Source organism: Hyphomonas sediminis, from assembly GCF_019679475.1.
In the GTDB taxonomy this organism is placed as follows: Bacteria; Pseudomonadota; Alphaproteobacteria; order Caulobacterales; family Hyphomonadaceae; genus Hyphomonas; species Hyphomonas sediminis.
Window position 1 is genome coordinate 2005813 of record NZ_JAIEZP010000001.1, and the last position, 227381, is coordinate 2233193.

Annotated in this window: 215 protein-coding genes, 2 tRNA genes, 2 pseudogenes and 1 riboswitch (2 of these 220 only partly in view); of the genes and pseudogenes, 135 read left to right on the plus strand and 84 right to left on the minus strand. The window is 62.2% G+C overall.

Going from position 1 to position 227381, the window contains the following annotated elements:
• From K1X12_RS10035 to K1X12_RS10050, 4 genes are all read left to right on the plus strand, one after another.
• On the plus strand, positions 1-120 hold the 3' end of the coding sequence (locus K1X12_RS10035) for a flavin-containing monooxygenase (protein WP_220987460.1). Its footprint begins 1383 nt before the window's first position; the window shows 120 of its 1503 coding nt (coding positions 1384-1503); its start codon lies beyond the left edge, outside the window; it ends in the stop codon at positions 118-120.
• A gap of 58 nt (positions 121-178) precedes the next feature.
• On the plus strand, positions 179-1561 hold the full coding sequence (gene mgtE, locus K1X12_RS10040; protein WP_220987461.1) for a magnesium transporter: 1383 nt from the start codon (positions 179-181) through the stop codon (positions 1559-1561).
• Positions 1562-1665: 104 nt separating this feature from the next.
• Positions 1666-2949 carry a lysozyme gene (locus tag K1X12_RS10045; protein ID WP_220987462.1) on the plus strand — a complete coding sequence of 428 codons (1284 nt, stop codon included), beginning with the start codon at positions 1666-1668 and terminating at the stop codon, positions 2947-2949.
• Positions 2950-2999: 50 nt separating this feature from the next.
• Positions 3000-4172: an isovaleryl-CoA dehydrogenase gene (locus tag K1X12_RS10050; protein WP_220987463.1), complete on the plus strand. Its 1173-nt coding sequence runs from the start codon at positions 3000-3002 to the stop codon at positions 4170-4172.
• A gap of 41 nt (positions 4173-4213) precedes the next feature.
• Here the strand turns inward: K1X12_RS10050 and K1X12_RS10055 are convergent, their stop codons facing one another.
• The 3 genes from K1X12_RS10055 to K1X12_RS10065 all read right to left on the minus strand — a co-directional run bounded on the left by K1X12_RS10055 (position 4214) and on the right by K1X12_RS10065 (position 8682).
• On the minus strand, positions 4214-4702 hold the full coding sequence (locus K1X12_RS10055) for an SRPBCC family protein (protein WP_220987464.1): 489 nt from the start codon (positions 4700-4702) through the stop codon (positions 4214-4216).
• A 132-nt stretch (positions 4703-4834) separates the two neighbouring features.
• A complete protein-coding gene (locus K1X12_RS10060) occupies positions 4835-6802 on the minus strand; it encodes a PAS domain-containing hybrid sensor histidine kinase/response regulator (protein ID WP_220987465.1) in 1968 nt (655 codons plus the stop codon).
• A gap of 101 nt (positions 6803-6903) precedes the next feature.
• Positions 6904-8682: a patatin-like phospholipase family protein gene (locus tag K1X12_RS10065; RefSeq protein WP_220987466.1), complete on the minus strand. Its 1779-nt coding sequence runs from the start codon at positions 8680-8682 to the stop codon at positions 6904-6906.
• A gap of 123 nt (positions 8683-8805) precedes the next feature.
• On the opposite strand from K1X12_RS10065, the gene K1X12_RS10070 reads away from it, so the two are divergent.
• From K1X12_RS10070 to K1X12_RS10080, 3 genes are all read left to right on the plus strand, one after another.
• Complete coding sequence (locus tag K1X12_RS10070; protein WP_220987467.1) at positions 8806-10413, plus strand: carboxyl transferase domain-containing protein; 1608 nt, start codon at positions 8806-8808, stop codon at positions 10411-10413.
• A gap of 167 nt (positions 10414-10580) precedes the next feature.
• On the plus strand, positions 10581-10871 hold the full coding sequence (locus K1X12_RS10075; RefSeq protein WP_220987468.1) for an EF-hand domain-containing protein: 291 nt from the start codon (positions 10581-10583) through the stop codon (positions 10869-10871).
• Between the two features lie 239 nt (positions 10872-11110).
• Positions 11111-11911 carry an enoyl-CoA hydratase-related protein gene (locus tag K1X12_RS10080; protein WP_220987469.1) on the plus strand — a complete coding sequence of 267 codons (801 nt, stop codon included), beginning with the start codon at positions 11111-11113 and terminating at the stop codon, positions 11909-11911.
• 13 nt (positions 11912-11924) lie between these two features.
• Here the strand turns inward: K1X12_RS10080 and K1X12_RS10085 are convergent, their stop codons facing one another.
• Positions 11925-12257 carry a hypothetical protein gene (locus K1X12_RS10085; RefSeq protein WP_220987470.1) on the minus strand — a complete coding sequence of 111 codons (333 nt, stop codon included), beginning with the start codon at positions 12255-12257 and terminating at the stop codon, positions 11925-11927.
• Between the two features lie 130 nt (positions 12258-12387).
• On the opposite strand from K1X12_RS10085, the gene K1X12_RS10090 reads away from it, so the two are divergent.
• Positions 12388-13278, plus strand: a complete 891-nt coding sequence (locus K1X12_RS10090) for a DUF817 domain-containing protein (RefSeq protein ID WP_225907938.1) — start codon at positions 12388-12390, stop codon at positions 13276-13278.
• On the opposite strand, the gene K1X12_RS10095 is transcribed toward K1X12_RS10090, so the two are convergent.
• The gene (locus K1X12_RS10095) at positions 13248-13637 is read right to left on the minus strand and encodes a hypothetical protein (protein ID WP_220987472.1); all 390 of its coding nucleotides are present in this window, start codon (positions 13635-13637) and stop codon (positions 13248-13250) included. The two genes, K1X12_RS10090 and K1X12_RS10095, sit on opposite strands and share 31 nt — an antisense overlap.
• A 104-nt stretch (positions 13638-13741) precedes the next feature.
• Here K1X12_RS10095 and K1X12_RS10100 point away from each other — a divergent pair, with 104 nt between their 5' ends.
• Positions 13742-15640 carry an acetyl/propionyl/methylcrotonyl-CoA carboxylase subunit alpha gene (locus K1X12_RS10100; RefSeq protein WP_220987473.1) on the plus strand — a complete coding sequence of 633 codons (1899 nt, stop codon included), beginning with the start codon at positions 13742-13744 and terminating at the stop codon, positions 15638-15640.
• A 3-nt stretch (positions 15641-15643) separates the two neighbouring features.
• On the opposite strand, the gene K1X12_RS10105 is transcribed toward K1X12_RS10100, so the two are convergent.
• From K1X12_RS10105 to K1X12_RS10120, 4 genes are all read right to left on the minus strand, one after another.
• Entirely contained in the window at positions 15644-16480 is an 837-nt protein-coding gene (locus K1X12_RS10105) for an HTD2 family dehydratase (RefSeq protein WP_220987474.1), read from the minus strand.
• A 123-nt stretch (positions 16481-16603) separates the two neighbouring features.
• On the minus strand, positions 16604-18403 hold the full coding sequence (locus tag K1X12_RS10110; RefSeq protein ID WP_220987475.1) for a flavin-containing monooxygenase: 1800 nt from the start codon (positions 18401-18403) through the stop codon (positions 16604-16606).
• Between the two features lie 109 nt (positions 18404-18512).
• Entirely contained in the window at positions 18513-19472 is a 960-nt protein-coding gene (locus K1X12_RS10115) for a hypothetical protein (RefSeq protein WP_220987476.1), read from the minus strand.
• The gene (locus K1X12_RS10120; protein ID WP_220987477.1) at positions 19462-21171 is read right to left on the minus strand and encodes a molecular chaperone HscC; all 1710 of its coding nucleotides are present in this window, start codon (positions 21169-21171) and stop codon (positions 19462-19464) included. The genes K1X12_RS10115 and K1X12_RS10120 overlap by 11 nt, the downstream gene beginning before the upstream one ends.
• Positions 21172-21346: 175 nt before the next feature.
• Between K1X12_RS10120 and K1X12_RS10125 the strand changes: the two genes are divergently transcribed.
• Positions 21347-23293, plus strand: a complete 1947-nt coding sequence (locus tag K1X12_RS10125) for a PhoX family protein (protein ID WP_220987478.1) — start codon at positions 21347-21349, stop codon at positions 23291-23293.
• 18 nt (positions 23294-23311) lie between these two features.
• Here the strand turns inward: K1X12_RS10125 and K1X12_RS10130 are convergent, their stop codons facing one another.
• A complete protein-coding gene (locus K1X12_RS10130) occupies positions 23312-24820 on the minus strand; it encodes an META domain-containing protein (RefSeq protein ID WP_220987479.1) in 1509 nt (502 codons plus the stop codon).
• A 247-nt stretch (positions 24821-25067) separates the two neighbouring features.
• On the opposite strand from K1X12_RS10130, the gene K1X12_RS10135 reads away from it, so the two are divergent.
• Positions 25068-25817 carry a Crp/Fnr family transcriptional regulator gene (locus K1X12_RS10135; protein WP_220987480.1) on the plus strand — a complete coding sequence of 250 codons (750 nt, stop codon included), beginning with the start codon at positions 25068-25070 and terminating at the stop codon, positions 25815-25817.
• Between the two features lie 33 nt (positions 25818-25850).
• On the opposite strand, the gene K1X12_RS10140 is transcribed toward K1X12_RS10135, so the two are convergent.
• The 3 genes from K1X12_RS10140 to K1X12_RS10150 all read right to left on the minus strand — a co-directional run bounded on the left by K1X12_RS10140 (position 25851) and on the right by K1X12_RS10150 (position 28208).
• A complete protein-coding gene (locus tag K1X12_RS10140) occupies positions 25851-26360 on the minus strand; it encodes a hypothetical protein (protein WP_220987481.1) in 510 nt (169 codons plus the stop codon).
• A gap of 120 nt (positions 26361-26480) precedes the next feature.
• Complete coding sequence (locus K1X12_RS10145) at positions 26481-27563, minus strand: MBL fold metallo-hydrolase (RefSeq protein WP_220987482.1); 1083 nt, start codon at positions 27561-27563, stop codon at positions 26481-26483.
• 243 nt (positions 27564-27806) lie between these two features.
• Positions 27807-28208, minus strand: a complete 402-nt coding sequence (locus K1X12_RS10150) for a hypothetical protein (protein ID WP_220987483.1) — start codon at positions 28206-28208, stop codon at positions 27807-27809.
• On the opposite strand from K1X12_RS10150, the gene K1X12_RS10155 reads away from it, so the two are divergent.
• The 6 genes from K1X12_RS10155 (at position 28167) to K1X12_RS10180 (ending at position 34104) form a co-directional block, all read left to right on the plus strand.
• Entirely contained in the window at positions 28167-28778 is a 612-nt protein-coding gene (locus tag K1X12_RS10155; RefSeq protein ID WP_220987484.1) for a TetR/AcrR family transcriptional regulator, read from the plus strand. The genes K1X12_RS10150 and K1X12_RS10155 overlap by 42 nt on opposite strands.
• Positions 28779-29278: 500 nt before the next feature.
• Entirely contained in the window at positions 29279-29992 is a 714-nt protein-coding gene (locus tag K1X12_RS10160; protein ID WP_220987485.1) for a TetR/AcrR family transcriptional regulator, read from the plus strand.
• A 594-nt stretch (positions 29993-30586) separates the two neighbouring features.
• Positions 30587-31819 (plus strand): DNA-packaging protein, encoded by a 1233-nt coding sequence (locus K1X12_RS10165; RefSeq protein WP_225907939.1) that lies wholly within the window; start codon positions 30587-30589, stop codon positions 31817-31819.
• Between the two features lie 56 nt (positions 31820-31875).
• Entirely contained in the window at positions 31876-33327 is a 1452-nt protein-coding gene (locus K1X12_RS10170) for an AMP nucleosidase (RefSeq protein ID WP_439649725.1), read from the plus strand.
• A complete protein-coding gene (locus tag K1X12_RS10175) occupies positions 33324-33728 on the plus strand; it encodes a cytidine deaminase (RefSeq protein WP_220987488.1) in 405 nt (134 codons plus the stop codon). Before K1X12_RS10170 ends, K1X12_RS10175 begins: the two co-directional genes overlap by 4 nt.
• Positions 33729-33759: 31 nt before the next feature.
• Positions 33760-34104: a hypothetical protein gene (locus K1X12_RS10180; protein WP_220987489.1), complete on the plus strand. Its 345-nt coding sequence runs from the start codon at positions 33760-33762 to the stop codon at positions 34102-34104.
• A gap of 24 nt (positions 34105-34128) precedes the next feature.
• On the opposite strand, the gene K1X12_RS10185 is transcribed toward K1X12_RS10180, so the two are convergent.
• From K1X12_RS10185 to K1X12_RS10195, 3 genes are read right to left on the minus strand one after another with little or no spacing between them, the layout of a single operon-like run.
• Positions 34129-35763 carry a caspase family protein gene (locus K1X12_RS10185; protein WP_220987490.1) on the minus strand — a complete coding sequence of 545 codons (1635 nt, stop codon included), beginning with the start codon at positions 35761-35763 and terminating at the stop codon, positions 34129-34131.
• Positions 35760-37325, minus strand: coding sequence for a trypsin-like serine protease (locus K1X12_RS10190; protein WP_220987491.1), 1566 nt, complete (start codon positions 37323-37325; stop codon positions 35760-35762). The genes K1X12_RS10185 and K1X12_RS10190 overlap by 4 nt, the downstream gene beginning before the upstream one ends.
• A complete protein-coding gene (locus K1X12_RS10195; RefSeq protein WP_220987492.1) occupies positions 37322-38905 on the minus strand; it encodes a caspase family protein in 1584 nt (527 codons plus the stop codon). The genes K1X12_RS10190 and K1X12_RS10195 overlap by 4 nt, the downstream gene beginning before the upstream one ends.
• A gap of 136 nt (positions 38906-39041) precedes the next feature.
• On the opposite strand from K1X12_RS10195, the gene K1X12_RS10200 reads away from it, so the two are divergent.
• Entirely contained in the window at positions 39042-40391 is a 1350-nt protein-coding gene (locus K1X12_RS10200) for a hypothetical protein (RefSeq protein WP_220987493.1), read from the plus strand.
• A gap of 16 nt (positions 40392-40407) precedes the next feature.
• Positions 40408-41256, plus strand: a complete 849-nt coding sequence (locus tag K1X12_RS10205) for a tyrosine-protein phosphatase (RefSeq protein ID WP_369426090.1) — start codon at positions 40408-40410, stop codon at positions 41254-41256.
• A gap of 24 nt (positions 41257-41280) precedes the next feature.
• Here K1X12_RS10205 and K1X12_RS10210 read toward each other — a convergent pair whose 3' ends face one another.
• The 5 genes from K1X12_RS10210 to K1X12_RS10230 form a co-directional block, all read right to left on the minus strand.
• Positions 41281-41763, minus strand: a complete 483-nt coding sequence (locus K1X12_RS10210; protein WP_220987494.1) for a P-loop NTPase family protein — start codon at positions 41761-41763, stop codon at positions 41281-41283.
• Positions 41764-41845: 82 nt separating this feature from the next.
• Positions 41846-42982 carry an HPP family protein gene (locus tag K1X12_RS10215; protein WP_220987495.1) on the minus strand — a complete coding sequence of 379 codons (1137 nt, stop codon included), beginning with the start codon at positions 42980-42982 and terminating at the stop codon, positions 41846-41848.
• A 186-nt stretch (positions 42983-43168) separates the two neighbouring features.
• A complete protein-coding gene (locus K1X12_RS10220) occupies positions 43169-44464 on the minus strand; it encodes a tetratricopeptide repeat protein (protein ID WP_220987496.1) in 1296 nt (431 codons plus the stop codon).
• Between the two features lie 150 nt (positions 44465-44614).
• Entirely contained in the window at positions 44615-45211 is a 597-nt protein-coding gene (locus K1X12_RS10225) for a prolipoprotein diacylglyceryl transferase (protein WP_220987497.1), read from the minus strand.
• Positions 45208-46092: a ParA family protein gene (locus K1X12_RS10230; protein WP_220987498.1), complete on the minus strand. Its 885-nt coding sequence runs from the start codon at positions 46090-46092 to the stop codon at positions 45208-45210. Before K1X12_RS10230 ends, K1X12_RS10225 begins: the two co-directional genes overlap by 4 nt.
• Before the next feature lie 230 nt (positions 46093-46322).
• Here K1X12_RS10230 and K1X12_RS10235 point away from each other — a divergent pair, with 230 nt between their 5' ends.
• The 17 genes from K1X12_RS10235 (at position 46323) to K1X12_RS10315 (ending at position 59902) form a co-directional block, all read left to right on the plus strand.
• The gene (locus tag K1X12_RS10235; RefSeq protein ID WP_220987499.1) at positions 46323-47447 is read left to right on the plus strand and encodes a phage portal protein; all 1125 of its coding nucleotides are present in this window, start codon (positions 46323-46325) and stop codon (positions 47445-47447) included.
• Positions 47444-47677 carry a hypothetical protein gene (locus tag K1X12_RS10240; RefSeq protein ID WP_220987500.1) on the plus strand — a complete coding sequence of 78 codons (234 nt, stop codon included), beginning with the start codon at positions 47444-47446 and terminating at the stop codon, positions 47675-47677. Before K1X12_RS10235 ends, K1X12_RS10240 begins: the two co-directional genes overlap by 4 nt.
• Complete coding sequence (locus K1X12_RS10245) at positions 47667-48083, plus strand: HK97 family phage prohead protease (RefSeq protein ID WP_220987501.1); 417 nt, start codon at positions 47667-47669, stop codon at positions 48081-48083. The genes K1X12_RS10240 and K1X12_RS10245 overlap by 11 nt, the downstream gene beginning before the upstream one ends.
• A gap of 26 nt (positions 48084-48109) precedes the next feature.
• Positions 48110-49279 carry a phage major capsid protein gene (locus K1X12_RS10250; protein ID WP_220987502.1) on the plus strand — a complete coding sequence of 390 codons (1170 nt, stop codon included), beginning with the start codon at positions 48110-48112 and terminating at the stop codon, positions 49277-49279.
• 102 nt (positions 49280-49381) lie between these two features.
• Positions 49382-49585 (plus strand): hypothetical protein, encoded by a 204-nt coding sequence (locus K1X12_RS10255; protein WP_220987503.1) that lies wholly within the window; start codon positions 49382-49384, stop codon positions 49583-49585.
• A gap of 65 nt (positions 49586-49650) precedes the next feature.
• Entirely contained in the window at positions 49651-50208 is a 558-nt protein-coding gene (locus K1X12_RS10260; protein WP_220987504.1) for a head-tail connector protein, read from the plus strand.
• Entirely contained in the window at positions 50205-50618 is a 414-nt protein-coding gene (locus K1X12_RS10265) for a DUF3168 domain-containing protein (protein ID WP_220987505.1), read from the plus strand. Before K1X12_RS10260 ends, K1X12_RS10265 begins: the two co-directional genes overlap by 4 nt.
• Positions 50618-51031 (plus strand): phage major tail protein, TP901-1 family, encoded by a 414-nt coding sequence (locus K1X12_RS10270; protein WP_220987506.1) that lies wholly within the window; start codon positions 50618-50620, stop codon positions 51029-51031. The genes K1X12_RS10265 and K1X12_RS10270 overlap by 1 nt, the downstream gene beginning before the upstream one ends.
• A gap of 8 nt (positions 51032-51039) precedes the next feature.
• Complete coding sequence (locus K1X12_RS10275; RefSeq protein ID WP_220988856.1) at positions 51040-51333, plus strand: GTA-gp10 family protein; 294 nt, start codon at positions 51040-51042, stop codon at positions 51331-51333.
• Complete coding sequence (locus tag K1X12_RS10280; RefSeq protein WP_220987507.1) at positions 51333-51518, plus strand: phage tail assembly chaperone; 186 nt, start codon at positions 51333-51335, stop codon at positions 51516-51518. Before K1X12_RS10275 ends, K1X12_RS10280 begins: the two co-directional genes overlap by 1 nt.
• Positions 51505-51876 (plus strand): phage tail tape measure C-terminal domain-containing protein, encoded by a 372-nt coding sequence (locus tag K1X12_RS10285; RefSeq protein ID WP_220987508.1) that lies wholly within the window; start codon positions 51505-51507, stop codon positions 51874-51876. Before K1X12_RS10280 ends, K1X12_RS10285 begins: the two co-directional genes overlap by 14 nt.
• Before the next feature lie 2 nt (positions 51877-51878).
• Positions 51879-52490 carry a phage distal tail protein, Rcc01695 family gene (locus tag K1X12_RS10290; protein ID WP_220988857.1) on the plus strand — a complete coding sequence of 204 codons (612 nt, stop codon included), beginning with the start codon at positions 51879-51881 and terminating at the stop codon, positions 52488-52490.
• A 4-nt stretch (positions 52491-52494) separates the two neighbouring features.
• Entirely contained in the window at positions 52495-53142 is a 648-nt protein-coding gene (locus K1X12_RS10295; RefSeq protein WP_220987509.1) for a phage/gene transfer agent baseplate hub protein, read from the plus strand.
• The gene (locus tag K1X12_RS10300; RefSeq protein ID WP_220987510.1) at positions 53139-53570 is read left to right on the plus strand and encodes an NlpC/P60 family protein; all 432 of its coding nucleotides are present in this window, start codon (positions 53139-53141) and stop codon (positions 53568-53570) included. Before K1X12_RS10295 ends, K1X12_RS10300 begins: the two co-directional genes overlap by 4 nt.
• Positions 53571-53572: 2 nt before the next feature.
• Positions 53573-57196, plus strand: a complete 3624-nt coding sequence (locus K1X12_RS10305; RefSeq protein ID WP_220987511.1) for a baseplate multidomain protein megatron — start codon at positions 53573-53575, stop codon at positions 57194-57196.
• Between the two features lie 35 nt (positions 57197-57231).
• Positions 57232-58083: a DnaJ C-terminal domain-containing protein gene (locus K1X12_RS17210; protein WP_220987512.1), complete on the plus strand. Its 852-nt coding sequence runs from the start codon at positions 57232-57234 to the stop codon at positions 58081-58083.
• 100 nt (positions 58084-58183) lie between these two features.
• A complete protein-coding gene (locus K1X12_RS10315) occupies positions 58184-59902 on the plus strand; it encodes a hypothetical protein (RefSeq protein ID WP_220987513.1) in 1719 nt (572 codons plus the stop codon).
• A gap of 24 nt (positions 59903-59926) precedes the next feature.
• On the opposite strand, the gene K1X12_RS10320 is transcribed toward K1X12_RS10315, so the two are convergent.
• Positions 59927-60622, minus strand: a complete 696-nt coding sequence (locus K1X12_RS10320) for a hypothetical protein (protein WP_220987514.1) — start codon at positions 60620-60622, stop codon at positions 59927-59929.
• Between the two features lie 206 nt (positions 60623-60828).
• On the opposite strand from K1X12_RS10320, the gene K1X12_RS10325 reads away from it, so the two are divergent.
• The 7 genes from K1X12_RS10325 to K1X12_RS10355 all read left to right on the plus strand — a co-directional run bounded on the left by K1X12_RS10325 (position 60829) and on the right by K1X12_RS10355 (position 67030).
• Positions 60829-61434 carry a hypothetical protein gene (locus K1X12_RS10325; RefSeq protein WP_220987515.1) on the plus strand — a complete coding sequence of 202 codons (606 nt, stop codon included), beginning with the start codon at positions 60829-60831 and terminating at the stop codon, positions 61432-61434.
• 126 nt (positions 61435-61560) lie between these two features.
• Positions 61561-61887 carry a PepSY domain-containing protein gene (locus K1X12_RS10330; RefSeq protein ID WP_220987516.1) on the plus strand — a complete coding sequence of 109 codons (327 nt, stop codon included), beginning with the start codon at positions 61561-61563 and terminating at the stop codon, positions 61885-61887.
• A 32-nt stretch (positions 61888-61919) separates the two neighbouring features.
• A complete protein-coding gene (locus K1X12_RS10335; protein WP_220987517.1) occupies positions 61920-62603 on the plus strand; it encodes a response regulator transcription factor in 684 nt (227 codons plus the stop codon).
• Positions 62604-62628: 25 nt separating this feature from the next.
• A complete protein-coding gene (locus tag K1X12_RS10340) occupies positions 62629-64056 on the plus strand; it encodes an ATP-binding protein (RefSeq protein ID WP_220987518.1) in 1428 nt (475 codons plus the stop codon).
• The gene (locus K1X12_RS10345; protein ID WP_220987519.1) at positions 64053-64646 is read left to right on the plus strand and encodes a tetratricopeptide repeat protein; all 594 of its coding nucleotides are present in this window, start codon (positions 64053-64055) and stop codon (positions 64644-64646) included. Before K1X12_RS10340 ends, K1X12_RS10345 begins: the two co-directional genes overlap by 4 nt.
• Positions 64647-64700: 54 nt before the next feature.
• Positions 64701-65126: a cytochrome c maturation protein CcmE gene (locus K1X12_RS10350; protein WP_220987520.1), complete on the plus strand. Its 426-nt coding sequence runs from the start codon at positions 64701-64703 to the stop codon at positions 65124-65126.
• On the plus strand, positions 65123-67030 hold the full coding sequence (locus tag K1X12_RS10355; protein WP_220987521.1) for a heme lyase CcmF/NrfE family subunit: 1908 nt from the start codon (positions 65123-65125) through the stop codon (positions 67028-67030). Before K1X12_RS10350 ends, K1X12_RS10355 begins: the two co-directional genes overlap by 4 nt.
• Here the strand turns inward: K1X12_RS10355 and K1X12_RS10360 are convergent.
• The 6 genes from K1X12_RS10360 to K1X12_RS10385 form a co-directional block, all read right to left on the minus strand.
• The gene (locus K1X12_RS10360) at positions 67005-68558 is read right to left on the minus strand and encodes a sensor histidine kinase (protein ID WP_220987522.1); all 1554 of its coding nucleotides are present in this window, start codon (positions 68556-68558) and stop codon (positions 67005-67007) included. The genes K1X12_RS10355 and K1X12_RS10360 overlap by 26 nt on opposite strands.
• A 33-nt stretch (positions 68559-68591) precedes the next feature.
• On the minus strand, positions 68592-69320 hold the full coding sequence (locus tag K1X12_RS10365) for a response regulator transcription factor (RefSeq protein ID WP_304608254.1): 729 nt from the start codon (positions 69318-69320) through the stop codon (positions 68592-68594).
• A gap of 10 nt (positions 69321-69330) precedes the next feature.
• Positions 69331-70866 carry a Do family serine endopeptidase gene (locus tag K1X12_RS10370; protein ID WP_220987523.1) on the minus strand — a complete coding sequence of 512 codons (1536 nt, stop codon included), beginning with the start codon at positions 70864-70866 and terminating at the stop codon, positions 69331-69333.
• Positions 70867-71020: 154 nt separating this feature from the next.
• Positions 71021-71419 (minus strand): cytochrome c-type biogenesis protein, encoded by a 399-nt coding sequence (locus K1X12_RS10375; RefSeq protein ID WP_220987524.1) that lies wholly within the window; start codon positions 71417-71419, stop codon positions 71021-71023.
• Positions 71420-71470: 51 nt separating this feature from the next.
• Entirely contained in the window at positions 71471-73255 is a 1785-nt protein-coding gene (locus K1X12_RS10380) for a M48 family metalloprotease (RefSeq protein WP_220987525.1), read from the minus strand.
• A gap of 94 nt (positions 73256-73349) precedes the next feature.
• Positions 73350-73781: a hypothetical protein gene (locus tag K1X12_RS10385; RefSeq protein WP_220987526.1), complete on the minus strand. Its 432-nt coding sequence runs from the start codon at positions 73779-73781 to the stop codon at positions 73350-73352.
• 145 nt (positions 73782-73926) lie between these two features.
• On the opposite strand from K1X12_RS10385, the gene K1X12_RS10390 reads away from it, so the two are divergent.
• The 5 genes from K1X12_RS10390 to K1X12_RS10410 all read left to right on the plus strand — a co-directional run bounded on the left by K1X12_RS10390 (position 73927) and on the right by K1X12_RS10410 (position 78892).
• Positions 73927-76638, plus strand: a complete 2712-nt coding sequence (locus K1X12_RS10390; protein ID WP_225907940.1) for a bifunctional [glutamine synthetase] adenylyltransferase/[glutamine synthetase]-adenylyl-L-tyrosine phosphorylase — start codon at positions 73927-73929, stop codon at positions 76636-76638.
• 47 nt (positions 76639-76685) lie between these two features.
• On the plus strand, positions 76686-77288 hold the full coding sequence (locus K1X12_RS10395) for an EF-hand domain-containing protein (protein WP_220987528.1): 603 nt from the start codon (positions 76686-76688) through the stop codon (positions 77286-77288).
• Between the two features lie 100 nt (positions 77289-77388).
• Positions 77389-77934, plus strand: a complete 546-nt coding sequence (locus K1X12_RS10400) for an RNA polymerase sigma factor (protein WP_220987529.1) — start codon at positions 77389-77391, stop codon at positions 77932-77934.
• Complete coding sequence (locus K1X12_RS10405; RefSeq protein ID WP_220987530.1) at positions 77931-78380, plus strand: hypothetical protein; 450 nt, start codon at positions 77931-77933, stop codon at positions 78378-78380. Before K1X12_RS10400 ends, K1X12_RS10405 begins: the two co-directional genes overlap by 4 nt.
• Positions 78377-78892, plus strand: coding sequence for a periplasmic heavy metal sensor (locus K1X12_RS10410; protein ID WP_220987531.1), 516 nt, complete (start codon positions 78377-78379; stop codon positions 78890-78892). The genes K1X12_RS10405 and K1X12_RS10410 overlap by 4 nt, the downstream gene beginning before the upstream one ends.
• Here K1X12_RS10410 and K1X12_RS10415 read toward each other — a convergent pair.
• The 6 genes from K1X12_RS10415 to K1X12_RS10440 all read right to left on the minus strand — a co-directional run bounded on the left by K1X12_RS10415 (position 78889) and on the right by K1X12_RS10440 (position 85992).
• Positions 78889-79323 carry a GFA family protein gene (locus K1X12_RS10415; RefSeq protein WP_220987532.1) on the minus strand — a complete coding sequence of 145 codons (435 nt, stop codon included), beginning with the start codon at positions 79321-79323 and terminating at the stop codon, positions 78889-78891. The genes K1X12_RS10410 and K1X12_RS10415 overlap by 4 nt on opposite strands.
• Positions 79287-80735, minus strand: a complete 1449-nt coding sequence (locus K1X12_RS10420; protein WP_220987533.1) for an amidase — start codon at positions 80733-80735, stop codon at positions 79287-79289. The genes K1X12_RS10415 and K1X12_RS10420 overlap by 37 nt, the downstream gene beginning before the upstream one ends.
• Before the next feature lie 334 nt (positions 80736-81069).
• A complete protein-coding gene (locus K1X12_RS10425) occupies positions 81070-81483 on the minus strand; it encodes a metallopeptidase family protein (protein WP_220987534.1) in 414 nt (137 codons plus the stop codon).
• The gene (locus tag K1X12_RS10430; RefSeq protein WP_220987535.1) at positions 81480-81800 is read right to left on the minus strand and encodes a YbjQ family protein; all 321 of its coding nucleotides are present in this window, start codon (positions 81798-81800) and stop codon (positions 81480-81482) included. Before K1X12_RS10430 ends, K1X12_RS10425 begins: the two co-directional genes overlap by 4 nt.
• A 125-nt stretch (positions 81801-81925) precedes the next feature.
• Positions 81926-84088, minus strand: a complete 2163-nt coding sequence (gene scpA, locus K1X12_RS10435) for a methylmalonyl-CoA mutase (RefSeq protein WP_220987536.1) — start codon at positions 84086-84088, stop codon at positions 81926-81928.
• Positions 84085-85992 carry a methylmalonyl-CoA mutase family protein gene (locus K1X12_RS10440; RefSeq protein ID WP_220987537.1) on the minus strand — a complete coding sequence of 636 codons (1908 nt, stop codon included), beginning with the start codon at positions 85990-85992 and terminating at the stop codon, positions 84085-84087. The genes scpA and K1X12_RS10440 overlap by 4 nt, the downstream gene beginning before the upstream one ends.
• Before the next feature lie 296 nt (positions 85993-86288).
• Here K1X12_RS10440 and K1X12_RS10445 point away from each other — a divergent pair, with 296 nt between their 5' ends.
• The 4 genes from K1X12_RS10445 to K1X12_RS10460 all read left to right on the plus strand — a co-directional run bounded on the left by K1X12_RS10445 (position 86289) and on the right by K1X12_RS10460 (position 89280).
• Positions 86289-86510 carry a hypothetical protein gene (locus K1X12_RS10445; protein ID WP_220987538.1) on the plus strand — a complete coding sequence of 74 codons (222 nt, stop codon included), beginning with the start codon at positions 86289-86291 and terminating at the stop codon, positions 86508-86510.
• 420 nt (positions 86511-86930) lie between these two features.
• Positions 86931-87929, plus strand: coding sequence for an NAD(P)H-dependent flavin oxidoreductase (locus tag K1X12_RS10450; RefSeq protein ID WP_220987539.1), 999 nt, complete (start codon positions 86931-86933; stop codon positions 87927-87929).
• Between the two features lie 479 nt (positions 87930-88408).
• Positions 88409-88822, plus strand: coding sequence for a D-Ala-D-Ala carboxypeptidase family metallohydrolase (locus K1X12_RS10455; RefSeq protein WP_220987540.1), 414 nt, complete (start codon positions 88409-88411; stop codon positions 88820-88822).
• Positions 88819-89280 carry a hypothetical protein gene (locus tag K1X12_RS10460; protein ID WP_220987541.1) on the plus strand — a complete coding sequence of 154 codons (462 nt, stop codon included), beginning with the start codon at positions 88819-88821 and terminating at the stop codon, positions 89278-89280. The genes K1X12_RS10455 and K1X12_RS10460 overlap by 4 nt, the downstream gene beginning before the upstream one ends.
• Positions 89281-89555: 275 nt before the next feature.
• On the opposite strand, the gene map is transcribed toward K1X12_RS10460, so the two are convergent.
• Positions 89556-90347 carry a type I methionyl aminopeptidase gene (map, locus tag K1X12_RS10465; protein ID WP_220987542.1) on the minus strand — a complete coding sequence of 264 codons (792 nt, stop codon included), beginning with the start codon at positions 90345-90347 and terminating at the stop codon, positions 89556-89558.
• Positions 90344-90556, minus strand: coding sequence for a ParD-like family protein (locus tag K1X12_RS10470; RefSeq protein ID WP_220987543.1), 213 nt, complete (start codon positions 90554-90556; stop codon positions 90344-90346). The genes map and K1X12_RS10470 overlap by 4 nt, the downstream gene beginning before the upstream one ends.
• A gap of 147 nt (positions 90557-90703) precedes the next feature.
• On the opposite strand from K1X12_RS10470, the gene K1X12_RS10475 reads away from it, so the two are divergent.
• Both K1X12_RS10475 and glpK read left to right on the plus strand, forming a co-directional pair.
• A complete protein-coding gene (locus K1X12_RS10475; RefSeq protein ID WP_225907941.1) occupies positions 90704-92188 on the plus strand; it encodes an amidase family protein in 1485 nt (494 codons plus the stop codon).
• A 27-nt stretch (positions 92189-92215) separates the two neighbouring features.
• The gene (gene glpK / locus K1X12_RS10480) at positions 92216-93697 is read left to right on the plus strand and encodes a glycerol kinase GlpK (protein ID WP_220987544.1); all 1482 of its coding nucleotides are present in this window, start codon (positions 92216-92218) and stop codon (positions 93695-93697) included.
• A 54-nt stretch (positions 93698-93751) separates the two neighbouring features.
• Here glpK and K1X12_RS10485 read toward each other — a convergent pair whose 3' ends face one another.
• Complete coding sequence (locus K1X12_RS10485) at positions 93752-95773, minus strand: alpha/beta hydrolase family protein (RefSeq protein ID WP_220987545.1); 2022 nt, start codon at positions 95771-95773, stop codon at positions 93752-93754.
• A 308-nt stretch (positions 95774-96081) separates the two neighbouring features.
• On the opposite strand from K1X12_RS10485, the gene K1X12_RS10490 reads away from it, so the two are divergent.
• Positions 96082-99072, plus strand: coding sequence for a TonB-dependent receptor domain-containing protein (locus tag K1X12_RS10490; RefSeq protein ID WP_220987546.1), 2991 nt, complete (start codon positions 96082-96084; stop codon positions 99070-99072).
• A gap of 121 nt (positions 99073-99193) precedes the next feature.
• The gene (locus K1X12_RS10495; protein WP_220987547.1) at positions 99194-100513 is read left to right on the plus strand and encodes an APC family permease; all 1320 of its coding nucleotides are present in this window, start codon (positions 99194-99196) and stop codon (positions 100511-100513) included.
• A gap of 48 nt (positions 100514-100561) precedes the next feature.
• On the opposite strand, the gene K1X12_RS10500 is transcribed toward K1X12_RS10495, so the two are convergent.
• Positions 100562-100636: transfer RNA gene (locus K1X12_RS10500), tRNA-Thr, on the minus strand.
• Between the two features lie 68 nt (positions 100637-100704).
• On the opposite strand from K1X12_RS10500, the gene K1X12_RS10505 reads away from it, so the two are divergent.
• The 10 genes from K1X12_RS10505 (at position 100705) to K1X12_RS10550 (ending at position 107818) form a co-directional block, all read left to right on the plus strand.
• Positions 100705-100851 (plus strand): hypothetical protein, encoded by a 147-nt coding sequence (locus K1X12_RS10505; RefSeq protein ID WP_220988934.1) that lies wholly within the window; start codon positions 100705-100707, stop codon positions 100849-100851.
• Positions 100852-100973: 122 nt separating this feature from the next.
• The gene (gene murA, locus K1X12_RS10510) at positions 100974-102254 is read left to right on the plus strand and encodes a UDP-N-acetylglucosamine 1-carboxyvinyltransferase (protein ID WP_220987548.1); all 1281 of its coding nucleotides are present in this window, start codon (positions 100974-100976) and stop codon (positions 102252-102254) included.
• Between the two features lie 222 nt (positions 102255-102476).
• Entirely contained in the window at positions 102477-102932 is a 456-nt protein-coding gene (locus tag K1X12_RS10515) for a DUF2948 family protein (RefSeq protein ID WP_220987549.1), read from the plus strand.
• A 196-nt stretch (positions 102933-103128) separates the two neighbouring features.
• Positions 103129-103497 carry a CidA/LrgA family protein gene (locus tag K1X12_RS10520; protein WP_220987550.1) on the plus strand — a complete coding sequence of 123 codons (369 nt, stop codon included), beginning with the start codon at positions 103129-103131 and terminating at the stop codon, positions 103495-103497.
• A complete protein-coding gene (locus K1X12_RS10525) occupies positions 103494-104186 on the plus strand; it encodes an LrgB family protein (RefSeq protein ID WP_220987551.1) in 693 nt (230 codons plus the stop codon). Before K1X12_RS10520 ends, K1X12_RS10525 begins: the two co-directional genes overlap by 4 nt.
• A 141-nt stretch (positions 104187-104327) precedes the next feature.
• A complete protein-coding gene (gene hisD / locus K1X12_RS10530; RefSeq protein WP_220987552.1) occupies positions 104328-105626 on the plus strand; it encodes a histidinol dehydrogenase in 1299 nt (432 codons plus the stop codon).
• Between the two features lie 3 nt (positions 105627-105629).
• Positions 105630-106118: a UPF0262 family protein gene (locus tag K1X12_RS10535; RefSeq protein ID WP_220987553.1), complete on the plus strand. Its 489-nt coding sequence runs from the start codon at positions 105630-105632 to the stop codon at positions 106116-106118.
• 159 nt (positions 106119-106277) lie between these two features.
• On the plus strand, positions 106278-106496 hold the full coding sequence (infA, locus tag K1X12_RS10540) for a translation initiation factor IF-1 (RefSeq protein ID WP_220987554.1): 219 nt from the start codon (positions 106278-106280) through the stop codon (positions 106494-106496).
• 6 nt (positions 106497-106502) lie between these two features.
• A complete protein-coding gene (locus K1X12_RS10545; RefSeq protein ID WP_220987555.1) occupies positions 106503-107078 on the plus strand; it encodes a Maf family protein in 576 nt (191 codons plus the stop codon).
• A gap of 128 nt (positions 107079-107206) precedes the next feature.
• The gene (locus K1X12_RS10550; RefSeq protein WP_220987556.1) at positions 107207-107818 is read left to right on the plus strand and encodes a hypothetical protein; all 612 of its coding nucleotides are present in this window, start codon (positions 107207-107209) and stop codon (positions 107816-107818) included.
• Between the two features lie 102 nt (positions 107819-107920).
• Here K1X12_RS10550 and K1X12_RS10555 read toward each other — a convergent pair whose 3' ends face one another.
• From K1X12_RS10555 to K1X12_RS10565, 3 genes are read right to left on the minus strand one after another with little or no spacing between them, the layout of a single operon-like run.
• Positions 107921-108268 carry a hypothetical protein gene (locus K1X12_RS10555; protein WP_220987557.1) on the minus strand — a complete coding sequence of 116 codons (348 nt, stop codon included), beginning with the start codon at positions 108266-108268 and terminating at the stop codon, positions 107921-107923.
• A gap of 13 nt (positions 108269-108281) precedes the next feature.
• Positions 108282-108806 carry an RNA polymerase sigma factor gene (locus tag K1X12_RS10560; protein ID WP_220987558.1) on the minus strand — a complete coding sequence of 175 codons (525 nt, stop codon included), beginning with the start codon at positions 108804-108806 and terminating at the stop codon, positions 108282-108284.
• Between the two features lie 31 nt (positions 108807-108837).
• Positions 108838-109212, minus strand: a complete 375-nt coding sequence (locus K1X12_RS10565) for a DUF6249 domain-containing protein (protein WP_225908104.1) — start codon at positions 109210-109212, stop codon at positions 108838-108840.
• Positions 109213-109398: 186 nt separating this feature from the next.
• Between K1X12_RS10565 and K1X12_RS10570 the strand changes: the two genes are divergently transcribed.
• The 7 genes from K1X12_RS10570 to K1X12_RS10600 all read left to right on the plus strand — a co-directional run bounded on the left by K1X12_RS10570 (position 109399) and on the right by K1X12_RS10600 (position 115719).
• Complete coding sequence (locus tag K1X12_RS10570; protein WP_220987560.1) at positions 109399-110112, plus strand: fused DSP-PTPase phosphatase/NAD kinase-like protein; 714 nt, start codon at positions 109399-109401, stop codon at positions 110110-110112.
• A gap of 60 nt (positions 110113-110172) precedes the next feature.
• Positions 110173-110487: a hypothetical protein gene (locus tag K1X12_RS10575; protein WP_220987561.1), complete on the plus strand. Its 315-nt coding sequence runs from the start codon at positions 110173-110175 to the stop codon at positions 110485-110487.
• A gap of 120 nt (positions 110488-110607) precedes the next feature.
• Positions 110608-110883, plus strand: a complete 276-nt coding sequence (locus K1X12_RS10580; protein ID WP_220987562.1) for a hypothetical protein — start codon at positions 110608-110610, stop codon at positions 110881-110883.
• 100 nt (positions 110884-110983) lie between these two features.
• The gene (locus tag K1X12_RS10585; protein WP_220987563.1) at positions 110984-111370 is read left to right on the plus strand and encodes an MAPEG family protein; all 387 of its coding nucleotides are present in this window, start codon (positions 110984-110986) and stop codon (positions 111368-111370) included.
• A 114-nt stretch (positions 111371-111484) separates the two neighbouring features.
• Complete coding sequence (locus tag K1X12_RS10590) at positions 111485-112834, plus strand: TldD/PmbA family protein (protein WP_225907943.1); 1350 nt, start codon at positions 111485-111487, stop codon at positions 112832-112834.
• Entirely contained in the window at positions 112821-113942 is a 1122-nt protein-coding gene (locus K1X12_RS10595) for an inositol monophosphatase family protein (protein WP_225907944.1), read from the plus strand. The genes K1X12_RS10590 and K1X12_RS10595 overlap by 14 nt, the downstream gene beginning before the upstream one ends.
• A 46-nt stretch (positions 113943-113988) precedes the next feature.
• The gene (locus K1X12_RS10600; protein ID WP_225907945.1) at positions 113989-115719 is read left to right on the plus strand and encodes an ABC transporter ATP-binding protein; all 1731 of its coding nucleotides are present in this window, start codon (positions 113989-113991) and stop codon (positions 115717-115719) included.
• 4 nt (positions 115720-115723) lie between these two features.
• Here K1X12_RS10600 and K1X12_RS10605 read toward each other — a convergent pair whose 3' ends face one another.
• The 3 genes from K1X12_RS10605 to K1X12_RS17215 form a co-directional block, all read right to left on the minus strand.
• Positions 115724-116389, minus strand: a complete 666-nt coding sequence (locus K1X12_RS10605) for a DsbA family oxidoreductase (RefSeq protein WP_220987564.1) — start codon at positions 116387-116389, stop codon at positions 115724-115726.
• A gap of 44 nt (positions 116390-116433) precedes the next feature.
• Entirely contained in the window at positions 116434-117810 is a 1377-nt protein-coding gene (locus K1X12_RS10610) for a glutamate--cysteine ligase (RefSeq protein WP_220987565.1), read from the minus strand.
• 243 nt (positions 117811-118053) lie between these two features.
• Positions 118054-118506 carry a GNAT family N-acetyltransferase gene (locus tag K1X12_RS17215; RefSeq protein WP_220987566.1) on the minus strand — a complete coding sequence of 151 codons (453 nt, stop codon included), beginning with the start codon at positions 118504-118506 and terminating at the stop codon, positions 118054-118056.
• Positions 118507-118719: 213 nt separating this feature from the next.
• On the opposite strand from K1X12_RS17215, the gene K1X12_RS10620 reads away from it, so the two are divergent.
• Both K1X12_RS10620 and K1X12_RS10625 read left to right on the plus strand, forming a co-directional pair.
• Positions 118720-119358 carry a DUF6891 domain-containing protein gene (locus tag K1X12_RS10620; protein WP_220987567.1) on the plus strand — a complete coding sequence of 213 codons (639 nt, stop codon included), beginning with the start codon at positions 118720-118722 and terminating at the stop codon, positions 119356-119358.
• A gap of 22 nt (positions 119359-119380) precedes the next feature.
• Positions 119381-119911 (plus strand): dihydrofolate reductase family protein, encoded by a 531-nt coding sequence (locus K1X12_RS10625; protein WP_220987568.1) that lies wholly within the window; start codon positions 119381-119383, stop codon positions 119909-119911.
• Here K1X12_RS10625 and K1X12_RS10630 read toward each other — a convergent pair.
• A complete protein-coding gene (locus K1X12_RS10630; RefSeq protein WP_220987569.1) occupies positions 119896-120678 on the minus strand; it encodes a 16S rRNA (uracil(1498)-N(3))-methyltransferase in 783 nt (260 codons plus the stop codon). The genes K1X12_RS10625 and K1X12_RS10630 overlap by 16 nt on opposite strands.
• 117 nt (positions 120679-120795) lie before the next feature.
• Between K1X12_RS10630 and ubiA the strand changes: the two genes are divergently transcribed.
• Positions 120796-121743: a 4-hydroxybenzoate octaprenyltransferase gene (ubiA, locus tag K1X12_RS10635; RefSeq protein ID WP_220987570.1), complete on the plus strand. Its 948-nt coding sequence runs from the start codon at positions 120796-120798 to the stop codon at positions 121741-121743.
• Positions 121744-121936: 193 nt separating this feature from the next.
• The gene (locus tag K1X12_RS10640) at positions 121937-123970 is read left to right on the plus strand and encodes a peptide MFS transporter (RefSeq protein ID WP_369426098.1); all 2034 of its coding nucleotides are present in this window, start codon (positions 121937-121939) and stop codon (positions 123968-123970) included.
• 76 nt (positions 123971-124046) lie between these two features.
• Here the strand turns inward: K1X12_RS10640 and K1X12_RS10645 are convergent, their stop codons facing one another.
• The 3 genes from K1X12_RS10645 to K1X12_RS10655 form a co-directional block, all read right to left on the minus strand.
• Positions 124047-125342 (minus strand): mechanosensitive ion channel family protein, encoded by a 1296-nt coding sequence (locus K1X12_RS10645; RefSeq protein ID WP_220987572.1) that lies wholly within the window; start codon positions 125340-125342, stop codon positions 124047-124049.
• A gap of 102 nt (positions 125343-125444) precedes the next feature.
• Positions 125445-125981 carry a pseudouridine synthase gene (locus K1X12_RS10650; RefSeq protein ID WP_220987573.1) on the minus strand — a complete coding sequence of 179 codons (537 nt, stop codon included), beginning with the start codon at positions 125979-125981 and terminating at the stop codon, positions 125445-125447.
• A 34-nt stretch (positions 125982-126015) separates the two neighbouring features.
• On the minus strand, positions 126016-127422 hold the full coding sequence (locus K1X12_RS10655; protein ID WP_220987574.1) for a hypothetical protein: 1407 nt from the start codon (positions 127420-127422) through the stop codon (positions 126016-126018).
• Between the two features lie 241 nt (positions 127423-127663).
• On the opposite strand from K1X12_RS10655, the gene panD reads away from it, so the two are divergent.
• A complete protein-coding gene (panD, locus tag K1X12_RS10660) occupies positions 127664-128020 on the plus strand; it encodes an aspartate 1-decarboxylase (RefSeq protein WP_220987575.1) in 357 nt (118 codons plus the stop codon).
• Positions 128021-128088: 68 nt separating this feature from the next.
• On the opposite strand, the gene K1X12_RS10665 is transcribed toward panD, so the two are convergent.
• The 4 genes from K1X12_RS10665 to lgt all read right to left on the minus strand — a co-directional run bounded on the left by K1X12_RS10665 (position 128089) and on the right by lgt (position 131638).
• Positions 128089-129090 carry an LLM class flavin-dependent oxidoreductase gene (locus K1X12_RS10665; protein ID WP_220987576.1) on the minus strand — a complete coding sequence of 334 codons (1002 nt, stop codon included), beginning with the start codon at positions 129088-129090 and terminating at the stop codon, positions 128089-128091.
• A 101-nt stretch (positions 129091-129191) separates the two neighbouring features.
• Positions 129192-130238, minus strand: a complete 1047-nt coding sequence (locus tag K1X12_RS10670) for a class I SAM-dependent methyltransferase (RefSeq protein WP_220987577.1) — start codon at positions 130236-130238, stop codon at positions 129192-129194.
• Positions 130239-130266: 28 nt separating this feature from the next.
• Positions 130267-130617 carry a DUF6713 family protein gene (locus tag K1X12_RS10675; protein WP_220987578.1) on the minus strand — a complete coding sequence of 117 codons (351 nt, stop codon included), beginning with the start codon at positions 130615-130617 and terminating at the stop codon, positions 130267-130269.
• 73 nt (positions 130618-130690) lie between these two features.
• Entirely contained in the window at positions 130691-131638 is a 948-nt protein-coding gene (gene lgt / locus K1X12_RS10680; protein ID WP_225907946.1) for a prolipoprotein diacylglyceryl transferase, read from the minus strand.
• Between the two features lie 75 nt (positions 131639-131713).
• Here lgt and K1X12_RS10685 point away from each other — a divergent pair, with 75 nt between their 5' ends.
• The 11 genes from K1X12_RS10685 to phhA all read left to right on the plus strand — a co-directional run bounded on the left by K1X12_RS10685 (position 131714) and on the right by phhA (position 138979).
• The gene (locus tag K1X12_RS10685; protein ID WP_220987579.1) at positions 131714-131968 is read left to right on the plus strand and encodes an accessory factor UbiK family protein; all 255 of its coding nucleotides are present in this window, start codon (positions 131714-131716) and stop codon (positions 131966-131968) included.
• 111 nt (positions 131969-132079) lie between these two features.
• Positions 132080-132583, plus strand: a complete 504-nt coding sequence (locus K1X12_RS10690) for a type III secretion system chaperone family protein (RefSeq protein WP_220987580.1) — start codon at positions 132080-132082, stop codon at positions 132581-132583.
• A 9-nt stretch (positions 132584-132592) separates the two neighbouring features.
• A complete protein-coding gene (gene proC / locus K1X12_RS10695; RefSeq protein WP_220987581.1) occupies positions 132593-133399 on the plus strand; it encodes a pyrroline-5-carboxylate reductase in 807 nt (268 codons plus the stop codon).
• 18 nt (positions 133400-133417) lie between these two features.
• Complete coding sequence (locus K1X12_RS10700) at positions 133418-134023, plus strand: hypothetical protein (protein ID WP_220987582.1); 606 nt, start codon at positions 133418-133420, stop codon at positions 134021-134023.
• An 11-nt stretch (positions 134024-134034) separates the two neighbouring features.
• A complete protein-coding gene (locus tag K1X12_RS10705; RefSeq protein ID WP_220987583.1) occupies positions 134035-135129 on the plus strand; it encodes an oxidoreductase family protein in 1095 nt (364 codons plus the stop codon).
• Between the two features lie 266 nt (positions 135130-135395).
• Positions 135396-135668, plus strand: a complete 273-nt coding sequence (gene sciP, locus K1X12_RS10710) for a CtrA inhibitor SciP (protein WP_220987584.1) — start codon at positions 135396-135398, stop codon at positions 135666-135668.
• A gap of 94 nt (positions 135669-135762) precedes the next feature.
• The gene (locus K1X12_RS10715) at positions 135763-136422 is read left to right on the plus strand and encodes a hypothetical protein (protein ID WP_220987585.1); all 660 of its coding nucleotides are present in this window, start codon (positions 135763-135765) and stop codon (positions 136420-136422) included.
• Positions 136419-137375, plus strand: coding sequence for a FliG C-terminal domain-containing protein (locus K1X12_RS10720; RefSeq protein WP_220987586.1), 957 nt, complete (start codon positions 136419-136421; stop codon positions 137373-137375). The genes K1X12_RS10715 and K1X12_RS10720 overlap by 4 nt, the downstream gene beginning before the upstream one ends.
• Entirely contained in the window at positions 137375-137785 is a 411-nt protein-coding gene (locus K1X12_RS10725; protein WP_220987587.1) for a hypothetical protein, read from the plus strand. Before K1X12_RS10720 ends, K1X12_RS10725 begins: the two co-directional genes overlap by 1 nt.
• Positions 137782-138051: a flagellar motor switch protein FliN gene (fliN, locus tag K1X12_RS10730; protein ID WP_220987588.1), complete on the plus strand. Its 270-nt coding sequence runs from the start codon at positions 137782-137784 to the stop codon at positions 138049-138051. Before K1X12_RS10725 ends, fliN begins: the two co-directional genes overlap by 4 nt.
• 49 nt (positions 138052-138100) lie before the next feature.
• Complete coding sequence (phhA, locus tag K1X12_RS10735) at positions 138101-138979, plus strand: phenylalanine 4-monooxygenase (protein ID WP_220987589.1); 879 nt, start codon at positions 138101-138103, stop codon at positions 138977-138979.
• Between the two features lie 21 nt (positions 138980-139000).
• Here the strand turns inward: phhA and pth are convergent, their stop codons facing one another.
• The 4 genes from pth to K1X12_RS10755 form a co-directional block, all read right to left on the minus strand.
• The gene (gene pth / locus K1X12_RS10740) at positions 139001-139624 is read right to left on the minus strand and encodes an aminoacyl-tRNA hydrolase (RefSeq protein ID WP_220987590.1); all 624 of its coding nucleotides are present in this window, start codon (positions 139622-139624) and stop codon (positions 139001-139003) included.
• Positions 139625-139707: 83 nt separating this feature from the next.
• Positions 139708-140355: a 50S ribosomal protein L25/general stress protein Ctc gene (locus tag K1X12_RS10745; protein WP_220987591.1), complete on the minus strand. Its 648-nt coding sequence runs from the start codon at positions 140353-140355 to the stop codon at positions 139708-139710.
• A 162-nt stretch (positions 140356-140517) separates the two neighbouring features.
• Entirely contained in the window at positions 140518-141567 is a 1050-nt protein-coding gene (locus K1X12_RS10750) for a serine hydrolase domain-containing protein (RefSeq protein ID WP_369426100.1), read from the minus strand.
• Positions 141564-142556 carry an amidohydrolase family protein gene (locus K1X12_RS10755; protein WP_220987592.1) on the minus strand — a complete coding sequence of 331 codons (993 nt, stop codon included), beginning with the start codon at positions 142554-142556 and terminating at the stop codon, positions 141564-141566. The genes K1X12_RS10750 and K1X12_RS10755 overlap by 4 nt, the downstream gene beginning before the upstream one ends.
• Before the next feature lie 201 nt (positions 142557-142757).
• On the opposite strand from K1X12_RS10755, the gene K1X12_RS10760 reads away from it, so the two are divergent.
• The 3 genes from K1X12_RS10760 to K1X12_RS10770 all read left to right on the plus strand — a co-directional run bounded on the left by K1X12_RS10760 (position 142758) and on the right by K1X12_RS10770 (position 148430).
• A complete protein-coding gene (locus tag K1X12_RS10760; protein WP_220987593.1) occupies positions 142758-143036 on the plus strand; it encodes a DUF4212 domain-containing protein in 279 nt (92 codons plus the stop codon).
• A 10-nt stretch (positions 143037-143046) separates the two neighbouring features.
• A complete protein-coding gene (locus tag K1X12_RS10765; RefSeq protein ID WP_220987594.1) occupies positions 143047-144828 on the plus strand; it encodes a sodium:solute symporter family protein in 1782 nt (593 codons plus the stop codon).
• A 143-nt stretch (positions 144829-144971) separates the two neighbouring features.
• Entirely contained in the window at positions 144972-148430 is a 3459-nt protein-coding gene (locus K1X12_RS10770) for a PAS domain-containing hybrid sensor histidine kinase/response regulator (RefSeq protein WP_220987595.1), read from the plus strand.
• On the opposite strand, the gene K1X12_RS10775 is transcribed toward K1X12_RS10770, so the two are convergent.
• Positions 148415-149062 carry a response regulator transcription factor gene (locus K1X12_RS10775; protein WP_220987596.1) on the minus strand — a complete coding sequence of 216 codons (648 nt, stop codon included), beginning with the start codon at positions 149060-149062 and terminating at the stop codon, positions 148415-148417. The genes K1X12_RS10770 and K1X12_RS10775 overlap by 16 nt on opposite strands.
• 219 nt (positions 149063-149281) lie before the next feature.
• On the opposite strand from K1X12_RS10775, the gene K1X12_RS10780 reads away from it, so the two are divergent.
• The 3 genes from K1X12_RS10780 to K1X12_RS10790 all read left to right on the plus strand — a co-directional run bounded on the left by K1X12_RS10780 (position 149282) and on the right by K1X12_RS10790 (position 153624).
• A complete protein-coding gene (locus tag K1X12_RS10780; RefSeq protein WP_220987597.1) occupies positions 149282-150583 on the plus strand; it encodes a DcaP family trimeric outer membrane transporter in 1302 nt (433 codons plus the stop codon).
• Positions 150584-150622: 39 nt separating this feature from the next.
• On the plus strand, positions 150623-152569 hold the full coding sequence (gene acs / locus K1X12_RS10785; protein WP_220987598.1) for an acetate--CoA ligase: 1947 nt from the start codon (positions 150623-150625) through the stop codon (positions 152567-152569).
• 77 nt (positions 152570-152646) lie between these two features.
• Entirely contained in the window at positions 152647-153624 is a 978-nt protein-coding gene (locus K1X12_RS10790; RefSeq protein WP_220987599.1) for a glycosyltransferase family 2 protein, read from the plus strand.
• Here K1X12_RS10790 and K1X12_RS10795 read toward each other — a convergent pair.
• The gene (locus K1X12_RS10795; RefSeq protein WP_220987600.1) at positions 153621-155222 is read right to left on the minus strand and encodes a stimulus-sensing domain-containing protein; all 1602 of its coding nucleotides are present in this window, start codon (positions 155220-155222) and stop codon (positions 153621-153623) included. The two genes, K1X12_RS10790 and K1X12_RS10795, sit on opposite strands and share 4 nt — an antisense overlap.
• 25 nt (positions 155223-155247) lie before the next feature.
• The gene (locus K1X12_RS10800) at positions 155248-155712 is read right to left on the minus strand and encodes a peptidylprolyl isomerase (RefSeq protein WP_220987601.1); all 465 of its coding nucleotides are present in this window, start codon (positions 155710-155712) and stop codon (positions 155248-155250) included.
• 117 nt (positions 155713-155829) lie between these two features.
• Here K1X12_RS10800 and K1X12_RS10805 point away from each other — a divergent pair, with 117 nt between their 5' ends.
• Positions 155830-156303, plus strand: a complete 474-nt coding sequence (locus tag K1X12_RS10805; RefSeq protein WP_220987602.1) for a DUF3995 domain-containing protein — start codon at positions 155830-155832, stop codon at positions 156301-156303.
• Here K1X12_RS10805 and K1X12_RS10810 read toward each other — a convergent pair.
• The 5 genes from K1X12_RS10810 to polA form a co-directional block, all read right to left on the minus strand.
• Positions 156300-156881, minus strand: coding sequence for a hypothetical protein (locus K1X12_RS10810; RefSeq protein ID WP_220987603.1), 582 nt, complete (start codon positions 156879-156881; stop codon positions 156300-156302). The genes K1X12_RS10805 and K1X12_RS10810 overlap by 4 nt on opposite strands.
• Positions 156853-157545 (minus strand): response regulator transcription factor, encoded by a 693-nt coding sequence (locus K1X12_RS10815; RefSeq protein ID WP_220988865.1) that lies wholly within the window; start codon positions 157543-157545, stop codon positions 156853-156855. Before K1X12_RS10815 ends, K1X12_RS10810 begins: the two co-directional genes overlap by 29 nt.
• Positions 157546-157752: 207 nt before the next feature.
• On the minus strand, positions 157753-158766 hold the full coding sequence (locus K1X12_RS10820; protein WP_220987604.1) for a pyridoxal-phosphate dependent enzyme: 1014 nt from the start codon (positions 158764-158766) through the stop codon (positions 157753-157755).
• A gap of 474 nt (positions 158767-159240) precedes the next feature.
• Positions 159241-161082 carry a dihydroxy-acid dehydratase gene (ilvD, locus tag K1X12_RS10825; protein ID WP_220987605.1) on the minus strand — a complete coding sequence of 614 codons (1842 nt, stop codon included), beginning with the start codon at positions 161080-161082 and terminating at the stop codon, positions 159241-159243.
• Positions 161083-161442: 360 nt separating this feature from the next.
• Positions 161443-164235: a DNA polymerase I gene (gene polA, locus K1X12_RS10830; RefSeq protein WP_220987606.1), complete on the minus strand. Its 2793-nt coding sequence runs from the start codon at positions 164233-164235 to the stop codon at positions 161443-161445.
• Positions 164236-164404: 169 nt separating this feature from the next.
• Between polA and K1X12_RS10835 the strand changes: the two genes are divergently transcribed.
• From K1X12_RS10835 to K1X12_RS10855, 5 genes are all read left to right on the plus strand, one after another.
• A complete protein-coding gene (locus K1X12_RS10835) occupies positions 164405-164878 on the plus strand; it encodes a hypothetical protein (protein WP_220987607.1) in 474 nt (157 codons plus the stop codon).
• 73 nt (positions 164879-164951) lie between these two features.
• Positions 164952-165392, plus strand: coding sequence for a hypothetical protein (locus tag K1X12_RS10840; RefSeq protein ID WP_220987608.1), 441 nt, complete (start codon positions 164952-164954; stop codon positions 165390-165392).
• A 47-nt stretch (positions 165393-165439) separates the two neighbouring features.
• Entirely contained in the window at positions 165440-166465 is a 1026-nt protein-coding gene (locus tag K1X12_RS10845) for an NADP-dependent oxidoreductase (protein ID WP_220987609.1), read from the plus strand.
• Positions 166466-166537: 72 nt separating this feature from the next.
• Complete coding sequence (locus K1X12_RS10850) at positions 166538-166903, plus strand: hypothetical protein (protein ID WP_220987610.1); 366 nt, start codon at positions 166538-166540, stop codon at positions 166901-166903.
• 125 nt (positions 166904-167028) lie between these two features.
• Positions 167029-167805, plus strand: a complete 777-nt coding sequence (locus K1X12_RS10855; protein WP_220987611.1) for a C13 family peptidase — start codon at positions 167029-167031, stop codon at positions 167803-167805.
• A gap of 8 nt (positions 167806-167813) precedes the next feature.
• Here K1X12_RS10855 and metC read toward each other — a convergent pair whose 3' ends face one another.
• The 3 genes from metC to K1X12_RS10870 are packed head-to-tail and all read right to left on the minus strand — an operon-like array spanning position 167814 to position 170835.
• Positions 167814-168983 (minus strand): cystathionine beta-lyase, encoded by a 1170-nt coding sequence (gene metC / locus K1X12_RS10860; RefSeq protein WP_220987612.1) that lies wholly within the window; start codon positions 168981-168983, stop codon positions 167814-167816.
• On the minus strand, positions 168980-169828 hold the full coding sequence (locus tag K1X12_RS10865; protein WP_220987613.1) for a sulfurtransferase: 849 nt from the start codon (positions 169826-169828) through the stop codon (positions 168980-168982). Before K1X12_RS10865 ends, metC begins: the two co-directional genes overlap by 4 nt.
• Positions 169828-170835 carry a cysteine synthase A gene (locus K1X12_RS10870; RefSeq protein WP_220987614.1) on the minus strand — a complete coding sequence of 336 codons (1008 nt, stop codon included), beginning with the start codon at positions 170833-170835 and terminating at the stop codon, positions 169828-169830. The genes K1X12_RS10865 and K1X12_RS10870 overlap by 1 nt, the downstream gene beginning before the upstream one ends.
• Before the next feature lie 147 nt (positions 170836-170982).
• Between K1X12_RS10870 and K1X12_RS10875 the strand changes: the two genes are divergently transcribed.
• Entirely contained in the window at positions 170983-171681 is a 699-nt protein-coding gene (locus K1X12_RS10875; protein WP_220987615.1) for a DUF6134 family protein, read from the plus strand.
• A gap of 278 nt (positions 171682-171959) precedes the next feature.
• A complete protein-coding gene (locus tag K1X12_RS10880) occupies positions 171960-174335 on the plus strand; it encodes a putative bifunctional diguanylate cyclase/phosphodiesterase (protein WP_220987616.1) in 2376 nt (791 codons plus the stop codon).
• Between the two features lie 56 nt (positions 174336-174391).
• Here the strand turns inward: K1X12_RS10880 and K1X12_RS10885 are convergent, their stop codons facing one another.
• Entirely contained in the window at positions 174392-177265 is a 2874-nt protein-coding gene (locus tag K1X12_RS10885) for an AsmA family protein (protein ID WP_220987617.1), read from the minus strand.
• A 210-nt stretch (positions 177266-177475) separates the two neighbouring features.
• Here K1X12_RS10885 and K1X12_RS10890 point away from each other — a divergent pair.
• Positions 177476-177552: transfer RNA gene (locus K1X12_RS10890), tRNA-Asp, on the plus strand.
• Positions 177553-177782: 230 nt separating this feature from the next.
• Here K1X12_RS10890 and K1X12_RS10895 read toward each other — a convergent pair.
• On the minus strand, positions 177783-178574 hold the full coding sequence (locus K1X12_RS10895; RefSeq protein WP_220987618.1) for a Fic family protein: 792 nt from the start codon (positions 178572-178574) through the stop codon (positions 177783-177785).
• A gap of 338 nt (positions 178575-178912) precedes the next feature.
• Here K1X12_RS10895 and hlyD point away from each other — a divergent pair, with 338 nt between their 5' ends.
• From hlyD to K1X12_RS10920, 5 genes are read left to right on the plus strand one after another with little or no spacing between them, the layout of a single operon-like run.
• Complete coding sequence (hlyD, locus tag K1X12_RS10900) at positions 178913-179920, plus strand: secretion protein HlyD (protein WP_220987619.1); 1008 nt, start codon at positions 178913-178915, stop codon at positions 179918-179920.
• A gap of 26 nt (positions 179921-179946) precedes the next feature.
• Positions 179947-181674, plus strand: a complete 1728-nt coding sequence (locus K1X12_RS10905; RefSeq protein ID WP_220987620.1) for an ATP-binding cassette domain-containing protein — start codon at positions 179947-179949, stop codon at positions 181672-181674.
• 5 nt (positions 181675-181679) lie between these two features.
• Positions 181680-182810, plus strand: coding sequence for an ABC transporter permease (locus K1X12_RS10910; protein WP_439649735.1), 1131 nt, complete (start codon positions 181680-181682; stop codon positions 182808-182810).
• 1 nt (position 182811) lies between these two features.
• Positions 182812-183912, plus strand: coding sequence for an ABC transporter permease (locus K1X12_RS10915; RefSeq protein WP_220987622.1), 1101 nt, complete (start codon positions 182812-182814; stop codon positions 183910-183912).
• Positions 183913-184566, plus strand: coding sequence for a CerR family C-terminal domain-containing protein (locus K1X12_RS10920; RefSeq protein ID WP_220987623.1), 654 nt, complete (start codon positions 183913-183915; stop codon positions 184564-184566).
• Between the two features lie 84 nt (positions 184567-184650).
• On the opposite strand, the gene K1X12_RS10925 is transcribed toward K1X12_RS10920, so the two are convergent.
• Genes K1X12_RS10925 through K1X12_RS10935 form a run of 3 tightly spaced genes read right to left on the minus strand, consistent with a single transcriptional unit; the run spans position 184651 to position 186098 of the window.
• On the minus strand, positions 184651-185127 hold the full coding sequence (locus tag K1X12_RS10925; protein WP_220987624.1) for a cupin domain-containing protein: 477 nt from the start codon (positions 185125-185127) through the stop codon (positions 184651-184653).
• 12 nt (positions 185128-185139) lie between these two features.
• Positions 185140-185628 (minus strand): hemerythrin domain-containing protein, encoded by a 489-nt coding sequence (locus K1X12_RS10930; protein ID WP_220987625.1) that lies wholly within the window; start codon positions 185626-185628, stop codon positions 185140-185142.
• The gene (locus K1X12_RS10935) at positions 185625-186098 is read right to left on the minus strand and encodes a group III truncated hemoglobin (RefSeq protein ID WP_225907948.1); all 474 of its coding nucleotides are present in this window, start codon (positions 186096-186098) and stop codon (positions 185625-185627) included. Before K1X12_RS10935 ends, K1X12_RS10930 begins: the two co-directional genes overlap by 4 nt.
• Positions 186099-186184: 86 nt before the next feature.
• On the opposite strand from K1X12_RS10935, the gene K1X12_RS10940 reads away from it, so the two are divergent.
• Positions 186185-186595, plus strand: a complete 411-nt coding sequence (locus K1X12_RS10940; protein WP_220987626.1) for an Rrf2 family transcriptional regulator — start codon at positions 186185-186187, stop codon at positions 186593-186595.
• Between the two features lie 78 nt (positions 186596-186673).
• Complete coding sequence (locus K1X12_RS10945; RefSeq protein ID WP_220987627.1) at positions 186674-186907, plus strand: hexameric tyrosine-coordinated heme protein; 234 nt, start codon at positions 186674-186676, stop codon at positions 186905-186907.
• 406 nt (positions 186908-187313) lie between these two features.
• Here K1X12_RS10945 and K1X12_RS10950 read toward each other — a convergent pair whose 3' ends face one another.
• Positions 187314-188081, minus strand: coding sequence for a sulfite exporter TauE/SafE family protein (locus tag K1X12_RS10950; protein WP_369426103.1), 768 nt, complete (start codon positions 188079-188081; stop codon positions 187314-187316).
• A gap of 156 nt (positions 188082-188237) precedes the next feature.
• On the opposite strand from K1X12_RS10950, the gene K1X12_RS10955 reads away from it, so the two are divergent.
• The 11 genes from K1X12_RS10955 to moaA all read left to right on the plus strand — a co-directional run bounded on the left by K1X12_RS10955 (position 188238) and on the right by moaA (position 197571).
• Positions 188238-188951, plus strand: coding sequence for an NnrU family protein (locus K1X12_RS10955; RefSeq protein WP_220987629.1), 714 nt, complete (start codon positions 188238-188240; stop codon positions 188949-188951).
• A gap of 37 nt (positions 188952-188988) precedes the next feature.
• Positions 188989-189228, plus strand: coding sequence for a MoaD/ThiS family protein (locus K1X12_RS10960; RefSeq protein WP_220987630.1), 240 nt, complete (start codon positions 188989-188991; stop codon positions 189226-189228).
• Between the two features lie 9 nt (positions 189229-189237).
• Positions 189238-189711, plus strand: a complete 474-nt coding sequence (locus K1X12_RS10965; RefSeq protein ID WP_220987631.1) for a hypothetical protein — start codon at positions 189238-189240, stop codon at positions 189709-189711.
• A gap of 16 nt (positions 189712-189727) precedes the next feature.
• Positions 189728-190225, plus strand: a complete 498-nt coding sequence (locus K1X12_RS10970) for a molybdenum cofactor biosynthesis protein MoaE (protein WP_220987632.1) — start codon at positions 189728-189730, stop codon at positions 190223-190225.
• The gene (gene moaB / locus K1X12_RS10975; protein ID WP_220988867.1) at positions 190212-190748 is read left to right on the plus strand and encodes a molybdenum cofactor biosynthesis protein B; all 537 of its coding nucleotides are present in this window, start codon (positions 190212-190214) and stop codon (positions 190746-190748) included. Before K1X12_RS10970 ends, moaB begins: the two co-directional genes overlap by 14 nt.
• Positions 190739-191233, plus strand: coding sequence for a cyclic pyranopterin monophosphate synthase MoaC (moaC, locus tag K1X12_RS10980; protein ID WP_225908110.1), 495 nt, complete (start codon positions 190739-190741; stop codon positions 191231-191233). The genes moaB and moaC overlap by 10 nt, the downstream gene beginning before the upstream one ends.
• Positions 191230-192414 (plus strand): molybdopterin molybdotransferase MoeA, encoded by a 1185-nt coding sequence (locus K1X12_RS10985; protein ID WP_220987634.1) that lies wholly within the window; start codon positions 191230-191232, stop codon positions 192412-192414. Before moaC ends, K1X12_RS10985 begins: the two co-directional genes overlap by 4 nt.
• A gap of 30 nt (positions 192415-192444) precedes the next feature.
• Positions 192445-192822 (plus strand): limonene-1,2-epoxide hydrolase family protein, encoded by a 378-nt coding sequence (locus K1X12_RS10990; RefSeq protein WP_220987635.1) that lies wholly within the window; start codon positions 192445-192447, stop codon positions 192820-192822.
• Between the two features lie 141 nt (positions 192823-192963).
• Positions 192964-195159 (plus strand): adenosylcobalamin-dependent ribonucleoside-diphosphate reductase, encoded by a 2196-nt coding sequence (locus K1X12_RS10995; RefSeq protein WP_011646566.1) that lies wholly within the window; start codon positions 192964-192966, stop codon positions 195157-195159.
• A gap of 21 nt (positions 195160-195180) precedes the next feature.
• Positions 195181-196377 (plus strand): NnrS family protein, encoded by a 1197-nt coding sequence (locus tag K1X12_RS11000; RefSeq protein ID WP_220987636.1) that lies wholly within the window; start codon positions 195181-195183, stop codon positions 196375-196377.
• Positions 196378-196459: 82 nt separating this feature from the next.
• Positions 196460-196587, plus strand: a riboswitch (molybdenum cofactor riboswitch).
• On the plus strand, positions 196579-197571 hold the full coding sequence (gene moaA / locus K1X12_RS11005; protein ID WP_220987637.1) for a GTP 3',8-cyclase MoaA: 993 nt from the start codon (positions 196579-196581) through the stop codon (positions 197569-197571). Its footprint overlaps the riboswitch before it by 9 nt.
• Here the strand turns inward: moaA and ftrB are convergent.
• Positions 197568-198341 carry a transcriptional activator FtrB gene (gene ftrB / locus K1X12_RS11010; protein WP_011646569.1) on the minus strand — a complete coding sequence of 258 codons (774 nt, stop codon included), beginning with the start codon at positions 198339-198341 and terminating at the stop codon, positions 197568-197570. The two genes, moaA and ftrB, sit on opposite strands and share 4 nt — an antisense overlap.
• Positions 198342-198645: 304 nt before the next feature.
• Here ftrB and K1X12_RS11015 point away from each other — a divergent pair, with 304 nt between their 5' ends.
• From K1X12_RS11015 to mobA, 10 genes are read left to right on the plus strand one after another with little or no spacing between them, the layout of a single operon-like run.
• A complete protein-coding gene (locus K1X12_RS11015; RefSeq protein ID WP_225907949.1) occupies positions 198646-201381 on the plus strand; it encodes a nitrate/nitrite transporter in 2736 nt (911 codons plus the stop codon).
• Between the two features lie 15 nt (positions 201382-201396).
• On the plus strand, positions 201397-205131 hold the full coding sequence (locus K1X12_RS11020; protein ID WP_220987638.1) for a nitrate reductase subunit alpha: 3735 nt from the start codon (positions 201397-201399) through the stop codon (positions 205129-205131).
• A complete protein-coding gene (narH, locus tag K1X12_RS11025; protein WP_220987639.1) occupies positions 205128-206657 on the plus strand; it encodes a nitrate reductase subunit beta in 1530 nt (509 codons plus the stop codon). Before K1X12_RS11020 ends, narH begins: the two co-directional genes overlap by 4 nt.
• Before the next feature lie 3 nt (positions 206658-206660).
• Positions 206661-207344 (plus strand): nitrate reductase molybdenum cofactor assembly chaperone, encoded by a 684-nt coding sequence (narJ, locus tag K1X12_RS11030; protein ID WP_225907950.1) that lies wholly within the window; start codon positions 206661-206663, stop codon positions 207342-207344.
• Positions 207341-208543, plus strand: coding sequence for a hypothetical protein (locus K1X12_RS11035; RefSeq protein WP_220987640.1), 1203 nt, complete (start codon positions 207341-207343; stop codon positions 208541-208543). The genes narJ and K1X12_RS11035 overlap by 4 nt, the downstream gene beginning before the upstream one ends.
• Positions 208544-208567: 24 nt before the next feature.
• Positions 208568-209338: a respiratory nitrate reductase subunit gamma gene (narI, locus tag K1X12_RS11040; protein WP_220987641.1), complete on the plus strand. Its 771-nt coding sequence runs from the start codon at positions 208568-208570 to the stop codon at positions 209336-209338.
• Positions 209335-210453: a peptidylprolyl isomerase gene (locus K1X12_RS11045; RefSeq protein ID WP_011646576.1), complete on the plus strand. Its 1119-nt coding sequence runs from the start codon at positions 209335-209337 to the stop codon at positions 210451-210453. The genes narI and K1X12_RS11045 overlap by 4 nt, the downstream gene beginning before the upstream one ends.
• A gap of 31 nt (positions 210454-210484) precedes the next feature.
• Entirely contained in the window at positions 210485-211045 is a 561-nt protein-coding gene (locus K1X12_RS11050; RefSeq protein ID WP_220987642.1) for a hemerythrin domain-containing protein, read from the plus strand.
• On the plus strand, positions 211042-211680 hold the full coding sequence (gene can, locus K1X12_RS11055) for a carbonate dehydratase (RefSeq protein ID WP_220987643.1): 639 nt from the start codon (positions 211042-211044) through the stop codon (positions 211678-211680). Before K1X12_RS11050 ends, can begins: the two co-directional genes overlap by 4 nt.
• The gene (mobA, locus tag K1X12_RS11060; RefSeq protein ID WP_220987644.1) at positions 211673-212248 is read left to right on the plus strand and encodes a molybdenum cofactor guanylyltransferase; all 576 of its coding nucleotides are present in this window, start codon (positions 211673-211675) and stop codon (positions 212246-212248) included. The genes can and mobA overlap by 8 nt, the downstream gene beginning before the upstream one ends.
• 305 nt (positions 212249-212553) lie before the next feature.
• Here mobA and K1X12_RS11065 read toward each other — a convergent pair whose 3' ends face one another.
• Positions 212554-213666 carry a ferritin-like domain-containing protein gene (locus K1X12_RS11065; RefSeq protein ID WP_220987645.1) on the minus strand — a complete coding sequence of 371 codons (1113 nt, stop codon included), beginning with the start codon at positions 213664-213666 and terminating at the stop codon, positions 212554-212556.
• 278 nt (positions 213667-213944) lie between these two features.
• Here K1X12_RS11065 and K1X12_RS11070 point away from each other — a divergent pair, with 278 nt between their 5' ends.
• On the plus strand, positions 213945-214529 hold the full coding sequence (locus K1X12_RS11070) for a TetR/AcrR family transcriptional regulator (protein ID WP_220987646.1): 585 nt from the start codon (positions 213945-213947) through the stop codon (positions 214527-214529).
• 40 nt (positions 214530-214569) lie between these two features.
• Here the strand turns inward: K1X12_RS11070 and K1X12_RS11075 are convergent, their stop codons facing one another.
• The 7 genes and pseudogenes from K1X12_RS11075 to K1X12_RS11105 form a co-directional block, all read right to left on the minus strand.
• Positions 214570-215700: an acyl-CoA dehydrogenase family protein gene (locus K1X12_RS11075; protein WP_225907951.1), complete on the minus strand. Its 1131-nt coding sequence runs from the start codon at positions 215698-215700 to the stop codon at positions 214570-214572.
• A 429-nt stretch (positions 215701-216129) separates the two neighbouring features.
• Complete coding sequence (locus K1X12_RS11080) at positions 216130-216897, minus strand: ABC transporter ATP-binding protein (RefSeq protein ID WP_220987647.1); 768 nt, start codon at positions 216895-216897, stop codon at positions 216130-216132.
• On the minus strand, positions 216897-217958 hold the full coding sequence (locus tag K1X12_RS11085; RefSeq protein WP_220987648.1) for a FecCD family ABC transporter permease: 1062 nt from the start codon (positions 217956-217958) through the stop codon (positions 216897-216899). Before K1X12_RS11085 ends, K1X12_RS11080 begins: the two co-directional genes overlap by 1 nt.
• Positions 217955-219145: an ABC transporter substrate-binding protein gene (locus tag K1X12_RS11090; RefSeq protein ID WP_220987649.1), complete on the minus strand. Its 1191-nt coding sequence runs from the start codon at positions 219143-219145 to the stop codon at positions 217955-217957. The genes K1X12_RS11085 and K1X12_RS11090 overlap by 4 nt, the downstream gene beginning before the upstream one ends.
• Positions 219145-220056: pseudogene (locus K1X12_RS11095) on the minus strand (TonB-dependent receptor domain-containing protein); the annotation flags it as partial. The pseudogene K1X12_RS11095 and the gene K1X12_RS11090, both read right to left, overlap by 1 nt.
• 21 nt (positions 220057-220077) lie before the next feature.
• Positions 220078-221337 (minus strand): TonB-dependent receptor, encoded by a 1260-nt coding sequence (locus tag K1X12_RS11100; RefSeq protein ID WP_220987650.1) that lies wholly within the window; start codon positions 221335-221337, stop codon positions 220078-220080.
• Between the two features lie 113 nt (positions 221338-221450).
• A pseudogene (locus tag K1X12_RS11105) lies at positions 221451-222655 on the minus strand (GTP-binding protein).
• A gap of 73 nt (positions 222656-222728) precedes the next feature.
• Between K1X12_RS11105 and K1X12_RS11110 the strand changes: the two are divergent.
• Positions 222729-223352: a DUF1826 domain-containing protein gene (locus K1X12_RS11110; RefSeq protein WP_220987652.1), complete on the plus strand. Its 624-nt coding sequence runs from the start codon at positions 222729-222731 to the stop codon at positions 223350-223352.
• 63 nt (positions 223353-223415) lie between these two features.
• Positions 223416-223826: a hypothetical protein gene (locus tag K1X12_RS11115; protein ID WP_220987653.1), complete on the plus strand. Its 411-nt coding sequence runs from the start codon at positions 223416-223418 to the stop codon at positions 223824-223826.
• A gap of 379 nt (positions 223827-224205) precedes the next feature.
• On the opposite strand, the gene K1X12_RS11120 is transcribed toward K1X12_RS11115, so the two are convergent.
• A complete protein-coding gene (locus K1X12_RS11120) occupies positions 224206-225927 on the minus strand; it encodes an alkaline phosphatase D family protein (protein WP_220987654.1) in 1722 nt (573 codons plus the stop codon).
• Positions 225928-226001: 74 nt separating this feature from the next.
• On the minus strand, positions 226002-227381 hold the 3' portion of the coding sequence (locus K1X12_RS11125; protein ID WP_220987655.1) for a TonB-dependent siderophore receptor. 1341 nt of this gene lie beyond the right edge of the window; 1380 of the gene's 2721 nt are visible here — the last part of the coding sequence; its start codon lies off the right edge, out of view — the gene reads right to left on this strand; it ends in the stop codon at positions 226002-226004.

Consider the following 227381-nt stretch of genomic DNA (forward strand, 5'->3'; position numbering starts at 1 on the left):
ATGCACCTGATGCCCAAGCGCGGCACCGCGCGCGAATGGCAGCACACGCAGGACTATTGGCGGGAAAAGGACGAGTTTCCGAAGATCGACCTCAACGGGGCAGAATTCCGTTACAGCTAGAACGTCTGTCAGCGGCGGCTCTTGCCGGGATGCAACAACCCCGGCATGAGTGGCGCCAATGACCGATACCAGCGCCCTCAACCAGCCTGAGTCCGGCGGGGTAGATCCCGTGCTGCTCAAGGACCTTGCCGATGCTATCGGCGAGCGTGATACCCGCTGGCTGTCGCGGACGCTCAATCGCATGCACCCGGCAGACGCGGCCGACGCGCTCGAAGCGCTGCCGTATGACACGTTCGAGGAAGCCGTTGAGCTGCTCGGTGAGGACCTGCCTTCGGAAGTCCTGATCGAACTGCGGGACGCTTACCGGGAGGGCGCGGTCGAGGTGCTGCCGGACGAGGCGGTGGCCCAGGCGCTCGACGAGCTGGACTCCGATGACGCGACCACCATTCTGGAGGACCTCGAGGAAGATCGCCGCGAGCGGATCCTTGAAGACCTCGCGCCGGTAGACCGCGCCGAGCTGGAGCGCAGCCTTGCCTATGAAGAGGAAACGGCTGGCCGTCTCATGCAGACGGAATTCGTGGCCGTGCCCGAGTTCTGGACCGTGGGCGAGACGATCGACCATGCGCGGGGACGCGGGGAAGAACTGCCCGAGACGTTTTACGAGATCTATGTGGTGGACCCGGCGCACCGCCTTCTGGGCACCGTGCAGCTTTCCGCCCTGATGCGCCAGCCGCGCGAAATTGCGCTGGAAGACATCATGCATGACCCGCAGACCACACTGACGCCTGATCTCGATCAGGAAGAGGTGGCCTGGCGGTTCCAGAAATACTCGATGGCGTCTGCGCCGGTGACCGACCATGCCGGCCGGCTGGTGGGCATGATCACGGTCGACGACATGGTCGACGTTATCCAGGAAGAGCATTCCGAAGACCTGCTGGCGCTGTCGAACGTGTCTTCGGCCGACGTGTCGGACACGGTGATGGAAACCGTGAAGGCGCGCGTGCCGTGGCTGGGCGTGAACCTGCTGACGGCGTTCATCGCCTCGGGCATAATCTCGCTGTTCGAAGGCGCGATCGAGCAGATCGTGGCGCTGGCGATCCTGATGCCGGTGGTCGCGGCGCTGGGCGGCAATGCTGGCAGCCAGGGGCTGGCGGTGGCCGTGCGCGCGATTGCAACGCGGGAACTGGATGGTGACGCCGCGCGCCGCGCCGTGCTGCGCGAGACGCTGGCGGGGCTGATCAATGGCCTCATTATCGGCGTGGGCGTAGGCCTTGCGGCGCTGTTGTGGTTCCAGGATGTGCGGCTGGCGGTCGTCATTGCGGTGGCAATGCTGGGCACGTTCATCTGGGCCGGGCTTTCCGGCATCCTCGTGCCGCTGACGCTCAAACGCCTCGGCGCAGACCCCGCCGTTGCCTCCTCGGTCTTCGTGCTGACCTTGACGGATGTGATGGCTTTTTTCTCATTCCTGGGGCTGGCCAGTCTGGTTCTACTGAAAAACTGACACTTTTTACGCCGAATCTCACCTTTCAGGCGAAAGGGCGCGCCTTTTGCAAGGCACACCTGTAGGCATATCGCCAGTTGTACCAGAATGGGAGCAACGGAACGTTGGGTGGTCCCCTTCGCACATCTGCCAAGGGACTCGAGCTCATAAAGGGCTTCGAGGGCTTCCGGTCGCGCGCCAGCCGCCTGCCGGATGGGCGCTGGATTGTGGGCTATGGTCACACAAAAACAGCGCGGGCAGGCCTCGAAGTGACGCCCGAAGACGCCGAACTTGTGCTGGCCCATGCCGATTTGCCGCCGGTTGAGCAGCTGATCCATGACGAAGTGCTCGCCCCGCTGACCCAGAATGAATTCGATGCGCTGGTTTCCTTTGCCTGGAATATCGGCGTGGGAGCGTTCCAGTCTTCCAGCGTGCTGGCCAATCTCAATGAGGGCGACCGGCTTTCGGCGGCGGCTGATATGTGGCTGTGGCGCAAGGGGCGCGTAGGCGGCGAGGTGAAGATCATCGACGCGCTGGTGCGCCGGCGCGCGGCGGAGATTTCGCTGTTCCTGGAGCATCCTTCGGGGCCGGCGCCTGTGCCCGGAGCCCTGATCCGTCCCATTCCGGAAGATGGCGGGCAGCCTTTCCCGCCACCGCCTGAGCGCGCCGTCATCATTGAAGCGCGGGGTGAGGCTGATCTGCCGCCAGCGCGTGGACGCGGCCCGGAAACCGCGCCGCAAGCCGCCGCGCGGGCCGTGAGCGAACGCATTGCGCGCATCCTGGGCGAGAGCCCGCCGCCGCCGCCTTCCACGCCTGGCAAAACCCTGGCGCCCGGCGAAGAAGGCCCGAGCGTTGAAGAGATTACCCGCGCTATCGCCGACCTTGCCGGTCCGGGCGAAGAGGGCGCGCTGCCGCAGCCGCCGGGAGTGGCGCCGGTGGCCGTGAAAGGCCCGCCAGACGGCATCGAACGCCGCCGCACGCCGCGCCCACCCAATGGCAGCGGGCGGGTTTTGGCCCAGCCATCGTTTCCGCCGGCCCAGCCGCCGCAGGATACGGTTGCGGCATCACTGCCGCCTGCCGATGCAGCACTGCCACCGGCGGAAGGCGTGATCGTGGATGATCTGGCGCCGGTCGAGATCGACGAATCCGGCATTCGCCGTGCAATCGAAGAGAATGGCCCTGATCAGGGCCGCACCGAAGCACTGGGTCGCTGGGTGCCTTATGCGCTGCTTTCGGGACTGGGGCTGGTGAGTCTGATCCTCGGTGTTCGCGAACTGGTCGATATGGCGGCCCACGCGCCGCTGCCGGACAATGAGGCCTGGCTCGGGCCGCTCTTGTCGCTCGGCGGGGGCTTCCTGTTCGTGGTGGCCACCTACTATCTCTACCGCGCGCTGACGCAGGAAGACTGATCCCTCACTCGGGCGGTGACAGGCGGGCAGGCTCTTGCTAGGGAAAGGCCATGCTGACGAACACTTATCCCACGCTGAACTTCGATCTCGGTGAAACTGCGGACATGATCCGCGAGACCGTGAAAAACTTTGCCCAGGCGGAAATCGCCCCGCGCGCTGCGGAGATCGACCGGACGGACAAGTTTCCGCGCGACCTGCTGCCGAAGATGGGGGAGCTGGGGCTGCTCGGCATCACGGTGGAAGAAGAATGGGGCGGCACGGGCCTTGGCTATCTCGAACATGTGGTGGCGATGGAGGAAATCTCCCGCGCTTCGGCCTCGGTCGGGCTTTCGTATGGCGCCCATTCGAACCTTTGCGTGAACCAGCTGCGCCGCTGGGGCAATGACGCCCAGAAGGCGCGCTACCTGCCCAAGCTCGTCTCCGGCGAGCATCTTGGCGCGCTGGCGATGAGCGAGAGCGGAGCAGGCTCCGATGTCGTCTCGATGAAGCTGCGCGCGGAGAAGAAGGGTGACCGCTACGTGCTGAACGGCACGAAGATGTGGATCACGAACTCTCCGGATGCGGATGTTCTGGTGGTCTATGCCAAGACCGAGCCCGAGAAAGGCAGCCGCGGCATTACCGCCTTCCTGATCGAGCGCGGGATGAAGGGCTATTCGGTTGCCCAGAAGCTGGACAAGCTCGGCATGCGCGGATCGGAAACGGGCGAGCTGCTGTTTGAAGATTGTGAAGTGCCGGAAGAGAACGTGATGGGCCCGCTGAATGGCGGCGTCGGCGTTCTGATGAGCGGGCTCGACTATGAGCGCGCGGTGCTCTCCGCCGGGCCGACGGGCATCATGCAGGCGGCGATGGATGTGGTGATCCCTTACATCCACGATCGCAAACAGTTCGGCCAGTCGATCGGCGAGTTCCAGCTGATCCAGGGCAAGGTTGCCGACATGTACGTTCAGATGAATGCAGCGAAGGCTTACGTCTACACTGTTGCCAAGGCCTGCGACCGGGGCGAGACTACCCGGAAGGACGCTGCTGGCGCCATTCTGTATGCGGCAGAAACGGCCACCAAGCTGGCGCTGGACGCGATCCAGATCCTCGGCGGAAACGGCTATATCAACGACTATCCGACCGGCCGCCTGCTGCGCGATGCCAAACTCTACGAGATCGGCGCGGGCACGAGCGAGATCCGCCGCTGGCTGATCGGGCGCGAGCTGTTCGGGGAGACAGCTTGAGGTTTCTCCGGCTCCGTTCTTTACTAGGCGGCGTTTAAATCCTAGCGGAACTTGTCCGGATTGGCGGCGATGATCTGTTCCAGTTTCGGCTGGCCCTGAACGATGCCCTTGGTGAGCTGGGCTGTAACCAGCGCGCCGAGGATGAGCGGGGCGCTGGCCTTGCCGCTCCAGCGCATTTCGCAGCCGCCCTCAACGGGCACCACCCGGTAGTCCTCGACAGCGGCAGAGACCGGCAGGGTGGACCGCTCGAAGCGGAAGGCCATGCGGCGGCCTTCTTCCCAGGCGAAGAAGGTTTCGTCGACTTTCTGGTCTCCGATTTCGACGGTGCGTGTCGTGCCGGGGCCCCAGGGCTTGGGGCTGGTCCAGGTGACCTTGGTGATGGGCAGCCACTGGGTCCAGGTTTCGGCGTCGAGCAGGGCGTTCCAGACCATCTCCGCCGGGAAGGGGTAACGATGTACGGCGCTGGCCTGTTTGGCCCTTGCCAGGTATTCCTCGCCGACGGCCTTATGAACTTTCAGCGGCTTTGCCATTGCTATCTCTCCCCGACTACCGGTTTTGGGCGGCCTGCGTTGCCTCGTCTGGCGGAACTATAGGCGGGCTTGTCCAGCCGTCTACGGACGGACGGGGCAATCTCCGGGGTCACCTCGCGTCAGGTCGCGGCGTCAACCTGCGGCCAGCAGGGCTTCGGTATCTTCTGCCGGAACGGAGAGGATCTGGCTGATCACCGTGATCATGGTGCGCTCCTCGATGGGCTTGGAGACGTAGCCGTCAAAGCCTTTGGAGAGGTATTTCTCCCGGTCGCCATGCATCGAGTCCGCCGTCAGCGCGACCACCGGGACAAGCCGGTTGAGGCTGCCGGAATTGCGCAGGCGTTTGAATGCCTCCGCGCCATCAAGGCCGGGCATGTGTATATCCATGAGCACGATGTCGAAGGTTTCGCGGCCCATGATTTCAAGCGCTTCGTTGCCGTCGCAGGCTTCGCGGATGATGATGCCGTAATACTCGAGGAAAGAACGCGCCACGCGGCGGTTGATGCCGTTATCGTCAACGACCAGCGCGCGGCAACCGGTAAGCCCTGTGCGCGGCGTACGGACGGGCAGGTGCACCATGTTGGTTGTATCGCCCGAGCCGCTTGCAGAGGTCTGCGCGATAAACCTCAGTGTAAAGATGGAGCCGCGGCCGGCCTCGGATACAGCGGTGACATCGCCGCCCATGATGCGGGCAAGCTTGCGCGTAATCGACAGGCCAAGGCCCGTGCCGCCGAACTTGCGTGTGGTGGAGCCGTCTTCCTGGGCGAAGGATTCGAATACGCGTTCGACCTTGTCTGCACTGATGCCGACGCCCGTGTCAGAAACGTGGATCGTGACGCCGTATTCGCCATTCTCGCGCGGTTCGGATGTGACGACGATCATCACCTCGCCTTCGCTGGTGAACTTGATGGCGTTGGACACGAGGTTGCCGACGCATTGGCGCACGCGCACAGGATCGAAGATCAGGCGGGAAGGAACGCTGGGATCGACGAACAGGCGGATGCCGATGCCTTTTTCCCGTGCGGTGGCTTCGTGCAGCTTGAACAGGCCACTGAGCTTATGGCGCAGGTCTCCCGGAACGGGGGAGAGATCCATGCGGCCGGCTTCGATCTTGGAGAGATCCAGAATGTCGTTCAACAGGATCATCAGCGTATTGCCGCTGTCGAGGATGACGCCAACCTGTTCTGCCTGCACATCCGAAAGCTGCCCATGCGCGAGCACCTGGGCCATTCCGAGAACGCCGTTCAGCGGTGTGCGGATTTCGTGGCTCATATTTGCCAGGAATTCGGATTTCAGGCGTGTGGCTTGCTCGGCGCGGTGCAGCGCATCGCGCAATTCATGAGCTTTGCGGCGCTCTTCGCGCACATCCCGAATGTAAGTGATGAACACCATTTCATCGGAATTGCCCCAGGTGGCGCTGGAAATGGATGCTTCGATACGGATCTTTTCGCCCGTTTTGGTAAACGCCTCGGCATCCATCACATGACGGATCAGTTCTTCCCGCGCAATTTTCTTGAGCACGTCCCGGCTAAGGGATTTTTCCGCCTGGAAAGTTTCCATTCCATACAGGATGCCGAGGTTCTGATCTATCAGTTCGCTTTCCGAATAGCCCAGCATTTCACAGATGGAGCGGTTCACATACAGGATTCGGCCATCCTTGTTGGACAGGACAATGCCGTTGACGGAGTAATCGCAGGCAGTGCGGGCCAGCTCGAACCGGCGCAGCGCTTCATCACGCTCTTCCGCCAGATCAGTCACCTCATGGGAGCAGGCAAGGACGCCGCCTCCAGAGGGAGTGATCGTTGTTTTCATCACCTTGCCGAGCATCTTGGCGGCGCGGCCTTGCCCGGTCATGTAAGTGATAGGTTCCCCGCTTTCGATCACCTTGATGACATTCTGGGTCATCAGGGAGGAGCGGTAATTGGGATCGAACTCGAAAACCCGCATACCGACAATGCTGCCGCCATCTGGCAGGATCGATTCATTCATAAGTCGGTTTGCGGCGGTCCATTCCAGGTCAAGAATTTCACCATTCTCGCCGCGGACCGGCGCTATTTCACAAACAACTACCGGCAGCAGGTCGAAAAGACGTGCATCCATGGACCGAATCCTCGTGAGTCGCGAATTTCTTCGCCGGATTCATCAATGAACATGCTTAATGTAGTGTTTATGTTACAGGTTAGGCATCCGGGATCTGTCAATCAGACGGGGCAGCACAGGGTGCGGATCTCGTGATCTTTGAGAACGTCCATGGCGGCCTTGTAGCCCGCTTCTACCGAGGCATCATAGGCTTTCCAGTCCCTCAGTTCGACGTCCGGAAGCTCCGGCAGGATCAGGATATCGGCCTTGTCGCGGGCGGAAACCCGGTCGTCGCGGATCGTGGCGGCGCGCATCAGCAGGCCTGCGATGGGCGGCGGGGAGGAAAAGCCATGAGTGAGAACCCATTTCCAGAAGCTCATGGGCTTGGCAAATTCGTCCCTGTTCAGACCGTCCCGGACGGCTGAGACATCTGATCCGACCACAAATCCCTGATGCAGCGCCCGCATGGGCTCCACGGGGAAGTTATCCAGAACCGCGCCGTCTACCAGGATATCATTGCCATCCACGAAGGGCGGCAGGATGCCGGGCAGGGAGATCGTCGCGCGCAGCGCATCGCGCAGCAGGCCGCTGCGATGAAGCTTGGCTTCTCCGCTGGCAAGGTTGGTGGAGAGTGCAAAGAAAGGCAGGCGGAGGTCGCCAATGTCGATTTCGCCGAAATGTTCCTGCAGGCGCTGGTTTACGCGCTTGCCTTTGACCATGCCGACGACTGGGAGGTTGTAATCGCCCAGCGGGTTGGTCTCGACGAAGGCCTTGCGGATGCGGCGGTCGATTTCATCGTCGCTCCAGCCGATGGCGACACAGGCAGCCACGACTGCGCCCATAGACGCGCCGCCGGCAAAGTCGATCGGGATGTTAAGCTCACGCATTGCGCGAATGACGCCGATATGGCTGTAGGCACGGGCGCCGCCGCCCGACAGCACAATGCCGACAGACCGGCCAGTCATTACGCGGGCGAGGCGAATTGCGTCTTCGCCATTGTCCCCCTGCCAATGGAACAGGCGGCGGGCGCCGGCAGCCTGCATCCATTCCTGTGGGCGGGACGCGCGGCGTTCCGAGCCGGGATGGATAAGGATAACGTCGATCAGCTTCAGGCGCTGGGCCGGGGAGGTCTCCTCCGGCATCAAAGGCGTAGAGGGGCGGGCGTCCGAACGGGCAAGCACCCAGATACGATCCGCCTGCCGGGTCGCCAGCCTAAACCAGGGGGTCGCGCCGATAGCCGCCGTCAGGATCACTGCATCATATTCGGCTTCCAGATGGTCAAAGAAGGCGGCGGGTTTCTCGCCGCCTTCATGTTCTTCGACCACGATTGCGCGCTTGCCGAAGCGGGAAAGCGCGTTTTTCAGCGCGCGGGCGCGCAGGGTCACGTCGATAGTGGGGGAGGTGGAAAGTAGCGTGTAGACCTTTGGCGGAGCTTCCGACGCATGCTGCGCGCCGCGGCCAAGGCGCCGCAGGATGATGCGGATCATTCCTTCCAGCAATTCCGGCTCTGACTTTACCAGCATCTTCCAGCCGGCCCGGGAGAGCCCGATGACTTCGGAGTCCCGCATGGCGTAAACTGAGCCGGTATGGGGCGCGTCCTGAATGGCGCCGTTGCCATTGGCATCGATTCCGCCGAGGAACAGGGCCATCTCGCCCACCGGCTCGCCGGGGCGTATCTGGCCGACATACTCGCCTTTGGCACCAAACGCGCCCAGGGCGCCTGTCAGCACGAAATAGATCGAATCGGCCGGCTCGCCCGCCAGGAACAACGGCTGGCCTGCGGGCAGGGCAAACCAGCGTGCTTCCTTCCCCGCCGACCGCATAGCCCGCTGGGAGACGTCCTTCAGGAGAGGGATCGTCTTGAGATCGGGGGTGAAATCCTTGCGCAGCAGACCGAACATGCGCGTTTACCTGAATCCTCGAACTGTGAGCTTCAAGACCTGTAGCACAAAAGAGTTTACCAACGGGTGACAGCCGCAGATCAGGGGGTTAATCCTGCCGTAACGAAAAGTAAGGGAGGGGCCATGCCGGTCCTGAAGTCTGCGCTGGATGTTTCCGGCGCCAAATTCGCTGCAAATCGCGCCGCCATGCAGGCGCTGGTCGAGGATCTGCGTGCCCGGTCCGCCGAGGCTGCGCTGGGCGGGTCCGAGGAATCGCGCCGCCGCCATACCGAACGCGGCAAGCTGTTGCCCCGCGAGCGGGTGGAGCGCCTGATTGACCCCGGCAGCGCCTTCCTCGAGATCGGCGCGCTGGCCGCCAACGGGATGTATGGCGGCGAGGCGCCCGGCGCCGGACTGATCACCGGCGTTGGCCGGGTCGAGGGGCGGGAATGCCTGATCGTCTGCAATGATGCGACGGTGAAGGGCGGGGCCTATTTTCCCATCACCGTGAAGAAGCACCTGCGGGCGCAGGAAGTGGCGATGGAAAACCATCTGCCCTGTATCTACCTCGTCGACAGCGGCGGGGCGAACCTGCCGCACCAGTCCGAAGTGTTTCCGGACCGGGAGCATTTTGGCCGGATCTTCTTCAATCAGGCGCAGATGAGCGCGAAAGGCATTCCGCAGATTGCTGCCGTGATGGGCAGCTGCACCGCCGGCGGCGCCTATGTGCCGGCGATGAGCGACGAGACGGTAATCGTGCGCAAGCAGGGTACGATCTTCCTCGGCGGCCCGCCGCTGGTGAAGGCGGCCACCGGCGAGGAAATCAGCGCGGAAGACCTGGGCGGCGCCGATGTGCATGCCCGGCGCTCCGGCGTGGCAGACCATTACGCCGCGCATGATGCCCATGCCCTCGCCATCGTGCGCTCAATCGTCCGCACACTGGCGAAACCGAAGCCTCAGCCATTTGAATACCGGGAACCGGCCGAACCACTTTACGATCCGCGTGAAATGCATGGCCTGGTGCCGCAGGATGTGCGCGAACCCTATGATGCGCGTGAAGTGATCGCGCGCACGGTGGACGGGTCCGAGTTCCACGAGTTCAAGAAGCTCTATGGTGAAACGCTCGTCTGTGGCTTCGCGCATATCTATGGCATGCCGGTGGCGATCCTTGCCAATAACGGGATTCTCTTCTCGGAAAGCGCGCAGAAGGCGGCGCACTTCATCGAGCTGGCCGATCAGCGCCGTATCCCGCTCGTGTTCCTTCAGAACATCACGGGCTTCATGGTTGGCTCCAAATACGAAGCGGGCGGTATCGCCAAGGACGGCGCCAAGATGGTAACCGCTGTGGCGACAGCCAGCGTGCCGAAATTCACCGTGGTGACTGGCGGCAGCTTCGGCGCAGGCAATTACGGCATGTGTGGCCGGGCCTATTCGCCGCGCTTCCTGTTCATGTGGCCGAATGCGCGCATTTCGGTGATGGGCGGCGAGCAGGCGGCCAGCGTGCTGGCGACCGTGAAGCGCGACGGCATCGAGCGGCGCGGCGGGCAATGGAGCGTGGAGGAAGAAAACACCTTCAAGCAGCCAATCCGGGATCTCTATGAGGCTGAAGGAAACCCGTATTTCTCAACAGCGCGCCTCTGGGATGATGGAATCATCGACCCCGCCGACACGCGCCGGGTGCTCGGGCTCGCCCTTTCGGCGAGTTTGAATGCACCGTTCGGCGAACGTGGGTTCGGCGTGTTCCGGATGTAGGATTTCTGCGCGGGCTGCGTTCTGTAGCCCGCGCTGCAGTGGCGCTTCGCCTGCCACAAAATCGCCCGCAGGCTGACGGAATCGTAACGGATCGATATCTCAGTTCGCGCGTCCTTTAGACGAGGCGCCGGCCAACCCGGCGTTCTTGTGTCAAAGGAGTGAAACACATGATCCGCGTTACCCTGATTTCCGCCGCTGCGCTTGTTGGTGCCATGGGCGCCTATGCTGGTGAAAAATCCACCTTTGCAGATCTCGACACCAACGCGGACGGCTACATCAGCGCATCGGAGTTCATCGCGCACAAGACGGCTGACGGCAAATATACGCAGGAAGAAGCCACCGACAAATTCACCGCGATCGCGGGCGATGACGGCCAGATCAGTGAAGCAGACTGGAATGCGGCAATGGAAGCGGCTGCCGACAAGGCTGATGTCGCGACTGGTGAAACCACCTGGTAAGGCGCCAGGATCTTCCGGGGAGGCGCCCTCCTTCCTCGTGAAGTCCTCTTCGTGACCTCCGCCACGTCACGATAGGCCCGCTTCGAACAGGAGCGGGCCTTTTGTGTATTTCTGCGGCCGCGACAGTTCAGCCGCTCGCGGGATTCAGGATGACGTGAGAAACTGCGGTCACCCCGCCTTGCGCAGTGCTGGGCACTGGCGCAGGATGGGCCTACAGACTTGAAAACAGGGAAACTCCCATGCGTGACGCAGTTTATGATCTGATCCGGTTAGAAGCGACGGAGGAGGGGCTGGCGGTTGTCTCGCTGAACCGTCCGGATGTTCACAACGCTTTCAATGCGGAGCTGATTGCCGAGCTGACGGACGTGTTCACGATGATTTCGGAGCAGCCGAGTATTCGGATGATGATCCTGCGCGGCGAGGGGGCTTCCTTTTCAGCGGGCGCCGATCTCAACTGGATGAAGATTGCCGCGACGCATACGCGCGAAGATAATGAAAAAGATGCGATGCGCCTCGCCGAGATGCTGCGCCGCCTTTATGAGATGCCGCAGATGACGCTGGCGCTGGTTCATGGCGCAGCAATGGGGGGCGGCGCTGGCCTTGTGGCGGCGTGCGACGTGGCCATTGCCAAGGCGGGCACGCAGTTCCGGTTCTCAGAAGTGCGTCTCGGACTGACGCCGGCAACCATCAGTCCGTTCGTGGTTCAGGCAATCGGTCCGCGCTGGGCAAAAGCCCTGTTCGTGACCGCGGAGGGCTTTGATGCTGCGTATGCGGAGAAAATCGGCCTGGTGCATTACGTGGCCGATGATGATGTGAAGATGGGCGAGTTGCAGGAACATATCGCCCGCCTGGTGTTCTCCGCCGCGCCGGGCGCCGTGGCCGATGCCAAGCAGCTCGTTGATGATGTTACGGGGATGGAGATCGACAATTCCCTGATGCACACCACCGCCAAGCGCATTGCTGCGCGGCGCGTGTCGGAGGAAGGCAAGGAGGGCATTGCGGCTTTTCTTGAAAAGCGCACGCCCTCCTGGAAGGCTTAAACAGCGGATCTCGTCAGTCTTTGGCGAGATCGATGTTGATGCCGAAATTATTGAGTGTGGTTTCCAATGCCTCGACGGGGTTTATCCCCGTCAGGGCCTCGATCTGTCCCCGGAATATGTAGGCGAGCAGCGCGAACATCACGATGTAGATGATGAACTGCGCCAGCGATTTCAGGACGAATGCACCGGCGCTGCCAACAACGAGGCCGACTGCGCCCATGATCAGTGCGCCCTGGATCGGCTGCATGCCGATTTCCATTGCTTCATTGTAGCCGAGATAGGCGCCAACGCCGCCGCCAACGACGCCAGCAAGGCTGGCAAGCCCGGTTCCGGAATTATAGGCCATGGGATCCCCATTGGTTACTTGACGCTTAACCCTTACGCGATTGCTCCGGCGCGACAAAGCCTGAAATTTTCCGCCGAAAGGCCGGGAATCGCCGCCATTGTGCCGTGGTTGCCCTGCAGGAGAACTGGCTATGACCCCCGATGGAACATCTTCTGCTGCAAGCAGGTTCAGAGCGCGGCTTCATGCGGCCCGTGCCGCGTTGCGGCAGCGTTGGGTGAGGGGGGCTTGGAGCCTCGGCGTGTTCGAATTTATCAGCTTTGGCATCAAGCAGGCCTGGGCATGCCTCTTCGGCGGCGTGATGCTGGCCCTGCTGTTGGCAACGCACTTTCTCTATCCTGAAGGGGCCGCTCTCTCACGCTATGATTTTCTGGTAATTGCGGCCGTCTTGCTGCAGGCGGTGCTGCTGCTGACGGGCCTGGAAACCTGGGAGGAGGCGCGCGTCATCTTCGTGTTCCATGTGGTTGGCACGATCATGGAACTTTTCAAAACATCTGCCGGCAGCTGGATTTATCCGGAAGAGAGCCTTTTGCGGATTGGTGCTGTGCCACTCTTTTCCGGCTTCATGTATGCTGCCGTGGGGTCTTATCTCGCTCGCGTCTGGCGCATTTTCGAATTCCGTTTCACGCGGTTCCCGCCGCTCTGGATTCAGGGGCTGCTTGCTGTCGCGGTGTATGTGAATTTCTTTGCCCATCATTGGGTGGTCGACATCCGGTATGGCCTGTTTGCGGCTACGGCGCTGCTCTATCTGCGTACGGTCGTGTGGTTCCGGCCCGACGAAGTGCACCGGCCGATGCCCCTGCTTGTCGGCTTTTTGCTGGTTGCACTGTTCATCTGGTTTGCCGAAAATCTCGGCACATTTGCGCGCGCCTGGACCTATCCGGGGCAGGAACATGCATGGCAGATAGTGTCACTTTCCAAGCTCGGGTCCTGGTACCTCCTGATGATTATCAGTTTCGTGCTGGTGGCCACCGTTCACGGCAAGCGTGACCGTCAGGAGAGCTCAGGCGCGCAGCTCGTATAGAAAGCGTCGATTTCGTAGAAATTCAGGAACAGAGCCGCGGTCATTTCTTCCCGGTCGATGCCAGCTTCAGAAGTGCGCCGGTAGAGCTCCTCATCGGGCGTCTCTTCGGGAAGCATGTCATTCTTCAGCGACCAGAGCCGGATCTGCAGTTCCTTGTCGTTTTCCGCGCCATCAACCCATTTTACTGCGGCCTTGCTGACGCAGGCGCAATAGGACCGGGCTTTGGGTATGCCCAGCGCCTTGGTTTCCCGCGTACACATCTGCCGCATTTCCTTGATGACCGGCGACTTTGTCAGAACTTCCCCAGTGGCGGGAAGCGCGATCAGGCAGGCAGCAATCGCCAGAAACAAGCGTTTCAATATCTCAGGTCTCCTTGATAGAAATTCGCAGTGTTAAGACGCTAAACAGCATCGTTTCGCACTGCAACTTGTCTTTACGAGCGAAATCGGCTCTTGCTGCCATCATGATTACGAAGCTCCTCATCGCAAACCGGGGCGAAATTGCCTGCCGGATCATGGATACTTGCCGCGCGCTCGGAATCGAGACGGTTGCGGTCTTTTCGGAAGCCGACCGTGCCGCAATGCATGTGCGTGAGGCGGATGAGGCCGTTTGCATTGGCCCGGCGCCGGCGCCGGAAAGCTATCTGCGCGGCGATGCGATCATCGCAGCGGCACGGGCAACCGGCGCCGATGCGGTCCACCCCGGCTATGGCTTCCTGTCGGAGAATGCCGGGTTTGCCGAAGCAGTCGTCGCCGCCGGGCTGATCTGGGTTGGCCCGCCGCCAGCGGCGATCCGGTCGATGGGTCCAAAGGACGAAGCAAAGCGCATCGCAGAAGACGCCGGTGTCCCCGTGCTGCCGGGCTATCGCGGCGAAGCGCAGGACATTGCGACGCTGACCAAGGCCGCCGAAGGCATCGGCTATCCGCTGCTCATCAAGGCCGTTGCCGGGGGCGGTGGACGCGGCATCCGGCAGGTGAGCAAGGCAGGCGAACTTGAAGGCGAACTTGTCAGCGCCGTACGCGAAGCGGAAAGCGCCTTTGGCGATGGCCGCGTGATGCTCGAAAAGCTCGTCGAGCGGCCGCGCCATATCGAGGTCCAGGTGTTTGGCGATAGCCACGGCAATGTGGTGCATCTTTATGAGCGCGATTGCTCGCTGCAGCGCCGCCGCCAGAAAGTGCTTGAGGAAGCGCCTGCGCCCGGGATGCCGGAGGATGTCCGCAAGGCGATGACGGACGCTGCCGTGAAGCTCGCCGAGGCTGTGGGCTATCAGGGCGCGGGAACGGTTGAATTCATCGTGGACGGATCAAAGCCGCTCGCGAAAGACACGTTCTGGTTCCTTGAAATGAACACCCGCCTCCAGGTGGAGCATCCGGTCACAGAGCTTGTGACGGGGCAGGACCTTGTCGAATGGCAGCTGATCGTCGCCTCGGGCGGCAAGCTGCCCCTGAAGCAGAAAGAAATCGAGCTGAACGGCCACGCGATCGAGGCCCGCATCTGCGCGGAAGATCCCGCCGAAGGGTTCCGGCCCGGCGCGGGCGTGATCCTTGAGTTCGGCTTGCTGGAAGAGCCCGATGGCGAACTTGTCCGCTGGGACGCAGGCTTTGAAACCGGCGACCGCGTGCCCTCCAATTACGACTCCATGATCGCCAAGCTGATTGTCTATGGCGACCACCGGGACGAAGCGCTGGAGCGCCTGACCGATACGCTGGCGCATACCCAGCTCGCCGGTGTGCCCTCCAATGCCGGCTTCCTGCGTCGCTGCGCGCTTTCGGAAGAATTCCAGTCGGGCACGCATCACGTAAACTGGATCGGCGAGAATGTGGATGTGCTGACGGCCGTGCCGCCGGAGCATCATGACGCCGCGGTGAACGCTGTCGCCAGCCTCCTTCTGGACGAAGAACCCGGCCTCTCGCCCTGGGCCATCAATGATGGTTTCCGACTGAATGCGCCGGCCCGCCGCACGGTGGTGCTTGCAGCAGATGGCGAAGCAGAGATGGTCGAAGCTGGCATTGCGATGCCCGAAGATGTGCCGTTTCCTCTGGTGACGGATATTTCGCCGCGCCGCTTTGCCGTGACTTGCGGCGGCGACACCTTCCTCGTTACCGTGCCGGAATATAGTGCCGACGCAGAGGCTGCGCTGGGTGGGGACGCCGTGAAAGCGCCCATGCCAGGCAAGCTGCTGACGCTCGTGGCGCAGCCCGGCCAGAGCGTCGCGCGGGGCGATACGCTCGCCGTGCTTGAGGCGATGAAGATGGAGCACTCGCTTGCCGCGCCGCGCGACGGCGTGGTGGAGGCGGTGCACGCCAGCCCCGGCCAACAGGTCGCTGAGGGTGACCTGCTCGTCTCGCTCGTCGAAGAGTAAGGCTTACGCCCAGCTCAGGCTTGCCTGCATGCACTGCGCCCCGGCGCTGTTGACGGTGCACAGGTCAAGGCCGCCTTCATTCGTTCGGCCACAGACTGTAACGCGGTCGTGGCTGAAAAGCGGATGGACGCCGCGAAAGCTGAACCGGCGGACTTCCCGATCCGGATTTCGCTTGCGGGCCTCGTCCATCAGCCAGATTGCCTGCAGTGGCCCATGCACCACAAGGCCCGGATATTTTTCCACGTCGCTGGCATAGGCCGCGTCGTAGTGAATGCGATGGGCATTGTAGGTCAGCGCTGAAAAGCGGAACAGCAATACCGGGTCCACCGGCACGGGCGTTTGCCAATCGGCTTCCGGCGCAGGGATGGGGGCGGGCGGCGCATAGTGATCCGGCATGGGCAGAAACACGATGTCCTGTTCCTCTTCCATCAGGCTTGCCCCGCCGCGCGACCATGCGTGGCGAACCGTCACGAATGCCATGTCGCCGGTTCGGCCTGTCTTGCCGCTGATTTTCGCGATCGTCGAAACCTTCGTCAGCTCCCCGCCGATTTTTGCCGGCGCAAAAAACTCGATACGGCTGCCCGCCCACATACGCCGAGGCAGGGGGATGTCCGGCAGGAATTTACCGCGCCTGGCGTGGCCATCCGGCCCCGTATCCGATGCCCGCGGGCTGGGCAGGAAATACAGCCACAGCCAGAGCGGCGGCAGCTCAGCGCCGTCAAACATCAGGTCCGGATCAAGATCCAGCGCGCCAGCAAGGCCGCGCGCGGGCACAGGGCTGATCGTGTCGATCGACACTTCCGTGCGCCCGATGGCGTGCTGGTATGGCGTAATATCCATGCGGCCGATCCCTCAGATTGCGGGGGGAATCGTTAGAACAATTGCTGCGCCCGTCAAATGCTGCAGGCGGCGCGCGCTGATCCAGCCCGGAAGGCTGGTCAGGTTTCGCGCAACCCGCCTGTGTCAGCTCAGCTCCAGCCCGTCCAGCGCGCCGTCTTCGCGCCATGCCTTGAGGATGCGAAAATAGGCGTTCGGTCCTTCGCCGTAGGAGTTGTTCTGCGCGGCGCGGTCGCTCGGCTTTCCTTCATTGTTGTAGTAGCCGGGCGTGCACTCCTCGAGGAAATTCTGGCGCATGACCGCCTTCTCGATGATCTTGTTCACCCAGCCCTGTTCGCCGTCTTCGCTGGCTTCAAAGACATTCGCCTGCCTGCCCGAAACTTCCGACAGGATATACGCGATCTGCTCTGCCTGCTCGTCCAGCAAGTGGGGATAGTTGGCAGTGAAGCCGGCTTGCCCCGGCCCCATGAGGAACATGTTGGGGAAGCCTTTGACAGCGAGCCCGTGCAGGCTGCGCATTCCCTCCGCCCAATGATCTTTCAGGTGGACGCCGCCTTTGCCGATCGGATCGTAACCCGCCCGGCGGGTGTAGTCGGTGCCGACCTCGAAGCCGGTGGCGTAAACGAGGCAATCGATCTTGTATTCGATGCCGCTGGCTATGATCGAATCCTCCGTGATGCGTTCAACGCCCTGGCCGCCTGTATCCACCAGTGTCACATTCGGGCGATTGAAGGATTGCAGATAGGCGTCGTGGAAACAGGGGCGTTTACAGAACTGACGGTACCAGGGCTTCAGCTTCGCCGCCGTTTCACTGTCCTGAACCACATCATCCACGCGCCCGCGCACCTGTTCCATCTTCTTGAAGTCGGCGAGCTCTGCCAGTTCTTCCAGTTTTTTGGGCGAAAGCTGTGTGTTGTCGCCCTTGCTCGCAATGAAGAGGATGTTGCGGATGATGTCGGTCCAGCCATCTTGGACAAGATCTTCAGCCTCATAGCCGCCGGAGACAAGCGTGTTGAAGTTCTCCATCCGCCGGCGTTGCCAGCCGGGCTCCAGGCTGCTGGCCCAATTCGGGTCCGTGGGCTTGTCATTGCGTACATCGATGGAGGAGGGCGTGCGCTGGAACACATAAAGATGCTTCGCCCCGGCGGCGAGGTGGGGCACGCACTGCACCGCCGTCGCGCCGGTGCCGATGATGCCGACGACTTTATCCTTCAGGCCCGTGAGCCCGCCGGTGCTGTCCCCGCCTGTATACTGATAATCCCAGCGGCTGGTGTGGAAGCTGTGTCCCTTGAAGCTCTCAACGCCGGGAATGCCCGGCAGCTTCGGCCGGTTCAGCGGGCCGTTCGACATGATGACGAACTGCGCCGTGAAACGGTCGTCCCGGTCGGTCTCAATGATCCAGACGCGGCGGCTCTCGTCCCACTCCATGCCGGTGATGCCGGTTCCGAGCAGGGCTTTTTCGTAAAGGCCGAAATGCCTTGCAATGCGGGCGGAGTGTTCGAGGATCTCCGGCGCCTTGGTGTATTTCTCCTTCGGCATGTAGCCGGTCTCTTCCAGCAGCGGCAGGTAGATATAGCTCTCGATATCGCAGGCTGCGCCGGGATAGCGGTTCCAGTACCAGGTGCCGCCAAAGTCGCCGCCTTTTTCGATCATGCGGATCTCCTTGAAGCCCGCCTTGCGCAGGCGCGCAGCAGACAGCAGTCCGCCAAAGCCGCCGCCAATAACGGCGATCTCCACATGATCGGTGACGGGCGCGCGGGCGACCCGCTCCGTATACGGGTCTTCCAGGTAATGCGCGAACTGTCCGGCGACGTTCACATACTGTTCGTTCCCGTCCTTGCGAACGCGCTTGTCGCGTTCGGCGCGGTAACGGTCTCTCAGTGCATTCGGATCAAAGCCCAGGTCAAGGGCGCCATCGTCGGCCATAGCTGTTCCTCCTCAGTGCGGGGTACGGGAATGCTTGCCCGATGCCTCTCTGACACGTCATTGGGAAATCTAGCTATGATTGGGCCTTGCTAACAGCCGTGCCCCTGCGTCAGCCCAATGCCCGCAAAATGTTGAAGGCGAGGATGCCGAAGCCGACCCAGAACCAGAACATGCCGCTTCTTTTCTTCTCCCTCTTCGGCTCCTTATCCCACCTGCTGTGTCCCTTGCTGATGTGCACGGGCGTTCGGTCTGGCGGCGGCCCTTTTCCCAGCAGTTTGTCCAGTTCACGTTGCTTGCGGACTTCAAACGGCAGGCTTTCCCAGCGCAGGCGTTCTTTCAGTTCTCCGATCCAGTCATTGCGCTCCCGGATCCACACCTGCCGCGAAGGTTGCGCAGTCCAGCCGAAATAGGCGTCCAGTGCTTCCAGCTCAGCCAGAGACAGCCAGGCCGGCGTGGTCAGCTTTCTCGGGTCGGCGAAGTAGCCCGTTTCCTCGCAAAGCCAATCACGCACGCGCCATTGCAGCGCCTGGTATTCATCAATTCCGGAAACTTCTGGCGCCTCGACAATGGCGAGCACCCGCTCGCCGGACTTGGCGCCCCAAGGGTCCTGGAGAGCTGCCTGCAGCGCGGCCATGGCGGCGTTCAGGTTCCGGTCAGTTTCGGTGAGATAGTCGTCGTCATGGCTATCCTGATCGTCGAAGGCTTCCGAGTCCGCGCTGCCTGCGCTGGTATCTACCTGAGGCGGAGCGAAAGCCGTCGCTTCAAAAGCGTTGCCGGGATCGTCCCGACCGGCGGGAACATCGGCGGCGAAGCCTTCGGTGAGAGCCGCTTCGGTCTGAACGGCGCCGTCTTCGTCTTCTTCATCATCTTCGTCGAAGTGATTTCCGTAGCGCTCCCGCGCCCGCACTTCGCTACGCGCGTCTTCGAAGGCCGCTCGTAGGGCGATAAACCCCTCCCGATCATCTTCGGGTCGGGTGACTTTCAAACGCGCCGCATAGGCTTTGCGGACATCGGCGTCTGTTGCCGTATTCGGATCCAGCCCCAGAACGGCGAAGGGGTCAGAATACATCCGTGCCCTCGATACGGATCAGGATTTCATCGATCTGTTTACGGACTTCCTGAATGGCGCGCTTGTCCTGCGAATGCATGACGGATTCAAACTCGGCAAGGATGCGGCCAACATAGAGGCGCGTTTCCCCCAGGCTGTTCTCATACGCGGCCCTCAAGCGGGCGATGATCGCTGCGTTTTCCTGCTCATCGCGTGGATGGATCTTGAGGCTGGACAGCGCCTTGAGGCGCTTCTCGATTTCCTCGCGCGGCATGGCGCCCGGATTGCCTTCGATCACCAGCCTGTGCAGTTTCTTGGTGGCGAGGATTGTTGCTTCAACTTCCAGAATGCCCGAGGTGTCGTAAGTGTAGCGCACATCGACAGCTTTATCCGTCTTCGGATCAGACGGCAGCGGCACATTCAGGGAGCCGATGCGCACATTGTCCTTCACGAACGGGCTTTCGCCCTGATAAATGTTGAGGCGGATCTCGTTCTGACGGGCATTTACAGGCCCGATCACATCGGACCGGCTGGTAGGCACGACCGTATTGCGTTCGATCATGGGCGAGAAGTGGCCCGCTTCCCAGCGGTCTTCGCCGACCGGGATGGATGTCTCAAACCCCAGCGTGAAGGGGCACACATCCGTCATCACCACATCGTCCAGCGCCGCATGGCGGGCGGCGAGCCCGGCCTGCACAGCCGCGCCCAGCGCGACGACATGATCGGGATCGATCGAATGTTCGGGAAACCGCTTGAACAGGCGTGTGATAAGGGTGCGCACGGATTGCATGCGCGTGGCGCCGCCAACGGTGATGATGCGGTGCAGGTCGTCTGCCCTGAGGCCAGCGTCTGAAATGGCGCGCTGGATTGGCAGGCGCATCCGCTTCATCAGTTCAGCCGTGATCTCGTCAAACTTTTCACGCGTGATCGATACCGGCCTGGCTTCTCCTTTCAGGATATAATCCGCCGTTGTTTCGGCGCGGTCCGAAAGCTGGTGTTTGAGCTTGTCGGCAAGGCCGCGAAGGCGCGCGCCTTCTTCCTTGGAGACATCCTTGGGCTGAATGCCCAGCTGCCGGCCCAGTTCTGTCGCGAGCGCGTCGGTAAAATCCTCGCCGCCGAGGAAAGCATCGCCCGCCGAAGCGCGCACTTCCATCACGCCGGAAAACATCTCCAGGATCGACACATCGAATGTACCGCCACCAAGGTCCACCACGAGGAAGGTCGATTCCGCCTCGCGGTCCTGCAGGCCATAGGCGAGGGCCGCTGCGGTCGGTTCGTTGACGAGGCGGTTCACTTTCAGGCCGGCGAACTCGGCCGCCGTCACGGTTGCCTTCCGCTGGATGTCGTTGAAATAGGCCGGCACGGAAATCACCGCTTCTTCCACCATCTTGCCCAGATAGGCTTCGGCGTCGGCGCGCAGGCTGCGCAGCACGAAGGAAGAGAGCTCCTCGGCGCGGAACGCTTTCTTGCCCAGCATCACTTCATGGTCGGTGCCCATGTAACGCTTGAAGCGGGCGGTGGTCATGTCCCGGTGCGTCAACAGGCGGTCGCGCGCCGCCCGTCCGACCAGCAGTGTGCCATCCTCTGCATAGCCTACGGCAGAGGGCGTCATGACCGATCCGAGCGCATTGGGAATCAGCTTCGGACCATCGGCTTCGAATACGGCGACGAGAGAGTTGGTCGTGCCAAGGTCGATGCCGATGATGGCCTTGTCTATCATGTCCCGCGGTCCCCCAGGCTGCATTCCAGCCTGCACCCTTATCCGGTCCGCGGGCGCAGTCTAGCTGTTCAGATTAATCGCGCGGCTCTGCTGCTGCAACTGACCGCGCCATTGCCACGTAGCTGTTACAAAACTGCCCTATGGCCAAGGGGCATGCAAAGAGGAGCCCGCCCCAATGACCGCCATGGATGACAGCGAGAATTTCACCACCAATCCGCGCATCGCTGCGGATGTGGCCACGATGGGGGATCTGGTGGCGGAGCGCCTGTCGCGCCGGGGCTTCCTGGGTGGTTTGGGCGCCGTTTCAGGCCTTGCGCTGGCTGGCTGCGCTGCGCCGCTGGAGAAGACGGTTGCCGCCGCGGAGGCCCTGCCTGGGGCCGGTGAGGCGCCGGCCTTCCGATTTACCGAGCTGGCGCGCGGCCTGGACGAGACCCACCATGTGGCGCCCGACCATCAGGCAGACGTACTGATCCGCTGGGGCGATGCGCTGTTTACTGACAGCCCGCCCTTCGAGCCCATGAACCAGACCGCCGAGGCCCAGCGCCGCCAGTTCGGGTTCAACAATGATTTCATCGGCTACATTCCGCTGGAGCGGGACGGCGAGGGGCGCGAACGCGCGATCCTCTGCATCAACCACGAATACACGACGACCCACATGATGCTGCCCGGCGTTGCGGAAGGCTATCCGGCCACGATGACGAAGGCGCTGTGCGAGGTGGAGATGGCGGCCCATGGCGGTACGATCCTCGAAATCCGGAAAGAAGGTGGCAAGTGGCATCCCGTGGTCGGTTCGCCCTTCAATCGCCGGATCACAGCGGATACGACGCCGATGCAGGTGACGGGGCCGGCTGCCGGCCATCCGCGCCTTCAGACGACGGAAGACCCGACCGGCACGCGGGTCGCAGGAACGATGAACAATTGCGCTGGCGGCATTACGCCCTGGGGCACTTATCTGATGGCGGAAGAAAACTTCAACGGCAATTTCCTTGGCGCGTTACCCAAGGAGCACCGCGAAGCGAAGAACCATGCGCGCTATGGTGTGCCCTCGGGTTGGTATCAGTGGGGGCGTTTCGTCGATCGCTTCGATGTGAGCAAGGAGCCGCATGAGCCCAACCGGTTTGGCTGGATTGTCGAAGTCGATCCGATGGACCCGCAATCGACACCGAAGAAGCGCACGGCGCTGGGCCGGGTGAAGCATGAAGGCGCCGAAAGCGTCGTGGCGCCCGACGGCCGTGTGGTGGTCTATACCGGTGACGACCAGCGGTTCGACTATGTCTACAAGTTTGTCACCAAAGGAAAATTCGACGCGGAAAACCGCGCGGCAAATATGGACCTGCTCGACGAGGGAACGCTTTACGTTGCCCGCTTTGATGCGGATGGAACGCTTGCCTGGCTGCCGGTGGTTTATGGAACCGGTCCGCTTACGGAAGAAAATGGGTTCGCTTCCCAGGCCGACGTGCTGATCGATACGCGCCTTGCGGCAGACCTTCTGGGCGCAACGCCGATGGACCGCCCGGAGGATATTGAGCCGAACCCGAAGACGGGCCGCGTCTATGTGATGCTCACCAACAATGACAAGCGCAAGGCCGATCAGGTGGACGCGGCCAATCCGCGCCCGGCAAACCGCTTTGGCCACATCATCGAGATCATCGAGCCGGAAGGGGATTTTGCCTCGGAGACCTCGCGCTGGGAAATCCTTGTCCGGTGCGGCGACCCTTCCATTGCGGCCGTTGGGGCGACCTGGAATCCGCTGACCTCGCCCAATGGATGGCTGGCGAGCCCGGACAATTGCGCCATCGATCCGCAAGGCCGCCTGTGGGTGGCCACTGACGGCAATGATGATACCGGCGCCGCCGATGGTATCTGGGCGCTGGAAACCGATGGCGCACGGCGTGGCACTGGCCACCACCTTTATCGCTGCCCGGCTGGCGCGGAAATGTGTGGCCCGCGATTCAACACGGAAGGCGACGTCCTGTTCGTCGCTGTGCAGCATCCGGGCGAAACCGACGGTTCAAGTTTCGAGAAGCCAGGATCGCGCTGGCCGGATTTCGATGCCGCCATGCCGCCGCGCCCGAGCGTGGTCGTCATTACACGGAAAGGCGGCGGCCCTATCGGCGGATAGGGCCGCGCGCCAAGAGGATCAGCGGCGCAGAAGGAGCTGGTGGCCGCCTTCGCGCGTCAGTTCCAATGCGCCATCGGCGGTCAGGCGCCATGCCATCTCGCCCTGCAGGGCGGCGGTATAGCGGGTTTCCTGATCGGCGAGGGCAGGCGCGACGCAGGCGCGTTCCGTTATCGCCATCGACGTGAAGGTGATGGTGGTGCCGGTTGCCGAATAGCCGCCGCTGAAGCTGTTGCAGTTGGTTGAGCCGGACACGTTACCGTCAGCGGTGAAGGTGAGCGTCAGGCGGGAGTTGTCGATTACGCCACCCCGGTTGATGTCCTTGACAATCCATTCCGCGCCGGTCAGGCTGGCCGGATCGCCTTCCGGCGCGGCGCCTTCGGGCGGCAGTGGGCGGGCGGTGAAGGAAATGCCTTTCTCGCCCTTGATGGTGAGGTTGCCGAGGCCATCGACGCGCGCTTCCGTGGTGCCGGAGAGAATGGTCGTGAAAGCAATTTCCTGCTGCATCACGCCGTCGTGCATGCAGGCCATCTTGGTCATGCCGATGCCGGAGAATGTCAGCCTGCTGTCATTCTGAGTATAGCCGCCGAAGAAGCGGTTGCAGCCCGTTGTGCCGTTGACCTTGCCATCGGCGGTGAAGTTGATCTTCGGCTCGTGGCCGGCCACGACGGCGGTGCCGCCCATCGCCTCAACGGTCCAGCCGCTGCCAGCGAGCGTGGGGAAGGTGACGGGCGTAAGTTCCAGCTGCGTGCCGTTCTTGCCGGTGAGCACGACACGGCCTTCGGCGCCTGCGCTGAGGCTCACCTTGCCCCGCAGCGTGGAATGGATGACGCTTTCCTGATTGCTGACCGTCTGGTCGATGCAGCCCATCATGGTGGAGACGAGGTCTCCGAAGGTCAGCGTGCCGTTTCCTTCCTTGAAGCTGCCGCCATAGGAGTTGCAACCGCCAAAGCCGCCGACGCGGCCATCTTCGCCGAAGCTGATCTTGAGGGGGCGTTCGCCGACGGCTGGCTTGTCGCCAATTTTCGTGATGGTGAAATTGCCGCCCGTAACGGTCGGTGCCTTCGGAGCCGGCGCGGGCGTTACCTTGACCATGATGAGGTCATCCATTTTTACCTCGCCCGTGACCGCCGGGATCGCGTGAACAGTGTCCGTGGTCCAGAGGAGGGCGCCGTCAGCGCCCTTGATGGTGGCGCGCACGGTGTAGGTGCCGCGCGGGTCGAGCGTGTCGTTGACGCGCAGCGTGAAAGATTTCGGCACGCCGCCATCATCAAGGCTGTCGGACCAGTCTGCGAGGCTGATTGACGGGGCATCGGCGCGCGAGGTGTCGGAAAGTTCGACTTTGAGGACGGAGCCCTTGGGCGCCATGATGCGCTCGCGATAGGTGGCCTTGCCTGTGACGGTCAGCATGGCGGTTTGTGCCTCCCCGGAAAGATTTGCGGGTTGGGTCTGGCAGGCCGTGAGCGCCGGAACCGACACGGCCAGGAATAGGGGGATAAGCACCGCCCTGCGCAACTGGAATCCAGCCATCAAATTTTCCCTTCAACTTCTTCTTCGAACGATATGCAGGCTCAGCTGGCCCGGCGGCTGCGTACATCCCCGGACGCGATGGCATCAGCAAGGCGGAAATGTGGCGGCCAGTTCCTTAGAGTAACCTGCCATAGCACCCCGCAGGATACAGCTTAGTCATTTCCAAGACAGAGGAAGCTGATAAGTTCGATCGGAAAAGAAGAGCAGCCAATGAGCAGCCGATACTGGGGAGGTATCGACTATGCCCATGATTACGACCTTGGACATGCAACGCGGGCGCTGGTTTGCCTCGTTGCCGGAGACGATACAGGAAGACGTGCTGAGCAGTGCCGTGAGGCAGAAACTGCGGCGCGGAAAGCATGTCTTGCGTCAGGGTGACGAGACCAGCGGGATTTACGGGATCGTCAGCGGCGAAGCCCAGGTCATTGGCACGACGCTTGCCGGGCTGGACATGCTGGTGGCGGTCTACCGGCCGGGCGACTGGACCGGCTTCCTGGCCTGCGTTGACGATGGACCCTACACATTCTCTGTGGTGGCCAGCCAGCCTTGCGAAGTGCTGCACCTGCCAATCGCTGCGGTGCGGCGGATCTTCCTGTCTGACATCGAAAATTTCCGCCGGTTCGTGTTGCCGGAACTGGCGTCGATCCGTGCGGTCTATTCGCAGGTTGTGGAGGGGCTTGCCTTCACACCGCTGCAGCGGCTGGCGCGGCGGCTGGTGGACCTGACGAGCGCGCCGCACAGCACCTGGGAGGAAGCGTCCAGCTTCATCAGCGCCGTGACGCAGGACCAGATTGCGATGTCGATCATGGCGTCGCGCCAGTGGACCAATCGCCTCCTGCAGCATCTGGAGCAGGCCGATGTGATCCGTATCTCACGCAGCAGGATCGACATTCTCGACCGGGCGCGGCTGGTACAGCTGGCGATGCATGGAGAGAGCGGATTCACGCTCGGCGAACCGCCTCAGATGACTGAGGCGGCCCGCGAGCGTCGAGCCTGAATCGGGGCCTGAAATAGCTCCTGAAACAGGGCGTTAGTGAACGTCCGGAATCTCGGTGATTTCAGCGAGGGTCTGGCCACCGCAGGTGACGGTGACGCTGCTGTAGGCGCTGCCGGCGAGGGGGCCGGTATACTGCACTTCTTCGGTGGAGATCGCCATGAGGGCGGCGTCCGTTGGGGCGACCGGGATGAGCTTCAGGCGCAGGGCCGGGGTCATCGAACGGTCCATTGGGCCGACTTCCCAGTTGAAGGTGTAACCCCCTGTATTCACGTCAACTTTGCCAATGACATGGATGGCGGGCGAGGCGTCCGGGCCGGGCATACGGTTGACCCAGGCTTCCCAGTCGCGGGAGTCGAGCACGGCGCAGGCTTCTTCCACAGGGGCGGCTTCCGGGGTGAGGGTTTCGGTTTCTTCTGCTGCAGGTTCAGCAGGAGTCTCGGTTTCGCCGGGGGTGGCGGGAAGGGTGTCTTCCGGGGCCGGGGTGCAGGCGGCGAGGAGGAGACCGCCGGCGGCGGCGAAGGCGATATGGCGGAGGCTGGTCATGGTTTTCCCCTTTGGGTGAGGCGTTTCAGACTAGGCACATTCTCCGCCACACCGTGTCATTTTGAGGACAGACAGGGACGAATAGGGTCATTTCCGTGTCGAACCGGTCCTTTCTGGGGCTCAGCGGCCCTCCTTCGAGATTTTGAGGCCGCCGGACACCGGAAGCGAGTAGAGGGTGCCATCCTCACCGACATCAATCTTGCCGTCATAGACCTCGCCCGCCCCTTTCAGGAAGTAGGGGTAGAGGAGCCTGGACGGGAGTGGGGGAACGATATGGTAGATGACGAGGCGACCGGCGCCGGCCTCCTGCGCGGAGCGGGCCGCGTCGACCGGTGAGGCGTGATAGTTGAGAATGTCGGAGAAGACCTTCGAGACAGAGGCGGCGCCCGCCTCGCCCGCAGCTTTCGACATGGCGGCGACCATTTCCGGATTGAGGGCCTCGTGAAAGAGGAGATCGGCATCTTTCGAGACGCTGACGAGATTGTCCGAGTACACCGTATCGCCACTGATGACGGCGGAGCGGCCTTTATAGTCGATCCGGAAACCGTAGGCCGGCTCGATCGGGGAGTGGTTCACGAGGAAAGCGGTGATCTGCAGGTCGCCTTCGTCCAGCAGGACGCCGCGCGAACCGGGGCCGGCGGGCAGGTCGATCACCTCTGGCGCGAGGCCGTATCCTGCTGGGTTTGCAACAACGGGGCCATGATGGGCCATGCGATAGGTGCTGTCGATCCGGTAGGCGGCGTTGAAGCCGTCTGTCAGCTCGCCCACGCCCGGCGGGCCGGCGACGGGAAGCGGCGTGGCGCGGCTGCCGCCGACCCAGGTGCCGATCATCAGGTCGCCCATCCCATCGAAATGATCTGAGTGGAGATGGCTGAGATAGAGGCGCTCGATGCGGCCGGTGGGGAAGCCCATGCGCGTGAGGCGGCGGACGGAGCCGGCGCCGACATCGAACAGGAAGGCGCGATCGCCGGCGAGCACGCCGATGCACGGCCCGGCGCGGGACGGATCGGGCAGGGGCGAGCCGGTGCCGCAGAGATAGACGTGCAGGCCATCGGGCAGCTCTGCCGAGGCATCGCGCCCGATAGACTGGACGGCGCGCTGGAACAGCGCCTCTCCGATCTGCACGGCAAACAGCTGGCGGGCAGCCACCAGAAGCAGCAAGACCCCGGCGACCAGGACCAGGCCCCATTTCACGACACGCATGTGCTCCTCCCCGAGCTTGTATCTGGCGCTCACTGAGCATGTGGCACGTTTAGTGTCAATTGTTTTCGGGAAGACCGAAAATGCGGCTGGTGCGCTGGGGCGTGAGTCGGCGTGAGGGCCGATCAGGGACGCGGCGCGCGCCCGCGCTGCGAAAATCCTCCGATAAAGTTACAGGACAACTGTTCGGCAAATTTCTCGCCAGAGTTATCCGTCGGCGGACCGGTACATGAATGTGACGCCAGCTCACATTGGGTGATTTTTGTGCGCCTGACGGTAGCGGAGTTCTGTCACTTGCGTGACGAAGACTGGGAAAACCGGGATTTGCGCGCCCAGTGTCAAAACACGGATGATCTGCAATTGGACGAAATTTTCCCGCGATTTCGAAAAGTTGAGTTTTCTCATGAACAACTCAAGCGTGCGTTGCAATTGAAGATGAACATTGTTCGCAAGCGGAGCGTTGCTGGCACTCTTGCGTTGCGCAACCGGAGCGCTCAGAGGGGCCGCAAAAGAAGAAATCAGAGTCTTTTTATGGTCAACTCCTCCACCCAAACCCCTGTGCGCCGCACGCAGCGGGAACGCAGTGAAACCATGCAGAAAAAGGTGATGGAAGCGACGCTGCGCGCCATCGCAGAGAAGGGGTACCATCTGGTCTCCCTGCTGGACATTGCCCGCACGGCCGGCGTTTCGCGCGGCGCGATTACCCATCACTACGTGAACAAGCAGGAACTGACGGCCGCTGCGATCCGCTACTTCGTGGACTGGCGGAATAGCGAGCTGGTGGACGCGGTAAATGACTGCGCCTGTTCTTCCTTTGCCTGCCGCCTGAACGTGATGTGGGATTGGTTTCAGCGCATTTTTCCGATCACGCTGGAAGTGGTGACCGCCCTGCGGTCAGACGTGGAACTTCGCCGGCTGGTCGACCGGGGCGGGGCGGGCACCTATGAGAAGATCACCAGCGGCTATGCTGAATTTTTCAGTGAGGAAACGGGGCTGGAGCTACCACACAACGTTATCGTGATGGTCACGGCGTTCTATCGCGGCCTGTATTTCGAGTCGCTCACCGGATCGCGCGAGGAAATCCTGGCGGTGAAGGCAGAGTTCGATGCTGTGCTGGAGCAGGTGATGAAGCAGCAGAAGGTGAGCGCCGACGCAATCGATGCCCTTCAGGCCGTGCCCTACAATCAGGGGCCTCCGAATGGGGGCGATTGGCAGTAAGGCGCCCCACCTGCCAGTCAGATAATGAGGCATGCCAGACGCGGGCCAGATGCGGGCCGGGCGAATCGGGGGCGCCCGATCCTGCACTTCGGACTACAGATTCCGGATGCGACGCTCAGAAAAAAGAGAACGCCAGTTTTGTATGTTGCCTCTGAAAATCATGCCTTCTGGAGGCTACAGCAAAACGTAGGTTTTTTGGTGGAGCGGGCACCCGTACGCTGACGAGGGGTCTACCTGATCGAGTATGGGCCTGATTATGCAGGATCTTTTTTCGCAATTGAGGATCACTCGCAAAGTCTTGAATTTATTGACATATCAATCGAAGGTGTTTTCGCGCGCCGGAAGCCGCCGCCGGATCGCAATCCCGGATGGATTTCGGGCGCGGTTGTTTGAGCATCGCTCACATACCACTTGATCTGTTCGGTTTATGGACGCTGAATTTCCGGACAGTCCCACTAAGGGATTTCCCTTAGTGGGGCCTCACAAATTCTGGGGGCAACATGACGGACAATAGATCAGGCGACAGACCACGGCGCACGCAGCGCGAACGCAGCGAGGCCATGCAGCGCAGGATACTGGAAGCGACGCTGCGTGTCGTTGGTAATCAGGGTTACCATTCCTTTTCCTTGCAGGACGTTGCGGACGAAGCGCGCATCTCGCGCGGGGCCATTACGCATCACTACACAAGCAAGGTGGACCTGGCGGCGGAGGCCATCCGCTATTACAACACCTGGCGTTTCAGCCGCGTGACGGATGTGAGCGAGGAGACCCTCATGCTTACCCTGACGCAGAAGATGGACCGGCTGTGGACTTCCTTCGTCGAGATATTCCCGATCACGCTGGAGATCATCTTTGCCCTGAGGGCCGACAAGGAACTGCGCGAGCTGGTGGGCCAGAAGAAAGGCAAGATCGTTGAGGAACTGATCAGCGGCTATGTAAAAATCTTCTCCGAATATTCCGGGCTGCACCTGCCGATGAATATCATCGCCGTGATCAATGCCTTCTATCGCGGGCTATACCTGGAGGCGATGGCGGCGCCGCCTGAGCGGGTGAACCAGATCAAGGATGATTTCCAGAAAATCATCATCAGCTTCCTGAAGCAGAACAACATGTTGCCACATGAGCTGGCGCTATACCGCAACCCGCCGATGGCGCCGCTATTGTCGCAGGCACCCCAGCCGGAAGTGGCCGGGCAGGACAAGAAAGTAGGCTGATCCGCGCCAGCACCGGGGGATTTCCGGTGCTTTATCCATGCCGCTTTCGCGGCGTGGCGGGGCAAAGGCGCGCGCCTATCCGGCAGGCCGCGGCGGGCGGCATTCTGCGGCCCATGAACGATCTTCTCTCTCACATGAAACCGAGGGCGCGGCTGAGACCCGGCAGCGCACGCGAGCTGCGCCTGTTGCGGCTGGCCTGGATACTTGGCTGGCGGGCGCCGGCGATTGGCGCGCTGACCGGCCAGAGCAGGGAGGTCGTGCACCGGCGGTTGACAAAGCACGGCCTGCGCGGGGCGCCAGAGCCCGGCGAGGTGGCGCGGCTGAGCCTTGATGTAATGCAGGACGCGGTGGCCGACGGGCTGGTTTCAGGCGGCGCGGCGGACGTGAAAGAAGCCGTGGTGACCCTGCAAAGAATGGCGGGAACGGCCAAGGCAATGGGCGTGGAGCCGCCCGGAAAACAGGACAAGGATAGTGGGCAGACGGATGATAACTGGAGACGGGAAGCCCTTGAAGAGCTGGAGCGACTGGTCAGCGTGGAAAGCGGAACCGAGACAAAAGCTGCTGGGCGCGGCGAAGGCGAAGGAAACGCACCTGTTGAGCGAGCCACTGCAGACACTGCTGGCGCGCCACCAGTTTCTCGCGCTGAGCCGCGATACACAGGTTCCGCCGCCGGACCTTCAGCGGACGTGGTTGCTTTCGGGCGGACGCGGCGCGGGCAAGACCCGGGCGGGGGCCGAATGGGTGCGCTGGGCGGTGTTGCAGGGCGGGTATCGCCGGGTGGCGCTGGTGGGGCCGACCTTCTCGGACGTGCGCGAGGTGATGATCGAGGGGCCGAGCGGGATCATGACACTGGCGCGGGAGGAGGACGACCGGCCCGTGTGGCAACCCTCCCGCCACCGGCTTGAATGGAAGAATGGCGCGGTCGCCTATGCCTTCTCCGCTGAAGACCCCGACAGCCTGCGCGGGCCGCAATTCGACCTCGCCTGGTGTGACGAGGCGGGCGCATGGACGAAGGGGGGGGCGGTGTGGGACAATTTGCAACTTGCCCTGCGCCTCGGACCGAAACCGCTGGCGATGGTGACCACGACGCCGCGTGCCACCGCATTAATCCGCAGGCTGAAGGCGGACCCCGGAACTGTGGAGACGCGCACGGCGACCGCCGACAATGCAGGCAACCTTTCGCCGGGCTTTGTCGGCTGGATGCAGGCGGCCTATGGCGGCACGGCGCTGGGCCGGCAGGAGCTGGAGGGGCACTACATTGACGATCCCGAAGGGGCAATGTTCGTCCGGACACAGATCGACCGGATGCGCGTGGAGGCGGCGCCCGTGCAGCTCGACGATTGTATCGTGGCGGTGGACCCGTGCATCTCGGCCAAGCCGGGGGCGGATGCGTGTGGCATCATCCTGGCGGGGGTGAAGGCGGGGCATGGCTATGTGATGGGGGACGCCTCGGCGCCGGGGCTGGCGCCGCATGTGTGGGCGGAGCGGGCCGCGGCGCTGGCGGAAGCGGCGGGGGCGAGCTGTATCCTCGCCGAGGCCAATCAGGGCGGGGACATGGTGGCCGAGATGCTGCGGATGACCGGGACGGGCGTGCCGGTGCGGCTGGTGACGGCGCGGCTGGGCAAGCGGGGCCGGGCGGGGCCTGTGGCGGCGCTCTATGCGCGGGGGCGGGTGAGCCATGCCGGGCATTTCGATACGCTGGAGGACCAGATGTGCCGGTTCGGAACGGCAGAACAGGGCGGCTCGCCAGACCGGGTGGACGCGCTGGTCTGGGCGCTGTGGGCGCTGATGAGCGAGCCGCAGGGGCCGCGGGTGAGTTTGCTGTAGGGGGAGCGGGACGTTGTGGAGATTGACTTTTCTGCGGCGCTGCGCCAATGGATGCCATGTCAAAACATACGAAACCAGAAACTGTCATTGAAGCGCTCGAAGCGCTCTATTCCGAGGCCACCGAGGCCCTTTCCAAAGCCCTGAACACGTTCCTGCATGACGGGACCCCGCCGGACCAGAGCCTGCGGGACGACGGCATATTCTGCTATCCGCAGCTGCGCGTCGTGTATGATCCCGAGGGGCCGCCGCCGCCGATTTCCCGATCCTTCGGCAAGTTTTCCGAGCCGGGCATCTACATCACCACCATCACGCGGCCGGACTTCTTCCGCGCTTACCTGCTGGAAGTGCTGACCCCGCTGATGCGGGATTATGATGTGGAGGTTTATGTCGAGCGGTCTTCCTCCGAAATTCCGTATGCCTATGTCTGGGACCCCTCGCAGGCCGCTGGCCTGGAGGAGATTGCACCCGCAGAGCTGGTGCGCTGGTTTCCCTCGCCGAAGCTGACGCTGATTGGCGATGAAGTGGCCGATGGCGAGCCGTTCGAAGCGGGCGAAGAGCGGCCGCTGGCGCTGTTCGATGCGCAGCGGGTGGATTTCTCGCTGAAGCGCCTGCAGCACTATACCGGCACGCCGGTGGAGCATTTCCAGCAATATGTGCTGTTCACGAACTATCACCGCTATGTGGACGCGTTCTGCGACTGGGCGCTGGAGCAGCTGGACGGGACGACGCGGTATACCTCTCTGTCGGTGCCCGGCGGGCTGGAGATCTCGACGCCGGAAGAAGGCAGCCGGGCGGCGATTGACGCCTCGCCCTGGCGGCGCTTCCAGATGCCGGCCTATCACCTGCGGGCGGCAAATGGCGCAGGGATCACGCTGGTGAATATCGGTGTGGGGCCTTCCAACGCCAAGACGATTACGGACCATTTGGCCGTGCTGCGCCCGCAGGTGTGGCTGATGGTGGGCCATTGCGGCGGCCTGCGGCATTCCCAGTCCATCGGGGACTATGTGCTGGCCCACGCCTATATGCGTGAGGATCATGTTCTGGATGCTGTGCTGCCGCCGGAAATCCCGATCCCTCCGCTGGCGGAGGTTCAGGTGGCGCTGCAGGAATCCGCAGCGGCGATCACCGGGGAAAAGGGCGAAGCGCTGAAAAAGCGCCTGCGCACGGGCACGGTGGTGACCACTGACGACCGGAACTGGGAGTTGCGCTTTACCGCAACTGCCCGCCGCTTCAACAAGAGCCGGGCCGTGGCGATCGACATGGAAAGCGCGACGATTGCGGCCAATGGCTTCCGCCTGCGTGTGCCTTACGGGACGCTGCTGTGCGTGTCTGACAAGCCGCTGCATGGCGAGATCAAGCTGCCGGGCGCAGCCAACCGCTTCTATGAACGCGCCATCGGCGAGCATATCCGCATCGGCATCGCCACGCTGGAACGCCTGAGCGAAGACGGCGGGGCGAGCCTGCACAGCCGCAAGCTGCGCGCCTTCGATGAGCCCCCGTTCAAATGAGCGCGGGCGCGGGCATCGACTGGGACGCGCTTAAGGCTGCGGCGCTGGAGGTTCGGAAGCGGGCCTATGCGCCGCATTCGAAATACCATGTGGGCGCGGCGTTGCTGACGGCGAGTGGCGAGATCGTTGGCGGGTGCAATGTCGAGAACGCGACCTATGGGGCGACCTGCTGCGCCGAGCGCACGGCGGTCGTCTCTGCCGTGGCGGCGGGGCTGACAGACTTTCGCGCGATTGCCGTGGTGACGCAGGGGCCAGAGCCCGGCACGCCGTGCGGCATCTGCCGGCAGGTGCTGGCGGAGTTTTCAGCCGATGGATCGCTGGAAGTGTTGTGCTTTACGCCCAATGGGGCGGAGGCGCGCTATACGGTGGCCGAGCTGTTGCCGCATGCCTTCCGGCTTTAAGGGTAGGCGCGTGCGGCGAAAGGGCATCTGCGTGATTACATTCGTCAGCCTGCTGACGGCCTGTCGGTCTGCGCCGGAGCCGATCGCAATGCCGGAACGGGCGCGGGCTGAGGTGGCGGCAGAAACGCTGGCCTATTATGCGGGCAGCTATGAGCTGGAAAGCCCTGAACCGGGCACGCTGAAGCTGGAAGCCGGGGACGGACTGCTGATTGCCACGCTGGACGGGCAGTTTGCGGGGCTGGCATTCTATCCGGAAAGCGCGACACGCTTCTTTGCGATTGAGCAACCCTTCGAGATCGAGATTGCCGAAGATGCCTGCGGCCTGACGCTGTTCGCCGACGGCACGCAAACCCATGCTGAGCGCGTGGTGGACTGACGCCGCGCCGCCTGGAGAATGGCTTCAGTCCTTGCCGCAGCCGGGGGGAGCGATATCTGATCGGTCGCCGCTGGGAAGGCGGGTGATCCATTCCTTGAGGGCGCCAGTGGACCAGCGGCCATAGATTTCCGTGCCGTCGCGCAGGGTGCAGAGGGCGTAGCCATCGGTTGAGCCATTGCGGACCTGGCCGGAATAGATGCTGCCATCCTGATAGGTCAGCGTGCCCAGGCCATTCAGGTTACCCGCTGCGTTTATGGAATCCGAGCGGAACTCGCCTTCATAGGTGGCGATCGCAATGGGGGTGTCCGGACGATAGGGGTATTGGAAGAGGCCGATGTCCCGATTGCCGAACTTGAAGCGGCCGGCGAAGGATTCCCCCTGCGAGGCGCCGCCATAGGTGTGGACGCCGTAGCGGACGCCCTGCGTGTCGTCGCAGGAGCCTTCATAGCCCCTGCCGGTACAGCCTTCGGCGGCAGCCTTGTAACGGTAGGCGGCTTCGCGGGCCTGGGCTTCAGCGCTGCGGGATTCTTCCAGTATGAGGGTGGCCGAAAGATGCGCATCATAGGCGCGCATGAAGAGCGCGCTTTCTGCCGGCGTCATCAGGTCCAGATCCATGTCCGGCATGTTCGCCTCAGGATCGGCGGCGAGGAAATCCTTGGCCGGGCCGGCGGGACCGGCGGATTGGAATGTGGCATCGGCAAGGGCGGGGCCATCCTGGCCAGCCAGATAGATCGGCTCGTACAGGCGCGGCTCCACAAAGGGGCGCTGGACACCGCAGACATCCGGATTGGCGCAATCCATGCCGAGATCGAGCGAGCGGGAGACGACCCTGTGCGTGACGGCGGCAAACAGCGTTTCGACGGTCTGGCCAGGGCGGGCGATTTCGGCGGCCAGTTCGGGTGCGTAGAGCCCCTCGCGGGCAAGCTGGCCAAGATCGGCAGAGTAGGCGACCAGCATTCCACGCGGCGCTGGCAGATAGCCGATGCCTTTGACATTGCCCTTGTCGCCGCCGGTGGTGATGTTGCGGCAGGCATCGAAGACCAGGATGACCGCGCGTGCCCCGGCGCCATGCAGGTCTGCGCTTATTTCCGCAAGGTCCACGCCGAAAGCGGCGACATCGGACGGCGCGCGGAGCATTGTCTCCGTGCCAAGCAGGTAGCTGTGACCATTGTTCGTGTTCTGAGCGCCGTGGCCGGTATAGTAAACAAAGCCGACGGCATCGGGACCGGCATTGTCGAGCTGGACGCGGTAATCGGCAATGGCTGCTTCCATTTGCGGTTTGGTCAGATCCCGGTGGCGAACGATCTTGAAGCCGGTGCGGCACAGCGCGTTGGCGATGAGGCTGGCTTCAGCCTCGGCAGAGACGACATTCGACGGGCCGCGCGTATAGGTCGTCTGCGCGATGATGAGGGCGAGGCGGGGATTGTTCGCATCCAGCGTTTCGACCGGCGTACAGGCAGGCTGTGCGCCGATGGCGGCGTCAAGGCTGGCGAGGGTAACCGCGCCGTCGGCGGCGCTGGCGCTGCCCTTGATGCCGGACGCGCCTTCTTCAGCGGTGGGAGGCGCGGCGAAAAAGCCGCCTGAGTAGGCCATGTAGCCGCCGGCGCCGATGCCGCCTGCGAGCACAAGGACGATGAGGCCGAGCAAGGGGGCTTTCATGGGGAGGGTGGCTCCGTGTCTGTGCTGCATTCATGAGGGCCGCTGCAATAGCTGACGGCGCCGAGGGTGAGGGGGGCGTCTTTCGGGATGGCGGCGCGGATGAGGCCGAGGAGATGGCCTGTCGGGCTTTCGATCGGCTGGAAATCGCCAGCGGGGCTGAGCGGGAGGTCAGCAGTTTCCGGCAGCAGAAGGGCGATGACCGATTGGGGGCCGTAGGGCTCCTGCGCGCCGATGCGCGGCAAATTGAAATCATCCGGGAAGCGGACGGGCGTGCCCGCAGACAGCGTCGGCCAGCGCGTCGACGGATCGGCGGCCTGCCGGGCGGTGGGGTAAATCTGCGCCAGCTCTCCCCGGCTGTTATAGTCGAAGAGGACGAGCTTGCCGCTAACAGGGGGCGTGATTTCGATCTTCACCGGGGCTGCGGGCTTCAGCCAGGAGATAGGGGCGCCATCTGCGCGCAGCATGCGGAGGGGAATGGGGGCGACCTGGCCGCCGGACTGGGCCGTGAGGCTGGCGATGAGGGCGGGGCCTGCCGCCTCAGCCGGGGGCATCCGCGCAGGCGGCTCGCCAAGGGTGAGGCCGGTGACAGCCGCGATCCAGCCGGCATAGGCGGAGACCTTGGTGTAGACGCCCGGACTGTTGGCGCGGGCGCAGCCGATGCCCCAGCTGACGATGCCGATCTGATAGGGGCAGGCATTCATGTTGAGCTTGACCAGCGGGCCGCCACTGTCGCCGGAGCAGGCGTCCGCAACGCCGCGTGGCTGGCCGGCGCAGATCTGGGCGTCGCCGATGCTGAAATTGAGCGGCTTACCCTCGGCGGCGATGGCGGCCTTCAGCTTCTCCGTACACAGGGAAATCGGCATGGTGGCGATGGCGACATCCATGAGGCGCAGGGAGGGCGCGTCGATCCGTGTGCCGGCGGAGAGATAGCTGATGCCGTAATCGGCGCGGGGCTGGTCTTCCTCCAGCAGGCCATAGCCGGCGACTTCTGTAATCTCGCCTTGCGGCGTGAGGCGGTCAGTTGACGGATCAAGGGAGAGGCTGGCGAGCGGGCCGGAATAGGGGCGATCGAGGCGGACGAGGGCGATATCGTTGCCCAGCGCGGCCTTGCCGGGGATGTAATCGCCATGCACGACGACCTCGGCCACGGAAAAGATTTCGTCCGGGGTGGCTTCGTCCAGCCGGCTGTTGCCGAGGATGGCCTTGACGAAACCGCGCGCGCGCAGGTCTGTCCCCTCCCGGTTCCAGGCATAATAGCGCGGGCGGGCGCCGTTTTCAGAGAGGACGGTTTCAACGCAATGGGCCGCCGTGAGCAGCCATTCCGGCGTGATGGCCGTGGCGCCGCAGAAATGCTCCCCCTTGCCATTGAGGTAGACGATCTGGAGCGAGGCGATGCCCGGCCAGTTTTGCGCAAAGGCGGGGCGGCCATCGGTGATCTTGGTTCCATCCGTAGGCGGCAGGCGGGAGCAGGCGGCCTGTTCCTGCGCAAGGCCCGCGGCGGGCGCGAGCGCCAGGAGGACGGCGAGCAGGGCGGCGCGAATGCGGGCCGGGCGGGCGATCATCTGGTGGCATCCGTATCAAAGAGGATGGTGACTTCGACGCGCCGGTTGAAGGCGGCGGCGCCGCCGGGAGAGGCCGGACGCGTGGCGCCATAGGCGTGGGTAAGGATCCTTTCGGCGGGCACGCCTTCGGCCATCAGGAACGCGGCGACGGCGTCCGCCCGGCGGCCCGATACGCGCAGCGACATGGGCGCCGAAATGGTGGAGCCGTCATCATTGACCAGCGTGCCATCATCATGGCCGGAGATGATGACGCTGGACACGGCGCAGCCCGATGCGCCGCCTGCGATTTCCTGCAATGTGGCGACGGAGGCGGCATTGAGGTCTGAGCGGTCGTAATCGAAATAGACGACCGCATCCGTCTGGGCGCAGACTTTCTGGTATTGGCCTGCGGGCAAGGGATCGGGGTCCAGGATTTCCTCGGGGAGGGAAATCATGCCGCCGCCGGAGATCACCCTGTCCTCTTCGGTGACAATGCTGGTGTCTTTGTCCCAGATGTCTCCGATGGCGGCGTTAAAGGCGACGTATCGGCCTGTTTGCGGGCGTTGCCAGCCGGTCGGGTTTGGCCGGGTCTCCGGGACGTAGAGCGCGGCGACTTCCGTGCGGACGGAGTTTGACGGCTCGGCAGCGCAGGGCGGCAGGGACGCCAGGCGGCTGGCGGCGGCGTAATAGGCGCCCTGCGGGTAGCGGGTCATATAGTCCGCATAGATACTGCAGGCTTCGGGGGTGCCTGCGCCGGCGGCTGCGGTGAGCCAGAGGGCGCCTTCCTCGCTGAGGGCGCCCTGGCAATCGCCATCCAGGCACCAGTCGAGCGGAAGCTCGGAATAGACTGCCGGGCGCTGCCAGTGGGGCACGAGGTCTGCATCTTGCTGCACGAGCTTGCGCACATCCTCGAAGATGCGGGAGAGCGGGCGATGGGCATCGGCCAGGCGCGGCAGGAGGTGACGTGTGAAGAGGGAGTAGCTGTTGGCCCGGTCGCCCGGCAGGCTGGCGAGGGCGGTTTGCCCCTGGCCGGCGGCGAAGGCGACGAGGACACCCTCGCGTTCCTGCAGGGGGCCGAGCCCCTTGGGCAGGCTTTTCGTCTGATCACGGAAAGGGTTGTTGCGACAGGCATCGACAATGGCGATGACCGCGCCGGGCGAGCGGCTCTGGATCAGGTCCAGCACCGTCTGGCCGAGGGCGACAGTGTGCAGCTTGCGTGAGGATTCAGTGCCCGTGAGCGGCGCATCGACGAAGGCAAGGTAGTTTTCCGAGCCATCCGACCAGCCATGGCCGGAGAAGACGAAGGCGACCGTATCGCCGGGCTCGATACTGTCGATGAAGTCCCCTAGGGTGGCGAGGAAATCGGCCTGGGTGATGTCAGCCCTGACGATGACCTCATCGAAGCCGATCGCGTCGCCGAAGACTTCGGCATAGCCGACGGCATCGCGCTGGGGCACGCCTTCGAGGGGCGAGAGCTGTTCGTAATTGCCGTTGCCGATGATGAGGGCGCGTTTGGACTGGGCAAAAGCTGGGGCGAGCCCCGCCGTGAGCAGCAGGAGCAGGACCGCGAAATAGCCCCGTATGCGGGACAGACGCAACATGACGTGTTCCACCCACTCTTCGTGAGCGGAGATTAGACTGGCTGGTCGCCTTGTCCATGGGAAATTAACCATGCATTGCGCCGGAAAACAGGACGGGTGTATCTTCCCGCCCAGATTGACCCGTGGGGAGACGGACATGCAACGGCGGACATTCATGCAGATGGCCAGCGCCAGCGCGTTGGCGGCGATGCTGGCGCGGCGCGGCTGGGCGGAAGGCGCGCCGATGCCGGTACTTTCCGAAGAAGAACAGTACGAACTCGATACCGTGCTGGCCGAGATCGAGGCGCTGGGGCCGGGCATGATCGACATGGCCGTGATGGAAGACCCCGGCGAGCCGATGGCGCCGGAGTTCGCCGAAGACGGCACGCCGATCGTGCGGTCCATTATCTCGGCGGGGTCGATGAGTGCGGTGTTTCCCATTCCGCCGATCACCGATGAGCTGAAAGAGGAGCTGACCGGGAAGAAATACTGGAACCTGCCGCCCGACCAGCGCGAAGTCCCGGCCTGGCCCGCGATCACCTCTGCGCCTGACTATCTGCATCTGGCGATGTATGCTGCGCCGCCGCAGGAATTTGTGCTGTCGGCGGAGCTTCTGGCGCTGCTGGCGGCGCGCAACGACTTTGTGCTGGATATGGAGGCGCCCGTGGTCGTGTTCGGCCTGCGCGGCTGCCATCTGCCCGATGGCGTGAACACGACAGGATGGGTACGTGAGCAGGCGCTGACCGAGGGCGCGCCGACGCACCTGAAGCTCGATTGCACGATGGGCCTGTGGCGCCCAGCGGACGGCATGATTGCCCTGTTCCGGGCCGGAACCGTGCCGGCGGTGGGATATATGTTCAAAAGCCTCGTGACGGGCGGGAGCGGGACATCGCTGCTGCCCACGGGCCTCTATGAGTACCGGCGCGGGGACCATCTGGCCGGCAAGCCGGGCGTGCAGCGCGGCGCCTTGCGGATGCAGGGGACTTATCCGGTGCTGCGCACGGCGGCGACGCTGACCTACAACCCCTTCCTGCAGACGACCGCCTGGACGCTGGGATCGGTCCACAACATCCACGCGGCGGGGATGACCTTCGTGTACGGCTCGGCCGGATGCCAGGTGATCCAGGGCGACTATGTGAGGCCGGAGCGGCTGAAGACCAAGGGCGCATGGGACGAGTTCCGCCAGCTGGCCGGGACGGTGGATGCCGACGGCGGAGCCCTCGAAGACGGGCAGACGCGGTTCCAATACGTGCTGCTGACAGGGCTGGAAGCGGCGCTGGCCTATCAGGGCGAGGCGGGCTTTGCCGAGACCTATCGGCCATTGCGGTTCGGCTCGTCCGGCCCACGCGTGGCGGCGCTCCAGGGGCGGCTGATCCGGGATCATGACGGCGCGGTGAAACAGCTGAGCGAAAACGGCGTCTTCGACACGGCAACTTCCTTTGCCGCGCTGATCGACAGCAAGCTGAGCCAGGGGGATTTTGCCTCCACAGTGGTGGCGGAGGCGTGAGGGGCGTTGCCCCGGCGTGAGCGCGGGGGACACAGGATTGTCACTGGACGGGCGGGCGGGTGCGGGCTACCCCGGCTGGATGACGACACGACCCAGACTGCTGAACCTTGAAACTGTCCGCAACTTCCGCGATTTTGGCGGCTATGAAAGCCGGCATGGCGGCGTGGTGAAGATGGGGCGGCTCTACCGCTCCGGCCACCATGCGGAGGCCTCCGAGACCGATCTGGCGCGGATGGCAGAAATGGGCATTCATGTGCAGGCCGATTTGCGCCGCCCGGACGAACGGGAAAAGTTCAAGACGCGCTTCAAGGCGCCGATCACCATCACCCATGATGGTGGGCGGGAAACCGATGCGCCACATATCCGCTTCCTCTCGCAGATGAGCGTGGACGCCGAAACCGCCGATCAATGGATGGTGGAATATTACGAAGCGGCCCCCTTCAAGGCGCACCATACCGAAATGTTTACCGACTGGTTTGGACACTTGGCGGCCATGCCGGGCGACGGCGCGGGCCTTGTGAACTGCGCCGCCGGCAAGGACCGCACGGGCATTCTCTGCGCCCTGACGCATCACATTCTTGGCGTGAGCGAGGAAGACGTGCGCGCCGACTATGATCTGACCAATGAAGCGGTGAATATTGCCGCGCGCCTGCCTGAGGCGGCGGCGTATTTCAACGACATGCTGGGCAAGGAATACCCGGCCGAAGTGTTCCGCCCGTTCATGGGCGTGCACCTGCGCTATCTCGAAAAAGCCTTTGCCACGATCAATGAGCGCGCAGGCTCGGTGGATGCCTATCTCGTCGACACGCTGAAGGTGGACGAGAAGATGCAGAACGCCATCCGTGAACGGCTGATCGAGAAGTAGTCAATTCAGTTCGCAGGCGCGCCCTCACAGACCCGCGACAAGGCGGTCTGCTTCTTGCCTTGAGCGCAGGGTGAGGAGCGGGACCCCCTGGCCGTGGGCGACGAGTTCTTTCAGGATCTTCGGGCTGGCGAGACGCTCGAAGGTCCAGATGTAGTGCAGGAATTCGAAGTCGATCTTCTCGGGGCAGTTGTCGGCCATGTCGGGCCGGGTGCGGCCGCGATACTGGCGCCAGCGGCCGAAGGCGCCGCGCAAGGAGACCCAGCGCGGCGGACGCATCCAGATGACAAGATCCGTACGCGGCAGGCGCATATGGAGCGTGCCGGGGCTGGTGCCGTCGATGATCCAATTCTCTTCTGCGAGGACGCCTGCAAGGCGCGCGAGGGCTTCATCGCGGGGGCGTTCCTGCCAGCCGGGCAGCCAGAAGATCTCACGGTCCATCGAGACATGGCGCAGGCCGAGGCGGGCGGCGAGGGCGCGGGGAGCGTGCTTTTTCCACTGCCGGAGCATCCGATGACGAGGATGCGGCGGGCAGCGGCGAGCGTTGTGGCAGCTTCAGCAAGGGATAGCGCGGTGGGCATGAACGGGCGGTTCAGTTCGGGGGACGCCAGAGAGGCATGTGCGCAAGCGCGGCGAGCAGGTCTGACCGGGTGACGATACCGGCGAGGCTGCCATCCGGCGCAACGACTGGCACGGCCTGGACGCCGCCATCGGCGAGCAGGCGGACGAGGATGCCGATACTCTCGCCTGGCGCAACGGTATCACCCGGTGGACTCATGATCTCTTCGGCATGATGGGGCGCGCCGCGCCTGGCGAGCAGCAGCCCCGACAGGCTGCGCGCAAAACCCGACTGATTGAGAATGGCGGCATCACGGGCGCGCTGGATAAGGTCGTTCTGGGTGATGACGCCGAGAAGCTGGCCCTGCGGGCCGGTGACCGGAAGGGTCTTGAAGCGGTGGCGGCGGAACAGCTCTGCCACATCGCGCAGGCGGGTCTGGGGCGTTACGGTGGTCAGGTCTTTCGACATGATTTCGCCGCAGGTGAGGCCGCCGACATGAAGGCGGGCGGCCTCGGTTTCGGCTTCGGCGAGCAGGCGGCCAAAATCCTCCGTGCCGATATTGGCGGAAAGGCGGTAGCGTTCGAGGATGCCGGCAAGGGCCTCCGGCGAGAGGCCGAGGCGGGATTGCGGCGGGCGATCGCGCGTACCGTGGGTGTTGGCTTCTCCCGGCTGGCGGAAGGGGTAGACGCGGCCTGTGAGGCGGTTCCAGACGATGGCGAGGACAACAAGGAGGGACGTATCCAGCAGCACCGGGGCAAGGGCGAAGCTGTAGCCAAGATCGTGAACCATCTGTTCACTGAGGACCGTGGCGAGGGCAACGGCGGCGCCTGGCGGGTGCATGGCGCGCAACATTGCCATGGCGAGGATGGAGCCGGTGATCGCAACGCCGACAGCGGCGAGCTGGGGCAGGCCGCTGAGGATGGCGGTGATGGCAATGAGGGCAGAGGCGGTGTTGCCGACGATCGCGGACCAGGGCTGGGCCAGGGGTGAATTGGGCACGGCAAACAGAAGGAACGCGCTTGCGCCCAGCGGGGCGATCAGCAACAGGCCGTGAGGCAGGTCTGTGGCCAGTTGGTGATGGACACTGAGCAGGAGGAAGCCGCTGAGGGCGAGCGCAAGGCCCGCGCCGGCGCCGGCACGGACAGCCTCGACAAAGCGGGGCCGGGCCATGGCCGGGCCAAACCATCGGCTGAGATGGTGGAGCCATCCAAGGGGGTGTTTCTGATGCTGCACGTGTCTCTGGCCCTGCTGCTGGCATTCTGCGCGTGCGTAGGCCGATAACGTAAACAAGTCACCCCCGCGCACGGCGTGGCGGGGGTGACGATCTGGTGGGAGATGAGCCTTGCTGGCCGGACTTTACTGGCAGACCTGCGCGCTGGTGTTGCTGCCGCGCATGGTGCAGTGGGCCCAGCGGTATTTCTGCTTGGTTTCAGCGGAGATCTGGGCGGCGCTTTTCATCGGCGGGAGCGAGGAAGACGGGCTGCTGGAGGCGTAGCGCGGGGCGGAGGAACCGTAGAGGGCGTTCCAGCGGGCGTCTGCCATGCCAGGCTCGTTTGTACCGGTACCAAATGTTCCCTCAAGACCTGTTCCGCGGGCGGAGAGTTCGGCGTCGGCGGCGGCGCGCACCGGGCCCGAGTTGAACCAGAGGGCGGCGGCATAGAGATCGTTGGTGGAGACTTCGCCCATGCGGCCGGCGGCCTTGGTGGCGAGGATGGCTTTCTGGGCAAGATCGCGCGAGCCGGTGGAGTTGATGGCGGCGCTGACCGCATCGCCATAGCGGCCCTGGGCGAGCGGAGTGTCGACCATCGCGTTGAGGGAGGCCATCTTGGCGGTGTATTCGGCCATTTCGCGATTGTAGGTTTCCCATTCGGTGGCGCGGCCGCAGGACTCCGTGTGGCCCTTCTCGCAGGCGCGGCGCAGGTAGGTGGCGCCGATGTCGTATTCCTCGATGGCGAGATAGACGCCGGCGACATTGCGGCAGTCGCCGCCGCTGTTCTGCTCGTCGCAGCGGATCATGGAATAGAGGAGCCCTTTCTGGGCGTCGAAGGTGGGCGCGTCGGGATTGGCGTAGGTGCGGGCGGCGACGTCGCAGCCCATGACATCGTGATACTTGTCGCACGCGCGCTCGGCGAACCAGCCGGCATTGGCGGCGTCGATCATCGAAGGGTATTTGCCCTCGCTGCCGTCATACGCCCAGTAGAGGCCCCAGAAGCAGGGACTGCGCACGCCGGCTTCGCAGCCAGCCTTGGCGGTGGCGACGGCCTTGTCGAAATCATGGGCGGGCGAGGTGGCGCTGAGGCGCTGGCCGATGCTCTTGTCGCAGCCATCGACATGGCCCATCGCGCAGGCGCGCTCCATGTATTCGACGCCCTGGACGACATTCTTGGGCACATTGCCATCGCCATTGATGGCGAAATATCCGCTGGTGGTGCAGCCATCGGGGATGCCCATGTCGCAGGACTTCAGGAAGAAGGTGGTGGCTTTCTGCTTGTCTTCCGGGGCGCCGATGCCCTGGGCGTATTCGGCGCCGGTGTAGAAGCAGGCTTCCGCGTCGCCGGCATTGCAGGCGGGCTCGGACTCGGTCTGAGCGCTGGCAGGGGCGGCGAAGAAGGCGGTGGCGGCCGAGATGGCAGCAAGGGCGAGGATGCGCATGAGGCAGGCTCCCAGGGTAGCTAGGGGACGGGCGTGCCTTGATGTTTGAGGGAATTTGGCGCGGAGGGCGCACCCCTGTTCAGGGGGGAATGCCTTGCAGGCGGCCCTCACCCCCAACCCCCTATCCCACGGGAGAGGGAGCTTTTGGGATCAGGTGCGGAAGGAGCGGCGGCCGAAATAGGGGCTGGCGGCGGGCGGCGTGGTTTCGCTGTCGCTGCTGGCGGGCTTTTCTTCGGTGGTGGCAGGCTCAGCGGCGGGCGTATCGTCCGTCAGGCTGAGGGAGCCGGCGCCCCACGCGTCTTTTTTCGGCTCGGCAGGCTGTTCAGCGGGCGTTTCTGCAGCGGTTTCTGCAGGCTCGGCGGTTTCTACCTCGAGCGTTTCGACGGCTTCGGGCTCGGGTTCAGCTTCCGGCAGGGCGACCGCCGCGATGAGATCGCGGACATGGGCGACGGCGGCAGAGGCGGTGGAGACTTCGAAGTCCGGCACGCGCTTGTCGAGGCGGCGAGCGAGCTGGCGGGCCTGATGGTGGGTGAGGGATTTCAGCTGCGGGAGGAAGATATCCTCGCCGACAGCGGCCTTGATGACCGCGAGGCTTTCCGGCGTCTGGCCAGCCGAGAGCAGCAGCTTCTTGACGATCATGCCGGCGGCGGCAGCCCAGTCCTTGTCGGAGACCGCTTCAAGCTGGCCCTGAAGGCCAAGAAGGGCGCGCAGGGCATCTGCGCCGTGGATGCCGCCAGGCTCGGTCATGCAACTTTCTCCCGCACTTCCGTGAGGAGCTGTTCGATGATCTGGAGCGCTTCGCCCGACCATTTGGCCTGCAGCGTCGGCTCCGGCCCGAGCTCGATCGGGTTGGTGGCGAAGCCCGGCTTCATCGGGATCACGGTCTTGAACATCGCAAACTCGGTCTCGGCAGCATTGGCAGCGTCCCGCATCGCGCCGAGAACGACCTGCTGATGGGATGAGCCATCATAGCGGGTGGCGAGCACGCACGGGAGCGTTTCAATATCCCGGTCTCGCAGATTCTTCATGATGTCGCCAGTGAAGAGGTCGAGGCCTAGCGTGGACATGAAATCCGGAATGGTGGGCACGATGATCAGGTGGCTGGCGGCGAGCACCGTTTCGGTCATCACCGAGATGCCGGGCGGGCAATCGAACAGGATCACGTCATACTGCGCCTTGAGCAGGTTCAGGTCATCCCGCAGGCGCTTGCCGACCTGGTTCTGTAGGGCCTGCATGGCATAGCCCTTGGCGGTGAGTTCGAAGATCAGCTCGCGCTCTGTCTTGCGAAGGCGCGGCGAGGAGGGGATCAGGTCCAGCGGCAGGGGCTTGCCCTTGAACGACACATCGCTCGCATCGGTGACAATGAATTCACCCAGACGGCGTTGTTCGCCGGCGAAGAAATTCTCCAGCAGCCAATCTGAAATGGTCATGTAGTCGTTGATCGCCTGGAACAGGTGTTCATCGCCATTGTTGCCGAAGATCAGCAGCGAGGCGTTGGCCTGTGTATCAAGATCGATCACCAGCGTGCGCATGCCGGAAGCGGCAAACGCCTCAGCCAGGCTGACACATGTGGTGGTTTTGCCGACACCGCCTTTGGAATTGGCGATGGAAATGACGCGGGCAGACATGTTTCGATTCTGTTCCTGTCTTTGTCAGAGCGGGGCTCATGCCAGATATAGGGGGACAAGGCCACCTCTATCCACGCTTTTCTGCCCTGCTGCCGGATAAAACTTTCTCAATGATTCAATGACGCGCGCGTGATGCGCGCCGTGAAAATGGCGGAGATATCCGCCGGGGGGTGCCACCGGTTCACACTGCGAACTGTCGAGAACAACCGGCAGCAAGCAGGGAGCGGAAATTGAACTGGAACTGGCCATTCGGAAAATCAAGGCAGGAGCTGAAATCTGCCTGGCCGCTGGTGGCGCTCTCCGAGCCGCGCGCGGCGAACTGGGGATCGCGGGAAGCGGGCGCGCTGACGCGGGACGGATACCTGAAAAACGCGGTGGCATATCGCTGTGTGCGGATGGTTTCCGAGGCGGCGGCGTCCATTCCGATGCGGTCCTCCCATGACGCTGTTGGGCGCCTGATGCGCCACCCGATGCCGGAGGCCGCCTCGGCGGGATTCCTGGAGGCGGTGTATACGGATCTTCTGCTGACAGGGAACGCCTTTGTGGAGGCTGTGCGCCTGCCGGGGGAGACGGCGGTGGCCGCGCTTTACCCCATCCGCACGCAGCGGGTGCGCCCGGTGAAGGATGCGAGCGGCTGGGTTTCGGCCTGGGCCATCAAGGGGCAGGGAACCGAGCGGCGCGTGGGGCGGGACGCGGGCGGTTGGTGCCCCATCCTGCAAGTGAAGCTCTACAATCCGGGCGATGAGGCGATGGGCCTGCCGCCGCTGGCCGCCGCGCGCCGCGCGCTGGACCTGCACAATGCCGCCGCCGACTGGGCCAAGGCCCTGATCGACAATTCGGCGAAGCCTTCGGGCGCGCTGGTCTATGGCGGCGGCGGGCGCATTCCGCCCGAACAGTATGACCGGCTGAAGGAAGAACTGGCACAGAACTTTTCTGGCGCGGGCAATGCCGGGCGGCCAATGCTGCTGGAAGGCGGACTGCAATGGCAGGCCCTTTCCCTTTCGCCCGCGGAGATGGACTTCCAGGAGACGCGGGCCGCCGCCGCACGGGAGATTGCGCTGGCGCTGGGCGTGCCGCCGATGCTGCTGGGGATTCCGGGAGACAATACGTATTCGAACTATCGGGAGGCGAATGCCGCTTTCTGGCGGATGACCGCGTTACCGCTGGCGCAGCGCTTTGCGGGGGCGCTTTCCTGCTGGCTGGATGAGCCGTTTGGCGAGGATGTGGCGGTTACGCTGGATCTGGACGCTGTGCCGGCGCTGGCGGGCGAGCGGGAGGCGCTGTGGGCGCGGATCGGCGCGGCGGATTTCCTGACGCCGGAAGAGAAGCGCGCGCTGGCGGACGTTTCGCCATGAGGATCCAGGGGAAAGTGACAGTCGCGCTGGTGCTGGCGGTGCTGGTGCAGGCGGGCGGGGCGGCCTTCTGGGCGGGCGCGGCGGCGGAGCGGATTTCCGCGCTGGAAGCAGCGGCGGCGACATCGCGGCCTGTGGCCGAGCGGCTGGCCCGGCTGGAGGCGGAGATGGCGGCTGTGCGCGCGCAGCTGGACCGGATGGAGCGGCGGTTGGAGGCGGAAAATGCGCGCTGAGCCGGTGTTGATCGAGGGATATGCGAGCCTGTTTGGCGTGGGCGACGACAGCGGAGACCTGGTGAGGGCGGGCGCGTTTGCGCGCAGCCTGAAGCGGGCGGGCAGCCTGCCCATGCTGATGCAGCACCGGGACGGGGCGCGGGCCGGGCAATGGACGCGCATCAGCGAGGACGGGCGCGGCCTGTTCGTGCGCGGACTGGTCGAGGCGCCCGGCGCGCTGGCGATGGTGGGGCGCGGGCTGAACGGGCTGTCCATCGGCTTTCGCCCCACGCTGTGGCGGCCGCGAACGGGCGGCGGGCGCGAGCTGATCGAGGTGGACCTCGTGGAGATATCGCTGGTGCAGGCGCCGATGCTGAGGGGCGCGAGATTTACAGTTCAGGGACGAAGCCTGATCCGGGCGGCGTGATGGAAATGGTCAACAAAGGAGACGACATGACCAGGGAAACAAAAATGGCAAAGGCGCAGGACGCGGAATTGATGGCCGTGTTCGAAGCCTACCGGCAGGCGAATGATGCGCGCCTTGCCGACATCGAGAAGAAGGGTTCTACCGATCCGCTCTCGGAAGAAAAACTGGCGCGCATCGACCGGCGTCTTGAGGCGCTGATCCTCAAGATGGCCCGGCCGGACGCGGGCGGCGGCGACTCCGCCCCGGCGGATGACGAGCGCCGCGAAGGCTGGGCGCGCTACCTGCGCACGGGCGATGACAGCGCGATTTCGCGGCTGGAACTCAAATCGCTGAACACCGGCACGGGCAGCGAAGGCGGGCATGTGGCCCCGCCCGAACTCGACCGGCTGATCGAGGCGCGCCTGATGGCGGCAAGCCCCATGCGCCAGATTGCGACCGTGCGGCAGACCTCTGCCGGCGTTTACAAGAAGCCTGTGGGCCTTGGCGCGGCGGCCCAATGGGTGGGCGAGGAAGCAGCACGCACCGAGACGGCGGTGACCGGGCTCGATCTGCTCGAATTCCCTGCCGGGGAACTCTACGCGATGCCGGCGGCGACGCAGGCTTTGCTGGAGGATTCCTTTGCCGACATCGACGCCTGGCTGGCCGATGAAGTGGAGATTGCATTTGCCGCGCAGGAATCAGCTGCGTTCGTGAGCGGCAATGGCACGGCCAAGCCCAGGGGCTTTCTCGACTATGAGATCGTCAGCGAGGGCGCCCACACCTGGGGCAAGATTGGCTCTGTGGCGGGGAACTTTGCCGCAGCCGACGCAGCCGATCAGCTGATCGACCTGATCTATGCCCCCAAGAGCCAGTTCCGGGCCAATGGCCGCTTCGTGATGAACCGCCGTACGGTGTCATCCGTCCGCAAACTGAAGGATGGGGATGGACGATACCTGTGGCAACCGGGCAGCGGTGGAGAAGCGGCGACGGTGATGGGCTATCCCGTGACCGAGATGGAGGACATGCCCGACATCGGCGTGGGCAATGCCGCGATCGCGTTTGGCGACTTCAAGCGCTTTTACCTCATCGCTGACCGGCAGGGCGCACGCGTGTTGCGCGACCCGTTCTCGGCCAAGCCTTACGTGCTGTTCTACACGACCAAGCGTGTGGGCGGGGGCGTGCAGAACTTCGATGCCGCGAAGGTGATGGTGTTCTGAAGATTGCTCGCGGCGGTTCCCATGCCTTCGGCTTGGGGCCGCTGCGCCTTCGCTTTGCTCGTGGGGGCGCGAGACTGAAATGTTTGTTCAAGGAGAAATGGAATGTTGGAAACTGTGATTGTGGCGATCATTCGCCAGGCGGCGCTGCTGACGAAACCTCAGCAGGAGGAATTCACCACCAAGGCGGCCGAAGCGGTTGCGGCGCTGGTGAAGGGCACATCGACTGCCATCGATAATGAGCTTCTCAAGCAGGTGGGCCTGCCGATGGGCGGGCAGATCATCACGAAGCTGCAGGCGCTGATCTAAGCGCGTTTCGGGGCCGCCCTGCTGCGCGGCGGCGGCCCCGCTCTTTTCACAAAGGACAATTCGAAATGTCGGAACTGACGGTGATAACGCCGCCAGCGGGGGAGGCTTTGTCTCTTCAGGCGGCGAAGGAAATGCTGCGGCTGGGGACGGATGGCGAGGACGCGCTGGTGGCGCGGCTGATCGCATCTGCGCGGGCGCAGATTGAGGTGGCGAGCGGGCTGGCGCTGGTGAGTCGGACGCTGAAGCGGACATGGACGCGCTGGCCGGTGGCCGTGGCGCATGGCGGGGCGGCGCTGAGGCCGGGGCCTGTGACGGCGCTGGTCTCTGTGACGCGCATTGATGGTGCGGGGACGGAGGAAGACCTTTCCGCGAGGTTTGAGGTTTGCGGCGGAAAGCTGCGCCTGAAGGCGGGCTGGGCCATGCCGGGAATTGCGGCGGGCGGGCGCGTGGAGGTCGTGTTTGTCGCGGGGTTTGGGGCGGCGGAGGCTGTGCCGGAAGACCTGGTACATGCGCTGAAACTGTGGGTGCAGGCCGCTTACCTGCGCGGGGCCGAGAACCCGCCTGTGGGCATTCCGGAAGATGTGCAGCGCATTCTGGATGCGCACCGGGAGTGGGCGATATGAGCGCGGAGACGGCAGTGCAGGCGGCGCTGATGGCGGCGCTGCGCACCCATGCGGGCGTGCAGGCGATCTTTGGCGCCAATGCGCGGGTTTATGATGACGAGACTGAGGCGCCCGCCTTTCCCTTTGCGCGGCTGGAGCGGCACGAATGCCGGCCCATGGGCGCGAGCGGGGGCGAGGCGCAGGAGCATATCGTCACGATGGCGGTTTCCTCCCGGTATGGCGGCCTGAGAGAGGCGAAGGAAGCGCTGGCGGCGCTGCGCCTTGCTTTCGAGGGCGCCGACTGGAGCGAGGCGGGGCGGCACATAGTGCTGGCCTATACGACCTATGCCGATGCGATGCGCCAGTTCGACCGGCGCGCGTTTCGCGGGGTTATCCGTTTCCGGATCATTTCAGAAGAGGAGGCAAGCTGATGGCGGGGCAGAGAGGCAGGGATCTGCTGTTGAAGATCAGCGATGGGGCGGGTGCGTTCGTGACCGTGGCAGGCGTGCGCGCGAGCCGGATCGAGCTGAATGCCGGGATGGTCGACGCGACAGGGATGGACTCGCCCGACGCCTGGCGGGAGCTGATCGCCGGGGCGGGCACCAAGACGGCGCGTGTGACCGGACGGGGCGTCTTCCGCGATGCGGCGTCTGATGCGCGGATGCGGGCGGTGTTCTTCGCCGGGGAGGCGCCGGACTGGCAGCTGGTGTTGCCGCATTTCGGCATTCTGCAGGGCGCGTTCCAGATCAGCCAGCTGAGCTGGAGCGGGACGCATGAGGGCGAAGCGGAGTTTTCCGTGACGCTGGAGAGCGCCGCGGCGCTGGGCTTTGAGGCCCAAATATGAGTGGCGGCATGAACGGGGCGCGGGGCGAGACGGCTTTGACCGTAGGCGGACGGCCGCGGCGCGTGTGCCTGACGCTGGGGGCGCTGGCGGAAATAGAAAGCGCGCTGGGCTGCCGGACAATGGCGGAGCTGGAGCTGCGGATGCGGGCGCTGTCCGCGGCGGGCCTGATGACCGTGATTGCGGCGTTGTTGCGCGGTGGCGGTGAGGCGGAGGTGGCCGGGCGGATCGGAGAGCTGGACCTGGCGCCGGGCGATGCGGCGCGGGCGGTGGCCGAGGCATTCCGGCTGGGGCTGGCGGGCTGATGCTGCCCTGGGGCGAGATGCTGCGCGCGGCGCTGGCGCTGGGGATCGGCCCGGAAGCGTTCTGGCGGCTGAGCGTGAAGGAGTGGCGCTGGCTGAGCCGGGGCGGGGCGGCGCCTTCGCGCGGGGAGCTGGCCGCGATGATGGAAGATTATCCGGATACGGGAGAAAGCAATGAACGAGTTTGAACGGGAATTGAGCGCGGCGGGCGACGCGCTGCGCGCCCTGAGCGAAGGACCAGGGCGGGAGGCCGCCGAGGCGCTGGGCACCGCATTTGACGGCGCGGGGCAGCGGATCGAGGCGGCGCTGAGCCAGGCGGCACGGAGCGGGGAGTTGGACTTCCAGCGGATGGCCGAGGGCATCCTGCGGGAGCTGGCGCGTGTGGCGGCAGAAGCGGTGATCCTGCGCGGGCGAGGCGGGGGCGGCGGCGTGAATGCGACGTTCAACTTCGCGCCGGGCGCAGGCGATGGCGGGGCGGCAGGCAGCGCGGCAGGCGTTGCGGCGCTGCTGGCGCGGATGGTTCAGGCGGGAGGGCGGTTCCTGTGAGCCTGGCGATGTTTCATGAGGTGAGCCTGCCCGTGCCATTGGCGCTGGCGGCGAGCGGCGGGCCGGAGCGGCGCGTGGAGACCGTGACGCTGAGTGGCGGGCAGGAAGCGCGCAATGCCGTGTGGGCCGGATCGCGCCGGCGGTGGGATGTGGGCAGCGCGGCGGCGCGCGTGGAGACGCTACAGGCGCTGATTGCCTTCTTCGAGGCGCGCGGGGGCAAGCTCCACGGGTTTCGCTTCCGTGACATGCTGGACGACCGCTCCGGCGCGCCGGGGGCTGAGGTGTCTGCGCTCGATCAGGCGATTGGCCTGGGCGACGGGGCGCGGCGGGAGTTTGCGCTGGTGAAACATTATGGCGGCTGGGCGCGGCGCATCTGGAAGCCGGTGGCCGGGAGCGTGCGCGTGGCAGTGGATGGCGTGGAGGCTGCGTTCAGCGCGGACGCGAGCACGGGGCTGGTGACGCTGGATGCGCCGCCGGACGAGGGCGCGGCGGTGACGGCGGGGTTCCGGTTTGACTGCCCCGTGCGGTTCGACACCGACCGGCTGGACGTGACGTTGGAAGGGTTTGGCGCGGGCCGGGCGATCCGTGTGCCGCTGATCGAGATTATCGGGTGAAGCGATGCGGGAGATAAGCGAGGAATTTGCCGCGCGGCTGGCCAGCGGCGTGACGACGACCTGCCTTTGCTGGCGCATTGCGCGGGGCGACGGATTTGTGCTGCGGCTGACGGAGTATGATGGACCACTGACCGTAGGCGGAGAAACATTCCTGCCGGGCACGGGGTTGGAGGGGGTAGAGTTCGTGCAGACCGCCGGGCTGGCGCCGGGGCGGGCGGCGGCGCGCGGAGCGCTGAGCCATGAGGCGATTACCGAGGCCGACCTTGAGGCGGGCCTGTGGGATGGCGCGCGTGTGGATGTGTGGCGGGTGGACTGGCAGGCGCCGGAACACCGGGCGCATGTGTGGGCAGGGCGGCTGGCGGAGGTGACGCGCGGGGCGCTCGGCTTTGAGGCGGCGCTGGTGTCGCTGAAGGCGGACCTGGAGCGGCCTGTGGGGCGGATCTATGCGCGGCGGTGCGATGCCGTGCTGGGGGACGGGCGATGCGGCGTGGACACCGGGGCGTTTCCGGGGGTGGCCTGCGACCACCGGTTTGAGACGTGCCGGGACGTGTTTGGCAATGCGGACCGCTTTCGCGGATTTCCGCATCTTCCGGGGGCAGACTTCATGCTGGCGGGGCCGGCGGCGAGCGGGAACGATGGAGGCAAGCGATGAAGCGGGCGGAGATTGTGGCGGAAGCGCGGAGCTGGCTGGGGACACCCTACCGGCATCAGGCGAGTCTGAAGGGGGCGGGATGCGACTGCCTTGGGCTAGTGCGCGGCGTGTGGCGGGCGCTGGTGGGCCCGGAGCCGGAAGCGCCGCCGCCCTACACGCCGGACTGGGCCGAGGCGTTGGGGCAGGAGACGCTGCTGAACGCGGCGCGGCGGCAGATGGCGGAGATTGCGCCCGGCGCGGCGCGGGCGGGCGATGTACTCATATTCCGTATGGGGATGGGCGTGCCCGCGAAGCATTGTGCTATCCTGAGCGGCGAAGGGCGGATTATTCACGCCTATTGGGGGCGCTGCGTGGTGGAGACGCGGCTGGCGGATTGGTGGGCACGGCGGATTGCGGCGGCGTTTGCGTTGCCGGGAGTGGAGGACTGAAGATGGCACAGATTGCATTTGCAGAGATTGGCGCAGCAGTGGGCGCGCGCCTGTTGCCCGCGGGACTGAACGTGGCGGGGCGCGCGATTACTGGCGCCGCGATTGGCCGGGCGGCAGGCGCAATGGCGGGGCGGGCGCTGGGCAATTACCTCGCCGGGCCGGCGGAAGGCCCGCGCCTCAAGGCGCTGTATGTGATGGAGGCGGCAGAAGGTGCGGGCGTTTCTTCCGTTTACGGTCGAATGCGCGTTGCCGGGCAGCTGGTCTGGGCAGCGCGCCTGCGCGAGCGGCGCACGACGCGGAGCGTTGGCAGCAAGGGCGGGCCGAGGGTCAATGAGTACAGTTATTCGGTGAGCTTTGCCGTGGCGCTGGGCGAGGGGCCGGGTGTGCGTGTGGTGCGCGCCTGGGCGAATGGGGAGGCGTTTGATTTTTCGGCGGTGACGCACCGTCTTTATGATGGCAGCGAGGGGCAGGTGCCCGATCCGCTGATCGAGATGATCGAGGGGGCTGCGCCGGCCTATCGCGGGACTGCGTATATCGTGTTCGAGGATTTGCCGCTGGACGCGTTCGGGAACCGGTTGCCGCAGCTTTCGTTCGAGATTGTCCGTGTGCCACCGGGCGACAGCGAGCCGGGGCTGAAAGATAGCGTGACGGGCGTGAACATCATCCCGGCGTCTGGCGAGTTTGTGTATGCCACGGAAATCGTGCGCGAGCAGTTTTCGCCAGGGCGGGAACGGGCGATCAATGCCAATTCCGGGGAGGCGCGGGCGGATTTTCTCGTCTCTCTGGACCAGATGCAGGAGGGGCTGCCGCGTGTGACGCATACGGCGCTGGCGGTGGGGTGGTTTGGGTCCAGCCTTGACGTCGGGGCCTGCGTGATCCGGCCGGGCGTGGAGGCGCGGACGCGGGTGACCGTGCCGCAGGTGTGGAACGTGGCGGGGGAAGACCGGGCGGAGGCGTACCTGATTTCGAGGGATGAGGGGGGCAACGCCAATTATGGCGGGACGCCTTCGGACGCCTCCGCCGTGCAGGCGATCCGGGAACTGAAGGACCGGGGCTATGCCGTGACGCTGACGCCGTTCCTGATGATGGACGCGCCGGGATTTCCCTGGCGGGGGCGGATTGGCGTTTCCGAGGACGGAACGGCGTCGGCGCGGGCGGAGATTGAAGCCTTCGTGGACGGGCCGCAGGGCTATCGCCGGTTTATCCTGCATCATGCAGCGCTCGCTGCGCAGGCGGGCGGGGTTGAGGCGTTTCTTGTGGGCAGCGAGATGCGCGGGCTGACGCGCGTGCGCGATGAGGGCGGCGCGTTTCCGTTTGTGGAAGCGCTGCGCGATCTGGCGGCGGAGGTGAAGGCGCTGCTGCCGGGGACGAAGGTTTCCTATGCGGCGGACTGGACGGAGTATGGCGCGTATGTGCCCGGCGATGGGAGCGGGGACGTGTTGTTTCCGCTGGACGCGCTGTGGGCGGATGCGGCGATCGATTTTGTGGGGATAGACTGGTATCCGCCGCTGGGGGATTGGCGCGCGGGGGCAGAGCATCTGGACCTGCTGGCAGGATACGCGGCGGCGGATGACCCGGCCTATCTGGAAAGACAGATTGAGGGCGGGGAGGCGTTTGACTGGTATTATGCTGATGAGGCGGCGCGGGCGACGCAAGTGCGTACACCGATCAATGACAGCGCGCATGGCGAGCATTGGGTGTTCCGGGTGAAAGACCTCTCCGGATGGAGCGGGAACCTGCATTATCCGAGGCCGGGCGGCGTGCGCGCGAGCCTGCCGACGGCATGGACGCCGGGGATGAAGCCTATTCGCCTCTCCGAGATTGGCTTTGCCGCCGTGGACAAGGGCGGGAATGCGCCGAATGTGTTCTATGATCCCAAGAGCAGCGAGAGCGCGCTGCCGCCATTCTCGACTGGCGAGCGAGATGATGTGTTCCAGAAGCGGGCGCTGGGCGTGACGCTGGCGCATTTCGAGGCGAGCCCGCTGGTGGAGGCTGCGCATGTGTGGGCGTGGGACGCGCGGCCATATCCGGCCTGGCCGATGCGGGATGACATCTGGGGCGATGGCGGCAACTGGGCGCGCGGCCACTGGCTGAACGGGCGGGAGGGGCTGACATCGCTGGCCGCTGTGGTGGGGGACATCTGCCCGCGCGGGGGCGTGGAGGCTGATGTGCGCGGGCTGGACGGCGTGATCGAGGGCTATGGTCTGGACGGTGTGCACTCGGTGCGCGCGGCGCTGGAGCCGCTGAAGGCGGCATTTGGCTTTGAGGTGGTGGAGCGGCCGGAGGGGCTGGTGTTCCATATGGGGGACGCGGTGGCGGCGGAGCTGTCTAGTGACGAGATAGCTGAGCCGGGGCTGAAGGCGACGCGGCAGTTGATGGACAAGGCGCCGGAGCGCATACGGCTGGCCTATATTGATCCGGATAGGGACTATCAGCCGGGCGTGGCGCAAGCGCGCCGGGGAGGCGGGGACGCGCGGCTGGCCACGGATGTGACCTTGCCGCTGGTGCTTTCGCCGGCGCGGGCAGAAGCCGCGGCGAGCGCATTGCTGGCGGCAGCGGCGGCAGACGGGACGGCGGAGATTACGCTGCCGCTGGCGGGGATGGCGCTGGAGCCGGGCGACAGGCTGCGCGTGGATGGCGGGCCGGAATGGTGCGTGAGCGAGGCACGCGAGGCTGGCGCGCAGCGGACGCTGACGTTGGTGCGCGATACGGCGCGGGTGAGCCCGGCGCGAGATGGCGGGGCGACGGCGGCGCCGGAGGCAGCGCCGGTGTTCGCCGGGATTGACCTGGTGGTGATGGATGCCCCGTCGCTGCCGGGCGAGGCCGAGACAGGCCCGCTGGTGGCGGCGTATGCGAGCCCGTGGCCGGGCGAGGTGGCCGTGATCGCGGGGCCTTCGGCGGATGGGCTGAGCGAGCGGGCGCGGCTGGTGCGGCCGGCCGTGATCGGGCGGCTGACGGCGCCTGTGGAAGCCGGGCCGGTGGGACGATGGGACCGGGCGGCCGTGATCGAGCTGGACGCGCCGGGCGGTGAGTTTGCCTCGGCAAGCGAGGCGGCGGTGCTGGCGGGGGCAAACGCGGCGCTGCTGGAGACAGCAGCGGGATGGGAACTGGTGCAGTTTGCCGACGCAGAGTTGGTGGGGCCGGAGCGCTGGCGGCTTTCTGGGTTGCTGCGCGGGCAGGGCGGGCGCGCGAGTGGCGCAGCAGAGGCGGGCGCGCGGATCGTGTTGCTGGACGATGCTGTTGTGCGGGCGCGGGTGTCGGCGCTGGAGGCGGGGCTTATGATGTTGTGGCGGGCTGCGGGGCTGGGGGAGGCGAACGAGGCCGTATTCGATGACCGGGCGGGCCTGGCATGGCGGCCAGCGTGGCTGCCGGGGCCAGCGGGATGGGTGAACTGGGCGAGGCGTGGTCGGGATGTGCCCGACCAGTGGGACCTGCCTGACCCTGCCTCGGCGGTGAGCTATGCCGTGGAAGCAGACTTCGGAGCGGGCTTTGATGCACTGGCGGTGACGGATGTTGCCGGGATTGCGTGGCCGGAGGGGGCAATTTGCCTGCGAATTGCGCAAATCGGGACGGACGGACGCACCGGGGAATGGCTTTCAATCCCGGCCGGATCACCTTACCTGTAAGAAAAGTCAGTTCCAGCGTTCCGGAGGAGCCCTAAGTGGCGCTCGATCCCTACAAGGTTCTCGGTGTCCCCCGTACGGCGACCGAGGCCGAAATCAAGAAAGCGTACCGCGCCAAGGCAAAGGCGCTGCACCCCGACTTGCACCCGAATGACGACAAGAAGGCGGAGGAGTTCAAGCAGGCCTCCGCCGCCTTCGACATTCTGGGCGACAAGGAGAAGAAGGCCAAGTTCGACCGCGGTGAGATTGACGGCGACGGCAATCCGCGCGGCTATGGCGGTGGAGCGCCGGGCGGCGGCGGGTTTCGCTGGGAATCGCATGGCGGCGGCGCGCAGGGAGATCCGTTCGAGGATATCCTCTCGGGCATGTTTGGCGGCGGGCGCCGGCGCAATCCGGGCCCGATGAAGGGCCGCGATGTGCGCTACCGCGTCGAGATCAGCTTTGAAGACGCCGTGAATGGCGCGCGCCGGCGGATGAGCATGGCCGATGGCAGTTCGCTGGACGTGAATATCCCGGCGGGAATCACCAGCGGCCAGGTGCTGCGCCTGAAAAGCCAGGGGCAGCCCTCGCCGACGGAAGGCCCGCCGGGTGACGCGCTGCTGGAAGTCGAGGTGCTGGCCAGCAGTGTCTGGACCCGTGAGGACAAGAACCTGCGCATGAGCGTGCCGATTGACCTGAAGAAGGCCGTGCTGGGCGGGAGCGTGGACGTGCGCACGCCTTCGGGCACGGTGGCGCTGAAAGTGCCGGCGGGGTCCAACACCGGCGCGCAGCTGCGCTTGAAGGGCAAGGGCGTGCAGACAACACCGCCGGGCGACCTCTATGTGCGGCTGGAAATCGTGCTGGCCGACCCCAAGGATGACGGGCTGAAACGCTGGGCGGAGAAATCCTGACGCGGTAGCCCTAAACACCGACGCTGTTCCGTGATAGGATTATAGGCCTTCAGAGAACAGCCTGCCCCGACAGAGGGCGGCACGGTGGAGGGGACATAAGATGAAAACGAGATACCTTCTCGCATCGGCCAGCGTATTTGTGCTGGGCGGTTGCCAGATGATTCATGGCTGGCTCAATCCTGAGACGGAAGAAAGCACGCTGGTCGCGCCGGTGGAGCTGGAGGAGATTGACCTGGCTATCCGCGCAGGGGCGCCGCTTTTTGACGGGATGGGGGATTTCCACCGGCCAATCACAACTGGCAGCGCGGACGCCCAGAGATATTTTGACCAGGGCATGGTGCTGGCTTTCGGCTTCAACCATGCCGAAAGCATCCGATCCTTCCGGGCGGCGCAAAAACTCGATCCGGAATGTGCCATGTGTTTCTGGGGAGAGGCGCTGGCGACCGGGCCAAACATCAATGTGACCAGCAATGGCAAGGCCGTCATGTCGATGGAAGACCGGGAAGCGGCCTATGTTGCGGTGCAGAAGGCCATGGCGCTGAGGCAAACGGCGAGCCCGGCCGAACAGGCGCTGATCGAGGCGTTGGCGACGCGCTACAGCGCTGACTTCACCGCCGAACGGGAACCTCAGGACATTGCATGGGCCGAGGCGATGGCCGCCTATGTGGCCGCCTATCCGGAGGACAATGACGCCGCCGCGATTTATGCCGAGGCGTGGATGAACACCATGCCGTGGGATTACTGGTCGGCCGATGGCGTAGCAAAACCCGAGACGGTGAAGGTGATCGAAGCGCTGGAGACAACAATTGCGCGGGCGCCGGATCATCCGCTTGCGTTGCATCTCTATATCCATGCCGTGGAAGCGTCCGATGATCCGGGGCGGGCAGAAGCAGCCGCTGACCGGCTGATCGCGCTGGTGCCGGGATCGGGGCATCTGGTGCATATGCCGGCGCACATCTTCTGGCGCGTGGGTCGCTATGATGACGCCGCCGCGGCCAACATACTGGCGGCGCAGGTGGACGAGGATTACATAGCCCAGTGCAATGCGCAGGGGTTTTATCCGGCGCTTTACTACCCGCACAACATCCATTTCCTGTGGGCGGCGGCGAGCATGTCCGGCCAGAGCGCAGTGGCGCTGGAGGCAGCGCAGAAGCTGGCAGATAACGTCCGTATCGAGCAGGTGGAGCAATTCCCGACAGTCGAGTTTTTCCGGACCATCCCGCTGCTGGCGCAGGTGCAGTTTGGAAAGTGGGAGGACATTCTGGCCACGGAGGCGCCACCGACGGACCGTGATTATTCAAGAGGCATCTGGCATTACGCACGCGGCGTCGCGCTTGCGCGGACAGGCGAGGCGGCGCTGGCGAAGGCAGAGGAAGCAGAGCTGGCCAAGCTGAAGGATACGGTCCAGATCCAGTTCCTTGCGACCAATGACTATCCGGCGACGCTTCTGATGAACATTGCCGATGAGCTATTGCTGGGCGAAATTGCCAAGGCCGGAGGCGATACCGCAGAAGCAGTGGCGCGGTTTGAAGCGGCGGTCGCCCTGCAGGACCAGTTGCCCTACACAGAGCCGCCTTTCTGGTATTATCCCACACGGCAATCGCTTGGCGAGGCCCTTATGGACGCCGAGCGCTATGCTGACGCTGAAGCAGTTTACCGGCGAGACCTCAAGGACCATCCGCATAATGGCTGGTCGATGGCGGGCCTGATCGGCGCGCTGGAGGCGCAGGGCAGGGCCGAAGAGGCAGGCCAGCTCAAGCATCACTTCGAGATGGCCTGGGCCAAGGCGGATGTGGCGTTGAGCGGTTCCCGGCTATAAAGGTCGTGCACTGAAGACCAGAGGTCAAAACTCTATCGCGCTGGCATAGCCCTTCGCCTGTTCGCGCAGCATGGACATGCGTTCGGCGGTATCCGCACCGAAAAAGGCTTCGCCGACGCGGTCGATATAGGGGATGAGGTGTTTGGCGAGGTCGTCTTCGCTGGCGGGCCGACCCCGGATTGCGGTGTGAAGTTCATCTGCCATCTGAAGGGGGATGAGGGCGGCGAGGAGGATCTGCTCGCGCCGGGCGTCTGACCACTGATCTTTCCTGGCGATGAGTTCGTCGTCCCAGTAGCGATCTTCGGCGTCGACCAGCATCGGCTCATAGACGGTCTCGTAGAAGTATTCGGTGAGGCCGGCAAGCTGGCGGTCGGCGGGGTGTCCGGTGATTGCCGTGCAGATTGTCTCGAACGGGTTGTCCTTATCCGGACCTAGATTGCCGACGATGTTGTAGCCGGTGATGTAGGCGGTTCGCCAGACATGCTCGTGTTCGAGCTGCTCGGGCGTCATGTCGTCAATATACATCTCGCGGTCGAATCGGCTGGCATGCGTGGCGAGCGCTGCGACGATGCCGGCCTGCGCAGCGGCTGTTGGCGTTTGCGCCCGCGCCGGAGGTGACTTTGGCGTTTCTTTCTTGCCTGACAGACTGCCGATGATGCCGAGCGCAATGACGACGACAATTGCGATGATCACCCATGTCTGAGCGCTGGAAAAAGCCATGATGTCCCCCTTGTTTCTTGCGACTCCGGCTGAAAACGGGGGAAGGGTTGGCCAATAGGATTAACATAGTCTTTTGCGGACAAGGCCGTAGGCGACATTTCCGGCCCGGCTGGGCCGGGCTGCCCCCTTGTTCAGGGGGTACGGGCGCCCGGCGCCGCCCCCTAGAGACGTTGGCTGCACAACAGAACCTGAAGGGGGCGACTGCCATGCGCGCGACGATCATCGGCTTATCCATTCTGACACTTGCGGCCTGCCAGGGCGGCGAGGCCGCGCCTGCCAAGGCCGCCGGTCCTTGTGCAAATGTGAAGCCGATCCTCGATGCGCGGGGAGAAGCCGAACCTTTCCTGAGCCTGCGGGGCGAAAACCGGATGATGGGGGAAATGCCGCTGCCGGACAGCTATCTGGGACAGCATGATGCTTTCGGGAAGACCTGCAACACCAGCGTCATGCGGGGATTCGGGAGTGGGGCGATCTACACCTACAGCTGTACCCTGTTTGAGGGAAAATCAATGAACCGGGACGGCGACCAGGCCGAAGCAGAAGCCGCGTTCACCAAGGCCGCCGAAGAGATGAAGGCGTGTGTCGGCGAAGGCTGGGAGATTGCCGAAGACACCGAAGACATGGACTTCGAGATCTATCGGAAGTTCACTTACGCGCCGGCGGAGATGCCCAGTAGCTCCAGCGGGATTACGGTCGATCCGGCATTCCTGGAAATGAGCTATACGCCTTTCATGCGCGGCCGGGGCGGCCCTTCCGGCTGGCTGGTGGTGCTGCAGGTTCAGGGGCAGGTGGATAAACCTGCCGGCGAATGAGCTGAGGGGCCGAGAGGCGGCGCGCCGACGCCGTCCCTTGCTCGCCGCAACAGGGGCTGGACGTTGAACAAAGCTGAACGGTATCGTTCACTTCACATTCAGCGCTTGCGCCCTATACGGCGGGATATGAAACGGATTGTAACCTTCTTTCTTGCTGTTGGCCTTATGGGTGTGCCGGTTGCGTCCGCGCAGTCTGGTGGCAATCCCTGGGCCAACCAGTTTTCCCCCGGACAGGCCCGTGAGGCCGTCCGCGAGGGCAAAACCGTTCCCCTGAACAAGATTTTTCAGAAGCTGAAGCGCGAATATGGAGGGTACCAGCTTGGCGCGGAGCTTTACTCGCGTGAAGATGGGACCACCTTCTACGAAATCGACTGGATGACCGAAGATGGCCGCAAGGCACATTTTACGGTTGACGCGCAGAGCGGGTCGGTTCTGGAACGGCACGGCGGCTAAAGCGTTTCTGAAGGTCCCAACGGAGAAGTTACATGCGTATCCTGGTAGTTGAAGATGATGCAGACCTCCGCCGGCAGCTGGCCGATGTGCTGTCGCAGTCCGGCTATGCGGTGGACCTTGCCGCCGATGGCGAGGACGGCCAGTTCCTGGGCGAGACCGAGCCTTATGACGCCGTGGTGCTGGACCTTGGCTTGCCCAAGATTGATGGCGTCAGCGTCCTGAAAAGCTGGCGCAAGGAAGGGAAGACCTTCCCTGTGCTGATCCTGACCGCCCGCGATCAGTGGAGCGAGAAGGTTTCGGGCTTCGATGCGGGCGCTGACGACTACCTCACCAAGCCCTTCATCACCGAAGAATTGCTGGCGCGCCTGCGGGCGCTGCTGCGCCGGGCGGCTGGCCATTCGGCCGCGACGCTGGAAGCTGGCAAGCTGATGGTGGACACGCGGGCTGCCCGCGCCACGGTCAACGGCGAGCCGATCAAGCTGACGGCGCACGAATACCGCGTTCTTTCCTACCTGATGCACCATCAGGGCCGGGTTGTACCGCGGACGGAGCTGGTGGAGCATATTTACGATCAGGATTTTGACCGCGATTCGAACACGATCGAGGTGTTCATTGGCCGTCTGCGCCGGAAGATTGGCCAGGACCGGATCCAGACCGAACGCGGGCTTGGTTATCGCCTGATCGTGCCTGAGGATGATGCCCGCGTTGCGGGCTGACCCCGAACGCGGCTAGACCGCCTCTATGAGCGAGGCTGACACTCCCAAGAAAAGTCTGATTGACCGCTGGTCCGGCGTTTCGCTGGCCCGGCGCGTCATGATTGCGGCGGCGATCTGGGGGATGGTTGTGCTGATCGGAGGCGCGCTGGCGCTGTCGGCGCTGTACCGCGCGCAGACACTCTCGCTGATCGAAGACGACCTGCGGCAGACGCTGATCACCCTGTCGCGCGAGCTGACGCGGGAAGATGCGTTCCTTTCCGATGGCCGGGTGACGGATACGGACCGGGACTTCTTCTCGAACGATGCGCGCTTCCAGGTGCAGTATTCCGGGCATTACTGGGCGGTGGTTGGCCTGACGCCAGAGCTGCAGATCGCCGGGGATTTCCGCTCCCGCAGCCTGTGGGATGAGGCCGTACCCGTAACGCCGGACCTGATCCGTAGGGCGGTCGATCTTCCGGGGGTTACACAGTATTCAAACTATCCGGGGCCGGCGGACCAGGTGTCGCGCGTGGCGGCCATGGCGATCATCGTGGAGAACCGCGAGACGCCGCTGGTGCTGGTGGCCGCCGCCGACAGAACGCCCAATGATGAAGCGGCCACGCGCTTCCGCAACATGCTGCTGGGCACGATGATTGCGCTGTTTGGGGGCGTTTTTGCCGCTATGTTGATTGCGGTGAGATATTCGCTGAACCCGCTGCGCAATCTGGCAGAAGACGTGGTGAAGGTGCGTGAGGGCGAAACGCAGAAGCTTTCCGGCGGATATCCGGCCGAAGTCCGCCCACTGACGGAAGAGTTGAACAAGCTGATCGAGCATAACCGCGAGGTGGTCGAGCGTGCCCGTACGCATGTGGGCAATCTGGCGCATGCACTGAAGACACCGCTGGCGGTGCTGCGCAATGAAGCCAAGGGCGCAACGCAACTGGACGATGTGGTGCGCCGGCAGGCTGAGGCAATGCAGACCAATGTGGAGCATTACCTGAAGCGCGCACGCATGGCGGCGCGGGCAGAGGCGCTGGGCGCACGCACGGAAGTGCGCCCCGTACTCGATGGCTTGGCGCGCATGCTGAACCGGCTGTTTGATGCGCGGGGTATTGAAGTCATAGTAACCGGCGGGGAGGGGGGCACTTTCCGCGGCGAGCAACAGGATTTTGAGGAGATGGCAGGCAACCTCATGGAGAACGCCTGCAAATGGGCGCGGAGCGAGGTTCTGGTGACAATCAGCGACGGCGCTGAGGGGCTGGTGATCTCGGTGGAAGACGACGGGCCAGGCCTGACACCGGAGCAACGCGCAGGCGCGCTGAAGCGCGGGGTGCGGCTAGATGAAACAACACCGGGGACTGGGCTCGGCCTCTCGATTGTTACAGAATTGGCCGAGCTGCATAAGGGCAGCTTCGAACTTGGCGATGCGGCCCTTGGCGGCCTGAAGGCAACCCTCAGATTTCCCCGGCCATGAAACCAGTCAACATCATCATTCTCGGCAGCTGCCTCGCGCTTGGCGCGGCGGGCTATTTCATGATCGGCAAGCCCGGCATGGCGGATCAGCCGATGGCGGAGCGGCAGGCGGAATTGATCGAAAGGGTGCGTACGGACCCGGAATCGCTGACTGAGGCGGAGATGCTTTCGCGCCTTGAGCAGGCGGTGATCGACAAACCCGAAGACCCGCAGCCGCACTACTTCATCGGCGAAATCCTGCGCACCAAGGGCCGTACGGAAGACGCTGTGCGGGCCTATCAATCCGCGCTGCGCCGGGATCAGGACTTTGTGCCTGCGCTGGTCGGGCTGGCCGATGTGCTGACCCAGCTGAGCGAGGGGGCTATCGGGCCGGACGCAACGCGGCTTTATGCGCGCGCCTACGAGCTCGACGAGACGCAGGTGAGCGCCGGGATGCGAGCAGCCATGGGCGCGGCGCAGGCCGGCGAACAGGAGAAGGCCGAGCAGGCCATGCGTTATATCTATTCGCGCCTGCCCGAAGACGATCCGCGCCGCGAGCGCTTCCGCCCCATGATTGAGGCGATCGGACAGGCGCCGCCAGAAGCGGAATAAGCGCTCCATCTGCCGCACTCCCCAAGGGGGGCGGGCCAGCCTATAACCTTGGCTATGCGCGCACGTACCCGACGCCTTTACGCTTTTGGCATCGCCGCCCTGCTCGTGGCAGCAGCGGCAGCCCTCGCTTTCTTCGCCCTGCGCGAAAACGCCAACCTGTTCTACACGCCGGAAGTTCTGGCGGAAAAAGGCCTGCCCGAGGCGGGACGCGAAGTGAAGGTTGGCGGCTGGGTGGAGCCTGGATCGCTGACCTATACCGATGGCGGGGCGACCATGCGCTTCATCGTGATCGACAACAGCCCGCACACGATTTCCGTAAACTTTACCGGCGTTGCGCCGGACCTGTTCCGCGAGGGGCAGGGCGTTGTGGCGATTGGCAAGTTCTCTGACGCCGGCGAGTTCACCGCGCGCCAGCTGCTGGCCAAGCATGACGAAAACTATCAACCGCGCGAACTGAAGCCGCTTGAGGCGGGCGGATGATCGAGCTTGGACATTTCGCGGCGTTCCTGGCGCTTGGCCTGTCTCTGGCGCAGGCCATCCTTGGCCTGAAAGGTGAACGCCGGCTCTCCGGCATGGTGGCGATCCTTGCCTTTGGCGCGATGTCGTTATCGTTCCTGACGTTGATCTTTGCCTTCATGCAGTCGGATTTCTCCGTCGCGCTGGTGACCAACAATTCCCACACGCTGAAGCCGATGATCTACAAGATCGCCGGTGCCTGGGGGAATCATGAGGGCTCGATGGCGCTCTGGTGCCTCGTAACGCTGGGCTTTGGCGCCGTCGCAGCGGCGACGATGAAAACGGGCCGTCCGCAGTTTGAAGCGCGGGCGCTGGGCGTGCAGGGCCTGCTGGCCGTCGGCACGCTAGCCTATCTGTTGTTTGCGTCTTCGCCCTTCCTGCGCATGGACCCTGCGCCGTTTCAGGGCGCGGGCCTGAACCCGCTGCTGCAGGACCCCGCGCTCGCCCTGCACCCGCCGATGCTGTATCTCGGCTATGTAGGCTATTCCTTCGTATTCGCGCTGGCTGCTGCTGGCTTGATGGAGGGGCGGATTGACCGCGTTTGGGCGAAGGAAGCCCGCATTTGGTCTCTGGCAGCGTTCGCTCCGCTGACCCTCGGTATCGCACTCGGTTCCTATTGGGCCTATTACGAGCTTGGTTGGGGTGGTTGGTGGTTCTGGGACCCGGTGGAGAATGCGTCCCTGATGCCCTGGCTGATCGGCGCCGCGCTGCTGCACTCGGTCATCGTCACGGAGAAACGAGAGAGCTTTTCGGCGTGGACCGTGCTGCTGTCGGTACTCGCCTTCCTGTTCTCCATCCTTGGTGCGTTTCTTGTTCGCTCCGGCGTTTTGACTTCGGTTCATGCATTCGCCGTTGATCCCGAGCGCGGCACGCTGCTGCTAATGGGGCTACTGGCCTATGGCGGCTTTGCGCTTGGCCTGTTTGCAATCCGCGCGCCGTTGCTCGCGGGTGGCAAGCCCTGGCAATTGCTGAGCCGTGAAGGCGCGCTGATGGCGAACAATGTCGTCCTGATTGTGGCGACACTGACGGTCCTGCTGGGAACATTGTTCCCGCTGATCGCAGAGGCGTTTGGACGTACGATTTCCGTTGGTGAACCCTATTTCAATCTCACATTTGTGCCGATCCTTGTGTTGATCCTGCTGATCCTGCCGGTGGTTCAGGCCTGGGCTTGGGGCAAGGCGGACCTGAAGGGCTGGACACGCTGGGCCATTGGCGGCGCCGTGCTTACGGCGATCTTCCTGCTGCTTGGCGTTGGGCCGTTGAACATTCCTCTCGGCGCAGCTTTCGGGATTGCGCTTGGCCTGTGGCTCGTCTTTGGCGGTGTCTGGGAAATGAAGCGCCGGGCGATCACGCTGGGGCGCATTTTCAAGCTGCCGGCGCGCGTCTGGGCGATGACACTGGCGCATGTCGGGCTTGGCCTGTTCGTGATTGGTGCGGTGGTCGAAACCAGTGGACGCTATGAGGCGACGCTGGCGCTGGCCGAGGGCGGCACCGGATCGGTCGCCGGCTGGGCGATCACACTGGACAATGTTTATTCCGTGGAAGGACCGAACTGGTATGCCGACAAGGCGGTGCTGACGGCGCGCAAGGGCAGTAGCAATGCCCTGCTGGAACCAATGAAGCGCTTCTATCCGGCAGCGATGATGCCAACGACGGAAACGGCGATCTACAAGACCGGGACGGGCGACCTCTACATTGCACTTGGTGAACAACGAGACATCGATGGCGAAGCGCGCTGGGTGTTTCGCGTCTACTACAATCCGATGGTGGATCTTCTGTATCTCGGTGTTGTGCTGATCGGCGTTGGCGGGCTGCTGGCCATGTGGCCGGCGCGCAAGGCCACTAAGCGCGCGGCAAGCGAAGCGTAGCTTTCAGACCGGGGCGGTCAGTCGGACCGTTGGCCGTGCCGAGAATGAGTTGGCCGCGATGCAGCTCCGCAACGGACTCGACCAGCGCCAGACCAAGGCCTGAGCCTGGCAGCGTCCGCGCCGAGTCGAGCCGGTGGAAACGCTGGGTGACCTTGTCGCGCTTGTCTTCCGGAATGCCGGGACCTGAATCGATCACCGTGAGATCAATCATGCCTTCCGGCGTACGGTTGGCGGTAAAGCTGATGCTTCCACCTTCGGGCGTGTATTTGACTGCATTGTCCAGAAGGTTGGCGAGGGCCTGGCCGATCAGGTCCTTGTCGCCGAGGATCACGAGATTGCGGGCGATCTGGCTCTTGAAGCCAAGGTTTGCTTCTTCACAGGCGGGATCGAAGAGTTCGGCAAGTTGCTCGGCCAGTTCGCTAAGGTCCATCCGGGTGAGAGTGCCTTCCGAGCCGGCATCGAGGCGGGCGAGGCGGAGGATGGCGTTGAAGGTGTCGAGCACGCGGTCGACTTCCTGCAGCGTGGTTCCGAGTGTCTCGTTGGCGGCGTCTTCCGAGAGGGGTTGGCTGAGCGCCAGCTCCAGCCGGTTGCGCAGGCGCGTCAGCGGCGAGCGCAGGTCGTGTGCGATCGCGTCGCCCGTGTGGCGCGAGGATTCAACCAGCTTCTGAATCTGGTCGAGCATCGCATTGAGCCGCTGCGCGAGGCGGTCGAATTCGTCGCCCGATCCGCGAACTGGCATCCGGCGGCCAAGTTCACCGCCCATGACGGCCTCGGTTGTCTTGGCGAGTTCGTCGGCACGGTTCGCCGCGCCGCGAGAGATGAGCAGGCCGCCTGCAAGTGAGAGGATGAGCGCAATGGGCACGGCAACGTAAACAGCGTTGCGGATGCGCCCGACGATCACTGTCTGCTGCGCAGTGTCAAAGGCGACCATCAGCGCGCCGCCATTGTCTCGCAGGCGAACGATGCGGCCGGCTGCCGGGCGGAGGGTGGATGTGCCGTCAGCCTGTGGCAGCTCGAAATCGAAATAGACGGTTTTCATGCCCACGGCTGGGGGCTCTGCCGGCAGGCGGGGGAAGTGACCCGCGATTTTCCGGCCAGAGGAGTCCTCAAGGTAATAGAAAAACTGCGAGCCGGAGAGCGTCATCCGCTCGAAAACGGACTGGCTGAGACGCTCCATGCCGCCGGTGTAGTAGGCGTTGGCGAGCTGCTCAAACTCCACCGTAATCCGGTTCTCGGACTCGGCGCGGATATAGTAGACCGTTGAATAGTATAGATAAACGAGCAGGGCGCCCGAGAACGCCGCGATCATTGCGGAGTAGAGGATCGTCAGCTTGAAGGTGGTGGTGCGCGCAAATGCGGGCATCGCCTTCTTGATCTGCGCCATGAAGGGCAGGCCCGCCCAGGCTTTGCCGATGCCGCGCCAGACGCTGCGGATGCTGCGGCCAACAACACGCAAAGGGCGCAGGATCTGCGCCCGGTCAGGCACCATGGGTGCCAGCCATGAGGGAAGTTGGAGCGGCGATTTCATGGCGCGTTACGTGCCAGCGCCGCTCCAAAAGGTCTAGCCCTGGCTCTGAAGACGATATCCGGCCCCACGAACCGTCTGAAGCAGCGGTTCGCCGAACTCCTTGTCGATCTTGGCGCGCAGGCGCGAGATGTGAACATCGATGACGTTGGTTTGCGGGTCGAAATTATAGTCCCAGACTTTCTCCAGAAGCATCGTACGGGTCACCACCTGACCCGCATGTCGCATCAGGTATTCCAGCAGGCGGAACTCGCGCGGCTGAAGGTCGATCTTCTTGCCCGCGCGGGTCACCTTGCGGGTCAGGAGGTTCATTTCCAGATCGCCGGTCTTCAGAACCGTCACCGGAGCTTCAGCAGGAACCTGCCGGCGGCCGAGCGCTTCCACGCGAGCGGCGAGCTCTGCGGGGGCAAATGGCTTGGCCAGATAGTCTTCAGCGCCGGCGCGAAGGCCCTGCACCTTGTTCTGCACGTCGCCCAGAGCCGACAGGAAGAGGGCCGGCGTGGTGCCGCCAGCCGCCCGAAACTCCTGGAGCAGTGTCAGGCCATCCTTCTCCGGCAGCATCCGGTCGACCACCAAGGCGTCGAACTCGGAAGACCGCGCCTTGGCAAGGCCGGAGGCACCATCGCTGGCGCGCTCCACACTATGTCCGGCGTCCGTCAGAACCTTCTCAATGAAGCTGGCCATTTCATTGTCGTCCTCGATCACGAGGACCTTCAGCGAAGTGGTGGACTCGTCTTCGACCATGCTGGTCTCCATCAACGTCATGTTAGCTCCTTCAGCCTGCCGGCAAGTCTACGGTGCTGTAAGTGGTGGCCTGACCGACACGGACCGCCAGGAGGATCTTCGACCGCTTGGCGGCCTTGGCATCCTTCACGGTTTTCTCGAAGGCCTCGACTGTCGGCACAGGTTGGCCGTTGGCTTCCAGAATGACCAGACCTTTTTCAAAGCCAGCCTTTCCAAAGATGCCATCCGGAGACACTTCGGTGATCATCAGGCCGGTATCTGCCGGGCGCAGACCGAGGCGCACGCGCACGTCTTCGGTCATCGGGTCGAGGCGAACACCGAAGTCATCCAGGAAAGCGCCGGGGACGCCGGAGGACTGGTTACGGTTCGCATTCGGCGACGTCTGGTTGCCCTGTGAGGCATACGGATCTTCCGGACGCTCACCGACGACGACATTGATATTCTGGCGCTTGCCGTTGCGAATGATTTCGAACTTGTTCGAGGTGTTCGCAATCAGGCGGGCGACGATACGGGTTGTCGAGGTTGCATCCGTCACCTTCTGGCCGTTGACCGAAAGGATGATGTCGTTGCGCAGCAGGCCGGCTTTTTCGGCGGGGCTACCTACCGTGACGTCGGCAACGAGCGCGCCGCTGGCATCTTCGATGCCGAGGGCTTCAGCGAATTCAGGTGTCAGGTCACCGATCTGAACACCCAGCCAGCCACGGGACACGCGGCCGTCCTTGATGAGGATATCGGTCACTTCCTTCGCAAGCTCTGCCGGGATGGCGAAGCCGATGCCGACCGAGCCGCCCGACGGCGACAGGATCTGCGAGTTCACGCCGATGACGTTGCCCAGAAGGTCGAAGGTCGGGCCGCCGGAGTTGCCGCGGTTGATCGGTGCGTCGATCTGGATGAAGTCCGTGTACGGGCTGGCAGCGCCAAGTTCGCGGCCGTCAGCCGAGAGGATACCGGCTGTTGCAGTGCCGCCGAGCCCGAAGGGGTTGCCCAGGGCGACAACCCAGTCACCCTTGCGCACTTCCTTCGAGGAGCCGAACTTCACATAGGGGTATTTGCCCTTGTCCTTCACGCGCAGTACGGCGAGGTCCGTCTGGCGGTCCGTACCAACAAGTTCAGCATCCAGCTCCTTGCCGTCAGAGGTAACGATCTGGATTTGCGTGGCGCGGTCGATGACGTGGTGATTGGTGACGACGAGGCCATCTTCGGAAATGAAGAAGCCGGAGCCGAGCGAGCGTGCTTCACGCTGGCGCGGTGTATCCTGCGGGGCGGGGCGCTGCTGGAAGAATTCTTCCATGCCGGGCACACCTCGGAATTGCTCAAGGAAACCTTCCGCCCCGGACAAGGGCGAGACATCCTGAGTTGAAATCACGTTCACGCTGACGACCGCCGGCTCGACTTTCTCAATCAGGTCCGCGAAGCTCAGCGGGGCGCCGGGGGGCGCTTGGATCGCTATGGGCTGAGCTCCGGCTTCGGGCGCGACAAGCTTCGGTACCGAGATCGCGCTCCCCATGATTGCAGCTCCGAAGGCAGCCGCCACGAGTGCCTGGGCCGAAATCCCGAATTTGCGCATCTAACTCTCCAGATCGCTGAATTTGCGTCAGTATTGACGCATTCCAAGACATAAACATGCCACGACAAGAGTGGTCATTAAAAGACAGTTAGGTGCCAACACGCTCGCTTGAAGTCCCCCCGCACGGGAAGTTTCCACAAGTGTGGTTATCTTGTCAGGCGTCTTCAGGCTCGACTGGCCCGCATTTTCGTTTCGCATTTGCCGCCAGCGAGAGGCCGATTCCCACGCCGGCGCCGAGCAGGACAAAGGGAAGTAGCCACAGAAGCCAGCTGGCTGGATCACGCGCCGGGGGGCGGAACAGGACGAACTCGCCATAGCGGCTGACGAACCAGTCGCGGATTTCCTTGTCGCTGGCACCTTCGCCGACCATTTCGCGTATCCGGTCGCGCATGTCCTCCGCGATCGGTGCGGAAGACTGCGAAACCGGCTCGTTTTCGCAGGCAACGCAGCGCACCTCGCGCATCAGCGCCTGTGCGCGCGCTTCGGCAGCCGGATCTTCCAGAGGCGCACTGGCGGCAAAGGCGACGAGGACGGAGGCGAGCAGCGCTTTCATGCGACCCTTCCTAGCAGGCGCAGGCCGGAGGTGGAAAGGCGCGGCGATGTCTCAGGCGTTCGCCTCTTCCGGCTCTTCCGGATGCAGGGTCGTTTCGAGGATTTCCAGAAGCTGGGCTTCCTTTTCCTCGATGTGTCCATCGGCTTCCGCGATCTGCCGCAGCACGTTTTTCAGGGACGTGATGCCATTCTCGTTCAGCAGCTTGTTGGCGAACGAGACCATACGGTCGAGCGAGGGAATATCGTCCGGGCGCTGGCAACGCTCTCGGAAGGCTTCCCGGTCCAAACCGCCGAACGCTTCGGTGGCTTTCGTTTCTGCCGCCACGATCTCGCGGTCATCGACGGAACCATCGATCGTGACCATCAGGGCCAGGAAATCCACGAGCAGGAAGCCGAACACTTCGTCGAGGCTCTGCTCGGCGGGTTGTTCCTTGGGCCACATCTCGCTCATCAGATGGTATTGCAGCGAGGTCAGGTCCTCTTCGAGGGCGAGCATGTTGTCGAGGCCTTCGGTGACCTTTGGCGCGCCATAGAAGCGGTGCAGGACGGCGTCTTCCGCGCAGATCTCCCCAAGGTTCAGCCCGAATGCGGCAAGGCGGTCTTCTGTGGGCGGATGGGTGTCGACTGGGTGGCGCACGCTGTCGCCCAGGGCGAATTCCAGCAGCGGCGCAATGCGGCTGCGATCCACATCGATACGGACGCTTTCGGTAAAACTGCGCACGATGTTGCGTGAGAATCGGCCCTGCATCCCGCGAGAGACGACCATCTCCATCTGGCTGCCCCACATGGAGCCGAGGAGCGAGGATTTGAGCAGGGAATAAGCGATGTCCTGCGGCGATGAAACCGCAGCGCCATGCTGGTCAGCCCGGTGTTCACGGGATCGCCCGATGCGGCGTTCGACCACCGAAAAGGCGTAGATCAGATCGTCGATCAGAAGCTTGGAGGGCAGGGACAGGAGCCGCGTAATGGGCCGCCCCTTGGCGGAAAACACTTCGCTCGCATTTGTCAGACCCAGGTAAACCGGCGCAAAGCGGATGGTGTAAGAGGTGTCGCCGCCAGTGAAATGGCCCAGCTCATGGCCGATCACTGCGCGTAGTTCGCCTTCGGTGAAATGGCTCATCAGGGGTAGAGAAAGGAATAGCGTCTGCCCCTGGAGGGGGCCTTTGCCGTAGGGCGTATAGACCGGCGCGGACGTAGCAAAGAATGTCGGGTCGAGGCCGATAAGCACATTATCTGGCATGCGGGCATTCAGCGTCTTGGCAATGTCGCGCACCATCAGGCCGAGGCGCGGATACTCGTAGAAGCTGATCGGACGGGCGGCGACATAGCTTTTGGGCCGGGTGAAAAAGACGCCGAGACCGCGCAGGATGGCATATGCTGCGCCAAGACCGATCACGGCGAAGACGCCGATCAGGATATCGCTTTCAATCGCGAAGAAATGGGCGAGCGTCAGATAGGTACCCGCCGCGAAGATCGAGAAATGGACGAGCGATACGATGCCGACAACCAGTGTGATCAGAAAGGCATAGGGCCAGAAGCCGAACGACAGCACCGTGCGGTTCGCGCCGAGAATGGTTGCTACCAGCCGCGACAGCGGAACAATGGCAAAGGACAGGAGCAGAATGGCCGTGGAGACGATGGAGAGCCAGCCAAACGGCGTTGCCTCACCGCAGGCGTTACCCAGCGGGTCTGCGATGATGCTGCCTGCGCAGGAAAGCGAGCCCGTGACGGCGCCCTGAAGGCCGGCGCCTTCTTCCCAATAACGCGCAATCGTTACACCGATGCCCAGAAGCGGGATCACCGTCAGAACAGCGACCAGGCGCAGAAGTCTCAGCATGATTACGTCCCCCTCACGGGGAGAACGAAAACCCGAAACCGGGCGCTGTCAATCTGGCGTTCGATTGTGACCCCCCAACCTTGAGGGCCGTGCCTCAGATGACACCGTCCCGGCGCATCACCGTTTCCTCGGATTCGTGGGAGAGATAGGCAAGGATTTCCGTGCGCCCGTTCATCTTGACGACATAGGTCCCCAGAAAGGTCGATGTGACCCGGCCGGTTCTGGCTTTGTCGAACGTCATCGACCAGCGGACCGTGACCAGATAGTGCAGCGGAGCTACCTCTTCTGCCGAGACCAACTCCGCTTCGAGGCCGGAAAGGCCCAGATGGGTCTTCATCAGCTTCTCGCGTTCTGTCAGGGCAATCCTGTAGGCATCGTCGACCTTCCAGGCAGCAAAGCTGTCAGGCGAGGATTCAATATAGGTCGGCGCGTAGGCCGCCGCGATAGTCTCGATATCGCCGGCAAGGGATGCCTGCGCGTACAGGTCAAAGAAGCGCTTCAGCGTCTGTCCGCGCGTTTCGGCCATATCGGCACTCCGTATTGTCTGGGGCTCCGTAGCAAGGGATTGCTACGGTTGTGCGTCCGGGATGTGATAAGTCCAAGACGCATGACGCCGCGAAAGGTTGCGAACCGGTTTGTCGCAAGCCGAACGCTCGGCTAAGCCTTGGCCCATGCTGAATATCCGCCCGATTCAATCCACGCCTGAAGCGGCCCTTGCAGCCGCGGCCGATCATGCTCCTTACCTGCGCCGCCTGGCAGAGCGGGGGGTGGGGCAGGACTTCAATGCGGCCCTGAAGGCGGTGATCACGCTGCCACGGGGAATGGCCGTTGCGGATGTGATGGCCGAGCTGCGCAAGGCCAAGGCAGCCGCCCACCTGTCTTTGGCGACCGCCGACCTTTCCGGCACGCTGGACGTGATGGATGTGACACGGCACCTGACCGAGTTTGCAGGCGCGAGCCTTGAAGTGGCCCTGCAAACGGCGCTGGCGGCGCGCGGGCTGAAATCGGATGGCATCTTCGTAATCGCGCTGGGCAAGATGGGCGCCTTCGAACTTAATTATTCCAGCGACATTGATGTCTGCGCTTTCTACGACCGCGCCCAGTTTGATGGCGGTGACCGGGACCCTGGCGACGCCGCGCAGCGCGTCGTGCGCGAGATGGTGCGCATCATGGAGGAGCTGACGGCGGGCGGCTACGTCTTCCGCACCGATCTGCGCCTGCGCCCCGATCCCGGCTCAACGCCGGTCGCCGTTTCGACCAGCATGGCCGACGTATATTATGAGAGCCAGGGCCAGAATTGGGAGCGGATGGTCTGGATCAAGGGCCGCCCTGCAGCAGGCGATATTCAGGCAGCGGATCGTTTCCAGAAACGGCTTGAGCCCTTCGTCTGGCGCCGTAATCTCGACTATTGGGCCATCGGCGACATTCAGGCCATCAAGCGGATGATCAACACCAAGGTCGGGGACGACACATTCGCGGCGGTTTCGCCGGACGTAAAACTTTCGCCCGGCGGTATTCGTGAGATCGAGTTCTTTGTTCAGACGCAGCAATTGATCCTTGGCGGGCGCGAGCCTTCACTGCGGGACAACTCGACCCTCGGCGCAATGAAGGCGTTGCAGGCCGCAGGCGTTGTTTCCAGCCAAACGGCAGCGGAACTGACAACCGCCTACAAGGCACTGCGCAATGTGGAACACCGTATCCAGATGCGTCAGGACGAACAGACGCACACCGTTCCGGCCGATCCGGCGGAACGGGAGTCGGTTGCATATCTGTGCGGCTATGGAAACCTCGCCGACTTTGACCGCGATCTTCTGGAAACCCGCAAGCTGGTCCAGTCGGCCTATGATGCGTTGTTTGCACAGGAAGACCGGGCGGCGGAAACCCATGACATCGGCAACCTTGTCTTTACCGGCGTGGATGATGATCCGGGAACGGTAAAAACGCTGAGCGGTCTGGGTTTTTCCAATCCTTCTGCCGCGATCGACACGATCCGCAATTGGCACCGGGGCCGGGTTCCGGCAACGCGCACCGCGCGTGGGCGGGAAATCCTGACGGCGATCCTGCCGGGTATGCTGAAGGCGATGGGCGCAACTGGCGAGCCGGACGAAGCGTTCCGCTGGTTCTCGCGCTTCTTTGAAGGGCTGTCTTCGGGCGTGCAGACGCTTTCCATGCTGCTGGCACGGCCAGACTTGCTGGACGACCTCGTTTCCACGCTGGCGCTGGCGCCGCGCCTTGCTCAGATCCTTGCGCGCCGGCCAGACCTTCTCGAAGCGCTGGTGTCGAATGTCATGCCGCGAGCGCCGGAGTTGACGCCGGAAGTTTCATTCGATGCCGCGATGGATGGCTGGCGGCGGTATCACCGCGAACAGAGTTTCCTTGTTGGCCACCGATTGCTGCACGGCCTTCTGCCAACGGATCAGGCAGCGAAAGCCTGGACAGACCTTGCCGATGAAACCATCCGGCAGATGTCCAGCGCAGCAGAAGCGGAAACGACGCGCCGCAATGGTGAGGTGCCGGGTCGCTGGGCGGTGTTCGCGATGGGCAAGCTTGGCGGCGGCGAACTGACCGCCGGATCGGATCTCGACATCATCCTCATCTACGATTCGCAGGCGGATGATACGCAGACATGGTTCACCCGTCTGACCCAGCGCCTAATTACGGCATTGACCGCGCCGACTGCCGAAGGCGCGCTTTATGAGGTCGACATGCGCCTGCGCCCCTCCGGGCGTGCAGGGCCTGTCGCGGTCGGCCTCTCGGCGTTTCGTCATTACCAGAATGAAGAAGCCTGGACCTGGGAGCATATGGCGCTCACCCGCCTGCGCTTTGTGGCAGGCGATGATACGCTGGGGCGTGAAGTGCTCGGCATTGCTGCGGATGCAATCTGCCAGCGGGCACGCAGTGAAAAGCGCAAGGCGATTGCGGGCGATGTTACTGGCATGCGGGAAACGCTCTACCGCGAGAAGCCTGGCAAGGGGCTCTGGGATCTGAAGACGGCCGAGGGCGGACTGATCGACATAGAGTTCATGGTGCAGAAGGAAATGCTGCTGCGGGGGCGGGCGGACCTTATCCGTCCCGCGACGGCGCTGGCGTTGTCCGGATTGGCGGATGCAGACGAGAGTCAGGCGTCGGAGGAGGCGGAGGATTGGCGGTTCCTGCGAGCGGCCTTGCACCTTTTGTCCTCGATGCAACAGATACAGCGCCTGGCCCTTGGCGATGGCGATCCGGGTGAGGACGTCATTCCGGAAGGCCTTAAGAACCGCTTCTGCCGGGCGGCCGCCGAAGAGGAAGGCTTTGAAGTGCTGGAAGAGCGCCTGCGGGAGGTAAAAACCCGTGTGCATTCAATGGCCCGGAAAAAACTGCAGCTGAGCGCGACGGAATCCTGAACCCCTGCCGTTTCATAGTCGCTGGGAGTTGAAACTGGAGACCAGAGATGAAACGTTCGACAATCGCGTTCGCTAGTGTTGCTGTTATTGCGCTCGCCATGCCCCTCGCCGCTCAGGCCGGTCCCGGCAAGGGACCTCGTGGCCACGGCCCTCATATCATGCAGATGGATGCCAATGGTGACGGCGACGTGACCCGCGCAGAAGCGCAGGCTTCGATTGCGACCCGGTTTGCAAGCATTGATGGCAATTCCGATGGTTTCGTCACGCAGGATGAGATGAAAGCACATCACGAAGCCATGCGCGCCGAGATGAAAGCAAAGCGCGAAGAGCGTAGGGCGGAAGCTGAAGCCGCCGGCAAGCCGCCGCGCCCGGAAGGCAAACCGAAGCGCGAGATGGATCCGGCAAAAGCTGAAGAGTGGAAGGCCAAGAAAGCCGAAAAGGCTGCCGAGCATTGGGCTAACATGGATGCCGATAGTGACGGCCAGCTGAGCCTCGCCGAGTTTACTGCCGAGCACATCAAGTTTTTCGACAAGATGGACGCAGACGGTAACGGCACGATCACCGCGGCCGAGCTTGAGGCAGCCAAGGCCAAAATGAAGGAGCGTCGCGGAGAATGGCGCGACAAAATGAAAGGCGAACCGGCCGAGTAAGGAACAGAGTGGGGACGGGCCGGAGCCCTGAGACAATCAATTCACCCCCCCTGCGATTGTCTCCCTGTGTTCCGGCCCGGACTCAGCTAAACATCTCACCGTGGCGTTCACATCCGACCTCGATCAGATCACACGCGCCGCGGCTGGAGATGCCGCGGCCGTTCGTGCGCTCGTCAATCGGTACAGCCCCGGCGTGCTGGCGCTCGCAACGCGCATGCTGGGCGAAACGGCAGAGGCGGAAGACGTGACCCAGGAAACATTCATTCGCGCATGGAAGGCACTGCCCGGCTGGGAGCCGAGAGCAAAGTTCTCGACCTGGCTTCACCGCGTGGCGCTGAACCTCTGCTACGACCGGCTGCGCAAGCGCCGCGAAGTTCTGCCCGATGAACTGCCCGATCGTGCCGATGTGGCCCTCGGGCCGCAGGATGCGCTGGATCAGGCGCAGCGCGTGAAAGCCGTTGAGGCAGCGATCGCGCGTTTGCCCGAACGCCAGTCTGCAGCCTTGACCTTGTGCGCCCTGCAGGGGCACTCGCAGGCAGAAGCTGCGGATATTATGGAAATCAGCGTTGAAGCCCTGGAAAGCCTTCTCGCCCGTGCCCGGAGAACCCTGCGCGGCGAGCTGCTCGATGGAAGGAAAGTCTCATGACCCGCCGCATGACAGATGACCGCCTGCTCGACATCATCGAAATTTGGGGCGCGGAAGCGCATGGCTGGCCCGAGGCGGAGCGAGCGGCGGCCGAGGCCCTGCTGGCGGAAAAACCTGGCAGGTTTGCGCCTGCTCTGGCGGCAGCCCGCGAACTTGACCTGATGCTTGGCGCGCTGCCCGAACCGGACATGCCGCGCGCGCTGACGGACGCGATCATTGCCGCCGCGCCCAAGCCGGCGCGCGGTTTGCTGCCGCGCTGGGGCGGCATGAAAGCGCCCTGGGTGCCGGCAAGTGGCTTTGCTGCCGCTGCGTTCGGGTTGTTCATGGGGCTGACGATCGCGCCGGTCGCGAGCGCAGATGATGAAGTGAATGCGGAAGTGCAGGAGTTGGTTATTTCCGCGCTGGGCTTCGAGCCTGCAAATTATACGCTGGAGGAAATGGAATGAGCAGATTGCCAAACTGGCTGACCCCGGCGGCGCTGGGCGTCTCCCTGCTCGTGAACCTCGGACTGGGTGGCTATGTCATCGGTCAACATCTGCGACCGGAGCCGCCGGCAAAGGAGCGCCCGCACCGTAAACCGGAGTTTGAGCGCCCGGAAGGCATTCCGGAGCTTTCGCGCGAAGACCGGCGCCAGGTTCGCCAGTTGATGCGGCAGGGATTTGGAGCGGCGCAAGTGGAACTCGCCGAGCGGCGCGAAGCTGAGAAGCATTTCGCCAGTGTGCTGATGGCAGATCCTTATGACAGGATGGCGGCGGAGGTTGCGTTGCGCGAATTGCGCGATGCCGACGTGCGCCTGCGTGACCGGATCGGCCTGGAAGTGCTCGGCGGCGTCGATCAGCTGCGCCCGGACCAGCGCGCCTGGGTGGCGTGGATCCTCTCCGGCCCCAAAGAAGGCGACCACGGAAAACATAAATCCAGGCGCGCGAAAGAAACGCCCCCGGAAGGACCGCAGGACTAATCCCGAGACTTGTGCGCCAGGCGGGCGGCGTTCTCTTCCCAGTTCTGTCCGTCAAAGGGAACAACGGTGACCTTGAAGCTCATCCAGTCGTCCAGTGCGCGCCATGTCACCGCGAATCCATCGGGATTTGATCGCGGAATGTAAAAGCTTTTGATGCCGCAGGTCTTGCAGAACAGGTGCTTCGCGGCGCCCGTGTTGAACGTGTACTGGCTGAGATTGTCCTTGCCCTGAATGAGGCGGAATCGGCTGCCCGGTACGATGACGTGGATATTCCCACTCTTCGCACACATGGTGCAATTGCAGTCTTCGACTTCGAATGCGTCTGGCAGCTCAACCTCGAACCGCACAGCGCCGCAATGGCATCCGCCGGCACGCCAATGCAGCGAGGGGATGGTTACCCGACCCAGACTGGTGGTTTTCTCTGTGCCCATGGCGCGGCGCGCTCCAGTTGTCCTGCCAGGGAAATCAGCAGGTCTTCGCGGCCATAACGCGCGCCAAACATCATGCCAATAGGCAGGCCGGCGGGCGCCGTTGCCGTCGGTGCGGTCCAGTGCAGGGGCACGGACATTGCCGGGCAGCCAGTCTGGTTGAAGAGCGCGCAATGGGGCGCAAAACCGGCGACGGCAGCGCCCATCTGATCTGATGGCGCCGTGAGTGCCATTGTGCCCAGAAGGTCTGGCGCACGATGAAGCGTGGGGGAAAGTGTCAGGTCGAACTTGCCGGCATCGAGGAACCGCTCATAGGCAATTGCAGCCGTAATGAAGGTGTTGTTGGCTTTGGCGAGCTCTACCATTGGGACTGTGCGCCCAAGGTTTACCATCGAGGCGGTGATGGGTTCCAGATCATCATCCGTCACCGGATGACCTCGGACCATTCCGCGTTCTTCCACAAGTGCTGCGATATTCGCTGAGATCGTGAACAGAGCGGCCTTGGCGAGCGCGGTGCCGTCAATTTCCGGCGCAGCCTCAATAACGGTATGGCCGAGGCTTTCGAGAAGCTTGACCGTGTTTGCCAGGCCTTCAGCGGCATCTGCATCCGGTTGCGTGCCGTTCGGCGCCACAGGCCATAGAGCGATGCGAAGCGGTCCCGGGTCGCGCTCAAGCTCTTTCAGGTAAGGGAGGGATTGCGGCGTTGCGACGTATCGGCTGCCGGTTTCCGGTCCGCTCGTCAGGTCGAGCAGGGCGGCCGTGTCGCGTACCGTGCGGCTGACCACGCCGACTGTCGAAAGGCCATTCCAGCCTTCTGTCTTGGCTGGCCCCATGGGCATGCGGCCACGCGAGGGCTTCAGGCCGAATACGCCACAACAAGCAGCTGGGATGCGAATGGAGCCGCCACCATCGCTGGCGTGGGCGACCGGCAAAACACCTGCGGCGACGGCGGCAGCGGCGCCACCTGAAGAGCCACCGGCAATTCGGGTCGTATCCCACGGGTTCCGAGTCTGCCCATACAGGGTGGATTCCGTCGTCAGTGTAAGGCCGAACTCTGGCGAAGTTGTTGTTCCAAAGAATACCAGACCTGCCTTGCGGAAGCGTTCCACCAAGGTGGAATCCCGGCTGGCGACATTCCCCTGAAATGCCCGGCTACCAGATGTAACGGGGGCGCCTTTGACTTCAACGCCGAGATCTTTGACGAGAAAGGGCACGCCCGCATAGGGGCCAGCCAGGCCGCCTTCTGCAATCTGTTGGCGGGCGAGATCAGGATAGAGCGCCGAGAAGCAGTTGATCTCTGCCTGAGCCTTTTCGGCTCTCTCGACGGCGGCTTCCAGCAACTCCGCAGCGGAAGTTTTCCGGTCCCGGACCAGCGCGGCAAGGCCAAGTCCGTCTAGGTCTGGCTGGTTGGACATTTCTGCTTCTCCCCGGTGTGCGTTGTCTTTCCTGTTAGTTTTAGGGAGGCGCAGGAATTCCGCAACAGAAGATCAGTTACTTTGCTGCCAGATCGGTCGGCCCAAATCCGAACTTGTCACAAGGTAGTTGCCGGACAGTTCGCAGGTCGCGGCGGGTGTAAAGTGGTGCAAGTTCATGCCGCAGACAGGCGGGGTCTTTCCGTCGCCACCTCCGCTTATAGAGTCAGTATGCTGTGTAATATGGCCGTTGGCATAGATCTTCATCGGCATGATGATGGTGCGGGACGAAAGTTGGCGCGGAAGGCGCAACCTTGGCAACCCACCAAATTGGCCTTCATCCGAGATCGTCATCCTCTTCAAGCTTGGCGTCGATCTCTTCGTCGGACCAGCCGAAATGGTGGCCAAGTTCGTGGATGAAGACATGGGTGACCAGTTCCTCGACGGTCACGTCGCCGCGCTGCGCCCATTCAAACAGGATGGGCAGGCGATAGATGTAGATCAGAGGGCGTTCGACTGTCGGATTGGTCACGCTTTCCAATGTCAGCGGTATTCCGGAATAGAGGCCGGTCAGCTCCAGCGCGTCATCAATGCCCATCTCGTCGAGGATTTCATCTTCGGCAAATTCCATCACAAGGATGCGAACATCGCCTGCGGCCTTCCGCATGAACTCAGGCAGATCAGCGAAGCATTTCTCCGCCGTCAGATACATTTCATCGACGCTGGGCGCTATGCTGGTCAGCGCGCTCATGCGAGCGTAACAGCCGTGCCGGAAACGGCGACCATCATCATGGAGCCACCCTGTCCGATGACGGAGTAGTCAAACTTGATGCCGATAATGGCGTTTGCACCCAGCTTTTTGGCTTCATCAACCATCTCTTCCATTGCGCCGTCGCGGGTTTCCCGCAGCGTGCTTTCATAGGCTTCCGAACGCCCGCCGACGAGATTGGTGAACCCGGCCAGGATGTCCTTGCCGAGATGCGCGCCGATCACGACCTCGCCGCAGACGATGCCCTTGTAGGCCGATACGTCGCGGCCCTGAATGGAGTGCGTTGTGGTGAGGATCATGAAGCGTGTCCTTTCGCGGGAGGCTGTGCTTCCAAGATAAGATCAGGCGGGAGTCCTGCAAGCAGAATCGAAAGGGCGGGCCGGTGATTTCTCCGGCCCGCCCTTCGAGTTGACGCGTTGCTTGACTATTCCGCTGCTGTCTTGGCTGGATCGTTTCCGTCCAGGAGGAGTTCCAGCATCCGGATGGCGCTGTCGGCAATCACCGTGCCCGGAGGGAAAATCGCAGCGGCACCGGCGGTGCGCAGGGCATCGAAATCCTGTGGCGGGATAACGCCGCCGACGATGATCTGCGCGTTGGCGGCGCCTTCATTGCCCAGCGCGCGCTTAAGTTCGGGCACCAGCGTCAGGTGGCCTGCGGCGAGAGAGGAGGCCGCAACAATGTCCACGCCTGCCTTGCGGGCGTCGCGCGCGGCTTCTTCCGGCGTCTGGAACAGGGGGCCGATTTCGACTTCCCAGCCAAGGTCCATCAGAGCGGAAGCGACAACCTTCTGTCCACGGTCATGTCCGTCCTGGCCCATCTTGGCGATGTAGATCTTCGGCTTGCGGCCATTCTTCTGGACAAAGGCGGCGGCAAGGCCTTCGGCTTCGGTCGCTTTCTCGGTGCCTTTCACGCCGCCGCCATAAACGCCCTTGATGGAGCGGATGACGGCCTGGTGGCGGCCCTGGCTGCGCTCGACAGCTTCGGAGATTTCGCCCACGGTGGCCTTGGCGCGCGCGGCATCGACGGCGAGCGCAAGCAGGTTGCCCTTCGTGCCCGCTGCTGCCTCGGCAATCGCCTCGAGCTTGGCCGTGACTTCCGCTTCGTTGCGTTCAGATTTCAGGCGGGCGAGCTTGTCGAGCTGCATCCGGCGCACAGCGGCATTGTCCACCTTCAGCACAGGAACATCTTCTTCCTCGTCCAGCAGGAACTTGTTGACGCCGACAACCGTCTGCGTGCCGCTGTCGATACGTGCCTGCGTGTTGGCGGCGGCTTCTTCGATGCGCAGTTTGGGCAGGCCCTGTTCGATGGCCTTGGCCATGCCGCCCATCGCTTCGACTTCCTCGATATGCTTGAGGGCTTTGGCGGCGAGGTCGTGTGTCAGGCGCTCGACATAATAGCTGCCGCCGAAGAGGTCGATCGACTGGCAGGCGCCGGCTTCCTGTTGCAGCAGGATCTGCGTGTTGCGGGCGATCCGGGCTGAGAAGTCCGTAGGCAGAGCAAGGGCTTCGTCGAAGCTGTTGGTGTGCAGCGACTGGGTCTGGCCACCGGAGGCGGCGATCGCTTCCAGGCATGTGCGGATGACGTTGTTGTAAACGTCCTGCGCCGTGAGGCTCCAGCCGGAGGTTTGCGAGTGCGTCCGCAGGCTGAGGGACTTGCTGGACTTCGGTGAGAAATTCTCCTGCACCAGCTTCGCCCAGATCAGGCGCGCGGCGCGCATCTTGGCGACTTCCATGAACGTATTCATGCCGATCGCCCAGAAGAAGGAAAGGCGCGGGGCAAACGCGTCGACATCCAGGCCAGCGGCAACGCCTGCGCGGATGTATTCGATGCCATCGGCCAGCGTGTAGGCCAGCTCAAGGTCTGCTGTCGCGCCGGCTTCCTGCATGTGGTAGCCGGAGATGGAAATCGAGTTGAATTTGGGCATCTTCTCCGAGGTGAAGGCGAAGATGTCCGAGATGATCCGCATCGAGGGTTTGGGCGGATAGATGTAAGTGTTCCGTACCATGAACTCCTTCAGAATGTCGTTCTGAATGGTTCCGGCGAGTTTTTCCGGCGGGACGCCCTGTTCTTCGGCAGCGACGATATAGAGCGCCAGGATAGGCAGAACCGCGCCGTTCATCGTCATCGAGACAGACATCTGGTCCAGCGGGATGCCGGAGAACAGGGTGCGCATGTCGAGAATCGAGTCGATGGCAACGCCCGCCATGCCGACATCGCCCGTCACGCGCGGGTGATCGGAATCATAGCCGCGGTGGGTGGCGAGGTCGAAGGCGACAGAGAGGCCCTTCTGGCCAGCGGCCAGGTTGCGGCGATAGAAGGCGTTGGAGTCTTCGGCCGTCGAAAATCCAGCATACTGACGGATCGTCCAGGGCTGGTTGGTATACATCGTCGGGTAGGGGCCGCGGCCAAAGGGGGCGAGGCCGGGATAATCGTCGAGGAAGTCAAGCCCGGCGCGGTCTTTCGCGGTGTAGGCGGATTGAACGGCAATGCCCTCGGGCGTTTCCCAGGCTTCGCCCAGCTTGGCAGCGGATGCCTTCGCGTTCGGGGCGTCCAGCTCAATCTTCGTGAAATCGGGGAACTTGGTCATTGGGCAACTCCCAGCTCGGCATGGGCGAGGCGCAGCGCGTGGAGCGCGTCGCAGCCTGCGAAGATGTTGGTGTCGATGTCGGCGGCTTCGAACTTGCCGGCGACCCAGACGGCGCGGGCGCCCGCTTCCTTGAGGGCCTTTGCGGCGGCTTCCGCGCCGGCCTCATAGGCCTTGTCGGTGCCGCAGATGATGGCGAGCTTGCAGCCCGATGCCTTGAAGGCGGCGGCGAGTTCGGCGGGGTCTTTCGGCGGAACGACGGCGTCTTTGGCAACAACGCCGCCTGCGGCGAGGAAGTTGCGCGAAAAGTCAGCCCGCGGCGTAAATTCGGCGAGGCTGCCGAGCGTCGCGAGGAAGGCGGCTGGCGGCTTGGCCGCTTTGGCGGCGGCGTCGCGCAGGGCTTCGAAGTCTGCGGCGAGGCGGATGGGGGTGAGCGCTTCGGCAACCGCGTCCGCGCCGCCTGCGATTTCTGCCTTCACGAAATGGGCGATGCCGTCGCCGGAGACGCCATCGCGCGGGCGGGGCGTATCGACCTCGGCAACCGGCGCGCCGATTTCTTCCAGCAGCGGGTATTCGGAAACACCGGTCAGCGGGATCTTGCGGCGGCCAATGTCTTTCGCGCGCGCGTCGCGCGCGGCTTTGACGCGGGCCTGGAAGGCGCCGGAAAGGAGCGAAGCAGCATAGCCGCCTTCGCTTTCGATCTTCTGGAACTCGGCCCAGGCCGCCTTGGCGAGATCGTCGGCCAGCGTTTCGGTAAACCAGGCGCCGCCGGTCGGGTCCGCAACGCGGCCGAGCTGGCTTTCTTCCATGGCGATGATCTGGGTGTTGCGCGCGATGCGGCGGCCCAGTTCTTCAGGGTGGCCGAGGGCCTCGTTGAAAGCGCGCGAGGTGACGATGTCTGCCCCGCCTGCAGCGCCGGCGAAGACAGCCGCCGTGACACGCAGCATGTTGGTCCACGGATCATACTTGGTCAGCATGCGGGCCGAGGTGATGCCCTGCAGGCGCATGGGCGCGGCGGGCATGCCGAGCGCCTCAAGGCAGCGGGCCCACAGGCGGCGGGCGGCGCGCAGCTTGGCAATGCCGATGCCGTAATTTGCGTCCAGCGCGAGGGCAAAGCTGAGGCGGCTGGTGTCGAGCTTGCCATCGAGGCGGCGCAGCGTGTCGATCGCCGAGGCGATCAGCGCGCCGAGTTCCTGGGCTTCCGAGGCACCGGCCTCATGCGCGACAGTTGCGTCGATCCGGACGAGACCGGCAGCGGGGAACTTCTGACCCAGCGCTTCGGCAACCGCGCCAACGCGGGCGAAGGCCGCGTCGAGGCCGCCTGAGAGCTTGCCCGAGCGGGCGAGGGCGCCGAGCGGGTCCATGTTGAAGTCGATCTTCAGTGCGTCAGCGTTTTCCTGCTTCTCCGCCCAGAGGCCGAGCAGGGCAGAGGCCGACGCGCCCGATGCGTTCGCATGGGAAAGGGCGACGCCTGCATAATCGGCGCGCACGCCGGTCAATGCGGTTTCGAAGTCTTCCAGCGTGGTGATCTGAACGCCGGACTTGCCCGTGCAATCGAGAACGATCTCGATGGAAGAGGCGCCGCGCTCCAGATCGCGCAGGATCTCGGTGCTGGTTTCTTCAGCCGAGGGATGGGTGAACAGCTGGCGGATGTCCCAGGGCAGGTACTTGTCCGGCGCGGCGGTCTTGCCACGCAGGAAGGGCGCTTCGCCGGGCGTGCCGAGCGGATCAGCGGCGGCGGCAAAGTCGCTTTCGCGGTAGAGCGCCTTGATGCCGATGCCATCTGTGGTCTTGCGGGTGAGCGTATCAACGCCCTTGCCCTTCAGCGCCTTTTCAACGGCGCCGAGCCACTCGGCTTCGGTGGTTTCGGGGAATGCGGAACTGAGTGTGAGAATATCGTCGGCCATGATGGGGGTTTAGGGCAATCCGGCCCGGCTTGTGAACTGGTTCCTTAGCGGTATGTGCGCCTTCATTCCTGCATGGGCGGGCTGCAGGGATGCGATGCCGGGATTTGCGACGGCTAAACCCGGTTTTTGCTGCGATTTTCGATGTGCCTGCCAGGGCGCTGCGTGCCGATGGGGGATGGCGCGCCGGAATATTCCACAGGCGGGAAGGGCGGGTGGCGGGTTTGTCATCATTTCGGGGTTGACCCTCCGGCCCGTAAGTGCGAATGAGAATTAGTCGCAAGACGGAGACCGAGACCATGTTCAAGGCCATGCCGACCCACCGCTCCTCCCGCGTTTCCTCCCATGCAGAGGCGCCGCCGGTATTGGCCGGGAGCCGTTCCTCCCACACCTGTGGTCCCGGTCTCTATCTCGACGATCTGATCGCCACTGGCGATCCGGATGACCTGATTTCCCTCCTGCACCGGCAGGCGGCCTGGCGGGGCCTCCTGTCGCGGGGTTGCCCACCCTCTCACGGGTGACCGAATTGGCCTGATGCTGCTGGTGGATTGCTGCTTTCGTCGCTGACGGCAGATCCACACCTTCCGGTGCGTGGGAAGGGGCAGGTTCCGGTGCAGGTTGGGAAACTCAGGGGCGTTGGCGCCCGCTTCCTTTTCAGAGCTGTTCAGCTCCGCCTTGACCACTCCCGCTCTGAATTGGGCGGGGGTGGGCTTTTTATGCGCGCAATGGGCTGAACGGTCGTTAAGCTGAGTGCGTTCAATGCATGTCAATTTTGACGCCGACTCACTGGATTGTATCATTTTGAGATTGATTGTGCACAATTCCGGCGTTTGATAGTCAAGTAAAAACAGTGTGTTATGTCGTTGTCGTGACGACAGGCTTGCCGCGGCTGAACACGCGGATAAGTTCCGTCTCAGAACTTTTCCGGGAGAGAACAACAGATGGCCGTGCCACCTATTTTCAACAAAATGCGTTTGCCGGTGATCGCCTCGCCGCTTTTCATCATTTCCGGCCCCGAGCTGGTGATTGCCCAATGTAAAGCCGGCATCGTCGGCAGCTTCCCGGCGCTCAATGCGCGCCCCGGCCCTGTGCTGCATGAGTGGCTCGACCAGATCACCAACGAGCTGGGCGAATATAATGTGAAGAATCCGGACCGCCCGGCGGCGCCGTTCGCAGTGAACCAGATCGTGCACAAGACGAACAACCGCCTCGACCACGACATGGAAGCCTGCGTGAAATACAAGGTGCCGTTCGTGATCACCTCGCTGGGCGCACGCCAGGACGTGAACGATGCCATCCATTCCTATGGCGGCGTCGTGATGCATGACGTGATTGATACCTGGTTTGCAAAGAAGGCGCTGGAGAAAGGCGCTGACGGCCTGATCGCGGTGTGTGCCGGCGCCGGTGGCCATGCTGGCCGCCTGTCGCCCTTCGCGCTGATCCAGGAGATCCGCGAATTCTTCGATGGCCCGCTGGCGCTGTCGGGCTCCATCGCCAATGGCGGGGCGATTGCTGCCGCGCTCGCGATGGGCGCTGACTTTGCTTACATGGGCTCGGCCTTCATCGCCTGCGACGAAGCCAACGCGATGGACGGCTACAAGGACGCCATCGTGAACTATGGCGCCGAAGATATCGTGTATTCGAACCTCTTCACCGGTGTGCACGGCAACTATCTGAGGCCGTCGATCATCGCGGCCGGCCTCGACCCGGACAACCTGCCTGAGAGCGACCCGTCCAAGATGAACTTCGGTTCGGGCGGCAACACCGAAGCCAAAGCCTGGAAAGACATCTGGGGCTGCGGCCAGGGCATTGGCGCGGTGAAGAAGCGCGGCCCGGTGAAGGATTATGTCGACCAGCTGGAGCGCGAATACAACGCTTCGCGCGCGGCGCTGGCGCAAGGCCGGGCCTATTCGCGCGCCGACGCTGTTCCGGCCGAATAAGCCTGCGCCAACCGGCCAGACAAAAGCTCCCCGTCTCGATGAGGCGGGGATTTTTTCATGGCGGGAAGATTGTCTTTTGGCATTTGAATTTTGCGCCGATTTTTTTTGACCGTCATGGGGCGGATTATACCATTAATGGGGAAAGCGTGGATTGGCGCGGGCGCTGGCGGCGCGATGGTCTTGAGGATGCGGGGGAAATGATGCGGGCGGGGCGTGGATAAGGGCGCTGGCCGGGCGAGATTTGGGAGCGTTCAGGCAGTATCATGGCGGGGACAAACAGTGACATTTTGGGTCATTCCAGTGACAGTTTGTGTATTTTTGAGGCTTTTTCGATACGTTTTAGGCCCGGTTTGTGCGCGATTGATTGCGCTGGGGCGCGGCGGGGAGAGTGTCCGGCTTATCCAACAGCCGGCCTGTAGCAGTTGCTGGGAATTGGCCCGCCCAATCCGGGGGAAGGCGCCGAATGGCACATTTCTCCCATGCTTTACTCATCATACAGAGATGTTTCGCGCGCCCACTGGCGCTGGCCCCACTTCACCCCGGAGGAGCTTGCCTGCAGATGCGGCGGGCGCGGATGCCGGGGCGCCTATTGGCATGACGCCGAGTTTCTCGACGCGCTCGAAGCGCTGCGCGCAGAGGCCGGGCGGGCGCTGAAGATCAATTCGGGCCATCGCTGCGCCATCTGGAATGCGGTGGTGGGCGGGGCGCCTGCCTCCCAGCACCGGCGCATTGCGGTGGACATCGCCCTTAAAGGACACGATCGCAGCGCGCTGATTGCGGCGGCAGGGCGCCTTGGCTTCACCGGCATCGGCGTCGCCAGAACCTTCCTGCATCTCGATCGGCGGGAGACGCCCGCGCGGTGGACTTATCCGGGAGCGGAGGATCTGGCATGAGCGACATTATCGGCCTTGCCGCCAGCGCAGCGGGCGGCGGCGTGTTCGGCCTGATCGGCACGGTGATCGGCCGGGCGGCCGGCCTGATCGAGCGGCGGCAGGACAATGCGCAGGAGCGCGCCCGCTGGGCCCATGACGCCGCCATGCAGGAAGCGCGGATGCGCGAGATGACGGCGGCCACAGAGGCGCAGATCAAGCTCGCCGACGCTGCCGGCGCCTGGCGCGGCCTCGCCGCCTCCATGGAAGCCGAGGCGGGCATCGGGGAGAGCTATCGCTGGGTGAACGCCGTGCGCGCGCTGACCCGGCCGCTGCTGACGCTGCTGCTGTGGATCATCACGGGGCTGGTGTTCCTGGGTGCGGGCGCGGAGGCACGCGCCGGCATCGTGGAAACCGCGACGTTTGCGGCGACGGCGGCAACGCTCTGGTGGTTTGGGGATAGAGGGCAGAAGGCGCGGTGACCTCTCCATCGTCATCCCGGTTTCGCCAAAGGCGAAGATCGGGACCCAGAAAGGTCGGGTTGTAAAAGCTGGGTCCCGGACATTTGCTCCGCAAATTCCGGGATGACGGGGGGAGGGGTTTCGTTTTCTTCAACACTTTTCCCTCCCCTCGTCACACTCGATGCGCGCAGCGCATCTGAGTGTGACGAGGGGTGGGGTTGGGGAAACTGTAGGGTGGGTTGAGCGAAGCGATACCCACCACTTCCTCGGCCCAAAGATGGTGGGTATCGCTTCGCTCAACCCACCCTACGGGCGTTTTCCTTCACCATGCTGGCTTCTTCCGGCCTCAGCGTCAGCACGTCTACGCCGGTTTCGGTCACCGCCACCGTATGCTCGAATTGGGCGGAGAGTTTTCCATCCTCTGTGCGGACGGTCCAGCCATCGTCTTCTGTGTACGAACCGCGTTTGCCTTCGTTGACCATCGGCTCGATGGTGAAGGTCATGCCGGGGCGCAGGCGCAGGCCTGTGCCGCGTTTGCCGAAGTGGAGCACGGAGGGCTCTTCGTGCATTTCGCGCCCGATGCCATGGCCACAGAAATCGCGTACGATCGTGTAGCCTGCGCCCTTGGCGTGGCGCTCGATGGCGTGGCCGATATCGCCCAGCGTGGCGCCGGGGCGGACGGCGCGGATGCCTTTCCACATGGCTTCATAGGTGGTGCGCACGAGGCGGCGGGCGGGGGCGGCGACTGTGCCGACCAGATAGGTCTTGCTGGAGTCGGCGATATAGCCGTTCTTTTCCAGCGTAATGTCGAAGTTCACGATATCCCCATCGCGCAGGATGTCCTTCGACGACGGGACGCCGTGGCAGATAACATCGTTCACGGATGAGTTGAGGACGTATTCGAAGCCATACTGGCCGAGGCTGGCCGGGCGGGCGTTCAGCTCGCCCCGGATATAGCGCTCCACCTGGTCGTTGACCTCCAGCGTGCTCATGCCGATCAGGTCCATCCGGTCGATCAGGCCGAAGACGGAGGCGAGCAGGCGGCCGGAACTGGCCATCAGCGCGAGTTCTTCCGGGGATTTGATCATGCGGCGCTGGCCGTGAGCGGCTCCGGCGTGACCCCGGCAGCGATGAGTTCACGCTGCATGATCTCGTTGAAGGAAAGGGTGGGGTTCATCTCGGCCAGCTTGCCGATGCGGATCCACCAGGCGGCCTGCGCATTGATCGAGCGGAAGGTAACCGCGCTCGCCTTGCGCACGGCGTCGTGCAGGTCGTCATCAATGTTCACAATGCCCATAGGGTGCCTCATATTCGGAACGTATATGGTCCATATATATTTTGGATGGTCGCGGCAAGGCGCAAGGCGCAGCCACGGAAAAGCTCGCATGAAGAAAGAGCGCCTGTTACATTTCGCGTGGCGCCTCGACGCGCTGGAGGAAACATAATGCCAAACAAAGGCAAAGGCGTGTCGCGCCGTAGCGTGCTCGCGGGAGGCGCGGCGTTTTCCGGCTACGCGCTCGCCGGCTGCGCGGCGACCGGTGCGGCAAACAGGGGAGTGACGACTATGGCGGCAACAGATTCAATCGACCTGTCGACGGCGGGCGCGCTGGAAATCGGCAATGCGGTTCGCGCGGGGCAGATTTCTGCCCTTGAGGCGACGGACGCGGCCATCGCGCGGATCGAAGCGCTGGACGGGCGGGTCAACGCGGTTGTCGTGCGCGATTTCGACCGGGCGCGGGACGCGGCGAAGGCAATCGACGCGGCGCGGAGCGCGGGCGATGCGCGGCCCTTCCTGGGCGTGCCGATGACCGTGAAGGAGTCCAATGATGTGGCGGGGCTGGCCTCCACATGGGGCTTCGAAATGTTCAAGGACATGAAAGTGGCGCACGACGGCGCGGTGGTCGAGCGCCTGAAAGCGCAGGGCGCGATTATCCTTGGAAAGACGAATGTACCCGTGGCGCTGGCCGACTGGCAGGCGGAAAACCCGGTTTACGGGCGCACCGTGAACCCGTTCGACGCTGGCCGCTCGCCCGGCGGCTCTTCCGGCGGGGCGGCGGCTGCGCTGGCGACCGGGATGGTGCCGCTGGAAATCGGCTCGGATATTGGCGGCTCCATTCGTATTCCGGCGCATTTCTGCGGCGTGTTCGGGCACAAGCCGACCTATGGTATCGTGCCCTCGCGGGGGCATGGGTTTCCGGGGACGGACGGTGTGGATGCGCCGCTGGCTGTGGTTGGCCCCATGGCGCGGAATGTGGCCGACCTTGCGGCCTGCCTCGATGTGATTGCCGGGCCGGAAGCCGGGAGCGGCTACCAGCTGGCCCTGCCTGCGCCCCGGCAGGGCAGCCTCGGCGGATACCGCGTGCGGGTGATCCGCGCGATGCCGGATGTGCCGGTGGACCGGGACACGGGCGCGGCGCTGGACGCGATATCTGCTGCGCTGAAGGCGGCCGGGGCCAGCGTGACCGAGGGCACCGAAGGAATGCCCGACCTTGCCGGGATGATGCCTGCCTATATCCGGATGCTGAATACGGTGACATCGCGCGGGCGGCCCGATGCGGCGCCCATCACTGCGCATGACTGGATGGCGCTGCAGGATTACCAGCTCTCTGTGACGCGGGCCTGGGCGCGCTTCTTTGCTGAGACGGACATCCTGATTTCGCCGAGCTTTTCCACCCCGGCCTTTCCGCACAAGGAAGAACCGGATTGGAGCAAGCGCACGCTGGAAGTGGACGGGGCGGCGTTGCCCTATGGCGGGCAGCTCGCCTGGGCGGCCATCGCGACCTTTGCCGGTTTGCCCTCCACCGTGGCGCCCGTTGCCCGCAGCGCCGGCGGCTTGCCTATCGGCGTGCAGCTGATCGGCGCGCCCTATGGCGACCGGACGACACTGCACTTTGCATCGCTGCTGGAAGCGGCGGGGCTGACGGTCTAGACCAGAGCGGACAACAAGGCTGGCCATATGAGCGACTTTATTCTCGTCATCGACGAAGGGACCACATCGACGCGCGCGATCATTTATGATCGCGGGTTTGGCGAGGTGGCCATCGCGCAGGAAGAGGTGGCGCTGCAGTTCCCCCATGATGGCTGGGTGGAGCAGGATGGCGAGGAGATCTGGCGGCGCACGCTGTCGGTCTGCCGCACGGCGATCGCCAAGGCGGGCGGCGCCGGGCGCATCGCCGCTATCGGCATCACCAACCAGCGCGAGACGACGCTTGTCTGGGATCGCAAGACCGGCAAGCCGCTTGCGCCCGCCATCATCTGGCAGGACCGGCGCACGGCGGCAGTCTGCGAAGGGCTGAAGGGGAAGGGCTATGAGGGCGATGTGCAGGCCGAAACCGGCCTGCTGCTGGACCCGTATTTCTCCGGCACGAAAATCGGCTGGGTGCTGAGCAATGTGAAGGGCGCGCGGGAAAGGGCCGAGGCCGGGGAGTTGGCCTTCGGCACAGTCGATTGCTTCCTCCTGTGGCGCCTGACGGGCGGCAGGGTGCACGCGACCGACGTGACGAATGCCTCGCGCACGCTGCTTTACCGGCTGGGCCTTGGCGCCGAGGGCGGCTGGAGCGAGGCGATGGCGGCGATGATCGGCGTCCCGGTTTCGATGCTGCCCGAGGTGAAGCCCAGCGCGGCGGATTTTGGCGAGGCGGATGCCTCTCTCTTTGGCCGGGCGATTCCGGTCTGCTCAATCCTGGGAGACCAGCAATCGGCGCTGGTCGGGCAGGGCTGCCTCAAACCGGGGCAGGCGAAGATCACCTATGGCACGGGCGCGTTCCTGGTGGCCAATACCGGGGCGAAGCGGCCAGCCTCGGAGAACCGCCTGCTGGGCACAGTCGGCTACGAGCTGCCGGGCGGCGGCGCGCTGGCGCTGGAAGGCTCCATCTTCAATGCGGGCACAGTCATCAAATGGCTGCGTGACGATCTGAAACTCATTCAGAAGGCGGATGAAAGCGCCGCGGCCGCCGCCAGCCTTCCGGACAATGGCGGGGTCTATATGGTGCCTGCCTTTACAGGGCTCGGCGCGCCGCACTGGGACGCAGAGGCGCGCGGCGTGATTGCCGGGCTGACACGGGCAACCAGCGCCGCACATCTGGTGCGCGCGGGGCTGGAGTCGGTGGCGTATCAGACGCATGATCTGCTCGCCGCGTTCGCAGGCGATGGCGCGCCAATTGCGGAGCTGCGGGTGGATGGTGGCATGGTGGCCAATGACTGGCTGATGCAGTTCCTGGCGGATGTTTGCGCGCTGCCGGTGTTGCGGCCAGACTACCGCGAGATGACCGCGCTCGGCGCCGCTGCCGCAGCGGCGATGCAGATCGGCTGGGTAAGCCCGGAAGACTGGGCCGCCCGCGACGTTCCCGGCAAACGCTTCGAGCCGAAGATGGAAGCCGGCGCCCGCGCCGCGCTGCTCAAAGGCTGGCAGGCCGCGCTGGGCCGAACACTGAGCTGAGGTGCAAAAAAGGGCGGTGCAAGACCGCCCTTTTTATCTCGATTGGCATCGCAATTACATGTTGCAAGCTGTGTGCAGGAAGGTCTCGACCTCTTCGAGAATGCGACCTTTCTGCTCAGCAGGCCATTTCGGCGACTGGTGACCCATCATGTCGAGCGGGATGAACTTGCTCTTGGGTTCCTTGTCCTTGATGGCATTGTAGAAATCGCGGCTGTGGAAGATCGGCACACGGACGTCATACTCGCCGTGATAGATCAGGATCGGAATGTTGATCTTGTCCGTGTTCTGCATCGGGTCCATGCCCTTAACCGTATTGCCCTGAACGATCCGCTGGATGCGGTTTTCGCCCCAGGTGTTTCCGAGCTTGGTCAGGTTGGCAACGCCAGCGCCGGCAATGGCGCACTGATACGGGCTGTTCGGACGTACCGATGCCGCGAAGGCTGCAAAGCCGCCATAGGAGTAGCCGTGGATGGCAATCTTGTCGGCATCCACATAGCCTTGCGAAACAAGCCAGGCAGCGCCATCATCCTTGTCGTCCTGCATCTTCTGGCCCCATTCACCGTCGCCGGCGAGCCAGAGTTTGCGGCCCCAACCTGCGCTGCCGCGGTATTGCGGCTGCATCACGATGTAACCGCGGCTGGCGAAATACTGCATCCAACCAGAGGCGTCGAAGCCACTGGAGTCGCGAGCCCAAGGGCCGCCGTGTGGAACGATGATCGCGCCGCGGGCCTTGTCGCCTTCTTTCCAGCCTGCCGGGTAGGTGATGAATGCCGGGATCTCAAGGCCGTCGCGGGCGGTATAGTAATCGAATTTCACTTCGCCGAGATCATTCGTATCAATCCAGGGACGTTCGGAGCCGATGACTGCGACCTTGGTCTTGTCCATCAGCAGGAAGTACGATGGGGGCATGTTACCCGCGCTGACACTGAAGAGAACGCGATTGCGATCAGCAGTGTAGTCAATCAGCGAGACATTCTTGCCCGGAAACGCAAGATCGAGGCCGTCCTGAATGGACTTCATTTCAGCATCGACCCAGTAAACTTCGGAGACTGGTCCCTGGTAGCGGAAACCGAGAACTTCTCCGAAATCTTTCGCGCGGGAAGAGAAGATGACGCTGCTGGCATCAAACTCCGGGTGGGCAAACACAGGCTGGTCGCTGAACTTGTCCGTCGTCGCATCATACAAATAGATCGCAACTTTATCCGAGAACTTGTCGGTCGCGATGAAATAACTGTTCGTACCGTTTTGCTGGCCGACCAGATCCATCGTGTAGCGGTTGGAGATTTCTGTCGTGAGGCCATCTTCGCGGGCGAACTTGTCCGTGCCGGGCACCGGAAGGCTGATGTAAGATTTCCAGGCGCCGCTTTCGAATTCCAGTTCCATCCTCGCAACTGGCATGCCGGTACGCGAGCTGATGACAATCTGCTGCGTGGGATTGGCTTTGTAGAGAAACTTTTCCCGGCCATTGGACAGGTCGTGCTCGAAGTAGCTGGTTCCGTTCTTCGTTGACGTTCGCGTCAGGACGACCTTGGACGGATCCAGCGGGAGCAGCGAGGCGATGTTCGTATTTCCAACCAGTTCATAGCAGCGCAGAAGCGTCTTGCTGGCGCCGACTTCGGCGCGCCCATCAGGAAGATCGTCGATCTTCTTGATACGCTCATTCCCCATATACACTTTTTCGAGGTATTTTTTGGTCGAGCCGGTTTCCTTGCCTTCGCCGCAACCCATGAGGGCGCCGATATATGGCTGAACCGTGAACCAGAGGGATTTTTTGTCCTTCAGCGCCGTCGCGCCATAGAAGATCGTTTTGCCGCTGGACGGCGTGATGTTCGAAGGAACGAGGGGTTTCGTGGTGTCGATATTGCCTGAGAGATCCCAGTAAGCTGCGGCGAGCGCTTCGCCATTTTTCGAAGGGTCCGCCACGACGCCGACCAGCATGTCACCTTCGAGCGACATCGAAAGGCTCGAAACATTCGGGTAGCGCGAGAAATCTTCGACTTTCAATGGCTCCGCCACTGCCGCGAAGGGCGCGGCGAGCAGTACGAGTGTGCTCGCCGCGATTGCGCGTTTCAACATTAGGGGATTCCTCCTGAATTAATCATCGGCAATATTTCCAGCCGCGCGAGGCAGGTCAAGGCTCGCAGAGCATGGTATCGCGTAACTGATTTTCTGATTGAGCCGCAATTTTGGGCAATTTGTGGCTCAAAAGGCACAGTGGTCTGGTGAAACTCGCCACCTTATGAATTTTTTGTCACCAAAGCTTGTCAGGAGTGTGGTGGCCGGTCAAACCTAGTCGGAGGTTCCGGTGTTTTGCGCCGGAATTGCTCGTTGTTGCGGGCATATTGTTCAGGTGGAAAAACTTGGTTCGAGGGGTAAATCCTTAAATGAAAATGAGACAGTTTCACCGGTCGGTGTTCGGTAGCGTTGCTGTTAGCGCGCTCCTGTTCTCCGGTGCCGGTTACGCTCAGGAGGCCGATGAGGCTGATGTCGTAGAGGTTGTTTCCGAGACGCCGTCTTCCGAAGGCGAAGCGCGTCAGGAAAAAATCGTGGTCACGGGCTCGCTGATTGCACGTGATGAGTTTGCTTCGGCATCGCCAATCCAGGTGATCACGGCTGAAGTGGCAACGTTGGAAGGCTTGGTCGACACGGCTGCGCTGCTGCAAAGCTCGTCGCTGGCCGCTGGTTCGACGCAGCTGAACAACACGTTCCAGAACTTCGTCACCAACGGCGGTGTCGGTGCTCAAACTGTTGACCTTCGTGGTTGCGGTGACACCCGTACGCTCGTCCTGGTCGACGGCAAGCGCCCTGGTCCTTCGGGTACCCGCGGTGCGATCGCTGCACTCGACCTGAACGTTGTTCCGCAGTCGATCATCCAGCGCGTTGAGATCCTCAAAGACGGCGCATCGACCATCTACGGTTCGGACGCAGTTTGCGGCGTGGTCAACATCATCACGCGTGACACTGTCGACAAGCTCGAGCTGAACGCCCGTATCTCCCAGCCGTTTGAGAGCGGCGGCGAGCAGTACAGCGTTTCCGGTGCATGGGGCTTTGAGCTCGGCGACTTCGCGGACTTCACCTTCTCGGCTGAGTACCGGATGGACGAAGAGCTGGACATCAGCCAGCGTGACTACCTGAACTGCCCGCGCGACTACGTTCGCGACCCGGTCACCGGCAAGCTCATCGATCGTTTGAACCATTCGGCTACCTCGCCGGATATCAACGACCCGAACGCGACCTGCTATAACCTGTATTTCAACACGGTTATCGATGCTTTCTCGGGCCAACGTCTTGTCCCGACGCCTGATGGCATTTCTGCTCCGACCGCTTACGGCGTTTATATTCCCGGCTACCGCCCCCGCGTCGGCACCGGTGTTCTGCCGGACGGCTCGCGTTACTACGAAGACATCACTGACGCAGCGTTCCTTGGAAACCGTGACTTCTTCCCGAGCAACGAAAACCTCTCGCTGTTTGCGACCTCTGCAGTTGAACTTGGCGGAATCTCTTGGGATTCTGAAGTGCTCTACAGCAACCGTAAAACGGATGTTGAGGGATGGCGCCAGTTCTTCCCGATCATCGGCTCTGCGCAAAACGCTGCAGGCAACAACCCTGCCTATAGCTACATCGACGATCCGGGTTATGTGAACTCTGTTGGTGGTCTGGCACAGCTCGTCGCTCCGTTCCCGACCCAGAGCTCGATCGACATCGACTACTATTATGTCAGCTCTTCGCTTTCCGGCGGCTTCGCTCCCGGCATGCTGGACGACTGGTCCTGGAAACTGGACGGTTCTTACTCGCGCGGCGAAGGTACGTATTCGGGCAACCTGATCCGCACCTCGCTTTCCGGCGACTGGAACTATGACGGCGTCGCAGACACCGACGGCGATGGCGTTCCGAACACTGTTGGGCCCCCGACCATCGACTTCTTCGATCCGGGCATCCTGGACGGTTCGAAAGTCGCGGATCTGGTTGCTGCTATCGGCGACTACCACACCGGCAAAACCATCTACGAACAGACCACTTTCACGGCCGTCGTGGCTGGTGAGCTGTTCGAACTGCCTGCTGGCCCGCTGGGCATCGGCCTCGGCGCCGAGTACCGCGAATTCAGCATCGACGACCAACCGAGCGAGTTCTCTCGCAATGGCGACGTCTGGGGTTCGACCACGGCTGGTCCGACGGTTGGCAGCAACAGTGTGACCGAAGTCTTTGCAGAATTCAGCGTTCCGCTGCTCAAAGGCAAACCGTTTGCTGAAGATGTCGAGCTTTCGGCTTCTATCCGTGGCTTCGACTATGACGTCGGTGGTTCGGATTCGATCTACAAGGCCGGCCTCAACTGGCAGATCAACCCGATCCTGCGCGCTCGTAGCAGCTACGGCACGTCCTACCGTGCGCCTGCTCTGTTCGAACTGTTCCTGAAGGATCAGACGGGCTTCCTTGGTCAGACCTCGATCGACCCCTGTATCGACTGGGGTTCCAGCACCAACGATACCCTGCGCACGAACTGTGCATCGCTCGGTATTCCGGCGACCTATTCCGGCGCTGGTAACAGCTCGGCGACCGTCATCACCAATGGTGGTGGTACCGACCTGAAACCGGAAACCGGCGACACGTTCACTGTTGGTCTGATCCTGACGCCGACCGGCGCAGATCTGAACATCGCTCTCGATTACTACGAGATCGAAATCAACGACCAGATCACCAGCCTCGGTGGCCGTCAGATCGTTGCCAGCTGCTACGCTGGTTCCAGCTATCCGAACGACTACTGCGATCTGTTCGAGCGCAACCCGACTACGTTCAAAATCGACAACATCATGGCTCCGACCGTGAACATCGATTCTCAGGCGCAGCGCGGTCTTGACCTCGAAGTTCGTTACCAGAAGGAATTCAACTTCGGTACGATGACAGTCGACGGCTCGGTTAACTGGTCGCTGGAGCGTTACATCAACGTCTTCGGTTCGGGCTTCAACGCTGGTATTTCCAACAACGACTTCAACGGAACCATCGGCTTCCCGAGCATCGTTGGCGACGCATCGATCCGTCTGGATCGTGGCGATTGGACCTACACGTGGTTCACGGACTTCGTCGGCCGTCAGGACGACAACCGTTACTACGCTGCAGACTACAACGAGCCGCAGAACTACTTCGGTCTTCCGGGCCTCTACACCACCAGCACAGAAGCCGTTTGGTATCACGGCGCTTCCGTTCGCTGGCAGGGTGACTCCTGGACCTTCGCCGCAGGTGTGAACAACATCTTCGACGAAGCACCGCCGCAAGTTTCTGACATCGTGACTACGAGCGCCGGTAACACGCCGCTCAACGGCACGGCTTATGATGTTCGTGGCCGCCGCGGCTTCGTGAGCGTCTCGAAGTCCTTCTGATCCCTGATCAGAGACTAGATATTGGGGAAGGGCGGGCCATCTGGTCCGCCCTTTTTCTTTGGGCTTTCGGGAGCGTGGCGAATGTGTATGCGTGGGGCGTAGAAGTTTCCGGGGATGCCGTGTGACCCAAACCGCTGCCAATCCCGTTCGTGGGCTGACGACACGTTATGTGATCGTCGTTACGATTGCGATGGTTGTGGGGGCGGGGATATTCAAGTCACCGGCGCTGGTGGCGGCCAATGCCGGGTCGGAGGGGATGGTTTACCTCTTGTGGCTGGTCGGCGGGGCGATCTCGCTGATGGGGGCGCTTTGCTATTCGGAGCTGGCCGCTGCCTTCGCCCATCCGGGCGGGGATTATCATTTCCTGGAGCGCGCCTGGGGGCGCCGGTTCGCCTTTCTCTTTGCGTGGGCGCGCTTTGCGGTGATCAATACCGGGGCGATTGCGCTGCTCGGCTTTGTCATTGGCGACTATATGAACCGCGTGATCAGCCTCGGCCCGCATGGCCCGGCGATCTATGCCTTCGCAAGCGTTGCGCTGCTGACGGCGATCAAGCTGCGCCCGGCGGGCGAGGCGAGCGATAGCGGGTTGGTGGTGGGGCTGCTGATCGGGCTTCTTTTCCTGGTGGGGGCCGGAGTGAAGCTGGCGATGCAGGGCGCCCCGCCGCTCGCGCCGGGCGAGGCGGCGTCGCCCAGCCTTGGCGGCATCGGCTATGGCCTCGTCTTCGTGCTGCTGGCCTATGGCGGGTGGACCGAGTCGGCGACACTTTCAGCCGAAGTGAAAGATGGCGAGCGCGGCATGGTGCGCGCGCTGATTGCCTCCATCGCCATCATCACGGCGCTTTACCTGCTGGTCGCCTGGGCAATGCTGCGCGGGCTGGGGCTGGAAGGGCTCAGCCAGTCCTCCGCGCCGGCGGCAGACCTGATGGCGCGCGCCTTTGGCCCGTCGGCAGGCGTCGTGCTGGCGCTGACGGTCGTGGCGGCGGCGGCGACCTCGGTGAACACCACCATCATCGCGGGCGCCCGCACCACCTATGCCGGCACCGCGCGGCTGCCCTCGCTCAAATGGATCGGCCGGTGGAACGAGACGACGCGCAGCCCGCGCAACGCGATCCTCGCGCAGGGCGCCGTCTCGCTGGCGCTGGTGGGCTTTGGCGCGGCCTATAAAGGCTTTGAGACGCTGGTGGACTATACCGCGCCCGTCTACTGGATCTTCCTGATCGCCAGCGGCGCGGCGCTGCTGCGCCTGCGCGCGACGGCGCCGGACGCGCCCCGGCCATTCCGCGTGCCGCTATACCCCGCGCTGCCGCTGCTCTTTATCCTGTCGAGCGGGGCGATGCTGGTTTCGGCGATTCTCTATGTGCAGGGCGGGGCGTTCTTCGGCCTCGGCATTCTGGCGGCCGGCGGAATCGCCCTCTGGGTCGCGGGACCTGAGTCGCCCTGAATGCGGCGCCCTGAACCGGCGGGACATTCTGATTTTATGGGAGAAGGGTGGTGCCACCTGACAGATTTGAACTGTCGACCTCGTCATTACCAATGACGCGCTCTACCCCTGAGCTAAGGCGGCATTGCCGGTTGGGTTCGGGGGCTTTAGCGTAAGCCTGCCGATATGAAAAGACCATTTTGCCGCTGAATATGACAGACAATCACAAGAAGACTGAACAGGATGAGCGCGCCGCCCGCCGGGCAGAGGCGCTGAGGGCGAATTTGCGCCGCCGCAAGGCCGCTGCCCGCAAGGAATCGGGCTCTGCGCCGCCCGGCGGCGGGACGAAGGACGGCTGAAGCCGATCCCTCTTCTGCTAGGCGTGGCTGGGCCGGAACTTGCCCGGATTGGCGAATAATTTCGCATTTCCCTTCACAATCCGGCCCTTACAAAGCCGCGAAGCACGGTATATCTGCCGCGCATGGATCGTCTTCACATCATCGGCGGCACCCCCCTCAGTGGCCGCATTCCCGTCTCCGGCGCCAAAAACTCGGCGCTGAAGCTCATGGTCGCCTGTCTCCTGACGGATCAGCCGATCGAGTTCACCAACATGCCGAATCTGGCCGACACGCGCTTTCTCGCGCAGTTGCTGGAAACGCTCGGCGTGGAGGTCTACTGGCCCAAGGGCTCCTCCACCTGCCACCTCAATGCGGCGGAGCTGAAGTCCACCATCGCGCCTTATGACCAGGTGCGGAAGATGCGGGCGAGCTTCAACGTGCTGGGGCCGCTGGTTGCCCGGTCGGGCCACGCCACGGTGTCGCTGCCCGGTGGCTGCGCCATCGGCGCCCGCCCGGTGGACCTGCACCTGAAGGCACTGGAAGCCATGGGCGCAGACCTGCGCGTGGAGCAGGGCTATGTGAAGGCCGCGGCCATCCACGGCCTCAAGGGCGCCCACATCAACTTCTCCACGGTTTCGGTCGGCGCGACCGAGCACACCATGCTCGCCGCCACGCTGGCCAAAGGCGAAACCATCCTGGAAAACGCCGCGCGCGAGCCCGAGATCGAAGACCTCGCCAACTGCCTCAACCAGATGGGCGCGCAGGTTTCCGGCGCGGGCACGTCTGTCATCCGCATCAAGGGCGTCGAGAAGCTCGGCGGCATCAGCTATCCGGTGATGCCGGACCGGATCGAAGCGGGCACCTACGCGATGGCCGCCGCCGCAGCGGGCGGGGACGTAACGCTGGACGGCGCCCCGGTTGCTGCCCTTGGCGCGATGATCGCCAAGCTGCGTGAAGCCGGCGTCACCATCGACGCCGACGAAGCCGCCGGCACCATCCGCATCCGCCGCAATGGCACGCCGCTCAAAGCCGTCAGCCTGTCGACCCAGCCTCACCCCGGCTTTCCGACCGACCTGCAGGCCCAGTTCATGGCGCTGATGTGTACCGCCGAAGGCACCAGCATCATCCGTGAAACGATCTTCGAGAACCGCTTCATGCACGCCCCGGAACTCTCCCGCCTTGGCGCCGACATTACGGTGCGCGGGCAGGAAGCTGTGGTGAAGGGCGTGAAACACCTCACCGGCGCGCCCGTGATGGCGACCGACCTGCGCGCCTCGGTGTCGCTGGTCATCGCCGGCCTCGCCGCCGAAGGCGAAACTACCGTCGCCCGCATCTACCACCTCGACCGGGGCTTCGAGCGCCTGGAAGAAAAACTCGGCAATTGCGGCGCGAAGATCACCCGCCGCTCGGAGGATGAGGAGTAGGGGTCGGCCCATGCCTGAACCCCTCTCCCTTGGGAGAGGGGCAGGGGTGAGGGGGAGCCACGTCTGAGCAAACCGGTTCGTTGAGGTGTTATGATCCCTCATCCCCAACCCCTTCTCCCAAGGGAGAAGGGGCTGCAAATTATCCCACATCTTTCCGTTGAGGTTGCGCGCCGAATACGGCATTCAACGCCTCAAGGCCAAACCGTCCGCTGGGGGCACAGCATGACCGAACTTAAATCCCTCCGCCTCTTCACGGAAGAAGCTGAAGACCTGAAAATCATCGCGGCGGCGGTGCAGGATTCGGTCGTGAAGGCGGGGAACCTGAAATACGAACAGAAGCAGCGCCGGTTCACGCTCGAGCTGAACCGCTATCGCTGGGAAACCGCGCCGACTCGCAAGGGCCAGCCGGGCGAGCGCGTGCGCGCGATCCTCGGCTTTGACGGCGTTATGGCGGTCAAGACGCGCGGCATCACCAAGGCAGATCCGGAATTGATCCTGTCGCTGCTCAATATCGAGTTCGCGCCGGACGCTGAGCCGCCGGGCGGCAAGGTCACGCTGCTGTTTGCAGGCGATGGCGAGCTGGAACTGACCGTCGAAGCGCTCGACGCGACCCTGCTCGACAGCGATTACGTCTGGCCCACCCGCAACGCCCCCAGCCACGAGCGCCGCAAGCGCTGAGCTGGCGAGAAGCCTCTCCCGCGCATCCTTCGACTTCGCTCAGGATGAGCTCTTAAACGCGGTGCCGGAGAAGCTCATCCTGAGCGAAGTCGAAGGATAGAGCGGGCGCCCCACCACATCCGCTGCCGCGCAAGACGGTTTCCTCCGGCGGGCCGCCGGTCTAGGAAGGGGCCTTTCCTGCCGGACACATCCTCCCATGCTTGGCGCCATTGCTCTTTTGCTGTCCTGCCAGCTGGCGGGCGAGATCATTCACCGGGTTGCCGGGGTGCCGTTGCCCGCGCCGGTGATCGGTATGCTGCTGCTGATCGGCTGGCTGGCGCTGTACCGGAAGGAGCGCCCCGGCCTTGAAGCGGTCAGCGCGTGGCTGGCAGCGCACCTGGCCATCATGTTTGTGCCCTCGGCGGTCGGCCTCATCGATCAGGGCGAGATCCTGAAACAGTACGGCGCCGGGCTGCTCGTCGCCGTCACCGTCTCCACCTTCCTCACCATGATCGTCACGGTGCTGGTGTTCCGCTGGGCCATGCGCTTCGTGAAGGATGAGAAGCACGGGGGAAGCGGCGCATGAGCCAGCTGCTCACCACCTGGATCTTCTGGCTGGCGGTCACGCTGGTCGTGTTCGAGGGCATCGACACGGTGTCCCGCCGCTTCGGGCGCCATCCGCTGCTCAATCCCGTGCTCTGGTCCACGCCGCTGCTGATCGCCATCCTGCTGGCGACGCATACGGACTATAAAACCTATTACGACGCCACGATGCTGCTGACCTTCATGTTCGGCCCGGCGGTGGTCGGCCTCGCGGTGCCCATCTGGGACCGGCGGGCGATCATCCGGCGCCTTGCCGTGCCGATCGTCGTGGCGCTTCTGGCAGGCGCGGTCACCGCCTTTGTCAGTGTCGTCGGCCTGATGTGGCTGTTCGGCGCCCCGCCGGAGCTGCTGGCCTCCGTGGCGCCGCGGGCGACGACGACGCCTGTCGCCATGGAGCTGACCGCAATGCTGGGTGGCATCCCGGCGTTGGCGGCGGTGGCGACGCTCTTCTCCGGCCTGCTTGGCGCGATGTCGGGCCGGCCGCTCTTCAACTTCATGAAGATCGACGACTATCAGGCGCGCGGTTTCGCCGTCGGCATCACATCGCACGGCATCGGCGCGGCCCGCGCCTTCCAGACCAGCGTTTCAGCGGGCACTTTCGCCAGCCTCGGCATGGCGCTCAACGCCATCGCCACCTCGATCCTGCTCTCGGCCCTGTCCCTTCTGTTCTGAGCTGCGGCCCGATGCCGCCTTCAGACTGCCAGCGCCGGTTCGCAGGGGGCATAGGCGGCCCAAAATGCCTGCTGGCTGTCTTGCCATAGGGGAATCTGCGGTCCATGTAGCGGGGTTTGAAAGTCCCGCAGAAAGCCCCGCATGGCCCGTCATCTGAATGCATCTGAGCCCGGTTTCGAGGAGACGCTGCGCCGTTTCCTGGAAGAAGACCGCGGGCAGGGCGAGGATGTCGCCAGCGTCGTGGCCGGCATCATTGCCGATGTGCGTGCACGCGGCGGCGCCGCCGTGGCGGACAACACCGCGAAATTCGACCGCCTGCAGCTCGATCCCTCGACGCTGCAGTCGGACAATGTGGACCTCGACCTGATCGCTGCAGACTGCCCGGCAGACCTGCGCGAGGCGATCGACTTTGCGCACGACCGTATCGCCGCCTACCACACCGCCCAGCGCCCGGCGGATCACCGCTTCACCGATGCAGCCGGTGTCGAGCTTGGCTGGCGCTGGACAGCGCTGGACTCGGTCGGCGTCTATGTGCCGGGCGGGCGGGCGAGCTATCCGTCCTCGGTGCTGATGAACATCGTGCCGGCGGTCATCGCGGGCGTGGAGCGCATTGTCATGGTCGCCCCGGCGCCGGGCGGCGAACTTGCCCCTGCCGTGGCCTATGCCGCGCGCAAGGCGGGCGTCACCGAATTCTACCCCATCGGCGGGGCGCAGGCGGTTGCCGCGCTCGCTTATGGCGCTGGCCCGATCGCCCCTGTGGATAAGATCGTCGGCCCCGGCAATGCCTTCGTCGCCGAGGCCAAGCGCCAGGTGTTCGGCAAGGTCGGCATCGACACCATCGCCGGCCCCTCCGAAATCCTCGTGATTGCGGATGCGACGGCCAATCCCGAATGGGTCGCCGCTGATTTGCTCAGCCAGGCCGAGCATGATCCGTCCAGCCAGTCGATCCTCATCACGCTGGACGCCGCCCTTGGCGCGGCTGTGGAGAAGGCTGTGGATAACCAGCTCGCCACGCTGCCCACCGGCGAGCGGGCGCGCGAATCCTGGCTGGCTCACGGCGCCATCATCAGCGCGCCCAATGCCGAGGCCGCTGCCCGCGCCGCCAATATCATCGCTGCTGAACATGTCGAGCTGTGCATCGAGGACCCGGACGCGATGCTGCCGATGATCCGCCATGCCGGCGCGGTCTTCCTCGGCCACCACACGCCCGAGGCGCTGGGGGATTACGTCACCGGGTCAAACCACGTCCTGCCCACCAGCCGGGCGGCGCGGTTCTCCTCCGGCCTTGGTCTCTATGACTTCCTGAAGCGCATGAGCATCCAGCGCGCCGGCCCCGGCGGCCTGGCCGCGCTTGCGCCCGCCGCGCTGCGCCTTGCCGAGGCCGAGCGCCTGCCAGCGCATGGCCGCTCCGTCTCCATACGAACGAACCAGGGCGGCTGACCGATGGGCGCGAACCGGCTCGTTGCCGTCCATATCGACGAGGAAACGCTCGGCGCCTCCGGTCCGGATGCGGAGCATGAGCGCCGCGTCGCCATCTTCGACCTGATCGAGGAAAACAGTTTCGGCCTGCCGGGCGAGGATCGCGGCCCCTATGTGCTCGCCCTCAGCCAGCATGAGCGCCGCCTGATTTTCGCCATCCGCACGGAGTCGGGCGAAGAAGTGCACACCTTCATCCTGTCGCTCTCGCCCTTCCGGGGCGTGATCCGGGACTATTTCAACATCTGTGACAGCTATTACGAAGCGATCCGCACTTCGACGTCCTACCAGATCGAAGCCATCGATATGGCCCGGCGCGGCATCCACAATGAGGGCTCCGAGCTTCTCAAAGAGCGCCTGGAAGGCAAGATCGACGTGGACTTCCCCACCGCCCGCCGTCTCTTCACCCTCATCTGCGCCCTGCATGCCGGCCAGACCCGCGCGCCGGGAACATGAGGGCCAGCAGGCGATCCCCCGCCCTTGCGCGGGTTGAAACCAGCTTCCTGAACCCCAAATGACCTCGCCGCTTGCCGGAATCTGCTGAAAGCTGTAAGGCGCGCGGCTAGTGATGCGTGGAAAAAGCGGCCAAGCCGCAGCCTCAGACCTGGAGAGGGCATGTCAAAAGAAGAGCTGATTGAATTTGAAGGCACGGTAGTCGAACTCCTGCCGAACGCGACCTTTCGCGTAAAACTCGAAAACAACCATGAAATCATCGCCCACACGGCTGGCAAGATGCGCAAGAACCGCATCCGCGTGCTCACCGGTGACAAGGTGATGGTCGAGATGACGCCCTACGACCTGACCAAGGGCCGCATCACCTACCGTTTCAAGTAAATCGCCATGCCGGGTAAGGCACCGCTCATTCTCGCGAGCGCGAGCCCCCGGCGTCTCGAACTCCTGGCCCAGATCGGCATTGTGCCGGATCGGGTCTCCCCCACAGACATCGACGAAACCCGCCGCAAGGACGAATCTCCGCGCGAGCTGGCCCTGCGTCTGGCGCGGGAGAAGGCGGCTGCCTGCGCGGGCGAGGGGGCTTATGTCCTCGCCGCCGATACGGTTGTCGCCCTTGGCCAGCGCAATCTCGAAAAAGCTGCGGATGAGGCGGAAGCTGCCGAGTTTCTCCGCCTGCTGTCGGGCCGGGCGCATCAATGCATCACAGGCGTCGCTGTGCGCGCGCCCAGCGGCCAGGTTGCCTCGCGCACGGTTCTGGCGCGGGTGAAGTTCAAACGCCTCACAGAGGCTGAAATCGCCGCCTATGTCGCCGGCGGCGACTGGAAGGGCAAGGCGGGCGGCTATGGCATCCAGGGCGCTGCCGGCGCCTTCGTCACCGCCATCAATGGCAGCTATACCAGTATCGTCGGCCTGCCGCTTTACGAGACGAAATCCCTGCTCGAAGGGCTCGGCTACCGGGGCTGAAGCGGGCCTTCGCCCCATTCTGGCCGCAAGCCTGTCTGCGGATTAATCCGAAAATTCCGGAACCATCCAGGCCCCGCGGAATTTACTTCAGCATATGAGCAATCCCGCTCTTGTTGATGGAGCCCGTGATGAAAACGCTTCTCGCCAGCTGCGCCGCCGTTGCCCTTATGGCAGCGCCTGCTCTTGCCCAATCCACCATTGATCCGGCCGCGCCCGACTCGATCCCGCTCGAGCCGCAAGTTGAACAGACGCTGGACCAGGACGACAGGATTCAGCCGGAGACGGACGTTCTCCCCGCTGAGCCGACGATGACCGAGAATCAGATGCCGTCGCCGGATGCCGGCATGGTCGCTGAATCGGAAACCGAAGTGGACGTGACCACCGAAGAAACCGCCATGGACAATTCCGAGCCGATGGTGACCGCTGAAATGGCGCCGGAAGAAGGCTCGCTGGACGCGGAAGTCGCGGAAGCCGAGCTTCCGGAAGAGTATTCGACGGATGACCTCAACGCCGTGATGCTCGCCAAGGTGAACACGGTCGGCACCGAGATCGCCAGCATGGACTCCCGCGTCGATGTCTGGGTTTCGGAAGGCTCCAGCGTTGACGGCCTCTATGTGCCGGAAGGCCAGGGCGACATTGACGCCGGCATCCACGCCGAGCCTCAGGCCGAGAACACGATGGAGGCCGATCCGCTCGCGAATGATAATCCGGCCACTGTTGAAGATGAGTCTGAATACTGATCACCCGATCAATGCGGAACAAAAAAGGCCGGCTCCTCGGAGCCGGCCTTTCTTATGGGCGTTTCCTCGCTTCGCCGGGCGTTATCGCCTCAGGCGCGTTTTTTAGGCGCGTTCCGTCAGCGACACAGCCGCCATCGTCAGGGCTGCGCCGGCAATGATGGCCAGCCAGATCGGGTTGCTGGCGGCGGCCGTGGTCAGCTCCACCTGCGCTTCGGTCAGGGCGGTGGTCACCGTATGGTCCACGCCGACAAAGGCAGAGAGCAGCTGGGGCAATTGCAGCACGGCAATCACCGCGCCCAGGAAGCCGAAGCTGCCAACCGTAAGCCGGCGGACCGCGCGTTCACGGCGCACGCGCTTCATGACGCCGTCGGTGAAAGGCTGGGCCTCCAGCGCGGTGTCCTCGGCGGCAAACAGCCGGGCGAGATCGCCATAGTTTTCTTCGTCACGCATCGTCATCACTCCTTTATGCCACATCGGCATTTGCAAGGCACGATCGCATCTGAGCGACGCCTCGCAGAACATGCGATTTCACTGTGCCAAGCGGCCAACCGGTGGCTTCGGCCGCTTCGCGGTGGCTGAGCCCTGCGGCGACGCAGAGCACAACGCAGACCCTTTGGGCTTCGGTCAGGCTGTCGAGTGCCCGTGCCAGGTCCATCTTCGTTTCGGTCTCGCTCGCCGAGCGGTCGAAGGGGATGATCTCCGCCGTCTCGTCGAATTCTATCTCCATCTTCTGGCGGCGGCGCCATTGCAGGAACTCCCGCCAGCAGATGGTGCATATCCAGGCGCTGAAGGTGCCGCCGGCATAGGTGGCAATCTTCTGCCAGGCGGCCAGGAAGGTCATCTGGGCAATGTCGTCGCCCTGGGCTTCCGAGCCGGTGAGGCGGCGGGCCATGCCGCGCACCCTTGCCTGGTGGCGGCGGACAAGTTCAGCGAAGGCTGTTTCGCTGCCTTTGGCCGCCGCGTGGGCGAGATCAGGATCTGAGCGCATGTCCCGCCCTCCAGAGACCACAAGCCTGAGATTACTCAGCTGCGGTTTTGTCACGGCCAAATGCCCACAGGCCGATGTAAGCGATGCCGATGAAGATCGGGAAGCAGGCAACGCCGAGCATCGGGCCGACAGCGTCGGTTTCTTCTGCGCCGATCAGGCCGGCCAGAACTGCGAAGGCGGCGCCGAAGGCCAGGAACAGGACGCCGCGGCGAAGGTCGGCGCGCACCGGGTCGGTCAGGAGAGACATTTTCTCCATCATCTCCGGAGAGAGCTCCTGCCCCTTGTCGATGGCCAGGCGCAGCGTCTCGTGAACGGTGTTGCGCTTGCGGGCGTTGAAGAAGCTCACGATCCATACGATCAGCGCAGGCGAGAGGAAGAGGACAGTGGGGACGACGATGCTTTCCATGTTCAAGCTGGTTACTCCTTTGGCGGGGGTGTTCTTGTGTCTGCGCAAGCGGTCTTGCCTGCGTTTCTGTCCGTAAGATGCCGCCAGGTGGCGGTATGGATGCAGGCCTGCGAAAAAATCTTCAGTCCCTCCGGATGGACCCTATCTCTTGCCCCAGGGCGCGGCGCGTCCTAAGCGCGGGAAGAGATGGTCAAGATTACCCCCAAAAGCATGCGTAAGCGCCATGTTGCGCCTGATCTGGCGACGCCGGAAGGGCGCGCCCGCGCCCGGCGCGAGCTTTATCTGGGCGATCATGGCTTCCTGCGGGTGTGGTTCTCGAACCTGCACCAGATCTCCCCGGAGATGTGGCGGGCAAACCAGCCTTCGCCCAAACAGGTGCTCGCCCACGCCAAAGAACGCGGCATCAAGACGATCATCAACCTGCGCGGCCCCACTACCAAGGGGTTTTACCTTCTGGAGAAGGAAGCCTGCGAGCAGGCCGGGATCGAGCTGGTGGACTACCAGATGTTCTCCCGTGAGGCGCCGACTGTGGAGAAGGTGCTGGGCGCGCGCGACCTCTTCGAGCGCATCCAGTATCCGGCCCTGATGCACTGCAAATCGGGCGCGGACCGGGCCGGCATCATGGCGGTCCTCTACAAGTTGCTGCGCGAGAAGGTGCCCTTCGAGGAGGCTGTTGAGCAGCTTTCCGGGCGCTATCTTCACATCCGCCACGGCAAGACCGGGGTGCTGGACGCCTTCTTCGAGGCTTATGCCAGCTTCAATGCCGGGCGCCCGCGCGAGGAATGGAAACCCTTCCTGGACTGGGTCCAGCAGGATTACGACCGCGCCGCCGTGAAGGCGGAATTCCTCGCCAAACTGGGCAAGGGGCCCCAGCTCGACCAGATCCTGCGCCGGGAATAGCCTTTTCAGCGGCTGGGATTCGTGCCAGCACAACGCCCAAGGGTCGAGGAGTGTTGCCGCATGAAAGCGGGGAGTCTGGTTGCGTTCGCCATTCTGGCGCTGTCCGCCTGCGCACGCGGGCCGAGTGATCATCAGGTGCTGGTGGAGTCCTGTGTCGCCAATGGCGAAACGGAGGTCACCTGCAGTTGCATTGCCGACGCGATGCAGAAGAACCTCTCCAAAGAGCTCTTCACCAAGACTGCCGACGCGGTTGGCCGGGAGAAGAAGGACATGATGTCTTTCGTCGGCGAACTGACGGTGGACGAGCAGATGTCGTTTTCGGCGGTGCTCGGCGATATGTTTGCCTGTTCTCTGACCGGAGAGGGCGGGGAGTAGCGATAAGGTGTGCCTGCAGGCTTGCGGAGATTTAAGCTCCGTCCAAAAGTGCAGGTGCTGGAACAGCTGGCGCAAGAATGCGATCAGCGGGATTGGGACCGAACAAGGAAGGGGATGCCCATGAAGTTCATTATTATCAACAGCTTCCGCACGATGATCTATGTGGCCTATATCGCCATCATCGTCGCGGGGATTGCTCTTGGTATCTACCAGAAGGGCCAGTTTACGGGCGAATTGCTTGGCCTGACCGGAACGCTGTCGCAGCTGGCAGACTTTGCCGTCTTCGCGTTTGGTGGCTGGGTTGCTGCCAGCCTGATCTGCGGCCTGATCGTGACGCTGCTGGACATCCGGGACGACATCAACGACCGCCTGCCGGACGCGCGCCGCGATATGTAACGTGGCCTCTGGTCAAACAGGGCCAGACTCAGATCATATGCCGTCAGGTGCACGCCACCTGGCGGCATTTTTATAAGAAAAATCAGGAGGAAACCGGGCAATGACCCCCATCGCGACTGCTGCCGTCTATATCGGCGTGAACATCCTTATCCTGTTCTGGCTGTCCTTCCGGGTGGTTGGCCGCCGCCGGTCGGCGCAGGTCTCCCTCGGCACGGGCGGCGACGCCCAGCTCGAGCAGCGCGTCCGCGCCCATGGCAATGCGTCCGAATACATCCCGGTCACCATGCTGGGCCTGTTCGTGGTCGCCAGCCTCGCCGCGCCGCTTTGGGCCATCCATGCCATCGGCGGGGTGTTCACCCTTGGGCGGGTGCTTCACGGGTTTGGCCTCTCGGGCAATATCATGGCCTCACGCGCCTTCGGCATGGTGCTCACCTGGCTGGGCATGCTCGGCGCCGCTGTGGCCCTGTTCTGGTTCGCTTTGACCTGATCTGGCGCGCAAATGCCTCAAAAACACACGGTCTGACACAGCCCGTACGCAATAAGGCACTGTTTGGGTGGCACCGGGCCAGTTGCGCACCGGCCCGGTGCGGTCCATTTACCGATGATGGCTGATTCCCAGATTTCCCCCGAAAACACGCTTTCCGATCTTCTCGACCAGTGCCGCAAGGCCGGGGCCGACGCGGCTGATGCGCGCCTCGGAATCGCCGATGGCGTCAGCGTATCGGTGCGCGATGGCAAGCTCGAAAGCATCGAGCGCGAAGAGAGCGCCAGCATCGCCCTGCGTTGCCTGTTCGGAAAGCGCCAGGCCAGCGTCTCTGGCGCCGACCTCAGCCGCGAGGGCCTGAAGACCCTGGCAGAGCGCTGCGTCGCCATGGCCAAGGCCGTTCCTGAAGACAAATTCTGCGGTGTGGCAGACCCCTCCCAGCTGGTGCAGGGCAATGCCGATATGGACCTTTCCGGCGAGGCGGAACTCTCTGCCGATCTGCTGGAACGTGAAGCACTTGCAGCAGAAGCCGCCGCGCTCGCTGTGGCCGGTGTGAAGACCGTGGCCGGCTGCGGCTCCTCCTGGAACCGCTCGTCCCGCTGGGTCGCCTCCAGCAATGGTTTCCGCTCTTACAAGACTGGCACCTCCACCGGCCTTGGCCTCTCCGCCGTCGCTGAAAAGGACGGCCAGATGGAGCGCGACTATGACAGCTGGTCGGTCCGCTTCCTGAAGGATCGCCCCGGCGCAGAGGAAGTCGGCAAGACCGCCGGCGAGCGCACCATCGCCCGCCTCGGCGCCCGCAAGATCGCTACCCAGAAAGCCGCCGTCATCTTCGACCGCCGTGTCTCTGACAGCCTGCTGGGCGCCTTCCTCGGCGCGATTTCCGGCCCATCGATTGCCCGCGGTGTCAGCTACCTGAAAAACCGCATGGGAGAGCAGGTGTTCGCCAAGGGCATCTACATCACCGACGATCCCTTCCGCCCCCTCGGCATGGGCAGCCGCGTGCATGATGGCGAAGGCCTGCCGGTCGCCGAAACGCATCTCATCGAAGACGGCAAGCTGACCACCTGGCTGCTGAACCTGCCGTCCGCGCGACAGCTTGGGCTACAATCCAATGGCTTTGCCTCACTCGGTTTTGGTGATCCGCCGGGGGTCACGACCTCGAACGTGTACCTGCGGCCCGGCAAGGACAGTCCTGGCGCCCTCGCCAAGCAGGTCGGCAAGGGCCTTCTGGTGACCGATATGTTCGGCCCCTCGATCAACCCCAATACCGGCGACTATTCGGTCGGCGTGGCGGGCTTCTGGATCGAGAATGGCGAGATTGCCTGGCCGGTCTCTGAAGTGACAGTGGCGGGCGATCTGCCCTCGATGTTCGCGCGGATGATCCCGGCCAGTGACCTTGAGCTGCGCTCTACGCGCGATGCACCCTCGATCCTCATAGAGGACATGAACCTTGCTGGCAGCTGACCGGACCCTCGAACAGGATCTGCTGCTGATGCAGGCGCTGGCCAAGGAGGCCGGTGACCTTGCTCTCTCCTACACACTGAAAGGCGGCGCCGAAGCCTGGAACAAGACCGGCGGCAAAGGCCCGGTCACCGAGGCCGACCTCGCCGTGAACCGGCTTTGCCTCAAACAGCTCCAGTCTGCCCGGCCGGATTATGGCTGGCTTTCCGAAGAAACACTGGACGATCCGGCGGCGCGGGCAACCTCGCGCGTCTGGGTGGTCGACCCGATTGACGGCACGCGCGCCTATATGCGCGGCGATCCAGACTGGTGCATTGCGCTCGCCATCGTGGAGGAGGGGCAGGCGGTTGCCGGCGTTCTCTATGCCCCGGCGCTGGGCCAGATGTATGCCGCGCGCAGGGGCGCTGGCGCCTTCCTCAATGGCGCGCCAATGCGCGTTTCGCACCGCAATCAGGAAGAAGGCCTGCGCCTCATCACCAATGAAGGCGTGGTGACCCATCCTTCCTGGCCCGAGCCGTGGCCGGAAGTTGAGGTCGCCCGGCCCAAGCCGAATGCAACGCTGCTGCGCATGGCATTCGTCGCCTCGGGCGACTGGGACGCCACCCTCGTGCTGGGCGAGAAGGCGGACTGGGATGTGGCCGCCGGCGCTGTGCTCGTGACCGAGGCAGGCGGGCAGGCTACGACCCATCAGGGCGAGCCACTTGTGTTCAACCGGACCATACCTGCCCAGCGCAGTGTCCTCGCCTCTGGAAACGCGCTGCATCCTTTGTTAGTGCGCCGCTCGGGAGTGGTACGCATTCCCGATCCGCAGGCCAGGGCGCCAGAGCACCCGCCTGCCACAACGGAGCCTAAACGGATGAACACGAGCGCGAAAACCGGCAAACAACTGCTGCACATCGTCTTCGGTGGTGAACTGAAAGACGTTACCGATGTCGAATTTGAGGACCTGTCCCAGATCGACTTTGTCGGCGCCTTCCCGAACTATCAGGAAGCCTATGACGCCTGGAAATCGGCCGCCCAGCGGACGGTAGACCAGGCCGAGATGCGCTACTTCATCCTGCACGCCCACAAGCTGCTGGACCCCGCGACAGGGGATCACCATCACCTCTGATACGTCCCCGGCGCCCAAGGAAAAGGACCAGCGCACGCTGGTCCGATTGTTCCGGGCGCATTTCTGGCCGCAGAAAGCATGGTTCATCGGCGGCACGCTGATGGCGCTGCTCTCGGCGGCGTGCAGTATCGGCTATGTCGCCGTGCTCGACTATGTGGGCAACGGCCTGCAGAGGGACATTGAGAAAGCCGCTGGCGGCGCTGCCGCGTCGATCGACTGGATCTGGGCGGGCATCGCCACCATCATCCTGCTGACGATTGGCCGTGCGCTGTCGATGTACTGGATGAACCTGCTGAACAATACCGGCGTCCAGCGCGGCCTCGTCGGCGTGCAGACGGTCCAGTATGACGCGCTGACGGATGGCGACTTTGCGCGGATTTCCGGGGATGCCTCCGGCTCCTACGTCTCGCGCTTCATCAATGATGTGGTCGCAATCCGTGAAGCGGCACTGCGCTTTGCCAACAACTTTCCGAAGAGCCTTGCCACGGTCATCGGCGTGCTGGCCTGGCTGTTCTGGAAAGACTGGCAGCTCGCGCTGATCATCACGGTCGTCTATCCGCTGGCGCTCGGGCCGGTTGTCTCGCTCGGAAACTCCGTCCGTAAGCGGTCCAAACGCGCGCAGGAACAGACTGGCGAGATCACCTCGCTGCTCACTGAGGGCATCCAGTCGGCCCGCGTGGTGAAAGCCTATGGGCTGGAAGACTGGCAGAAGGCGCGCGCCGCGAAAGGCTTTACCGAACGTTCGCACCTCTTCCTGAAAGTGCTGACCAAGCGCGCGGGCGTTGACCCAGTGCTGGAAGTTTTCGGCGGCTTTGCGCTTGCCGCCTTGCTTGGCTTCGTTGCCTGGCGCATCGCGCAGGGCGAAAGCACGCTGGGCGATTTCCTCGGCTTCATCGCCGCCGTCGGCATTGCCGCGCCGGAAGTGCGCGCGCTGGGCGCTATTGGCGCGGTCGCGCAGGAAGGCGCCGCCGCCGCTGACCGTGTGTTCGAGATTGTCGATCAGCCGCCCGTGGTCGCAGACCGCACAGGCGCCGGAAAGCTCGAAAACGTCCGGGGTGAGATCGAATTCCGCGATGTTCACTTTGCCTATCCCGATGGCACGCAGGCCCTCAAGGGGCTCAGCTTTGCCGCCCGGCCGGGCGAGACAGTGGCGATTGTCGGCGCGTCTGGCGCGGGCAAGTCGACCGTTTTCAACCTGCTCATGCGCCTCTATGATGCGTCGGCCGGAAGCGTCCTGGTGGACGGCGCCGATGTGCGTGATGTGACCGGCGCGAGCCTGCGCGGGCAGATGGGCCTCGTGGCGCAGGACTCTGCCCTGTTTGACGACACGATTGCCAACAACATCGCCCTTGGCCGCATTGGCGCGAGCCGCGAAGAGGTCGAGGCCGCTGCCCGCGCCGCGAACGCGCATGATTTCATTTCTGCGCTGCCCGGTGGTTATGACGCGCCGGCTGGCGAAATGGGGCGTAACCTGTCTGGCGGACAGCGCCAGCGCGTGGCGCTGGCTCGCGCCATCCTGCGCGGCGCGCCGGTCCTGCTGCTGGATGAGGCAACCTCTGCCCTCGACGCGGAAAGCGAAGCAAAGGTGCAGGCCGCGCTAGCGGGGTTCGGCAAAGGCCGCACCGTGCTGATCATTGCTCACCGCCTCTCCACCGTGCGCGCGGCAGACCGCATCATCGTGATGGAAGAGGGTCGGGCAGTCGAAGAAGGCAGCCATGAAGCGCTGATGGCAGCAGGCGGAGCCTATCGCCGGCTGGTGGAGCTTCAGCTCAGCTGACCGATCAACCCGCCGGGCGTTCCTGCGGCAGTTGGGTGGCAGCGTGACGAATGAAGCGTTCCAGCTTCTCCGCGCTTTCGGCGCCCTGCACGGCAACGCGGCGGTTGGCGATATAAGTCGGCACGCCGGAAATACCCATCTGGCGGAACATGTCGGCTTCCTGGCGGGTCGCCTCGACATCAGCGCCTGATTTCAGAAGATCGGCAACAATCTCCGGGTCCAGATCAATCGAGCGGGCAATGTCGATCAGCACGGCGTGATCGCCAATGTCGCGCGCTTCGTTGAAATAGGCGCGGAAGAGGGCTTCCTTCGCCGCCGCGCCTTTTCCCTGGCCCTGCGCCCAGCGCACGAGGCGGTGGGCATCGAAGCTATTGGGGCGGTGCTTTACGGCATCGAACCGGTAGGGAATGTCTTCGGCATTGCCGTAATCGACCAGCGCCTGGCGCATCATCGCCATGCGTTCCTTGCCTTCTGGCGAAGTGATGCGGCTGTCCATGTATTCCTTGTAGGCGACGCCGCCGGCCGGAATGGTGGGATCGAGTTCATACGGGCGGAAGAGCAGCTGGACCTGAATATCCGGCGTTCGCGCAATCGCTTCCTGAATGCGGCGCAGGCCGAGCCAGCACCAGGGGCAGACGAGGTCCGAGACCATTTCGATGGCGACGGTCATGGGCGGTCCTCCTTGCTTTGGTTCTTATTGCCGCGAGTATAGGCTCAATATGCCTCTTCGGCGAAGACCTTGCTCACGTCGCGGTTCCACGGGCCGTAATAGCGCTGCAGCAGGCGCTCGGCTGGCGTGACGCCCGAGGCGGCGATCTCGTCGAGCCCCGTCAGGAAGCCTGTTTCATCGTCGCCCGCCGCCGAAAGAACGCGGCCCTTCAGGCCAGCCCGGCTGATTTCCAGCGCCTCTTTGGCAAGATCCTGCATCGAGCGGCCACCGGGGATCGGCGTATTGAGGCCGAGTGTACGCACCGCCTGGCGCATTGCTTCGCGCTCCGGCGCCGTCCAGTTCTTCACCAGGTCCCAAGCCGCATCCAGCGAGGATTGCGAATAGAGCAGGCCGGTCCAGAAGGCGGAGAAGGCGCAGAGCCGGTCCCACGGGCCGGAATCTGAGCCGCGCATCTCCAGGAAGCGCTTCAGGCGCACTTCCGGGAAGATGGTGGAGAGGTGATCGGCAAAGTCGTCCATCGCAGGCTTTTCACCCGGCAGGATCGGTAGCTTGCCATCCATAAAGTCGCGGAAGCTAAGGCCCGACGCGTCGAGATATTTGCCGCCCCGGCGCACGAAATACATCGGCACATCGAGGGCGTAGTCGACATAGCGCTCAAACCCGAATCCATCTTCGAACACGAAAGGCAGCATACCGGACCGGTCCGGATCGGTGTCGGTCCAGATATGCGAGCGGTAGGAGAGGAAGCCATTCGGGCGGCCTTCAAGGAAGGGCGAGTTCGCAAACAGCGCCGTGCCGAGCGGCTGTAGCGCCAGCGACACGCGGAATTTCTGGATCATGTCGGCTTCGGAGCCGAAATCGAGATTGGTTTGCACGGTCGAAGTGCGGAACATCATCTGGCGGCCAAGGCGACCCACCTTGTCCATATAGGCCGTCATGATCTTGTAGCGTCCCTTGGGCATCACCGGCGTTTCCGCCATGCTCCACACGGGGCTGGCGCCAAGGCCAATGAAGCCGACCCCAAGAGGCTGGGCAATCTCACGCACTTCCTTCAGGTGGCGGCCCACCTCGATACAGGTCTCGTGGATGGATTTCAGCGGCGCGCCGGAAAGCTCGAACTGCCCGCCGGGCTCAAGGCTTACGCTGGCGCCGTCTTTTTTGAGGCCGATGAGGTATCCGCCCTCCAGAATCGGCTCCCAGCCGAACCGGTCCCGCAGGCCTTCCAGCATCGCCAGAACGGACGCTTTGCCTTCATAGGGCAAGGGCTTCAGGCCGTCCCAGATGAAGCCAAATTTTTCATGCTCTGTGCCGATGGCCCAGTCGGTACGGGGCTTTGAGCCCGCTTCAAGGTACTCGACCAGCTCATGCTTGCCAGAGATGCGCGGTGACGCTTCGTCGATGTCGCTCGTTGGCGTGGTCATCGCGGCGCTCTCCTGAAACTGTTTCTCCGGCAGGGGAGATAAGGCTGAAATGTGGCATCGCCAACCGGGGACTGCATTTTATTGAACGGTCAGTTTCGGCATGGTTGTAATATGCCAGCCTTTCGTCCGGGGCGAATCCGGCCTTCCACGGTCTGCGAACCGCCGGGGGGCACCTCGCCCTATCGCCAGGCAGCGGCTTTCCTGGCCAAAAAAAGAGGCGGCTTGCGGCCGCCTCTCCAGATATCACTTTCTGAGAACCATGTGCACATTCTCGAATGGCAGCCCCTGGTCATCACGTTCCCGCCGGGAAAGTTCCTGAAAGCCCAGTCTGCGGTAGAAGTCGCATGCCTGAAGGTTATCTGCGTAGACTTCCAGCTGAAGCTCAGCTTTCCGGCCAATAGCGTGCTCGACGAGCGTTCGGCCTATCCCGAACCCTTGAAGGCCCGGCTTCACGAAAAGCCCGCCCACAAACGTATCCAGCAGGCTGATGAACCCGACTGGCTCATCCATCCGGCAAGCCACCCAGGTTTCGGAACTGGGGAGATATTGCGTTTCAATCAGCACCTGCTGGCTGCGCAATTGCGCTTCACCAATGAAGGCATGCGCAATCAGGGAAGCATCAAACCAGATTTGAGACAGTGTTTTGAGGTCCGTTGCCGGGTCATAGGCACGGATCCGTATTTCTTCGTTCTTCATGAGAACTCCGGAGTTATTTATGCAAACAGAGACGACACCCGAACGGGTGCCAAGCGGTGCCGCGTTGCGGCGCTTCGTTATTCTCTGCGCATAAAGCTCCTTCTTCAGGCGATCGTGCTTACCGGCAATGATGGGCGATGACAATTGCCAGCCCTCAATTTACATAAACAGTACCGTACCAGGTCTTGCTGCCTTGTTTGGAGCCCGCTGCTCATGTCACGCCTGTCGGAAGAGGATCGCAACTATCTCGACCAGACCGCCCGTGCCCTCGTGCGTGGCGGTTATGAGCCCCTCGAATATATTGAAGAGTCTCTCCTCGAACTCGTGGAAGATGAAACCGAAACCCTGTCCGATCGCGACCTCAAAATCGAGGTCCGCAACGCCCTCATCCGCGCCGTGGCCGATCTCACGCGCGAACAGGCCAGATGGCCCGTCCTGACCGATTACGACCGCCTGCAAGCCGCTTTCGATGCGCTGGAGGACGAAGACATCGTCGCGCGGGAGAATTTCACCTGCTGCGGCAGGTGCGGCGCTTCGGAGATCGTCGACGAGATCGAAGACTTTGCCGTCGAAACTGGCCGGCGCGCCAAAGGGTATGTCTTCTTCCACCAGCAAGACACCGAGCGCGCGATTGAAGGCGAGGGGCTCTACTTCAACTATGGCACCGCCGATCCGGACTGGAGTGAGGAAAAATCCCTCGCCATCGGCGCGCGGCTGTTCGATGTCCTGAAATCGGTCGGCCTGCGTCCGCAATGGGACGGCGACCTCGGCAGCCGCATCGCTGTCTCGCTCGACTGGAAACGCCGCTGGGAAGGCCCGATCCCCAAACCGATCAAGCGGTGGTTTTTCTGAAAAGCGAAGGCTATGCTCTCCCATGGCCAAACTCGTCTACGCCCTGAACCAGTCTCTCGACGGCTATGTCGATTATATGGAATTTGCGCCGGATACTGATCTTTTCCGGCACTTTATTGAGGACGTTCGCGCCTCAGCGGGTACGATCTATGGCCGCAACATGTATGAGGTGATGCGCTATTGGGATGAAGAACATCCCGAATGGGGCGCGCCGGAGCGGGAATATGCCGAGGTCTGGCGCAAGCAGCCCAAATGGGTCGTGTCCGGAACATTGAAATCGGTCGGCCCCAACGCGACGCTGGTGTCGGACAATCTGGAAGCCACGGTGCGCGACCTCAAATCCCGCCTTAGCGGCTATATGGAAGTCTCAGGCCCGCAACTCGCCCACAGCCTATCCAAGCTGGGCCTCATTGATGAGTATCGGATGTATCTTCACCCCGTCGTCATCGGCGCGGGAAAGCGCTATTTCGCCGGTCCGCTTTCCCGCCTGCGCCTGACAGCCACCGACCGTATCGGCGCCGATGTAATCCGCCTCACCTACGTTCCGGCCTGATCCCAGTCCCCACACACGGCCTGCCACAGTGTCATCGCTGAAATCGCCGCCGTTTCTGCCCTCAGGATGCGGGGGCCGAGGCCGACCGGCCAGGTATCCGCCCGCCCGCGCAGGAAGGCGCGCTCGCCGGAGGTGAAGCCGCCTTCCGGGCCGGTGAGGATCGCGGCGGGGCGTCCCTTCAATTCTGCCAGCACGTCCAGCATCGGCCTTGCCCGGCCCGCCTCGCCGCCCCAGGGGGCTTCGGCCTCGTCGCCGGCTTCGTCGCAGAAGATCAGGGCTGTGCCGCGGGGCAGGGCGTCCAGCGCCGCGTCGAGCCCGGCGGCTTCGAGGATCTCCGGCAGGTCCAGCCGCTCGGTCTGCTCTGCGGCTTCCAGCGCGATCTTGCGGAACCGGTCGGTGCGCACGGTCCGGGTCTGGGTCCGCTCGGTGAGGACCGGCACCAACCGGGCCGCGCCCAGCTCGGTCGCCTTCTCGATGATAAGATCGGTCTGGTCCTTCTTCACCGGCGCGAAGAGAAGGGTCAGACGTGTCCCGGTTTGTCCCTGTTGTGACCGTGTTTGTTTCAACGGCGTCGCTTCCGCGCGCTTGCCGGACACCTTCTGGACCTGCGCAGACCATTCCCCGTCGCGCCCGTTGAACAGGCGGACCGCCGCGCCATCCTCCAGCCGGAGGACGCGCAGGAGGTAGTTCGATTGTTCATCGTCCAGCGCAAGGACGCCGCCTTCGGCGAGGGGGGCGTCAACATAGAGACGGGGGATCGTGGCCATATTCGCGCTATAGGGCGCCCCGGCGCGCCTGTTAAGGTGTTGCAGTTGCGCAACTTCCTGTGGTTTTGAGGGCACGCCCCGTGCGGGTTGATTTCAAATGTTCTATATCTTCCGGTGATGAACACCCGCCAACCCCCTGAGACTGCCGGAGATTTCAGCATTCCGGCTGATTCCGCGCTGCCCCGCTGGCTGCGCGGCTTGCCCAAGGCGTGGCAGCCCTATGCCATGCTGGCGCGGCTCGACCGGCCGGTCGGCGTCTGGCTGCTGTTCCTGCCTTGCGTGATGGGGCTCGGCTTTGCGCGTTTCTCTACCGGGCTGGCGCCGATCGATGCGCTTTGGATTGTGCTGTTCCTGATCGGGGCCACGGTAATGCGCGGTGCAGGCTGCACCTGGAACGACATCACCGACAAGGAATTCGACGCCAGAGTTGCCCGCACGGCTGCCCGACCCATCCCGTCCGGCGCGGTCTCGGTCAAGCAGGCCTACGCCTTCCTGCTGGCGCAGCTGGGCGTAGGGTTCCTGATCTGGATTGCATTGCCGGGCGACGCGAAGCTGGCGGCGCTACTCGCCATCCCGCTGGTGGTGATCTACCCCTATACGAAGCGCGTCACCTGGTGGCCGCAGGCCTGGCTGGGGCTCACCTTCAATTGGGGCGTCTATGTCGGCGCGGCGACCGCCGATGTGATCACCGGGCCAACCTACATTCTTTATTCCGGCCTCATACTCTGGACGATCGCCTACGACACGATCTACGCCCTGCAGGACCGGGAAGATGACGCACTGATCGGCGTGCGTTCCACCGCGCGTCTGTTTGGGCAGCGCGCGGTGTTGATCTGCTTTGGCTTCCATCTGGGCGCAGCCGCGCTGATCGGCCTTGGCGCCTATGCGCAGGGTGCCGGCAGGCTGGGCGCGGTGACCGCGCTGGCATTCCTCGCCCATGGTGCATGGCAGGCGATGACCCTGAAGACCAAGGGCGAAGGTGAGGCGCTGCGCATGTTCAAGTCAAACGTTCTGGCGGGCGCGATCGTCGCTGCAGGCTTCCTTATCGCGGCCATGGTGCCCTGATCGCACAAGGTTTGCGCTGGTCGAGCAACAATTGCCCCTGATTGTCGCCCCCGGCGTAACACCCCTTCGCCCTGTGGGCCGGAAACGGCAGAAACTGCCTTGAGCAGGGGGCCGGGGCATGGTCAAACCTTCGTCACAATCCGGCCCGCGGCAGCGGAGCCGACGAAAGTTCAGCGCGCTGGGGAGCATGCAAGTGACAGATACGACAATACCAGCTTCAGAGAAGAGCTTTCTGGGGCATCCGAGGGGGCTGGTTATCTGCTTTCTCACCGAGATGTGGGAACGTTTCTCCTATTACGGGATGCGTGGCCTTCTGCTGCTCTACCTGACCCAGCACTTCCTGTTCTCGGATGAGCGGTCGAACGTGATTTACGGCGCCTACATCGCGCTTGTTTACATCATGTCGATTGTCGGCGGCGTCCTGTCGGACAAGTATTTGGGGCAGCGCAAGGCAGTCACGTTCGGCGCAATCTTACTGGTCGCGGGCCATTTCGGGATGGCGTTCGAAGGACAGGGCTCGCGCGAAACGCTGATCACGCAGGCAGGCAATTACGAAGTTCAGGCCGAAGGGCGCGATAATCGCCGGCAACTGTTCCTTGATTACGATGGCGAAAGCCGCCGCGTCATCTTCCGCTCCACCCACTATGCCATGCTGGGGGACCAGCGCCTTCTCCCCATCGGCGAAGATGGCACGGGCGATTATGAAGTACAGCGCCGCGCGCGCAGCTTCATCCAGAATATCTGCGCACTCGCAAACCTCGGCTGCGCTGGTCCGGAGCCGGAAACCACGCTCTACCTGAATGGGGTGTCCTACCACATCGACGAGACTGCCGACGGCATGATCGTCGAGATGGATGGGCAGAAGATTGCGCTTTCCGAGCATAGCGAGACCGACATTCTTCTGCTGGCGGATGCTACGACCGCCGCTGCGCCGGACACCTCAGCGCCTGTTGCCGTCTTTGCGGACGGCACATTCTCCACGGAAGTTGAGCAGCAGAAGCTCTATGTGAATATTCTCTACATCTCGCTGGCGCTGATCATTGCCGGTGTGGGCTTCCTGAAGCCGAATATTTCCACCATCGTGGGTGATCTCTATCCGGAAGGCGATCCGCGCCGGGATGGCGGCTTCACGCTATTTTATATGGGCATCAACCTCGGTTCGTTCCTGGCGACCTGGACCTGCGGTATTCTCGGCATCGTCTATGGCTGGGCCTGGGGTTTCGGCGCGGCCGGGCTCGGGATGTTGTTCGGCCTCGTCGTATTCCAGTATGGCCAGCCCTGGCTCGACGGGAAAGCAGAGCCGCCCTCGCGTGAGAAACTGCGCGAGAAAGTCTTTGGTATCATCACCGTCGAGACGGCTTGCTATGCATCGGCGCTGGGCATTATCGGCGTTTCGATTGCGCTGTTGATGAATGCCGGCATCGTCAACACGCTGGCGATGATCACCGGCATTGGCATGTTCGTCGCGCTGATCGGTTATTCGATCGTCCGTCTCAAGGGCGCTGCCCGCACACGTATGTGGGCGGCGGTTTATTTTGCTGTGGCGCAGATCCCGTTCTGGTCCCTTTTCGAGCAGGCGGGTTCCTCGCTGACGCTGGTGACCAGCCGTCTCGTCGACACCAACATCTTTGGATGGAACGTTCCGACACCAGTGTTCCAGTCGCTCAATGCGGGCTTTATCTTCCTGTTCGCGCCAGTTGTTGCTTGGCTGTGGCTGTGGCTCGCAAAGCGAGGCTGGGAGCCTTCTACGCCTGTGAAATTCGCCATCGGCGTGTTTGGTGCGGGTCTCGGCTATCTGGTGCTTGTCGGCGGCATGTCTGGCACGGGCGCTGCTGCGCTTACCCCAGTGTTTTTCATCTTCGCGATCTACTGGATTCACACGATTTCCGAGCTGATGCTCTCGCCCGTCGGCCTGTCGGCCATGACGAAACTGGCGCCAGCGTCGCTGGTTGGCTTGTTCATGGCCGCATGGTTTGTCTATTCGGGCCTTGGCAACGCCATGTCAGGTGTCATCGCGGCGGCGGCTGGCGCAGAAACAGTTGGTGGACAGATCATCGATGTGGCTGATGCGAAATCAAATTACATCCAGGTATTCTCGTCCATCGGTTATATCGGGATGCTGATCGGATTCCTGATGCTGCTGATTGCCCCGCTCGTGAAGCGCTGGATGGCGGAAGCTAATGTTGAGGAGCGTCCGCTGAGCACCGACTCCGTCGGCCACAACTGATCTGGTTCAACATTCAGAATGAAGCGGGGCGCTCCCAAGGAGCGCCCCGCTTTTTTGTTATCCGGGTTTTGCGCCCTCAGGCGGATTCGGCGCTTTCACTCATCTCGGAAGAGGAAGAGGCCTCATCGCTGGTGGAGCCCTGGGCCCCGGCGCGGGAGTTGTCCGGGGGGGCGAGCCGCTTGGGGCCTTGTCCTGTTCCGGACGGGGGCACCATTAGTTCCGGCGGGTCTTCCTGGTTCATGTAGATGGTCTGGCTCGGGAAGGCGAAGGCAGCGCCGTTACGTTCAATGATGTCCATGACCGCATAGGCGAACTCTTCCTTGATCTTCAGCCACTCACCCCAATTTGTGGTTTTGGTGAAGGTGTAGATCAAGAAGTCGATCGAGCTGGCGTTGAATGCATCAACACGGACAAACAGGGCGACTTCCGGCGGTTTGGCGATGCGGTCATCGTTCATCAGCCAGTCTTCCAGCTCTTGTCTTATGTTTTTGAGCTGGTCGACGCTCGTCGAATATTCCACGCCGACAGCCCACCTGATCCGGCGATGTGTCATGCGCGAAAAGTTCGTCACGGCGGCATCTGCGAGCTTTGAGTTGGGAACATACACCGGGCTCTGGTCAAAGCGGCGCACAAGCGTCGAGCGGAAGTTGATGCGCACGACCGTACCCTCGACCACACCATCCACCAGGATCCATTCGCCGGGCACAAAACGTTTCTCGCCAATGATAAGCAGCCCGGAGATGAGATTGCGGAACAAATCCTGCGCCCCAAGGCCGACCGCGATGCCGAATACACCCAGACCGGCAAGGAGAGGCGCAACGGCGATACCCCATTGCTGTGCAACGGCGCCCAGGCCCAGCGCGATGAGAATAAATTGCAGCGCTTTAATCATCCAGTCGACGGCCGGACCCGACAGCGAGTTCTTGAGTCCCGACATGACGTATTCGAGCATTCGGACGGCGCGCGACAGCGACCAGAAAACCGTCAGTGTAACAACAGACTGCATTAGCTTGTTGGCGAAGTTTTCGATCTGAGGATCAACATTCAGGATCTGGATCGAGGCGTAGATCCCGATAACAACCGGTATGACGCGGAGCGGCAATGAGATTGCGTGAACGAGCGCGTCATCGACTTTGGTGTGTGATCCGGCTGCGGCTCGTGTGATCCAGACAACAGCTGTTTTGGCGATCAGTCCGCGCAGCAGAATCGCCAGAGACATAATAACTGTGACGGTAATAATCTGCCCAAAGGTAAGGCCATAAGCACCTTCATTCCAGATGCCTACAATCCAATCTGTTGCATTTGTCGCCCATGCTGGAGCGTTTGACTGCCACCAGCCTTCAAGTTCATTCAATACAGCCGGCGCTGCCATCATCAGCCCTCTTGCCAAGATTGGAGTTCAGGCAGGACCTAGGGGACGCCGATGCCAATGTGAACCGCTAACGCTGATATTTTTCGGATTCTTCAAATACTGTCAGGCTTTGCGCCATTTCCCCGGTTCAATGCCATCCAGGTCCCAGTCGCCGATGCGTATGCGGATTAACCTGAGCGTGGGGTGGCCAACTGCTGCCGTCATGCGGCGCACCTGCCTGTTTTTCCCTTCTGTGATTGAGAGCTCGACCCAGGTGTCTGGCACGGATTTCCGGTAGCGGATGGGCGGATCGCGCGGCCAGAGATTTTTGGGCTCGGGCACAATGCGCGCGAGGGCCGGTCGTGTTCGCCCGTCTTTCAGGTCGACTCCTCGCCGGAGGGAGATAAGCGCGTCTTCGGAGGGAATGCCCTCGACCTGCGCCAGATAGGTCTTCGGCAGCTTGTGTTTTGGATTGGCAATTTGCGCCTGCTGGCGGCCGTCATTGGTTAGGATGAGCAGGCCCTCGCTGTCGAAATCCAGCCTGCCGGCGGGATAAACGCCCGGCAAGTGTATGTAATCCTTCAGTGTGGGTTTGCCGCTGCCTTCGTCGGTAAACTGGCTGAGGACGCCAAAAGGCTTATTGAACAGGATGAGGGTCATTCCGGCGTTCTACTGAAGCTCGCCGGAATTTGCATCACCCGCCATTGATGAATTGCCAGAGCGTCATTGCTTCGCATGTTGCGGCGTCCTGCAGGGCTTGCCGCGCAGCGGTGTTGAACTGGTCGGATTCCGACGCAGCCCAGACCCCGGCCGCCGCATCAAACGTCGTGAAGCCAATCTCCGAAAGCCCGCGCGAAATCCGCGTGCAGATGACGCGCGCGGTGTCGGGATCTGCGTTCTCATTGAGAGAGGCGATCCGGTCGCTCATGTCGAGGCGCGAGAAGATATAGTCATAGACGCGCAGGTCCGCGCCAATCTGGAAGGCCAGCACGTCGGCAGAGCTGACGCCTGCATAGTCAGGCTCGCCGGTGCCAAAGGTGCGCGCAGTCAGAACCGAAGGAATGGGCTCGTCCAGATAGATGGCCCATTTGCCGACGCCCATCTTCCTGGCGGTGTCTTTGATGTTTCCTGCAGGCGGCATGGAGGCATTGACGATCAGAATCGGTTCATCCGTCCACGAGCGGATTGCAAAAGCGCCAGTGGACTGCTCTGTAATGGATTGGCCGAACAGGGCGGTCGATTGGCTGTTCAGGAAGCTGGAGGCTTGCTGCATGGCAGGCGCGTTGAAGTAGGTCACCAGCGCAGACGTTGGCGCAATCAGGTTTGCCGCCGTTTGCAGCGCCGACATGACATTTGCTCCGGCTGAACTCTGCCGCTCATCTGAGAGCTGCATCCGGAAACGGCCTTCTATGGTCGTGTTGGGGCTCACCTTGAAATAGGGAGTCGCGTAGACCGAGATGCTCTCATTCGTGGTCCAGGCTTCGCCCTTCGCGTTGTCAGACTCGAAGGTCGAGGAGAACAGCGCTTTCGACGTCTTGATGTCCGGACTGGAAATATCGAATTCGGCGAGCAGGGTCCGCGTTATATTGCGAGAGCCGGAGATCGTCCGTTGGAACCAGTTGCGGCTCTCGCGGTTATAGTTCCGGGTATCGTCCTTGCTCTTACGGCCACCGCTGGCCACGCCTTCGATGTCATAGCTGTCCGGGTCCAGTGTCACGATCTGGAGCCGCGTATACCGATCCTGAAGCTGCGGGCCGATGCCCGAAACAAGTATGTCCGGCTCGATCGCAACATCAATGTAGGGAAGGAAATCCTGCGCGCGGCCAGCCGAGCGGTTGCGCAGGGCTTCGCGCCCGGCGCCGGGGGCAGGCGATCCGGTCGTCGGAGCGCCGCCAACTTCTTCCCATTCTTCGGGCGTCATGCCGGAATTCCGGTCCGGAATGAGCGGGGGCGGAGGAGGCGGAGGTGGGGGTGGAGGAGGTGCGGGAACCGGGTCGGGCCTCGGCGGCGGCGCGTCCGGCGTTGTGGTGCAGGCGGTGAGCAGCATCGCGGTCGTCACAAGCAGGCCCAGCCGGGCCATTGCGGTGTAATTGTTGCGCATCTCGTCCTCCCCTGAAGCGGCGCGGCATTTTCGAGAGGGTTAACAGCGTCGGAACAGTCTGGCGAGTCAGGACATTTCGCATTTGCGATTGTCTTGGCATTACGAAACCTGGCGACAGAGTTTACATACCGCGCCTTTACGGTCCTTGGTTTGCAATGCAATAAGCCCTTGCTGCGCTGCGGGATGTCCCCATATTCTCGTGGTGAGCAAAAGTTCTCACGGTGTCCTGGAGGGACCATTCTTGATCCTCAGCATGCTCAAAGCAAAGCTTCACGGCGCAACCGTCACGCAATGTGACCTGCACTATGAAGGCTCGGTATCAATCGACCAGGATCTGCTCGATGCGTCGGGAATTCTGCCGCACGAGAAGGTCGACATCTGGAACGTGACAAATGGTGCCCGAATCCAGACCTATGCGCTGGAAGCGCCCCGCGGCTCGCGCGCGATTGGTGTGAATGGAGCAGCAGCCCGTCATTTTGCTGTGGGCGACACCGTGATCATTGCAGCTTTCTGCGGCGTGGAAGCCGAGAAAGCCCGCCAGCACGCACCGACCGTTGTGTTGCTGGGTGAGGGCAATGAGGTGAAGCGCACGCAATAAGCGCCGCCTTTGCACTGAAGAAATTGAAAAGCCGGCAACCCGCGTTGTCGGCTTTTCCTTTTTCGGTGTCAGGCGTGGGACAGGTTTTTTGCGCCCATCACTTCGGCGATGATCTCAAATGAGTGCAGGCGCTTTTCGGGATCGTACATGTCCGAGACCACCATGATTTCATCGGCATTCGTCCGTGCAAGCAGCTTGTCGATCCCGCGTTTCACGGTGTCTCGCGAGCCGATGATGGCGACTTCCAGCATGGCGGCAGCCCGGGCTTTTTCCATCGGGCTCCAATAGGTGTCGATGTCGTCGATGGGGGGCTGGGTCAGCTTGCGTTCGCCGCGCACGAGATTGGCGAAGGACATCTGCTGCGACGTGGCAAGGTAGCGGGCTTCCTCATCGGTATCGGCTGCAATGATGTTGGCGCCAATCAAAGCATAGGGCTTGGCCATCTTCTCATTGGGTTTGAACCTTGAGCGGTAGACTGCGAGCGCTTCGTCCAGCGCTTGCGGAGCAAAGTGGGAGGCAAAGCCATAAGGCAGGCTCAGCTCGGCAGCCAAATGTGCGCCAAAGAGGCTGGAGCCGAGGATCCAGAGCGGAACATTGGAGTTGGAACCGGGAACCGCTTCGATGCGCTGGCCTTCCTTCACCGGGCCGAGCCACATCTGAAGCTCGACAACATCCTGCGGGAAACGTTCGGACTCTTCGGGGTGCACCCGGAGGGCGCGCAGGGTCAGCTGGTCAGTGCCAGGCGCGCGGCCAAGGCCAAGGTCGATCCGGCCGGGATAGAGCGCTTCCAGCGTGCCGAATTGTTCGGCAATCACATAGGGCGCGTGATTTGGCAGCATGATGCCACCCGCGCCAACGCGCAGGGTTTTGGTGCCAGCTGCAATGTGACTGATGACCAGAGATGTCGCCGCTGTCGTGACGGTTGGCATGTTGTGGTGTTCGGCAACCCAGAAGCGCTTGTAACCCCAGCTTTCCGCGTGCTGGGCTAGCCGGCGTGCTTCGTTCAGGGCGTCGGTGCGTGTAAAGCCTTCACGCACGCGTCCCAGCTCAAGGATCGAGAGTTCGGCCAATTTTCTGTCCTTTATTGCGGCGCAGGTCTCTGGGGCCGCGCCATCTTCGGATGGCCTTAAGATGGGGGCTGGCCGGATGATGCCAATAGGCGACGGCGCGATCAGAAGCCCGCAGGCTTGGGAAGGCCGCTGGATGACAGGCAGATGGCCTTGAAGCGCTCGCCCATATGCTGCGGATCAATCAGGCGCTGGGCCGCGTTGAATATCTCTTCAGCCTGATCAGGATTTGCCTTGATCAGCTGGTTGAGGCGAGCCTGCGCGCCGAGCCCCAGCAGGAACATTCCCTGCGGCGCCGGGCCGTGCGCATCGAGCGATGCAGATGCAGCGAGGCGGGCGAACCGTCCGAAGTCGACGTCGACCGTCAGGTCATTGGCGCCGGGCTCGGCAAGAGGCGAAACTTGCTGTCCCTTGCGAAACGCGCGCAGCGTGTCGCCGGGCGCCCTGTCTGCCGGGCCGTAATCGATGAAAAGGGCACGGAAGGGCTCCTTGCGGGAAGCAAGGTCTGCCACGACGAGATCAAGTCCGGTTTGGACCTCCACAACATCGCCGGTCAGCGTTGCGCCGGCCGGCGGGCGCGGTTCGTCGGCGGCGAGGCCCATGACAAGGCTGCGTTCTGGCGAGAGGCCGATGACGCATTCGCGCCAGCGTTCGCCATCGCGCCGGAATTGCCGGGCGGGCAGGCAGTCGAGATATTCGTTCGCCACCAGAAGCATGGGGCCTGGCGGCACATCACTCAGCTGCCTGGCAAAGCTGGGATTGAATCGGGCGAGCCGTTCCTTCTGGACAAGGCGAAGGGCAGGGCTCGGCTCAACCAGCGTGAGCTGCGCCGCCTTCAGGAATGCTTCGCCGCCCGCCAAAGACGCGATCTTCAGGGCATCATGCAACAGCAGGGCGCGGCCGGGCCCGATCTCGACAAGGCGGAAAGCGGCAGGCTCGCCCATTGCGCGCCATTCATGCACCAACCACAGGCCGATCAGCTCTCCGAACACCTGGCTGGTTTCCGGCGCAGTGGTGAAGTCACGGCCAATACCGGGGCGGGCGGCATAGTACCCTTGTTTGGGATCATGCAGAGCAATTTGCATGTAGGTCGACAGGGGGATTGGGCCTTCCGTCTCGATCAGGCGGATCAGCCGTTCTTCCAGGGTCATCGGTATTCCTGCCGCAGTTGTGCTACGCCTAGCGCGCCTTCTCCGGCACCAGATAGGCCGCTCCGAAGATCCCTGCCAGCAGGATCAGCACCCAGGAGGTTGCCGAGCTGAGGTCATGAAAGGGGTGGTTACGATAAACCCAGTGAAGACCGACATGGAGGACCGCAAACATGCAGATCCCGACGCGAATACTGATCCGGCGCGTCAGCTCTGCAGCGATCAGCATTCCAAAGATGACGGGCACATGCGCTAACATGATGATTTGCTGCACAGGATTTGAGGCGTCGTGAAAAGCAGTCCATTCCGGTAAAAAAACGACTTCGAGCTCATGCACGATCAGGCAGGCCGCTGTGAGCCTGTAAAGGCGATCTGTACCCATCGCGCTCCCCTTCCTGGATTGCGCATGCAATTCCTTAAATGGCGGCAAAAATTTGTGTTGATGAGCTTTAAGGTCAATTCTTCCTTGATTTCAAGGCATTCCAGACAAGCAGGATACCGCCCACCCACATCGGGATTGAGAGGAGCATTCCCATTGTCAGCCATTGAGGGAGGGTGTGCACAAAGGAATCCGGCTCGCGGAAGTTCTCGACGATCGAGCGGCCTGTGCCATACATCAGCAGGAACAGCCCCGCGACAAGGCCAGGGCGCTTCAGCGCGCCAAACTTCCAAATGAGGATCGAGAGCACCAGCAGGGGCAGCCAGCCTTCCAGCGCGGACTCGTAAAGCTGGCTCGGATGGCGGGGAAGTTCGAGGCCGGTATAGACCCAGTCTCCAGTCGCCCAGTTGTATGCAGGCGGCGTTGAGCCCGGAACATAGCCCTCCGGAAACACCATGCCGACCGAAGCTTCGGTGTGGCGGCCATAGAGTTCTCCATTCGTGAAGTTCGCAATGCGTACGAGCCCGATGCCGATCGGCGCCGTCACGCCCGCAATGTCCCCAATAGAAAACAAGTTGACGCCGCGTTTCATCGCGAACCAGGCGAGCACCACCGCCACGCCTGCCATACCGCCATGGAATGCCATTCCGCCATCCCAGATGCGGACCAGGGCCATCGGATCGGCCGCGATCAGATCCCACTGGTAAGGAACCATATAGAACAGGATGTAGCCGATACGTCCGCCCAGGATGATGCCGATGATGATCCAGAACATCAGGTCATCGAGGCCATTCTTGTCGAGCGGCGCGTTGCCGCCGAACAGCGCGGGGCGCTTCAGCAATTCGTTCGCATACCACCAGGCAAGGCCGATCCCGGCGATGTAGCCGAGCGCATACCAGCGCAGGTGGAAGGTCCCGAGGCCCATGAAGCCGAAGTCGATGGAGAAGAGCGCCGGGCTCCATTCCGGAAACTTGAGCGACGTTTCACCCATGAAGATGGTGAGCGCGGCGAGCAGTTCAGTCATGCGGCGTCTTTTCCCTGTCTGGCGGGCACCTTATCTGATAGTCCAGCAGCACACCCGGCGCGAAGGAGTAGCCGCATGACAGGCACAAATCCACTGCTTGATGACATCGCAGGCCTCATGACTGGCGCCCTCGGCGCGGCCCGTGCGGCGGGCGAGGAAGCCAAGACGGCCGCCCAGGCGCGTGTGCGTGCGCTGATCACTGATATGGACCTCGCAGGGCGCGACGAAGTCGAAGCTTTGAAAGCCATTGCAACGGCCGCTCTGGAGCGTGTCGAGCTGCTGGAGGCGCGCATCGCGGCGCTCGAAGCGGGAAAATCCACCGAAAGCTGACCGTTAACTGCTCATGAACTTTGACATCGCCGAGCCCGTCGGCGTTGAGTGGTGTTGGATTTGGGGAGCGAATCCGGCAGCTTGCAATTATCCAAACGCGGAGGCCCGATCATGAGCCTTGAACTTAGCCGCAGCCATCTGATGGCGCTTGATCCCCTGGAATTGGTCGAAGACGTTCTGGAAGACGCCGGATGGCCTGCGGAACGAGACGAAGAAGGCACTTTGCAGGTCGTTGCAGAGACCCGCTGGGGCGATATGGGCGCCTTGTTCGCCTACCGCCCCGAACCGGCTGCCGTTCATTATTCAATGACGCTGGACGTCAAACCGCAGGAAGCTAAACGCGCTGCAATTGCGGAGCTGGTGATGCTGGCCAATGAGCGGCTTTGGCTGGGGCATTTCGATTTTTGGGCGGACGATGGCGTGATCATCTTCCGCTATACCTTCCCGATGGAAGGCCGTGACGAGCTCACCGAGGGCGAAGTGCGCGCCGTTATGGCGGCGTCCGTCAGCGCGGCTGATCGGTTCATGCCAGCATTCAATTTCCTCGTCTGGGCTGGCAAAAGCCCGCGGGAGGCAATTGATGCTGTTATGTTCGAAACGCACGGCGAAGCCTGAGTCGGCACAATGGCGGGGCCTGCATCTCTCACGCTGGTCGGCGCGGGCCGCATGGGGTCGGCATTGTTGCGCGGCTGGCTGAAAGGCCCGGATCGCGAGATTTCGGTCATTGAGCCGTCGCCGCATGACGAGATCCGGGAGCTGGCTGAGCAGGGGCGTATTCGCCTCAATCCGGAGCCATCGCCCAGCGGGATTGTCGTGCTCGCGGTCAAGCCGCAGCAATTCGCGGCGATTTCGGAGACGGCCAAAGAATATGTTGGCCCCAAGACGCTTGCGATCTCCATCATGGCGGGCGTGCGCCTTGCGCAGCTGTCGCGCCGTCTCGGAACGGAGCGCGTCATCCGGTCCATGCCAAACACGCCCGGCTCTATCGGGCAGGGGGTGATGGCTTTCTGCGCGCCGCAGGGCGCGATGAAAGCAGACATCGCTGCGGCGCGTGAAATTCTTGCTCCGCTTGGCGATGTTCACGGACCGGTGGACGAGGGGCTGATGTCAGCGGTCACCGCTGTGTCCGGCTCCGGCCCGGCCTATATCTTCCTGCTTGCTGAAGTGATGACCGAAGCCGGTGTTGCTCAGGGGTTGCCGCGGGATCTGGCGGCCAGCCTCGCTCGTCGCACAGTCGAAGGTGCCGCAGCGCTGATGGCTGGCAGTGAGGAAAGCCCGGAAGCGTTGAGGAAGGCGGTAACCTCTCCCGGCGGCACCACCCAGGCGGCTCTTGACATCCTCATGGGCACGAGTGGGATGCCTCAACTGTTCAGAACCGCACTCGCTGCCGCCGCAAGCCGCGACCGGCAGCTATCGCAAGAGGCGGACTGAGCGACAGGAGGAAGTTCGGTGGCCGTCATAGATCCAGTCATTGAGAAAGGGCTTCTCGCAGCTCTGGATCTCGCGGCTGGCAAGCGGTGGTCCGAAATCACGCTCGCGGAAATCGCCGCAAAGGCTGGCCTCACCCTTCAGGACTTTCACGGCATCGGCGGACGGGAAGAGATCCTGGAAGCGATGGATGGCTATTTCGACCGTGCCATGTCGGCTGATGGCGTGCCTGAAGATAGCTCGGCACGTGAACGTCTGTTCGATGTGATGATGAAGCGATTTGAGGCAATGGAGCCCTATCGCGACGGTCTCCGTGAGCTGATGAAGTTTCGAGAAAGTTCGCTGAGTCATGTGGTGCGCCTGCCGGTTCACCGGCACGCTACGGCCGCCTGGGCACTCGCCTCAGCCGGCATCGATGATGATGCCGGGGCGCCTGCCAGCCTCAAGCGGATTGCGATTGCCTTTGTTGTCGGCGAAACGGAACGCGCCTGGCGTCGTGAGAAAAGTGTCGACTTTGCCCTGACTATGGCTGCGCTCGACAAAGGGCTGCGCCGCGCCGAAGAGCGCCTGGGGCAGCTGCGCCGGTTCACCGGACGAAACACAGAAAAGAAAAATGAAAATGTATAAGTGGAGGAAACATGAGCCGTCCGGGATTGGATACCAACCCTCTTGAACTGGGCCCCGACTGGTTCAACAATCTGTTCAGCGAGATCGGCATTCATGCCGAAGTGAAGTCATTGACGTCCAAGTCGATCGGCACAGGCCAGATCGGCGAGAATGTCCGCTTCGTATTTGAATATGCAAAGGCAGGACCGGACGCGCCGCGCTCGCTTGTCGGCAAGTTTCCTTCGGGAAGCGAGGCAAGCTTGATGACCGCAAAGTTGCTGGGTCACTACAGGCGCGAAGTGATGTTTTACCGCACTTTCCCGAAAGTCGCGGGTCGCATCACGCCGAGCGCTCTCTATACGGATTATGACGAAGAGACGAACCGGTTCGCTTTGATCATGGAAGACATGGCGCCATCGGAACAGGGCGACCAGCTGAAGGGCTGCGGTGTGGACGAGGCGCGCCGCGCGCTGGGGGCGGCTGCCATTCTTCACGCCGCCTATTGGAATGAACCGAGCCTTGACGATTATGACTGGCTGCAGGGCTCCAGTAAGGCGCCGCCACCAGCGCTGGGGAGCGAGCAGGTGGCTGGGTTATGGGCAGGGTTCAAGGAACGCTACGCCAAGCACCTGTCGCCAGAGAATATTGAAGTGGGAGACGCTTACGCCGTTGCGCTTACGCGGGGGTGGGGTGAGCAATATAGCGGCCCTTTCGCGCTGACGCATAATGACTTCCGCCTCGACAACATGCTGTTTGGTCCGCCCACGGCTAAAAAGCCGTTGGTGGTCGTGGATTGGCAAACCACCAGCCGAGGTGCTCCGGCCAATGACGTTGCCTATTTCATCGGGGCGGGACTGACGCGGGAGGAGCGGCCCAGGCACGAGCAAGACCTGCTGCGCTTCTATCATGAGAAACTCATGGCAGAGGGTGTGAAGAATTATTCCTTCGATGAGCTCTACGAACATTATCGCTGGTTCAGTTTCTATGGCATTTCGGTTGCCTTCGGTGCCGCGATGCTGGTGAAGCAGACCGAACGAGGTGATGAAATGTTCCTCACCATGCTGCGTCGGCATTGTGCGCAGGTGCGTGACAATAACTCGCTGGAGCTTCTGAAGGCTCTCGCCTGACCCAAGCGTTCACATTCCAACTTTTCTTGTTAACGCCGCCCCTCTCCGGGGCGGCTTTTCTTTCTGGCTTGTCATCATCGGGGCAGCAAAAAGGCAGAAATAGTCTGCCTGTCCCGGCCCGGAACAGGTTTCCAAACACTGTCCTAACAGAGCCTGCCAAACTGACTTTCGAGGTTAGGGCTAGGCTTAAGGTCGCCTGTGTATGGTGCTCGAACTGACCCCGGAGAAGCCGGGTGTCGTGCCATCGCCAGGAACAGGTAATGCACATGGAAACGCAGAACGCACGCCCCATCAGCGTTAAGGGGCCGGACGGCCAGAAGATGACTCTGGCCGATCTGCCATCGCCGAACATTTCCCGCTGGGTGACCCGCCGTAAGGCAGAGGTCGTGGCTGCCGTCACGGGTGGCCTGCTCACGCGGGAAGCTGCTTGCGAGCGCTACAAGCTCACGGACGAGGAATATGAGGCGTGGGAACGCCTTTATGCCCGCCATGGGACCAAGGGTCTTCGTACGACCCGTCTTCAGCAATATCGCCGTTAATTCGGCGTTTGCCATATTAGCCTGCTGTTAAGGCAGGGATTCTAGCCTCTCCGGATGTGCTGCAGAGCGAATCTGCGGCTGTTTGGAGAGGTTGATGGCGTTTCAGCGGGCGGCGGCAGGCAGACAGACGGGGCAGGCCATGCGGCTTGCGGCGTTGCTTATGCTGTTTCTGGCCCTTTCACTGGCCGTCTGGCGGGCCTCCAGCCTGCTCACAGGCAGTCAGCCGGACCCGCGCAGCCCCGCCGAAGCCTCTCTCCTGAACCTGATCGAGCCGATTGCCGGGGCCGGCAATGCGCGCGTGACGATCGCTCGCAATCCCGAAGGCGGGCGCACGCTCCTCCTGCTGCTCGATGCCCGCGCCGCCACTGCTGCGGGCGACCTGCAACGAATTCTTCCCGATGCTGCGGGGCTCGACTTCAAGCGCGGTGACAAGCTGGTGATCGAACAGGCCGCCTTTGCGCGCGGGCTGCCCGGTCGTCCGGACACTGCCGCCTGGCTCGAACTGAGCGCCTTGGGCCTCATTTCCCTGATTTCCGCCGGAATGGCGCTATCCACCCTGCGTCCCGCCGGTTCGGTTGCTGCGCCCGCGCCTGCGCGCGAGCCTGAACGAGAGATGCGGGTTGAGCCGTTGCGCCCGCTGCGGCCCATAGCGCCCGTCAGCGTGCCTGACGCCAGCGAGGCTGCCCGGCGCGATCCTGCAAAGGCCGCTGCGGTCCTGCGTGGCTGGATGCGCAATGATGGGGACGCGTCGTGACCCATCCCATTGCCGTTTCCCGCAATCTGGATGCCGGCACGCTCCGTGCCGCACGCCTGATGCGCGCTTTGGGGCCAGAGGCTGCAGGCATATGGGCAGAGCTCTCGCCCGCGGAGGCTCGGGAGCTGACTGCCGCTATGGATGCGCTGGCCGACGATCCGGCGGCGGAGGCAGAAGCCGCCCGTCTCTTTGCGGATGCCTCGCGCCGGTTTGACCATGCGCAGCAATTCCCTGCGGCCAGCCAGCAGCGCCATAAAGACATCTGGACTGCTTTGGCAGCCCTTCCGGTAGATACGATTGTCGGGCTTGTGCGGTATGAGCGCCCGGCAAGTGTCGCCCTGATCCTCTCCCGGCTACCCAGCGAAACATCGGCGCGCGTGTTGCGCACCCTGCCGCCGTCCCTCGCTGTTGAAGCCATGCAGCGGCTGCTGCATCTGGCGGCGCCGCGCGAAGTCGCGCTGAAAAGCCTTGAAGATCATCTGACGCGCCGCCTTCCGTCTCTGGCATCTGAAGGGACACGCGGTGGGCATGAGCGTGTCGCGCGGATTTTCGACCAGATGGATACGCGCGCCGAGTCCGTCTTCCTGGCGGCGCTTGAAAGTGCGGAGCCAGGTTCGGGCCGGAAAGTCCGTTCCCTGATGTTCACGTTTGATGATCTTGCCGCGCTCGATGCCGCAGGCATCCAAACCTTGCTGTCGGCGGTCGACCGCGCGGTTCTGATCGTCGCCCTCAAGGGCGCCAAAGACGCGACCGCTACGGCGTTCTTCTCCAATATGACCCAGCGGGCCGGAGAGCTGATCCGCGAGGAAACGGCCGCGCTCGGCGCGCTCCGCAGGAGCGAGATTGAGGCGGCCCGCTTCGAGATTGTCGGCCTGGCGCGCCAACTGATCCAGCGTGGCGAAATCCGCGCGGCCGATGCCAAGGGCCCGCTTGAAGACGAACTGATCGAGTAATGAGCGAAGCTGCCCGCCTCTTATCGCCTTTCGACTTTCGTTCGGACTTCGCGCCGCAAGCCTCCGCGCCGGATGCCGTCCGCCTGTCGGCAGAAGAGCTGGCTGGCCTGATCGCGAAGGTCCGCGCAGAGGCCCTCGCGGAAGTGTCGCGACAGGAAACCCAGGAAACGCTCGATCGGCTGGACCGCGTGACCGCTACGATGCGCGATGTGCTGGCCGATCTGTTGCAGCTCATGCAGCTGCTGGACAGCGCAGCCTATGATGACGCCACAAAGCCGCAGGTCCGCGGGGCCGTCACGGGACTCGCGCAGCGATTGATTGACGGGCAGGGCGACCTGTTCGGACTCACACGAGACCTCAGCACGAAGCTGGACAAAGCCCCCTCAGGCAAGCCAAGGATGGGGGCATGACCGAGCCGAAGAATCCCGCGCTTGAGAAGATGTTGATGGATGTGCCGGTCCAGGTGGATGTGGTCCTTGGTGAGGCGCGCATTCCGATGGAAGAGTTGCTGGCCCTGTCGCCCGGCGAGATCGTCGCGCTTGAGCGCCAGACCAACGAACCTGTCGATATTTACGTGTCAGGGCGCCTCGTCGCGCGGGGCAAGCTGGTCGTCGTCGATGGGCAATTGGGCGTTACGCTCTCCGAAATCATCGATTCACGGCCCGAGGCGGCCTGAATTTAGTTACATCTGGAACTAAATTGCGTGCTGTCGTATAATCGCTGGTATGGACACGGCATTTGCTAAGAATCGCTATCATGGCGCGCCCCGCGCAGCGGACTTCACGATCGATCAGGCGTGGGAAACCTATTCTGCGGCGGAGCATGACCGCTGGGACAGGCTGTTTCGGCGCCAAAAGGAAATCGCAAAGGGCAGGGCCTGTCGCGCCGCGCTCGATGCCATGCACGCGCTGGAGCTGTCGCCCTCGGGCATCCCGCATATGGGCCAATTGTCCGACAAGCTGGAGAAGCTGACGGGCTGGCGGGTCGTTCCCGTGGCAGAGCTGGTGCCGGACGAGATATTCTTCGATCACCTGGCCAATCGCCGCTTCCCGGCAGGCGCCTTCATCCGCCCGGAAGAAGAGTTCGACTACCTTCAGGAGCCGGATATCTTTCACGACATTTTCGGCCATGTGCCGATGCTGGCAAACCCGGTCTTTGCGGACTTCATGGAAGCCTATGGCAAGGGCGGTCAGCGGGCGATGCGCCTTGGCCAACTACACAATCTGGCGCGGCTCTATTGGTACACGGTCGAGTTCGGACTGATCCAGGAAGAAGATGGCCTGCGCATTTACGGCGCCGGGATTATCTCAAGCCCTCAGGAAACCGTTTTCGCGCTGGAGGACGCCAGCCCCAACCGTATCGGCTTCGATCTGCAGCGCCTTATGCGGACGAAATACATCATCGACGATTTCCAGCAGACCTATTTCGTCATCCCCAGCTTCGAAGCCTTGCTCGACACCTGCTACAAGGATTTCGGCGATGTCTATGCGCATGTGAAAGGCCTGCCGGATTTCGAAGCGCATGACATCGCGCCGGGGGATGTCATCATCCAGCGCGGTACGCTTGAGTATTTCCGCAACGGCGGCCGGAAGAAACCCGCATAGGGGATGCCAAAGGGCGGCGGATTATTCCCCGCCTTTGTTCGCTGTCTGGCGTGGATCATGCTTCGGCGCTGGCGCCAGACGCATCACTTCAGTCTGAAAGCGTTCGTCGTCGCCCGACAGCAGGTGCGGCAATGCCTTGCAGATCGCGTCGGACATCGGTTCGAACCATTGCAGGTCCGCCTTGTGAAAGTCCGAGAGGACGTGCGGCATCACCATCGCCTTGTCGCCAGGATGGCCCACGCCAATCCGTATACGGCGGAAGTTTTCGCCAAGGTGGGCAATCATTGAGCGCGCGCCATTGTTGCCGGAATGTCCGCCGCCGCGCTTCACACGCATCCTGCCCGGCGCAAGATCGATTTCGTCATGGAAGACGGTCACGTCTTCAGGCTTCAGCTTGTAGAAGGAAAGGGCTTTCGACGCGGCCAGTCCGGTCTCGTTGTAATAGGTCTGCGGTTTCATCAACAGAACTTTGGTTGAGCCGGTAGCCGTCGGCACCGTTCCTTCCGAAACCTCTGAGTCGAACTTCGAGCGCCAGGGGGCAAAGCCGAATGCGTCATGAATGCGGTCGATTACCAGGAATCCGGCATTGTGCCGGTTCTTGGCATATTTGGCGCCGGGGTTTCCCTGTCCGATGAGGATCAGCATGGCGGGTCTCTCCTTGTCTGGTGCCCGGAATCAAAGAGGCCGCCAGCTTGTGACTGGCGGCCCCTGAATTGTCCAGAAAGAGATTAGTCTTTCTTCGGAGCGGCTGCCTTGGCGGCCGGAACAGCGTCAGCGGCCGGAGCCTCTTCTTCCACTTCCTGCTTGCCGCCGCGGCCAGCGATCGTTGCGATGGTGAAGTCGCGATCGGTGATCGTGGGCTCAGCGCCTTTCGGCAGCTTGATGTTCGAGATCTTCACGTTGTCGCCGATTTCGAGGGTCGAAACGTCTGCTTCGAGCTCTTCCGGGATGTTGCCAGCCGGAACATTGAGTTCGACGGAGTGACGAACGACGTTGAGCGTGCCGCCCTTCTTGAGGCCCGGCGAGACTTCGGTGCCCTTGAAGTGAACCGGAACCTCGACCGAGATGATCTGGTCAACTTTCACGCGGCGCAGGTCAACGTGCATCGGCTGGTCGGTCACCGGGTGCATCTGGATGCCTTGCGGGATAACCAGCTGGCGCTCGCCTTTGTGGATGAGCGTCGCGGTGGAGTTCAGGAACTGCCCCGTTTCGATCGCCTTGACGACTTCGCCTTTTTTCAGGCTGATTGCCACGGGATCAATGTCGCCGCCGTAGAGAACGCCGGGAACGAAGCCGTTGTTGCGGGCTTCACGAGCGCCGCCGGTGCCAACGCGCTCACGCACTTCGACATTGAATACGATTTTAGTTTTGGACATTTTCTTTCCTTTCGCCCTGGACCGTGTCTTCCGCTCGGGAAGGTCGGAACCTGACAGGCACGGCCTTGCGCCGCCCTTTCTGAAGGTGCGGCGGATACACGGGTTAGGGTGAAATGGCAAGCCGGGAAGCTTGGAGAGGCATAATATATTGAAAATTAATACTTATTTATCCCGGAAGCAGTCGGCGACCGCGCCCATCCAGTCCATCACCGCCTCTTTCTGCTCATTGGGCGATTTCCCGTTACGCACGAGGATCAGGTCCAGCTCCGGCACCAGCACCGTGTATTGCCCCTCAAAGCCATTAGCAGAGAAGCTGCCCGGCCCCGCCATGCCCAGCCACCAATGGGCGCCATAGCCCAGCCGCTCCGTTTCCGGCACAGGGGTTGGCGTGCGCGCATAGTCCACCCAGCCCTCGGGCAGGATGCGGCGGCCATCCCAAACGCCATCCCTTAGGTAGAGCAGGCCAAAACGCGCAAAATCGCGCACCGTGCAGAAGCAGAAGGAAGAACCGATAAAGGTGCCAGCTTCATCAAATTTCGGCCGGGCAGATGTCATGCCCAGTGGTCGGAAAAGCTCCCGGAACATGAAGTCCCGGAATGCTTCTCCTGAGACGCCTGCCGCGAGCGCCGCCGCGCGGGCGACAAGGTTGCTGGTCCCGCTGGAATAGCTCCAGACGCTGCCGGGCGGATGGATCAGTTCTGACTGCGCCGCATAGCCCGCGACATCTGCCTTGCCGGTGCCAAACAACATCTCGATCACATCGGAGACGCCTGCATCGACATAATCTTCGGCAAATTTCAGCCCGCTGGACATGCGCAACAACTGGTCCAGCGTGATGGCGCGGCGCGGGTCGCCCGCAGTTCGCCATTCGGGGACATTTGCTGGCGCCTGAACGTCAATCTTGCCCTCGCGCACCAGAATGCCGATCAGAGCCTGCGTCATTGATTTGGCCTGCGACCAGGAATGATGCGTGCTCTCCCGGTCAAAGCCACGCCAGTAGCGCTCCGCAACGATCTTGCCGCCCTGTACAGCCAGGAAGGCGTGCGTCTCGCCCATGGCTTCGGGCGCGGCGTCGCTGAACGCATGGTCGAGCAGCGGCGCAAGCTTAGGCGCGACCTTCACTGAAAGGTCTCCCTCCGGCCATTCCTCCGTGGGCCACGCCACGCCTGCGGGCTGGGCGGGCAGCTTTACCAGATCCACCTTCGCGCTCACAGCTTGTAGACTTTCCGGGCTGTGCCACTGAACATCGCCGTCTGCGCGGCCTCGGGGTAATGCCGCGCAATCTTCTTCAGCCCGTTCCACAGTACGCGGTATCCAAGCGACAGCCGGTCGACAGGGAAGTTGCTTTCAAACATGCAGCGCTCCGGCCCGAAGCATTTGATCGCATGGGTGTACCACGGCGCCTGCGCCTCGACGAACTCATCCGAAGTCGGAGGTTTGTCGCGCGTGTTCCACCCATAGCCATTGTCGGGCATCGCCATGCCGCCGATCTTCGCAAACACGTTGGGGCAGGCAGCGACTTCGGCAATATCGTCCTTCCACTTCTCGAAAATCTCCGCGCGTTTGCCGGCATAGGCGCCAACGCCCAGCGGCGTCCCAAAGTGATCAAGGATCATCGTGGTGCCGGGCGTTGCGCGGGCAAGATCGGCATAGGCCGGCAGCTGGTGATGGAACATCCAGGTGTCATAAGTCAGCCCGCGCTCGCCGAGGCGCGCAACTCCCTTGCGGAAATCAGCGTCGGCATAGAGGCCGGGCGGCGCGCCGCCGGGGATACGCAATGCTTCCGGATTGGGATCACAGGCACCCGCCTGCCGGATGCCGCGGAACAATCCGCCCGCCGCTGCGGCATGCGCGTCCAGCGTTTCGTCGAGGTCGGCCCGCCGAAGATCGGCATGCGCGACAATGCCCGCGATCTGCGCCTTGCCGGGCGTCGCCGCCGCGCGCCGTGCCGCATCAGCCACGAAAGCGGTTTCGCCAACGTATCGCAGGTGTTCCGGCCCAGCTTCGCGATACGCCGCGCCACATTCCATGAACACCGTCTGCACAACATTGTGTCCGTCGCCCGTGTCGCCATGCAGGTTTTCCACCTCGTAAGTGAGCGGCCCCTGCGGCCAGAGATGATGGTGGGGGTCAACGATCGGTCGATCGGGATCGATCACATCCTCGCGCACCTGGTTGAGCCATTCGGTATTGTTGAACATGGGCGACGTCTCCTCCGGCATGCCCGGTTGTCCGGGTTCTTGCTGCGGCAAGTGAAGGCCTAACGGCCAGCCTTGGCAAGCCGCTTCCTGGTTTCCCCTGCGTCCTAAGACCAAAGTCCACCTGTACGGATGACGGCAGGTAGCGCAGCCTGTCATCAGCGGAATACCGCATGAGGCAGCATAGCCAGGGAGGAATGCGACATGTCAGAAAACCAGTCAGAAACCACGCCCAAAATCGATGGAAGGGGCTATTGGCGGGAGGTGCTCCGGCTCACCCTCACGCTGCTCGTGATCTGGTTCATGGTGTCCTTTGGAGCGGGCATCGTCTTCCGGGAGTTCCTTGATGGTCTGAAAATCGGCGGCGCGCCACTTGGCTTCTGGTTTGCCCAGAACGGTTCGATCTACGTCTTCGTCGCCCTGATCTTCTACTACTGCTTCGCCATGAACCGCATCGAGCGGAAATACCGGATCGAAGGCTGAGGGGGCTGTCATGGACTGGACAATTTTCTGGGTCGTCTCGACCTTCACTGTATACATCGGCGTCGCGCTCTGGGCGCGTGCCGGATCAACCAACGACTTCTACGTTGCCGGCCACGGCGTTCACCCTGTCGTCAACGGCATGGCAACCGCTGCAGACTGGATGAGCGCCGCCTCATTCCTTTCGATGGCAGGTCTCATCGCCATCATGGGTTATGGCGGTTCGGTTTACCTGATGGGCTGGACCGGCGGCTATGTGCTCCTGGCGCTCCTGCTCGCGCCATTCCTGCGTGAGTTCGGCAAGTTCACCGTTCCGGACTTTGTCGGTGACCGCTACTACAGCGACACGGCACGCCTGGTCGCAGTGATCTGTGCGCTGTTCGTTTCCTTCACCTATATCGCCGGTCAGATGTCCGGCGTCGGCATCGCATTCTCGCGCTTCCTCGGTGTGGATTTCAACACCGGCATCTTCATCGGCATGGGTATCGTCTTCGTCTATGCCGTGCTCGGTGGCATGAAAGGCGTCACCTACACGCAGGTCGCCCAATATGTCGTGCTGATCTTTGCCTACACGGTTCCGGCAATCTTCATTTCGCTGATGCTCACCGGCAACCCGATCCCGCAGCTTGGCTTCATCTCCAATGTGAAGGGCGAAGATGTGTCGATGATCCAGAAGCTCAGCGACACGCTCACCAGCCTCGGCTTCGCCGAATACACCAGCACGAACAAGTCCGTGTTCGATGTGTTCTGCATCACCGCTGCGTTGATGTTCGGAACAGCAGGTTTGCCGCACGTCATCATCCGCTTCTTCACGGTGCCCCGTGCCCGCGATGCACGCCTGTCGGCTGGCTGGGCGCTGGTGTTCATCGCCATCCTCTACACGGTTGCCCCAGCCGTGGGCGCCTTCTCCCGCCTCAACGTCATCAGCACGGTCAACGAGACCACTTATGTCGCGCCGGGTGAAGCGTACGCTGCCAACGCCGCAACCCTGGAAGCAGAAGGGGCAACGCCCTCTCCGGCCTGGTTCGCCCGTTGGGAAGCCACCAAGCTTGTCAGCTTCGAGGACAAGAACGGCGATGGCATGATGCAGATCCGTGGCCCGAACGCGCCTGATGGTCTGGCCAATGAAGTCACCATCAACAACGACATCGCTGTGCTGGCCAATCCTGAAATCGCGCAGCTTCCCGATTGGGTCATCGGTCTGGTCGTGGCTGGTGGTCTCGCTGCTGCGTTGTCGACAGCGGCCGGCCTCCTGATGGTGATCTCGTCAGCTGTCAGCCACGATCTCTGCCGGCGGACATTCTTCAAGAACATGTCCGACAAGACAGAGCTTCGGGTCGCGCGGCTTGCGGCGGCAGGTGCCGTCGTTGCAGCAGGCTTCATGGGCATCTACTCGTCCCAGCTTGCCTTTGTGGCCCAGGTTGTTGCCTTCGCCTTCGGTCTGGCTGCAGCATCGGTGTTCCCGGTGATCCTGCTCGGTATCTTCTGGAAACGGATGAACCGGGAAGGCGCCATCGCTTCCATGCTCACCGGCCTCATCCCCACTTTCCTTTACATCTGGCACTTCAAGCTGGGCGCGGGAAAGGACGCGGGTCCCGATGACTGGTTCCTTGGCGTGTCGCCAGAAGGTATCGGCTTCGTGTTCATGATCGTCTCGACAGGGGTTGGTGTGATTGTTTCCCTGGCAACGAAAGCCCCGCCGCAGGATATCCAGGATCTCGTGGAAGATATCCGCGTCCCCGGAACCCGCACGCGGCATGGCATCGCCGATGCCGGCATGGCGCCCGCCGAATAGACGTCTCTTAGCGCCTGATTGGTGGCGGGCGGTCCTCCCAGTGGGGGCCGCCCGTTCCGCATAGAGACAGCGCTTGGGCGAACGCCCTTGCGCGTCCCCCGTCAGATGCGCCAAGCTCGCTGCAAGGAGACCCAAGAACCCGCATGCCCGCCTGGCTCATCATTCTTGTCACAGTCGTCTATATGGCCGGCCTGTTCGCCATCGCCGCGCGGGGAGACCGTGTGGGCGAGTTGCCGGGCTTCCGGCCGAACCGGTTCGTTTTCCCCCTGGCGCTGGCCGTCTATTGCACGTCATGGACCTATTTCGGTGCAGTTGGCACGGCTGCGTCCAGCGGATGGGATTATGTGCCAATCTATCTCGGCCCGGCGATCGTGTTCCTGTTCATGCCCCGGCTGATCCTGCGCATCGGCGAGGTGGTGAAACGCGAAAGCGTCTCCTCGCTGTCGGATTTTCTCTCCGCCCGCTATGGTAAAAGCCGCGCGGTCGGTGCCACGGCGGCACTCGCAGCCGTCATGGGCGGGCTGCCATACATCGCGCTGCAACTGAAATCCATCGGTATGAGTTTCGAGGCGTTCGCAGGCGCATCCGGCGCAGCGCCTGCGGACGAGACAGTGCTCGTAACGGCCCTCGCGCTCGCTGCCTTCTCGGTCCTTTATGGCACGCGCTTTCCGGATGCGACGCGCTCCAACACCGGTCTGATGCGCGTCCTCGCCATCGAGGCGCTGGTTAAGATCGGCGCGCTGGCAGCGGTCGCTATTCTCGCTGCCGTACTGCTTGCATCGGGCGGCGTCCCTGATGCTCCGCCCACGTCTGAAGTCTTCCCGGTGGATGCGCCGTCGGGGCGTTTCATCACGCTCGTTTTCCTCTCCATGGCAGCCATCGTCTGCCTGCCGCATGAATTCCACGTCGCCATGATTGAGCGGCGGGACGAAGGGGAGATGAAGCTCGCGCGCTGGATGTTCCCGGCCTACCTCTTCATCACGACCATCGTCATCGTGCCGATCACGCTGGCAGGCATCGGGCTATTCCACGGGGTTTACCCGGCCGACCTGTTCGTCCTTCAGCTGCCGCTCGCGCAGGAAAACAGTGTCCTTGCTACATTCGTATTCCTCGGCGGCTTCTCTGCGGCCACGGGCATGGTCATCGTCTCCACCATCGCCCTGTCGAACATGGTGACCAACGATCTCATCGTGCCCGCCCTCATGCGGTCGGATAAATTGTCGGGCTTCGGCGGCAATGCGGGCGCGCGCCTTGTCACCACGCGCCGGATAGTCATCCTTGCCCTGCTGCTGCTGGCCTACACTTACTATCGGTTTGCAGGTCCGGGGGAGGCGCTCGCCCAGATAGGGCTGCTCGCCTTCGTTGCGGCGGCGCAGTTTGCACCGGCCGTTGTGGCAGCGGTCTATTGGCGCGGGGCGCGGCGGGCAGGGGTGCTCACCGGCCTCATCGCGGGCATGGCTGTCTGGCTCTACACGCTCTTCCTTCCCTCGATCCTCGGCTGGGGCGCTGTCAGCTCCCAGATGCCCTCCTGGCTCGATCCGCACGCGCTGTTCGGCATGAGCTTCGGTGATCCGCTGACCCATGGCGCGGTGTGGAGCGTCGGCATCAACATCACCCTGATGATCTTCGTCTCGTTCCGCGCTCGTGAACGCCTTCGCGACAGGGTGCAGGCAGCCGCCTTTGTTGGTTCCGGTGATGCGGACCTTCCTGGCGAAGGCTATTCCGGCGCGCCTGTGCGTGGCGCTTCGCCCAACGGTTTGAAAACCCTCGCAGCGCGCTTCCTCACAGCAGAGGCTGTCGATCATGCCTTTGGGGAGTTCAGCCGGGAAACCGGTGTGATCTCAACCGGCGATGATCCGGCAGACTGGCGCCTCATTCAGCGCACGGAGCGCCTCCTGGCGTCCGCTCTTGGTGCGTCCTCTGCCCGAATTGTTCTGGCATCCGCAATCGGCGGCAACACGGTGGCGCTGCCAGATGTTCTCTCGATGCTCGACTCCCGCACGCAGGCCGAGCGGTTTGAGCGTCATATGCTCCAGTCCATGCTGGAAAACATAGCGCAGGGCATCAGTGTGGTTGATGCCGAGCAGAAACTCGTTGCGTGGAATTCCGCTTATCTTGATCTTTTCCAGTATCCACCGGAGCTTTGCCGCATCGGTACACAGTTGGAAAAACTAATCGCCCACAATATCGGCGGCGGCTGGATCGACGGCGCCCCGGAGGATGAAATCCGGAGGCGCATCGCTCATATGAAGGCGGGCGCGCCACATATGCGTGAGCGCCAGATCCCTGATGGCCGCTGGTTACGGATCACGGGCGCCCCCATGCCCGGTGGCGGCTATGTGACCACTTTTACCGATATCACCGCCGACAAGCTGCGCGAGCAAGCCCTCATTGAGGCCAATGAATTGCTCGAAGTGCGGGTGCGCGAGCGGACGCACGAGCTGGAGCGCCTGACTGCAGATCTCACCCTGGCGCGCCAGGAAGCCGACAACGCCAACGCGTCCAAAACGCGATTCCTTGCGGCGGCGAGCCATGACCTCCTCCAGCCACTCAACGCCGCGCGCCTGCTGCTCGGCGCAGCTGGCAGTGGCCGCAGCATTGGCGAAGCTATCGAAAAGGCAGACCGCGCAATCCAATCGGCTGACGAGCTTCTGCGTGGCTTGCTGGATGTTTCCCGCCTGGATCATTCGACGATCGAGCCTGCGCCCGCCGTGCTGCCCGTCGGCCCGCTGCTCGAAGACCTTGTGGATGAAAACCTTCCGATGGCTGAAGAGGTCGGTATCGAAATCCGCCTTGTGCCCACCCGGCTCAGTGTGGAAGCAGATCCGGATTTTCTGAAAAGCATCCTGCGGAACTTCCTCTCCAATGCGCGGCGCTACACCAGTTCGGGCGCTGTCTTGGTCGGTGCTCGCCGGCGAGGCGGCAAGGTCCGTATCGAGGTCTGGGATACCGGCCCCGGAATCCCGTCTGAATTGCAGGCACAGGTGTTTGAAGAGTTCCGCCGCTTCTCGGATGTGGACAATGCGGGCAAGCGCGGCGCGGGGCTCGGGCTCGCCGTCGCGCGCCGTCTCGCCAGCATCATGGATGCGGGCATCGGCATGCGCAGCTGGCCGGGCAAAGGCAGCATGTTCTGGGTCACTGTGCCTGCCGCCGCGCCTATCCAGCAGGCTCCCAAGCGCGCCGCCGAAGCGCCTACGCTTCCCGAGTATGATATCTCGGGCCTCCGCATCCTGTTCGTGGATGATGAAACCGCCATCACCGAAGCGATGCAGATGCTGCTCGAAGGATGGGGCTGCCTGGTCGAAACTTGCCGCTCGCCTGAAGCCGCCCTTCAAAGTCTGGCCATGCAGGTGCCCGATGTGATGATCGCGGACTACGACCTGCGCGCCGCGCAGACCGGGCTCGACATAATCGCCGCCGCGCAAAGCCGGATGACCAGCGCCCAGAACGCGCTCCTGGTCACCGCTGCGGCCGATGTAACGCTGGCAGACCGCGCCGCCACAAGCGGGGTCGCCCTGCTGCGCAAACCCGTTAGCCCGGTGGACCTGAAACGGTTCCTCGGTGAGTGCGTGCGCCGTCTGCGCCTTCAGGCGGCGGAGTGATCGCCGGTCGAGATGGCTTCCTGATAGATCAGCAATGCCTGCGTCCGGTTGAGGACGCCCAGTTTGCGGAAGATGGCGGTCATGTGCGCTTTGACAGTTGCCACCGAGATATCCATCTCATGAGCAATCTGCTTGTTGAGCAGGCCTTCTGCCAGGCCCGCCAGCACGCGCCGCTGCGCCGGTGTCAGGCTGGCGATCCGCGCCGCGGGCGCGCTGTGCTCCATCTCCCCGCCCGGTATCTCGGGAAACCACTCGCCACCATCCAGCGTCGTCGCCAGCGCTGCGGATAGGTCTTCGAGCGACAGGCTCTTGGGCAGGTATCCGGCGGCGCCCAGCGTTCGTGCCGTCTGGAAGGCCTGCGGCGACTCGGTAGCTGACACGACAACAATCGGCAGGTCCGGCTGGCGCGTCTTGAGGCGCGTCAGGCCTTCAAAGTCATGCGTGTCGCCAAGGTTCAGGTCCAGCAGCACAAGGTCGCTCGGCCCCGCGTCCAGCTTGGCCACCGCCTCGGCAAGCGACCCTGCAAATCTTGCTTCCGCGCCCGCCGGATAGGCCTCGCGCAGCGCAGCCGCCAACGCGTCCCGGAAGAGGGGATGATCGTCCACGATCAGGACCCTTGGTCCAGCGCTCATAAGTCCTCCCCTCGGTGCATGTCCTGCGGCCTGAAGGCTCTGCCATGCCACGATACCGGCACATTACCCCCAGCGCCGCTCAAGTCGAGTCTCGCCGCAGACCTTGGTCTTACGACTTTGGTCTTAGGACCAAGGTCTTAGCACCTATTGCTAATAGCGAGCCGGCCTCCGCAGGCAGATAGTTGCCTCAAACATAAGAATAAAACCGGGAGGAACGTTATGAATTATCTGAAGAAGGTACTCATGGTGTCTGCGGCGTCTCTCGCCGTGGCGGGTATGTCGCATGCAGACCAGCAGCCGCTAGAAGAACGTCTCGCCGCGCTCGAAAGCATGGTCGCGGAACTGAAAGCCGAGCTCGCTGCCGAGCGTGCCAGGAGTGACGCCGATATCGTCCGTATAGAGACGCAGATCGCCGCGACGCCCGCTGCCGCGCCTGAGGCGCCCACAAAGAAAGACGGCTTCATGGTTGGCGACACGACCGTGAAAGTCGGTGGCATTCTGGATTTTGATGCCCACATGACCCATCTCGACAGCGGCGCCATCGCCTCGGGCAGTATCGCGCGGGATTTCTACATTCCCGGCGCCACGCCTGTCGGCGGCGACAGCACTACCTTCAGCGACTTCACCGCAGAATCCTCCCGCTTCTTCATCAGCGCGGCGACCCCCTGGGGCGACAGCGAAGTGAAGGCACATCTGGAGCTTGATTTCCTCGGTTCCGCGCAGGGCAACGAACTGGTGACGAACTCCTATTCGCCTCGCCTGCGACGCGCTTACGTCACCTATGGCAACTGGCTCGCCGGTCAGGAATGGTCCACCTTCCAGAACACGTCTGCAATCCCGGAAAGCGCGAGCTTCCTGATCCCGTCGGACGGGATGGTCTTCGTCCGACAGCCGCAGATCCGCTACACCAATGGCAACTGGCAGTTCGCGCTGGAAAACTCCAACACGCCAACCATCACTTCGGGCGATCAGGATACCAACACGCTGCCCGATGCGGTCGTCCGCTACAACTGGAAGGGCGCCTACGGCAATGTTTCGCTCGCCGGTCTTGGCCGTCAGCTGCGCATGGAAGTGCCCGGCATCGAAGAGGAAACATTCGGCTACGGCCTCTCCCTCTCCGGCCAGCTCAAAGTTGGCGAGCGCGACGATATCCGCTTCAATCTTGCCGGCGGTGAAGGCATCGGGCGCTATATCGGCCTGGCCGCAGGCCGTGAAGCCGCGCTCAGCCCCACTGGCGATCTTGAGGCCATCCCGTCCTATGGCGGCCTCATTGCCTGGCGCCATCCCTTCGGCGAAACGGCACGTTTCAATATCGGCTATTCCGGCCTCTTCATCGACAACCCCTCCTATGTGGCCGGCACGGCGACCTCGTCGGTCCAGTCGGCTTACGCAGCGGTACTCTGGGATGTCGCGCCCAAGGTGACGCTCGGCGTGGAAGCCATGCACGGCATCCGCGAGCTGGAGAACGGGGCAGATGGGGCGATTAGCCGTTTCACCTTCTCGACAAAGTATGCATTCTGAGAGAAAGGCCTGATCAAAATGCCGGAGGGAATGTCAGCCATGAGCGATCATTCGAAAACGTATCGAGTCCCTGAAGAGTTTGCGAAGAACGCAAACCTGACCCCAGAGAAGTACCGGGAGATGTACGCTGCGTCCATCGCGGACCCCGTTGCCTTCTGGGGCGAGCAGGGCAAACGACTTGACTGGATCAAGCCCTATTCGATTGTGAAAGATGTCTCTTGGGAAACCGGAGACCTCCATGTGCGCTGGTATTCCGATGGCGTGCTCAACGTCACGGAAAACTGCATCGATCGTCACCTTGAGCAGCGCGGCGATAAGGCCGCCTTCGTCTGGGAGGGCGACGCGCCGGGCGAAAGCCACACGGTCACCTATCGTGAGCTGCACACTGCCGTCTGCAAATTTGCAAACGTGCTGAAGAAGCTCGGCGTGAAGAAAGGCGACCGTGTCACCATCTACATGCCCATGATCCTTGAAGCGGCCTACGCGATGCTCGCCTGCGCGCGCGTCGGCGCGGTTCACTCGGTCGTCTTTGGTGGATTCTCGCCGGAATCGCTTGCGGGCCGCATCGTCGATTGCGGCTCTGAAGTGATCATCACGGCCGATGAAGGCGTTCGCGGTGGCCGCAAGGTTCCGCTGAAGGTGAACGCCGACAAGGCTGCCCAGCTTTCTGAGGGCGTCGTCAAGAAGATGCTCGTCGTCAAGCGTACGGGCGGCGATGTGGCGATGCAGGAAGGCCGCGATGTCTGGCTGCATGAAGCCGCTGCAGATGTCTCCACGGATTGCCCGCCGGAGCCGATGAATGCGGAAGACCCGCTGTTCATTCTGTATACGTCCGGTTCCACCGGTAAGCCCAAGGGCGTGCTTCACACAACCGGCGGCTATCTGCTCTGGGCCTCGATGACGCATGAATACGTCTTCGACCTGAAGGAAAACGATGTCTTCTGGTGCTCGGCGGATGTCGGCTGGGTCACCGGCCACACCTACATCGTCTACGGGCCGCTCGCCAACGGCGCCACCAGCGTCATGTTTGAAGGCATCCCGACCTATCCGGACGCCAGCCGCTTCTGGCAGGTGTGCGACAAGCATCAGGTTACGATCTTCTACACCGCGCCCACCGCAATCCGCGCCCTGATGCGGGAAGGCGAAGAGCCGGTGAACAAGACTTCGCGTAAATCCATCCGCCTGCTGGGCACGGTGGGCGAGCCCATCAACCCCGAAGCCTGGGAATGGTATTTCCATGTTGTCGGCGAGACGCGCTGCCCCATCGTAGATACGTGGTGGCAGACTGAAACCGGCGGCACACTCATCGTTCCGCTGCCGAACACGACCGACATGAAACCCGGCGCCGGGTCGCACCCCTTCTTTGGCGTCAAGCCGATCCTGGTGGACGCAGAAGGCAAGGAACTGCACGGCGCCGCCGATGGAAATCTCCTCATCACGGATAGCTGGCCCGGCCAGATGCGTACCGTGTACGGAGACCACCAGCGCTTTGTGGAAACCTATTTCACGGCCTATCCGGGCATGTATTTCACGGGTGACGGCTGCCGCCGCGATGAAGACGGGTTCTACTGGATCACCGGCCGTGTGGACGATGTGATTAACGTCTCCGGTCACCGCATGGGCACAGCCGAAGTCGAAAGCGCGCTTGTCAGCCATGACGCCGTCGCGGAGGCCGCCGTGGTCGGCTATCCGCACGACATCAAGGGGCAGGGCATCTACGCCTATGTCACTCTGCGTGCGGGCTGCGAAGCCGATGAAGCGCTCCGCAAGAACCTCGTCCAGCACGTCCGCAACGAGATCGGCCCTATTGCCTCGCCCGATCTGATCCAGTTCGCGCCCGGCCTGCCGAAAACCCGTTCGGGCAAGATCATGCGCCGCATCCTGCGCAAGATCGCTGAAAACGAGTTCTCGAATCTTGGCGATACATCGACCCTGGCTGAGCCCGAAGTGGTGAAAGACCTGATCGACAACCGTCAGAACAAGTAATTCGGACGCGGCCATAAAAGCTTTATTATCCCTGTTGTGGGCATAAGCTGACCACTTGTGCCTGCTTGGGGAGCCTTATGGCCGCGCCGAAAGTCTCGATCGTTATGCCCGCCTACAAGGCTGCGGACTTCATCGGTCTGGCGGTCAAAAGCGTGCTGGCGCAGACGCTGACCGACTGGGAACTGATCATCGTCGACGATTGTTCGCCCGACGATACCGGCGCCGCAGCGCTCGCCGCTGCCGGCGGTGACCCGCGTGTCCGTCTGGTCCGCGCCGATCAGAATGGCGGCGTCGCGCGTGCGCGCAATCTCGGCAATGCGCAGGCCCAGGGCGACTGGATCGCCGTGCTCGATTCAGATGATGCCTTCGAACCTGCGCGCCTCGAAACCCTTGTCGCTATCGCTGAGAAAAACGCCCTCGATCTGATTGCGGACGATATGATCCTCGTCCCCTTCGAGAACAGTGCGCAGGACGGCCCGAGCTTCCTCGGCGGCGTCGGCGATTCGCTCCGCCCCATTGATCTCGCCGCATGGCTTGAGGGCAATAAGGCCGAGTCGAAAAGTCCGATCCTCGGCTATCTGAAACCCATCGTCCGCCGCGCCTTCCTTCAGGCGCATCAGGTTGCCTATCTGCCGGATCTGAAAGTCGCGGAAGACTGCTGGTTCGTCGCGGATTTCCTGGCCAGCGGCGCCAGGTTCGCCGTCCATCCCGCGCCGCTTTACCGCTACGCCATCCGCCCGGCCTCTCTCTCGCGCACGCGCGGCCACAACGTCTTCTCCATGCAACGTCCGGTCTACGCCCCGTTCCTGGAGCGCCACAGCGCCCGCCTCAGCGAGGCCGACCGCCGCGCCGTTCAGCGCCATGAGGCCGCTCTGAAGGACGCAGAAGCCTTTGAAGGCTTCGTCCTGTCCCTGCGCGCGAAGAAGCTGCCCGAAGCCTTCGGCTGGTTCGCCGGCCGCCCGCAAGCGCTGCGCTTCCTCGCCAAGCCTGTTGGTGTGCGTCTCGAGCGCCTCGCTTCGCGTTTCGGCTATCGCGCGCGTGTTCGCGTCGGCTAGATCGCTGGCAGGTCCACGGTAAACCGCGCGCCGCCTTCGGTCTTGTTCGTCGCGTGCACGTCCCCCCGATGGGTCGCCACGATCTGCTTCACGATGGAAAGGCCGAGCCCGGAATTGTTGCCGAATGCCGTTCCCTTGGGGCGGTCCGTGTAGAAGCGGTTGAAGATCGTCTCCAGCTTGTCGGGCGGAATGCCAGGGCCGGAATCTTCCACGATGATACGCGCAATCGTGCGCGACCCGTTATTTGTCTGCTCCAGCCGCACTTCCACTTTCGATCCCGGCGGCGAGAAGGAGCGTGCATTGTCGATCAGGTTGCGCAGCACCTGTCCGAGTGGTCCCTCGCGGCCCCGCACCAGCAGGCGCGCGCCCATTGTGGCGTCGGTAAACGCCACATGCACCGCCTGCGCGCCGTCCGACAGCCCCTCATATGTGTGCACCACATCGCGCACGAAGCGGGCGATGTCGATCGTCTCGCTCGGCAGGCGCGTCATCTCCGCTTCAAGGCGGGAGGCGTTGGAAATATCCGTAATCAGACGGTCCAGCCGCTTCACATCAGACGCAATCACGGCCCGCAGGCGCGCCGCTGCATCCGGGTCCTGAACCCGCTCCAGCGTTTCCACCGCCGAGCGGATGGAGGTCAGAGGGTTCTTCAGCTCATGCGCCACATCGGCGGCAAACTGTTCGTTGGCCTCAATCCGCTCGATCAGCGCTTCGGTCATCGAGGTGAGCGAGCTTGCCAGGTCGCCGATCTCGTCGTTCCGGCGGGTCAGCTGAGGAATGTCCATCCGCGCGGAAGAGCCTGCCCGGATGCGGTCCGCTGCTATAGCAAGGCGCCGCATGGGGCGCGCAATCCCGATCGTCAGCAGGATGGAGGTCACAAACGCCACCAGAACAGCCACACCCACAAACGGGATCAGCGCCACGCGTTCGGCGCGGATGATCTCGTCGATGTCGCTGCCTTCCACCACCAGCACGCCGACAACGGCTGAAACGCGCTGGATCGGCATGGAAACGGAAATCACGCGCTGTCCGCGGTCGGAGAAGCGTTGGCTCGCGGCCTGCTCGCCAAGGGCGGCAGCTTTGAATTCCTCTTCGAAACTCTGCGTCTGCAGCGCTTCGGAGCTGCGCCGGGGCGAAAAGACGCCGAACACATCGCCGGCCCATTCGGAAAGGTCGCGTCCCGTCCGTGCGATCCAGCTCGGTTCTTTCAGCGGCGGCAGCGCGGAAACGTCTACCATGTCCGAAAGGAAATAGCTGTCGGCCACCATTTCGCCGGTGGGGGTATAGATTCGCGCGCGGATACGTTCGGGCAGGTTCAGCCGGGCAATCGCCAGGCGCGCCGCTTCCGGGTTCAGGGCCGGTTCCGGCGTTGTCGCATCATCCGAAAGCAGGCCGGAGAATACCTGCGCCTGTGCGATCAGGTCCTGCTTCTTGGAAGAAACGAAGCCCGCCCTCATCTCGTTGAGCACCATCGCGCCCACGATCAGGATGGCGAGCCCCGCAAGGTTCGAGGCAAAGATCAGCCGCGCAATGCGCGAGCCGAGAAGGGTAGGGCCGCGCCGCTGGCTTCTCCGGCGAGATGGATTGGTCTCCGCCATCGCTTGTCCGCGTCCCCGCCCAGGATCAGGCGTCGGCGGCCACCCGCATCGTCACGATACGGTCAGGGTTGCGCGGCGGCTCGCCCTTGGCCAGCTGGTCGATCACATCCATTCCTTCGGTCACCTTGCCCCAAACCGTGTACTGGCGGTCGAGGAAGCGGGCGTCATCGAAGCAGATGAAGAACTGGCTGTTTGCCGAGTGCGGCGCCGAGGTGCGTGCCATCGAGCAGGTGCCGCGCACGTGCGGCTCGGTGTTGAATTCGGCTTTCAGGTCCGGCTTCTTGGAGCCGCCCATGCCGGTGCCCTTGGGGCAACCGGTTTGAGCCATGAAGCCCGCGATCACACGGTGGAAAACAATATTGTCGTAAAACCCCTCACGGGCGAGTTCCTTGATCCGCGCGACATGGTTCGGCGCGAGGTCTGGGCGCAATTCAATGGTGACGTTGCCCTTGGAGGTTTCAAGGAGGAGCGTATTTTCTGGGTCGGACATCTTTTTCTTTCCTGGCTGGGCCGTCGCTGGCAATCTGGCTATTCAATCGCAGCACTGGCGGCAAGCGCTACCTGCATGTATTGTTAGGCCATTCTGGTCCCGCTGACGAGGATAACCGTGGCGCCTCTGCTAGGCACAGTTCTGGCGTTCGTTCTGGGCGGTCTTGGCCTGCTCCATCTGATATGGGCTGCCGGGCTCTCCTTTCCATTCCCGAATGAGCAGTCGCTGGCGCGCTCGGTTGTCGGCCGAAGGGGTATCACGCGCCTTCCATCTCATGCGTCTGTGGCGCTTTTGGGGGTGCTGCTGCTGGGGGGAGGCGCCGCAGCGGTCATCATGGGGCATTTTGAAGATGCCTTTCCCCCCCTGAAATACCTGCTGGTGCCGGTGGGCCTTTTCCTGTCGGGCGTCTTCTTCATCCGCGCGGTCGTGGGCGTTCTCCCGGCGTTCGAGCGGGCCGCGCCGGAACAGCCCTACCTGACGCTCAATCGCCGCCTCTATTCGCCGCTCTGCTTCCTCATCGGGTTGGCATTCCTGGCGCTGACATTCTCGCTGCCCAACTGGAGCTGGCGCCTCGCGCAGGTGTTCGGCTAGGCCGGCGCCATTTCCGCCAGCAGGTCTTCAGCGCAGCGCCCATCCGCGCCGCGCGCTTTCATCATCCCGGCAAAGTTCCAGTGGTTCAATGGCGCGATGATCGTCTGGTCCGCCTGCCGCCAGGCCCGGTGCACACCGCCGCCAGTCAGATAGCCCACCGTCTTGACGTGATCGGACCGATCGCGTGCCTCTGCTACCGCGTCCACATGCAGCATGAAACTCGCCGCTGCGGGCCGCGGCTGCCAGAAGGCAAAGGGCGGGGCGGGCTTGGCCACCGGGTCGGCCCCGATCAGCAATACATCCCGGTCCAGCCGCCGCGCCACGCGCAGCGCGCCGTCGGCCCCCCAGCTATGCCCGATCAGCGCCAGCGGGTGTCCTTCAGACAAAACCCGGCGCGCCATGTCGAGCGCGCCGGGTATCCGGTAGTGCGGAAAGTATCGAACAAAGCGGCCTTGCGGCTCCACCAGCTTGCGGCGCGCTTCGGCATAGGACAGCACAAGGCGTGAAGCCTCGTCCGCCGCGCCGCCGATATAAAGCTCTGCGGGCGGTTTATTCGGTGTAGCGGTAGCCGACGCCATACAGGGTTTCGATCGCATCAAACTCGTCAGTCACTTCACGGAACTTCTTGCGAAGGCGCTTGATATGGCTGTCGATGGTGCGGTCATCCACATAGATCTGGTCGTCATAGGCAGCGTCCATCAGCTGGTCGCGGCTTTTGACATAGCCTGGGCGGGCGGCCAGCGCCTGCAGGATCAGGAACTCGGTCACCGTCAGGCGAACCGGTTTGCCGTCCCAGGTGCAGGCATGGCGGTTGGGGTCCAGCACCAGCTTGCCGCGAACGATTGGCTTCACGTCGCCTTCTTCCGGCGTTGCCGAAACGCCGCGCGAGCGGCGCAGGACAGCCTTCACGCGCTCGGCCAGCAGGCGGTTGGAGCAGGGTTTGCGCACGAAGTCGTCGGCGCCGATATTGAAGCCGATCACTTCGTCGATCTCTTCGTCCTTGGACGTGAGGAAGATCACCGGCAGTTCGGAAGTCTGGCGCAGGCGGCGCAGCAGTTCCATGCCGTCCATCTTCGGCATCTTGATGTCGAGGATGGCGATGTCGGGCGGGGAGTCGGTCAGCGCGGTCAGCGCCGATTCGCCATCATGATAGGCGCGCACCTGATACCCTTCGGCTTCGAAGAACATCTTGAGCGAAGCCACGATGTTTTCGTCGTCGTCAACGAGTGCCAGTGTCGTCATATCCTTGTCCTTCGCATCGGTCCGGTGTGCCAAGGGGTGTTCAATCACAGCTCGCGTCATTTCAAAAGCCCTCCTTGCGGTGTCCTCAAGGAAAACAACGGACTGGGGCGGTCGATTGCTTACATTACGGCAGTTTCACGATTCATTGCGGCAATGCCTGCCGCAATTGTGAATAACGGGTTGCATGTGTGGCGCGCTTGGGGCGCTTCAGTCGCGGGCCATGGCTTCCACGATCGGCGTCAGCTCCGCGCGTGCAACCTGATAAGCCTCAGTGCCGACCGAGGGCACATACCGTTCGGTGATCTCTTCCAGATACCGCTCGTCGCCATCCGCGCAGATACACACGGCACGTTTCGGGGCGTCCTGCTGGGCTAGCCAGCGCAGCGCGCCAAGGATCACCCCGGCGCTGGAAAGGCCGGAATAGGCAATTCCGTGCTCTTCAAACAGGGTGAAGGCCGCCAGCACGGAGGCTTCGTCCACGCGCAGCATCGCCGGGTCAGGAGTCACATCGGCAAAGGCGGAGCGCCGCTGGCTGCCATAGCCGGGCACTTTCAGCTTGGCATTTTTGCCGGCATCGCCCGGCTCCATGAAGGCGCAGGAGGCTGCCGGCTCCACCAGGAACAATTCCGTAGGCAGCTTTTTCTTGCGCAGGTAATCGGTAAAGCCGCGTGCCGTGCCGCCCGAGGAAGACGTTGTGAAACACGCGTCAAACGGGCCTTCCGCGAATACTTCCGGCGCCGTCCACAGTTCATGGGAGGCCGGGTTCCGGAAGTTTTCATACTGGTTGAGGAAGGTGTGGCCCTCGCGCTCGGCAATCTCGCGGGCAACGCGGATGCGCGCGCTGTTCCCGCATTCGCCCGGCGCCGCGTCTGCAATCACCAGCGTCGCGCCTGCGCGCTTGATGCCGTCGGCATTGAAGCGGCTGATCGTGGGAGAGGAGACGATGACCGCGCCAATGCCCATCCGCTCGCAGATGCACGCCAGCGCATATCCGTAATTGCCGGACGAGGCGTCGACCACAGAGCGCACCGGGCCATTGTCCTCAATCGCCTTGGCCAGAATGTACCAGGCAACGCGGTCCTTGATGGAGCCAAATTCGTTGAGGCGCTCTTCCTTCAGGAACAACTCGTGCCGGTGTCCGTTGAGTGTCAGTTCAACGCGCGCCAGTGGCGTATTGCCAATCTTGAAGGGGCATTCGGCGAGATCGGTTTGGGCTGGCATAATCCTGCCTTGCTCGGGTCTGTTTCAATGCTGCGCAGGGCTAGCAGGCAGGGGCGGAGAGGGAAATGCCATATGTGCATGTTTCGGCGGATAAGTTGGCGCAGGTCAGATGCGCATCAGCCATCGGCGTGGATAAGCGCGCGCTTGTCCACCGGTCCCGCTGCAAGGCTTCTGCCGCAAATGCAGGTGCTCGCCCCGTTTGCGGCGGCGTCTTATCCGCCGGGGTTCATCCTTGCGATAGCCTGACCTCGGGTTGAGGAGTTTCCCCGGCCCAGGATCCGTGCAGTCTCCCGGAGAGGAGGATCGTTCACGGCTGCCAAACTGCGGATGGGATGGCCACGGGACGCCGGGGACACACCTACCAACACACAACTACACACCGTCCCCGGACAAACAGGGCCACGCCCATCCGCAGGACCTCCCAGAGAAGAAAAACCGGAAGGGGCGCCCCTGTCCGGCTTCGAGTGTTGCCGGTTACGGGTCGAGCCGCACAGCGCCTTGCGCGGCGTTGCCCACATGCGCGGCGTAGACCTTCAGGGCACGGCTCACCTTGCGCGGGCGATCTTCCACCGGCTTCCAGGCTTTGTCGCCCTTGGCTTCCATCGCTGCGCGGCGCGCGGCGAATACGTCTTCGGAAACCTTCGCATTGATCGTGCGGTTTGGGATGTCGATCTCGATGAGGTCGCCTTCCTCGATCAGGCCGATCAGGCCGCCTTCGGCCGCTTCCGGGCTGACATGGCCGATGGAGAGGCCCGACGTGCCGCCAGAGAAACGGCCATCCGTGATCAGAGCACATGCCTTGCCCAGCCGCATCGATTTCAGATACGAGGTCGGGTAGAGCATTTCCTGCATACCGGGGCCGCCGCGCGGGCCTTCATAGCGCACGATCACGACATCGCCCGCTTTCACTTCCTTGCCAAGGATGCGCTTGCACGCCTCGTCCTGGCTTTCGCAGACGATTGCCGGGCCGGAGAATTTCAGGATGCTGTCATCCACGCCGGCGGTCTTCACCACGCAGCCCTGCTCGGCAATGTTGCCGAAGAGAACTGCCAGCCCGCCATCCTGCGAGAAAGCATGCTTGGCAGACCGGATAACGCCTTTCTCACGATCCGTATCCAGATCTTTATAGCGGCGTGTCTGGCTAAACGCCTGCGTCGTGCGCACGCCGCCGGGCGCCGCCATGAAGAATTCCTGCACTTCAGGATTGTTGGTGGTCGCAATGTCCCACTGGCTGAGCGCCTCGCCCAGCGTATCGGAGTGGATGGTGCGCACCGAGGTGTCGAGCTTGCCCGCCCGGTCGAGCTCGCCCAGGATGCCGTAGATGCCGCCTGCGCGGTGCACGTCTTCCATGTGCACATTGTGCACCGCCGGGGCGACCTTGCAGAGGCAGGGCGTCACGCGGCTGAGGCGGTCGATGTCGTCCATCGTGAAGTCCACCTCGCCCTCGCGCGCCATGGCGAGCAGGTGGAGGATGGTGTTGGTCGATCCGCCCATCGAGATGTCGAGCGTCATGGCGTTCTCGAACGCCGCCTTGGTGGCGATGCCGCGCGCGGAGACGGAGGTGTCGCCCTGCTCGTAATAGATCTTGGTCAGCTCCACGATGCGGCGCCCGGCCTGGCGGAACAGCCGTTCGCGGTCGCCATGGGTTGCCAGCGTCGAGCCATTGCCCGGCAGGGCAAGGCCGAGGGCTTCGGCAAGGCAGTTCATGGAGTTCGCCGTAAACATGCCCGAGCACGATCCGCAGGTCGGGCAGGCATTCTTCTCGAACTCGTCGACCTCGGCGTCGGTCCGGTCCGGGTTGGCCGCCTCGATCATCGCGTCGATCAGGTCCACCGCGCGCAGCTCGCCATCGACATTCACCTTGCCCGCTTCCATCGGCCCGCCAGAGACGAACACAACCGGAATATCAAGGCGCAGCGCGGCCATCATCATGCCGGGGGTGATCTTGTCGCAATTGGAGATGCACACCATCGCGTCGGCGCAATGGGCGTTGACCATGTATTCCACGCTGTCGGCGATCACTTCGCGTGAGGGCAGGGAATAGAGCATCCCGTCATGGCCCATGGCGATGCCGTCATCCACCGCGATGGTGTTGAATTCCTTGGCCACGCCGCCAGCCGCGACGATCTCGCCCGCCACCAGCTGGCCCAGATCCTTAAGGTGCACGTGGCCGGGCACGAACTGGGTGAACGAGTTTACCACCGCAATGATGGGCTTGCCGAAATCGCTGTCCGTCATGCCCGTTGCGCGCCAGAGGCCGCGGGCGCCGGCCATGTTGCGGCCGTGGGTGGAAGTACGCGAACGGTAGGGGATCATCGTTTCAGTCTCGTCTTTTCCGCAAAATTTTGCCTTCCGGGGCGGAAATGGGACCGGAAAGCGGTGAATTCACCCGCTCTTTAGCAGCTGCGGGAAAGATTGGAATGGGCCAGATAGTGGTTGGGGCGGGTTGTAGCATCCTTGGGGAGACAGATTACAGAGGGTTGGAGTCCGTCTTCCCGGTTTCGCCGCAGGCGAAGACCGGGACCCAGAGGGCGTCTCGGCACTCAGCCTGATTGGAAAGTCGGCAAGGCTGGGTCCCGGTCTTCGCGGACTTCGTCCCCGAAACCGGGAAGACGGAAAAATAGAGGGCAGCCGATCTTCAGAAAACGGACAGGGCAGATATTCCACCCGCCCTCTCTAATGCGCCGCCGCCCAGTTCCCCGCCGCCTTCGCCTCCACCACCAGCGGCACGGACAGCTTCAGCGAAGGCCCATCGGCTGCCGCCATTGTCTTCTGCACCAGCGCAACCAGCTTTTCGGCTTCCTTCTCCGGGCATTCGAACACGAGTTCGTCATGCACCTGCAGCAGCATCTTCGCTTTCAGCCCGGCGCTCTCCAGCGCTTCGGGCATCCGGATCATCGCCCGTTTGATGATGTCGGCGGCTGAGCCCTGGATCGGCGCGTTGATGGCCTGCCGCTCGGCAAAGGCGCGCGCTGGCCCTTTGGTCTTGATGTCGGGCAGGTGGATCTTCCGGCCAAAGGCGGTGCGCACAAATCCGGTCTCGCGCGCAAACTCCTTGGTTTCGTCCATATACTGACGAATGCCGGGGAAGCGCTCGAAATAGGTCTTGATATACTGGTTCGCCTCGCTCGCTGGAATGCCCAGCTGGCGGCCAAGGCCAAAGCCGGAGATGCCATAGATGATGCCGAAATTGATCGCCTTGGCCTGCCGGCGCACCATCGGGTCCATGCCTTCAATCGGCACGCCGAACATCTCGCTCGCCGTCATCGCGTGAATGTCTAGGCCATCCTTGAACGCCTGTTTCAGCGCCGGAATGTCCGCCATATGCGCCAGGATGCGCAGCTCGATCTGCGAATAGTCAGCCGAGACGAGCACATTGCCCTCCTCGGCGATGAACGCTTCGCGGATCTTGCGGCCTTCTTCTGTCCGCACAGGGATGTTCTGCAGGTTCGGGTCGGTTGAGGACAGCCGCCCCGTCTGCGCCCCCGCCATCATGTAGCTGGTGTGCACCCGGCCCGTCTTTTTGTTGATCGCCGCCTGCAATGCCTCGGTATAGGTCGAACGCAGTTTCGACAGCATCCGCCAGTCGACGATGGTGCGCGGCAGCTCATGCCCTTCGGCGGCAAGGCCCTCCAGCACATCGCCATCGGTCACCCACGCGCCTGTCTTGGTCTTCTTCCCGCCGGGCAGGTTCATTTCGTCAAACAGGATCTCGCCCAGCTGTTTGGGGGAAGCGATGTTGAAGCTCCGGCCCGCCTGCTCATGCGCTTCTGCCTCCAGCGCGGCCATGCGCTGGTTGAAGTCTGCCGACAGGCGCGACAGCATCTGCCGGTCCACCTTGATGCCCGCTTGTTCCATGTCCGCCAGCACCGGCACCAGCGGCCGCTCCAGCGTCTCGTAAACGGTCGTCACTTGCTCCGTGCGCAGGCGCGGCTTGAGCAGTTGCCAGAGGCGCAGGGTCACATCGGCATCTTCGGCCGCATATTCGGTTGCCTTGTCGAGCGCCACCTGCGCGAAGGTTTTCTGGTTCTTCCCGCTGCCTGCCACATCCTTGAAGGTGATCGGCTTGTGGCCGAGATAGCGCTCGGAAAGCTCGTCCATGCCATGGCTGTGCACGCCGGCATTCATCACGAAGGAAATCAGCATCGTGTCGTCGATGGGCGCCACACGGATCTTGTGCTGCGCAAACACGCTGAGATCGTATTTGATGTTCTGGCCGATCTTCAGCACCGCCGGATCTTCCAGCATCGGACGCAGCACCTTGATCGCCTCATTCAGCTTGATCTGCCGCGGCGGATCGGCGCCAAACATGTCGCTCCCGTCGGTTGGGGCGTCGGGGTCCACATGCGCCAGCGGAATGTAGCAGGCCTCGCCGGGCGCCAGCGCCAGCGACACGCCCACCAGCCCGCCGGAAACGGAATCCAGACTGTCCGTCTCCGTATCAACCGCCACCCAGCCTTGCGTGGTGGCGCGCGCCACCCAGTCTTCCAGCGTCTTCAGGTCTCGAATGCAGGTATAGGCAGATACGTGGAAAGGTTGCGCCTCGGGGGCGGGGGCCTCAATGGCGCCTTCCAGTTCCATCTGCTCGCGCACACGGCGCGTGATCGTGCGGAATTCCATTTCCTCCAGGAAGCCGATCAGGTCTTTCGGCTCGGGGTCCTGCACCGCCAGGTCTTCCACCGGCACAGTCACCGGCACATTGTCCTCCAGCCGCACAAGGCTGCGCGACACGCGGATCTGGTCGGCGAAGTTGATCAGCGTCTCGCGGCGCTTGGGCTGCTTGATCTCTCCGGCGCGCGCCAGCAGCGAGTCCAGGTCGCCATATTCGTTGATCAGCTGCGCCGCTGTCTTGATGCCAATGCCGGGCGCGCCGGGCACATTGTCCACGCTGTCGCCGGCCAGCGATTGCACATCCACAACGCCTTCGGGGCCAACGCCGAATTTCTCGACCACATCGTCCCGGCCCAGAAGCTTGTTCTTCATCGGGTCCAGCATCAGCACCTTGTCGGAAACCAGCTGCATCAGGTCCTTGTCTGAAGAGACGATGGTGACGCGCGCGCCCTTGGCCTCCGCGTGGCGAGCATAGGTCGCGATCAGGTCGTCAGCCTCAAAGCCGGTCAGCTCGATGGCGTGGGCGGCAAAGGCAATCGCCGCGCGCCGCACCAGCGGGAATTGCGGCACCAGCTCCTCGGGCGGGTCGGAGCGGTTGGCCTTGTAGAGGGCATAGAGGTCGTTCCGGAACGTGTTGCCCGATGCGTCGAAGATGCACGCAAAGTGCGTTGGCCGCTCCTTGCCCTTCAGCTCCTCCAGCAGCTTGAACAGCATGTTGCAGAAGCCCGCCACCGCGCCCACCGGCAGGCCGTCAGAGGCGCGCGTCAGCGGGGGCAGGGCATGAAACGCGCGGAACACATAGGCGCTCGCATCGATCAGATAGAGGTGGCTGTCCTGGGTGATGGGCGCCGTGGCCATGTGCGATTCCTTTGTATTTGTTCCCGGTTTAGCCCGCATGGCTGGCGGCGTCACCCGCCAGCACGGAAATCCACCGCGAAGACGCGGAATCCGGCAGCTTTCGAATTCTTAACGGGCGGGCGTCGATTTGGACTTTTCTGTGGCGAGGCCAGTGTGCTACTTTTGCAACATGGAACGTGACCTCGACTTCGAAGAAGCGACGGCTCTCATCCCGGCAGTGCAGAAGCACACGCCGAAAGCGCCGTGGCATTTGGCCCTTATCGGGGCTGCCGCCGTGTTGTGGAGCCTTCTCGGCGTCTTCGATCTGCTGGCCATGGTCACGCACTACGCTCCCTACATGAACCAGATGCCGGAACTCACGCGCGAGTTCATCTATGAGCTGCCCGCCTGGGTGCTGGGCCTGCGGGCGCTGGCCGTTTTCTCCGCGCTGATCGGCGCTGTATGCCTCCTGCGCAAACAGGCCGCCGCCGTCCGCGTCCTCGCCTTCAGCGCGGTCACCACCATCATCGCCTGCGCCTCCACCTTCAGTGAGGGCGTCCCGAATGACCCTGCCGTTCAGGCGGTCTCGGTCTTCATCATCGTCGTGTCCGTGCTGCTGCTCTACTACGCGCAGACCTGGGCCAAGCGCGGCGTCCTGAAATAGCGCCGTTTCAGCCTGCAATTGCTCCTCCCTGAAATTCGCGTAGATTTCCCGGGCGCTGGGGAGGGCGCATTCCATGACCGAAGACACATCCGTAATCGCGCCGCGCACCGGCTGGCATCTCTGGCTCGTCGGCATCCTTGCCATTCTCTGGAACGGCTTTGGCTGCGTCGATTTCACGATGACCATCACGCGCAACGAAGCCTATCTGAAGCCCTATCCGCCCGAGCTGATCGACTACTTCTTCACCATGCCCTGGTGGACCTGGGCGTTGTGGGCTGTTGGCGTCTTCGGCGGGCTGCTCGGCGCAATCACGCTGCTGTTGCGCAGCACATGGGCGGTGAAACTCTTCGCCCTCTCGCTGCTCGCCGCCGTCGCCAGCACGATCAACGGCATGACCGCCACCGACGCGCCGAAGATGGAAGGCGGGGAGTTCTTCCCCTTCGTCATCGTGGGCATCGCGCTGGTCCAGCTCCTCTACGCCTTCTGGCAGATGCGGCGCGGCGTCTTGCGCTGACGCAAATTCGCTCTAGCCTCCCTGTCAAACGATAGGGAGGCCGCCACATGATCAACGAAAAGAACCAGACCTGGGTGCTGCGCAAGCGGCCCGTCGGCGAAGTGCAGGCCGGAGACCTCGAACTGGTCGAAACGCCCCTTGCGCCGCTGGCTGAGGGCGAGGTCCGCGCCAAGACCATCTACCTTTCGCTCGATCCCACAAACCGCATCTGGATGAGCGACATCGACGCCTACCTCCCGCCGGTCCAGATCGGCGACCCGATGCGCGGCGGCGGTCTCAGCGTCATCACCGAAAGCCGCTTTGACGGGCTGGAACCGGGCGACATCGTCAACACCGGCCTCTCCGGCTGGGCGGTCTACAACACGCTGCCCGGCGCCTCGCTGGCCAAGCTCCCCCGGTTGCCCGGTGTGCCGCTCACCGCCTTCATGGGCCCGCTCGGCGCCACCGGAATGACCGCATATTTCGGCCTGATGGACATCGGCAAGCCCAAGGCTGGCGAAACCGTCGTCGTCTCTGCCGCGGCGGGCGCTGTCGGCTCGATGGTCGGCCAGATCGCCAAGATCCAGGGCTGCCGCGTCGTCGGCATCGCAGGCGGAGCCGACAAATGCCGCTGGCTCACCGAGACCGCCGGCTTCGACGCCGCCATCGACTACAAGAACGAAGATGTCGGCGCCGCCCTCGACAAGCATTGCCCCAATGGCATCGACATCAACTTCGAGAATGTCGGCGGCAAGATCATGGATCAGGTCATCGCCCGCCTGAACGACTTCTCTCGTATGCCCCTCTGCGGCCTCATCTCCACCTACAATGCCACCACGCCAGTCCCCGGCCCCTATAACTTCTCAAACCTCCTGATGCGCCGCACGCTGGTGAAGGGCTTCATCGTCATCGACTATTTCCCCCGCTTCCCGGAGGGGATGCAGCAGATGGCGCAATGGCTGATGGAAGGCCGCCTCAAATACGAGACCGATGTGGTCGAGGGCTTCGAAAACGCCCCCTCCAGCCTCTCGCGCCTGTTTGAAGGCAAAAATCTGGGCAAACTCGTCGTCCAGGTGAGCCCTGAGCCCCTCTGACGCGCTGGTTCAGCTTGCGTTCAGTTTTCCGGCAAGCATACTTCCGGAGGGCTGACTGCAAGGGGATAGGATATGGGACTCTGGAATGTGCACGCGCGGGCCATGCTGGCTGGCGCCGCGCTGGTCAGCGCTTCGGCGTGCACCACGGCAGATTGGGAAGCCGTCGCCACGGGCCTCAGCATGGCCGCCGAAGAGATGTCCGTCACGCTCACCCAAACGCCCGCTTATGGCTGCAATTACAATTCCCAGGGCTATGCGGTGTGCGATGATACCGGCGATGGCTTTGCCGACCGGTACGCCGATCCCAGCTGGGATTATGTGCCCAACTATTACGCAGGCCCGGTCGTCCGCGTGAACGATTATGGTGAAGCCTATCAGTATGATGGTGGCTGCGATTGCTGGCATCGCGAGCCGTCGCTCGACACCTACCCGAAATAAGACGCAGCATTTCCGGGCAGGTCGCGCGTTCGTGAGCGTGGCCGCCCGCTCGCCGCTTGCGCTGAGCGCCGGGCGCTGCTCTTATGCTCGCCGGAACCAATCTGTGGGGAGAACGCGGGTTGCAGGTGCAGCGTCTGTTAGCAGTGGCACTCTTCCTGGCCGCCAGCTGGGCCGGCAAGGTTTTTGCTCAGCCTACCGTCGAAGATGTTCCGCTCAAGGACTGGGCCGTTGGCATTCTGGCGGCAGACTGGCGCGATGGTCAGGGCGACCCGATCGACGCCTTCGAAAATGCCCGCCGCGATCTGGCCAGGGCTTTCGCCGATGTCGGCTTCAGCTCAGAGAACATCACCCATATGTCGCTGCGCCCGCGCGAGTTTGGCGGTTTCTCGCTCAGCTCACGCGAAGTGTTCGATGCTTTCGGCAAACAGGCTGCGTCGGCCACGGCAGGCTGCCTGTTCTATTTTACGTCCCATGGCATGCCGGAGGGCGGCTTGGTCATGGGCAGGGAAGGCGTGCTCAGCCCGGATCAGCTCAACGGCCTTGTCGGGCAATGGTGTGGGGAGCGGCCCACGGTCGTCGTCGTCTCTGCCTGTTATTCGGGCGTCTTCGTCCCGGCCCTTGCCGCGCCCAACCGGATGATCCTCACCGCCGCGCGTCCCGACCGGTCTTCCTTCGGCTGCGGCGCTGGCATGATTTACCCTGTGTTCGATAATTGCGTCCTGGATTCGCTTCCGGATGCGGATGATTTCGTCCACCTTGCCAGCCTGACGCGGCAATGCGTTGCCTTCCGCGAGCGGCAGGAGCGCCTGTGGCCGCCGTCAGAGCCGCAGGCGTCTCTGGGCGATGCGGTGGAAGACCTGTTCATCTTCCTGAACTTCGATCACCCGGGGCCCGCGCCCTGAAGAGCCGGTCAGCCTGCGGACAAAGCCGCGAAGCCTGCCTCCAGGTCTGCCTTCAGGTCGCCCGGCGCTTCCAGGCCCACATGCACGCGCATCAGCTGGCCATCCTTGGCGGCCGTCCAGTCGCCCGGCAGGCGCGTCAGCTGCTCGTCGCAGGGAATAATCAGGCTTTCGAAGCCGCCCCAGGAAAAGCCCATGCCAAACAGCGTCAGCGCGTCGAAGAAGCGAATCTGGGCCTCTTGCGAATAAGGCTTCAGCACGAAGGAAAACAGGCCGTTGGAGCCGGTGAAGTCGCGCTTCCAGATCGCATGATCGGGGTGGGAGGGCAGGGCCGGATGGATCACGCCAGCCACCTCCGGTCGCGTCTCCAGCCAGCGGGCGATTTCCAGTCCCGCGGCTTCGTGCGCTTTCAGGCGGGTCTTTAGCGTACGCAGGCCGCGCACCGCCAGATAGGCGTCGTCCGGCGCCAGCGTAATGCCCCAATCTTCTGAGGTCGCAGCAAGTTTTACTGCCAGCCCGCCATCATTTGTGGCCGCGGCGCCGGCAAAGGCGTCGGCGTGGCCCACCACATATTTGGTCAGCGCCTGCACAGTGATGTCCGCGCCCAGCGCCAGCGGCTTGTAGTGCAGCCCGGCGCCCCATGTGTTGTCGCAGACGATGCGGATGCCGCGCTTGTGGGCCACTTCGGCAATTGCGGGCAGGTCGGAAATTTCGAAGGTGAGGGAGCCGGGGGATTCCAGGACAATCGCCGCGGTGTTGTCGCGGAACAGGGCTTCGATCCCCGCGCCGATGCGCGGGTCAAACCGGTCGGCGGCCACGCCCATCTTCTTCAGGCGCTCCTCGCAGAAGCGCGCCGTCGGGCCATACAGGCTATCCGTGAACAGAAGATGGTCGCCCGCTTCCACAACGCTCGCGATGGCCAGCGCGCAGGCCTGCAGGCCGTTTCCGGCAAGGCGCGCAAAGCGGGCGCCTTCCAGCACGCGGAAGCCTTCTTCAAGTTCGCGGTGAACCGTCAGGCCCATCCGGCCATAGGTCGGCTTGGGGCCGTACAGCGCTTCTTCGGTGCGGAACAGAACGGTGGAGGCGCGCTCCACCGGCGGGTTCACGGTCACCCGGCCCAGCCGGTCCTTGCGCGTATGGATAAGGCGGGTTTCAGGCTCTGCGCCGTCCTTCGCGCTCATACCTCACCCCGCACAATCGGGCGGGCAGGATCTGAGGCCCATTCGGTCCACGAGCCGTCAAAAACGGCGACATCCCAATTGCCAAGGCGCGCATAGGCCAGCGCCGCGACGCACGCCATCACGCCCGATCCACAGGTCGTCACCGTCGGTTGCGCCCGGCCCGGCAGGATTGCCTTCAGCTCCTCTGCGGACTTCATCTTTCCGCCAGTGTCGTAAAGCTGTGATCCCGGCACATTTACGCTGCCGGGAATATGCCCGGTCGGCAGGCCCTCGCGCGGTTCCGGCGCGCGCCCGAAATATCGGTCTTCGGGTCGGGCATCTACGATCTGCGTCTTGCCTGTGCCCACCAGCTGCTCAAGGCTGCGCGCATCCATCAGCAGGTCGCTGCGCACGCGCGGGGTAAAGTGGCGCTCGCTCGGCGGTGTCGGCAGGTCTTCTACTTCGCCGCCCGCTTCGATCCATGCCTGCAGGCCGCCATCGAGAACTTTCACATCCTTATGGCCCATCACGCGCAGCATCCACCAGGCGCGCGCACTGGCAGCGAACTTGTTGCGGTCATAGATGATCATGCGGTTTCCATCGCCAATGCCCAGCTTGCGTACGCGGGCGGAAAACTTCACCGCGTCCGGCATCATGTGGGGATAAGGGGAGCCGGTGTCGGCAATGTCATCAATGTCGAAATAGACAGACCGCGGAATATGTTCGCGCTTCCACGCTTCGCGCGCCGTGATCTCGGACTTGATCCAGGGCACAAACCAGGTCGCGTCCACCACGCGCACATCCGGCGCGGTGATATTCTCCCGCAGCCATTCTGCGCTGACGAGGGGATCTTCGGCGTCGCTCATCACTTGGTCTCCATCCATGGCGGAACAGGCAGGCCTTTCGAGCGCAGGAATTCCGGATTGTAAAGTTTGGTCTGGTAGCGGTTTCCATAGTCGCAAAGGATGGTGACGATGGTGTGCCCCGGCCCCAGTTCCTTGGCGAGGCGCACGGCGCCCGCGATGTTCACGCCGCTGGAGCCGCCAAGGCAAAGGCCTTCCTGCTCCACAAGGTCGAACAGGTAGCCCAGCGCTTCGTCATCATTGATGCGGTAGGCCTTGTCCACGTCGATGCCTTCAAGGTTGGCGGTGATCCGTCCCTGTCCGATGCCTTCGGTGATGGAGGTGCCTTCGGCTTTCAGTTCGCCCGTCGTGTAATACGAAAACAGCGATGCGCCGCCGGGGTCAGCCAGGCCGATGGTGATCTTGCTGTTGCGCTCCTTCAGGCCCAGCGAAATCCCGCCCAGCGTGCCGCCCGAACCGACGGCGCAGATGAACCCGTCCAGCTTGCCGCCGGTCTGCTCCCAGATTTCCCGCGCAGTCGTGTCGTAATGGGCCCGGCGGTTTGCCTGGTTGTCGAACTGGTTTGCCCAGATCGCGCCATTGGCCTCGCTCGCTGCCAGCTCTTCGGCCAGCCGCCCGGAATAGCGCACATAATTGTTGGGGTTGGCGTAGGGTACCGCGTCCACTTCGATCAGCTCGGCGCCGAGCAGGCGGATCGCGTCCTTCTTCTCCTGGCTCTGGGTGCGCGGCATCACGATCACCACGCGGTAGCCAAGTGCCTTGCCGACGAGGGCCAGGCCGATGCCGGTATTGCCCGCTGTGCCTTCCACGATCGTCCCGCCCGGCTTCAGCGCGCCGGAGGCTTCCGCCTCGCGGATGATGCCCAGTGCGGGCCGGTCTTTTACCGATTGCCCCGGATTGAGGAATTCGCACTTGCCCAGGATTTCACATCCGGTCTCCTCCGAAGCCCGGTTGAGGCGGAGAAGGGGGGTATTGCCTATGAGGTCGATGACGGACCGGTGAATGGTCATGGGAACAAGTCGCTTGTCTCAGAGTTGTTTTGATGGGCGGCAGGCTACGACCCCACGCTGCCCGGTTCAATCTGTCAGGCGGTGGAAATGATCCGGTTGGCCTGGCCGGCCGTAGAGATGGTCGAACAGCCAGAAGGTTCAACTAACATGACCCTTAAGCGTCTCGGAATGTCCTCAATCGTCCTCGTTTTTACACTGTTTGGTACAGCGCAGGCCGACAATGCCCCGGTTCTGCCTCCGCAGGGCATCAGCAATGCCTGGCAACCCAAAGCCGGCGACGAGATCCGCTTTGATGTCCTGCGCAAGGGCAACCCCTTCGGCACCCACTCCGTAAGTTTTGAAGTCGGCCCCGGCAACGCCTTGATTGCAAAGACAAATGTCAGCCTGAAGGCCGGCCTCGGCCCACTCACGGTCTTCCGATACAATCTTACCGCCCGAGAAACCTGGCGCGATGGCCAGCTCATCGCCGTCTCTGGCGAGGTCAATGACGACGGCAAGAAGGAATCGATGGCCGCGACCCTCGAAAACGGCCGCCTCAAAGTCCAGGGCAGTGGCTTTGACGGGAGCGCACCTGCTGATGCAATTCCCGGCAGCAACTGGAACATCGCCCAGATCCGTACCGATGAATGGCTCTCCACAGAAAATGGTGAGATTCTGGATGTCAGCGTCACCAAACTGGGCCGCGAAACGATCGAAGCGGCTGGCCAGTCGATTGAGGCTGAACGCTATCGCGTCGTTTCCGATCTAACGGCCGACATTTGGTATGACAAACGGGGCCGCTGGGTGAAGCTCGCCTTCGAGGCGCGCGGACAGCAGATCGAGTACGTCCTCGCCTCGCTGTATTAAGCGCTACACTTCGCGCTGGTCCCGATGCCCCGAATCCGCTGGCGGCAAGTTTGCCACCTTTAGGTGCCATTTTCGTGCCTGGCAGCGCTCGCGAGGCGAATTTTCTGGCAGTCTGCAGCATTCCGTCAGGCCGGATTTGTCCGCAAGGCCATGAATTCCACCATTGCATGGGCAGATAGATGAAATTTCATCGATCTAGGTCGGATGGGATAAACTCGTTTGCGATAACAATGTTCAGTAGAAATTCGGGACGCTTTTAACGTGTGGGAGATGGGCGCATGCCAGAACGCCAGGATGGCTCGGCAACGCTATGGTCGTTGGGTGCCCTGCTGCAGGGGGTTGATGTGCCTGAAAAGCACGTCAAAGGCCTACGCGCGCAGCAGATGAATTCGATGAGCCGGATCACCGGAGTGATCCTGCTTTCCAATGTTCTCAACATCATCGCCATCCTCGGCATTTTCCTGAATTATGGTCCGACATACTTTCTCTATGCGTGGGCTGTTTGCGGGCTGATCATCAATGTTGGCGCCGGGATCAAACACCAGCGCTTCCAGCAGATTGATCCCGAGCGCCGCAATAACCGCCGTGCCATCCGCGATTATATCCGTGTCGCCATCTCCAACGGAATACTCTGGGGCTTGGCGCCCATCGTAGTTATGGGAGCGGCTGACGTTCAGGGGCAGATGGTCATGGGGATCATCACCGCGGGGATGATGTTTTCGGGCGGCTTCCTGCTCTCGCGCATTCCGCTGGCGGCAGTCTACTACATTGTCCCTCTGGGGCTCGGTCTCGCAACGGCGCTGCTCATGCAGTCGGGGACCACGAACGTCATTCTTTCCATCTTGATGGTTTATTACCTGATCGTCCTGTTGGTTGCTGTCGCCTGGACCAACCGTCAGTTTGTCGACCAGTTCCTTGGGCGCGCTGCCATTCAGGAACAGTCCCAGCTGATTGGCCTGTTGCTGCGAGACTTTGAGGAAAGCACATCCGACGCCTTGTGGCAGACCGATGCGGCTGGGCGCCTTCAGGAAGTTCCGCTCGTCGGCGAGGCAAATGAACCAGCCTGGACAACTGTCGAGGCCCTTCGGCGCGGCGCGATGTTCGCAGAGACATTCCGGCCTGGCGAGTGGCGTGATCAACTCGAAGCCGCAATGAACAGTGGCATGCCATTCCGCGACCTGATTGTGCCCCTCAAGGGCGGTGAGGAGGTCTGCTGGTGGTCGATTACGGGAAAACCAGTCATCGAAGACGGCCAGTTTCTGGGCTTCCGCGGGGTCGCAACGGATGTAACTCAGTCCAAGGAAATTGAAGACCGGGTCGCGCATATGGCGCACTTCGATGGCCTGACCGGCCTGCCCAATCGCGTTACCATGCAGGACAAACTCGATAAGCTCCTGCGCCGCGCACCTGCCGATCATTCCGTCCGTGCACTGCTGATGATGGACCTGGATAGCTTCAAATGGGTCAACGATACGCTGGGCCATCCTGCGGGCGATGAGCTGCTTCGCCAGGTCGCCGTGCGCATTCAATCCCTGTCCGGGCCGAATGATTTTGTGGCCCGCCTGGGCGGTGACGAATTTGCAATGATTGTGGAACGGAGCGGGCTGGGCGAGCTTGAATTGTTCCTTGATCAGTTCGCGGCCGAAATGGCGGAACTCTACGACATTTGGGGCTCTACCGCGAACTCGTCTGCTTCTATCGGTGTGCGCTTGTTCGATACCGCAACTCTGGACAGCCGCACGATGTTTCGGCATGCCGACCTTGCGCTGTACCAGGCAAAGCATCTGGGCAAGGCGAAATGGTGCATGTTCGAAGTGGAGCTGGAGCAGCGTGCGCAGGCCCGTCTTGATATCCAGCGGGATTTGCAGCGCGCGATCGAGCAGAACGAGCTGCGCATCCATTTTCAACCGATCGTCAGCGCCGCGACGCAGGAAACGGTTGCCTGCGAAACGCTTTTGCGGTGGCAGCATCCAGACCGCGGCCTGGTCTTTCCCGGTGAGTTCATCGAACACGCTGAGGAAAACGGGCTGATCACCCGAATGGGGGAATGGGTTATTCGTGCGGCGCTGGCAGAGGCGACGCGCTTGCCGGAGCACATCCGCATCTGCGTGAACATTTCGCCGCTGCAGGTGCACTCGGCTTCGCTGGTGTCCACCATTGTAAGCGCCATCGCCGCCAACAAGATCGCCCCCAACCGGCTTGAGCTTGAAATCACCGAAACGGCGCTGATGAGCAATACGGAGTTCACAATCCGCCGTCTTCACCAGTTGAAGGCTCTCGGCGTGCGCATTGCCTTGGATGACTTCGGAACGGGCTATTCGTCACTGAACTATCTGCGGTCATTCCCGTTCGACCGGATCAAGATCGACCGCATGTTTGTGTCGGATATCGAGTCCCGTGCCGACAGCCAGGCAATCACGCTGGCGACTGTGAATCTCGCCAGGTCTCTTGGAATGCAGTGTACGGCTGAAGGCGTTGAAACGACCTATCAAGCGGATTACCTGCGCAAGGCGGGCTGTGAGGAGCTGCAGGGCTTCTTCATCAGCCGTGCGCAGCCGCTGGACCAGCTCAGCCACCTGATCCAGTTGCGCAAGCCGGTGACTGTTCCGCATCTTCACATCGTGGAGACGCCGGCCCGCAGCCGGGCCGTCTAAGCTTCTCGTCTTGGGAGTCGATGTTGAACTCATGCCGGGGCGTTGCCCCGGTGGGCTCATTCATCCGTGGTTTTCGGATCTTCGGCGGGCTTCGTCGTCTGTTTTCGGCCGAACAGGTTTCCGATTGCGTCTCGGGCAGCTTTCTCTGCGGCATCTTCGATCTGCTCCTCAGTGGTCGGAGCAGGCTTTTGCGTCTCGGGTGTTGTCGTCTCGGTGTCCGTCGATGTCCCCGTGCCGGTTCCTGTCGCGGGTTGCTGAGTCTGCGTGCCCGTCTGTGTGCCAGTCTGGGTTCCAGTTGGCGTTCCGAGGATGTTGCCGATCACCGAGCCGGCCACATCGCCCGCGCGGTCATTGAGTTCCTGTTGCAGCCTGCCTTTCAGCTCAGCTTGCAGGGCGGATTGCACGCCGGAGAAGTCTGGTGTCACCTTGAGCGAGTCCCAGCCACCGGAAAGGCGGACGGGAACGGGAATGCCATTGAGCTGAACGACAGCGCCCTGGCCCTGGCCAGACTTGTCGATTGCCGTCGCAAGACGAACGTCTAGCGATTGTCCGCCAATGTCGATCTTGCCGCTGCCATCGATCCCCAGCACCGGATTGAGAAGTTTGAGAATATCGACTGTTGCCACGCCATTCTGTACGCTGAGCACTGTGTTGAAGGTGGTGAATTCGGTTTCAGCTGCAGGCGACAGCACGCCGCGGAAATCGAGATTGTTCAGGCTGCCGGTTTGGAAAGCCGTCTGGAGGGACTGGGCGCTGCGCACCAGTTGGGTGACGTTGAGGCCCTTGAGGGCGCCATCATTGAGGTTGGTCGACAGCTCACCATTCAGGCCGCGCATGATTTCGTCGATGGACGTTCCCTTCGCTGTGGCGTCGACCTTGAAGCCGCCCGTACCGGTCAGCCGGTCAAAGCCGGCCAGCGTGCCCAGGAGACTGGAGATGGCAACGCTATCGCCTTCCATCGAGAAACCAACCGAAGGCACTTGGTTGGATGCGTCCACCAGCATCTGGCCCGTCCAGTCGCCGCCGAAGGCTTTGAACTTCGAGAGATCTGCCGTGAGCTTGCCGGAGTTCAACTTCGCATTCAGCGCAGCATCCGTCAGCACAACGCTGCCAAGGGTCAGCTTGGTCGTCTTGATATTGAGATCAGCGTCGGCGGCTTGCAGGCCTGCCAGGTCGAGCTTGTCCTTGCTCCAAGCTTCCATTGGCTGTTGTTTCTTCGCCGTCTGATCCGTTGGTGCGAGGAACGGTGAGAGGTCCAGCGCGCCCATGTCCAGATTACCCGTCAGGCGCGGACGATCGCCGGAGAGATTGATGCCTGCTGTACCCTTTGCCGTGATGTCGTCGAGCTTGAGGTCGAGATTTGACAGGGAGATGTTGGAGAAGGTGCCGCTGGCTTGCCCTTTCGCGCTGAAGGTCTGCAGCGTTGCGCCCGGCTCCATTTCAACATTGGCCGCCGCAAGAAGCTCGCGCAGTTTGTCGCTTCCGGCCGAAAGGGCGCCTTTGATGCTGCCATCGCCGCCCAGACCGACATCGCCGTTGAACGAGGAAGTGAGCAGGCTGCTTTGCTGATTGAAGTCGAGACCGGAAAGCACGAGCGCATCCACCGGGCCGGTAATCGCGGATGTGAGGTTGATCTTACCCAATGCTGATTGCGCCGGCAGCTCCAGTTCAAGCTGGCGCGCCAGTTCGCCCGCGTCGGGTGAGCGCAACTCGACTGTGCCCTTCAGTGAGGGCATTTCGCCCAGCTGAATCGTGCCGGCATAGTTGGCAGTTACAAGATCAGCTTTCACGCCGAGCTTTTCGAAGCTGAGGTCGGGCTGAGTCAGCGCGCCGCTGATCTTGCCCTTGATGTCGGCCCCGCCAAGGGGTGTCAGGTTCAGCGGCATGTCGACGGCGGCAAACCGCGCGAGCGCCGCGAGGCTGGGGGCGTCCAGGCTGAGGTTGCCGTTGATCGTTGGCTCAGCGCTGAGATTGAGCTGACCAGCGAAGCTGGTTTTCATGAGATCTGAAGTCTGGGTCAGCTTTTCGATGTCTACCAGCAGGAGGTCAGCCGGTCCTTTGACTGTGCCCTCAAGGTTGAGCTTTCCCAGCTTGGAAAGGTCGAACGGGACTTCGGCGCCGGTCAGGGCTGCCAGAGTGGGCAGGGCATCGGAAGAGGCACGGAACTCGCCCTCAATAACAGGAACGGCGCCGAGCTGGATCGAGCCGGCATAGTGAACTTTGACGAATGGCGTTTCCAGATCGGTCTTGATCGTTGCCGGCTGCTCCTTGAGGAGCGCGTCGATCGTGTCGAAGCTCGAATTGATCTCGAAGGGCTGGGCCTGGAAAATGCCTTTGGCTTTCAGGCGGAACGGGTCAGACGTTGACGCCATCGATGCCAGAAGGTCCAGCTCCCGCAGCTCGTAATAGGTGCCGGCTTCTGCGTCACGGAAGGTGAGCGTCGCGTTTTCCAGGCGGGCCTGTTCGACCCCGCCATTGAAGCCTTTTTGCTCGCCCGCCGGGCGGGTAGGCGCAGGCTGGGCGGGCTCGGCGGATGCAAAGACCCAGTTTGTGCGCCCGTCTGCCAGCTTCTGAAGCGAAACATTGGCGTCAACGAAGGCCAGTTCCTTCACTTCCACTCGGCCAGAGATCAACGGCAGCAGCTTCACTGAGCCGCGCAACTGGCCAGCCTCAACCATGTTCGGTCCGTCAAAGCCTTCGCCTTCCGGGTTGGCCACGGTGACGCCGTCCACACTGGCGGAGATTGTCGGGAAAATGCCGACGTTCACATTTCCGGTAAGCGTAATCTGGCGCTGCAGCGCCTGTGTGGCCGCGCGCTCGATCTGTGTCCGATACACTTCTTTGGGAATGAGGAAGGGGACAACAATCAGCCCGACGATGAGAAGGGCGACGACACCCCCGGCAATGAGGCCAGCGCGTTTCATGTTCATAGTGTCGATTCCCGGCTTTTCAGGGCAGTTTAGTATCAGATGGGTTCAGAATGTGTCGTGTGAATGGCAGAGCGATCACAAAAGGATGGGAAACCCTGGCAAAACGGGGCAACGCAAAGGCCTGTGAATTGCGTGAAGAAGTGTGCTTGACCGGCCCGCCATGCTTGATTAGAGAGGCGCTTCGCTCCTGAAGGGGCGCCAGAAAAATGCGCGGGTGTAGCTCAGTCGGTTAGAGTGCCGGCCTGTCACGCCGGAGGTCGCGGGTTCGAGCCCCGTCACTCGCGCCATAAATTGAATGAATACAAGGTAGTATAGCGTTAATCGACTGCCTGTCAAATGCCCCGGACTATCCCGCTCTTACGGTTTTAAGATCCTCCAGTATGCGGGGCCTCTCCGGACGCGCAGCGGTGACCAGGGTGCCCAGCGCAAGCCTTTAACAACGGGCATTCGTTATTAAAGGTTCGCTTGCTCTCGGTTTTTCTGGTCTCGGGTTCTGAGGTCTGTCGTCAGAGCCTTTTCAGTCCAGCTTCAGGAAGTACCGGGTGGATTTGAGTTCCCCCTGCCGAACGAGCGCGCCTTTGGCGACCATGTCTGTAAGGTCGCGCGTCGCGGTTGCGGTCGGGGCGCCTGTGATCGTCTTGTAGTTCTTCGCGCTGAGGCCGCCCTTGAAGCCGTCTATGCCTTCGGCGAACATGCGCAGCAAGGCTTTCTCCTGCCGCGGGTTCAGCTGCCCTGCAAGCCGGTCGAAGAGGTGGGTCTTGGCCAGCATGAATTCGACCTGCCTCAGGCTTCGGTCCTGCGCCTCAAGCGCGATATCCGCAAACCAGCTCAGCCAGCGGTCGGCGTTCACGGTTGCACTGGCGAGCTCCAGTTCGCGGTAATAGTCCTTGCGGTGGCGCAGCAGGGCGCCGGCCAGCGACATGAAGACGGGCCGCTGCCTTCCTTGCGCGAGCGCTTTTTCCGAGATGGCGCGTCCGATGCGGCCATTGCCGTCTTCATACGGATGGATGCACTCGAACCAGAGATGTGCAAGTCCGGCCCGCTCGATCGGAAGCAGCGGTGCCTCGCCGGTTGGCGCGGTCTTGTTGAACCAGGCGATGAACGCCGACATATGGCCGGGAACGGAGCTTGAAGGCGGCGCCTCATAGAGAACCTTTGGCGCGGAGGGTAGCGGCTCATGCGTTCGGTCAGAGACGATATGAGCACTTCGCTGCGCAAGTAGCGAGACGATTGGTGCGCGCCTGAAAGCGGCCGGGAGGGATGCAAGTCCCAGGAGGTTAAGTGTCTGCAGTGGTTCACTCGATATCAATCAGTTTAAAGCGTTCTAGTGTGATATGCATCTCAGCGGCGGCCGATCAGACATGCTAGACTGACGCTTTCAGGATCGGTGGTCGGGCTTCGGTGTAAGAATCCAACGGCGTTTCTATAACGACAAAAACGTCTCTGCCGAGATAAGGCGCCTTCAAGATTCATTCTCGCGAAGCGACACCATTGCGTGGGTATGAGGTACAGGATCGTTCAGCGCGAGCGCTCGCGATTGTGGTAGCAAAGAAGAGCCTTGAATATTAATTAGTACAAGCGTACGAAAAATGGAGTAGTTTGTTAAATTTGGGTTGGGGCCTGCCGCGCGCCCCCGAAAGATTGTCAATGAAGCGCATTGCCATCGTCGCCGCCGTTCTGGTTGCTGCCCTCAGCTTGGGCCGTTTCGTCGTGTGGCCGCGTTTGGACCCGGCGGATTCCAGAGCCGACAGCGCACTGGTGCTGTATGGCAATGTCGATATTCGGCAGGTAGAGCTTGCTTTCCGGGTCTCCGGTCGCCTCGAGACCATGAACTTCGAGGAAGGGGACGCGGTCTCGGCTGGCGAGGTGATCGCAGTCCTGGACATCGCGCCTCTGCGTGACGGACTCGTTCAGGCTGAGGCCGAAGCGTCGGTGCGACGGGCAGAGCTTGCGCGACTCGAGGCCGGGAGCCGGTCCCAGGAAATTGAGCGGGCCCGGGCCCGGGTGGAAGAACTGGAAGCGAATGTCCTGCTGGCGCAACAGACGTTCGACCGGCAGTCGAAATTACGCGACAGCGGGTATGTGTCCCAGCAAGCCTATGACACGGCGCTCGCCGCGTTGGATGCAGCCCAGAAGCGCCTTGTCGCAGGCAAGAAGGACCTCACCCTTGTGCAGCTCGGACCGCGATCCGAAGAGATTACGGGGAGCGCGGCGGGTGTTGAAGCGGCTGAGGCGGCGGTTGCTCAAGCGCGGATGAGGCTTGGCGACGCAAGTCTTGTCGCACCTTCAGACGGGGTTCTGCTGGCGCGCGTGCGGGAACCCGGTTCTATCGTCGCCGCAGGCGTGCCGGTTGCTACTTTGGCTTTGACCAGCCCGGTCTGGGTGCGCGCTTATGTCGATGAGTCCGACCTTGGCTTCGTCGTACCTGGCAAGGCAGCTGAAGTGTTCACCGACAGCGCACCTGGCAGGCCCTATGAGGGGCAAGTCGGCTTTGTCTCTCCTGTTGCCGAATTCACTCCCCGGACGGTCCAGACCCCTGATCTGCGTACTGATCTTGTGTATCAGGTTCGGATCATTGTCGACGCACCCGACAGCGGCCTCCGGCAAGGCATGCCCGTAACCGTCAAGCTGCGCCGCCCGGCGGTGGCAGATTGACCGCGCAGATGAGCTATGGAGCTCTCATGTCTGGCCCGCCACCCTTCGTTCAGATCAACAAGGTCACGAAGCGGTTTACTGCGAATGGTCCGGCAGCACTTGATAATATCTCCGGTACCATAGCGACTGGCAAGATTACCGGGCTGGTCGGCCCGGACGGCGCAGGTAAGACAACGCTCATCCGGTTGCTGACGGGCCTCAGCCGGCCTAGCGAAGGCGAGGTGCTCATAGGGGGCGCACGCGCGCACACGGCGCAGCGCACCTTGCACGAGATGCTCGGCTATATGCCCCAACGCTTCGGCCTCTACGAAGATCTGAGCGTCCAGGAAAATCTTGAACTGTTTGCTGATCTTAAAGGACTTTCAGGTGATGAGCGGGAGGACGCCTTCCGTCACCTGTTGAAGTTCACGGACCTTGCGCGGTTCACCGAACGTCTGGCCGGAGCCCTGTCTGGCGGCATGAAGCAGAAACTCGGTCTTGCCTGCGCCTTGCTGACGAGGCCGCGCCTGCTGCTCCTCGATGAGCCATCGGTGGGCGTTGACCCGATCTCGCGCAGGGAACTGTGGTCGATGGTAGGCGAGCTCGTCGACGATAGCATGGCGGTGGTCTGGGCAACCGCCTATCTGGACGAAGCGGAAAAATGCGATGATGTTCTTCTGCTTAGCGGGGGCAGGCTCCTCCATGCAGGTCCTCCCGGTGACCTGACAGCGACAATGGCCGGCCGCGTCTTCCTGGCGCGTGTTCCGCAAGAGACCCGCCGTGCTGCCATCGCACCGCTGCTTCGCGATGCATCTGTGGCCGATGCAATCCTGCACGGCGACGCCATACGCTTTCTGATCCGCGAAGGGGCCGATCTTGATCACGTCAGGACCCTGGTGAATGCAGAGAGCGTTCCTGCCACGCCCCGCTTCGAGGACGCGTTTGTCGACCGGTTGGGCGGCGGTCCGGACGGGCGGTCGCCGCTGGCCGAAGCAATGATTGCGCATCCGGATAAGGGTGACGCGGTTATCGAAGCGCGCGGCCTCACCAAGCGCTACGGGACCTTCACGGCAGCCTCCGATATCACGTTCACTCAGAAGCGTGGCGAAATCCTCGGGCTGCTTGGCCCCAACGGGGCGGGCAAGTCGACAACCTTCAAGATGCTGTGCGGCCTGACTGAGCCGAGCGAAGGCGAGGGCCGTGTTGCCGGATTCGACTTGCGAACGGCCGCGGCCGATGCACGCGGGCGGCTGGGCTATATGGCGCAGAAATTCTCGCTCTACGGAGATATTTCCGTGGCACAGAATCTCTCTTTCTTCGCTGGTGTCTACGGTCTTGGCCGCGCGCGGGCGCGCGAGCGGATCGAAGCGATGCTGCAGGCCTTTGATCTGACGGGTCATCGCAACACCGCTGCTGCGCGCCTGCCGCTCGGATTCAAGCAACGTCTCGCGCTCGCCGCTGCACTCTTGCATGAGCCGGAGGTCCTTTTCCTTGATGAGCCGACGTCGGGTGTTGATCCGATCACGCGGAGAGAGTTCTGGTCGCACATCAATGCGTTGACGGCGAAGAATGTTGCCGTGCTCGTCACCACCCACTTCATGGAAGAGGCCGAGTATTGCGACCGGATCAACCTGATCTATCGCGGCAGGACAATCGCAGAGGGCACCCCCGAGGCGTTGAAGGCGAGCTGTGCCCATCCAAACGGCTCGAGTGTGACCATGGAAGAAGCATTCATCGAGCTCGTTGCGCGATCTGAAAAACAAGAGGCCGCCTGATGCATCTGTCGCGGCTTCCTGCTCCTGTGCGTCGAACCTTCTCGCTTGCGCGAAAGGAAACATTCCAGATTTTTCGTGACCCTTCTTCGATCCTGATCGCGTTCGTGCTACCGCTTATCCTTCTCCTTCTGTTCGGGTTCGGAATATCGCTCGATGCCAATTCGATCCGGGTTGGCATCGTGGTACAGGACGCACGCACCGATGCGCGCAGTCTTGTCCAGGCATTTGAAGGTTCCGACTATTTCGAAACCGTCACGGCCTTCGACCAGGCGGCGCTTGAGCCGGGCCTTGTATCCGGTCAGCTGCGCGGCCTCGTCATCATTCCGCCGGACTTCACCGAACGCCTGCGCAGGCGCGACCCGGCCCCCATCGAGATCCTGACCGACGGCTCGCAGCCCAATACCGCTCAGTTCGTCGCGAACTATGCCCAGGGAGTCTACAGCGTGTGGCAGGCACGCCGGCTCGCAGACGCGGCCTCGCCAGTCCCGGCGGCGATAACCCCGCAACCCCGCTTCTGGTTCAATGCCGAACTGACCAGTCGCTACAATCTCGTGCCGGGGTCCACGGCAGTTGTGATGACCATCATCGGCACATTGTTGACGGCGCTGGTGATCGCCCGCGAATGGGAGCGCGGCACCATGGAAGCGGTCCTTGCCACACCGGTGAGCCGGGTAGAATTATTGGTGTCAAAGATCTTGCCTTATTTTCTGCTGGGCATGAGCTCTCTGGTGCTGTGCACCCTGGCGGCGGTATTCGTTTTTGATGTCCCGTTCCGAGGCTCGGTCTTTGCGCTTGCAGCGGTTGCCGCAGCTTTCCTGGTGCCCGCCCTTGGTCAGGGATTGCTGATCTCCGCGGCGACCAAGAACCAGTTTGTTGCGGCTCAGTTGGCGCTTTTCACAGGCTTCCTGCCGGCAACGTTGCTATCGGGGTTTATCTTCGAAATCAGCGCGATGCCGCTGCCGATCCGCACGGTCACCACCTTTATCCCCGCGCGTTATTTCGTGAGCAGTTTGCAGACACTGTTTCTGGCAGGGGATGTCTGGTCGGTTCTATGGCCAGCGATCCTGAAGATGCTGGCCGTCGGCACCTTTTTCCTGATGCTGACATGGCTGGCTACGCCGAAGCGGATCGCCTGAAATGTGGCGGCGCTTGCTTGCTCTGATCATCAAGGAGATGCTCGCCATTTGGCGTGATCCCAAGGGGCGCGCGGTGATCCTTGTGCCCCCCCTTCTTCAACTCGTCATCTTCGCCTTCGCCATGACGATGGAGGTGCGCAATGTCGATATTGCCGTCCTCAATCTCGACCACGGAACGAGCGGCCGGGAAATCGTGGCAGGCTTTGAAGGCGCTTCCGCGTTCGATGAGATCATACAGCTGCAGTCCGTCAGCCAGATCCGGGAGACCATCGACAGCCAGCGTGTCATTGCGGTGGTTCATATCGGGCAGGACTTCTCCCGCCGGATCGAAGCGGGTCAGCCGGCAGATGTCCAGATCATCCTTGACGGTCGCAAGTCGAACGCGTCTCAGATCGTCAACTCGTACCTGTCGGCCATCATCGCGCGTGTGTCGGCAGCGGCATATTCAGGCGGCGCGCCGCCGGAGGCCGTCCGGGTCCGGCATTGGTTCAACCCAAATCTTGAATATGCCTGGTTCACCCTGCCGGGACTGGTCGCAACCATCACCCTACTGACCACGATCATCGTGACGGCCCTGTCGGTTGCCCGCGAGCGCGAACTTGGTACATTCGATCAGCTGCTCGTCTCACCACTCAGGCCGATGGAGATCGTCATCGGGAAGTCAGCACCTGGTCTGATCTTCGGCTACCTGCATGGCACCTTCTTTGTTCTCGTGGCCGTACTTGGTTTCAAGATTCCCTTTGCTGGGTCGCTGCTCGCGCTCTACGGATCGATGTTTTTCTATCTGCTGGCGGTGATCGGGATCGGTCTCTTTATTTCCGTGATCTCAGATACCCAGCAACAGGCGATACTCGGTGCCTTTGTTTTCGCCTCGCCTGCGGTGCTTCTGTCTGGCTTCATGTCACCGGTTGAGAACATGCCAGGCTGGATGCAACTGGCGACGCAGATCAATCCGCTCCGGCACTTCCTCGTCATAACTCAAGGCGTGTTTCTGAAGGATCTGCCACTGTCCGAGGTTGCGCGCAGTACAGCACCGCTCATCGGGATCGCAATGGTGACGCTGCCGGCCTCTGCCTGGTTACTCAGAAAGAAGACATCATAGATGGCAAAGCGCAGTGATCCTCGAAGCGTTGAAACGCGCGAACGGCTCGTCGAGGCCGCTATCGAACTGTTCGGCGTTGTGGGATTCGACGGAACATCCACCCGGGCGATCGCCGGCATGGCAGGCGTGTCCCTTGCCGCGATACCGTATCATTTCGCGACCAAGGAGAACCTCTATCTCGCAGCTGCGTCCTCGATTGCAGAGCAGGTATCGCAAAGGCTTGAGCCAGCGCTGAGCCGACTTGAAGACGAATTGCTCAACCGCGCCCTGAGCCGCAAGCAGGCGATTGAGCTGCTGGAGACGGCTTTTGGCCCTTTTGTGATGATGCTGGCAAGCAGTGACAGCGAAAAATGGGCCCGGTTCATGCTTCGTGAACAGGCCACTCCCACAGAAGCTTTTGAAATACTCTATGCCAGCAATGTTGGCCGCTTCTTCCGTGCCATCATCCATCTTACAGCAATCGCAAGTGGCGACGTGCCGGGGTCCCGGGCATCCCGTGTTCGGGGGTTGACGCTTCTCGGTCAGGCGCTCGCTTTCCGCGCCGCCCGGGCGTTGTCTTTGAGAACTCTGGAGCGCGAGGATCTGGGGCCTGAGGAAATCGTGTCCATCACTTCTTTAATTCGCGAAAATATACGCCTGTTGCAGCATCTTTAGCGGGGTATTGGCACAGACCTTCCGATGGGGTCAGTCTGACCCGATGCTGCCGACAGTCCAGATGGTTTCCTGTTCCAGTGCTCTTCAGCCGCCGTCAAACAGGATGGTCATGAGCAAGGATGAGTCCTGAATCCCCCGCAACGCGTGGTGCTCTTCGTGGTCCAGATACACCCAGTGCCCAGGCAGCAGGTCAATCGTTCTGTCGGCGAGACCCAATTGCACGTGCCCCTCGATGCAGTGGAACATGATCTGGCCAGTGACTTTGTGGGATGGGATTTCGGTTCCGGACAGTACAATAAGTCGAACCGCTTCAAAGCTCTTTGTACGGACGATCGCGCTTGTCTTTTCAGTACTTACACGGGAGCCGAGGGGGTGAAGATCTACGCGCTCGCCCGATGCTGCATGCTTGAGTGCCATTGCCTTGTTTCCAATTCCATTCGCCTGCCCTGATTGATGAATTAGCGCTTTTCCTGCGCGCGTGTCGAAATAATCCGGTGTCACCTCTCCCGCCATGCAGGGAGGCGATGCGTAGCGTGGTCCCGGGTCTTTGGGATCGTTCAATGGCGGACTCCGTCAGGTATCGGTATGGTTGACCTGGTCAAATTGCGGGAAAAGCACCTCATTTTCCAGACGAATATGCGAAGTCAGGTCCGTAATGAACTCCGCGAGACCGGCATACAGCCGGGTCCAGGTTCCGCATGCGCCCTCGGGCAGTTCCAGATTATACGTGAGCTGCGCGATGGCCGCGATTGCCTGTCCGTGATCATCATGGTCGGCACGCATGACGGCGATGGGGTGGGCGAGCCCGGGGGTGCCGCCCGCCCGGATTGCTGGAAAGAGGATCAACTCCTCCTTCTTCATGTGTACTTCCAGCTCACCGATCATTTGTCGCAGGAGTTCGTGGAGCCCCTTCGGCGCACGCTCATGCCCTGCATGCACGCGCTCGACCTTTGCGGCAAGTTCGGCAAGGACTGGCAGCTGCTCACGGTGCGTCTGATGATAGCGCGTCTCAATATATCGGGTCAGGTCCGAGGCGTTCTGAATCGGTGCGGCATCTGTCATGGGGGTGTCCTTTGGGCTCCGCCATCCGAAAGCGGCTTGGGAACTGTTTGCGATTCTTCAACGGCGCTTAAAAGTGAACGTGCAATGCGTTCTGCCCGCGTGATCAGATGCGCGGCGCCCGCAGCCGAACATGTCTCTTGCGCAGTTTCCTTGAACAGAGCGAGCCATCGCTCGAAATGCAGGGCACCGACCGCAAGCTTCGTGTGTGCTTCCTGCGGGCGACCATGATAGCGCCCCGTCATCAACGCCACTGAAGACCAGAAAGTGATCATACGTTCCAGATGTGGTGTCCAGTCGGTGATGTGCGCATCAAAAATGGGGCCAAGAACAGCATCGGATCGGACCTTGGCGTAGAAGGCCTGCACCATTTCCCGAAGCAGGGACTCATCAAGGCCTGTGGCCGTCACGATGACGGCTGTCATCTCTGGCCTGGCCGAAGCAATCTGAGCGGTTGGACGGGCAGTGTTCATGGCGGACGCATTCTATCGGACTTGCAAGACAGCGTAGGGCTGTTAATAGGTATTGTAAATACCGATTAAGTGACAGGTGTCACCACATGCGTCTGACTGCTTTTACCGACTACGGCTTGCGAATGCTGATGCGCATGGCGAGTGCGCCGGACCGTGCTTTTTCGACGGCAGAGCTCGCAGAGGAGTTCGGCCTGTCGCGCAACCATTTGGCCAAGATCATGCAGCGCCTCGCTGGAGCCGGGCTGATCCAGACCCGGCGTGGTGGGGGGGGCGGCGCTGAGCTCGCGCGGCCGGCCAACGAGATCAGGCTGGGAACCATTATCCGGTTGCTTGAAGAGGGACAGCCGCTTGTGGAATGCCTGAGCGCCGATGGGGGCGCTTGTACCCTCACCCCTCGTTGCAGACTCAAGGCCCGGCTGCGATCTGCCGAAATCGCATTTCTTTCCGAGCTAGACCAATCCACGCTCGCCGACATCGCGCTTGAACCGGTTGCGTAAGATGAACGCCGAGACCTTTATGATCTGCAGAACCATCGAACCGCTGAATTGAAACCGCAAGCATGACTGGACCTTCCTATGACCTCCTGGCTCCCGACCCTTAAGACCTCGACCCCCGAAGAAGGCTATGCCCTTGCAGTCAAGATGGCGCGTGTCGCCATCAAGATGACGCAGCCAGACGATGAGATCCGCGGCAGACTGCGACCTGGTTACGCCGAAAGCGCCGATGCGCTGATTGCATCCAGCCAGGTCGTGGCAACGCATTTCGCCACTGTGGCTGCAGCGAATGGCTATTGGAATGAGGGGGTATGACGACCGCTGGACCTGGGGTTGGAAACCCTGACCGAGGCGGACCTAATGGCTGAAATCTTCCGCGTTGTTCTGGCGACCGGCCTGACGCTTTTCGCGCGACAGCACAATCGTCTTACGAAGCAAAGCAGAGACGGACAATGACACCGAACGGTCGAGGGTGATTTTACATTTCCATGGCCGGGCCCGGCGCGTCGTCATCAAATCCAAAGGCAACGTGCTCAGACAGCTGCACCATCCGGAGAGGCGAAGGTAGGCTTTCCGAAAAGGAACTGTTCGGTGAATTGCTGAAGAAATGGCCACCGCATTACTCGGTTTCCGGCGCCTGAAAAGTCGCTGAGACCGGTCACCAGGCAGATCTTGTGCGCGCCTTGAGCATTTCATCCTTCGCGAGCTGACGCTCGCTGATTCAGATCAGAGTGCTCCATCTATAGAGCAGCTGAACTGAGACATACAGAATCAGAATAGCGGTCATTATACGGATTAAACTGGGCTTTATATGATGGCCGGCCAGCCAGGATCCGATCTGTCCACCCGCCAGCACAACGATCGGTAGCAACCAGTAGGGCAGGGCGAGCGACATCAGGTCCAGGTCCTGGAGTTTGAACGCCTGGCCCAGAAGGCCCGACAAGGAATTGACCAGAATGAACAGGCTGCAGGCGGCGGCGATCTGCTTTGCGTTTCCCCAGCGCATTAAATAAAGGACCGGGGCAAGGAAAATCCCTCCGCCTATGCCTACCAATCCTGAGAGGATGCCGATCGATCCGCCGATTGCAGCTGACAGCACCGGAGGGATCGGGCGGAGCTGCGAGACGGTCTCTGACTCAACGGTGGCGCGTTGAAGGGCAAGATGTACCCCTGAAATCAGGAGCGCTCCTCCCAGCAGTCCAACGAAGGTTGTTTCACTGATGGGCAAGCGGCCACCGATCCATGCCGCCGGCACAGATGTGATAAGGAAGGGCAAGAGGCGACGGGTGGAAAGATCTCTCGTCCGCGAAAACCGCCAGACACCGCCGGTAACCACGATGACATTGCAGATGAGCGCGATGGCAGGAACGATACGGTAGTCAGCGCCGCTGAGCACCAGCAACGCGTTGTAAGTTGAGCCCCCGCCAAAGCCGACGCTGGCATAAAGGACGGCGGTTATGAAGAATGCCGCAGTCAGCAGTGATGGCACCAATGCGCTTTCTCCTCGGGCCTTGGATCTTGTCAGTAGCGGCTCAGTCGGCGCAGACCCATTACAATCATCTGCCCGAGACCGGTAAAATAGCATTCTGCCGGATGATCAATGTCATGCGGGATCGCCCTGATTTGCCTTAATAATATTCCCGGGATGCCGGATCAGGACGGGCGCAAGGTGAGTGGATGGGAAGAGTTTCTGGGCGCAGCGCTGGTCTTTCTTGTCAGTCACGCCTTGCCAGCCCGGCCAGGTATTCGCATCCGGCTGGTCTCCCTGCTGGGCCGCTGGGCCTATCTGGCGCTTTACAGCGCGGTGTCCCTTGCGCTGTTCGCCTGGCTCATTATCGCAGCCGGCAGGGCGCCCTATGTCTGGCTCTGGTTCTGGGGCCCGCACGGCCTCTGGCTTGCCAATGGCCTTATGGCCTTGGCCCTCCTCCTGGTGATCGGAGGGACAGCCATTGCCAATCCTTTCAGTCTCGGCGGCCTCGCGGAAAGGGCCTACAATCCGGCCCGTCCCGGTATTCTTGCGGTAACCCGGCATCCCTTGCTCTGGGCGATGGTGCTTTGGTCTTTGGCGCACCTTATTGCAAATGGCGACCTCGCGCACGTGCTGCTGTTTGGGTCTCTGGGAGTGTTTTCAGTCGTGGGAATTCTCGCCATGGAAACCCGGAGCAGAAAGCGGAGCGGCGCGCAGTGGTCCCAAATGATCCTCGGAACCAGCCTTGTTCCATTTGCCGCGCTCCTGAGAGGCAAAGCCAGATGGATAGAGCTCCTTCAGTTGAGGATGCTGCTCTTGCCGGTCGTCTGGGGCGGACTCATTCTCCTGCATCGGCCTGTGGTCGGTGTCTCACCACTACCCCCGGTTTGAAGCAAGCCAGCCAATGCCAGTAAAAGGAATTGTTCGTATGCAGATAGGATTTCACGGGCGTATCGCGGCTCCGTTCAGCGGCGCCGTGAATGTCGAGGTGTCCATGAACGGCCTTGCTGTTTCCGGACTGAGGGCCCTGCTTGCCAGCCAATACAATGTGGACGCCATCCTTCACCGGTCTGTGCGGGCTGCCGTCAACGATGAGATTGTCCCGGAAGACTACGTCATCCGGCCTGGTGATACTGTCGAGTTCATGAGCCCGGTCTCGGGGGGGTGAGCTGACCCCGTGTTTGACATTACACTTGCCCGAGCCTTGCATGTCGGCGCCGTCGTCCACTGGATCGGCGGCGTTTGCTTCGTAACACTCGTCCTGCTTCCTGGTGTCCGCAGCCTGACTGAGCCAGCCGAGCGGGCGCGCATCTTTGCAGCGATCGAAAGTGCGTTTTCCTGGCAGGCAAAGATCTCGGTTACTGTTGCCGGTCTGACGGGCTTCTACATTACCTACCGTCTTGCCGCCTGGGGCCGGTTTCTGGATCCCGGCTTCTGGTGGATGCATGCCATGGTAGCGATCTGGCTGGTGTTCACCATCGTGCTGTTCGTTCTCGAGCCGCTCTATCTGGACCGCTGGTTTTCGCGGCAGATGCACGCACAACCCGCAAGAACGATGGCGATCGTCCAGCGCGGACATCTGGTATTGATGACCCTGTCGCTGATAACTGTCCTGGCAGCGGTCCTCGGATCCCATGGCGCATTCTATTGATAATGAGGGGTCCCCGATGACGGACGAAAAATGCGACAAAGGCGTGCATGCCGAGCTTGCAAACACGGTCATTGACGCCGCCGCGAGACTGGATGACCTCCGGCTTCGCGCACCCGGTCATGGCGCCGTCGTTTCCTTTCAGGGGACAGTGCGGCCGGTCACCAAGCAGGGAGAACCGCTGGAGAAGCTGATTCTCGATCACCATCCCCGGATGACGCTTGTTTCCTTGCAACGGATCGCTGAGGCGGGGATTAGGCGGTTCGATGTCAGTGCCGTGTCCGTGGTGCACCGCTGCGGGGCCATGGTTCCGGGCGAGGTTATCGTCTTTGTCGGCGTGACGGGCGACCATCGCCGGGAAGCGTTTCTGGCTGCCGATTATCTTATGGACAGGCTCAAGACAGAAGCCGTCTTCTGGAAGCGCGAACTCGGACCGTTTGGCGAGCGCTGGATAGAGCCTACAGATCGAGACAGAATGGACTTGGAGAGATGGAATGAAAAAAATGCCGGGCATTGACGAGAGCCTTGCCTTTTACCCGCTGAACATCGCTGTACTGACGGTATCCGATACCCGAAATACCGAAACAGATACTTCTGGCGGCCTGCTCATCGAGCGGGCCCAGGCGGCGGGTCATAATGTGGTCGAGCGCGCCATCGTCAGGGATGAGGTGGCGGATATCCGTACAGTTGTCTCGCGATGGATCGCCGAACCGGGGATCGACGTGGTGCTGACGACGGGTGGAACAGGATTCTCTCCTCGCGATGTGACCCCTGAAGCCGTCAAACCGCTGTTCCGGCGTGAGATGGATGGCTTTTCCGTCGTCTTTCACCAGGTGAGCCTTGGTACGGTGGGCGTTTCCACGCTGCAGTCCCGTGCTTTCGCGGGGCAAGCGGGCGAGACATTCATATTCTGTGTTCCAGGTTCAACCGGCGCCTGCCGGGACGCATGGGACCATGTGTTCGCCCTGGAGTTCGATAGCAGGTTCCGGCCGTGCTCCCTGGTCGGTCAGATTGAACGCTATCGGGGAATCTGTCCGTGACGAAGCTGACCCACCTCGATTCTGATGGCCGCGTTCATATGGTGGATGTGAGCGAGAAGGCCGCAAGTGTGCGCCGCGCGGTGGCGAGCGGGCGCGTGCGATGCCTGCCCGAAACGCTAGCCGCGGTGCGCGAGGCGCGCACGCCCAAGGGGGCGGTTATCACGACGGCAGAGCTTGCCGGCATCATGGCGGCCAAGCGAACCCATGAATTGATCCCGCTCTGCCACCCGCTGATGCTCAGCAAGGTGGCCGTTACGATAGAGATGGATGACGCCCTGCCGGGCTTCAGAATTTCCGCCGAAGTGCGACTGACCGGCCAGACCGGCATTGAGATGGAAGCGCTGACCGCCGCGAGTGTCGCCGCGCTCACGCTCTATGACATGCTTAAAGCTGTCGACAAGGGTATTATCATTGAAGCGATCCGCCTTGAAGAGAAGAGCGGCGGCAAGTCCGGCGACTGGCGGGCGGAGACCGAAGCGCCATGATTTCCTTCAATGAGGCACTCTCCCGCGTGATCGGCGTCGCGCTGCCATTGGGTTCTGAAAGCGTGTCCTTCGAAGCCGCATCGGGTCGAGTGCTTTCCGAAGCGGTCACGGCGCGGTTTGCCATGCCGCGTACTGATGTCTCGGCCATGGATGGATATGCCGTGCGTGAGGCCGATCTCAAGGATATTCCATTCAGCCTGATTATTGCCGGGGAGGCGGCTGCCGGCACGCTGCCAGGCCAGCGGTTGCCGGAGCGCACGGCATTTCGCATCTTTACAGGCGCGCCGGTTCCCGACGGCGCAGACCGCGTGATCGTTCAGGAAAACGCCGAACGCGCGGGCGATCGGGTCACCTTTCTTCGCCCACATGGACCTGGCCGCAATATTCGGGCCGCAGGATCGGATTTCGCAGCGGGTGACCTGCTTGTGCCTGCCGGGATTCGCCTTGACTGGAGGGCTCTGACCACCGCTGCGGCCGCAGACCAGGGCAGGATCTCTGTCTGGCGCCAACCGTGTGTGGTGATCCTGGCCACGGGTGATGAGTTGGCCGCGCCGGGGCAGGCAATGGAAAGGCCCGGCGCCATCCCGGAAAGCGTCTCGCCTGGCATCGCCGCATTCGTTACCGCACATGGTGGCTGTCTGTTGCGGTCCGAGCGCCTGCCGGATGTGCCCGAACTGCTTGGTGCGGCGGCTGCGCGCGCGCTGCAGGAGGCTGATCTGATCATCATGATTGGGGGCGCGTCAGTCGGTGACCGTGATTACTCGCGTTCGGTGTTTGGTGAAGCGCCTGATTATGTTTTCCCAAAAGTAGCCATCAAGCCCGGCAAGCCCGTCTGGCTGGCGCGGATTGGTACCCGCCTCGTTCTTGGCCTTCCGGGCAATCCAACGTCTGCTCTGGTCACTGCCCGGCTGCTGCTGGCGCCCCTCCTGACCGGGATGAGTGGCGGCGATGCGGCCACTGCCGTCGTGTTCGAGCAGGGCTGTTGCGCTGATCCGCTTCCTGCTTGCGGTGACCGGGAAACCTTCCTCCGGGCCCGGATGACGGAACGCGGGCTTGTTCTGGCAGACTCGCAGGATTCAGGGAGCCAGCGGTCACTTGCGGCGTCAGATGCACTGATACGCCGTTTGCCTGGCGCACCGGCTGAACCGGCGGGCGCACCTGTTTCCTATATCCGCTTCTGAGACTTCAGGCTCATCCGACAGGAGACATAGATGACTGAAAACGAAAAAATCATCCGGGAATTCATAGCCGCCTGGTCGCGTCTGGGCGTCGATGAAATTGTCAGCTATTTCGCCGAGGACGGCGTTTACCACAACATGCCCTTCAGGCCGGTGACAGGTCATGGTCCCCTGAAAGCATTTGTCGGCAATTTCCTGAAGGACTGGACAGAGACGAACTGGGAGATCCTGACTCTGGTCAGCTCGGGCGATATTGTTGTAGCCGAGCGCCTCGACCGCACGAGACTGGGAACGCAGGCTGTCGATCTTCCCTGTTGCGGCGTGTTTGTCATGGAAGGCGGGAAGATCAAAGTCTGGCGGGACTATTTCGATATGGCGACTTACACGCGCGGTATATCCGGCGAGGCATGAGAGACTGGCCGTGATTGATCCTTGTCAAGGCAGGCCGGGGAATTTTCATCCCGCTGTCAGATGCTGCGCACCCCGCGTTTTGCCGCACCGAATCGGAGAGCCTGACCGTCCTTCAGCGATCAGATGAACAGGACAATCACCATGCCTTTCGACACGCCGCTTGCAGCCGAAATCTGGGAAAAGAAATACCGCTTCCGCTCCGACGAGGGTGAGGATGTTGACCTCGCCGCAACGCTTTCTCGTGTTGCCAATGCTGTTGCCAAAGCGGAGAACCCCGCAAACCGGAAGGTCTGGCGCGCGCGGTTCCGCGATGCGCTCACGGACTTCCGATTTATCCCCGCAGGACGGATCCTCGCCGGGGCCGGGACGGCGCGCAATGTCACCCTGTTCAACTGTTTTGTGATGGGGACTCTCCCTGACAACCTGCCAGGAATCTTCGAACATCTTCGTGAAGCGGCTGTTACCCTGCAGCAGGGCGGCGGGGTAGGGATGGATTTCTCCACCATCCGCCCGTCTGGTGCTCCGGTGATGGGCGTCGGCGCGCAGGCGTCCGGTCCGCTCTCCTTCATGGACACATGGGATGCAATGTGCCGGACCATCATGTCGGCGGGCCAGCGGCGCGGCGCGATGATGGGCTGCCTGCGCATTGATCATCCCGATATCGAGGCCTTCATCGACGCCAAGCGCGATGGCGCGCGGTTTCGCAACTTCAACCTTTCGGTCCTTGTGACCGATGAATTCATGGCGGCGCTGGAGGCGGGCAGGGACTGGACGCTCAGCTTCAATGGCCAGCCCTATCGCTCATTGCCTGCGTCAGGTCTCTGGGACCGGCTCATGCAGGCGACCTATGACGCCGCAGAGCCCGGCGTGATCTTTGTCGACCGGGTGAATGCGCTCAACAATCTCGCAGACATTGAGACGATTAGCGCCTCAAATCCCTGCGGCGAGCAGATGCTGCCGCCCTATGGCGCGTGTCTTCTGGGCTCGATCAATCTGGCGCGGCTTGTTTCCTCTCCCTTTGAGGCAGATGCGAAAATCGAGCTGACCGAGCTTGAAACGCTGACAGAAACCGCCATCCGCTTTCTTGACAATGTTATCGACATCTCGCGCTACCCCCTTGAGCAGCAGGGAGAGGAGGCCCGCGCCAAACGCAGGCTCGGACTGGGCGTCACGGGGCTTGCTGACGCCTTGATCTTCTGCGGCGCTGCCTATGGTTCGGACAAGGCCGTCGCTCTGTCGGAGCGCTGGATGGGGGCAATCAAGCGTGCCGCCTATCGCGCGTCAGCCCATCTCGCGGCGGAGAAGGGACCTTACCCGCTTTTTGACAAGGCCATTCTGGATCGCCCGAACCTTCTGGGCCTCGATCCTGACACGCGTGCCCTGATCTCCGAGCATGGCCTGCGCAATGGCTGCCTCACATCGATAGCGCCTACTGGCACAACCTCTCTGCTTGCCGACAACGTTTCCTCCGGAGTGGAACCCGTTTTTGCCTTTTCCTATTCGCGGAAAGTGCGTCAGGCGGACGGCACCAGTGTCGAAGAACCCGTCACCGACTATGCGCTTCGTGTCTGGCACAGGCTGCACGGCGACGCGGCGCCACCGGCAGACGTATTCGTCAGTGCACAGACCCTGACCCCTCAGGATCATCTTCGCATGCAGGCAAGCGCGCAGCGTTTTGTGGACAGTTCCATTTCGAAGACCGTCAACTGTCCGGCCGATATCAGCTTCGATGCGTTCAAGGATGTCTATCGCGAAGGCTATCGGCTCGGCTGCAAGGGACTGACGACCTACCGGCCCAATGCCATCACAGGGTCTGTCCTTTCGGTCGCTGAAACGCCTGTCCAGGCCGACGTTCCGGAGACGCCGCTCGCGCCGCGCGCACGCAAACTGGAAGGGGCGACCTACAAACTCAAATGGCCGCAAAGCGCGCATGCTGTCTATGTTACCATTAATGATGCAGACACCGGTCATGGACCCCGGCCATTCGAGATCTTCGTCAACTCCAAGAACATGGACCATTATGCCTGGACCCTTGCCCTGACACGGATGATTTCGGCTGTGTTCCGCCGGGGGGGCGATGTCAGTTTCGTCGCCGACGAGCTTCAGGCTGTGTTTGATCCGCAGGGCGGCGCGTTCATGGACGGGCGGTACGTGCCTTCTCTGCCCGCCGCGATCGGACGCGTTGTGGCCGAACATCTCGGCATGACGGGTGCGGGCAGTGCCGAGACTGGCAACCGCAAGGATGCAGCCTGTTGCCCGAAATGTGGTCAGAAAGCACTGATCCGTAAGGAAGGCTGTGACACCTGTCTCGAGTGCGGCCATTCGAAATGCGGGTAAATTTGAAAAGGGATATGCAGAATGGCGACCAGTGCTGAACAAATTCGTGCCTATAGGGGGCCGGCTCTGTTCAGCCTTGGCCTGCGGCCCTTCTTTCTGTTGGGCGCGATCTGGGCAGCAATCGCCATACCCCTCTGGATTGCGACCTATGCGTTTGGCCCGGTGGCCCTGCCGGTAGAGGCGGGCCTTGCATTTCATGTGCATGAAATGGTCTTCGGTTACGGCTCTGCGATCGTGGCAGGGTTTTTGCTGACTGCGGTTCCGAACTGGACGGGCCGGCTGCCTGTCTGCGGACAACCCCTCATGATATTGGTGGCGATCTGGATTGCGGGGCGTATCGCCATGCTGGTCCAGCCGGACCCTGCCTGGTTGGCGGGGGCCATCGAGAGCGCTTTCCTTCTGGTTTTTGCCGGTATCATCTGGCGCGAAGTGATTGCAGCCAAGAATACGCGAAACCTGAAAGTAGCCGCTGCTGTCTCGGTCCTTGCCCTGGCGAATGTCGGATTTCATTGGAGCGAAATCATAAATGGTGGCCTGCCGCAGATGGCCATAAGGACGGGACTGGCCGCGCTGATTTTTCTGATCCTGCTGATCGGCGGGCGGATCACCCCGAGTTTTACGCGCAACTGGCTCGCCAGACGGGGCGGCGCGATGCCGGCCCCGTTTGACCGGTATGACGGCATGGCGCTGCTTTTTTCCCTCGCTGCCCTTGCGCTTTGGGCGCTCTTCGGGGACCGCGCATTGTCATCCGGACTACTTGTATTGGCGGGTGCCCTCAATATCGTTCGACTCGCAAGATGGCAGGGGCAGCGAACGCTCGCTGAACCCCTCGTGACCATTCTGCATATCGGATTTGCCTGGGCGGCGCTGGCGCTCATCCTTCTCGGCCTGAGCGGTATTTTCCCGGCCGGCGTTCCGCGTGTCGCAGGCATTCACGCGGCCGGCGCAGGCGCGGTTGGCGTCATGACCTTGGCGGTCATGACGCGGGCAAGTCTGGGGCACACGGGTCACGTCCTGCATGCAGGGTGGGGGACAGTGCTGGTATATGGATTGGTCAATGCCGGCGCGATCACGCGTGTGGTGGCGCCGTTCCTCGACGGGGCACTTCAAGCGCCGGTCAATTATGTCGCAAGTGGATTTTGGGCAGGCGCATTCGCGCTTTTCGCAATGGTCTACGGCCCGAGGTTGTTGGCACCGCGGCCTGATCCTGTGCCTTGACGGGTCCGGACCGGTCACTTGACTCCCATCAATCCGGCGACGCGCGAGCGTCAAAGACCCTGGGCGGCACGCAGCATAGCGTGTTGGAAATTCGCTCCGAGCCGTTCCGCCTAAAGCGCCGTTTCCCGGTGTCAAGGCGGCCCGGCCGAGGGTGGCAGTGGGAAACCCTGCCGCCTCCCGTGCTTGGAAAGGAGCCATGCGATGACACATCCCGGCGCAGTCGCGACGGATGCCTTCGGGCGCAGGTTCAGTTACCTGCGGCTGTCGGTTACAGAAGTCTGCAATTTTCGATGTACCTACTGCTTGCCGGATGGATACCGAAAAACCGGTTCCATGGACTTTCTCGCCGCAGACGAGATTGAACGGCTCGTGCGCGCCTTCACCGGGCTTGGCATCCGTAAGGTCCGGCTGACAGGCGGCGAACCGACTGTCCGGAAGGATCTGACGCAACTGATCGCCCGCATTTCAGCGACGCCGGGGGTTGAGAAAGTCGCCCTGACGACAAATGGCTGGAATCTGCCTCGCCATATCGATGAGTGGGTTGGGGCGGGGCTGACCAACCTCAATGTCAGCATAGACTCCCTCGACAGGGAGGCCTTTCATCGCATTACCGGCCATGATCGTCTAGCGGATGTGCTTGCTGGACTGGAGCGCGCGCTGTCCCTGCCTCTGAAGACCGTCAAAGTGAATGCCGTGCTGTTGCGGGACGGGCTTGAGGAGGATTTTTCGAGCTGGACAGAGTTCGTCCGTGAGCGTCCCGTCTCCGTCCGTTTCATCGAGCTGATGCGGACAGGGGATAACAAGATGTTCTTTGAGGCGCAGCATGTGAGCGGCCGGATCCTGCGCCAGTGGCTGGAGGACAATGGCTGGACTGCAAAAGCACGCGGGGAAGATGACGGACCGGCGACCGAGTTCACGCATCCTGGTTATGCCGGCCGGATCGGTCTGATCGCGCCCTACGGGCCGGGCTTCTGCGATGGGTGCAACCGGCTGCGCGTCACAGCGCGGGGACAACTCCGGCTGTGCCTTTTCGGACAAGGCGGACGCGACCTTCGGGACCTGCTCGGCTCAGATGATAGCACCCAAGTTCTCAAGTCGCGGATTGTCGAGGCTCTGACCTTCAAACCTGCAGCGCACAATCTTCACACCGCCAATCCTGGCGACATCAGAAATCTGGCTCAGACCGGAGGCTAGTCGCTCTTCGTGTCGAGCAGGCCCTGCTGTCGTTCGGTGAAGGCCTTGCCTTTCGTGTTGCAATCCTGCGCATAGTGGTTGTCGATCAGTGGGGTTGGGCGTGCGAGCCGCTCGAGCGCGGCCACATTGTCGAACCGGACATGAGCGCCTTCGACACTCACCCCTTTGTCCGAAAGCTTGGAGAAGGCCCGGGAAAGGTTTTCTGGTGTCATGCCAAGAAGGGCGGCCAGGACGCGCTTCTCGTGCGGCAGAACGATTGTGTTCTTTTCACCCTGACGGACACGCTGGGTGAGCAGATAGTTGGCGAGCCGCTCGGTTGAGTCCCGCAGCTTGTGGTTCTTGATGGAGCGCACCAGCCCGCGATAGCAGCCGGCAAGTTCTTCTGACACGGCAAACCCGAAAGTGGCGTCCTCTTTCATCGACCGCCGCAGGGAATCGCCCGGCACCATCAGGATTTCGGAACGCTCCAGCGTGACAGCGCTCATGAGTGAATCCGACTCAAGCACGACCGCCGCCAGGATAAATGTTGAAACCGGCCGCAGAATCGCGAGCGTTGTGTCCTTCGATTTCCAGCCAGCGCCCAGTTCGACTGCGCCTTCCAGCAGGATGTAAAGGAAATCGACGGGATCTCCTTCCATCAGAAGCGTCGTATTGGCCGGAAAACGCTGGAGAAAAGCCCCGGTCATCGCTCTTGCGAAGGTCGGATCATCGGCCTGCTTGAAGAAGGAGATGTTTCTTACGCGCTCTGCATCTGCGCTTCGAATGGTCATATCGTCCTCCTGAACCGCCGGGTGACTTTCGCGGCGTTGCTGCTTGCAGATCGGGTCTGACGGGGTGCTGTGTTTTTTTGACCCTGATGGTGAGCTTGATAAAAGTCAAGGCAGCTGATGACGACTTTCCGTGTCCCAGTCGGCGCAGATCAGGCCTTGGGCATGGCTTCGTCAGGCGGGCTCAGATTGATTTCAAGCCAGGCGCAAAAGCGGACATCCGCCAAGAAAGCGCTTCACAATTATCAAGGCACAGGCGCCCCACTGCTGACACCTCTGGACCCCGAACACGAGACGCGGGGGCCATATGCCACTTTCCACTCCAACGCCCGCAAAAGGCGCCGGGCGCGCCCTGGGCCTGACGACATTTGCTTTTACGGCCTGTTTTGCCGTGTGGACGATCTTTGCCATTCTCGGCTTGCAGATTCAGAAGGAACTCGGGCTCTCCGAGACTCAATTCGGACTGCTCGTGGGCACTCCGATCCTGACCGGATCCCTTTCCCGGCTGTTCCTTGGAATATGGGCTGACCAGTTCGGCGGCCGAATTGTCAATCTCGCCGTAATGCTGCTGTCAGCGCTGGCGACCTGGCTTTTGACATTCGCAACGACCTATCCGGAGTTTCTCCTGGCGGCGTTGGGAATAGGCATTGCGGGCGGATCTTTCTCCGTCTCGATCACCTATGTCTCGAAATTCTTCCCACCGGAAAAGCAGGGGTCTGCTCTTGGGATCGTCGGCGCCGGCAATGTAGGCGCAGCGGTCACGAAATTTGCGGCGCCCATCGTCATGGCCTCGATGGGCTGGAAGGGTGTCGCCAATGTCTGGGCGATCGCGCTCGTGCTTGTGGCGCTCGTCTTCTTCTTCCTGACGTCTGACGATCCTGAGCTCGCCGAGCGCCGCCGCACGGGCGCAAAGCCACGCAGTTTTGCCTCCCAGTTCGAGCCGCTCCGCAATATCCAGGTCTGGCGCTTCTCGCTTTATTACTTCTTCGTGTTCGGCGCGTTCGTTGCGCTGGCGCTCTGGCTCCCGCGCTATCTGATCGGCGTTTATGGCTTCGATGTGAAGACAGCCGGTATGTTGGCAGCGGCCTATTCGATCCCGGCTTCCATTTTCCGGATTTATGGCGGGCACCTCTCCGACAGGGTCGGCGCGCGGAACGTTATGTACTGGACATTCCTCGTCTCAGTCGTGGTTACCTTTTTCCTGTCTTACCCGCCGACTTCCTATGTCGTCGATGGCGTGCGCGGGCCAATCAGCTTCCGGCTTGCCACAGGTCCGGTCGCCTTTGTGATCGCGATCTTCGTGCTCGGCTTCTTCATGAGCCTCGGCAAGGCAGCGGTCTACAAGCACATCCCGGTCTATTATCCCAAGGACGTCGGCGCTGTCGGTGGTCTGGTCGGGCTGATGGGCGGGCTCGGTGGCTTCGTCCTTCCGATACTGTTTGGTGTACTGAATGACCTGACCGGCATCTGGACGAGCTGCTTCATGCTGCTGTTCCTGATCGTATCGGCTTCGCTGATCTGGATGCACCTTGCTATCCGGCACATGGAGCGCGAAGCGGCCGGCGCAACGCTCGACTCCCTGCCGCAACTGCCGGAGATGCAGCCCATTCATGGAGAGCGCGAAGCCCGGGCGCTGGCGCCTAAGCTCATCGAGGACTGGCGCCCGGAGGAGCCCCAGTTCTGGGAGGAGACCGGCAAGAAGATTGCCAGCCGCAATCTCTGGCTCTCGATCCCAGCCCTGTTCCTGTCCTTCGCTGTCTGGATGGTGTGGTCGGTTGTTGTCGCCAAACTGCCGCAAATCGGATTTGCCTACACGACAGACCAGCTTTTCTGGCTCGCCGCATTGCCCGGCCTGTCGGGGGCCACGCTGAGGATTTTCTATAGCTTCATGGTGCCGGTGTTCGGCGGACGGCTGTGGACGACGCTGACGACCTGGTCCCTCATGCTCCCCGCGCTCGGGATCGGTTTTGCCGTTCAGAACCCCGAAACGCCCTATTGGATCATGCTTGTGCTCGCATTGCTGTGCGGCTTCGGCGGCGGGAACTTCGCATCGTCGATGTCAAATATCGGATTCTTCTATCCTAAGCGTGAGAAGGGAAATGCGCTCGCCATGAATGCCGGGCTCGGCAATCTGGGGGTCAGCGCGATGCAGTTTCTCGTGCCTCTTGTCATTACTGTCGGCGTGTTTGGCTTTCTCGGCGGGCAGCCACAGGTAACAGAGGAGGGGGGAGAGCTCTTCCTCCAGAATGCCGGATTTATCTGGGTACCCTTCATTATAGCCAGCGCCTTTGCCGCCTGGTTCGGAATGAATGACCTGTCCAGCGCCAAGGCATCCTTCTCAGATCAGGCCGTTATTTTCAAACGCCGGCACAACTGGATCATGTGCTGGCTCTACACCGGAACGTTCGGCTCTTTCATCGGCTTTTCTGCGGCCTTTCCGCTGCTGACGAAAACGCAGTTTCCGGAAATCAACGTTCTGCAGATTGCCTTCCTCGGCCCTCTGGTCGGCGCGTTGTCCCGCTCCTTCACCGGATGGATCGCCGACCGGTTTGGCGGCGCACGGGTCACGCTCGCGGTCTTTGTCCTGATGATGGTGGGTACAGTCGGGGTCCTCTACTTCCTTGCCAACAAGGACGCACCGGGAGCTTTCATAGGGTTCTTCGTCTCCTTCATCGTCCTTTTCTTTGCAACGGGGGTCGGCAATGCCTCGACCTTCCAGATGATCCCAGCGATCATGCGCAAGGAGATTGACCGGCTGGAGCCGCAGATGAGTGGAGCCGACCGTCTGCGCCAGGCCGAAAAGGAAAGCGCCGCCATCACTGGCTTTACCAGCGCCATCGCTGCGTACGGAGCTTTCTTCATCCCGAAGAGCTTCGGGATGTCGCTTGCCGCCTCTGGCAGCGCCGCACCTGCGCTCTACGGGTTCCTCGCCTTCTATGTCTCCTGCCTTCTCGTCACCTGGTTCGTCTATGCGCGCCCCGGCGGTCTCCTCTTCGATGTGGAAAACCGCAAGCGCTCCGGACCTGCAACAGCCGCTGCCTAAAAAGGAACCTTTTCCATGAGCCATACACTCGACAGACTGACTTTCTTCCGGCGGCAGACTGAGACCTTTTCCGGCGGACACGGCGTTCTCAATGATGAGGACCGTACTTGGGAAGAGGCGTACCGGAACCGCTGGCGCCACGACAAGATCGTGCGCTCAACGCACGGCGTGAACTGCACCGGCTCGTGCTCCTGGAAGATTTATGTCAAAGGCGGCATCGTTACCTGGGAAACTCAGCAGACTGATTATCCCCGGACGCGAGACGATCTGCCAAACCATGAACCGAGGGGGTGCTCGAGGGGCGCAAGCTACAGCTGGTACCTCTACTCGGCCAACCGGGTAAAATATCCTCTGATCCGGGCCCGGCTTCTGAAAGCCTGGCGGGAAGCCCGCAAGACTATGCAGCCCGTGGCGGCCTGGAAATCCATTCAGGATGATCCGGCCAAGCGCGCAGACTATGTGACGCGCCGCGGCATGGGCGGGTTCGTCCGGGCCCGCTGGGATGAGGTGAATGAAATCATTGCCGCAGCCAACGCGCACACGGTCAAGCAATGGGGCCCGGACCGCGTGTTCGGCTTCTCGCCCATTCCGGCGATGTCGATGGTTTCGTACGCAGCCGGTGCGCGCTATCTCCAGCTCATCGGCGGGGTGACTGGCTCCTTCTATGACTGGTATTGCGACCTGCCCCCTGCGAGCCCGCAGACCTGGGGCGAGCAGACCGACGTTGCCGAAAGCGCTGACTGGTACAATTCCAATTTCCTGATCCTTTGGGGCTCGAATGTGCCCCAGACGCGGACGCCGGATGCGCACTTTTACACCGAAGCCCGCTATAAGGGCGTCAAATCAGTCGTGATCTGCCCGGATTATTCGGAAGCCTCGAAATTCTCCGACCTCTGGCTCGCGGCCAAGCAGGGCACCGATGCAGCGCTCGGGATGGCTTTCGGTCACGTCATTCTGACGGAATATCACCGCGACCGAGAAGTCCCGTATTTCCGTGACTATGTGCGCCAGTATACCGACCTGCCGCTGCTCGTCCGCCTCGTGCCGCAGGAAGACGGCTATGTGCCCGAGCGCCTTTTGCGCGCCTCCGATTTCGACAAGTCCCTTGGCGAGGACGCCAATCCAGACTGGAAGACAGTTGCGATCGACGAAACAACCGGCAAGGTCGTGGTGCCGAACGGCTCTATCGGGTTCCGTTGGGGCGACAAGGGCAAATGGAACCTCGAGGAGAGGGAAAGCGGCGGAGCTGACACGAAGCTCCGGCTCGGCCTGAAGGGGGCCGAGGACGAGGTGGCCAAGGTCCGCTTCCCGTATTTCGCCAATACCGCCTCGAACGGCTTTGCCTCCACAGATCATCCGAGTGTCCTGACGCGCAATGTCCCCGTCAGAAGAATGAAACTCGCAGACGGCACAGAGACACTGGTCGCCTGTGTCTATGACCTCCTGATGGCTAATTATGGCGTCGATCAGGGCTATGGCGGCGAGCATCTCGCCAGTTCCTATGATGACATGGAGCCCTACACGCCGGCCTGGGCTGAGGCCATCACCACTGTGCCACGCGCGAACATCATTGCCACGGCCCGTGGTTTTGCCACCAACGCAGAGAAGACCAGGGGTAAGTCGATGATCATCATCGGCGCAGGGATGAACCACTGGTACCATATGGACATGAACTACCGCGCGGTGATGAACATGCTCATCCTGTGCGGGTGCATCGGACAGTCCGGCGGCGGCTGGTCCCACTATGTGGGGCAAGAGAAGCTCCGTCCCCAGACGGGGTGGGCGCCGCTTGCCTTTGCGACCGACTGGGTACGTCCGCCGCGCCAGCAGAATTCGACTTCCTTTTTCTATGCGCATACAGATCAGTGGCGTTATGAAACGGTTCCGGTCGGTGAGATCCTGTCTCCAACCGCCGAAGCGGGTGACTGGGCGGGTAGCTTCATCGACTATAATGCCAAGGCCGAGCGTATGGGCTGGTTGCCATCGGCCCCGGCGCTGAAGACCAACCCTCTGGAAGTGGCCGCGAAGGCCAAGGCCGCCGGGCAGGAGCCGAAGGACTATGTCGCCGCGGCGCTCAAATCCGGTGAGTTGGAAATGTCCTGCATGGACCCGGACGATCCGCATAACTGGCCGCGCAACATGTTTGTCTGGCGCTCCAACCTGCTTGGCTCTTCCGGCAAGGGGCACGAATATTTCCTCAAGCACCTGCTCGGCACCGATCATGGCATTCAGGGTAAAGATCTCGGAGAGATGGGGCATGACAAGCCGCGCGACGTGACTTGGCATGACGAGGCGCCGCGCGGAAAGCTCGACCTGCTTGTATGCATCGATTTCCGCATGTCCACCACAGCGGTCTATTCCGACATCGTTCTGCCGACGGCCACATGGTATGAAAAGAATGATCTCAATACTTCCGACATGCACCCCTTCATCCACCCGCTGGGAGCTGCGGTGGACCCGGCATGGGAAAGCCGCACTGATTGGGAAATCTTCAAAGGGCTCGCCAAAACCTTCTCCGAGGTGGCCCCTGAAGTGCTTGGCGTCGAGACCGATGTCGTCCTCTTCCCGATCCAGCATGACAGCCCTGGCGAAATGGCGCAGACCCATGGCGTCAGGGACTGGTACAAAGGGGAATGCGAACCAATCCCGGGCAAGACCATGCCTACGGTTGTCGCCGTTGAGCGCGACTATAGCCAGATCTATGCGAAGTTTACGTCGCTCGGCCCGCTCATGGACAAGCTCGGCAATGGCGGCAAGGGGATGGCCTGGAATACTCAGCATGAGGTCGAGAAGCTTGCCTCGCTGAACGGCACGGTGCTTGACGAAACGGTGGCTAAGGGCCGTCCAAAGATCGTGACGGACATCGACGCCTGCGAGACCATCCTGATGCTCGCGCCGGAGACGAATGGTGAAGTGGCGGTCAAAGCGTGGGAAGCACTGGAAGTGCAGACCGGGCGCGAGCACACACACCTCGCAAGGCCGAAGGAGGACGAGAAGATCCGCTTCCGCGACATCGTCGCCCAACCGCGCAAGATCATCACCTCGCCAATCTGGTCGGGGATCGAAAGCGAGCATGTCAGCTACAATGCCGGCTACACCAACGTCCACGAACTGATCCCCTGGCGGACACTGACCGGGCGGCAGCAGCTCTATCAGGATCATGACTGGATGCGGGCGTTTGGTGAGACGCTGGTGGTCTACAAGCCGCCGGTCGACCTGAAGACCCTCCATGTGAAGGGCGACAAGCCGAACGGCAATCCCGAGATCACCCTCAACTTCATCACGCCCCACCAGAAATGGGGCATCCACTCGACCTATACTGACAACCTCCTGATGCTGACGCTGAACCGCGGCGGGCCGGTCGTCTGGGTGTCCGAGACCGACGCGAAGCGTGCCGGGATCATCGACAATGACTGGGTCGAGGTCTTCAACGCAAACGGCGCTCTGACAGCCCGGGCGGTTGTCTCCCAGCGGATCCGTGAAGGAACGATGTTCATGTATCATGCGCAGGAGAAAATCGTGAACACGCCGGGTTCGGAGATAACTGGCAAGCGGGGCGGTATCCACAATTCCGTCACCCGCGCAATTCTCAAACCCACACACATGATTGGCGGCTACGCACAGCTTGCCTATGGCTTCAACTATTACGGCACGGTCGGATCGAACCGGGACGAGTTCATCATTCTGAGGAAGATGAACAAGGTCGACTGGCTCGATACTCCCGCCGCTCAAAAGGAGGGCGTACAATGAAAATCCGTGCACAAATCGGTATGGTCCTGAACCTCGACAAATGTATTGGTTGCCATACCTGCTCGGTGACCTGCAAGAATGTCTGGACCAGCCGGGAGGGCGTTGAATACGCGTGGTTCAACAATGTAGAAACCAAGCCGGGCATCGGGTATCCGAAGGATTGGGAAAACCAGAAGCGCTGGAATGGTGGCTGGCGGCGCAAGAAGAATGGCCGCATTGAACCCAGAATGGGCGCCAAATGGCGCATTCTGGCGAAGATCTTCGCCAATCCGGACCTGCCCGAGATCGACGACTATTATGAGCCGTTCGATTTCGACTATGCCCACCTTCAGACCGCGCCGGAGATGAAAGCGTTTCCGACCGCGCGGCCACGTTCAAAGATTACCGGCGAGCGGATGGAAAAGATCGAATGGGGTCCGAACTGGGAGGAAATCCTTGGCGGGGAATTCGAGCACCGTAGCGCAGACTATAATTTCGAAGGCGTCGAGAAGGCGATTTATGGCGCCTTTGAAGAAACCTTCATGATGTACCTGCCGCGCCTGTGCGAGCATTGCCTCAACCCGACTTGCGTTGCGGCGTGCCCGTCAGGCGCGATCTATAAGCGCGAGGAAGACGGCATCGTCCTGATTGATCAGGACAAGTGCCGCGGCTGGCGGATGTGCGTCTCGGCCTGCCCGTACAAGAAAGTCTATTACAATTGGGAGAGCGGGAAGTCGGAGAAATGCACCTTCTGCTATCCGCGTATGGAAGTCGGCCAGCCGACGGTCTGCTCTGAAACCTGTGTGGGTCGCATTCGTTATCTTGGCGTCCTCCTCTATGACGCCGACCGGATAGAAGCAGCGGCCAGCACCCCCGATGAGCAAGATCTCTATCAGGCGCAGCTTGACGTGTTTCTTGACCCGAATGACCCGAAAGTAATTGAGCAAGCCCGCGCTGACGGTGTACCCGAAGCCTGGATCAAGGCGGCTCAGGCGAGCCCGGTCTACAAGATGGCCATGGAATGGAAGGTCGCCTTTCCGCTGCACCCGGAATACCGGACCCTCCCCATGGTCTGGTATGTGCCACCGCTCTCTCCGATCCAGTCGGCTGTCGCAGCCGGGGCCCTTGAGACCGATGCAGAAATGCCGGACGTCGCCTCGATGCGCATTCCGGTGCGCTACCTTGCCAATCTGCTGACCGCCGGCAAGGAGGAGCCCGTTGTTGTGGCGCTCGAACGGATGATGGCAATGCGCAAGTATATGCGCGCCAAGACCGTGGAGGGCGTGATCGACCATCCGACGGCGGAACGCGTCGGTCTGACAGCCCGTCAGATTGACGAGATGTATCGCTACATGGCGATCGCCAATTATGAGGACCGCTTCGTTATCCCGACGACACACCGCGAAACAAGCGAAGATGCTTACGGCCTTCGGGGGGATTGTGGCTTTACATTCGGCAATGATTGCTCAGGCGGGCGCACCGAACTCGGTCTGTTCGGTAAGGACAAGCGTCCGCGTGCCAAAACCAAAACACCTATGGAGATGTGAACGATGGCCATGACCTATCGAGCGCTTTCGCGCCTCTTGTCGTATCCCGAACCGCAACTTCAGACCGAAGCGAGCCTTTGTGTGGAAATTGTCCGGAAAGAGGGACTTGTGCCTGACCGAATTGTCAGTGCGCTCGGCAAACTTGCCGGGCATATCGAGGACAGTGAACTCTATGAGGCTCAGGCAGCCTATGTCGAACTGTTCGACCGGACCCGGAGCGTGTCGCTTCACCTGTATGAACATGTTCATGGCGAAAGCCGGGAGCGGGGACCGGCCATGGTCGGACTTGTTGAGCTCTATCGGGCTCATGGTCTCGAAATGGAGGTCAGCGACCTTCCAGATTATCTGCCTGTCTTTCTCGAGTTCCTCTCTATCCTTCCTGATGCAGAGGCAGCATCCCTGATCGGCGAGGCAGCACATGTACTTGAAGCGATCGCGGAACGTCTGAAGAAGCGGCAGAGCCCCTACCGGGCAGTCTTTTCCGCTTTGATAGAGATTTCGGACCGCCCGGCCGATCGTGCCGCCGTGGCTGATCTGCTCGCGATTCAGGATGATGATCCTAACGACCTCGACGCTATTGATAAGGCCTGGGAAGAAGAGGCTGTCACATTCGGTCCTGAAACGGCAAGTGATGGCTGCCCGAAGGCTCAGGCCATGCTCAAGACGATGCAGGGCACGCGGCAATGAGGAATCCCGGATCAGCAGTCTGGCTCACGAGCCTCGCAGCGCTGGCGCTCCTCCAGCCAGCCGAAGCACAGGGCGCAGACGCCGGTTTCAAACCTATTCTCGATCTGCGGCTGCGCGCTGAACAGGTCGATCAGGACGGGACTGATAAGACTACGGGACTGACCGTGGCGGGACGCTTTGGTTTTGAGGCAAACAGTGGGGATGGCTGGGGCGCGCTCATTGAAGGCGAAGCCGTCGGACACCTCAACGACGACTTCTCTGATACAGTCGACACCCGTCCCGGGAAAGCCGTGATCCCGGACCCGGAGGCCCTGGAACTTAACCGGCTTCAGATCAGCTGGACGGGGAAGACAGCGAGCTCTGTTCTGGGGCGCCAGCGAGTGATCTTTGACGATGCCCGTTTCATCGGCAATGTCGGCTTCCGTCAGAATGAACAGACCTTCGACGCGGTCAGGTTCGGGCTTTTTCCCACGGGGACGGTGACGGCTGACTATGTTTACATCGACAAAGTGCACCGCATCTTTGGAGATGAGAGCGCTGCGGGTGAGTATGAGAGTGACTCCCACGTCTTCCGCCTGCAAACCAATACGTCATTCGGAAAGTTTATCGCAACGGGGCTGTTCCTGAATTTTGACGAGTCTGCGCCTGCCTCCGGGCAGACGCTGGCTATGGCCTGGTCGAATAGCTGGGAATTTCAGTCGGGCACGTTCGACCTCAATGCGCGGTTTGCCCAGCAGGGCGCATACAATGACCGGGGACCCGCCCAAGACCTTGGCTATCAATCCTATGGAGCGAGCTTTGCGCGGGACGACCTTGCTGTCTTCGGAGGGCTCGAAGTTCTCGAAGGGGCCGCAGGGGAGGGCTTTGCAACGCCCCTCGCGACGCTTCATGCCTTTCAGGGGTGGGCTGACGTTTTCCTGACGACACCGGCAACAGGCATCCGTGACCTCAGCATCGGACTGAAGCGCGGCGGGCTGAAAGTGATCGATCACGCCAAACCCGCGAGCTGGGCGGTGATCTATCATGACTTCGAGAGTGACAATGGCCGTCTTTCCTACGGATCTGAAATCGATGCGGTCTTCCGGCTGCCGGTGAATGACTGGCTCGCTCTGGAAGTGAAGGGAGCAGCATTCCGGGGGGCCGATACCGGCCCTGCAGATCGGACAAAATTCTGGCTGGCGCTGGAAACGCGCTTGTAGCCAACCAAACAGAGGAGGCCAGACATGGCTCAGGAACACGCAGTTACCCTTGTCAGCGCGGGCTGGTTCGACCAGGCCATGTTTGGCTACTACCCCTATGTCGCGCTTGCCGTTCTCGCGATCGGATCGGTGCTTCGCTTCGACCGGGAACCCTATACATGGCGGTCTGGCTCCTCGCAGCTCCTGCGGCGCAAACAGCTGATGGTCGGCTCCGTGCTTTTCCATGTCGGCGTGCTGGTGATCTTCGGAGGGCACTTCGTCGGCCTTCTGACGCCTATCCAGGTCTTTGACGCGGTAGGTATCAGCCATGGTGCCAAGCAGGTGCTCGCCATCGTGGCCGGCGGGATCGCCGGCGCCATCGCTATTCTCGGAGCGTTGATCCTCCTTCATCGGCGCCTGTTCGATGCGCGGATCCGTGCGACTTCGCGCTTTGGGGATACGGCGATCCTGGCGCTTCTGACTGCGCAGCTGGCGCTCGGCCTCTCAACGATTCCTTTGTCGGCGCAGCACCTTGATGGATCGGAAATGGTGAAGTTCATGTCGTGGGCTCAGGGCATCTTCACATTCCGGCCGGGCGCTGCCAACTATGTCGCCGATGTCCACTGGATCTTCAAAGCACACCTGATCCTTGGGCTGACTATATTTCTTGTCTTTCCATTCACCCGCCTAGTCCACATGTTGTCCGCGCCGGTCTGGTATATGGGGCGCCGTGGCTGGCAGCTGGTCCGCACACGCCGCGACATCCATGCAGACAAGGCCAACGCAGCCGCAACAGCAGCACGGAGAGTCTCATGAGCCCGCAGGCGGCCGTCTTCTTTGGCGTAGAAGTTCCTGAATCCCTCCTGGCGACAGAGCTTCAGCACCACCGGGCCCCTACGCTGTCGCAGGCGCGGGCCCTTGCTGGGCGGGCGCTCGCAGCCAAAGCGGTCCTTCTGGCGCGGGGCCGGGAACTTGATCTCGTTGCTGAACCCGAGCGTAACTCCGAAGGTCAGGAGGAGACACCGGAGGAAGCGCTCATCCGCGCCGTGTTGAATGAAGAGGTCGATGCGGATCCTGCTGCCGATGAGGCCGTGCGCGCAGTCTATGATGGCAATCCGGAGGGATTCAGGTCGCCGCCGCTTTTGGAAGCGTCTCACATCCTCGTCCCTCCTGCGGATGCGAGCGAGGAAGCGTACCGTGCGGCGCGCGAGAAGGCCCGAGCATTGATTGCTGACCTGCAGGCAAACCCGTCGGGATTTGCGAGGATGGCGGCAAGCAGGTCGGCCTGCCCGTCGGCATCTGAAGGCGGCAGTCTCGGTCAGCTTCGTCCAGGAGATGTCCTGCCTCCTATCTGGACGGCGCTTACCAATATGGAAGAGGGGACAATAAGAGCCGAGCCGGTCGCAACCGAGCATGGCTGGCATGTGCTTCGCCTTGACCACCGATCCGATGGGGAACGACTGCCGTTCGACTATGTGCGCCCGCACATCGCGCTCCAGCTTGAGGCGAGGGCGTGGACAAAATCGGCTGCCTTGTATGTAGACCGGCTCCTTGCTGAGTCCGCCGCCAATCCCGGGCTCTGCCTGTCGGACAATGGGCGTCTGGACGACCGCAACGGTATCGTCGCTCGGGCTGACGGATTGCTCGGCAAGGCACTGTCAGATGTGCAGATGGCATATGGTGCCCTCAGCGAGGCTGCCCGTGGGCGCCTTGATGCTGCAGCCTCCAGAGAAAACGCAGCGCCAACTGAGTGCCTGAGCAGAGTGATCGGGACGTTCCTGTCAAAGGCCAATGACGAAGCCTGGACGCAGCTTATTTCCCGGTTGCGCGACAGCCAGGCGCCGTTCTCGGACTGCCTCGACCTGATCATATCCCATCAGCTGCCCTCGCAGCACGCAACACACACGCTCATCAGAATTAGAAACGGGTAGCCGGCGGCCGCTGAAGAAAAGGATGCAGGTCATGGGTAGCACAGGGAAATTCCAGCCGATCGAACCGATCCCGGCCGACCTTCTACAGGAGCCGCTGATCTGGTTCTTTGCAGAACACTACCGTCATCGCGATCTATGCGCCCGGCTGCTTTCGGCAATGCAGTCGGTCGTGTTCGATGAGCCTGCTTTGCGCGAAATCTACCGCTTTCTCGATGATGACCTGCCTTTGCATGTTATCGACGAGGAAGATGATCTTTTTCCTTTGCTGCGCCGGCGTTGCGAGCCTGATGACCAGATCGGGAAGGTACTGGGCATGCTGTCGGCTGAGCATGCCAATGACATGAGTGAAGCCGCCGCCGTGAAACAAATCGTGGCGACTGCCCTCGCTGAACAGAGAGGACTTGCCTGCTACAAAAACGCTGTGCAGGTTATTGAACCATTCTGCTTTCAGCAGAAGCGTCATATCGCGGTTGAAAATGCAGTTGTTCTTCCGATTGCGCGGCATCGCCTGACTGTGGAAGACTTGGATAATCTTGCGCGCAGACTCGCTGCGCGCCGTGGCCTCAACGATCCGTTTGCGGATGCCTCATGATCGGGACACTGCTTAACAACAATATGAACTGGGCGAGCGCGAGAGTTCGGGCAGACCCTGGATTCTTCCGCCGGCTCTCTGCCCAGCAGGCGCCGGAATATCTCTGGATCGGGTGCAGCGATAGCCGCGTACCTGCCAACGAAATTGTCGGGCTCGACCCGGGCGAACTCTTCGTCCACCGAAACATCGCGAATCTGGCGCCGCCGCGCGACATCAATTTTCTTGCTGTCCTTCAGTATTCCGTCGAAGTTCTGAGAGTGCGCCATATCATCGTTTGCGGGCATTATGGATGTGGCGGTGTCCGGGCTGCCCTCGATACCGAGCGTCGGGGCCTGATCGACCACTGGCTTCAGCCAGTTTCTGATCTTGCGCACAGACACGCCGGTCACCTCGATAAGATTTCTGATTTTGATACCAGGGTGAATGTCGCCTGTGAGCACAATGTCCGGGCGCAGGTCGAATATCTCGGTCGCAATCCGTTTGTGACGGATGCCTGGCGGCGCGGTCAGAAGATAGCAGTCCATGGATGGATTTATTCCATCCGGGACGGTCTCCTGCGCGATCTGGACCTCACAATCGAACGTCCCAAGGATGTTGACCGTCTTTCAGCGAAGACCTGGTTTCCGGATGGATAGAGTCGGAGTCGCCATTCTCGCAGGCGGGCAGGGAACACGGATGGGCGGCAGGAAGCCGGAGCGGCATTTTCGAGGTCGCCGGTTGATTGATCCCGTGCTTGATCGTGTCTCAGCTTGGGGCGTACCGGCAGTCATCTGTGTACGGGAGTATGGGCAGGTAGCTGCCAATACACTCGGTCAGATACTGGACCAGCCTGAGATTGAGGGGCCTCTGGCCGGCCTGCTTTCAGCGCTCGCATGGGCCTCCAGTACACACCTTGATCACCTGCTCACCCTGCCATGTGATGCACCTTTTCTGCCCGAAGACCTACTCTCAGAATTGAAGCATGCCTCTCTGGCTGCTGCGAAGCCGGCGGTCGCGGCGTCAAACGGGCAGCGCCATCCGACATGTGCGATCTGGCCCGTGGACACTTTATCGTGCGTGACGACTTATGCCGGGTCAGGGCGTCGCAGCCTGGCTGGTGCCCTCGATGCCTGCGAGGCCATCGACGTTTGCTGGCCCGACGGCCAAGTAGATGTGTTTGCGAACATCAATACGCCCGAGGATATCATCCGGCTGGAGCTTTGATGCCCATCGGGAACACCCGCCGTACGAATGTCAGATCTACGTACGCACTGCGCACAACGATCAGCAAAATAAAAAGCGGCCATTCTCGCTTATGTTGCGCCGCCTGGCCTTATAACGTCTTTGTACTACGGACAGGGAGGTTCTTCTGCCTCCCGAAAGCCCTTGGGTAAGCTATGCAATGCCATGGCGGAGCCTGCTGGCGGCCCGGGCAAGGCCTGCCAGCATCTTCGCTCATCTGAACTTTCTTTCGTGTCCTCACTTTCCAGGCCGAAGTGACGGCCCAAACTGTTAGTCTATTGCCTTATTTATTCAGCAGCGACCGAAATGGGACCCGTGTCGAGCGGGCGTTCGAGGGAGTTCCAGTCGATCTCCGCATCTGTGGCAGCGTTTTCATAATGCAGAACGCCAAGCGCCTCGAATTTGGGCTTCACACTATCAGTCAGGAGGCCGACCCGTTTGAGATTGGGAATCATCCGCTCAAAGAGGAAGTTTCGGAATGCCTGCCCTCCTGCGGAATCGATCGATGCGCGCCGGGCTTCTTCCCGGTCAAACCCGAACTCCTCCTCGACGATGGTTGAGAACAGCCTCTCCCGCATGATTGCGCAGGCTTCGAACGCGAATTGGGCGCGCTCCTCGATTTGCTCCTCCGGGAGCGCCTTGATCCAGTCTTCAAGATAGTTGACCCCGAACGCAACATGCCGGCCTTCGTCACGCATCACGAGATGCAGGATCTGCCGCAATAGCGGATCCCGGGTTGTCTGCGACATGGTCTGGAATGCCGCAAGGGCGAGGCCCTCAATCAGCACCTGCATACCGATGAATTTGAGGTCCCAGCGGGGGTCTGTAAGAATCTTGTCCAGAAGAAGCTTGAGGCTAGGATTGACGGGGTATTCGACCCGGCAACGCGTTCGCAGGTACTTGTTAAAAACCTCCACATGCCGGGCTTCATCGAAGGTCTGTGAGGCAGCGTAAAGCTTTGCATCATAGGTCGGCGCACACGACACGAGTTGCGAGGCGACCATCATGGCGCCCTGCTCGCCGTGGAGAAACTGGGACAGAACCTGAGCCAGAGAGCGCCAGGCATATTCGTTCCGCTGCTCTTCGCTCATTGCCTGATAGACCGGATGGTCATGAAGAGGATTAAGCCCGGCCTGCGAAGGGCCTTTCGACTTGTCGAAGGGAACCTCCCAGTCGACATCAAGCTCCGCATTCCAGTTGAAGCGCTTTCCCAGCTCGTAAAGGCGCCGGATCTTGGCGTTGGCGCTTTCATAATCCCAATTGTAGGACCCAGTCAGCGGTGTGTTAAATATTTCACGGACGATTTCGACGTCCTCCGGTGTAAGCCAGTCGGCAAGTTCTCCGGGGTCTTCAAATGTCCGCGGCTCTGTTGGTGGCCCGGAGACGAGTTTTACCTTCATCTGTGTTTCTCCCTGATCCCGGAGCTTTCTCTGTCGGGCTCCGTTGAACAGAGATTATCGACGAAGAATCTCAACTAAATACGGAAAATGACGTATGCGTCATTTTTGAAAGGTGTGGCATGGTGCGAGAATGAATGGTCAGGAAAGCTGCGGAGAGACGAACGCCGGATGATGGGCCGCCGTGCCTGTCATCCAAGTAGGAAGTGCTGGTCCCTGCCTTTTCTGAAACTTAGCATCCCATCGAGAGAGATCGGAGTAACGCAGTGTACAGAGTAAAGATGTCACAGTCAGAAAGGCGACTTCTGTCGGAAACTCAACTCCTGTCTGCTGCTTGCCAGGTGGCCCTTAAGGAAGGCCTGCAACGGCTGACATGCGAAGAGGTGGGACGCCTTGCCGGGTACAGCAGGGCGCAGGCTTACCAGCGATTTGGCTCGAGAGAAGGGCTGCTGGTCGCGGCTGTTCGTCATCTGCGGCTCCATCGCCGGAATTTCTGGGAGGCGCGGACTACCGACAATCCGACCGGGCTCGACGCGTTGATCGAACATGTCTCTGTTCATCTTGAAGGCATATCTCTGAATCTTGAGATGGCGGCTTTCTTCCAGGTTGTGCTCCACCACCCGCAGGATCTCCAGGCGCTGCGCACCGAGGTGGCGATAGCAAGATCCGAACTCCTGGATGAGTTGAAGGCTTTGATCGCGTCAGGCCTTTGCGACGGTTCCATCGATGCGCAACGCAACAGTGAGGAGGACTCTGTCCTGCTCCTCGGTCTCATGCTTGGAATTGCAACGGAGTTTCTCGTTGCTCGCCGGGATGACGAGTTGAGATGCCTCAGGACTCGCGGTGAGGAGATGATCCGGCACTGATGTTTCGGCTATTTCTCCAATGCATGCAGGGCAACTTACTCTAAACCAGAGAGCGATACAGGATATTGCGATGAATTTCGCTGGTGCCCGAGTAGATGCTGGCGGCGCGAGTGGCGAAGTATTTGGCGAGCGCAAAGTCCCCATCGGGGTCACCGTCAAGTCCGACTTCTGTGATGGCCTGATGAAGCTCGGTGGCAATGAGTTTCAGCATTGAACTTGCCGCGCCAGCGTTGATGGGGATGTCGCTCGAACCAATCCTGTTCTCCAGCATTTCAAATGCATCAATACGCATGGAGTAGTCTGACAACCGCAACAGCAAGGCAGGATCAGGATCCGGTACCGACCTGACCGATCGGAGGGCAGCGCGCAGCGCCCGGCGTATCAGGCCAGTGGTTGTATTGTTGGATCTGGCTATAGCCATAAGACGCTTCGCGGTGCTCCAGCCATCCCCTATGTCACCGATGCGGTCGTTTACAGGGGTTCTGACCTGATCGAAAAAGACCTCATTCGTCTCCGCTTCGCCATCGATAAATCGGATCGGTCTTATGCTGATGCCCGGCCGGTCGAGCTCTACGAGAAGGAATACCAAGCCGGCGCCTCCAAGGCTTTCCTGGTCGCTTCTGGCGAGGAGAAACATGTGAGTTGCGTAGCTGGCAAAGCTTGTCCAGATCTTGCTGCCGCTCAGAACGAAGTAATCGCCGTCAAGGTTCGCCCGCAGCGTAAGCGCGCACAAATCAGAACCGGCTTGCGGTTCGGAAAAGCCCTGGCACCATTCATGATCTCCGCTGAGGATTTTAGGCAGGTAGCGAGCTTGTTGTTCCGGTGTACCTTCTGAAATGATCAGCGGTCCGATCGTACGGACTCCAGATGATTGAACAATCGGTGCGTCGCGTTCTGCGCAGGCATTTTCAAAGTACAGCCTCTGTGCGTCGTTCCATCCAGCGCCGCCAAATGCCGTTGGCCAAAGTGGGGCAGCCCAACCGCGGTGATACAGCTTCTCAGCCCATTCCTTACAAGCGTCGCGGGCTGATTTAAGGCCCGTCGTTGCGCGGCCTGCCATGCGCATTTCCGGTGTTAGCTCACGGTCGAGAAAATCGATCACTTCAGCGCGGAAGTGCGCTGTTACCGCGTCGGAACCTGACCCGTCATTGCCTCTCAAATACATAGCCATGTCTGGTCAATCAGTACTGATGGCGCTCGGTGACTGAGCATTCGCAGGGAGCGTACTTGAAAGCGATAAACGAACACTCCGTAGTATTACGCAGTGGAGTGCGCCAGTGCGGGCTGGACCAAAGATGCGGCATCGAATTCAGAGGTTCGAAAATGGGATACAGAATGGATACAAAGTGAGATACATTTCAAAAGAAAACGCAGAACAACCGGTTGTTTATATTGAAAAATGCGGGATTGTTAGACGCGCGTCACTCACGCCATTTTTTAGTCAATACACGGCAATGTATCGGGCATTGCCTTTCTGTCAGATTCCCTGACCGATCTTGCTTCCTGATTTTTCCATTGCTGCTCGTAGGCGGGTCTTTCCAAGGGCGCAATGCGCACGCCTTTTCCGCGATGGCGCGGCGCCGAAACCTGCACGGCACTTTTAGCCTTTTCTGAGGATAAAGCGTCCTGTCAGTGGATCAAACGCCACCTCGGTGCTTTCAAAGGAAGTCGCGATCTGGCGGCGAAGGGCTGCGTCTGAAGGCTGCGCGTGACTGAGGGTGTTCTGGTCGACGACCCACAGCTGGTCCGCCATTTCCAGACTGAGTTCGAGGTCGTGGCTCGATATCAGGATGAGGGTTCCCGTTTCACGGGCGTGCCGCCGCAGGAGGGACATGATTTCGACCCGGCCGGGAAGGTCGAGGAAGGCGGTGATCTCGTCGAGGATCATGAGACGGGGCGACTGGGCGAGCGCGCGGGCAATCATCACGCGCTGGCGCTCGCCATCAGACAGGGCGTCGAAGAGTTTTGGCGCAAATGTTTCCGCGCCGGCTTTCCGGAAGGCTTCGCCGACTGCTTCGAGGTCTTCGTTGCCGAGGCGTCCCTGCCAGTCCGTGAAGGGCTGTCGGCCGATCTCAACCACATCGCGGGCATAGAGCCCGGGGCTCGAGATTCGTTCGGTCGTAACGACCGCGATGCGCTTTGATCTTTCACGCGCGCCAAGCCTGGCGATGTCAACGCCTTCCAACAAGGCGCCGCCGGACAGGGCGGGTTGTAACCCGGCAAGCGTCCGCATCAGAGTGGACTTGCCCGCGCCGTTGCGGCCGATCACGCATACAAAACTTCCCTCAGGGAGTTCCAGGTCCGGCGCAGTCACCACCGGTGCCGGCAGACCAGGATATCCGCAGGTGAGATTTTGAAGGCGAAGCATCAGTTTTTATCCCTCATGGCAGGAGAGAAGAGCAGCAGCAGGATCACCACCGGCGCGCCGATAATGGCCAGAATGGCGTTGAGGTGCAGGAAGTGCTGCTCCCAGGGCAGGTGGACGACGGCATCTGCCGAAATGGCGAGCAGGGCGCCGCTCAGCGCGGCCAGCGGCAGGAGAGGCAGGATACGAGAGGTGCGGGCGATGGCGCGGGCAAAGTGGGGAACGATCAGTCCAATGAAGGTTACCGGGCCGCAGAAGGCGGTCACGGGCGCGACCAGGATCACAACAGCAGACAGTGTGAGCCAGCGAAGACGGCTGACATCCGTGCCAAGGCTCCTGGCGTATGTTTCACCCAGTAGCAGTGAGCTAAGTGGTTTGGCCGCGAGGATGGCCAGCGCGCTGCCAGCGAGGACAGGAACAGCGAGCCAGATGAGGTCGCCGGATGTTGTGGAGGCAAAGGTGCCATCATTCCAGCCGGAATAAACGCGCCCACCGATCCTGTTGGCAAAGTGGATAACGACACTCACTAATCCTTGAACGGTAAAGCCCAGCATGAGGCCAATCACGAGCAAGGTGATGGTTCCGACCCGGGTGGCGAGGGCGGTCATCAGGGCCGCAAACGCCGCTACGCCGAGGAGGGCGCCAAGCGTCAGACCAATGCCCTGGAATGCTGTAAGGAAGCTGATCGCTGCCGGGCCGGTAAAGGCAGTTGCTGTAACAATCAGCGCAACGCCCATCTGACCGCCGGCCGTAAGGCCAAGGGACCAGGCATCGGCCATCGGATTGCGGAACAGGGCCTGCATCAGGACACCCGATACGCCGAGCGCGGCGCCGGCAATCATTCCGGTTGCAATGCGCGGAAGACGAATCTCCCGGATGATCTGGGCGCCAACAGGGTCAGCGCCGGGGGCCAGGAGCGCGGTAACGAGGCGGTCGATGCTGAAGGCAACCTGGCCAGTCGTCAGTGTAAAGATACTGACCGCCGCGAGCGACAATATGAGCGCGGGAACGGCAAGTTTCACCTGACCTCCTCTGAGCAGCTTCGTGGTTGCTGTGTCGCTCATGGTTGCGGTGTTTCCGTGTCAGGCTGGATGTAGACATACGGCGCATCGCGCAGTTCGGGATGAAGCATCCGCGTCAGGTCAGCGAGAAGGAGATCGGGCCGAATGACGCCAGTTTCGTAAATGTCGAAAGCGTCGGCTTCCGCCTTGTAGAGGCCATCTGAGGCAAACGCACAGCCCTCCCGCCAGGCCTTGAAGTTAGAGAGAACAGATTTGTCCGTGAAAGCCACGGAATGGGAATCGCGCAGGACCCAGCAGTCAGCTTCCCGCGCCCTATCCAGGAGTGTTTCTGTCCCCATCCTCTGGGTGGCGTCGAGCCTTGGATTATCGGGCTCGCGCATCAGGTTTTCTGCATTGGCATCCTCGAGAAGGGCGTTCTCGAGATTGCGAACGGTCACCATCCATCGCCCGGATCCCGCAAACCAGGCGCTGAGCACGCGCTTCTTCGGCTGCGTCGCGGCGCGTGCCTTGAGCGCGGCAACATTCTCTTCCACCATCTGAACGAACTGGCTGCCTTCCGCTTCCTTGCCGGTCATGAGGCCGAGCAGGCCGACATAGTCGACCGGGCCCATATAGTGGGGTTCAGATTCGAAGAAGACCGGCACAACCGGAACGCCCAGTGATTTGATGCGCTCATAGTGTTCTGCGTGTCCAAGATCCCCTAGCACCATGAAAAACACGTCCGGTGAAGCACCAATGAGCGGATCAATAAGAGGTGGGGCGTGCCATCCGTATCCGACCTGGGCCAGATCACCAGCGCGCGCGCGGGCCCGTATGGTGTCATTGTAGCTTTTGACCCCGCCGACCGCGACGATGCGGTCTTCTGCGCCGAGCTCCGTGAGCATGGCTTCGAGCGTTGCGTAATTGACCGCGATCCGCTCCACAGGCGTACGGATCAGCATGGCTCCGGCAAGGTCGCCCTCCAGTGCGGGTGGATCCATGCTTTTCGGGGCCAGCACGACACGGGCGGCCTGTTCCTGACCTTTCGCCTCGGTGCCCCAGCGTATCACCGGGGCTTTGAGGTCCACGATGCGGTATCCATCCCGCTCATAGACCTTGAAGGTCTGCGTGTGTCTGAAGGCGAGCTCCCGGGCCCCGGACGGCGGACCTTCCGGGGCCGCTGCTGGATTTGACGGGCCGCTGCACCCGGCAAGCAAGATTGCAGCGCTGATCAGTATCCGTCTCATCATCAGAAGGCCCCGGACAGGGAGATCCGGAACTGCCGAGGCGGACCGGGCATGGCGTACATCGGAGCGCCGCTGTTGCCGAAATAGGAATAGTAGGAGGTGTCAAACGCATTGGTCACTGCGGCCTCCACGGCCCATCCACCAAAGACGTCGGGGGCAAGGCGGGCGCTGAACGAGGCCAGATCATATCTACCATCCTTGTGCGCATTATCGACGGTGTAGAAATAGTCGTCATAGGCTTCGTAAGCCGCTCGCACGTCGAGCCAGCTGGTGACTTGGTGATCGAGCTGAAGGTAAAGAATGTTTTGCGGCACACCGACAGGCGTGTTGCCTGAATAGTCTGCCCCGGACACGGAATAGTCGTCCCATTCCGGAGCGAGGTAGGTATAAGCGGCGCGCACGGTGGTGAACTCGGAGGGGCGTGTTGTCAGCGAAAGTTCGACGCCCTGGCTCTTGTAGACATCGCCAAAGGTAATGAGATTTGAGGGCAGGGTGAAATCATTGGCTGCGTCCGGATTGTTGACGATCTGGCGGCGGTTGGTCTGCTCGCTGTAGAAAAGTGCGCCTTCGACTATTAACGTATTGTCCAGGAAGCGCCCCTTGGCGCCGATCTCGTAGCTGTCGATCTCGGTCGGCTTCGATTCCGGTCGGGCATACTTGACAGGATCCCACTCAAACGTCGCGCCGAAGTTGGAGTTGAATCCTCGTCCGTAGGCAGCATAAATCTGACCCCAATTCGTACGCCAGGACAGGCTGGCCTTGGGGGAGAAAGCCTCGGCTGAGGCGCTGATGTCGCCGCCTGTTGTCACGCCGGTGACAGGGAAGAAGGTGGCGTCCCGGCCGAAGTCGTCATAGCGCAGTCCGACGGTCAGGGTCAGTCGATCTGAGAGGCTGATCTCGTCCTGGATGAATGCGCCATAAAATGAGTTGTCGAACTATGTATGGGTTCGGGTCTCGTCGGTCACAAAGCAGGGGTGATTTGCGTTCAGGACATCGCCGCTCTGATAATCGACTTCGACGAGATAGTAGGTGAATCCGCAGGCGAACGTGAACCCGTTCTGACCGGTCCAGCCGATAAACTCCGTGATGTCGGACTGTTCGGCGCTGAAGCCGGCGAGAATGTTGTGGCGCCCGCTTTCCCACCGCGCAGTGGCCTCACCAAACCACACTTTCTGGGTGGTCGCGCCTCGGAACCCGTTATAGCCGACAATGCCGGCGTCCAGATTGACGCCCCACGGATCAAAAAAATTGAGAAAGACGTCGCGCTTCATGTCGCGGTAGGAGCCGGTGAAGGCGAGAGAGAGCGCGTCAGAGACGGCATGTTCGAGCTTGAGCGCGGTCAGCCAGTTCTGAGACCGATTGTTCGGGCGGCCATAGCCGATGAAACTTTCATCGCCGCCGTCAAAGGCAAGAATTTCGCCGTCCGCGCCGAGGGGGCGACCGTTTGGCATGTCGGAATCGCGGTCATTATAGTTGGCATAGGCAGAAAGGGTTGTGTCCGAACCGAGGTCAACATTCGCTTTGGTGAACAGATTCCAGAGTGTCCGGCCACCCTGCTCGCGCCAGCCACCATAATCTTCATACGTGCCAGCCAGCATCACGCCCCCGGTCGCCCCGAAGGCGCGTTCCAGGGACAGATCGCCGCGATAGTAATCATCACTGCCTGCGGTCAGGCGCGTGCGAACGGCGTCGCCGTCAGGATTGCGCGTGATGTAGTTCGTCGCCCCGTAGAGGGCACCGCGGCCGTAGAGCGCAGACACAGGACCTTTGACGATTTCGACCTGGTCGATCGCTTCGTAGGGGATGAGATTGGTCTGCGTTTCCTCATAGAGGCCAATGATCGGAATACCGTCGACGAGGCTGAGCGACCCTTCGGTTCCTGTCGATCCGCGGAAAGAGACGAAGGGAAACTCATCACCATCGCCTTCGCCGCGCCGGAAGAACACGCCCGTCACACCCCGGAACTCATCGGTGCCGTAGGTGAATCCATTACGCAGAAGATCTTCCGTATCCTGAACGGCGATCGATGCGGGGACGTCGATGAGTTGCTGTTCCCCGCGGGTTGCCGTGACGACGATTGTTTCTTCAATGCGGACGTCCTCAGAGCGGTCTTCTTGGGCGTTCGCCACCAGCCAGGGCAACGTCAGGATGGAGGTGGTAAGAAGAACAGCTCTGGTTTTGTGGTGAGAGGACATGAGTTTCTTGCAGTCTTTCTGGAGCGTGGAATTTGAGCAGTCGGGATTGCTGCATGATCTGATTGGAGGACGAGCCGGCGCAGCCCTCATCCGAAGGGCAGGGAAAGTCTGGTTCACCAGGCCGGGAAGGGATCTTCCAGGTCACTGCGAGGGAGAAATCCGTTTGATGGGGATGGCGCCCCGGGATCTGTGAGGCAGGCATCCAGGCGAGCGGTCAGCGCTGTCTGATCCATCCGATGCCGATGAATACGATCTCCTGCCGCCGGTCTCCGAAGCGCGGGTCCCATATCTGTTCGAGGTATCGGGTAAAATCCGATGAGTGCGGGCGCTGGCTTTCCGGGACTGCAGCCCACCACCGGCCCATGCGCTCGTTGCGGACGAGGGCGCCCGCCTGGCTGAGTTCCGCCATCCAGTCAGGCCGGGTGGCGAGCCAAAAAAAGCCCTTTGCCCTGACGACGTTTGGCCAGGTGGAGTTGATGAAGGCGTGGAGCTTTGCCGGATCGAACGGGCGCCGTGCGCGATAAACGAAGCTCTCCACACCATATGTTTCGCTTTCCGGCATATGGCTGGCGAACCCGTAAAGTTCCTTCGCCCAGAGGGGATGATCGTGGGCCTTTTCAAAATCGAACCTGCCGGTGCCGAGAACTTGCCCGGTTTCAACAAGCGAGTAGTCAGTTTCGATGATCTCTGCGTCCGTGTTCAGCCCACGCAGCAACTTGTGGACGACCTCCCGATCCTGCGGCGCGATCATGCTGGCCTTATTGAGGACGATGACGTCCGCAAACTCAATCTGGTCGACGAGCAGCTGCACCAGCGGGCGCTGATCGGCCTCTCCCAGGCTCTCTCCCCGATCGGCCAGGAAATCCTGGCTCTCATGATCGCTGAGGATATTGGCCGCATCGACAACGGTGACCATGGTGTCGATCCGCGCAAGATCACCGAGTGAAAATCCTTCCTCGTCACGAAAGTCGAAGGTAGCGGCAACAGGGAGGGGCTCGGAAATCCCGGTGGATTCGATGAGGAGGTATTCGAAACGGCCGTCGCGGGCGAGACGCGAAACCTCCTTGAGCAGATCATCCCGAAGCGTACAGCAAATACATCCGTTCGACATCTCGACCAGTGTTTCATCCGTGCGGGATAATTCGCCGCCTTTCTGGCGGACAAGCTCGGCGTCGATATTCACTTCGCTCATGTCATTGACGATGACCGCGACCCGCTTGCCGTCACGGTTATTGAGTATGTGATTGAGGAGGGTGGTTTTGCCCGCACCCAGGAAGCCGGAGAGAACGGTGACGGGTAGTTTTTCAGATTGTGGCATCGGCGGGCTCGACAAGAATGTAATGTAATACTATTACAATCATGCTAACAACGAAGTTTCAAGGCGCTCCCTGATGCTAAATTGTGAATCCCGCTCCAAAGACGGCGTTTCGCGCGCTGAGGTCAGCGTATGTCGCAGCCTGCCTGAATTGCTCGCAGTGGGAATAAATGAGACCGCCGAACTCGCGACGCTGGAGCGGCAACCCGATCCTGATCTGTCTGCTGCGTTTCGAGGACTGGATTTCCATCAGTTCGATGATCTTCGCATCGCCGGCTCGATGGCACATATCCTGGCAGGCGCGCAGAAGTTCCTGGATGCCCTGGCATGGCCTCCCGCCGTCATCCGCGCGATCCTTTCTGATGCGGCTGGCTTCCTCGCGCCGCTCGCGGAGCTCGGGGGGAAGCTGTCGATGCGTCTTGAGTACGTCACCGATGATGCATGCCGTAAATTTCACAAGGACAAGACCGGCTTTCGTTTGATTACGACCTATCTTGGTCCGGGAACGCAGTGGATTGACGCTGGGGCCGCCGGCGCTGCGGCGATATTCCAGATGCAGACTTTCGAAGTCGGGATGCTGCTTGGGCAGCGCCGTGGCCGTGAAGGCCGAATACTCCACCGGTCACCGCCGATTGAAGGAACAGGAGAATCCCGGCTGGTTCTGGTTGTAGATGTGGATCTGCCAGCGTATTCGGAATAGATGCGCAGCGTTGCAAAGATGGTTTGCGCGGAGCTGGCCTGCCGATCCGGATGAGAGGAAGACATGAACACCTTCAATAACCTCCCTCAATTCCTTCTGCAGCACCGCCGGATTGTCGGCGGCTTTGCAATTCTTGTCTGCGCCCTGACCTGGGCGGTGGATCTGTCAGGGCTTGTGTATGAATGCCCCTACTGCCGCAGTCAGCGCACGGTAATCGGTCTTCTCGGGCTGTTTCTGCTCCTGCCCAATCCGGCCCACTGGCTCGTGCGCTACCTCTCTGCAATCTTTGCAGCCTTTGGCGTTACGGTCGCCTCGACCCAGCACTTCAGAGGCTGGGCGCGGATCATGAGCGGAGAATTCAGCTGGGGTGCCCAATGGTACCTGAACTCATGGATGCTGTCGGGCGCGGCACTCGCCATAATTGTTGGCCTGCTGCTGCTGATCTGGTCATGGCGCCCTGGGGGCGCGCAATAGACACGGCGAAGTAATACCACTTTTCGGGCTATCGCCGCTTACGGAAAACAAAGGTGTGGCAGTTTCGGGAGGGGGAAAAAGGGGCTGGCGGCATAGCCGGCGGGTTCCGAAGCGGTTGGCCCATCTTGATGCGCGTGAGCGGATCAGGGCATCACTCGGCACTGATCTGCGCCCCGAAAACACCAGCCCGGAATGGTCCAGACTTGGGTCTCAGAGCAAGATGGTCGCGGCCCAAGCAATAACTGGTCTGAAAAACCTGGGGCAGGCCGGGATGGCCACGTGCGGCGTCTCTCTCAGGCAGGGGGGCACGTCTCGCCGCATAGCGCCCCCGTTGTCTTCAATCCGCGCGGCAAGCCGCCTGCGGAGCGCGCACTGCCAGTCAGCGCTGTGTCAGATCCAGCTGTTCGCCGGGTTCAAGATCGACTGTGAGAAAACACCGGCTTTCAAATGCGCGCTGTTCGATCGTATCAACGGAAATGTAACGCGCGACCCCGCGCTCCCGGGTCAATGAAAGATGGATAAACCCATGATCCCGGACATTGGCATGGCGCACATCTCGATTGTGCGCGACAAGGGCCGCTTCCACCATGTCAAAGTAATCGGTTCGTGTGCTGATGTACTCGTAACCGCCCGGCGAGGTGACGCTGCCGGTCGCCAGTTCGACCCCAATCCATCCTTCATCAGTGGGGTGGTGCAGGTCATTCGCCCAGAACATATGACTGTCGCCCGACAATACGATCAGATTGGCGCCCGTAGCGCGGACGCTGTCATAAAGGCGAACCCGCGCGGCCGGATACCCCTCCCAGGCGTCCAGCCCAACGGGGAGGCTGAAGGCGCTACGCGCCAACCAGTCGGCGGTATATCCTCCACGCGCAAGCGCTGGCTCGATTATGTCGGCCGGCAACACCGATACGTAATCGGGCGTGCGCATACGCGCCATCACGGTCTGGTTCCCGAGAACCTGCCAAACCTGGCCGCGCTGCCGGGAGCCGGCGAGCGCCTCGTGCAACCAGGCTTCTTGTGCGGGGCCCAGCATCGAGCGCGAAGGATCGGCCAGCAGAAAGCGTTCGAAACCCTCCCGGTCGGGGGCGCCATCAGCGTCCACAGGCATGTCGTTGAAGGATAATTGCTGATCCCGGCCGACCAGCCGCGTCTCGATGACGATCAGGGACGCGATCTGGCCAAAGTCATACACCCGGTTCAACCGCTCGCGCGCGCCCCGGGGCCCCGGGTCACGCATCGGAAGCCATTCAAAGTAGGCCTGCAAGGCAGCGTCTCTGCGCTCGCGCCATGCACCTTCCGTCAACGGATCATGTGCAGATGCGCCGTCCGTCCAGCTATTGTTGGCCGTCTCGTGATCGTCCCAGACAGAAATGAAGGGGGCATGTGCGTGCGCCGCTTGCAAGTCCGGATCGGCGCGGTATTGCGCCAGGCGTTCGCGATAGTCGGCGAGGGTCAGGATCTCATGTGCCGGGCGGTGTACCCGCCCGAGCCGCGCGCCGGTCTCGCCATCATAGGCGCCAGCGGCGTGCTCATAAATGTAATCGCCGACATGTACGATGGCGTCGAGATCGTCGATTTCGGTGATTGCGCGGTAAACATTGAAATATCCAGAGGGATAGTTCGAGCACGAAACGAGCGCCAGATTCATCTGTGTGGCCGCGTCTCCCGGGAGCGTGCGCATCCGCCCGGATGGCGACACAACGGCGCCTGCACGGAAGCGGTAGAAGTAGGTGGTACCCGGATCGAGGCCACCGATATCGACTTTCACAGTGAAATCACGGTCGCTCGAGGTCGCTATCGTGCCTTCTGTGAGGAGAGTTCGAAATTCTGGATCTGAAGACACCTCATAACCGACATCGAGCACAGTGGCGACGCCGCCGACCGGCACTGCGCGCGTCCAGATCACGACCGCCGACCGAGTGGGGTCCCCGCTTGCCACACCCCAGCTGAATTTGGCGTCAACGTCGGCAGATCCGGAGGCGGCCGGTTGGATCTGACACGCCGCCAGCGCGGTTACGGCGGTTGCCCCTCCGAGACGGCCAAAGAGGTCGCGGCGGGAAATCAGAGAAAAACCTTTAGGGCTGCGTCGCTCGGTCATGTCGGTCACCGTTCCGGAAGAGGTAAGCTGCGCGCCGGGCGGGACGTTGCCCGGCCCGGCGCGCAACCCAGGCCTCAGAATTGATATTTGAGGGTCAGGCGGTAGGTCCGCGGCAGGCCGGGCATTACGGCGACTTCCTTGTAGACCTCAGCAGCCGGCGTGAAATAACGCTCATCGAAAAGGTTATCGATGTTGGCAGATAGCGTCACGTCTCCGACTTGCAGGAAAGCGGCGCCGTTCACCAGCGTGTAACTCGGCAGAACAATATCATTCTCCAAAATGCCGCCCGTCTCCGATACATAGGTGGCGCCCAGCGTAAGCCCCGATTGGGCGCTCCAGTCATTCAGGCTGAACCGGTCGCTGGTGTAGGTCCCGTTGAGACTGGCGACCTGATCGGGAATGGTGCGCAGCGTGTACCCGTCGGCCAGGGAGGGGACATAGCCGGCATTGTTGAACGCGAAGGTGCCTCCGTAGCCAAGCGCGCCGTCCACACCAAACTGGTCAGGTCGAACCTGGAGATACTCACCGCGGCGCACGCCGGGTTCGTCAACACGCGTCTCCTGATCGGTCAGGGTGGCGGCAAAGGACAGATTGTCCGTCGCCAGCCAATGGGCCTCAAGTTCGACGCCTTTGGCGGTGGTGCCGTCCACATTGCCCATCTGGTCGGTGCGGCGCCGGAACTGCTCGTAGTATGCCATGCCGCCGAAGAGGTTGCCGTTCAGAAGCGAGAATTTTGCGCCCACTTCCTTGAGCTCAGAGGGTGAAATGAAGAGCTTGGCTGCGATGATGCCGGTGCTGAGGCCGCCGGTTTGCGTCGACTCAAGAGAGCGGGAATCGGCATAGGTTACATACGGGGTGATCCCATACGGGGTTTCATACCTCAGGGCCGCCGACCAGCTGTGTGCGCCATCGGAATCTTCGACCCATTCGTTTGCGACCCCAAAAACCGTGCCGCCGGTATTGATCGCCTTGGCGTCATAATAATCGTATCGCCAGCCCAGGAGCATCGCGAGGCGGTGAAACCGGATGTCAGACACGCCGAACGCCGATTTTGAGGACCACTCCATGTCATACTCCGAATCCCACATCAGAGCGCCATCGCTGCCGCGCCGGACAGACATGATCTTGTCATTAGCCTGCGCGCCGACCGACAAATCCCGGCGATCAGGCGCAATATAGCCCGACAAAAAAGTCTCATACTGTTTGGCGTCGTGATGGCGATAGCCAATCCCGAACACATTGTCCGTCGTCAGATGAGACCCGAGGGCGTACTTGAACCCATAGCTGGCGCGAAGCTCTTCTGCCTGCGCCTCATAGTCGGCTGCAAAGCCAAAACTGTTGAACCGCTGGTTTTCCATCCGGTCAATGAAGGCCTGCAGCTGAAACTTGCCGGTCTCGCCGACAGACCGCTCCAGGCCGGCATAGCCCGTCCAGGTGTTGGTGTCGTTGTAGTC

Coding starts and splice junctions, on each gene's coding strand:
- mgtE (WP_220987461.1), top strand. CDS start 179: ATGACCGATACCAGCGCCCTCAACCAGCCTGAGTCCGGCGGGGTAGAT.
- K1X12_RS10050 (WP_220987463.1), top strand. CDS start 3,000: ATGCTGACGAACACTTATCCCACGCTGAACTTCGATCTCGGTGAAACT.
- K1X12_RS10055 (WP_220987464.1), bottom strand. CDS start 4,702: ATGGCAAAGCCGCTGAAAGTTCATAAGGCCGTCGGCGAGGAATACCTG.
- K1X12_RS10060 (WP_220987465.1), bottom strand. CDS start 6,802: ATGGATGCACGTCTTTTCGACCTGCTGCCGGTAGTTGTTTGTGAAATA.
- K1X12_RS10065 (WP_220987466.1), bottom strand. CDS start 8,682: ATGTTCGGTCTGCTGCGCAAGGATTTCACCCCCGATCTCAAGACGATC.
- K1X12_RS10070 (WP_220987467.1), top strand. CDS start 8,806: ATGCCGGTCCTGAAGTCTGCGCTGGATGTTTCCGGCGCCAAATTCGCT.
- K1X12_RS10075 (WP_220987468.1), top strand. CDS start 10,581: ATGATCCGCGTTACCCTGATTTCCGCCGCTGCGCTTGTTGGTGCCATG.
- K1X12_RS10080 (WP_220987469.1), top strand. CDS start 11,111: ATGCGTGACGCAGTTTATGATCTGATCCGGTTAGAAGCGACGGAGGAG.
- K1X12_RS10085 (WP_220987470.1), bottom strand. CDS start 12,257: ATGGCCTATAATTCCGGAACCGGGCTTGCCAGCCTTGCTGGCGTCGTT.
- K1X12_RS10090 (WP_225907938.1), top strand. CDS start 12,388: ATGACCCCCGATGGAACATCTTCTGCTGCAAGCAGGTTCAGAGCGCGG.
- K1X12_RS10100 (WP_220987473.1), top strand. CDS start 13,742: ATGATTACGAAGCTCCTCATCGCAAACCGGGGCGAAATTGCCTGCCGG.
- K1X12_RS10105 (WP_220987474.1), bottom strand. CDS start 16,480: ATGGATATTACGCCATACCAGCACGCCATCGGGCGCACGGAAGTGTCG.
- K1X12_RS10110 (WP_220987475.1), bottom strand. CDS start 18,403: ATGGCCGACGATGGCGCCCTTGACCTGGGCTTTGATCCGAATGCACTG.
- K1X12_RS10115 (WP_220987476.1), bottom strand. CDS start 19,472: ATGTATTCTGACCCCTTCGCCGTTCTGGGGCTGGATCCGAATACGGCA.
- K1X12_RS10120 (WP_220987477.1), bottom strand. CDS start 21,171: ATGATAGACAAGGCCATCATCGGCATCGACCTTGGCACGACCAACTCT.
- K1X12_RS10125 (WP_220987478.1), top strand. CDS start 21,347: ATGACCGCCATGGATGACAGCGAGAATTTCACCACCAATCCGCGCATC.
- K1X12_RS10130 (WP_220987479.1), bottom strand. CDS start 24,820: ATGGCTGGATTCCAGTTGCGCAGGGCGGTGCTTATCCCCCTATTCCTG.
- K1X12_RS10135 (WP_220987480.1), top strand. CDS start 25,068: ATGATTACGACCTTGGACATGCAACGCGGGCGCTGGTTTGCCTCGTTG.
- K1X12_RS10140 (WP_220987481.1), bottom strand. CDS start 26,360: ATGACCAGCCTCCGCCATATCGCCTTCGCCGCCGCCGGCGGTCTCCTC.
- K1X12_RS10145 (WP_220987482.1), bottom strand. CDS start 27,563: ATGCGTGTCGTGAAATGGGGCCTGGTCCTGGTCGCCGGGGTCTTGCTG.
- K1X12_RS10155 (WP_220987484.1), top strand. CDS start 28,167: ATGGAAGCGACGCTGCGCGCCATCGCAGAGAAGGGGTACCATCTGGTC.
- K1X12_RS10150 (WP_220987483.1), bottom strand. CDS start 28,208: ATGGTACCCCTTCTCTGCGATGGCGCGCAGCGTCGCTTCCATCACCTT.
- K1X12_RS10160 (WP_220987485.1), top strand. CDS start 29,279: ATGACGGACAATAGATCAGGCGACAGACCACGGCGCACGCAGCGCGAA.
- K1X12_RS10170 (WP_439649725.1), top strand. CDS start 31,876: ATGTCAAAACATACGAAACCAGAAACTGTCATTGAAGCGCTCGAAGCG.
- K1X12_RS10175 (WP_220987488.1), top strand. CDS start 33,324: ATGAGCGCGGGCGCGGGCATCGACTGGGACGCGCTTAAGGCTGCGGCG.
- K1X12_RS10185 (WP_220987490.1), bottom strand. CDS start 35,763: ATGAAAGCCCCCTTGCTCGGCCTCATCGTCCTTGTGCTCGCAGGCGGC.
- K1X12_RS10190 (WP_220987491.1), bottom strand. CDS start 37,325: ATGATCGCCCGCCCGGCCCGCATTCGCGCCGCCCTGCTCGCCGTCCTC.
- K1X12_RS10195 (WP_220987492.1), bottom strand. CDS start 38,905: ATGTTGCGTCTGTCCCGCATACGGGGCTATTTCGCGGTCCTGCTCCTG.
- K1X12_RS10200 (WP_220987493.1), top strand. CDS start 39,042: ATGCAACGGCGGACATTCATGCAGATGGCCAGCGCCAGCGCGTTGGCG.
- K1X12_RS10210 (WP_220987494.1), bottom strand. CDS start 41,763: ATGCTCCGGCAGTGGAAAAAGCACGCTCCCCGCGCCCTCGCCGCCCGC.
- K1X12_RS10215 (WP_220987495.1), bottom strand. CDS start 42,982: ATGGCCCGGCCCCGCTTTGTCGAGGCTGTCCGTGCCGGCGCCGGCGCG.
- K1X12_RS10220 (WP_220987496.1), bottom strand. CDS start 44,464: ATGCGCATCCTCGCCCTTGCTGCCATCTCGGCCGCCACCGCCTTCTTC.
- K1X12_RS10225 (WP_220987497.1), bottom strand. CDS start 45,211: ATGACCGAGCCTGGCGGCATCCACGGCGCAGATGCCCTGCGCGCCCTT.
- K1X12_RS10230 (WP_220987498.1), bottom strand. CDS start 46,092: ATGTCTGCCCGCGTCATTTCCATCGCCAATTCCAAAGGCGGTGTCGGC.
- K1X12_RS10240 (WP_220987500.1), top strand. CDS start 47,444: ATGAGGATCCAGGGGAAAGTGACAGTCGCGCTGGTGCTGGCGGTGCTG.
- K1X12_RS10245 (WP_220987501.1), top strand. CDS start 47,667: ATGCGCGCTGAGCCGGTGTTGATCGAGGGATATGCGAGCCTGTTTGGC.
- K1X12_RS10250 (WP_220987502.1), top strand. CDS start 48,110: ATGACCAGGGAAACAAAAATGGCAAAGGCGCAGGACGCGGAATTGATG.
- K1X12_RS10255 (WP_220987503.1), top strand. CDS start 49,382: ATGTTGGAAACTGTGATTGTGGCGATCATTCGCCAGGCGGCGCTGCTG.
- K1X12_RS10260 (WP_220987504.1), top strand. CDS start 49,651: ATGTCGGAACTGACGGTGATAACGCCGCCAGCGGGGGAGGCTTTGTCT.
- K1X12_RS10265 (WP_220987505.1), top strand. CDS start 50,205: ATGAGCGCGGAGACGGCAGTGCAGGCGGCGCTGATGGCGGCGCTGCGC.
- K1X12_RS10270 (WP_220987506.1), top strand. CDS start 50,618: ATGGCGGGGCAGAGAGGCAGGGATCTGCTGTTGAAGATCAGCGATGGG.
- K1X12_RS10275 (WP_220988856.1), top strand. CDS start 51,040: ATGAACGGGGCGCGGGGCGAGACGGCTTTGACCGTAGGCGGACGGCCG.
- K1X12_RS10280 (WP_220987507.1), top strand. CDS start 51,333: ATGCTGCCCTGGGGCGAGATGCTGCGCGCGGCGCTGGCGCTGGGGATC.
- K1X12_RS10285 (WP_220987508.1), top strand. CDS start 51,505: ATGAACGAGTTTGAACGGGAATTGAGCGCGGCGGGCGACGCGCTGCGC.
- K1X12_RS10295 (WP_220987509.1), top strand. CDS start 52,495: ATGCGGGAGATAAGCGAGGAATTTGCCGCGCGGCTGGCCAGCGGCGTG.
- K1X12_RS10300 (WP_220987510.1), top strand. CDS start 53,139: ATGAAGCGGGCGGAGATTGTGGCGGAAGCGCGGAGCTGGCTGGGGACA.
- K1X12_RS10305 (WP_220987511.1), top strand. CDS start 53,573: ATGGCACAGATTGCATTTGCAGAGATTGGCGCAGCAGTGGGCGCGCGC.
- K1X12_RS10315 (WP_220987513.1), top strand. CDS start 58,184: ATGAAAACGAGATACCTTCTCGCATCGGCCAGCGTATTTGTGCTGGGC.
- K1X12_RS10320 (WP_220987514.1), bottom strand. CDS start 60,622: ATGGCTTTTTCCAGCGCTCAGACATGGGTGATCATCGCAATTGTCGTC.
- K1X12_RS10325 (WP_220987515.1), top strand. CDS start 60,829: ATGCGCGCGACGATCATCGGCTTATCCATTCTGACACTTGCGGCCTGC.
- K1X12_RS10330 (WP_220987516.1), top strand. CDS start 61,561: ATGAAACGGATTGTAACCTTCTTTCTTGCTGTTGGCCTTATGGGTGTG.
- K1X12_RS10335 (WP_220987517.1), top strand. CDS start 61,920: ATGCGTATCCTGGTAGTTGAAGATGATGCAGACCTCCGCCGGCAGCTG.
- K1X12_RS10340 (WP_220987518.1), top strand. CDS start 62,629: ATGAGCGAGGCTGACACTCCCAAGAAAAGTCTGATTGACCGCTGGTCC.
- K1X12_RS10345 (WP_220987519.1), top strand. CDS start 64,053: ATGAAACCAGTCAACATCATCATTCTCGGCAGCTGCCTCGCGCTTGGC.
- K1X12_RS10350 (WP_220987520.1), top strand. CDS start 64,701: ATGCGCGCACGTACCCGACGCCTTTACGCTTTTGGCATCGCCGCCCTG.
- K1X12_RS10355 (WP_220987521.1), top strand. CDS start 65,123: ATGATCGAGCTTGGACATTTCGCGGCGTTCCTGGCGCTTGGCCTGTCT.
- K1X12_RS10360 (WP_220987522.1), bottom strand. CDS start 68,558: ATGAAATCGCCGCTCCAACTTCCCTCATGGCTGGCACCCATGGTGCCT.
- K1X12_RS10365 (WP_304608254.1), bottom strand. CDS start 69,320: ATGACGTTGATGGAGACCAGCATGGTCGAAGACGAGTCCACCACTTCG.
- K1X12_RS10370 (WP_220987523.1), bottom strand. CDS start 70,866: ATGCGCAAATTCGGGATTTCGGCCCAGGCACTCGTGGCGGCTGCCTTC.
- K1X12_RS10375 (WP_220987524.1), bottom strand. CDS start 71,419: ATGAAAGCGCTGCTCGCCTCCGTCCTCGTCGCCTTTGCCGCCAGTGCG.
- K1X12_RS10380 (WP_220987525.1), bottom strand. CDS start 73,255: ATGCTGAGACTTCTGCGCCTGGTCGCTGTTCTGACGGTGATCCCGCTT.
- K1X12_RS10385 (WP_220987526.1), bottom strand. CDS start 73,781: ATGGCCGAAACGCGCGGACAGACGCTGAAGCGCTTCTTTGACCTGTAC.
- K1X12_RS10390 (WP_225907940.1), top strand. CDS start 73,927: ATGCTGAATATCCGCCCGATTCAATCCACGCCTGAAGCGGCCCTTGCA.
- K1X12_RS10395 (WP_220987528.1), top strand. CDS start 76,686: ATGAAACGTTCGACAATCGCGTTCGCTAGTGTTGCTGTTATTGCGCTC.
- K1X12_RS10405 (WP_220987530.1), top strand. CDS start 77,931: ATGACCCGCCGCATGACAGATGACCGCCTGCTCGACATCATCGAAATT.
- K1X12_RS10410 (WP_220987531.1), top strand. CDS start 78,377: ATGAGCAGATTGCCAAACTGGCTGACCCCGGCGGCGCTGGGCGTCTCC.
- K1X12_RS10415 (WP_220987532.1), bottom strand. CDS start 79,323: ATGGGCACAGAGAAAACCACCAGTCTGGGTCGGGTAACCATCCCCTCG.
- K1X12_RS10420 (WP_220987533.1), bottom strand. CDS start 80,735: ATGTCCAACCAGCCAGACCTAGACGGACTTGGCCTTGCCGCGCTGGTC.
- K1X12_RS10425 (WP_220987534.1), bottom strand. CDS start 81,483: ATGAGCGCGCTGACCAGCATAGCGCCCAGCGTCGATGAAATGTATCTG.
- K1X12_RS10430 (WP_220987535.1), bottom strand. CDS start 81,800: ATGATCCTCACCACAACGCACTCCATTCAGGGCCGCGACGTATCGGCC.
- scpA (WP_220987536.1), bottom strand. CDS start 84,088: ATGACCAAGTTCCCCGATTTCACGAAGATTGAGCTGGACGCCCCGAAC.
- K1X12_RS10440 (WP_220987537.1), bottom strand. CDS start 85,992: ATGGCCGACGATATTCTCACACTCAGTTCCGCATTCCCCGAAACCACC.
- K1X12_RS10445 (WP_220987538.1), top strand. CDS start 86,289: ATGTTCAAGGCCATGCCGACCCACCGCTCCTCCCGCGTTTCCTCCCAT.
- K1X12_RS10450 (WP_220987539.1), top strand. CDS start 86,931: ATGGCCGTGCCACCTATTTTCAACAAAATGCGTTTGCCGGTGATCGCC.
- K1X12_RS10455 (WP_220987540.1), top strand. CDS start 88,409: ATGCTTTACTCATCATACAGAGATGTTTCGCGCGCCCACTGGCGCTGG.
- K1X12_RS10460 (WP_220987541.1), top strand. CDS start 88,819: ATGAGCGACATTATCGGCCTTGCCGCCAGCGCAGCGGGCGGCGGCGTG.
- map (WP_220987542.1), bottom strand. CDS start 90,347: ATGATCAAATCCCCGGAAGAACTCGCGCTGATGGCCAGTTCCGGCCGC.
- K1X12_RS10470 (WP_220987543.1), bottom strand. CDS start 90,556: ATGGGCATTGTGAACATTGATGACGACCTGCACGACGCCGTGCGCAAG.
- K1X12_RS10475 (WP_225907941.1), top strand. CDS start 90,704: ATGCCAAACAAAGGCAAAGGCGTGTCGCGCCGTAGCGTGCTCGCGGGA.
- glpK (WP_220987544.1), top strand. CDS start 92,216: ATGAGCGACTTTATTCTCGTCATCGACGAAGGGACCACATCGACGCGC.
- K1X12_RS10485 (WP_220987545.1), bottom strand. CDS start 95,773: ATGTTGAAACGCGCAATCGCGGCGAGCACACTCGTACTGCTCGCCGCG.
- K1X12_RS10490 (WP_220987546.1), top strand. CDS start 96,082: ATGAAAATGAGACAGTTTCACCGGTCGGTGTTCGGTAGCGTTGCTGTT.
- K1X12_RS10505 (WP_220988934.1), top strand. CDS start 100,705: ATGACAGACAATCACAAGAAGACTGAACAGGATGAGCGCGCCGCCCGC.
- murA (WP_220987548.1), top strand. CDS start 100,974: ATGGATCGTCTTCACATCATCGGCGGCACCCCCCTCAGTGGCCGCATT.
- K1X12_RS10515 (WP_220987549.1), top strand. CDS start 102,477: ATGACCGAACTTAAATCCCTCCGCCTCTTCACGGAAGAAGCTGAAGAC.
- K1X12_RS10520 (WP_220987550.1), top strand. CDS start 103,129: ATGCTTGGCGCCATTGCTCTTTTGCTGTCCTGCCAGCTGGCGGGCGAG.
- K1X12_RS10525 (WP_220987551.1), top strand. CDS start 103,494: ATGAGCCAGCTGCTCACCACCTGGATCTTCTGGCTGGCGGTCACGCTG.
- hisD (WP_220987552.1), top strand. CDS start 104,328: ATGGCCCGTCATCTGAATGCATCTGAGCCCGGTTTCGAGGAGACGCTG.
- K1X12_RS10535 (WP_220987553.1), top strand. CDS start 105,630: ATGGGCGCGAACCGGCTCGTTGCCGTCCATATCGACGAGGAAACGCTC.
- infA (WP_220987554.1), top strand. CDS start 106,278: ATGTCAAAAGAAGAGCTGATTGAATTTGAAGGCACGGTAGTCGAACTC.
- K1X12_RS10545 (WP_220987555.1), top strand. CDS start 106,503: ATGCCGGGTAAGGCACCGCTCATTCTCGCGAGCGCGAGCCCCCGGCGT.
- K1X12_RS10550 (WP_220987556.1), top strand. CDS start 107,207: ATGAAAACGCTTCTCGCCAGCTGCGCCGCCGTTGCCCTTATGGCAGCG.
- K1X12_RS10555 (WP_220987557.1), bottom strand. CDS start 108,268: ATGCGTGACGAAGAAAACTATGGCGATCTCGCCCGGCTGTTTGCCGCC.
- K1X12_RS10560 (WP_220987558.1), bottom strand. CDS start 108,806: ATGCGCTCAGATCCTGATCTCGCCCACGCGGCGGCCAAAGGCAGCGAA.
- K1X12_RS10565 (WP_225908104.1), bottom strand. CDS start 109,212: ATGGAAAGCATCGTCGTCCCCACTGTCCTCTTCCTCTCGCCTGCGCTG.
- K1X12_RS10570 (WP_220987560.1), top strand. CDS start 109,399: ATGGTCAAGATTACCCCCAAAAGCATGCGTAAGCGCCATGTTGCGCCT.
- K1X12_RS10575 (WP_220987561.1), top strand. CDS start 110,173: ATGAAAGCGGGGAGTCTGGTTGCGTTCGCCATTCTGGCGCTGTCCGCC.
- K1X12_RS10580 (WP_220987562.1), top strand. CDS start 110,608: ATGAAGTTCATTATTATCAACAGCTTCCGCACGATGATCTATGTGGCC.
- K1X12_RS10585 (WP_220987563.1), top strand. CDS start 110,984: ATGACCCCCATCGCGACTGCTGCCGTCTATATCGGCGTGAACATCCTT.
- K1X12_RS10590 (WP_225907943.1), top strand. CDS start 111,485: ATGATGGCTGATTCCCAGATTTCCCCCGAAAACACGCTTTCCGATCTT.
- K1X12_RS10605 (WP_220987564.1), bottom strand. CDS start 116,389: ATGACCGTCGCCATCGAAATGGTCTCGGACCTCGTCTGCCCCTGGTGC.
- K1X12_RS10610 (WP_220987565.1), bottom strand. CDS start 117,810: ATGACCACGCCAACGAGCGACATCGACGAAGCGTCACCGCGCATCTCT.
- K1X12_RS17215 (WP_220987566.1), bottom strand. CDS start 118,506: ATGAAGAACGAAGAAATACGGATCCGTGCCTATGACCCGGCAACGGAC.
- K1X12_RS10620 (WP_220987567.1), top strand. CDS start 118,720: ATGTCACGCCTGTCGGAAGAGGATCGCAACTATCTCGACCAGACCGCC.
- K1X12_RS10625 (WP_220987568.1), top strand. CDS start 119,381: ATGGCCAAACTCGTCTACGCCCTGAACCAGTCTCTCGACGGCTATGTC.
- K1X12_RS10630 (WP_220987569.1), bottom strand. CDS start 120,678: ATGGCCACGATCCCCCGTCTCTATGTTGACGCCCCCCTCGCCGAAGGC.
- ubiA (WP_220987570.1), top strand. CDS start 120,796: ATGAACACCCGCCAACCCCCTGAGACTGCCGGAGATTTCAGCATTCCG.
- K1X12_RS10645 (WP_220987572.1), bottom strand. CDS start 125,342: ATGGCAGCGCCGGCTGTATTGAATGAACTTGAAGGCTGGTGGCAGTCA.
- K1X12_RS10650 (WP_220987573.1), bottom strand. CDS start 125,981: ATGACCCTCATCCTGTTCAATAAGCCTTTTGGCGTCCTCAGCCAGTTT.
- K1X12_RS10655 (WP_220987574.1), bottom strand. CDS start 127,422: ATGCGCAACAATTACACCGCAATGGCCCGGCTGGGCCTGCTTGTGACG.
- K1X12_RS10670 (WP_220987577.1), bottom strand. CDS start 130,238: ATGACCCTGGAAGAACGGCTGATCCGCCTGATCGAGACGGAAGGCCCA.
- K1X12_RS10675 (WP_220987578.1), bottom strand. CDS start 130,617: ATGGGTACAGATCGCCTTTACAGGCTCACAGCGGCCTGCCTGATCGTG.
- lgt (WP_225907946.1), bottom strand. CDS start 131,638: ATGACTGAACTGCTCGCCGCGCTCACCATCTTCATGGGTGAAACGTCG.
- K1X12_RS10685 (WP_220987579.1), top strand. CDS start 131,714: ATGACAGGCACAAATCCACTGCTTGATGACATCGCAGGCCTCATGACT.
- K1X12_RS10690 (WP_220987580.1), top strand. CDS start 132,080: ATGAGCCTTGAACTTAGCCGCAGCCATCTGATGGCGCTTGATCCCCTG.
- proC (WP_220987581.1), top strand. CDS start 132,593: ATGGCGGGGCCTGCATCTCTCACGCTGGTCGGCGCGGGCCGCATGGGG.
- K1X12_RS10705 (WP_220987583.1), top strand. CDS start 134,035: ATGAGCCGTCCGGGATTGGATACCAACCCTCTTGAACTGGGCCCCGAC.
- sciP (WP_220987584.1), top strand. CDS start 135,396: ATGGAAACGCAGAACGCACGCCCCATCAGCGTTAAGGGGCCGGACGGC.
- K1X12_RS10715 (WP_220987585.1), top strand. CDS start 135,763: ATGGCGTTTCAGCGGGCGGCGGCAGGCAGACAGACGGGGCAGGCCATG.
- K1X12_RS10725 (WP_220987587.1), top strand. CDS start 137,375: ATGAGCGAAGCTGCCCGCCTCTTATCGCCTTTCGACTTTCGTTCGGAC.
- fliN (WP_220987588.1), top strand. CDS start 137,782: ATGACCGAGCCGAAGAATCCCGCGCTTGAGAAGATGTTGATGGATGTG.
- phhA (WP_220987589.1), top strand. CDS start 138,101: ATGGACACGGCATTTGCTAAGAATCGCTATCATGGCGCGCCCCGCGCA.
- pth (WP_220987590.1), bottom strand. CDS start 139,624: ATGCTGATCCTCATCGGACAGGGAAACCCCGGCGCCAAATATGCCAAG.
- K1X12_RS10745 (WP_220987591.1), bottom strand. CDS start 140,355: ATGTCCAAAACTAAAATCGTATTCAATGTCGAAGTGCGTGAGCGCGTT.
- K1X12_RS10755 (WP_220987592.1), bottom strand. CDS start 142,556: ATGTTCAACAATACCGAATGGCTCAACCAGGTGCGCGAGGATGTGATC.
- K1X12_RS10760 (WP_220987593.1), top strand. CDS start 142,758: ATGTCAGAAAACCAGTCAGAAACCACGCCCAAAATCGATGGAAGGGGC.
- K1X12_RS10765 (WP_220987594.1), top strand. CDS start 143,047: ATGGACTGGACAATTTTCTGGGTCGTCTCGACCTTCACTGTATACATC.
- K1X12_RS10770 (WP_220987595.1), top strand. CDS start 144,972: ATGCCCGCCTGGCTCATCATTCTTGTCACAGTCGTCTATATGGCCGGC.
- K1X12_RS10775 (WP_220987596.1), bottom strand. CDS start 149,062: ATGAGCGCTGGACCAAGGGTCCTGATCGTGGACGATCATCCCCTCTTC.
- K1X12_RS10780 (WP_220987597.1), top strand. CDS start 149,282: ATGAATTATCTGAAGAAGGTACTCATGGTGTCTGCGGCGTCTCTCGCC.
- acs (WP_220987598.1), top strand. CDS start 150,623: ATGAGCGATCATTCGAAAACGTATCGAGTCCCTGAAGAGTTTGCGAAG.
- K1X12_RS10790 (WP_220987599.1), top strand. CDS start 152,647: ATGGCCGCGCCGAAAGTCTCGATCGTTATGCCCGCCTACAAGGCTGCG.
- K1X12_RS10795 (WP_220987600.1), bottom strand. CDS start 155,222: ATGGCGGAGACCAATCCATCTCGCCGGAGAAGCCAGCGGCGCGGCCCT.
- K1X12_RS10800 (WP_220987601.1), bottom strand. CDS start 155,712: ATGTCCGACCCAGAAAATACGCTCCTCCTTGAAACCTCCAAGGGCAAC.
- K1X12_RS10810 (WP_220987603.1), bottom strand. CDS start 156,881: ATGGCGTCGGCTACCGCTACACCGAATAAACCGCCCGCAGAGCTTTAT.
- K1X12_RS10815 (WP_220988865.1), bottom strand. CDS start 157,545: ATGACGACACTGGCACTCGTTGACGACGACGAAAACATCGTGGCTTCG.
- K1X12_RS10820 (WP_220987604.1), bottom strand. CDS start 158,766: ATGCCAGCCCAAACCGATCTCGCCGAATGCCCCTTCAAGATTGGCAAT.
- ilvD (WP_220987605.1), bottom strand. CDS start 161,082: ATGATCCCCTACCGTTCGCGTACTTCCACCCACGGCCGCAACATGGCC.
- polA (WP_220987606.1), bottom strand. CDS start 164,235: ATGGCCACGGCGCCCATCACCCAGGACAGCCACCTCTATCTGATCGAT.
- K1X12_RS10835 (WP_220987607.1), top strand. CDS start 164,405: ATGGAACGTGACCTCGACTTCGAAGAAGCGACGGCTCTCATCCCGGCA.
- K1X12_RS10840 (WP_220987608.1), top strand. CDS start 164,952: ATGACCGAAGACACATCCGTAATCGCGCCGCGCACCGGCTGGCATCTC.
- K1X12_RS10845 (WP_220987609.1), top strand. CDS start 165,440: ATGATCAACGAAAAGAACCAGACCTGGGTGCTGCGCAAGCGGCCCGTC.
- K1X12_RS10850 (WP_220987610.1), top strand. CDS start 166,538: ATGGGACTCTGGAATGTGCACGCGCGGGCCATGCTGGCTGGCGCCGCG.
- metC (WP_220987612.1), bottom strand. CDS start 168,983: ATGAGCGCGAAGGACGGCGCAGAGCCTGAAACCCGCCTTATCCATACG.
- K1X12_RS10865 (WP_220987613.1), bottom strand. CDS start 169,828: ATGAGCGACGCCGAAGATCCCCTCGTCAGCGCAGAATGGCTGCGGGAG.
- K1X12_RS10870 (WP_220987614.1), bottom strand. CDS start 170,835: ATGACCATTCACCGGTCCGTCATCGACCTCATAGGCAATACCCCCCTT.
- K1X12_RS10875 (WP_220987615.1), top strand. CDS start 170,983: ATGACCCTTAAGCGTCTCGGAATGTCCTCAATCGTCCTCGTTTTTACA.
- K1X12_RS10880 (WP_220987616.1), top strand. CDS start 171,960: ATGCCAGAACGCCAGGATGGCTCGGCAACGCTATGGTCGTTGGGTGCC.
- K1X12_RS10885 (WP_220987617.1), bottom strand. CDS start 177,265: ATGAACATGAAACGCGCTGGCCTCATTGCCGGGGGTGTCGTCGCCCTT.
- hlyD (WP_220987619.1), top strand. CDS start 178,913: ATGAAGCGCATTGCCATCGTCGCCGCCGTTCTGGTTGCTGCCCTCAGC.
- K1X12_RS10905 (WP_220987620.1), top strand. CDS start 179,947: ATGTCTGGCCCGCCACCCTTCGTTCAGATCAACAAGGTCACGAAGCGG.
- K1X12_RS10915 (WP_220987622.1), top strand. CDS start 182,812: ATGTGGCGGCGCTTGCTTGCTCTGATCATCAAGGAGATGCTCGCCATT.
- K1X12_RS10920 (WP_220987623.1), top strand. CDS start 183,913: ATGGCAAAGCGCAGTGATCCTCGAAGCGTTGAAACGCGCGAACGGCTC.
- K1X12_RS10930 (WP_220987625.1), bottom strand. CDS start 185,628: ATGACAGATGCCGCACCGATTCAGAACGCCTCGGACCTGACCCGATAT.
- K1X12_RS10935 (WP_225907948.1), bottom strand. CDS start 186,098: ATGAACACTGCCCGTCCAACCGCTCAGATTGCTTCGGCCAGGCCAGAG.
- K1X12_RS10940 (WP_220987626.1), top strand. CDS start 186,185: ATGCGTCTGACTGCTTTTACCGACTACGGCTTGCGAATGCTGATGCGC.
- K1X12_RS10945 (WP_220987627.1), top strand. CDS start 186,674: ATGACCTCCTGGCTCCCGACCCTTAAGACCTCGACCCCCGAAGAAGGC.
- K1X12_RS10955 (WP_220987629.1), top strand. CDS start 188,238: ATGCCGGATCAGGACGGGCGCAAGGTGAGTGGATGGGAAGAGTTTCTG.
- K1X12_RS10960 (WP_220987630.1), top strand. CDS start 188,989: ATGCAGATAGGATTTCACGGGCGTATCGCGGCTCCGTTCAGCGGCGCC.
- K1X12_RS10970 (WP_220987632.1), top strand. CDS start 189,728: ATGACGGACGAAAAATGCGACAAAGGCGTGCATGCCGAGCTTGCAAAC.
- moaB (WP_220988867.1), top strand. CDS start 190,212: ATGCCGGGCATTGACGAGAGCCTTGCCTTTTACCCGCTGAACATCGCT.
- K1X12_RS10985 (WP_220987634.1), top strand. CDS start 191,230: ATGATTTCCTTCAATGAGGCACTCTCCCGCGTGATCGGCGTCGCGCTG.
- K1X12_RS10990 (WP_220987635.1), top strand. CDS start 192,445: ATGACTGAAAACGAAAAAATCATCCGGGAATTCATAGCCGCCTGGTCG.
- K1X12_RS10995 (WP_011646566.1), top strand. CDS start 192,964: ATGCCTTTCGACACGCCGCTTGCAGCCGAAATCTGGGAAAAGAAATAC.
- K1X12_RS11000 (WP_220987636.1), top strand. CDS start 195,181: ATGGCGACCAGTGCTGAACAAATTCGTGCCTATAGGGGGCCGGCTCTG.
- moaA (WP_220987637.1), top strand. CDS start 196,579: ATGACACATCCCGGCGCAGTCGCGACGGATGCCTTCGGGCGCAGGTTC.
- ftrB (WP_011646569.1), bottom strand. CDS start 198,341: ATGACCATTCGAAGCGCAGATGCAGAGCGCGTAAGAAACATCTCCTTC.
- K1X12_RS11015 (WP_225907949.1), top strand. CDS start 198,646: ATGCCACTTTCCACTCCAACGCCCGCAAAAGGCGCCGGGCGCGCCCTG.
- K1X12_RS11020 (WP_220987638.1), top strand. CDS start 201,397: ATGAGCCATACACTCGACAGACTGACTTTCTTCCGGCGGCAGACTGAG.
- narH (WP_220987639.1), top strand. CDS start 205,128: ATGAAAATCCGTGCACAAATCGGTATGGTCCTGAACCTCGACAAATGT.
- narJ (WP_225907950.1), top strand. CDS start 206,661: ATGGCCATGACCTATCGAGCGCTTTCGCGCCTCTTGTCGTATCCCGAA.
- K1X12_RS11035 (WP_220987640.1), top strand. CDS start 207,341: ATGAGGAATCCCGGATCAGCAGTCTGGCTCACGAGCCTCGCAGCGCTG.
- narI (WP_220987641.1), top strand. CDS start 208,568: ATGGCTCAGGAACACGCAGTTACCCTTGTCAGCGCGGGCTGGTTCGAC.
- K1X12_RS11045 (WP_011646576.1), top strand. CDS start 209,335: ATGAGCCCGCAGGCGGCCGTCTTCTTTGGCGTAGAAGTTCCTGAATCC.
- K1X12_RS11050 (WP_220987642.1), top strand. CDS start 210,485: ATGGGTAGCACAGGGAAATTCCAGCCGATCGAACCGATCCCGGCCGAC.
- can (WP_220987643.1), top strand. CDS start 211,042: ATGATCGGGACACTGCTTAACAACAATATGAACTGGGCGAGCGCGAGA.
- mobA (WP_220987644.1), top strand. CDS start 211,673: ATGGATAGAGTCGGAGTCGCCATTCTCGCAGGCGGGCAGGGAACACGG.
- K1X12_RS11065 (WP_220987645.1), bottom strand. CDS start 213,666: ATGAAGGTAAAACTCGTCTCCGGGCCACCAACAGAGCCGCGGACATTT.
- K1X12_RS11070 (WP_220987646.1), top strand. CDS start 213,945: ATGTCACAGTCAGAAAGGCGACTTCTGTCGGAAACTCAACTCCTGTCT.
- K1X12_RS11075 (WP_225907951.1), bottom strand. CDS start 215,700: ATGGCTATGTATTTGAGAGGCAATGACGGGTCAGGTTCCGACGCGGTA.
- K1X12_RS11080 (WP_220987647.1), bottom strand. CDS start 216,897: ATGCTTCGCCTTCAAAATCTCACCTGCGGATATCCTGGTCTGCCGGCA.
- K1X12_RS11085 (WP_220987648.1), bottom strand. CDS start 217,958: ATGAGCGACACAGCAACCACGAAGCTGCTCAGAGGAGGTCAGGTGAAA.
- K1X12_RS11090 (WP_220987649.1), bottom strand. CDS start 219,145: ATGATGAGACGGATACTGATCAGCGCTGCAATCTTGCTTGCCGGGTGC.
- K1X12_RS11100 (WP_220987650.1), bottom strand. CDS start 221,337: ATGTCCTCTCACCACAAAACCAGAGCTGTTCTTCTTACCACCTCCATC.
- K1X12_RS11110 (WP_220987652.1), top strand. CDS start 222,729: ATGCTAAATTGTGAATCCCGCTCCAAAGACGGCGTTTCGCGCGCTGAG.
- K1X12_RS11115 (WP_220987653.1), top strand. CDS start 223,416: ATGAACACCTTCAATAACCTCCCTCAATTCCTTCTGCAGCACCGCCGG.
- K1X12_RS11120 (WP_220987654.1), bottom strand. CDS start 225,927: ATGACCGAGCGACGCAGCCCTAAAGGTTTTTCTCTGATTTCCCGCCGC.